This is a genomic window from Edwardsiella piscicida, from assembly GCF_021733145.1.
Taxonomy (GTDB): domain Bacteria; phylum Pseudomonadota; class Gammaproteobacteria; order Enterobacterales; family Enterobacteriaceae; genus Edwardsiella; species Edwardsiella piscicida.
The window spans coordinates 3,159,303-3,389,988 of record NZ_CP090968.1; the positions used below are offsets into that span (position 1 = coordinate 3,159,303).

Sequence of the window (230,686 nt, forward strand, 5' to 3'; positions counted from 1 at the left end):
CGGTCGGATACTGCATCCAGCCGTTGGCGTTCAGGATCCACAGGGCGGAGATATTGGAGCCGAAGGCCACCAGCCAGGTCACCAGCAGATGCTGATACTTGTTCAGCCGCTGCCAGCCGAAGAAGAACAGGCCGACAAAGGTGGACTCGAGGAAGAAGGCCATCAGCGCCTCCATCGCCAGCGGCGCGCCGAAAATGTCGCCCACGTAGTTGGAGTAGAATGACCAGTTGGTACCGAACTGAAACTCCATGGTCAGGCCGGTCGCCACGCCCAGAGCAAAGTTGATCCCAAACAGCTTACCCCAGAAACGCGTCATATCGCGGTAGATCGTTTTGCCAGTCACCACGTAGATGGTTTCCATGACGGCCAGCAAAAAAATCAGCCCCAGGGTAAGGGGTACGAACAAGAAGTGATACAGCGCGGTCAGCGCAAACTGCCATCGCGATAAGTCAATAACATCCCACATGCGGACTCCTGTAGGCGATAAGATGGGAAATATGGACCAGGCTGTCTCCCGCAACGGATCGCCGCGTCAACCCGCGACCGGACGTGCGCCCAATCCACGGGGAGACTCCCCGCCGCGTTTGCACAGCCCAACGCCGCCATGACCACTGACGACACACCCATACTGTTACGGGATACCGCCTAATAGTAGATCGCCGAGCGCGCCGCCGCAGACTCGCTCCCCATATATAGGCCAATCGTGCTACACAAAGGCCCGAAAACCCTATTTTATCTACGTCTTCATCAGATGACTGCGCCGCCTAACGGCGGCGCAAAATGAGGCGGGTGGGTGCGCGCAGCGCGCTCAGCCCAATAACAGGAAGTGCGACTTATCCGCGTCGCACTGCGGACAGCGCCAGTGCGCCGGCAGCGCGCTGAAGGGAACCCCCGATGGAATTTGCCCCACCCTGTCCCCCTGCGCCGGATCGTACACCCACCAGCACAGGTTGCACTCCAGCCGAGCATCGTCCGCGATCGCCTGGGCGTAGCCGCGCTCAAACATGGGCCACCTCCTCCAGCCAGCGGCAGACGTCGCCCAGACGCTGAGCCGAATCAGCCAGATCCTCCGGCGCCGCCAGCACCAGCTCCGGCAGGGTGCACACCTCATAGCTGTCGAGCAGCGTCCCCTTCAGGGTATCCAGGCAGCGTACGTGCCAGACATGGCGCAGCCCCGTCGCGTCGATGCGGCTCTCGCCGTAGCCAAAGGTGCGGATCTGAATCCGCCCCGGCCCGCACAGCCGCGTTAGAAACAGACGATCGGCCTCGCTCAGCGGCAGCTGCGTCAGGTTGATGCTGTGGGGCTGAGCCGCCGGATCGCGCACGTGCGTCAGCAGCTCATGGGCCAGCGGCAGGCCGTTCATCAGCCCATCGATGGGCGGCGGCAGCAGCGAATCGTTCGGCAGCGTATCGGCGCTGGCCGCCTGCCACAGCGGCAGCGGCGCACAGCCCGCCTCCAGTCGATCCTCCAGCACGCAGCCCCCCTGCAGACGGCGAACCCGCCACAGACCACAGAATATCGCCTCCTGGATTTCGCTTTCGCTGCCGTCCGGATGCTGAATACGCACCGAGACCTCCCCTTCGCCCAGCAGGGCGTTGAGAAAGGTCATATCCTCGTCATTCAGCGCCGACAGATCCCAGCCGATCACCTCGCCCAGAGGGGGGATCCCCTGCGCCAGCTGACGCAGTAAGCGCGTTAGCTGCGCCATGACCCGCGGGCTGTGAGCGCAGTGCTCCAGCGCCGCCATGCTCGGATCGCCGTTGACCCCGCAGGTGATCGGCAGCGGGTTCATGCTAAAGCTGTCGTCATCGGGCTGCGTCCCCGGCCCCAACAGGTGAAAAAAGGTCTCGCTCATCGATCAGGACTCCTGCGGAAGGGCGGATTCAACCAGCGGGCGCATCAAGGCGATCAGATCGGCCCACGGGTGGATCCCGCTGAGCACGCCGCGCAGTTCACCGCCGATAAACACCAGCGTTGCCGGAAAGCGGCGCACGCCAAAGCGATCGCCGATGGCCTCGCTCTGCGCCAGGTCGGCCATCGCGATGCGCCAGTCAACCTGGGGAAACTCGCGCAGCAGCTCGGCGATCATCACCGGGTTGTCGCTGACCTCCGGCGTACGGCGCGGATCGCAGCTCAGCAGCACCACGCCGTCCGGCGCCTGCGCCAGCCAGCCGTCCAGCGAATGCGCCTCGACCGGCTGCCAGCCGCGCGCCAGCATGCGCTGCCACAGCGCGGAAAATGGATTGTCGTTCAACACTCCTCCTGTCCCTCCAGCGTCATCCGATACTGGCGAATGCGCACGCCCTCATAGTTCTCCATCGACAGACACTCGTAGTTCAGGCAGCGGCTCTCCTCGCTCGGCTGCGGGACGATCCCCCAGTCGGCCAGCTGCGCCAGCGCCGCCTGCTCCGCCGCGGGCAGCTGGGCCCGCGCCACCTCGGTCAGGCTGCCGCCATACTCATCCAGCAGCGCGGGCTGTAGCCCCACCAGCGCCACGCGGGACGGCATATGGCCGCGAATGTCCGCCAGGGCCAGCACCTCGGAAAAGCTGCTCTGGTGCAGACTCATCTTCTTGGCGCTGAGGTAGGCCGGCACCATCTCCCCGGCGTAGGTACGCAGGGTCCCCGGCGCCAGGCCGTAGTCGATGGCATCCAGGATCAGCAGGTGGCTGGCGCTTTCGACATAGCCCAGCAGGTTCAGCCCCTGGGTGCCGCCGTCGACGATCTCCACCTGCTCCGGCCAGTGATAATGGGCATACAGCCGCTCGGCCACCCGTACGCCGAAGCCCTCATCGGCCCACAGCAGGTTGCCCAGCCCCATTACCACCACGCGCTGCTCACTCATGACGCCTCCTTGTCGCGTTTACGCTTCGGGAACTTATGACTGCGGAATCCATTGATCATGGTAGAGATAACCGTGTCGTCAGACATGATGTCCTCGCGGATGGCCATATACACATGTCCAATGATAAATGCCCCGATAAGCCACATCCCCAGGCGGTGCCAGCTGTGGATATCGATAGAGTTGCCGCCGGTCCAGTAGAAGAACTCGATCACATAGTGGAACGGGGCGAAGATGGCGTACTGGCTATGCTCGCTGAACAGCGCGAACCCGGTGAGGATCATGAATACCGACATCAGGAAATAGCCAAACATCGCCGCCTGGGCGATGGGGTTATGGCCAATGTCACCGCTCGGGCGCTTCTCCAGAAACAGATACCAGCGGATCTCATACAAAACGCCCTGCCACCAGCTGCGGCGCCACACCGGCACCACGAACAGCTCGCGCGAGTAGCGGTTGCCGACGCAGGCCCAATAGATGCGCATCAGCAACAGCACGGTGAACAGCATCCCTGCGCTGAAATGAACCAGACGGATATAGCCCATGTAGAACAGATAGGTGGCCTCGCCGCTGACCGACGGCAGTGGCCGGCCAATGAAGTACCCGGTCACCATCAGCACCAGCATGCAGCCCACCGTCAGCCAGTGCCACAGGCGCACCGGCGCCTCGAACACATAGTGGCTGACGGCATCATCACGCGCCTCCTCGGCGCGCGGGGATGTCTTTTCACTCATCGTTCTTCTCCTTAGCGCTTAGCGTACCTGGACGGAGATCAGTTCGCTGCCGTCGTCGCCGAGCACGTGGGTTGAACAGGCCAGGCAGGGGTCGAAGCTGTGCAGGGTGCGCAGGATCTCCAGCGGCTGATCGGGGATCGCCATCTGGGTCCCCATCAGCGCCGCCTCATAGGCCCCGATCTGTCCCTTGGGATCGCGCGGACTGGCGTTCCAGGTGGTCGGTACCACGCACTGATAGAGATCGATCTTCTGATCGCGAATCGATGCCCAGTGGCCCAGCGCGCCGCGCGGCGCCTCGGTAAAGCCGATACCGCGGCAGTGCTGCGGCCAGGTGGCCGGCTCCCACTTCTCGGTATTGGCCGTCGCCAGATTACCGTTCTTCAGGTTGGTCATCAGCTTATCGAAGAAGTACTGCAGCTTGCCGGCGGCCCACTGCGCCTCGTGGGCGCGGCACAGAATGCGGCCCAGGGTAGACTGAATGCCGGAGAGCGGCAGCTTAAGCGACGACATCATGCGATCCACCGACTCGATGGTTGCCGCATCGCCCTTGTGGTAGGCGATCAGGGTACGGGCCAGCGGGCCGACCTCCATCGGGTGACCGCGCCAGCGCGGCGCCTTGATCCAGGAGTAGCGCGCCTGCTCATCCAGCTGCAGGATGTTGGTGTCGCTGCCCTTCACGTTGCCCGGGTTGTACCAAGGATCGGTAATACCGTCGAACGGATGGCGCCCCTGCTGCTCGTTGGGGTAGCGATACCAGGAGTGATCGACAAACTCCTGCACCTGCTGCGGATCGGCCAGATCCACCGGCAGTACGTTCTTGAAGTCGCCGTTGATCACCGCGCCGCCCGGCATCAGCAGGCTCTTCTGGCTGAAGTCGTTGGCGATGTCCGGGAAGGCGCCGTAGCTCAGCACGCACTTATCGGACAGCCCGGTGCCGATCTGACTCCACGGCTTGTTAAACAGGCCGATGGCCAGCGCATCGGGGATCATCACGTTGTTGATAAAGTCGGCGGTGCGGGTAATGATCGACTGCACCAGGTTGAGGCGCTCCATGTTGACCGCGCCGACCGCGCCGCTCTGATCGATGTTGATGGCGCAGGGCATGCCGCCGACGATCCAGTTCGGGTGCGGGTTCTTACCGCCGAACACCGTGTGGATCTTGACGATCTCGCGCTGGAAGTCGAGGGCCTCCAGATAGTGGGCAAAGCCCATCAGGTTGGCCTCCGGCGACAGCTTGTACTGCGGATGACCCCAGTAGCCGTTGCGGAAGATCCCCAGCTGACCGCCCTCCACGAACTTCTTCAGGCGGTTTTGTACGTCAAAGAAGTAGCCCGGCGACGACATCGGCCAGGAGGAGAGGCTCTGCGCCAGCTGCGAGGTGGCGCGCGGATCGGCCTTCAGGGCATCCAGCACGTCGATCCAGTCCATCCCCGCCAGCTGATAAAAGTGCACCAGATGGTCATGGCACCACAGGGTGGCCAGCATGATGTTACGGATGATATTGGCGTTGTCCGGCACCTTGATGCCGATGGCATCCTCGATGGCGTACACCGATGCCAGGGCGTGCACCCCGGTGCACACCCCGCAGATGCGCTCCACGAACGCCCAGGCGTCGCGCGGGTCACGCCCCTGCAGAATGATCTCCAGTCCGCGGAACATGGTGCCGCAGGAGACGGCGTTGGTAATGATGTTCTGGTCGTTGATGTTCACTTCGCAGCGCATGTGCCCTTCGATGCGGGTGATCGGATCCACCACCAGGCGACGGCCGGCATCGCTTAACGTATATCCTTGGGTTTGATACTGGTAACTCATGCCTGTTTATCCTCATTGCCCGGCTGTTGTTGTTCTGCCTCTGCCAGCTGCTGGTTGTGGCGTTTACGCTGATTGACGGCGCTGGCCACCGCATGCACCCCGACCCCCGCGGCGACCACGCCCAGCGCAGTCAGGCCAACGGTATCGGCGGTAGAGTGGGTCCCCATCTGCGGAATATCGACCACCCGGCTGTAGAACGAACCGCGATCCCAGAAGCCATTCTCTGAGCAGCCCAGGCAGCCGTGGCCGGACTGGATCGGGAAGGAGACCCCGTCGTTCCAGCGGGTGGAGGAGCAGGCGTTATAGGTGGTCGGTCCCTTACAGCCCATCTTATACAGGCAGTATCCCTTACGGGCGGCGTCATCGTCCCAGCTCTGGACGAACTCACCGGCATCGAAGTGGGCGCGGCGGTAGCACTTATCGTGGATGCGCTGACCGTAGAACATCAGCGGACGCCCCATGCGGTCAACGTCCGGCAGACGGTCGAAGGTCACCATATAGGTGATGATGGCGCTCATCACGTCCGGGATCGGCGGACAGCCGGGCACCTTGATGATCGGCTTATCGGTGATCACCTTGTCGATGGGCGTCGCCTGCGTCGGGTTAGGACGGGCGGCCTGCACGCAGCCCCAGGAGGCACAGGTCCCCCAGGCGATGATGGCACTGGCGCCGGCGGCGGCCTTCTTCAGCTTCTCAATAAACGGACGGCCGCTGCTGATGCAGAACATCCCCTGCTCACCCAGCGGCGGATTCCCCTCCACCGCCAGAATGTACTTGCCGTGGTAACGGGTGATGATGTCGTCGAATACCGCCTCGGCCTGCGTCCCGGCCGCGGCCATCAGGGTATCGTCATAATCGAGAGAGATAAGCGACAGGATCACATCCTTGGCCAGCGGATGCGACGAGCGGATAAAGGATTCGGTACAGCAGGTGCACTCGAGACCGTGGATCCAGACGACCGGAATACGCGGCTTATTCTCCAACGCCCATGCAATCTTTGGCGCCATCCCGGCACCCAGCCCCAGCGACGTGGCGGCCAGACTGCAATACTTGAGAAAACTCCGCCGGGTCACTCCCTGACGGCGCATGGCTTGGTAAAAGGTATCCTCGTTATTCATAACGCACGTCTCTTCTCCTTGCAGCACCGGCGGGTGTACCGGGCGCGTTTGGTCGGCCGGCGACGTCCCCCAGCAAGGCAAGCCATCGGATCGCGCGCGCGACGCGAACGCGAAAATAACGATCGCCCTTCCCTTTGCACTGGCGTACGCCGTCAGGTGATGTTGTAAAAAAAGTGTAGCCAGTTTTTTGCCAAAAACAATATGAAAACTATGGATATGTCTTTTTATGATGTTTTCTGAACCATTTATTTCGCTTTGCGCCGGCGGCGCTTTTTTCCCTCTGGCGACAAGCACTTCTCGCCCTATCGCGGCCGTCAAACGCCGCGGAGAATCCCCTTATATCTCGCGCCCGCGAGCGCATTTGATGTGCATCCCCCACCCACGCGCAAATTACCCATGGCGACCATCCCCATAAATAAATGTCACTCATGTAATAATTAATTTATGGACGATAACCTTGCGAATAACAAATACCGGGGCGAGACAAAATAATTTAATTTACGCATTTCCCTTACAGCTCAATCAGCTAAATTAACGCAACCGTTAACGCCTATAAAACCGACGCACCGGTAAGCAACGCTACAAAAAGTGATTCGAAGATTAATTTTACTAATAGTGATAAATATCACAGTATCCCGCCGCCACAAACTTACACTAAATCTGTTTTTTAAACGGGGATATGTCCGGCAGCGATTGCCAAGCATAGACCGGCAAGGCGTTCAATAATCCACACCGTGGTGAACTTTGAGTGTATTTCCTGATAGCGAGAGAGTCGAAGAATGGAAAACAATAATAAAAACTGGCCGCACATTCGACGTGTGACCCATATTATGATGGTGGCTCATCGCAGCTGCTTCGATTTCCACAAATTCAACGCCCGATAACCCTCCTTCCCGACATCCGTCCCGTACGGATCGTCACACGCCTAATCCAGCCACACCTGTAATCTGCGCCAGACCGCACTCGGCGGGCGTTTGGCTTGGGCTTTGCGTTATCTCTGACAATCCGTAGTCGACCCGTGGCGCGACGATGGCTAAAGCCATCAGGCAGCCGTATATCTCTTTGACAGTAGCGTCTTTACGACAGCTTACTGCGCCCTACTGCTGCCATAAAAAAATAACTTCCAGCGAATTTAATTTAATTAAATTCGGCGGGATGGGTTTATCCTAAATAATGTAATGAGACCAATAAAATGGAAACATTAAAAATAGCGATCAGCGACAGCGTGATGCAGTGCATTAATACACAGCGAAACCTGGTGGCGCTCGAAAATAGCGATCTTACCGACGTTGCCGCCGTGGTGCTGTCGGTACAGGATGCGCTGGGCGGTGCGCTGGATAAGGTCGAGCAGAGCGCCTTTGGCCTGCCCGTCTTTGTCGCCGAGGCGTGCGATCAGCGCCTACCGGCCGAGTATCTGCCGCGTCTGACCGGCGTATTTGCCTGCGGCGATGGCAATCAGGATTTTTATGGCAAGCAGCTGGAAAGCGCGGCGCAGAAATATGAGGCCGAGCTGCTGCCGCCGTTTTTCGGCAGCCTACAGGCCTATGTCCAGCAGGGCAACGCCGCCTTTGACTGCCCGGGGCATCAGGGCGGTCAGTTCTTCCGCCGCCACCCCACCGGCCGCCAGTTCTTCGACTACTTCGGCGAGGCCCTGTTCCGCGCCGATCTGTGCAACGCCGACGTCTCCATGGGCGATCTGCTGATCCACGAAGGCGCCCCCTGTGCCGCCCAGCAGCACGCGGCCAAGGTGTTCAACGCCGACAAGACCTACTTTGTGCTCAACGGCACCTCCTCTTCCAATAAAGTGGTGCTCAACGCACTGCTGGCGCCCGGTGATCTGGTCCTCTTCGACCGTAATAATCATAAATCTAACCACCACGGCGCATTGATTCAGGCCGGCGCTACGCCGGTCTACCTGGAAACCGCGCGTAACCCGTTCGGTTTCATCGGGGGCATCGACGCACACTGCTTTGAGGAAAAATACCTGCGTGACCTGGTGCGTGACGTCGCCCCGGCGCGCGCCGGGGAGCGGCGGCCGTTCCGCCTGGCGGTTATCCAGCTGGGCACCTATGACGGCACCATCTACAACGCCCGTCAGGTGGTGGACAAGATAGGTCACCTGTGCGACTACATCCTGTTCGACTCCGCCTGGGTCGGCTATGAGCAGTTCATCCCGATGATGAAAGAGTGCTCGCCGCTGCTGCTGGAGCTGAACGAGAACGATCCGGGGATCCTGGTGACCCAGTCGGTGCACAAACAGCAGGCCGGCTTCTCCCAGACCTCGCAGATCCACAAAAAGGACCGGCATATCAAGGGGCAGGCGCGCTATGTCAACCATAAGCGCCTAAACAACGCCTTTATGATGCACGCCTCCACCAGCCCGTTCTACCCGCTGTTCGCCGCCCTGGACGTCAACGCCCGCATGCACACCGGCGACAGCGGTAAGCGCATGTGGATGGAGTGCGTCCGGGTGGGCATTGAAACCCGCAAGCTGCTGCTGCAGACCTGCCAACACATCCGCCCCTTCGTTCCGGAGACCGTGGACGGCCGCCCGTGGGGCGCCTTCGACACCGAAGAGATGGCCAACGATCTGCGCTTCTTTAACTTTATCCCCGGCGAGCGCTGGCACGCCTTTGAGGGCTATGCCGAGCACCAGTACTTTGTCGATCCGTGCAAACTGATGCTGACCACCCCGGGCATCGACGCCAAGAGCGGCGAGTACCAGTCCTTTGGGGTGCCGGCGACCATTCTGGCCAACTTCCTGCGCGAAAACGGCATCGTGCCGGAGAAATGCGACCTGAACTCGATCCTGTTCCTGCTGACCCCGGCGGAGGACATGGCCAAGATGCAGCACCTGGTGGCCCAGATCGCCCGCTTCGAGCGGCTGCTGGAGCAGGACGCCCCGCTGGCCGAGGTGCTGCCGTCCATCTACCGCGCCAACGAGGCGCGCTACCGCGGCTACACCCTGCGCCAGCTGTGTCAGGAGATGCACGACCTGTACGTCAGCCACGACGTGAAGCAGCTGCAGAAGGAGATGTTCCGCAAGGCGCACTTCCCGCGGGTGGCGATGAACCCGCAGCAGGCCAACATCGAGTTCGTGCGCGGCAACGTCGAGCTGGTCTCCCTGGCGCGGGCCGAAGGGCGCATCGCGGCGGAGGGGGCGCTGCCGTACCCGCCGGGGGTGCTGTGCGTGGTGCCGGGAGAGATCTGGGGCGGCTCGGTGCAGCGCTACTTCCTGGCGCTGGAAGAGGGCATCAACCGGCTGCCGGGCTTCGCGCCGGAGCTGCAGGGGGTCTACATCCAGCAGGATGAGGATGGCCGCAAGCGCGCCTATGGCTACGTGATCAAGCAGTAACAGCCTTTACATCGACATTACCAATAAAACAAGGTTGGCGGGGGGCCGCGGCTCCTGGGTTGCTCCTGCCCGGCTCCTCGCATTTTGAGAGAGAGAAACTATGAGTACGTCTAGTGGCAATAAGATGGGCGTCGTGCAGTTAACCATACTGACGGCGGTGAACATGATGGGGTCCGGCATCATCATGCTGCCGACCAAGCTGGCTTCCGTGGGGACCATGTCGATACTCTCCTGGCTGGTCACCGCCTTCGGTAGCCTGTGTCTGGCCTATGGATTTTCCAAGTGCGGGATGTTCAGCCGCAAGTCCGGCGGGATGGGCGGCTACGCCGAGTACGCCTTCGGCAAGTCCGGTAACTTTATGGCTAACTTCACCTACGCCATCAGCCTGGTGATCGCCAATATCGCCATCGCCATCTCCGCCGTCGGCTACGGCGCCGTGCTGTTCGACTGGCATCCGTCGCCGATCATGACCTGTATCGCCACCATCGCCGTTATCTGGCTCACCACCGTGGCCAACTTCGGCGGGGCGCGCATCACCGGGCGCATCGGCTCCGTCACCGTCTGGGGGGTGATCATCCCGGTGGTCGGTATCTCCATTCTCGGCTGGTTCTGGTTTAGCCCGAACATGTACATCCAGGCCTGGAACCCGCATCACCTCTCCTTCGCCTCCGGTCTGGGTGCCTCCATCGCCATGACCCTGTGGGCCTTCCTGGGGCTGGAGTCCGCCTGCGCCAACTCCGACGCCGTGGAAAACCCGGAGAAAAACATCCCGGTCGCCGTCTTCGGCGGCACCCTGATCTGCGCCATCGTGTATATCCTGTCCACCAACGTGATGGCCGGCTTTGTCCCCAACATGGATCTGGCCAACTCGACCGCGCCGTTCGGCCTGGCCTTCTCCTACATGTTCGACCCGACGGTGGGTAAGATCATCATGGCCCTGATGGTCGTCGCCTGTATCGGCTCCCTGCTGGGCTGGCAGTTCACCGTCGCCCAGGTGTTTAAGTCCTCTTCCGATATCGGCTACTTCCCGCAGATCTTCGCCAAAGTCACCGCCAAGGATGCGCCGATCGCCGGGATGATCATTCTGGGGGTGGCGCAAACCATCCTGTCGCTGATGACCATCAGCCCGTCGCTGAACAATCAGTTCAACTCGCTGGTTAACCTGGCGGTGGTCACCAACCTGATCCCGTACATCCTCTCCATGGCGGCGCTGATCCCGATGCACCGCCTGTACAAGATGGCCAACAAGACCCACGTGATGATCCTGCTCACCGCCATCATCGGTACCGTTTACAGCTTCTACGCCCTCTACTCATCCGGCTCAGACGCCATGCTGATGGGGTCACTGGTGACCTTTGCCGGCTGGAGCTGCTATGGCTTGTTCGTGCGGGACAACAACACCTGCCCGAAAGACAAGATTCAACATGTTTAACTCGGAGAACGTGAAATGAAAGACATTCTGTTCCTGTGTAACCCCTCGCCGACCTTCAAGCGGATTCCGCTGGAGGAGCTGTACGCCCAGCTGCGCGATCGGGGGTTTAACATCATCGAAAGCACCTCGGTCGACGATCTGCTGGATCTGGTGCGCAACAACGCCCAGCTGGCCGGGGTCGTCTTCGACTGGGATAGCTACAGTCTGGATCTGTGCAAGCACATCACGGCGCTGAACGAAATGCTGCCGCTGTATGCCTTCGCCAACACCCACTCCACGCTGGACGTCAGCCTGGGCGACCTGCGCATGAACATTCAGTTCTTTGAGTATACGCTGGGTGGCGCGGCCGACATCGCCGACAAGATCCGCCAGGGAACCGACGACTACATCGATACCATCATGCCGCCGCTGACCAAGGCGCTGTTCCACTACGTCAAAGAGGGAAAATACACCTTCTGTACCCCGGGGCACATGGGCGGCACCGCGTTCCAGAAAAGCCCGGTCGGCAGCCTGTTCTATGACTTCTTTGGCGCCAACACCATGAAGTCCGACATCTCCATCTCCGTATCCGAGCTGGGCTCCCTGCTGGACCACTCCGGCCCGCACAAAGAGGCGGAAGAGTACATCGCCCGCACCTTCAACGCCGATCGCAGCTACATGGTGACCAACGGCACCTCGACCGCCAACAAGATCGTCGGCATGTACGCCGCGCCGGCCGGCAGCACTATCCTGATCGACCGTAACTGTCACAAATCGCTGACCCACCTGATGATGATGAGCGACGTTATCCCGATCTACCTGCGGCCGACCCGCAACGCCTACGGCATTCTGGGGGGGATTCCCCAGCGCGAGTTCACCCACGACACCATCGAAGCGCGGGTGAAAAATACCCCGAACGCCACCTGGCCGGTGCATGCGGTGGTCACCAACTCCACCTATGACGGCCTGTTCTACAACGCGGAGTACATCAAGAAAACCCTGGACGTAAAATCCATCCACTTTGACTCCGCCTGGGTGCCCTACACCAACTTCAGCCCGATCTACCAGGGGCTGTGCGGTATGAGCGGCGAGCGCGTCGAGGGCAAGGTTATCTACGAAACCCAGTCCACCCACAAACTGCTGGCGGCGTTCTCGCAGGCGTCCATGATCCACGTGAAAGGCGACTTCAACCAAGAAACCTTTAACGAAGCCTACATGATGCACACCTCCACCTCACCGCACTATGGCATCGTGGCCTCCATCGAAACCGCGGCGGCGATGATGAAGGGTCACGCCGGTAAACGCCTGATCAATGACTCTATCGCGCGAGCCATCCGCTTCCGTAAGGAGATCAAGCGCCTGCGCAGCGAGTCCGACGGCTGGTTCTTCGACGTCTGGCAGCCGGACAATATTGACCAGGTCGCCTGCTGGAAGCTGGATCCGAAAGAGTCCTGGCACGGCTTTAAGGGCATCGATGACAACCACATGTACCTTGACCCGATCAAGGTCACCCTGCTGACCCCGGGGATGAACCCGGACGGCACGATGGCGGATGACGGTATCCCGGCCGCCATCGTGGCCAAGTACCTGGACGAGCACGGCATCATCGTCGAGAAGACCGGCCCGTACAACCTGCTGTTCCTGTTCAGCATCGGCATCGACAAGACCAAGGCCCTGAGCCTGCTGCGCGCGCTGACCGACTTCAAGCGGGCCTATGACCTGAACCTGCGCGTGAAGAACATGCTGCCGTCGCTGTACCGCGAAGATCCGGAGTTCTATGAGCACATGCGGATCCAGGCGCTGGCCCAGGGCATCCACGCGCTGATCCTACACCATAACCTGCCGGATCTGATGTACCGCGCCTTCGAGGTGCTACCGACCATGGTGCTGAACCCGCACGACGCCTTCCAACAGGAGCTGCGCGGCCAGGCCGAAGAGGTCTACCTCGACGAGATGATCGGCAAGGTCAACGCCAACATGATCCTGCCGTACCCGCCGGGCGTGCCGCTGGTGATGCCGGGCGAAATGCTGACGGAGGAGAGCCGGCCGGTGCTGGAGTTTCTGCAGATGCTGTGCGAAATCGGCGCCCACTATCCGGGCTTCGAAACCGACATCCACGGCGCCTATCGTCAGGCCGACGGGCGCTATACGGTGAAAGTGCTCAAGCAGTAGCGTCTCTTGTGCGGGGCGCCGCGGTGCCCCGCAGTAACCTTCTGCATTTTCCTGCCTGAAGACGGCTGCGCGTAGGAGGCGCCGCAGCGGCGCCGGGGGAAAGGGAGAGATTCCCCCTCACTATTTATCCACCCTTTCTGACGCGACGTGCCGTCGCCGCGTCATCACGCCGTCTCCCGAGCCGCGGCGCAGGCTTTGCCTGCCGCGGCTCATCTCTCCGGCGTGACATCGGCTGACAAGCCCTGATGCCGACGGACGGACACCGCTAAAGCCTCCTATGCCCTTTACGGTGGCCCCCGTCCGTCGGCACTTTTTTTTCCCGCCCAAGATCCGGCTGCGCGGTTGGCGCACCCTCACAAATAATAAAACATCATTTCAAATTAATTGAATTGGCAGACCAGCATCAGTAGACTAGCCAGAGATTCGCGGACGGATTCGCGCTGCGGGCCGCGCCTGCGGCGACAATTCCCGCCCTTCCTTTGGGTTACGATGTAAGGATATGTTGTGAAAATTGCACTCATGATGGAAAACAGCCAGGCCGCCAAGAATGCGGTGGTTCTGAACGAACTCAACGCCGTAGCACAGGACGGCGGGCACCAGGTCTATAACGTCGGCATGTGCGACGAACAGGATCACCATCTGACCTATATTCACCTGGGGATCATGGCCAGCATCCTGCTCAACGCCCGCGCGGTTGACTTTGTGGTCACCGGCTGCGGCACCGGTCAGGGCGCCCTGCTCTCCCTCAACGCGCACCCCGGCGTCGTCTGCGGCTACTGCATCGATCCGGCCGACGCCTTCCTGTTCGCCCAGATCAATAACGGTAACGCCCTGTCGCTGCCGTTCGCCAAGGGCTTTGGCTGGGGCGCCGAGCTGAACCTGCGCTATATCTTTGAAAAGGCCTTCGCCGGCGAGCGCGGCCAGGGCTACCCGCAGGATCGCCGCGAACCGCAGGTGCGCAACGCGGCGATCCTCAACCGCGTAAAAGCGGCGGTGATCAAGGACAACTATCTGGATACCCTGAACGCTCTCGATCGCGATCTGGTCAAGACCGCCGTCAGCGGCGCGCGTTTCCAGCAGTGCCTGTTTGAGCAGGGGCAGGATCCGGCGATTATCGACTATGTTCGCAGCCTGCTGGCCGCGTAACCGAGCAACATCGTCAAACAACGGCGCGGCCTTTCGGCCGCGCCGTTGTTGCTCTCTGAAGCGCAGGGGCGACATCAGGAAGGATTACGACTCCAGCGCCAGGCGCGCATCGACGTGCGGCAGACGCGGGCGCGCCACCCGCAGCGAGCAGCACAGGGTCACCAGCAGCAGACCGAAAATCAGGTAGAAAGTAGCCAGGAAACCGCCGAACAGCGCCGCCACGATCGAACCGATGATGCTGCCGATGCCGAAGCCAAGGTAAATCACCCCATAGTTTTTGGTCAGGTTGTTCAGGCCAAAGAAGTCGCTGACCAGCGACGGATAGACGGTAATGGTGCCGCCAAAGCTAAAGGCGACGCAGGCGACCGCTAGGTAAAACAGCGTCTCATTGAGCGGCACGAACAGCAGCAGCGCCATGCCCAGCAGGGTCACCAGCTGCGCCAGCGAAATCACCCGGATGCGCGGCATCTTATCCGACAGAACCCCCAGCGCCAGCCGCCCCCCCAGATTCGCCACGGCGATGATCGCCACCGCCCCGGCGGCGATGCTGCCGGACAGGTGCGCCAGATGCTCACCGATATCTTTGGCCACCCCGATGACGTACAGCCCGCTCATGCAGGCGGAGAGGAAGATCAGCGCCAGCACCCAGTACTGTGGCTGACGCATCGCCTGCGCCAGGGTGAAGTCCACGCGGCGATCCTGACCGTCCGCGGCGGCGGCGCTGTCCTGACGCGGCGGCGCGTCACGCATCAGCAGGCTCCCCAGCAGTACCATCACCATGGCGATCGCCCCCCAGTAGGTGAAAGCCTGGGACAGCCCGGCGTGGCTCAGCAGCAGGCCGTTGATAAACTTAAAGCCCAGGCTGCCCAGCCCATAGGCGCCGATAGCGCAGGCGGAAACCAGCCCCTTCCGCTGCGGAAACCACTTCACGCAGTTGGAGAGGGTCAACAGATAGCCGGCGCCGTCCGCCAGCCCCACCAACACCCCGGCGCACAGGTACAGCATCACCAGGCTGTTGGCGTGGGCGGTCAGAAAAAAGCCGATCCCCAGCGCAATCCCCGCCCCCTGCGTCACCCGGCGCACCCCGAAACGCTCCTGCAGCTTGCCCGCCAACGATGAGGCCAGCGCCAGCGCCAGACTGAGCAGGCCGAAGGTAAAGGCCACCTGACTGACCGGCTGATCCAGCCGCTGCGACAGCTGGGCGTTAAACAGGCTCCAGGTATAGACCGAGCCCAGGGCAAACTGGGTGATGACCGTACCGATCAGCGTCAGTACGCGGGTACGTTGGCAAGATGAATCCATAGTGACCTCTCGAATGCTCGCGGCGGGCGATACGCTGCCGAATTAAGAGGCACTATAGGCATGTACCCGCGCGCGGCGGGCAAAAAAGGCATGAGATACAGCTAGACGGGAATGAACTGCACCCTGCGCCGCATAAAATGCAGGCTATAAACGCATCAGTTGGCGAAACGCCTTGATGTTGCTGCGGCTGACCGGTATCTCCGCATCCAGATCGTGCAGGTGGATCAGATAGGTGCTGTTAAACCAGGGCACGATCTCGCGGATCTTATCGATATTCACGCAGTAGGAGCGGTGGCAGCGGAAGAAGCGCTCCGTCGGCAGCCGGCTGATAAACTCACTCAGGCTCATCGACAGGACAACGCGATCGTCGCGGGTGTATACATAGGTCAGCTTCTCATCCGCCTCGGCGTAGTAGATCTGCTCACAGGGGGTGACGATGATGCGCTCCCCCTTGGTCAGATTGACCGTCGCCGCCGGCGCATTGACCTCGACGCTTCCGGGCGCCGGGCGCCGCGCCTGCTGCTCCAGCTGCTGCAGCACCTGAACGATGCGCGCCTCGTTATAGGGCTTGAGGATATAGTTGAACACCTCCAGCTCAAAGGCCTCGGCGGCAAACTCCTTATGGGCGGTGACAAACACCACCGCCGGCCCCCCCTCGCCGCGCTGCTGGCCCAGCAGATTGCGCGCCAGCATCATCCCGTCGATGGAGGGGATCTGAATATCGAGAAACACCGCGTCCACCCGGTGGCTCTGCAGGTATTTGAACGCCTCCAGGCCATCCTCAAACTGCGCCTGCACCCGGATCTGACTGTGACGCCCGATCAGGTAGGCCAGCTCCTCCCGCGCCAGGTATTCATCCTCCACAATGATCGCCGTCAACATGCGCTCCTCCCGGATTTCGGCAAATAGAAACAGACCTCGGTTCCCGGCTCCAGGCGGCGGATATGCAGCCCCTCGCCATACAGCAGCAGCAGACGCTGCTGCACGTTGCCAAGCCCAATGCTGTCGCCGCTGGACTCGCCGTTCGCCACCTGGGCGATCACCGCCTGGCTGATGCCATAGCCGGTGTCGCGCACCGCGATGCGCACCCGCGTCGGCTCATCGCGCACCTCAATGGTCACCTGCCCCGGCCCGCTGCGCGGCTGAATCCCGTGCAGGATGGCGTTCTCCACCAGCGGCTGCAGCAGCAGGCTGGGCAGCGAGATCGACACCGGGTCCAGCGCAAAGGTCACGTTCAGCCGATGGCCAAACCGGGCCTGTTCGATGGCGATGTAGTTGCGCACCTGCATCAGCTCCTCCTGCAGGTCGATCAGCCTATCGCCGCGCGCCAGGTTATAGCGCAGGTAGTCGGCCAGCGAGGCGATCAGCTGACGCGCCTGATCCGGATCCATGCGGATCAGGGATGAGATGGCGTTCAGCGCATTAAACAGAAAATGGGGATTGATCTTGCTCTGCAGCGCGCTGAACTCCGCCCTGCGCGCCCCTTCACGCAGCTGCTCCGTGCGCGCCACCGCCATCTGGGTAGACATCAGCTGCGACAGTCCCACCGCCAGCTCGCGCAGCGCGCCGCTGATCCGATAACGGCGATGGTAGTAAATCTTCAGCGTCCCGGTCACCGCCTCCTGCTGCTCGCGCAGCGGAATGATGATCACCGAGTGAAAGCCCGACAGGCTATAGCTGCTGAGGTTATTGTTCAGCAGGATCTGGCCGCTCTCCACCGCCTCGCGCGTCAGCTGGCCGATGGCGTGATGCCCCTCCAGCGCGTACTCCTCGCGCCCGACGCCGGCGTAGGCCAGCACATCCTGGGTATCGGTGATCGAGACCGCATCGGCACCGATTTCGCGGCGGATGATCTCGCACACCGACTCGAACGCGCTGCGGGTGATCTGGCGAAAATAGGGCAGCGTCTGGTTGGCGACGTCCATCGCCAGCTTAGCCTGACGCGCGGCGATCAGCGCCTTCTCATCGTTGAGATCCTGCACCAGACGGATGATCAGGCCGATGCAGGTCGTCCCGACGATCATCGGCACCCCGATCTGATCGACGATAGCGATCCCTACCGCGTGGGGCTGGGTCAGCAGCAGGATCAGCAGCATGGTCAGCCCCTCACAGGCCATGCCGGCCAAAATGCCATACAGCCACAGGCGCGAACGGCGCACCCGGTAGTAGATCAGCGTCGCCAGCAGCCCCGCCGCCACGCTGCTCAGCAGACAGGGCAGCGAGGTGTAGCCATCCACATCGATCAGATAACGGTGCAGCCCGGAGACGATCCCGGCGGGGATGCCCACCCAGGGGCCGAACAGGATCCCACCGGCGACGATGGCGATAATGCGCACGTTGATCAGCGCCCCCTCGACCCGCAGGCCGGTGTAGGTGCTGAAGACCGCAAAGGCGCAGAACAGCACCGACACGGTGGCCAGCTCGATGGCCGAATGCTTCTGCTTCTGCAGCAGCGACTGAAACGGGCGAATACGGGTGAGGAAAAACAGCATCATCAGCATCAACGCCGCCCGCTCAAACACGGCCAGCAGCCGCAGGATATCACTGAACACGCCACGACCTCGGCAGGCAATGCGGCCTCATGCGGCCGACGGGGATCTCCGTAAGGGCGGCGCGGAGCACGCGCCCCCCTTACGCCTCAGGCCGGCGTCCGTGCGGCGTTAAACTGCGGCAGCCACTGCCGCTGGGCGGCAAACAGCGCGTCGAACATCGCCTGGATCTGATCCAGGGTACAGACGGCGGCGGTCAGCGGATCGAGGGAGAGCGCATAGCGCGCCGCGTCCAGATCGCCGGTCAGCGCCGCCTGCACCACCAGCTCCTGCACCGCGATATTGCTCTTGCACAGGCTGGCGCACTGGGTCGGCAGACGCCCCATCGTCTGGGGGTGCAGCCCGTCGCCGTCGACCCAAATCGGCACCTCCACCACGCACTCCGCCGGCAGATTCTCCACCAGCAGCCCCTGCGGCTGACGGTTGGCCATATTGCCGTTGATACGGATGCGCTCACCGCTGAGCTGCGCGGTGATCAGCTTAGGCGCATTGAGCATGTTCGGCGCGATAACGAAGGGACGCTCACCGGCCAGCTGGGCATCGATCTCCGCCTTGCCGGCGGCGTGCACCTGCTCCTCCAGCGCCAGCAGGTTCCAGCGCTGCGGCAGGAAGCGGTCGATCATCTGCGGGTTCTTGCGGAAGTAGGGCAGATAGTCGCTGCAGTGCCAGTGGTTCTCCGTACACCACAGACCGAAGAAGCGCAGCACCTCGCAGCGAACCAAATCGGCCTGACGAGTACGCTCATCGTCCGCCAGGGCGCGTACCCGCGGCAGCAGATCCTCGCCATGGCGCGACAGCGTCGTAATCCAGGTCATGTGATTGATCCCGGCAAAGCCATACTCGATATCGGCCGGGACCTCGTGGTACATCAGGCGCTGCCAGCGCTGCGGCGTGGAGGGGTGGTCAACCCACGGCCCCAGCCCCAGATAGCCGACCAGCTGCGCCACGGTATAGCGCACCCCGTAGCACAGGCCGATGCTGCGCACGCCGCTGGCCTCTTTGGCCGCCCAGGTCAACGGCGCCAGCGGATTGGCGTAGTTGATGAACAGCGCCTGCGGACACAGATCCTCCATATCGCGCAGAATCTCCAGCATCGGGGGAATATGGCGCAGGGCGCGGAAGATACCGCCCGGCCCCAGGGTGTCACCCACCTCCTGAATCACGCCATAGCGCGCCGGAATCTCCATATCCAGCCGCCAGGGCGCCAGGCCGCCGACCTGGATGGCGTTGATGACGAAGTCGGCACCGCGCAGCGCGCTGCGTCTGTCGGTCGTGTGGCGCACCGTCACCGGCACCCCCGACTGCGCCACCATCATACCGATCAGGCGCTGGCTGCGCGCCAGCACCTGTTCATCCAGATCCATCAGGATGATTTCGCTGCCGGCCAGCACCGGGCTGGACAGCAGGGCGGAAATGATCTGACGCGAAAACATAATACTGCCCGCGCCGATCAGGGTGATCTTGCTCATTAGATTGCCTTAATCAATACGCTGCGCCGACGGCGCAGCCTTAACGCCGTCGCGGGCGGCGCTGCAGCAGAGAGCCGTGCACCACCAGCGCCGCCAGAATAATCACGCCGTACACCAGACGGGTCCAGAAGCCGTCCAGACCGGCGCTGATGATCCCCGCCTCCAGCATGCCGATAATGCAGGCGCCGAACAGGCTGCCCATCAGCGAGCCGCGCCCGCCCAGCACCGAGGTGCCGCCGATAAACACCGAGGCAAACACCAACAGCATGTAGCCCTGTCCCTGGTTTGGCCACCAGCTGCTCATCTCGACGCTGAGCAGCACCCCGACCAGCGCGGAGAGAATCCCCATCACGATAAACAGCCAGAAGCGGGTCGCGCTGACCGGCACCCCCATCAGGCGCGCCGACTCAGGGTTATCGCCAATAAAGTTGATCTGATCGCCATAGCGGTGACGCGCCAGATACAGCCACATCACCAGCGTAACCAGGAGCCCCCACAGGCTCTGCGCCGGCAGCCAGTCGCCCAGGCGCCCCACCAGCAGGGTTGACAGCCCATCGTCGCGCAGCGTCGGCAGGCTGATCGCCAGCCCGTTGGCCAGCACCGTCGACAGGCCGCCCAGAAAGAACTGGGTGCCGATGGTGGCGATAATCGACGGAATATTGAGGCGCACCACCAGCAGGGCGTTCAGCAGCCCGCACAGCATGCCGCTGCCCACGGCACCGCCCAGCGCCAGCGAAGCGGAGCCGGTATGCTGATACAGCCAGGCGAAGACAAAGCCCCCCAGCGCCACCACCGACGGAAAGCTCAAATCTATCTCGCGGGCGATGATCAGCAGCGTCATCCCCAGCGCCAGCAGCACCGTCAGCGGAATGGTGGAGAGCAGCGAGGTATAAATCCGCGCGTGCAGAAAGGTCACCGGGCTGATGGCGGCAAACAGGCTCCACAGCAGCAGCAGGATAAACCCGGTCAGCAGCGGCGCCCGGTGACGGGCAAAAAACAGTTTCATCGACTCATGACCTCACGGCATCCAACAACGCCTGCTGCAGGCTGGCCAGCGTCAGCTGATCCTTCGGGTAGGCGGCGACGATGGCGCCGCGATCCATCACCACAAAACGGTCCGCCACCCGATAGGCGTCGGCCATGTTGTGGGTGATCAGCAGGCAGGCCCGCCCCTGGGCGCGCAGCTGCTCAATAAAGCACAGCACCTTCTCCACCTCCCCCAGCGACAGGGCGGTGGTCGGCTCATCCAGGATCACCAGACGGGCGTCGAACAGCATGGCACGCCCGATGGCCAGCCCCTGGCGCTCGCCGCCGGAGAGCTGGCCGACCAGCGCGTCCACGTTGGCGCCGACGCCGCGAAAGTTGAGCTGGCGCAGCAGCGCCTGCGCCCGCTGTCGCTCCGCCCGCTCGTCGATAAAGCCCCAGCGGTTGCGCAGGTGACGCCCCAGGAACAGGTTGCGCCACAGCGACTGCCCCAGACCCAGCGCGCCATTCTGGTACACGGTCTCGATCCCCTGGCGGCGGGCCCCCAGCACGTTGTAGCGCCGCCCATCGACCGCCTGCCCCGCCACCTTCAGCGTGCCGCTATCAAAGCGCTCGGCGCCGGCGATCGCCCGGATCAGGGTCGATTTGCCGGCGCCGTTATCCCCCAGCAGGGCAACGACCTCGCCGGGGAACAGCTGAAAATGAATATCGCGCAGGGCATGAACCGGGCCGAACCATTTGTTCAGCCCGATCAGTTCCAGCGCAGGCTGCGTCATCAACGCAGACCCTGGCTGGCCAGCGGCGCGATCAGACCGATATTCTCCTGAGAGACAAACCCGGCGCCGGTGTTGATATCCAGACCGGAGAAGCCATAGCGCTTGCTCAGGACGATCTGCACCACGGAGAAGTAGCCCATCAGGTAGGGCTGGGCATCGGCCACCAGCTGTACATAGCCGGATTTAATCGCCTCGGCGGTCGCCGGCGACAGGCTGAAGCCCGCCACGTAGACCTCGCCCGGCTTGATCCCGGCGTTACGCATCAGGTTGCCCATCTGCGCGGTCAGGGCGCCGTGGTCCACCAGCACCATCTTCACATCTGGGTGGGTCGCCATATAGGCGGTAAAGGCCGGTGCGCCCAGAGACGGATCTTTGTCCACCTCCGGTGAGATCTGCAGGAAGTCGACCTTCACCCCGGCCTGCTCCAGCCCCTTGATCAGCCCCAGCGTTGACTCACTGCGGGCGGCGCGATCTTTAAGCCCCCACACCAGCGCGCGATCGCCCGCCTTCAGCCCGCTGCGGCGCACCGCCTCTTTGGCCAGGCGCAGACCGCGCACCGCGTTGTTATCGCCAACGTAGCCAAAGCCCTTGCTCTGCTCGGCCGCCATGGTGCCCGGCAGCTCGGTGTCGATAGAGGTCACCAGGATCCCCTTATCGATCGCTTCCTTGATTAACGGCTGATAGGCGGTGTCGCCCGGCAGGCCGATCACCACGATGCCGGTCGGCTTGGCCGCCAGCGCCTGCTTAAAGTTTTCGATCATCTTCTGCGGCTGCCAGTCGGAGTAAACCAGACGCAGATCGACGCCCAGATCCTCGGCCGCCTGCTTAGCCCCGTTCTGCACCACCGTCACATAGGACTCACCCACCGGGCCGCCTACGTCAAACCAAATGCTCATATCCTTACCGGACTGCGCGGCAAACGCCGGCGAAGCCACGCAGGAAACGGCCAGCAAACAGGCCGCAGCCCAACCTTTAATCCTTTGAGAAACACCCATCATTATCACCTTTATTATTGGTAGGGTATGACGGCCGCCGCAGAGACGGACGCCACCAGGCCGCAGTCGGGGACGAGGAGTACAGCGGGGACAACGGCGTCGCTGTCGTTTTTCGTCACATCCATTTACGCGGGGGAAATATAGTAGGCGTTTTTATCCCTCAGCTAAAGCCCATCCGCACCGCCCAGGCGATACCACTCTGGCGGTGTCTGCGGTAGACTGTTAATAGGGATCGCCCGCGCCGCGTCAACCTCTGCGGAAAAAACGCCCACCGTGCGGCGACGCACGCCGCGGGTGAGCGCCCGATAACATAATCGATAAGACAGCCGATAAGATAATCATGTATCGCCGTGGGGCGGGCGGATACTCGCCCAGGCCCGGCCATTTTCACCATTTAAGGAAACGACCATGTCCAAATCACGGGCCGCCATTCTGGTTGAGCGAATTAAGGATGCGCTGAAGGGCAATAAACTGCAGACCAGCGAAATCAACGTCCATCTGGTGGAAGACAGCTCCTTTGGCCCGGTCAAGATCGTCATGTTCCTGTGGAGCGTGGCGGACAACGATATTAATGCCGACATCGTCGCTCAGGAGGTGCTATTTCACCTGAAAGACGACGATATCTATGTCTCATTCCATAAGACCCGCCGCCGTGACGGCGAGCGTCTGCTGACCGTCACCCAGCCGCTGGAGCCGAACAACCCCAAGTACAGCTACGGCAATCTGCGCGGCTTCACCTCGCTGTGGCTGATCCAGGCCACCGGCGCCGAAAAACTCAAGCAGGCGCGCGACGGCCAGGGCAACGACGGTCGCATCATCCGTCGCTAAGCGATAGCCTTACTGTCCCGCACTCGGCGCGGCAAAATCGTAGCGGGCCAGCACCGTCTTGCTCTGTCCGTTGGCGTCCGTCTCCGCGATCCCCAGCCCAACCGCCTCTAGGGTTTGCGCGCCAAAGCGCTGACCATCATGCTGCATAAACTGGCTTAGCGCCGCATGGTCGCTCTGCGCCAGCAGGGTGATGTGGGGATCGAAGTGGCTGAACACATTCGGGCTGCCATAGCGGACAAAGGCCGCCTTCTTCTCCGGATAGGCTTTCACCCAGCTCGGCAGCGGTGCGCCCTTATCACGATAGGGTGACAGCCGGCGCACCAGCGTATCCGACAGGCCCTGCAGCTCCCGGCTGTTCTTTACCGCCACCATCAGCCAGTCGCCGCGCGTCTGGACCAGGTGGGTCAGACGCAGGGGAAACGCCCGCTGACGCTGGCTGAGCGCCGCGACCTCCTGCTTCAGCCGCGGCAGGACATCGGGCCCATACTCGGCCAGATACAGCGTGACATGGGGCTGAAACCCCTGCGCCGCCAGGCTGGTCAAATGATACTGCCCCAGCTGCGCCGTGGTCTGTGCCAGCAGGGTCTCCATCCCGTCGCTGGGAATAATGAATACATCATAGCTCTTGCTCTTGCTCGCCCCCCAGGCCGCCCCCGTCAATGCACACAGCAGCACAGCGCCGCCCAACCGATAACCCATCGTCTCGCCTCCCCTCGGATCGTCATACGCTGCGACCGCCCGGCGCTCAGGCGACGCGGGCGACCCCGTTTATCCCCGCTATCATCCCTGCCCCTCAGCGGCAAAAATGAGATCGCACTCAAGAAACGGACCGCGCTATATGTATATTGCAAAAACAGGGCTGCTCCCGATCGATATTGGCACCGGCCTCGACGGTCGTCATCGCCCCCCTCGCTGGAGACCTCCCCGCGCCGGTTTCCCGCTCGGATCCGCCGCACCGATGCCCTGACCACCAGCGCTCCGTACAGCAGCCGCGCGCCATACGGCGCCCAAGGTCGCCGCCGCCGCGGCTGCAGCACCTGCACCGCCTCGCTCCCCAGGACATCGCGCGAAACGTGCACCGCCGTCAGCGGCACATCCAGGATCGCCGCCAGCGTAAGCTCGTCAATACTCATCACCGACACACCCTGTGGTACCCGCGGCCCGCCCTGGCGCAGCGCGCCCAGCTTATCTGTCAACCATCCCCTAGGGAAATTAAACAGGGCATAGGCCATGCCCCAGACAAAAGAGATATCGCCGTTCGGCGCAAGACTACAGTGCCAATCTTTCTGAAGCGCCGGAATCCACACGGCGAAGTTAACCCTATCCATAGCATTAATCGCGATGACGATAACCATCGGCAATATAATTAAGTAACGCCGCCGGGTCATAAACACGTCTGAGATATGGATCGTGATCCCCCGGCGCCGCGCTATCGTTGATGACAAAATGCAAATTCACGGATAACACCTCCCCCGCGTTATTTCAACAAATCCCATTTTGCTAGGCAAAATGTGGCGACAAACCGGGGATAAATATCCGCGCCCCGAAACCGGGCGTAATACGATGGCGGGGCTCCGACAATAAAACCCGCCGGCCGGTACAGGTTACGTTTATCTTTATCGGCGCATACTGTCTATCACCCGTTCATTCCCCCTGAGGAGAGCAGACATGTTCAGCGCAGCATCAGACGACCCCCCATCGTTCGGCAACGCGACGGAATGACGATTCTGAACACCCGCTCATGCGTAGGTAAGAATAGTCAGTCCACGCGCCGAATATTGCCCGGCGCGACGTCAAATTATTTTTAACCTATACGCTTAATCGAGGTGTAGTATGTGGTATATCGATACATTATTCCCTGGCTATATCGGCTCACCGGTGGTCAACCGGACATCGAGCGCCTCTACATTCGATAGCGCCGACGATCATCATCCCCAGCGGGATACTACGCCGGCGTCTGGCCGGAACTCGACGCTGGGTGCCGCGATTCGCGCATTTTCAAAGAGAATGGCGGAAAAACGCCGGCAGCGGATTATTGATCAGGTCGACGCATTAATTCCCTAACCACAGCCAGGGCGCATTCACTGCGCTATCCATCGCGCAGTGAATGACTGCGGTATTCGCGGCAGCGGGGGATTATCCGCCCGCGGGGCGGCGGCCATCGGCCGCCTCACTTCAGCACAAAGTCATACTGAATGCCGCCCTTAATATCCCAATAGTTCAGACGATCGCCCAGGTGGCTGCCCGGGCGTTTCTCCCGCGTACGGTCGGCGGCGATAAAGGCCGTCAGCCCCGCCAGCGGGCCGGAGGGTATGCGCCCGGAGACGCCGCCGAGCAGGCCGACCCCCTGCACCCGCACCCGCTTTTCCGATGACTCCCAGCCGTCGGTGTAGATCGGCGCCAGCATCAGGCTAATATTCGGCAACGGGCTGTAGCTCAGCCCCACCTGATAGGACCACATCCCCTCATGGTTACGATCCATCGACAGGGAGAACGGGTAGCCGATATCGGTATTAACGGCGTATCCCAGATTATGGGTCACTTTCTCAAACGCCGCCGACACTCCCCAGCGCCCCACTTTCCACGCCGCCGAGGCAGAAGCAATAATGGATTCATTCGGTTTCCCCGCCCGTCGGCTCATCCCGTCCAGGCTGGCATAATAGAGGATGGCATCGTACTGTAGCGCGGTATCATTCTGCAGCGTCTGAGTATACTTCAGGGTACTGGAGGCCTGCAGGGCCACATCGGACTGATAAGACACCCCGGTGCCAAACTGGCTGTTGTCATCCCGGTAAACGGCGGCGACCGCCCCCAGCGGACGATGCACATCGTATTCCCCGGTCTGTGGGTTGAACACCCCTTCATAGCGAATCCCTTTATCGGCATCGAAGGCGGTAAAGACCCGCTGGCGGTATAGCATCCATAAATCGAGGCGATCTGTCAGGGCAAACTGCCCCATTGCCCCCTCTGACACCACCGGCAGGGTGCGGTTAGAGGCGCCGTCGATCATCGGCACCGAATAGGGCAGACTGCCATACAGCGCATCGGTGCCGAAGCGCCCGATTTTCAGCTTGCCATACTCCCCCAGCTTCACCTTTATCGCCCCCAGGGCATAGCCAAAGCTATCGTGGCCGTCGAGATAAAAACGGCTGGATGCGCTGGCGCGGGTGCCCAGTTTATACACATAGTAGGCCCCCCCCTCGATGCCGATAATATCGTGGTAGTAGTGGCTGTTCGCATCCAGCATCACCCCCTGCACCCAGGCGTAGACATCCCGCCCGTCCCCGGCGCTGGGCTTATCGGCCCGGCGCAGATCGTTACGTAGGCGCAGACGGATATAGTCCTCTTCATCCTGTAGCGCGGCGGCGTAGCCCAGCGACGACGTCATCACCGCGCCCAATAAACCAAGGCATATTATTTTAATTTTCATTTTTATATCCCGGTGAAAAATAATATAAAGTGGTATGTTTATTTATTGCGGTGCCGGCAGACTATTTCTCAGAAAATAGCCTGCCGATACGTCATACCGCGACAGCGTTCCATTCTTTATTTTTACGGTGTTACCGCGCCTCCCCCAGACTGTATTTTTCGTTGTTTAATCTCACCGATAATTTCCGCAAAGCGCGCATCGCTCAGCGGGTAGAAAAGCATGATTAGAAATCCGCCCAGAATCAAAACGGCCGGGATCAGCGTCATACACAGCTTAATACTGAGCAGGGCGCTGGGGCTCTGGGTAGCGCTATTCGCGACATAACCGCTGTACCCCAGAATAAAGGCAGGAATTGAACCGCCAATGGCCTGCCCGCATTTACGGGTAAAGGAGAACAGCGAGTAAGTGAGCCCCTCAATACGCACACCGGTACACCATTCGCCATATTCGACGGTATCCGCCTCTAGCGCCCACATCACCGTCATCGAGGTGCTCAGTCCCAGCGTGGTCACCACAAGGGAGATAAGCACTCCCGGCAGCGAGGCCATAAAGAACATGAGAAGGTACCCCAATGCGGCCAACAACAGCCCGGCCAGAAAGGTATTCCGCTTACCCAACCGACGTACCAGGAACGGCACCGAGGGCGCCGCCAGCAACATTCCCAGCAGCGTCTGAATGGCCACAAACAGCGCCAAAAGCGACACATCATTTAAGATGTAGCGGGCATAAAAGATGGTGCTCGCGCTGACAGAGAAAGAGGCCCCCAGGGTACACAGCGCACAAACGCACAGCATAAACAGCGGTCGGTTCCGACGCAGCGTCCCCAGGCTTTCCCTAAACGATGGCTGAGCCACCTGGCGCTGGACAACCTCGCGGGTGCTGGCGAAGCAGAACAGATACAGCGCGATCCCAACCACCGCCAGTACCAGCGTCAGCTGGGTATACAGGGTCTGTAGCTCGGCCGGCGTCGAGGAGCTGAGACGCGGCGAAATCACAAAACCTATCAGCACAAAGGTCAGTCCGGCGCCGATAGAGCGCGCCATCCCCAGCTTGGCCCGGGACGCCGGATCCTGCGTCATCACCGTCGCCAGCGAACCATAGGGAATATTGACGAAGCTGTAGCAAATATTCAGGGCAATATAGGTCGCATAGGCATAGAGCACCTTACCGTCGTGCGACCAGTCGGCGGGCACGGAAAACACCAGTATGCTGCACAGCATCAGCGGCAGGGCACCGAACACCAGATAGGGACGGAATTTACCCCAGCGGGTATCGGTCTTATCCACCACCCGCCCGGCGATCACATCGATAAAGGCATCCAGTATCCGCACCGACAGCAGCATGGCCCCCGCCGCTGCCGCACCGACGCCGGCCACGTCGGTGTAATAGCTCAGCAGAAACAGCGCCCCCATGGCAAAGGCAAAGTTATTGGCCATGTCGCCACAGCCATAGCCAATCACCGCCCTCCAGCTCAGTGACTGACTCATTGCGCTCCCCCCTTGTCACCCGCGGGTTTCACCCCGTATTGCACCGCCGTCCAGCGCGCCTTGAGGGTAAAAGCCGCCGCCTTGGGCTTTCTGTCGCGGGTAAACACCCCTTTCTTGTTGCCGCCGGCGCGCAGGATCCCCTGCGCCGTGGCGAAATCGGCGAAGTTCCACACCTGTTCCCCCACCACGTAGGGCAGACGATCAAATACCCGGTGATAGGTGGTTAAAAACTGTGCCTGAAACTCCTCGCTCCACATCTCCGGATATACGCTGTGCAGCCCGGCCAGGGTGTCGGCCCCGTATTCCGTAATGATGATCGGCTTGTGGTGCCGCGCATGCCATACCGACAGCTCCTGCTCCAGCTCACGCCCGGCGGTAGCCAGATCGCCACTGTTGACATACCAGCCGAAATAACGGTTCAGACACAGCACGTCAAACAGATCGCTGATGGTGTCCTTGTCCGGCGGGCAGAGCATGATGTTGACGCAGCACAGCGGACGGGAGGGATCCAGCTCTCGTGCCGCCTGCACCAAGGGAGCAAAGTAGTCACGCGCCGCCGCCTCGCGCACATCAGGTTCGTTCGCCAGGCTCCACATCACCACGCTGGGGTGGTTTTTATCGCGGGCAATAAGCTCGCGGATCGCCTGCAGGTGGGCCCGCTGGGTCTGAGAGCCGATGCGCTCCTCACAAAACAGTTTCTCATCCAGACGGGAGGAGAGATCCAGCGTGAAGCCGTTCAGGGCCATCATCCCCACCGCCGGCGTCTCATCGATCACCACGATCCCGTGCTCATCGGCCCAGTCCAGCATCTCCTCGGCATAGGGGTAGTGGGAGGTGCGATACGAGTTGGCGCCGATCCAGCGCATCAGGGCGTGATCGTGCACCAGCAGCACAGGATCCAGCCCCCTGCCGCGCAGATCCGCATCCTCATGACGGCCAAAACCGGTAAAGTAGAACGGCTTACCATTGATCAGGAAGGCGCTCTCCGTGACCTCCACGGTGCGGATCCCCACCCGCAGGGTGTATTCATCGATGCCCTCCCCGGCGCAGACCTGCAGGGTATACAGATAGCCCTCCCCCGGCTGCCATAGACGTGGGTTGGCGACCGTCAGTGTCCCCTCGCCTCCCTCGCTCTCGGCCACACAGTTCTGCTGCTCATCCAGCAGGCGGCACTGCACGCCGGCATCGCCGGCATCGACCGCATAGTGCACCAGCCCCTGCGCCCCGTCGGCGCTGATTTCGGTCGTCACGCAGACATCGCGGACATAATCCTGCGGCGTCGAATAGAGCCATACCGGGCGATGGATCCCGGCATAGTTAAAGAAATCATAACTATACTGCAGGCGGCGCTCACCGTTGACCTCGGTGACCCGCCCCGGCGGGATGGTGTGCCAGGAGAGTTCGTTATTGACGCAGACGGTGACGCGCACCTGCTCACGTCCGGCCAGCAGAGCGCTGATGTCCGTCTCAAACGGGGTATATCCCCCCTGATGCGCCATCACCTGGGTTTCATCTACCCACACCGTCGCCCCATGGGTTACCGCGTCAAAGCGCAGCACCATCCGTTGCCCGGCCCAGCCGCGCGGTACGCGCACTTCGGTCTGATACCACACATCCCCCACGTGGTTGCGGATGGCCTCATCGGCAAACTGATCGTTAAAACTGGCGGGTACCGCAATGGATCTGGCACCCGGCAAAGGCCCACACCACCACTGTTCACGGTGACCACAACGCTGTACATCCGGCACAAACTGCCACAGCCCGCTCAGATTCTTACGCTCACGGGAACGGCTTTCAATCGGCTTTAACATGGCAACACTCCAGTGTGTAGAGAAAAAAACAGGGATCATCTTTACACCCGTCGGAGACGGTAAAAGTTACCTTAAAGATCGAAGAAATTTTCTACCGGACAGCCCGCGGCCGAGGGACAGCGCGGGTAAAACGCGATATCGCCGGGCTCGGGGGCTCAGCCCCGCCGATCGGCGCGATACAGATTCAGACAATTCCAACCCATTGATCATCAATATAAATCAAATTCAGAAATACAATGAACGATGCGAATTTATATAAATGATGACTAAAAATAGACCCGCTAGAATAGAGAGAAACCTGTCCCCATTAACCGCGCTGTCTACAGAAAGGGATCGCTATGGCGTTATCTGCCCCGCTGATGTTGGTGCTGATTGGATTAAGCGCCCTGCTGGCGCAATGGGCCGCCTGGTCACTGCGCCTACCGGCCATACTGCTGCTGCTCTTGTTTGGGATTGTTCTCGGCCCGGTCACCCACCTGGTACAGCCCGACCCGCTCTTTGGCGAGCTGCTGTTTCCCCTCGTCTCCCTGTCGGTGGCGATCATCCTGTTCGAAGGCGCGCTGACGCTGCGGCGGGAGGAGATACGCGGCCTGGGCGGCGTCGTGCGTAACCTGGTCAGCATCGGCATGCTGGTCACCTTTGCCGTCATCGGCCTCGCCTGCTGGTGGCTGCTGCGGCTGCCGCCGGAGCTAGCGGCGCTGATCGGCGCGGTAACCGTGGTCACCGGCCCCACGGTGATCGCCCCCCTGATGCGCGTGGTGCGCCCGAACGCCCGCGTCAACCAGGTGCTGCGCTGGGAGGGGATCATCATCGATCCCATCGGCGCCATCTTCACGCTGCTGGTCTTCGAATTCATCGTCCTGCAACAAAGCGCCCGGTCTTACGGCCATCTTTTCTGGACGCTGGGCAGCACCGTCCTGTCCGGCCTACTCGTTGGGCTGGCGTGCGGCTATCTTATCGGTGTTAGCCTGCGCCGCGCCTGGGTGCCAAGCTATCTGCAAAACCTGGCGGTCCTCGCCTCGGTGCTGGCCGCCTTCGGCCTGTCGAACGCCATCGCCGACGAGTCGGGGCTACTGGCCGTCACGGTGATCGGCATCCTGCTGGCCAACATGCGCGATGTCGATACCAGCGATATCCTCGCCTTTAAGGAGGAGCTCTCCGTCATCCTGATCTCCGCCCTCTTCATTATCCTGGCGGCACGCCTCGATATCGCGGCACTCTGGCAGATGGGCTGGCCGCTCATCGGGGTGCTGTGCGCCGTGCAGTTCATCGCCCGGCCACTGTGCATCGCCGTCTCTACCTGGCGCTCCTCGCTGCGGTGGCGCGAGCGGCTATTGCTCAGCTGGATCGCGCCGCGCGGCATCGTCGCCGCGGCCGTCAGCGCCCTCTTTGCCCTGACACTGCAACGCAGCGGCTACCCGGATGCCGGACGGCTGGTGACGGTGGTTTTCGCCATCATCATCGGCACCGTCATCCTGCAGAGCCTGACCAGCCGCTTCGTGGCCCGCCTGCTACGCGTCCAGCAGCGTAAGCCGCGCGGCGTACTGATCATCGGGGCCAACGGCGTAGCCCGCCTGCTGGCCCAGGCGCTGATCAAGCTGGAGATCCCCGTCATCGTCAGCGACAGCAGCTGGGAGTATTACCGCCAGGCGCGCATGGAGGGGATCCCCGCCTATTACGGCCACGCCTACTCCGAGCACGCGGAAAACTACCTCAATCTCGGCGAGACGGCGCAGGTATTCGCCCTGTCGCCCAACCGCCACCAGAACGCCTTGGCCATCTACCACTTCGGCCATATCCTCGGCGATGAGAACGTCTTCGCGATCCGCTCCGGCTCGCCGCTGAAGGGACGCGGCGATCGTGCGGAGAGCGCGCGTTTCCGCCGCCACGAGAGCCTTTTCAATCACGAGGCCAGCTACGGGAAACTGAGTAGCCTGATAGCCAGAGGCGCCATCATCAAGGTCACTCGCCTGAATAAGAACTTCGGCTGGCCGGAGTACCTGGCGATGCACCAGGGCGTCATTCCGCTGTTTACCCTGTCAGAGAGCGGAAAGCTCCAGCCCGTGCGCGCCGATAGCGCGCCTGCGGCCCCCTGCACCCTGATCGCACTGGTACAGCGCGACGGCGAGGCAGACCCCGCCCACCGCGCCTGATGTCGCATGGGGAGCGCGCCACCGCCGGGGCTATCTCCGCCGAGCTGGGATGTAACGGGTAGGTCGCGCGCCTAGGCGCTCTGCCGAGCGACAAACTTATAGGGGAAGATCACCGTCTGCGGCGCGCCAGGATGCTCGCCATCCAGGGCGGCCAGCCATTGCTGTAGGCGCTTCGCCGCCTCATGCGCCATCTTGTCGTAATCGATACGCAGCGAGGTTAACGAGGGGTGGATCTGGTCGCAGTTGGCGGAGCCTTCGACGCAGGCCAGCGCCAACATGCCGGGCAGCTTGATCAGCCGCCGTTGGCATTCAAACAGCACCCCCAGCGCGATTGCCTCGTGGCTGCATACCACCGCCTCCAGCTCCGGCTGGCGGGTCAACATGTCGCTGATGGCCTGGCGGCCAAACTCCATCGTCGCCACATAGGGCGTGGTAATGCTCTGTTCGGCGCTATAGTTATGGTGCAGCATCGCCCGGCTCCAGCCGCTCAGCTGTTGCCCTTGTATCTTGCGCCCCATCTGGGCGCCGATATAGCCGATGCGCTGGTGGCCCTGCCGCAGCAGGTACTCAGTGAGGAAGTAGGCCGCATCGCCGATATTGCTCTGCAGGTTCAGGGCGAAGGGGTATGCGTCCTCGCCGGCGGCGCAGATCACCGGCAACGCGCTGTTGGCGAGCAGCTCGACGGCCTGCTCCGCATTCAGCGCGCCGAACACCACTAGGGCCGCCGGGCTACTCTGCAGCAGCGTAGAAAGTACCTCGGCCTCCCTCTTCGCCTGGTAATCGTGACAGCCGATGACCACCTGATAGCCGTTGTCGTTCAACGCCGCCTGCAATGATTGCAGGAACACCGAGCTGGCGTAATCACGCAGCGAGGGGACGACCACCGCCACCGTACGGCTCTGCCCCGATGCCAGGATCCCCGCCGCCGAGTTTGGAATGTAGCCTAACTCGGCGATCGCCTGATCGATCTTGGCGCGCAGCTTAGCGGAGACCAGTTCGGGGGTGCGTAACGCGCGCGATACCGTCATCGAGCCGACACCGGCTCGTTGTGCGACCTCTTGTAGGGTGACGCGCCCGGTGCCTTTTCTCTTGCGTGTTTTTTCCATGAAGTAGGGTGTATTCACATTGATCACTGACCGTCTTACGGTAGCACAGCTTGCCGCCGATGATCAGCGCAGCGACGCGCTTTGAGCGCCGGCGGATTAATTTCGCAGCAAAATGATAGCGCTATCACGAAATCACCTCCTCGAACTAGATAGCGCTACCATTGCTCTCTACTATGCCTTTCACAAGAGAATCATTTTAAAAAAACAGCCGACATGACCAGGAGCCGATTGAATGTTGACGAAACTGCTTACCCCCAACGTCATTCAGGTTATCGAGCAGGTAACGGACTGGCGTGAGGCGATTCAAACCGCCTGTGCCCCACTGATAGAAAATAATGCGATTACCCCTGGCTATGTCGATGCCATTATTCAGTCGCATAACAAAATCGGCCCCTATTATGTGCTGGGCCCAGGCATGGCAATGCCGCATGCACGCCCGGAAGATGGCGTTAATCAATTGGCATTAGGCCTGACCGTGATTAAACACGGCGTCGAATTCGGCTCCGCCGGTAACGATCCGATTAAATTACTGATCGTATTGGCCGCCACCGATAGTAATAGCCACATCGGCATCATCGCCAAACTCGCCGAGCTATTCGATAACCAAGACGATATCGATAGGCTGCAACAGGCAGAAAGCGTCGATGAGATCCTGCAAGTCATCGCGCGTTACTAATTACGAATTACACCGAGGGAATAATTATGAATATCACAGTGGTATGCGGTAACGGTTTAGGCACCAGTCTGATGATGGAAATGAGCATCAAGACCATCCTAAAAGATCTGCAGGTCAACGCCGAGGTTAACCATGTCGATTTAGGCTCCGCCAAAGGCACCGCCAGCGATATTTTCGTCGGTACCGCCGATATCGCCGAGCAGTTGGTCGCCCAGCAGGTCGGCGGCGAGATCGTCGCGCTGGATAACATGATCGATAAAGTGGCGATGAAAGAACGTCTGAGCGTCGCCCTGCGTAAACTCGGCGCATTGTAGTGGAGGCACTATGTCATTCTTCCGTTTTCTGATGCAGGATGTGCTATCCGAACCGGCGATATTAGTCGGCCTGATCGCACTCATCGGCTTAATCGCCCAGAAAAAACCGGTTACCGAATGCATTAAAGGCACCATCAAGACCATCATGGGTTTTGTCATTCTGGGTGCCGGCGCCGGTCTGGTGGTCAGCTCGCTGGGTGACTTCTCCGCCATCTTCCAACATGCCTTCGGTATTAATGGCGTGGTGCCGAATAACGAGGCCATCGTCTCCATCGCTCAGAAGAGTTTCGGGCGTGAGATGGCGATGATCATGTTCTTCGCCATGCTGATCAACATCGTTATCGCCCGCCTGACGCCGTGGAAGTTTATCTTCCTCACCGGCCATCACACGCTGTTTATGTCGATGATGGTGGCGGTGATCCTGGCGGCCGCCGGGATGCAGGGCACGATGCTGGTGCTGGTCGGTTCGCTGATCGTCGGCTTCTGTATGGTGTTCTTCCCGGCCATCGCCCATCCCTACATGAAAAAGATCACCGGCTCAGACGACGTGGCCATCGGCCATTTCTCGACGGTATCCTATGTACTGGCCGGCTTTATCGGCAGCAAGTTCGGTAACAAAGAGCACTCTACCGAAGACATGAATGTGCCGAAGAGCCTGCTGTTCCTGCGTGATACGCCGGTGGCGATCTCGTTCACCATGTTCATCATCTTTATCATCACCTGCCTGTTCGCCGGCGGTGATTATGTGCGTGAGGTGAGCGGTGGCAAGAACTGGTTTATGTTCTCGCTGATGCAATCCATCACCTTCGCCGCCGGGGTGTACATCATCTTGCAGGGTGTGCGGATGGTGATCGCCGAGATCGTCCCGGCCTTTAAGGGGATCTCCGACAAGCTGGTGCCCAACGCCAAGCCGGCGCTGGACTGCCCGGTGGTGTTCCCCTACGCCCCCAACGCGGTGCTGGTTGGCTTCTTGAGCAGCTTCGCCGCCGGGGTCATCGGCATGTTCGTGCTGTACGCGCTGAATATGACGGTGATCATCCCGGGCGTGGTACCGCACTTCTTCGTCGGTGCGGCGGCGGGTGTGTTCGGCAACGCCACCGGTGGGCGGCGCGGCGCCATCCTGGGCGCCTTCGCCCAGGGGCTGCTGATCACCTTCCTGCCGGTGTTCCTGCTGCCGGTACTCGGCCAGATCGGCATCGCCAACACCACCTTCAGCGACGCCGACTTTGGCGTGGTGGGCATCCTGCTGGGCATCATCGTGCGCTGATAGCGCGACCGCCCTGCCTCACAGACGCCCCGTCACCCCGCGTGACGGGGCGTTTTTTATGGTGCCAGCCTGCCCCCGCGCCCCATTCACGCCGATGTGGCAACGTGGGCCATCAACGCATCTGCTGATGGCGGAAAACAGCGCGCACATCGCCCACGCTCCCACTATATGGAAAAACAGTACGGCAGCACGACCGTATGATGGAACCGTCCGGATAGCGTTGTAACGGCGAAAAATGACCCTATTTTATGGCTGAACGACAGCGAAACCACGGAGAAACTGACCGATGATACCCCGGACACACCGCCAACTCGTCAGCGTTGAAGTGACGTGGCCTGCACAAACGCTGCCTCTCCCCCTGCAACAGGTGGTGGAAGCGCTGACGCAGGGAGAAACGCCCGATCAAATTATCACCCGGATAAATTTACAGGGCTTTCAGGCATGGCGCGAAGCAACATCGCCACGGGATGAACACGACATTTTTCAGATACGGCTGGATGAGGCGCACGAGGCGCGGTTCCTCTGCCGCTACGTTACGCTACCGCTGCACTGATGCCCGCCCCTGCGCCACTCCCCATGCGCCGTCCCGGACTGATCGGTTGGAGTGCATGACTTCCCGGCATGCGGATTGGCTGTTGCCTCGGCGCATGGCTGCTGGTGATAGCGCTGGAGTGGCCGGGTGAGGCATCTTTTATTGTGTCAGTCTGCCCCCCGCACCGCCCTCTGACGTCGGCGTGGCAACGTGGCTAATCAGCTGATCCGCTAACTGCGCCAAATCATGGGCGACAAACTGTGGCTGTGGGCCGACGCCGAGCGGTGCGTTACCGGCCCGCAGCAGCATCGCCCCCTGCCAGCCCGCGCTACGTGCGCCCAGAATGTCCCAATGATGGCAGGCCACCAGACACAACGCGCTCCCCGCCAAGCCGAGCCGCTGCTCGACGGCGCGATACACCGCGGGGGCGGGCTTAAAGGCGGCGGCGGCGAGTTCATCGACGCTAAAACACGCCGTAAAGTAGTGGGCGATCGCGGCCGCATCGAGCTGCGCGTACAACACTTCCGCGCTGTTGTTGGTCAGCGTATACAGGGAGAATCCTGCGGCCTTCAGCCGCGCCAATGCCTGCGGCACCTCCGGCCAGACGGGCAAGGTGGCGATAGCACGCTGCAGATCATGCGACGCCCCCGCCGGAAGCGTCTTGCCGTGCGTCGCGGCGACCATCTTTAATACCTCGCCGCCTAAGACACCAAAGGGCAGCGAGTGGTGATTCAAGGTTAGGGATTGTGCATACAGCACCAACTGAGCGAACCACTCACGCAGCACGTGGGGCGAGCCGAATAGACGGTTAAACAGTGGCGCGAGATGATCGAGATCCAACAGCGTCTCGTTGACATCGAAGATCAGGGCAGGCTTATGATCCATCGTTTCCTCCGCTAGATAGCAACGGCCCTCAAGCTAACCCGCCCCAGCGTCTGAGCGCCATCGTTTTGCCGACAATCGCGCCCCAATCGCACTTTAGCGGTTAATCCGCGGGGGAAGGCCAACACATTCTCCTGCACACCGGATCTTTTCACTATTCATCGTACCCGCTAGCGCCTCTTCTCTATTCTTTTTGCTATGAATAATTCCGGTGAACAAAAAATAAAGCAGGCGCCAACCCGACGCCTGCTTTAGATCATTAATGATAAAACCTTACTACAGCGCCAGTCGGCAAAGTACATAAGCGCGACTATAATTGTAGTTCCCCGAGATATCGCCATCAGTCGTACGCGCATTCGCGTGGCCGGCACCATTTGGCCCTGTCGCAGTCTCGGAGGTCCAATGATAGTTATTAACAAAACCAACTTTATAACTCGTCAGATTACCCCACTCATTCCACAGCGGACCTACTGTACGTGCCGTGTTTTTCCCATTGGAGACTTGGGGACCTAAGGCAAGTCCGCCTTTATCGCTACACCAATCCTGAGCTTCGGTCCATAACGCATAAGTACTGTCATGTTCAAACCATGCATTAACAGTAAAGGTGTAGCTTACCGTACTCCCGCCCGCTTTTGGCTCTGCACTGAGCGTCACTGAATTGGTCGCACTCGATGGTTTCCCCATAATACGGACGCCTCCTGAAGCATCAACGCTCGTCCAGCCCGGTTGATCCGTCGACCATGTATATTGGCCATTATTGGCGGCATTATCGTTAATAAGTACCTGGAAAGCTGCGCCGGTAAATGCCGTGGTCGGGAAGCCAGAGCTTGCCGAGAACTGATATGGATTCACTGTTGTTGTCAGTCCCGTGACGGCAGCAAAGGTGATAGCCAGACTCGTCGGCGTCATCGCGAGATCGGTGCCACTGAGCTCAGGCGTCACCGACACTTGACCAAAAGACGAACTCTTCACTGTTGCCGTATAAACCCCCGAGCCTGCTGTGGACTCTACTGGGTGAGTGATAACAGGAGAGCCATCGCTGAATCCATCCTGGATCTCATAACGTAATGTTAAACGGCTCTCTATGCCTGTAACGGGTCGATTCTCGCTATCCCTCAGCGTGAGCGTTAGCGTGGCCGTGTCGCTGCCATCGCCGATTACCGTGGGCTTATCCAGCGCAAATATTGAGTTAAGCGCAGCTGGCATCCCTTGTACCACTAATGATGCGTCCGATCGCACCTCTTCTCCCAAGTATGGTTCGCTAGTGGCCGGATCGGTCGCAGGCGTATAGCCATATATTATTTTTTTGCCGATATCATCGACTATCAAAGTATGCTTCTCACCGGTATCTATCACGGCGTCCTCGCCTTCACGATACCAATGTAATTGGCTATTCAGCTCGGTATCGCCATCCACATCATTAAATAAGGGTGGACCATCGGATCGCAATATATCCCCCTCCAGCGGATTACCCGTGATAGGAGCTATCGCCACGCCACTTACCGTCGGGACATGTCCTTGAACCGGATCGGTATCGCTTGATGCCGCCCACGCCGGGCCCCCGCCCAGTAACCCTAACATCAGCGCAATGGCCGGGGAACATCCCGTCCTGCGTATTGTTCTCATGTAATTATCTCCAGCGTCTGTTCCCGTACGGCTACTCTTTGCGGCGCCTCTACTCTACAATACCCGCCAGGCATCATGCCTGGCGGGTATATTGCGCTCTCACCGACACCCTAGGCTGACGAATTAACCTACTTGCGGGTGAGGGATCACGCATTATCACTCTCTTGCTTTATCCTCTCGTCGCATCGACCTGGATCTTGCGCTTCTGATCGGTACCGACCGGGGTATAGGTGCTGCTGGTCGCGCCACCAATGTCGACATAAACCCCCGAGCCAATGGCTGACTCAATCTTCCACTGGTAATTCACCGTGCCAGTACAGGTTGCCCCGGTCGTACAGGTGGCGACGGCGGTCAATTGCTCGCCAACCAGCGGATAACCGTTAGTCATACCCGTAATGGCCACGGAGAGAACATCGTTGCCATCCGTGGTGACAGAACCATCGCCGCTACCATCGATGTTACCGCCACGCGAGGAGAGCTGCTCGCTGCCGTCGGCAGGATCGGTATTCGTCGGGTCGGTATGCGCAGTCACGCCAACCTTGATACTGTGTCCGATATCCGCTGCGGTTAAGGTATAACTATCCCCCGTCTCACCCGTGATGGCGGTTCCATCTCGATACCACTGATATGTCGCCGTCCCCTCCGTATCGCCATCCACATCCTGGAAGGCACCCTTATCGATGGAGATCGTATCGTCCACATTCACCAGACCATTGCCATCCACATCATGGAATTGGATGCCGATATCAGCATAAGCCGGTATATGCCCTTTAACGGTATCTGTCGGCGTAGACGTCGCAGCGAGAGCCGCGCCAGAAATGGCCAAAATGACAGAAGCCAAAAGCGCTTTTTTATTAAATTGCATGATCCCTACCTTCATTATTAAACTCTCCAGTTTTATATTTTCACTACACATATTTTGTGGATAGATTCCACATATCACATTGCCATTAGCCCGACAGGTCATTACACGACGCAGTTAGATAGTAAATAAATTAAACCTCCATAATTACGGTATAGCTGGCGTTCCCTCTCCCCCAATCACTACTTGAATACGACGCTTCTGATCCGTTCCCACCGGGATATAATCAACCGCTGTTGCGGCGGGAATATCGACATAGTTACCACTATTAATGGCATCTTCTATCTGCCACTGATAAGTCAATGAAGCCGGGCACTCACCCGTCGCACATGTCACCTCGGCATGTAACGGCGTTCCGACCAAGGGATAACCATTAACTAATCCCGTGACGATGACACTATTCACCGCATTGGCGAAGGTAATATCGACGCCCTGAGTCTGATCATCGAAGGTCGCACTCACATGGGTCGTACCTGCGCTAGTATTAGTCACATCAAAGTGAGCGATGCCATTATCATCGGTAGTGACGGTAATCGTCCCCGGCTGGGCGCCATTGTTGGTGTGAAACACCACCTCTCGGTTAGCGAGCGGATTACCATTGGTATCTTTTATAATAAAATCGACACCAATCTTATCGCTACCATTCGCCCGCGCCCCGTCACCGCTAATAACGAACGTACCCTGTGCGGTTACCTGAGGAGGCTGTACCACGACCCTCAACGTCTCACTATTGGATTGGTTCCCCTGGTTATCAAAGGCTACAGCGATTAATTGATAAGTATTTGCAGCAATCTCCGCAGTCGATGTTTGGTGAGCATCGCTTTTAGCTTGAGCCGGCCGATAAGGCGGCAACATCAGACTAAAATGGTTTTTATCTATAACGGTCAATTGCCCGCCGGCGGCAACTAATCCACCATCTTGCCAACTCACCTGATCTAGCGCATATTTACTTTTCAGATTTGCACTAACGGTATACACCGCCCCAGCCAAATCATTAATAGCATGATGAGACAATGCAAGCTTAATAACTTCCTGCTTTTTATATTCCAAGACAATATCATTATTACGATCGACTAGGTTATAACGACTTTCAGCAATCTGACGAATTGCCGCTACCGAGCTAGGATCGATTTGTGACTGCCAGCTAAGGCCAGGACGATAGCTCAACTGAATACTAAACTGAGTATCATTGCGCCCAGCCTTGCCCAAACGCTCATCGACACCAACGGTTAATAGTGGGAATGGCGTATAGTTGACCCCGGCTGTCAGTGCATACGGGTTACGTTGCAGATTCTCCTTGCCGAATAAGGCAACATTCTCCCCGATATACTGTTCATACACTAACTTTCCCCCCAACTGAGGCAAAGCCGGTAACCACGCGTTAGCCCGGATATCAAAACCATTGGCGGCGCGCTCATCATAATCCGCAAAATCGCGGGACTGATGCCAATTACTCAGCCGCATATAGCCGTTAGTCGACAACTGCAAATAGTCCGTCCACGCCTCAGCACCAATACCCAAGCGTGAGTTATGTCCTGTCAGATCATGGTCGTAGAACATGTTAACGCCCAACATCCAACGATCTAGCAAGGTTCGAGCGCCTACCCCGAGGTTAATGGTGTTACGCCGATCTTTATTCCGCGCCCCAAGTTGAGTAAATGCAGTGAGGTTCGCGCTATCCCATACCGGGATAAACCAGTCCAATGCGCTTTCACTCAAGGAAAAGTTTTTATCTAGATTCAGTTGAACGCGAGCCGTACCATACTTACTTAACCACTGTTGAATTTCTTCATTCGCCGCATTGGTCGCCATGGAGCGAGCCATACCCGCCGCCGCCTCCGAAGGACGAGTCGAAGAAAGTGTCGCCCCCACACTCATCAACTGACCCACTGCCTGAGCCTCTTTTTCCGCCCGAGAGGGTTCCCTCATGGCAGACGATAACTTGGGCGCTTGCCCCGCCTGAGTATTCAGCGATGACATATCCACGGGTATGTCGATCTCATCACCGACGCCCACATGCTCAAATCCACGCGCAAAAATTCGGTATGCATTAACCTGCTTCAATTGTGCTACCGAGATACCCAGCTTTTGCGCCACAGTCGTCACCGATTCCCCCTCTTTCAACACATAGGGTTGCGTCGCACTCGCCAATAACGCCCGCTCATCAACCTTTGGCGCCTGTGCGATGGCAGGGGTAAAAGAAAGACCGAGCGGAAAGGCAATCTGCAAGGCAATCGTCAACCAACCAATTACACGCTCACAACGTACAATGGCATATCCCTGGTGTGGCAATCGTTCACTCTGCTCTGCACAGGATGTACACGGTTTCCGTAATCCTCTTTTTCTAGTTGGCAGAGAAGACAGTATATATATGATGTTTTTTGGACTATCCTTTTTCATCTTTCACCCTACGCTAACCCACATCCCATATTAAATGAAACCGATAGATGGATAACTCACCCATTAACCTCGACCATAGCGCTTATTCTTCATATAATGCGTCCTCCTCGCAGAGGATGTTATTAAGTCAGTAGTACACCCTCATCTGGCATTCTGTTAATAATGCTTTTATTACTACAAAAATTCAGTAGTTGCCGAAATGTTCGCGTATCAAACACACCTATTTTTCTTAGTGCCTTTTGACGCCGTGCATATACGGCCTTAACATTGACGCCTCGACGTTCAGCGACTTTCTGCAAAGGAATACTTTTCATAGTGGAGTAAATGGTTTCCCACTCAAAATCAGTCAATGTATCAACCGCTTCCTCCGGCATAAAACCATGCTGTTGCGGCTCTGGTTCATTTAACCAAATGGCCATCTCTCCATATAATTTATTTATCTCCCAATTTTTACCAAAAAGAGGAAAGTGACCACGTAGCAAGGCCATCGTTAAACTATGAACCTGACGATCTGGCATCACAGCAATATGGGGAGCAGCACGCTGTGAACACAACCAGCGAAGTAACGCCAATGAGTCGCCAATACTCTTAAATGATGGTGAAATTAATAAATGTGATATTGCTAGTGAGGCGTAATGCTCATAAAAACAATGAGTATCACTAAATAAGTAAAGTTGATTAGTCTCTACAGACAATACATGTCGTAACGCTTCACGTGTATAAGCACAACCCTCAATAATGCACAATGATGGCTGGTTGACTCGCGGTCTCTTTGCCGGAGATAGGCAAGTGCTCTGCCACTCCTTCCTGGAGATAGACAAAGCCGGCCGAGTCATCTCCTCCTGCAGCCCCTGTGGTTCAGGAACAGTTTGTCTGCCATCCACTTGTAAAATACGCACGGTAAACTGCTTGTACCCACAATCGACGGTTTGCCATCCTAGCTGGCAAACAATCGAGTCAATCAGGGAGAGCGAATCAAGCAACTTACCGGCCTGACGCGGAGAAATGCGAAAAGCCAAGGCAACATCGACACGAGTAATGGGGGCATTTTTATATAATCCCCACCACGCAACAGACAAGTCGAGGGGTAAAACCCCCAAGTGTTTTATGCACGCAGGGGTGCGCCATGCACCGTTGGCTGCGGTGACGGATTTTTCCCAAATCTGACGCTGACTCAACTCCATAAGTACCGCCCAAAAACTGGATAAAAATAGATCGACCAACGACACAATTAGGACCATTTTGACCACTTTGGTTTAAACAACCTTTTAAAAACTAAAAAACAGTTAATAAAACCAACATATTGATCAAATTCGGTTTTTTTAACTTTCGAAAGAGGAAGGGAGAACGAGGCTATGCCTGATTTAGCGATAGAGAGAGGTGGATACAAAACAGACAAAAGAAGATAAGGAAGGGGAAAAAGTGATTGTTATTTGATTTAGATCAATAAAATTAGGAGGTGGATGATGGATTTGCGCCCAATTATATGGATGATAAGCGAACCAACCGAGGGACCTGACACTTTGGTCCTAATTGACCCGTTACAAGGCGCTTTTTACGCTGCCACACTCCCTGAAATCGAGCCGCATTACTCGCGGTATAGCGTACCGTATGGCGAATGTTACGATGCCCAAGGTAGTCTTGAATCAGTCGGGTATCGATTCCCCGATCCGCTAAGGCATAGCCACAAGCATGACGTAACATGTGCGGATGCGAACAAATCGAAATTTCGGCTTTCTTACCATAGTCAGTGATGATTTTATAGAACTGTTGCCGAGTCAGGCGTGTACCTAAGCGAGAGAGGAAGAGCCACTCAGAGTCGGCCGCATAGCGAATTTTCCTGCGTGCATGCAGCCATACCCTGATCACCTCAACCTCTTCTGGTAGCAATGGATGGTTGGTCGAGAGCCCATTTTTCAATCGATGGATATAGATTGATTGATCATCTAAGTCAATATCTGACAGGCGCAAACTCAGTAATTCACTCACGCGTAACCCATGTATAAATCCCATATAAATCATACAATAATTGCGTTCTGCGAAGTACGAATAGCGAGCTTGCTGTAACAGTCGCTCAACTTCGGATTGGGTAAGGTGCTTACGTTTAGACATCTGTAATTCCTGGGAGTTAGAGGGTAGTGATCTTGAGGCCGTAACAGAGTAAATAACGTAGATAAAGATAAGAGGGTAATAGATGAAGATGCTAAAAAGCGGAGTATATCTAATAACTTACTAACTAATCTTTATAACCTTGCTATGGTCCTAGAATAAATGAAATTGTATTATAAATAAACAAATGCAAAAGTCAACTATCAATGCATCGGTTATGCAACACCTTAAACACCTGAGTACAATAATGGATAACGTCGCGCCCTCTCCCCCTAGAACAGCATTAATATATTGTTAGCCAACCCTATATTACTAGCAATTCAAAATAATAAATAAAATATATTGTTAAGGAAAGAGTGAGAGATAACCTTATGATCAACGATGAGTATTGTGAAAATATATAACACGATTAACAACCAATCACAAAAAAATTATCTTCCACACAGAAAAATATTCTATAGACACCATCACACTATTATTTACTCAACCATGTTTGCTAAATTTTCTGTTTGGTAAAGTATCGCTAGCGGCCTGCCAACGCTCACCAACAAAGGAAGACATCATTAATAAACAACCAATGATTATTCGCACAAGCTATTACTCGCGATTCGCCACCATGGCGAGTCATCATATTGCATACATATGCATACTTGTTTTATTAAGGAGAGTGAGTTTGCAATATATATAAAGGGGCTCCATAATGGAGCTCCCGTTAATCTTGCTTCCATACGCGAGAGAAACGCTTACAATTACTCGCGGTATAATGTACCGTATGTCTAATATTTCGATGTCCCAAATAGTCTTGAATCAATCGAGTATCAATACCTTGATCAGCCAGAGCATAGCCACAGGCATGCCTGAGCACATGTGGATGTAAACGGATCGGCAGATTAGCCTTCTCACCATAGCGTCGAACTAATACATATACTTGTTGTCTAGATAGTCGTGTCTTACGTTTAGAGATAAAAAGCCATGGATAGCTGACACCATTGAGTATTTCATGCCTCCTCTGTAACCATGCAACTAATGACTTCCCCTCCTCATCCTGAATAGGATGTGTCGTAGACAAGCCGTTTTTAACGGCGGCGAATATAAACCTCACCACTCTCTAAATCCAGATTCGATATTGTAATGTTTAATAGTTCACTAACTCTTAAACCATGCATATACATCATATAGAGTAAACATCTATCTCTAGCATACTCAGGTGTATCAGGTATCGAGCTGATTAATTTTCTCCACTCTCCCTGGGTAATATAACGTCTATTCATTAAAATCCCTTGGCACCCACAATGATTAGCACCCACAGATATTATCTTAAACTGTATACCTATAATATAAAAATCCAAAAAATGCACAAACTAAGATTTTTTAACTGCTTTTTATTTATTTTTTATATTTTTATCCCGCAACATGTGCATTTGCTCCATTTTGATATATAGTTTAAGAACGTGGCAATCACTACTCATGCTGATGTTTAAGGGGTTGGCGGGTATGTACAGGCTTAATGAAAATGTGCTTTATAATGAGCAAGAAGCCGAATTGAAAGCCACTGTGGATGGTGATGCGATCCTACTCGCGCCATCAGCGAACCGTTTGCTACATCTGCTAATTCTCAATCAGGGCATACCTGTAACACGTGACACCCTATTTAAACTGGTCTGGGATGATCACGGCTTACGATCCTCTAACGCGAATCTGAACCAATATATTAGTTTATTAAGAAGACAACTGTTCGACGTAGGCCTACCCAAAGATACTATAGTTACCATACCTAAAATTGGTTTTATGATAGATAAAACCATTGCTATTACCCTCATCCAGGAGTCCCCTCCCCTTAAATTATTTCCTGAAAAAGGAAAGGATAAAACGAAACAAAAACTAAACACTACCATAATATCAATATGCACAGGTCTATTTTTACTATCTTTTTTAGCAATTTTTTTTGTGAGCAAGAATGAACAGCAACTACCAAAGTTTAAATTTCAACCCATCACTAATAACACTATTGAGTGTAACATATACTCTCTATCAAACACTACGACGTTTCTCTCCAACGCCAGTGAATTAAAGCGGCTAAAGGATTGCAATGCGTCATTTGATTATTTTATTTATTTTAACCATGAGCAAAAGGGAAGAGAGTTGATTTCATGGTGTAAAAAAGACCCTGAAAATTCAAATGCATTTATTTATTGTAAGAATGAATCAAGGAATGTTATATGAACAAAATAACAATAGCATTCTTGGTTGCATTAATCGCAGCTCTAGCCACTCTTGGTTTTTTTATATTTAAAAGAGAAACAACCATCGCCATGCACTGTAAAGGTGATATAGACATCTATATGGCAAATGATGAGCACATCAAAGGAATCATATCATTTGACCTCTTAAATAATAATACGGGCGTAGCTCATATTATTGGTAAGTTATATGTTAGTAACACACTTCACAAAATAAATGGAGAGAGTGGATTCCACTACAAATTAATAGATGTCAATAGAGGTCTATTTGAAATAGATAAAACTTATTCAAAGTTAATACTACAGGATGCGGAGGCAGATGACATAAAAAACAGTCTATTAATTAAGAAAATGTTTGAAGGCAGTCATTACTTAATAATAAAAAGAGTAAATAGCAATACATTCTTTATTGGCTACACAGGCTACCCCATTATGCTCTGCGTCAACGAAAATAATAAGGTTATGTAACGCAATAAGTAAAGCGTTCACTCCCATCGATTGAAGCTAAGAGCCCTACCCCCACCTTATATCAACCCAGTCTTCAGGTATGACGAGATATTGTTGAATAAATCGAACTATTGCTGAGTTGGCGGATCAACTCACACATCATCCCACAACGCTGGTCGCTCCATGACAAAGCAGAAGCGCAAAATCACCTACTGGTACCATGATAACAAAGCCCTTATCGACCGAGGATCTATCGCGTTCTGGCTGGATGACAAGATAACTCAGTCTGTATGGTCAGCCCCTCATCACAGTGGCGATCTCTGCGCTATTCTGACCTTGCCACCGCAACTACTCTGATGATTAAACATGTATTCAAGCTCATCCTGCGGGTCGTACAGGGCTTTATTGACTCCCAGTTTACCTGATGGACATCCCATGCGCACCCCGGATTACAGCAATACCAGTAAACGTTCCTAGTCGGTTAACGCCATCGCCCCCCGGGGGTGAAATCTCGCATCTGGTGATTGATTCCACATCGACAACAGCACCGCTCCCTCACCAAGGATAGAGAGCGGCCCCATATTATGATTAAGTCACAGCCTCAACCATGCCCCCCTATCATCGATGGACTGAGAGTCAAAGAATGTATGGGTTGATGACATATCGTTACCAATGGCACACCCTGCTGTGCCAAAATATTTTATAAGGAGCATCATCATTTAGTTTTCATTATTCAGATAATTAGAGCCAAGCATCTGCCATGCCCTAAATTGTCAATTATTGAAATCAACTATCGGTATTTTTACCGACCAACAAGATAACCCAATAATCGAAAGCACAACCGTTTTTCGCCATCAATCAACCTGATTTTGATACTGGATTAAACAGATCAAAATCAGGAGATGACATAACCACGGATACAGACTCCAAATATCAGAAGCTATAGCGTATTCCCAGCCCCCCCTCACCGTCTGTCTTAAAGTCCCCGTCAAAACTGCTGTTCAGCGTCAGCTGTACATGCAGTTTTTCCGTCACTCTGCCGTCAAGCCCCACGGAGGCGGTATAGCGATCGGCGCGCTCCGCGTTATAGTGTCTTGCCCTCCAGTTATCAGTAAGCGTGATACCCGGCATCTCATTCAGCGTAATATTCCGGGATAACCCGGATTTAATCGACAGTATCCCAAAGTCCTTCTCCACCATCACTCCAGCCTTCAGCCACAGCGCCCCCCCGCATGCAGTTCTGCCGACCGGCCATTGCCCTGCAGATAATTGCCATCGATACGGGCCCCGTTCACAGAGACTGATGGCGTGATAGCGATATCGGCGTCTTTAAGATCTATCCGCCACCCAATCCGGGCGCCAGCGGTGGCAATATGGCTCTTCACATTCCCAGACAGATCATTCAGATCGCCCTGAACGGAAAATGTCTCAGACAGCTGTCGGTATCCCGCAGAACCATCCACAAACAGGCCTGATGCTAATGTCTGGCCGGCGAAAAGGCTGACGCCCCATACTCTGTAATCATCGCGGAACCCCGTAGCGCTGCTGTTGCCATCATATAGCTCCACCGCCGTGCCCCAGAATTCACCTGAATCACCGTGCTTTCTGAAACCGAAATCCAGGCCGTTCTGCCTCACGCTATAGGCGTCATAACCACCGTGGCTATAGCCAGTCATGGCCCATGCCCCGCTCTGCGCATCCGTGTAATCAATAATCTGTTCCCAGTGATCTACGTGGTCACTGAGGATATATTCCCGTGCGGCAAACATACTCCGTGCCTTTTTCAGCAGCGCCGTATTATCCTCTTTCCTGAACAGATGCTCCCCATTAACCGGCGTGCTGATATTGCCCGACGACGAACCGCCCGCGCCGCTGCCCGACGACGAACCGCCCGCGCCATTGCCCGACGACGAACCGCCCGCGCCGCTGCCCGACGACGGATCCCCCGCGCCGCTGCCCGACGGCGGATCTCCCACGCCGTTGCCCGACGACGAACCGCCCGCGCCGTTGCCAGCGGAGCCTGAAGCGCCATTGCTCCCATCGCCAGCCGGCGTCATCGCACTGTCAGCGCTCTCCAGAATGGCGCTGTGCTTCAACTGCCACTGAACTCGGCCATCCTTCTCCACGATCTGTGTGTCCGGGGTGTATACCGTAAAGCCACGATTCAGGCTGGCAAAAGAGAAATAGCCGTGCGATGTCCCCGCCGGTGCCGAAGCCAGAGTAAGGTCATTCGTTAGCTGCACCGTCTGGTCAAACAGGTAAGACATATCCAGAATATTATGTTCGCCCTTAGCCTGATTCAGGATATCGATTCGGTCACTAGCGTTGTCCGATGTATTAACCCCCAGACCAATGCGCAGGTTGCTGGCATCCAGAGTATTTACCGTCAATGTCTTCGGTTTCCAGCGGGCCGTCACCAGGGAAAGCACCCCATCGCGGCTTTGCAAAACATCAAGAGAGGAGTCTTGCGTCATGTTCCATATGCCGCCCTGCGCCAGCTGCACATGTGTACCTGAATAGCCGGTAATATCACCGTTAAAGAGAGCATTCACAATATTCAGCTGGCTGTTCCCGCTCAGCGCGGCGCTGCCATTAAATACGCTCCTCTCAGCCTGGTTACGGGCCGCTGATATGCCCTCGCTCAGGCGAAAATCTGTTCCTGCGCCATCTTTTTGATCAATAAATACCCGGTCGTCACCCAGCGTGACAACGGAGTTACTGGCGTCAATGGCGGTATTCAGGGTGGCGTTACGACCTAAACCAAAATCTGTATTCTTCAGAACCAGACGACCCAAGGTGAACGACCTATTTTCCCAATCCTCTTGGTCAAAAGAGGTCGGCTGGGTCCGCACGGACGTATCACCAGTTGCGGCCAGCTTATCCGCGATAGCCCGATCGTTATACGCATGAATGACCGGATGCCCCTGCAATGTCAGGCGTCCGTTTTCCTGAGTGAAACTCCCGGATATATCTGCCGAGCCATCCAGCACTAGCTTCCCGCTACTGCCTGGGGCTACGACATTGCTCACGTTCAAATTCCCTTTTAGCTGACCGTGATACAGATATCCTTGGGCATTCTCTCTTTCTGCCACCTGTTTTTGAGCATCGACCAGGTTATTACCTAAGTACTCCCACGTATCGCTGCTGCGCTGATCCGTCGGGAAATAACCGTAGGAATTGGTTTTCAGGATGAAATAGTCGGTAGTGTTCGCATAAGGGTTGCGGTATTCATAAAGGCTTCCGACAGTTCCCTGGCGAGAGCCGGACCAGCTATTCAGCGCTACATTTCCCGGTGACAGGGTATAATCCATGGCCACCGTGGCACGAACCTCCGCATTATTCGCCAACACCGCGCCATAGTCCGCTGCCCTCAGACGATGGAAGGTAAGACTATTGCCATTAATATCCAGCGTACCGCCATGATACCCCCAGGAAATATTATCCGGCTGCACCTGCCGGTTATCAGACAGCACCACGGTGGGGCGACCGCTGGCGATATTTACGCTGTCGAAGGCCTGAACCCGGCCGTCTTTATCTGTCTGCTGCTGCAGGACAACGGTGCCATCCCCCACCTTCAGCCCTCCTTCATTGACGCCCTCGCCCTGTATAACCAGCGTTCCCTCACCGATTTTATGCAGATTATCGCCCTTCACACCGTTGACCTGCCAGTATACGGACGCATCCTTGTCCACAATAATCCCGGCACCGCTCCAGGTGCTCCCGGTGGATGCGGTTACCCGGTAGTCATTGCGGAATGTCAGGGAGCCTGCGCCCTGTGAAACGCTGTTTTTCAGATCAATCAGCCCTGCCTGTCCCAGAAATACCAGATTCTTACCCGCGTTCAGATCGGCTCCCTGCTGCCCGTGCATGGAATATACCGAGGCTCCCTGCGTTAAGGCTCCGATCCCCCGGCTACCGTCAAAGGTCCAGGAGAGCTCGTGCCCGGCCGAAGCATCAAACCTGATCGGAGCGTCGCTGTCATCAGAAAAAACCTGTGAAATGAAAGCGCCGGGTATCAATTTCTCTATCGACGTCACCCCGCCACCGTTGGCCGCGTGCACCGCAACCAACACCCATTTTTTATTAGCCGCATCCCAGCCAAACACGGGTGAACCGCTATCTCCGGGGCGGGGGCGACTGGCCATAACGCCATAATCATTGATATTCCCGCCCATATTCACCTGAATTCCGCTCAGGCCACCGTGCGAGTAATACGACGCAGGTAATAGCCCTCCGGTAAGATAGTTGTATGCCCCGCTTATTTCAGTGAGAGTGCCATCGTCATCCTGAATATATTGCGTCCCTGATCCCACGCGGTAAAATACGGTGAATCGCGAGGGGTCAAGTATTTCTTCCTGTGAGGCGCCGCTGACAGCGGTGGGAGCGACTTCGGTAACCAGCTTATTGAGTCGTGGCGCGTGAAAATCGATAGAATCATGCTCGTTCCGAGCCACGATGTTGTACTGATTCTCACCATTACCAAAGCCGACGGTCTGATATCCAGAGTTATGCTTCACGCTTACGATATATTGGGGGTTAATCAGTGTCGCAACCCCGATGCCCGAATCCACCGAACTGAAGTCCAGCATCGGTGCCTTATTCAGCGTCGCAATCTGCTCACCTTTTTTATTATAGATAGAGATATTGGTGGCTCCGGGTTTAAAGGCACCCTTATTTTCTGCAAAATCACGGTATTGCTGATAACCAATATTCGAACTAACAATAGAGGCCTCCACCAGGCTACTAGATCCCAGCAGAGATAATAATAACGCAGCGTTCAGGGGAGATCTCCCGGCGATCTGGCAGACACACTTCCTGGCAAATTCGGGAACGGCAATAAATCCACGGGCAACGGTGCTATAGCGGAGAGAGTAGATTCGGTTCATACTATGTATCCATAAAATAACGTCAATCAAGTCATCAGGCGTAATTCACAGCGACAGTCCAGCAGGGCGACCAGACTGATTGTTAACTCGCCACAATGTGGGATTACAGACTAATCCAAGCCATAACATGAATGTCCAGCACATATCCCAATAAAATAAAATCGGCTGAGGACAATAAAACCATGACAAATCCGCTTGCCGGAAATTCGCATCAGGGTAAATAATCACTCCCGGCACTTTTGCAGGCTTCGGATGCATTCCTCCGACCTCTAGCTATTTAACGATGAACCGGAGCAATAGTGGTTATATTGCTATCGCTCTATCTTTTCCTGCGCATCTTGCCGGGGGAGTCTCCAGGCACATTCACTCCCCATCTCGAACTCAGCGATTCAATAACGCGATCAGCACATTCTCCGCAGGCTTAACCGCCCACGAGAAGCCCATGACCATACCGTTTTCGCCGGCCCTGGGTTCCTGGACCTTAAAAATAAATCTGCGGCCATTGTCCATCTACAGCCATTAGAGAACCCGCACTCTTAGCGGCTTCAGACGTTCATCCGCGTTCACAAGGTAACGCTGGCGGCCTGGCACGACACACCAGACCACGTCTCCCTCCGGCAAAACGCAGCCTCAGAAATCGCCCTCTTCGCCAGACCGCTGTTCCCGCCTGCCGGTTTTCGCCTGCTTCAGGGAAAACGCCGTCCGTTACTCGGTATAACGTGGCATGTTGATGCCAGATAACGTTACTTTTCACCAGGGGGAAGAAAGATCGCGTGCTTTACTTTACACAGGTATTGAACCGCGGGGGAGACCTGAACATAAGATTCAGACGAAATCCATTTCTAATCCATGTTGCAGCGCAAATATAACGCTTTAATGAATATCCGCTATTCAGGTGCGTTATTTATCACGACATAAGGTTGAGCTCATATCCTCCATTAATCCGATCCCTGACCGACATAATATTTGAAGACGATTTATACCCGTTACCGCCAACAAACGGGTTAGATGAAAATAACGCCTCCGTCTTCCGGGGGGTAGACTGTCTGCGTCATACCGCATTCCCGGATAAAGGTCAGCCACGCCTCCCGCTGGCCACGGGTGAGCTTCACAGACTGACTCCCCGGACTGCGTGTTAAAGCCATTAACTGGCCCAACATAGAGAATACAGGCAGCTATAGCCGCGATCGACCGGACCGACCTCCTGCCGCAGGCATCTCCCCCTAAGCCGCTCCGGTACCCGCGCCCCCTGCGCACCTCTGCCTGTCGCTACGCCGCACATATCCACGACGGATATCGCCCCCGGCCGGCAAGAGGTACTGCGCTCAGGACCGAGAGCGTCATGTCATCACCGTCCCCGACGCCGCGATTCGCCCCCGCGTACGGGTACTCAATCTCACCGCCGGAGAGGCTCGCCCGCGGAATGGCGCTGCGCCGGTCAGACAAAGCTCGCCGCAGCCGGAAACGCCAAACAAAAGAATATCCGCAGAGGCCATATCTCTATACGGCCGACAATAGGCATTGCACGAATAAAAATATCAGCCGCGCGAAAATAATATCAATGATATCCCGATTTTGACCACGGGTTAAAACGGTTATAAACAGCCCGCCGCAGGCTGTATCGCTCAGCTATGCCACGCCATGGCTCGCCTGAGCACAGTACCTCAAATACGATACTCTACCTGCCTGTCCATGGCGTTGCGGACTCTGCCGACGGTCAAGGCTGAATGAAAATCCATGCGTCATCGGGAGGATCGCAGCGAACCATAGTTCAATATATTGTGGAAATGGCGATGACTATAGCGCTAGTGCATAAGAAGCACAGCCTAGATACGTAGAACTTTTCTACCTTAACAGCAAATTACGCCACAAAAATGCTTCAGAGATAATGCCTGGATCAACTTTGTATACTCTTTGTTGTCATATGTACTGGTATTAATGACTGACACTACAAGAAAAGGGGTTTACTATGTATCTGATTGATTATAATAGTTATCGCTCGGTAAAAGGCTTCAGTCGTCGCGTTCGATTCCTGGTCATGCATTACACTGCTATTGATTTTAAGGCGTCAGTTACCGCGTTGACCGGATCTTCTGTAAGCACCCACTATCTTATCCCTGACCCTTCAGAAAAAACATATATTGATGCCGGCTTTAAGGATATGCGTATTTTCAACCTGGTTGATGAAAATGAGCGTGCCTGGCATGCAGGCGTCAGCTCATGGTCAGGGCGTAGCAATCTAAACGACACGGCCATCGGTATAGAGACAGTCAATCTAGCCACTGAAAACAATAATATATTTATTTTCCCGCCTTATAATCCAGAGCAAATTGAAGCCATTAAAGCGCTGGCAACTAATATCCTACAGCGCTATCCCGATATTACACCTACGAATGTTGTCGGTCACAGTGATATCGCCCCGGGGAGAAAAAGCGATCCAGGGGCGGCTTTCCCGTGGAAAGCGCTGTACGATGCAGGTATCGGCGCATGGTATCAGGAGTCGACTATGCAGAACTACCTGGCACAGTTCAGCCGAACTCAGCCAGCGAAAGCAGATATCATCGCCAAGTTAAAGACATACGGGTATGACACTTCAGATGCTGGAACAGACAACGGATACAAGAATTTAATCCGTGCATTTCAGCTTCACTTCCGACAAAAAAATTATGACGGGATCGCTGATGCTGAAACAGCAGCAATCCTCTATGCGTTAGTGGATAAATATTTCCCGGGGAAATAATGCAATACGCAGATTGACATTAACTGCACCTGCAAACCGGCTTGTTAAAATAGAGGGGATGTTAAGTGGGTCGTAAAATAACAGGAAAATTACTTATTTTAGCTTGGCTATTCTCCTCTACGACAGGATTGGCGAGGTCGATACCAAGCGAAGATATCGCTTCATTAATTAATCAGCGTTTGTCTTACATGAAAGACGTTGCTGGGTACAAAGCGAACCATCATCTGGCGATTGAAGATTTACCTCAGGAAGCCAAAGTATTAGCAAACGCGATGCGCGAGGCCGCGACGTTAGGATTGGATGGTGAATCAGTAAAGCCCTTCATACAGGCACAAATGGATACGGCTAAAGCGATTCAATATCGCTATCGCGCTGACTGGCTATCGATGCCGGAAAAGGGTTGGCAACCTGAGTCCTTGGAGCAGGTAAGAGCCAAAATCAGTATGTTAAACACCAATATTCTTACCGATATCAGGACACAGTTAACGGCGGGCGATCCGTTGACTGACAAAGCCGCTTTTATGAAAAGGCTTAATCAAACCAACTTAAGAGACAGTGATAAAGAGCACCTGTGGTATTCATTGAAAAAAATTACTTTAAAGAAATATCCAGACCCTGTAAATCATGCAGTGTAACGGCCACTGAGCTCAGGTGATCGCGCAGGCGGTCACCTGAGCTCGATAATAAAACGCCCTCTCGCCAGCCGATAGCCCTAGCGCGACATAATCCATGTTCTCGATGCTGCCAGTACCACCAGTGATCCCCCCTGCGCACCGAGTCATCTGCCGGGAACACTCTGCGTTTCTTGGTATCCACAAGGATAATGCTGTTCAGTAATTCGACGGTATTGATCGCGTAGATAGCTTTGCGGATATCGGGTGGATAGCCGACAGGCCTGTCAATATTTTCCCTGTAGATACGTCAACCGTTGCAGATTGGCGAACATTTGTCATCCCAGACCTCTGCGAGCCGGAACCGAACCATCAAGGCTACGATGGCTGCCGGAGCCTAAAGCCCGTCGGTGACAGCCTTGCCGTCTCTCCAATCACGTATTTCTGGCAGTTACGCGCTATAGAGATGATATACAGCGGGATATGAGTGTATGGATAGATGCTGTTGATTGCATCCGGGAAATCTTTCAGACCATCCACGCAGGTCATAAAGGCCACAAGTTTTAAACGCCTCTAACCAGCCACATCTCAGCACTGTTTTCCGGCCTCCGGTGTATATATCCCGCACCAGGCAGATGAAAATCTCTCACTTTTCACTGCGCTAATTTTTATCCAGGGTCAGTCCGATTCAGGAAGATCCCTCACCGAGGGTTAAACGTTAAAAACATATAAACATCAAACCAGTTTATGCCGCAACTTTAACAATACATTTTCATTTTCGGGTGTGTTTTTATTTTTCATTTCACCAACGTTACCGTGACAATAATGTGAATAGAATGTAATACTTCCTTTCCCTTTAATAAAAACTATTGTCGTGATAAAATTATTCATATTACAAAAAGAAGTAACCGTTCGTTACTTTATATAATCGAATAGTCTATCCGTAATTGATAGTTAAACCCAACCCCGTATCGGTTGTCCCCCGTGAATTAAGATACAGAGCAGATGAGTGACTTTGTATAAAATCTCATCGAGACATGGAGCAACTTTATACAAAGCGTAATAAATCGGGGCTACCCATATCTGCAGCACTAAAAACAATAAATTTAGCTTAGCGAGCTTTTTCATATGCTGAAAGACTCTATTTGGTGTGGTTAAAATGCAAAAGGAAACACGTTATGTTCAATTTCAATAAATCAGATATAAATGCCCTGAGCCTGATCATCGTCCCGCTCATTTTATCAGCGCTGGGTGCCTGGATTAATCCAGCGATCATCGGGCCTGCCAGCATCGGGAGCTGCATTTTCTATATTTACGCCGACCGTAAGCAGCGCAAACAGGCCGGGGTGAACTCACCCTCATTCTGGTGGTGGCTGTTATCACCGGTCTATCTGTGGAAACGTGACACCCTGGACAGCCGAGCCAAACATCCCCTGTTTCTGCTCTGGTGCGTATCCGTTGTGGTTATGGTGCTGATCAGCCTAGCGGCGGATGCGAAAAAATCTAACCAACTGGTGAAAACACGCACCTGCGAACTGGTGACCGAAATCATGCACGATAACCGCATTCAGGGATCCTGTGTTAAGACCATGGAGTTGAATCGTGTAGAAGGTACTGAGTTCTATCGCGGTACAGTATTGATCACTAACGGTAACGAGGTGCCCGTCACCACCAACATGCAGAAGGATGGGAACATCTACGTGCGTATCACCGATACTTCTACTTTGCGTTAAACAATCACGATGGCTGAAGGAGGTCGTGCCTTCAGCCAGTCTTCAGGTGAAGCGCTTTGGACACCAGTTACTGAACCGTAAGCGTACAGCGTGACTTGCAACTACCCACATCTCCCGGTAGCAATTTCCCATCCAATTTGGATTTCGTTTAATCGTCGTAAACCGTGCCAGATAACAATATTACCGGGTGGATACTTATTTTTATTCCCCGTGTATCCGCCCAACTGGGCAAGTTTTATCGTATATTTTTCCAGTGGAGGCGATGACATGATTTGTGCTGTGTCTTTGACCATCGCGTCCAGTATTTTTAGCTCTGTGTCGCTGAAAGCAATTTCTGCAGGGCTGCGGGCATTTCCCAACTTAGCATTGTCAGCCAGAATATTCTCCAGCTCAGGATACAGTAACAACATAATAAATTTGTCAGCCGTTCCGCCGAACCCAACCTGGAACGTTCAGCCTGGCAACCAGACTTCATAACCTTATGGAATGTCTCTATTTTCCAGCGGTGGCTGTACCATTCCAGCTTTTCCGTGGCTTCAGCCAGATTTGTCACTGGCAGGTCAGTCAGCAACTTCCACTCAACCCTGGTATCATTATCCGGACATTCTTCTGTCGCAATAAGTGCCGTCAGCTGTAGATCGGGATACTGCTTTGCCTTACCAATCGGTGGATGTAATGTAAGTGTTTTCCATCTGACATTTAGTATTATTTCGCGTACTTCTTCCTGGTCATGTCGAAGAAAGATCCGATGACGCCCCTGATGGTCGGGAGTCACACTTTTCATTTTCTCCTCCATAGTTGTATTTTCAGCCAGACGATTAACACATGTTCTGACCAGAAAATGTGTATTTAACTCCGATGCCAGGCAATACAGTTCGTAAATATCACTCTCACGGTCACCAATATGAACGCATCGTTCCGGGCATTTCAGTAATGCCGTCGACTGCCGTAAATTCTCCAGCCAGCGATAACTTTCTTTCTCTTCAATGGGAACGCGAGTCGGATTAATTTTCCTTTTAAGTGCGTTAGTACCTTTAAATTTTTTCCGGGTCCAGAATTTTGTCAACGACGGGTAAAAAGTGATCCACTTACATCTCCACCGACGGTCTAATATTGATCCACCGTTTTACTCAGGATTAGCTTCAGCGATAACCCCGGCCTTTCGTTTCTGTTTCAGTCGATAACTCTCTCCTTTTATTTGAACAACGTGTGAGTGGTGTAAGATCCGGTCCAGCATCGCGGATGTTAGCGCCGCATCACCGGCGAACGTCTGATCCCACTGCCCGAACGGCAGGTTGGAGGTCAGGATCATCGCGCTCTTTTCATAACGTTTGGCGATGACCTGGAAGAACAGCTTGGCTTCTTCCTGGCTGAACGGCAGGTAGCCTATTTCATCGATGATGAGCAGCTTTGGTGCCATCACGCCACGGTGAAGCGTTGTTTTATAGCGCCCCTGGCGTTGTGCCGTGGACAGCTGAAGCAAGAGATCCGCCGCCGTAGTGAAGCGAACCTTGATACCCGCCCGTACCGCTTCGTAGCCCATTGCTATTGCCAGATGCGTTTTCCCCACGCCGGATGGCCCCAGCAACACGATGTTTTCGTTGCGCTCTATGAAGCTCAGTGAACGCAGCGACTGGATCTGCTTCTGCGGCGCACCGGTGGCGAAGGTAAAGTCGTATTCTTCGAACGTTTTCACTGCCGGGAAGGCCGCCATCCGGGTATACATTGCCTGTTTACGCTGATGTCGGGCCAGTTTCTCTTCGTGAAGCAGATGCTCCAGGAAGTCCATGTAACTCCATTCCTGCTCCACTGCCTGCTGTGACAGGGCTGGCGCTGCGCTGATCAGACTGTCCAGTTGCAGCTGTTCGGCAAGCACCATCAGCCGTTGATGTTGCAGTTCCACCATCATGCGGCTCCTCTGCAGAACGTGTCATAGATGGATAGCGGGTGGTGCAGTGGCTGCCTGTCGAAGGTCACCAGGCTTTCGTCTACCTGCACGTCATACTGTTTTTTCTCCGTCGGTAGAGCCAGCATGGACTGCTGCTCTTCGATCCAGCGATCGCAGGGACGGGTCTGTATTGTTTCGTGCCTGCGCTGGTTAGCGACATCGTGCAACCAGCGCAGGCCGTAGCGGTTGGCTGTTTCAACATCGACGGTGATCCCCAACGGACGCAGGCGAGTCATTAGCGGGATGTAGAAGCTGTTGCGGGTGTACTGCACCATCCGCTCCACCTTGCCTTTAGTCTGTGCTCTGAAGGGGCGGCACAGCCGTGGAGAGAAGCCCATCTCTTTGCCGAACTGCCACAGTGAAGGGTTGAACCGGTGTTGCCCGGCCCGATAAGCATCGCGCTGTAGCACTACCGTTTTCATGTTGTCGTAGAGCACTTCACGCGGTACGCCACCGAAGAAGCTGAACGCATTACGGTGGCATTCTTCCAGGGTGTCGTAGCGCATATTGTCAGTGAACTCGATATACAGCATTCTGCTGAACCCCAGAACGGCAACGAACACATGAAGTGGTGATTTGCCATTACGCATGGTGCCCCAGTCAACCTGCATCTGTCGTCCTGGCTCTGTTTCGAAGCGCACGACAGGCTCCTGTTCCTGAGGAATGGCAAGTGAACGTATGAACTCTCTCAGGATGGTCATGCCACCACGATAACCCTGCTCCGTGATCTCGCGGGCGATGACCGTTGCAGGGATTTTATAAGGATGAGCATCGGCGATGCGTTGCCGAATATAGTCCCGGTATTCATCCAGGAGTGAAGCGGTTGCGGGACGCGGCGTATATTTTGGCGGCTCAGACTGCGCACGCAGATAACGCTTTACGGTGTTACGGGAGATACCCAGTTCCCTGGCGATCGCCCGACTGCTCATACCCTGCTTATGCAGGATTTTAATTTCCATAACTGTCTCAAAAGTGACCATAAGCTCTCCCGAATCAGGAGAGCAGATTAACCCCTGGATCTAATTTCAGGCGTCGGATATGGATCACTTTCGCACCGTTGGTAACAGCAACTTTCATTTTCATCCAACTCTCGTGGCTAGAGTCAGCTCTGGCTTCGGGGTGATCGATGTGAAAATTAACACCAGCGATGGCTGATTGCCGCACCCATTCTGGAGCGCTCTCCCATGGAAGTTGGGAGCTGTCCCCCAACGCTTTGCAGTATGCCCGGTTCAGTTCATGGCATTTTCTTGCCAACTTATTCTTTGCGTCTTCGATGATGTTATTGATATGGGTATCCATGAGCCTGTTTGCCTCGGTTTCGCTTCGGTATTTTTCTTCACTAAGTGTCATGGTATCAAGTGCCAGTTTGACCTGTGATTTTAGCTGGGACTCTATTTCCTCCATGTAAGTAATCCCCTTGGGTTAATCTGCTTTGACCATAGATCGCATTAATGCCAGCGTTCTATTTACGTCCCCTAGCGCGCTGTGTGGAATGTTGTCATCATCCACATCTTGCTGAAACATCGCCATCGATAGGCTCTGCCAGCGGTAAGATTGATGTTCCTCATTCCACTGCCCGTAGAAGTGCGCATAAGCCTCCATGGCACAATTCACCTCCGTATTCACTACGATAGGTGGTAGACCATGCTTAGCCGCCGACTGGGCCATCATGCGCATGTCGAACTGAGCGTTGTAGACCACCAGCGGGGCCGTATTCAGAATGCGAGCGATCTCGTCATGAACCTCGGCCCACGTTGGCTTCTCGGCCACCATTTCGTTTGTGATGCCGTGGATGGCGGTAGTGATCTCGGTAATGGGGTTGACTGGCTTAATTAGCGAGTGAAACAGGACAGTGCCATCTTGATCGATAATTGCGGCGGAGACGATTTCGGCGTTTTCTTTCACACCGGTCGTTTCTGTATCCAGGATATTGCACTTTCGCAGCCAATTGGCGACCTGCTGTATAGCGTTCTGACGGAGTGCTGGTGCGTTATCGGGGGTTTTAGGAATAGGGGAGGTCATTCTTTCTCCGGGATCATAGTCAATGGTTCTACCGGCAGCGCCAGGGACGCTGCTCGGTTCGGTAAGTTATTGCCTTAGCATTGCGAGGATCTCTTCTGGTGAAGGGATTTTTTCTTGTCCAAACTTCTGACACAACTGCTGGTACAAAATGCCTGTGAACAGCTCTAGGCTTGGTTTTAATGAGTCGAGTTCTTGGCGCTGCGCATCGTCCAGCTGGTAGATCTCTGCGTAGAAAGCGCAGGCCTTCTGGAATGCCTCGGTGAGGCCCAGCTTATCGATCCGGTAGTGCTTTGAGGTTTGTAAGTTACGGCCATTTCTCCGGGCACAGTATGTGACGATAAACTCCGGGAATGTGTAGGCGCTTTTCACTGCGCCACCAGCCTTATTGTCTAGTTTTCGCTGGTGGGTTAACTTCACATGGAAGTTCTTCACGATCAGCGACGGACGTTCACCATGTCGAGGGGTGAAGACGTTCTTAGACCATCCACTCCTTTTGGCCTCCTCCGCCTCCGCTTTCCAGCTCTGATCCATCTCATAGGCTAGTTTCTTAGCTAGGTCTGGCGGGTATTTATTGGTTGAAAAATACTTCTGCCGGTCTTTCCCTGCGACGGATACGTGGACGCGGTAGCCCACGAAACCAGTAGGGTGTTCTCCAAATGCGTAAAATTTAACAGGCATGAAACCATCTCTTCCTCAGCGCGCATCGAGGCTATCAATTAGACCATTTTTAAAACATAACCGATCCGTTATATTAACTATGGATGCTAACCTTTGTTGATATCCACATTCACGCTGACAACATCAAACTGCCTGGCTATGTAGTTCACACAGTCACCGAGTTCACGCCAGGTACGGGCCTTCCGGCTTCCCCTGACGCCACAAACAACAAATCGCCCAACATGTTCAGACCCGCTTACTACGGCGAAAGCAATCCAACACCCGGTAGGATCACGCCGTATGTTGAACCTAAGCTCATCCTTCGATACGCGGCGCTTTATCTCTGCTGGCCGGAGAAAATACTCCACGTCACTCAGCCTCTCACTGATAACCATAGGAAAATTATAGCGACAATGCACAGGCTGAGCTATTTAGTTATAAAAATAGCAACAAATGGTGGAGTCTTTTCCTGTTATCGGTGGCTACACATGCCGATCGTTGCCTGACTGCTTATCCTCCGACAGGATGGCGCCATCTTCGGCGAATAGCGCTGCGGCGACGCTTTGGCTCAATCGCCACATGACAGCGGATTGATCGCCGGTGGATGACGTGTAGGCATCCCGCGTGCGATAGAACTGGATAGAGTGTGGGGCTACCGCCTTAGACATCTCTTGGCGCTGGTGGCTGAGCATTTCCCCCCTAGTCTTTGCTAGGGCTTCCATTTTCGTTGCTACATCGTCTGGTACTGGACTACGCCCGGACTCCCAATACTGCCAGGAACGCGGTGACACATGCCCGATCTCTTCTGCCGCCTCAGCAACGTCCAATAGGAACAGTTTCCGCAGTGCCTGTAATTCGATATTAGTCATATTGTCACCTTAGCTATTCGCTACCGGCCTACTAGGCAGAGTAACTAACGAGATCTGGCCATCCGTTAGGATACTCAAGATCTGGCGCCCTTGCTGGCCGTGCAGTGGAGATTGAATTGGTTGCCCCGAATACTCTACGGCAGAAGAGTCCCTCACGGAAAACACACCATGAGGTATCGTGACGTCGTTTCTGAGCCACATTCTGAGCCGGAAATCGATGAGCCAGCCGTTGGAAAGCTCGATCCAAAAATGAGGCCTAACGGTTTGCGCTGAAATGTGGTGGCGGGCACTTCCCACCATACAAGTGTGGGGAATTCTGGCCGTGGTGAGCAGGTGGCTGATTGTCCAGGTCATACCGTCACACTCGATGTGGCAGTCATCCAACGGGGCAAGAGCTGTTTCCAGCTGCCGGCACCAGACGGTATAGGGGAGGGCAGAGGCGCGTTCTGGCTCCTCTGCAATAGTATCTGTGGTCATGTATCATCTCTCTACAGAGGCGGCCCGAGCCAATCTCGAACCTGCGATCATGTTAGTTCGCAATCGCGAACAAGACAAGCTCTATTTTATCTCCGTTATTATTTGGATGAATAAATCATCATTTACTCATTTGATTAAATGAGGCTTTGAGCCTGTTAGCATTTGACGTCTACACCAGCACACTTGAGCTTGAACTCGCCACCAGCCTCAATATTGATCTCTTGCCCGGCTTTGATCCCGAAGCTTTCCAGTGCTTCCAGCTTCATTGACTTGGCCGTTTTGATGGTTACGTCGTTCGTGCCCTCGATGTGGATCTCCTTAGCGCCAGAAATCAAGATTTGGCCCGAGTCGTTAAAACTGATCTCTGTCCCTGACGCGGTGTGCGTAACCGACCAGCCGCCGCCGGCTGTGCGGCGCTCTAGTAGGCCATTACGGTTCGATACGTTGTCCTCAGTAGGGGTGATCGGCGGCGCTGGTGGCTGTCCCTCAGTCCGTTTCGGTTGGTATGCCCCTGGCCCACCCCATGCCTCTGGCGGTAGGTTTGGCTTCCCGCCAGGGGCGTCCTGGGCGGCACAGGTGATACGCGGTCGGCGGGAGTCGCCCCCGTATGGGAAGTCTACCCACACCAGATCCCCTTTTTTTCCAGGGACGAACCCACCCCCGACAGGAAGTGCGTATTCAGCCCAGGGGCAACTTGATACATCCACACCATCCCATAGTCCCTGTAGTTGTACTCGGGCCATCATCAGCCCTTGTGGGTGGACTGTATCGACGATAGCAGCGCGATAGCTGCCCATTAATGGCTTACCCACGTAAGACTCCTAATTCCAGCGTACACATGTAGTTGTTTGGCGTTTCGTGATGAACCACCCGGGTGATCAGAATCTCCGGCGGGGCCGACTCATCCAATACGTTTTCGTTACTCATTTTGTTGATGCGGATACCTACCATCATCCCTGCTTGTAGCGCGCCGTCTCCCGCGGTTTCAACCTCCAGGAGTGGGACGATGTGTTTTAGGCGGTTATTTAGTTGGGATAGTGTGGCGTTGGGAACAAACTCGATCGGGGCATCATCATTGCCCGTGCTGTATTGCCATCCTTCGGTCATGGAGTAGCAGCTGTAACGCTTAACATTCTGGCGTTCGCTCGCGAAGTCATGATCCAGCCATTTATAAAAGGCGATCGTGTGCTCTGCCTTCGGGTTATGTGACTCCAGCATAATGACTGGTGGTTGTTGGAATGCTTCGCTGTATGGCACTAGGTGTAGCTTTCCTCTCGACCAATAGCACAAACAGGCATGATCCTTTGCAATCTCCCTCAGTAGGCCAGAGGGCGCCTCTCCGGCATCGAGGTGATAAGTACACAGGCCTGTTACTCGCCCGGCCTCGATAGGTATGCCAGACGCTAGGGTTTTTACCGACTGTAGCGTTGGTTTATCCGCGAGGAAAATAGCCTTTGGGGATGGCTTTTTTAGCTTATCCATATCCTTTTGGATAGCACAGACTCGCATACGGCCATTGCTGACAGGAGCTTTTAAAATGGTGAAGGTTTCCTGAAATAGATCGGGATTCCCCAGTAAGGCCACCACCTCTCCGCCTGACTTAACACCGTTCTCATCGCGCATCGAGCCGCTTTCGTCGGCTATTTCTAGGATTAACAGTGAGCCGTTCATGTTGACGTGCTCGATGTAGGTTGTGGACTCGATCTTCCCTTTGTCTAGCCGCTTACCGTTCAGGGTGATGCTTTGGACAAAGAAATAGCTTTTCCCGCTCATATCTCTCTTCACCCCCGCTTACTGAGTGCCGTGTAGACCTCTATCTGCGCTGGCTTGTGCTTTACTCCGACGGCTTGGAGTAGCTCTCCGACAACATCGAGGCTGGTGGTCATTCCATAGAGGCGAGAGTCATTGAACGGTAGCGTCACCGAGTCGAACGACACGCTTTTCGATGACTCGATCTCTCCATGCAATGTGATAGGCATATTGAATAGCTTGGTCGCCGCAGTGAAACGGGAGCGCCCATGTGAGCTGTATAGGCGAAGCGCAGTGGCCAGGTTGGCGGCCAGATATAAGACTGTTGGTTTATCCTCAGCCAGGATGGTGATGCTCGCGGTACTGCGCACAAACATTTTGTGCACCACTGCGATTGTCTCGCCATTTTTGTTGTGAAGATCACCACACAACTCAATATCGCGGTATGCCTCTCCATCAGCAAATGCAAAAGAGACGGGCATGGCGACATTGACCACGGGTAGGGTGTTGCTATCGTGCTTTTTCGCGCTGATAGCGGACAGGATCGACTGCGGATCATTAAACTCCCCACAGACAACCCGCTGGGCTAACTCCTTCTCTAAGAAGGCCAGGACTCCTTTGTTCCGGGGAGCGGTCTTATCAGTAACCACCAGCCCTGAAAACCGGCTCGCAATGAAGTTTCCCAGGCCGGTTTCAAGGTCGATGAGCGAGGTCGTCTCATGGTTTCCGGTTAGCTTAATAGAGGGAGTATTGAAGCGTGCAATTAGTTCGTTATTCATCAGTGATTACTCCTTCAAATGTGCGGCAAGGGATGCAGTAATACAGGGTGCCAGCCTTGGTCGTTCCGTAGTTTTCGGCTCGATGCACATACCACCAGACACGACGTGGCTCCCCACTGGCGGTTTCCTCCTCCCATTCCAGAACGGAGCCAGTAGGGATATTTTCAGCGGCGATCTGCAATACCAGCACAGTGCCGGTATCTATTGCGTTCTCTCCGGTAATATCCATGCCGATGAAAGCCTGGCTGTCGTCCGGGCTATCCAGGACAACTACTGGCTCGGGGTCGAAATATTCGGCATCGGTCTGGCGGATATCCACACTGCCGAATTCAGGTGGTTCATATCCGTCGGGAGTGGCTTCACTCTCGATGGGCTTGGCGCGGTATAGCAGGGCATCGAAACTAAACGGATTGCGCTCGATGTACTTCATCCAGTAAGCGGCCTGAATGTCGTTAAACGGCTTATGCCGGTCGAACCGGCGGCGCATCGCTGGTGGCTCAGGAGTGAAGTCAGGATCTGCTTCTGGATAAGGCTCGGATAACTCGCCTTCAATAATGAGATCCACATCGTCACTTCCCGGTGCGTCCGGGGTGCCCGGTGCGTCCGGTGCGTCCGGCGATGGCTCGGCGGCGGTGTTGCCCTGGGCGCTGGGTGGATTTTTTGCTAATTCGGGCGCCGGTGGGCTGCTTTGCTCAGATTCTGGTATCAAGCCTACGCATTCTGGTACAGATTGGCTGATATCCTGGCTCCCTTGGCCCAGTTCCGTCGGAATTGGGTCAAACATATCGTCGTAAATCACGACACACCTCCTTGGTGCTTGAGCCATTGTTCAAAGGCGGCATTGGCTTCTGATAGTGTTTTCCCACCAGCGATCTCATTATTCACAAACGTCTGTTTTTGCATTTTGAGCATGGCGGCCAACTGTCTTTTTAGGTTCTCGTTTTCTTTCTGGACGGCTTTGGCCTTTATCTCGGCGGCCATAGCACGCTTCTTGTCAGCGGCACTCTGTTTACGAGCGCGTGTGGCGCTCTGGCGCAGTCTCTGGATCTTGTCCTTGTCGCGCACCAGCTTTGCGGCCAACGTCCAGCTCATTAACGCAGACGGCCTCAAGCGCACCCTGAAAGGGGGGCAGGTGAAAGGGGCGTGTCATATTCTCGACGGGAAAAAAGAGACGGGGAAACGGCTGTGGATAGCGGAGGGCTATGCGACCGCGCTCACCGTGCATCACCTGACCGGGGAAACCGTCATGGTGGCGCTGTCGTCGGTGAACCTCCTTTCTCTGGCGAGCCTTGCCCGTCACAAATTCCCGGCCTGTCGGATTGTGCTGGCCGCCGACCGCGACCTTAACGGCGACGGCCAGACCAAAGCGTCTGCGGCCGCAGAGTCCTGCGAGGGCGTGGTCGCCCTGCCGCCGGTGTTCGGTGACTGGAATGATGCGTATATACAGCACGGCGGGGATGCCACGCGTAAAGCCATGTATGACGCTATCCGGCCACCGGCGCAAAGCCCTTTCTCTACCATGAGCGAGGCGGAATTTACCGCCATGAGCACCAGTGAGAAAGCCATGCGGGTGCATGAGCATTACGGCGAAGCGCTGGCGGTGGATGCGAACGGGCAGCTCCTGTCCCGCTATGAGGCGGGAATATGGAAAATCATTCCGCCGTCGGACTTTGCGCGCGACGTGGCCGGACTGTTCCAGCGCCTGCGCGCCCCGTTCTCATCGGGGAAAATTGCCTCGGTGGTCGACACCCTGAAACTGATTATTCCACAGCAGGACGCCCCGGCACGGCGGCTGATTGGCTTTCGCAACGGCGTGCTTGATACCAGTACCGGTATATTCAGCCCGCACAGCAAAACGCACTGGCTGCGCACCCTGTGCGACGTGGATTTCACCCCGCCGGTCGAGGGGGAAACGCTGGAGACGCACGCGCCGAATTTCTGGCGCTGGCTCGACCGCGCCGCCGGTTCGCGTGCCGATAAACGTGACGTGATTCTGGCTGCGCTGTTTATGGTGCTGGCGAACCGCTACGACTGGCAGCTCTTCCTCGAAGTGACCGGTCCGGGCGGCAGCGGCAAAAGTATTCTGGCCGAAATAGCGACCATGCTCGCCGGAGAAGATAACGCCACGTCAGCGACTATCGAAACGCTGGAATCCCCCCGCGAGCGAGCGGCGCTGATTGGCTTCTCGCTGATACGTCTGCCTGACCAGGAGAAATGGAGCGGTGACGGGGCAGGACTCAAGGCCATTACCGGCGGGGATGCGGTCTCCGTTGACCCGAAATACCGCGATGCGTACTCCACCCATATTCCGGCGGTGATACTGGCCGTAAACAACAATCCGATGCGCTTCACCGACCGCAGCGGCGGGGTGTCGCGTCGCCGGGTGATAATGCACTTCCCGGAACAGATAGCCCCGGAAGAACGCGACCCGAAACTGAAAGATAAAATCGCCCGGGAGCTGGCCGTCATCGTGCGCCAGCTCATGCAGACGTTCAGCGACCCGATGACCGCGCGCACACTGCTCCAGTCGCAGCAGAACTCCGACGAGGCGCTCAGCATCAAACGTGACGCCGACCCGACATTTGATTTTTGTGGCTATCTGGAGGCACTGCCCGAACCTGACGGTATGTACATGGGGAATGCGAATATCATCCCGCGACAGCCGCGCCTGTACCTGTATCACGCCTACCTGGTGTACATGGAGGCGCACGGCTACAAGAATACCCTCAGCCTGACCATGTTCGGCAAAGGGCTGTCGTCGATGCTGAAAGAGTACGGGCTGAATTACGGTAAGCGGCGAACAAATCAGGGGATGCAGACGAACCTTGCGCTCAGGGAGGAAAGCAACGCCGACTGGCTGCCCCGGTGCGATGAAACTACCGCGACATAACCTACCCGGACCGGCATAAGCCGGTCTTTTTTTACCTGAAATCCCGGAAAGTGAACAGTAAAGTGTTCACTGTTCACGGACTGTTCACTGCGTATCACATTGAAATTAAAGATAAATAATGGCGAGTGAACAGTGTGAACAGTTTTCCGTAAAAAAAGTTTTTTTTAGGTCCTTCATTCTTCCGGTTTGGATCTGTAGCACGGATCCAAACCGGAGATTATGTTTTGAAGTTATTAATCTTTCTTATCAATGTGTTGTCGTTTGAAGGGGGTTAAAAAATGATGGGGGCACAAATGGGGGCACTTTAATGAGATGTGGTAAATAAATTCTTTATATTTAACATGTTAAGTTGTGATTTGAGTCCGGCCTTCGCACCAAGTGATGCGATCAAACCACCGAAAGGTGGTTTTTTTGTATCTGAAATCTGTGCTACGCAAGGTAATTTCCTGCCTTTACTTTCTATCGCTATTCTGAATTCGGTAGTTCTCTTTGTTGGCGATCACGATCCGCATAAATCTCTGAGTGAGAATACGGTGAACAAGGCTTTACGAGTGATGGACTATGACACGAAAACGGAAGTGTGTGGATATAGCTTCAAAGCTATGGCATGTAGTTCATTGATGGAGTCACGCTTGTGGTCGAGGGATGCAGCAGAGCGGCAGATGAGTCACCAAGAACGCAACTCTGTGCGGGCTGCTTATATCCATAAGGCTGAGCATCTGGGGGAGAGGAGGCTGATGCTGCAGTGGTGGGCGGATTATCTGGATGCAAATCGAGAAAAAATCTTTTCTCCTTTTGACTATGCAAAAATCTGTTACCAACGGTGCGAAAGTGATCCATATCCGACGCCTGAAATTAGATCCAGGGGTTAATCTGCTCTCCTGATTCGGGAGAGCTTATGGTCACTTTTGAGACAGTTATGGAAATTAAAATCCTGCATAAGCAGGGTATGAGCAGTCGGGCGATCGCCAGGGAACTGGGTATCTCCCGTAACACCGTAAAGCGTTATCTGCGTGCGCAGTCTGAGCCGCCAAAATATACGCCGCGTCCCGCAACCGCTTCACTCCTGGATGAATACCGGGACTATATTCGGCAACGCATCGCCGATGCTCATCCTTATAAAATCCCTGCAACGGTCATCGCCCGCGAGATCACGGAGCAGGGTTATCGTGGTGGCATGACCATCCTGAGAGAGTTCATACGTTCACTTGCCATTCCTCAGGAACAGGAGCCTGTCGTGCGCTTCGAAACAGAGCCAGGACGACAGATGCAGGTTGACTGGGGCACCATGCGTAATGGCAAATCACCACTTCATGTGTTCGTTGCCGTTCTGGGGTTCAGCAGAATGCTGTATATCGAGTTCACTGACAATATGCGCTACGACACCCTGGAAGAATGCCACCGTAATGCGTTCAGCTTCTTCGGTGGCGTACCGCGTGAAGTGCTCTACGACAACATGAAAACGGTAGTGCTACAGCGCGATGCTTATCGGGCCGGGCAACACCGGTTCAACCCTTCACTGTGGCAGTTCGGCAAAGAGATGGGCTTCTCTCCACGGCTGTGCCGCCCCTTCAGAGCACAGACTAAAGGCAAGGTGGAGCGGATGGTGCAGTACACCCGCAACAGCTTCTACATCCCGCTAATGACTCGCCTGCGTCCGTTGGGGATCACCGTCGATGTTGAAACAGCCAACCGCTACGGCCTGCGCTGGTTGCACGATGTCGCTAACCAGCGCAGGCACGAAACAATACAGACCCGTCCCTGCGATCGCTGGATCGAAGAGCAGCAGTCCATGCTGGCTCTACCGACGGAGAAAAAACAGTATGACGTGCAGGTAGACGAAAGCCTGGTGACCTTCGACAGGCAGCCACTGCACCACCCGCTATCCATCTATGACACGTTCTGCAGAGGAGCCGCATGATGGTGGAACTGCAACATCAACGGCTGATGGTGCTTGCCGAACAGCTGCAACTGGACAGTCTGATCAGCGCAGCGCCAGCCCTGTCACAGCAGGCAGTGGAGCAGGAATGGAGTTACATGGACTTCCTGGAGCATCTGCTTCACGAAGAGAAACTGGCCCGACATCAGCGTAAACAGGCAATGTATACCCGGATGGCGGCCTTCCCGGCAGTGAAAACGTTCGAAGAATACGACTTTACCTTCGCCACCGGTGCGCCGCAGAAGCAGATCCAGTCGCTGCGTTCACTGAGCTTCATAGAGCGCAACGAAAACATCGTGTTGCTGGGGCCATCCGGCGTGGGGAAAACGCATCTGGCAATAGCAATGGGCTACGAAGCGGTACGGGCGGGTATCAAGGTTCGCTTCACTACGGCGGCGGATCTCTTGCTTCAGCTGTCCACGGCACAACGCCAGGGGCGCTATAAAACAACGCTTCACCGTGGCGTGATGGCACCAAAGCTGCTCATCATCGATGAAATAGGCTACCTGCCGTTCAGCCAGGAAGAAGCCAAGCTGTTCTTCCAGGTCATCGCCAAACGTTATGAAAAGAGCGCGATGATCCTGACCTCCAACCTGCCGTTCGGGCAGTGGGATCAGACGTTCGCCGGTGATGCGGCGCTAACATCCGCGATGCTGGACCGGATCTTACACCACTCACACGTTGTTCAAATAAAAGGAGAGAGTTATCGACTGAAACAGAAACGAAAGGCCGGGGTTATCGCTGAAGCTAATCCTGAGTAAAACGGTGGATCAATATTAGACCGTCGGTGGAGATGTAAGTGGATCACTTTTTACCCGTCGTTGACAAAATCAATAACCCACTAAGCCAGAATAAGTAACTATGCAAGAAAGCGGATAGCAATAGTAGGGGCGAATTGATTTAATCGGCATTAAGGTCACAGTCACGTATTGTGATGCTCCATCCAGCTATCTAGCTATGATAGCTGAAGGAGGTATAAAAAATGTAAATGTATCATAGTAACAAATAAGCGATATCTTTAGGAAACTAACACAGTTATCTGATTTCGTAGATTCTAATGAGAAAATCTCGATGGCTGGTTTGCTCAAAGAAATTTTTTTCGCTTATAAACCATGCAAATAACACCTCTGCTCGCCTTACTTCTTGAACCCAATGCCATATTTAGCTAATTTAGCTAACTTATCCAGCACGCCTATGGTTGCCCATCTTTATGAACGAAAACGAGATTTATTACCGTATTCAGCAGGCGCTTGCCTGTGCGTCGCGTAACCGGTACACCGTCGAGCTGCATCTGCAAATGATAAAATATGCCGACGAACTGGAACACATTACGGCGAAAGCCTTTTGCGAAGGCACTGGCCTGAGCCAGAGCCTCGGCACTGAATTCAGCAAAATGCGTAACTTAACCCGTCGGCTGAAAGCCGCCGGACTGAACACCGATCTGCTGTAATCGTTTACAGCACAGAATCGCGCGAAACGAGATATTTAATGGCTATCAAAAAAACCGAACTCTATTCCTCCCTGTGGGCAAGCTGCGACGAACTGCGCGGTGGGATGGATGCCAGCCAGTACAAGGACTATGTACTGACCCTGCTGTTTATGAAGTACGTTTCTGACAAATATAAGGGCGATCCCTACGGGATGATCGTGATCCCGAAAGGGGCCAGCTTTGACGATATGGTCGCGCTGAAAAACGATAAAGAAATCGGCGATAAAATTAACAAAATCATCCGCAGGCTGGCGGAAGAGAACGATTTGAAAGGCGTTATCGACGAGGCTGACTTTAACGACGAAGACAAGCTCGGCAAAGGTAAGGAGATGATTGACCGCCTGACCAAGCTGGTCGGTATCTTCGAGGGATTGGATCTGTCCGGCAACCGGGCCGATGGCGACGATTTGCTGGGCGATGCCTATGAGTACCTGATGCGCCACTTTGCCACCGAATCCGGTAAAAGCAAGGGGCAGTTCTACACGCCTGCGGAGGTATCGCGTATTCTGGCGAAGGTGATCGGCATTACGCCCGATACGCCACAGGATGCCACGGTCTACGACCCCACCTGTGGCTCCGGTTCGTTGCTGCTTAAAGTTAGCGATGAAACCCGACGCGGGCTGTCGATCTTCGGGCAGGAGATGGACAACGCTACCAGCGCGTTGGCGCGGATGAACATGATCCTGCATAACAACGCTACCGCTAAAATCTGTCAGGGCAATACCTTGAGCGATCCACAGTGGAAAGAGGCCGATGGTAGGCTGAAAGCCTTCGATTTCGCCGTGGCCAACCCGCCGTTTTCCAATAAAAACTGGACCAGCGGGCTGGATCTGAAGAGAGATCCGTTTGAGCGCTTCGTCTGGGGCGTTCCACCGGAGAAGAACGGGGATTATGCCTTTCTGCTGCACATCATCAAGAGCCTGAAAAGCACCGGCAAAGGGGCGGTGATCCTGCCACATGGCGTGCTGTTCCGCGGCAACGCCGAAGCGAATATCCGCGAAAACCTGATCAAGCAAGGCTATATCAAAGGCATTATCGGCCTACCGGCTAACCTGTTTTACGGTACCGGCATCCCGGCGTGCATTATCGTGATTGATAAAGAGCACGCCCACAGCCGCAAAGGCATTTTTATGATCGATGCCAGCCGGGGCTTTATCAAAGATGGCAACAAGAACCGCCTGCGTAGCCGGGATATTCACCGCATCGTGGATGTGTTTAACCATCAGCGAACGCTGCCCGGCTACAGCCGGATGGTGCCATTAAGCGACATCGCCGGGAATGATTACAACCTGAATATCCCCCGCTATATCGACGGCGGCGAGCCGGAAGATCTGCACGATCTGAGCGCCCACCTACAGGGCGGTATTCCGGCGCGCGATGTGGATGCCCTACAGGATTACTGGCGGGTATTTCCTGCCCTGCGCGACGTGCTGTTTACCGACGATCGCCCCGGCTACTGTCGGGCGCAGGTCGAAGCCCAACAGGTTAAACCGACCATTCTGGCGCATCAGGAATTTAAGGATTTTGCCACCCGCAGCCTGCTGCCGTTTAAGGCGTGGGTGAAAGAGGCGGCGCTGAATGAGATCGGTAAGGGCGATAAACCCAAGGCGCTGATCCACGATATCAGCGAGATGCTGCTGGCGCAGTATGCCAACAGCGAGCTGCTGAATAAATACAGCGTGTACCAGATCCTGATGGACTACTGGGCCGACATCATGCAGGACGATGTCTACGTGATCATGCAGGACGGCTGGCAAGCCGCCGCGCACATTCGCGAACTCCAGCCGGTAAAAGGCAAGGATGGCAAAAACGTCTGGAAAGAGGCGCATGATTTTGAGTTTGACAAGCGGCGCTACAAGGCCGACGTGCTGCCTCGTTCTTTGGTGGAGATTCGCTGTTTCCCGCAACAGCTGGACACGCTGAACCGCGCGCAGGAACGCAGTGAAGAGGCCAGCCGTCAGTTAGCCGAGTTTATCGAGGAGCAGACAGGGGAAGAGGATCTGCTGGCCGAGGCGAAGAACGACAAGGATAAGGTGACGCAAAAGCTGGTCAATGCCCGCCTGACAAAATTGAAGAAAACCACCGCCGATCCGGATGAGCTGGCGGCGCTGACCCGTTGCCTGGCGCTGATTACAGCAGAGGCGAATGCGAAAAAAGCGCTGAAAGCCGCGCAAAAAACGCTGGATCGCGCGGTGTTTAAACAGTATCCCACGCTGGATGAAGCGGCGATCAAGGCGCTGGTGGTGCAGGACAAATGGCTGGCGACGTTGCAGGCCGGGATTCAGGCGGAGATTGAGCGTATCACCCAGCAACTGGCGGAGCGCGTGAAGGAGCTGGAAGAGCGCTATGCCGAGCCGCTACCGGCGCTGGAGGCGTCCGTTGAGGCGTTAAGCAAGAAGGTGGCCGGGCATTTGCGGGCGATGGGGTTGGTATGGTGATGGTGGATTTAATGGTGGATAAACAGCAATCAGGCGCGGCGGGAAAAGGCGTGCCTGCGGGGTTTAAGTTGACTGAGGTGGGGGTGATTCCAGAGGATTGGGAAGTAGTCCCTTTTTTTGATGTAGTCTCGATTGTTAGTGGGCAAATATCTCCGATATGTGAGCCATATTCTTCAATGACATTAATTGCCCCAGACCACATTGAAACAGGAACAGGTAGACTGATAAGTAAGAAGTCAGCAAAAGAGCAAGGTGCTATAAGTGGTAAATATGTTTTTCATGCTGGGGATACTATCTATAGCAAAATACGTCCATATTTGAGAAAAGCTATTTATGCTAATTTTGATGGACTATGTAGTGCAGATATGTACCCTCTAAGGCCTAAAGAAGGGATCGAACCTAAATATATTCTTCCGTTAGTTCTTGGGAACCGATTCTCGAAATATGCCGAGTCTGTTTCTGTAAGAAGTGGTATACCTAAAATTAATAGAACTGAGATCGCAGATTTTTTATTTGTTATTCCAAGACAAAGGGAAGAACAAACCGCTATTGCCAATGTACTGTTTGATACTGAAGCGCTGATTGCTGCTCTGGAACAGATTCTCGCAAAAAAACAAGCCATCAAAACAGCTGCTATGCAGCAACTCCTGACGGGGAAAACCCGTTTGCCGCAGTTTGCTATGTGGGAAGATGGGACGACGAAGGGATATAAAAAGAGTGAATTAGGGGAAATTCCTGAGGATTGGGTAGTCACAAATATTGGACAGTTTACAGACTGCTGCGCTGGTGGAACCCCTGGTACTAAAGTTTCAGCGTATTGGGGGGGCACTCACCCTTGGATGAGCTCAGGTGAATTACACTTAAAACAAGTCCATACAGTAGCTGATTATATAACAGATGAAGGGCTTGCTAACTCCAGTACAAAATATGTGCCTAAAAATTCAGTATTAGTGGGATTGGCAGGACAAGGCAAAACTCGCGGGACTGTAGCAATTAACCGGATTGAATTGTGTACTAATCAGTCTATTGCTGCGATTTTTCCTGGCGAACATCATTCCACAGAATTTCTATTCTATAACCTCGACAATCGTTATGAGGAATTGAGAAGCTTATCCACTGGCGATGGAGGTCGTGGCGGATTGAACCTGACTATTATCAGGAAATTACATCTTGCTTTTCCACCAAAAGAAGAACAAACCGCCATTGCCGCCATCCTCTCCGATATAGATGAGGACATTCAGACCCTGCAACAACGTTTGAACAAGACTCGCCAGCTTAAGCAGGGGATGATGCAGGAATTGTTAACCGGAAAAATTCGACTCATAGAAAGGAACTAGACCTATGCCAGATATTCGCACACAGCAGTTTCTTTATCATTTAACGGATCTGAACAATCTGGAGGACATTTTCTCCGAAGGACTGAAATCACGCAGCCTCTTGCGTGGTTTTTCAGATGTTGCCGATCCTGAGATCATAGCTTCGCGCAGTGCCTTACGTTTGGAAGAGTATGTTCCTTTCCATTTTTTCGCCCGAAACCCCTTTGATGGCAGGGTCCATCGTAATAATCCAAATAAGACGTTCGTCCTCATTACTGTTCGTCGAAGCCATGCACAGACGAATAGCTGGTCAGTCATTCCCAGACATCCGCTATCTGGTTCAACGATTACTTTGCTTGATTATGAAGCGGGTATGGCGACCATTGACTGGGAAACCATGAACCGCCGTGAATATGGGGATGACAATTGCAAGTGTGTTTGTATGGCGGAATGTCTTTCCCCAACAAGTGTTCCCGCAAGCGATTTTAATAGTATTTTTGTTCCTGATGCAGAAACAGAAGCAACCGTTAACAATCTAAAAAGAACTTATGGACTAAATATGTACGTCAATAACAGCCCACATATGTTCCCCGGAGCCTGACCGTGGCCTACGACTACAGCGCCAACCTCAACCCGGAAAAAGCCCTGATTTGGCGCATTGTCCATCGGGATAATATCCCGTGGATACTGGACCACGGTCTGCACTGCGGCAACAGCCCGGTGCAGGCGGCAAACTGGATCAATATCGGCAACCCGGAACTTATCGGCAAACGCGCCGGGCATCCGGTGCCTGTCGGTATGGGCGGGACGCTGCATGACTACGTGCCGTTTTACTTTACCCCCTTTTCGCCGATGCTGATGAATATCCACAGCGGGCGTGGCGGCATTACGCAGCGCCCCAATGAGGAAATCGTCATTCTGGTCAGCAACCTGCGAAACGTGGCGGCGCAGAACATCCCCTTCGTGTTTACCGACAGCCACGCCTACTATAACTGGGTCAACTACTACACCCGTCTGGACGATCTGAACCAGATCGACTGGTCTATCTTACAGGCGCGGGATTTCCGTCGCGATCCAGACGATCCGGCGAAGTTTGAACGCTATCAGGCCGAGGCGTTAATCTGGCAGCACTGCCCCATCACACTGCTGGTCGGGATGATTTGTTACAACGATGGCGTCAGGTTACAATTAGAGCAGTGGCTGTCGCAACGTAATCTGACAATGCCCGTTCACGCACGGGCCGGGTGGTACTTCTCATGATCACATATACACAAGGCAATTTACTGGACGCGCCTGTGGAAGCACTGGTGAATACGGTGAATACCGTCGGTGTCATGGGTAAAGGCATCGCGCTGATGTTTAAAGAGCGCTTCCCCGACAATATGAAAGCCTATGCCCACGCCTGCAAACAAAAGCAGGTGATGACCGGCAAGATGTTTATTACCGAAACCGGCGAGCTGATGGGGCCACGCTGGATCGTCAACTTCCCTACCAAGCAGCACTGGCGCGCCGACTCCCGCATGGCGTGGATCGAAGACGGTTTGCAGGACTTGCGCCGCTTTTTGATCGAAAAGAAAGTGCGGTCCATCGCCATTCCCCCGCTGGGCGCGGGCAACGGCGGCCTGAACTGGCCGGACGTCCGGGCGCGGATTGAATCTACGCTGGGCGACCTTCAGGACACGGAAATCCTGATTTATGAGCCTACCGAAAAATACCAGAATGTCGCCAAGAGCAGCGGTGTAAAAAAGCTCACGCCCGCCAGAGCGATGATCGCTGAACTGGTGCGCCGCTACTGGGTGCTGGGTATGGAGTGCAGCCTGCTGGAAATCCAGAAGCTGGCATGGCTGCTACAACGCGCCATTGAACAGCACCAGCAGGAGGACGTGTTAAAACTGCGGTTTGAGGCGCACTATTACGGCCCCTATGCTCCTAACCTGAACCATCTGCTTAACGCGCTGGACGGTACCTATCTGAAAGCCGAGAAACGTATCCCGGACAGCCAGCCACTGGATGTGATCTGGTTTAACGATCGGGAAAAAGAACACATCAACCTATGGCTGAACAGCGAAGCCAAAGCGTGGTTGCCAGCGCTTGAGCAGGTCAGCCAGTTGATTGACGGTTTTGAATCGCCGTTTGGTCTGGAGCTGTTGGCGACCGTTGACTGGTTGTTGACCCGGGGACAATGCCAGCCGACGCTGGACTCGGTGAAAGAGGGGTTGCATCAGTGGCCTGCGGGAGAACCTTGGGCCAGCCGTAAGATAAAGCTGTTTGACGATAAGAATCTGCAATTCGCCATTAACCGCGTGATGGAGTTTCATTGCTGAAAATTAGCCTGTCCCAGCAGGCGTCATTGTTGCAGTCAGACTGGATGCGGACAGCGCGGAAAAACCGGAGCGTACACGCAGTACGTGAGGATTTTGAGCACTGCCCAAGTCCAGTTTGGCAAGTAAAATAGCCTGGTGGGACAGGCTCTAAGGAGAGCGCCTTTTGAGCAGCATCGGCCAGCGCGAACGCGCCACGCAAGAGCGTCTGATTCAGTTTTTTGTTAAGGATTTAGGCTACCGCTATCTGGGCCGGAGCGCAGGATATGCCGGTGACAGCAATATCGATACGGACATACTGAGCGCATGGCTGAAACGGCGCGGCGTTAGCGATACCCTGATCACCCGTGTGCTTCGACAACTGGATTCCGCCGCCGCGCTGGGCGAAGGCAAAAAGCTGTATTACGCCAACAAAGAGGTCTATCGCCTGCTGCGCTACGGCGTGAAGGAAAAGGAAGGCGCGGGCGAGCAGAATCAGACCATATGGCTGATTGACTGGGCAAATCCTGAAGCCAATGATTTCGCTATTGCCGACGAGGTGACGGTCAACGGCGAATACAGCAAGCGCCCGGATCTGGTGCTGTACGTTAACGGCATCGCGCTGGGCGTGATTGAACTTAAACGCTCGTCAGTTCACGTCAGCGAAGGCATCCGGCAGAACCTCGATAATCAGAAGAAAACCTTTATCCGCAATTTCTTCACCACCATACAGCTGGTGATGGCAGGTAACGATACGCAGGGACTGCGCTACGGCACCATCGAAACGCCGGAAAAATATTATCTGGAGTGGAAAGAAGAGAATACCGGCATATATACGCATAAGCTCGACTTCCATTTAAGCCGCCTTTGCAGCAAATCAAGACTGCTGGATATCGTCCATAACTATATGGCCTTTGACGCTGGGGTGAAAAAACTCTGTCGCCATAATCAGTTCTTTGGTGTCGAGGCGGCTAAACAGCATATTGCCCGTCGTGAAGGTGGAATTATCTGGCATACGCAGGGATCGGGTAAAAGCCTGACGATGGTCTGGCTGGCAAAGTGGATCCGTGAAAACGTGCCCAATTCGCGCGTGTTGATTGTGACCGACCGCACCGAGTTGGATGAACAGATCGAAAGCGTGTTTATGGGCGTGGATGAAGAGATTTATCGCACCTCCAGCGGTAGCGATCTGATCGCGACGCTCAATCACCCGAACCCGTGGCTCATCTGCTCGCTGGTGCATAAGTTCGGTCGGCGTAGCGAAGCGGAAGACGCTGCGGCAACCGACGACTTCATCACTGAGTTGCAACAATCCCTGACCAAAACGTTCCGCGCCAAAGGTGATCTCTTCGTCTTCGTGGATGAGTGCCACCGCACGCAGTCTGGTAAATTGCATAACGCAATGACTGCGATTCTGCCGGAAGCCCTGTTTATCGGTTTTACCGGCACGCCGCTGATGAAGAAAGATAAAAAGAAATCAGTGGAGGTGTTCGGCCCTTATATCCATACCTATAAGTTTGATGAAGCCGTGGCTGACGGGGTGGTGCTGGATCTGCGCTATGAGGCCCGCGATATTGACCAGTATCTGACGTCTGAGAAAAAGGTCGATGACTGGTTTGAGGCCAAAACGCGCGGCCTGTCGAATTTAGCCAAGACCCAGCTTAAGCAGAAATGGGGCTCAATGCAGAAACTGCTGTCCAGCAAGTCGCGGCTGGAGCAGATCGTTAATGATATTCTGTTGGATATGGATACCCGCCCGCGCCTGATGGACGGGCGCGGTAACGCCATGCTGGTATGCAGTAGCGTGTATCAGGCCTGTAAGGTTTACGAGATGTTCAGCCAGACCGATCTGGCGGGAAAAGTGGCGATTGTAACCAGCTTTCGTCCCGATGCTGCCAGTATCAAAGGTGAAGAAACTGGCGCGGGCCTGACCGAGAAGCTGTTTAAATTCTCGACCTATCGCAAAATGCTGGCCGACTATTTTGAGCAAAGCGAAGAGAAGGTTGCCGGACGTATCGCAGAGTTCGAGCGGGACGTTAAACAGCGCTTTATTAATGAGCCGGGGCAAATGCGTCTGCTTATCGTGGTGGATAAGCTGCTGACCGGCTTTGACGCGCCGTCCGCCACCTATCTCTATATCGATAAAACCATGACGGACCATACGCTGTTTCAGGCGATTTGTCGGGTAAACCGGCTGGATGGGGAAGATAAAGAGTACGGCTATATTATCGATTATAAGGATCTGTTTCGCTCGCTGGATAAAGCGATAACCGATTACACCGCAGGCGCGTTTGACGATTACGATCGGGATGATGTTGATGGCCTGCTGAAAAATCGTCTGGAGCAGGCGAAGCTGGATCTCGACAGCGCGCTGGAGGTGGTTCGCAGCCTGTGCGAACCCGTCAAGGCACCGCGCGAATTGCAGGACTATCAGCACTATTTCTGTGGTCAGTCGGGAGAAAACCAGGCGGTATTAGGCGAAAAAGAGGCGCTGCGCCTTTCGTTCTATCAGAATGTCGCCCGCCTGCTGCGCGCTTACGCCAGCCTGGCGAATGAAATGCAGGAAGCGGGTTATACCAATGAGGAAGTGGAAAGCATTCGAGCCGAAGTCGCTAAATTCGAGAGACTGCGCTACGACATTAAACTAACCAGCGGCGATCTGCTGGACATGAAGCGCTTTGAGCCCGCCATGCGCCACCTGCTGGATATGTATGTTCGCGCCGACGGTAGCGAAGTGCTGATGGATTTCGAAGAGTTAAGCCTGATTGAGCTGATTGTTGAAAAAGGCGCAGCAGCAACTGCTGCTCTGCCGGACGAGATCCGCAATAATCAGGATGCGATGGCAGAAACCATCGAAAACAACGTGCGTAAAACCATTGTGGATGAAAACCCGGTGAACCCAAAATACTACGGGCGCATGTCGCTGTTGCTGGATGAGCTGATTACCCTTCGCCGCCAGAATGCGCTTGATTATCAGCAGTACCTGGAGCGTATCCGGGATTTGAGCAAGCAGGTTATCCGCCCAGAACAAACCAACGGAGCATCCTATCCAGAAACGATGGATACGCAGGCAAAGCGGGCATTTTATGATAACTTCGGCCATGACGAGGTGCTGGCAACCCGTATTGATACGACAATCCGCTATACCAAAAAAGCGGAGTGGATTGGCGATCGTTTTAAGGAACGAGAGCTTGCCCGTGCACTGCGTGAAGAAACCGCCAGTTATAACGTCAATATTGATGACGTTCTTGAGCTTGCCCGTAAGCAAAAGGAATACCACTGATGCCGGTCATGCAGATAGGCACGCTGCGCTTGCAGGTTAACCGTAAGGCAATTAAGAACTTGCATATCAGCGTCCTGCCGCCTGACGGCAAAGTCCGCGTTTCAGCCCCGGAACACATGACAGAAACGGCGATACGGATGGCGGTCGCTTCCCGCTTTCGCTGGATTCGAAAACAACAGCAGGATTTCGCCAGACAGCCACGCCAGTCCGAACGGGAAATGGTCAGCGGAGAATGCCACTATCTTTGGGGTCGTAAATATCGTTTGTTTGTGATCGAGCGTCAGGGACGTCATGAGGTGAAAATTGCGGGAAATAATAAACTCCAGCTTTATGTTCAGCCAGGAACCAGCAACGAAAATAAGGCACTGGTATTAACCGACTTTTATCGGCATGAGCTGAAACGGCAGGTCGCTAAATTACTGCCCGAATGGCAGGACAGAACCGGTGTTTCCGCGACGTTCTGGGGCATTAAAAAGATGAAAACCTTTTGGGGCACCTGTAATACCACCACAAAGCGAGTCTGGTTTAATCTGGAACTGGTCAAGAAACCACCTGAGTGTCTGGAGTATATTCTGGTGCATGAACTGGTTCACCTACTGGAGCGTCATCATAATGAGCGCTTCCGTCTACATATGGACCGCTTGATCCCTAACTGGCGCGAGCGGCGAGATTTGCTCAATAAGATGCCGCTGGCGTTTGAGGCGTGGGAGTATTGATCATCGGTACACTTGTCCCTCTTCATATTACAGGAGGGGGACTCCCTCCGTGTAGCGCTGGTTCACCTGACACTTCCCCTGAATGAACGTTCTTCCTTGTTGTAAACTTGGTGCGCTCTTTGGCAAAGTAGCTAAGGTGGCTCCTCAGGTTCAGTGTAAGCGTACAGCGTGACTTGCAACTACCCACAATTATATTAAGGTAATCATTATGATAGTTGGCTGAATTACTTTCAGGGATGGTTGAATGATTAATCAGGAACAGACCTCGCCTTCATGGCTCGATGAGGAAATTAATTCTTCTGTCTTTAGCGATCGCCGCCATGCCAACCGTTTTAAAAGTCTCATGCAAAAACTCTGGCGGGGAATGGGCAACAGCCTCCCTTTTGCCTGCCAGGATAATGCAGCAACAAAAGCCGCTTACCGGTTCCTTTCCAGCAACAGGATTGATGAGCAGCACCTGCGGCAGGGACATTCCGAGGCTACCAGTCAAAGGATACATGCACTGCAAGGCGAGAAGATTCTACTGCTTCAGGACACCACAACATTTGGCTACCACCGGGATAACCCTGATGCTGTAGGATTTGCAGGCAATCACACCGCTGGTCTAATCAAGACAGGGAATGATGCAGGTGTCAATTGTGGGATCCTGATGCATTCGAGCCTGGCAGTGGCGACATCAGGGCTCCTGCTGGGTCTGACCGCGGTGAAATTTGTTACCAACGGTGCGAAAGTGATCCATATCCGACGCCTGAAATTAGATCCAGGGGTTAATCTGCTCTCCTGATTCGGGAGAGCTTATGGTCACTTTTGAGACAGTTATGGAAATTAAAATCCTGCATAAGCAGGGTATGAGCAGTCGGGCGATCGCCAGGGAACTGGGTATCTCCCGTAACACCGTAAAGCGTTATCTGCGTGCGCAGTCTGAGCCGCCAAAATATACGCCGCGTCCCGCAACCGCTTCACTCCTGGATGAATACCGGGACTATATTCGGCAACGCATCGCCGATGCTCATCCTTATAAAATCCCTGCAACGGTCATCGCCCGCGAGATCACGGAGCAGGGTTATCGTGGTGGCATGACCATCCTGAGAGAGTTCATACGTTCACTTGCCATTCCTCAGGAACAGGAGCCTGTCGTGCGCTTCGAAACAGAGCCAGGACGACAGATGCAGGTTGACTGGGGCACCATGCGTAATGGCAAATCACCACTTCATGTGTTCGTTGCCGTTCTGGGGTTCAGCAGAATGCTGTATATCGAGTTCACTGACAATATGCGCTACGACACCCTGGAAGAATGCCACCGTAATGCGTTCAGCTTCTTCGGTGGCGTACCGCGTGAAGTGCTCTACGACAACATGAAAACGGTAGTGCTACAGCGCGATGCTTATCGGGCCGGGCAACACCGGTTCAACCCTTCACTGTGGCAGTTCGGCAAAGAGATGGGCTTCTCTCCACGGCTGTGCCGCCCCTTCAGAGCACAGACTAAAGGCAAGGTGGAGCGGATGGTGCAGTACACCCGCAACAGCTTCTACATCCCGCTAATGACTCGCCTGCGTCCGTTGGGGATCACCGTCGATGTTGAAACAGCCAACCGATTGACGATCTGCGTGCCTCCGGGCGTGCATCGCTATCCACCAGCCACGCTGCATTTCAGGATGCGATCAGCATTACTCTGTTAGCAAACGTCGGCGCCGGTGGCGCAATGCGTGAGGCGGCTCTTGCGGTCATGCCCGACGGAGTGAAGGCCGCCCTATTCCCAGACCAAAAACCGGCATAAAAAAACCCGCCGGGAGGCGGGTTCTATCGGTTCAAGTTAAGAGCAACATGGGAGTTAATGCGAGTAGAACGGAGTCAACTTACTGACGGTCTGATCCACCGCTTTCAGCACCCCGAGCCGGATAGAGAGCTGCGCAGGATTGACGCCATATTGCTCTGACGCCGCTTTTTGCGTCTCTCCATCGACTAAAACAGCACGCATAGCAGAAATAACCCCATCAGACCTAATGCTGGTTAACGATAGCAGCAGGTCAAACTGCGTGTTTGTCATTGGCACCTCCATTAGGAATGCGATACCAACGGATAATTTTCGGGGTGGCGGATACTATCAATGGACAGGTCAATATCCAGATCCGGCCAGCATAGGCCATCCCGCCCCATCGGCTCTACATTGAATACTGCATCGATGGCAGCACTCCTGAACCAAGGGAAATGCTCATAAGGGAGGAAATGCTCCTCCCCCTGTGCTAATAACCAGATGCCGTGTGGGGTGAGGTCTAAGACCTCAGCCACCGAAATGTTTGTGCCAAGCTGATCTGATTTCATCTTCATGCTCCCTAACGCTTTGCTCTAACTTACTCAGGTTAACAACTGAAAGGTTATAGCTGGTGGCTAGTGTTACTTCGGGTTCAATCCAGAATTTTGCTTCGCCATCTTTACCCACCACATGGATGTGCATTCTTTGTTCTTCGCGAGAGAAGAAGTAGAAGCGAAATCCTTTCTCGTTATATACCGCCGGACTCATTATGTTTCTCCATAACTCAAACCATAATGACAATTTACCATATATGATAAATATAGCAAGGTTAATTTATTATATATGGTAAATTCAATGATGCGAAGCCATGCTGACACCTTGTGCCTATCCGGCGCCAGCCCGCCGTATACCCAACGCTATCATTTTTGATGGTCTAACCGCCAAAACATCAGTCACCAAGACGGCTCGCTATAGCCAATATGTTGAAAGGTATATGATTTTTTATTGGCGTCGAGCTTTGATCGCTTGATCATGTGGAGTGGTTCGGGGTAGGATCTGGCCGTTTTCGGTTTCACCGGAAGCAGAAAAAGAAAAACCCCCAAGATAAGAGAGTAACTTTGGCGAGGAACTCTTAATCACTGGGGGCTAGTATCAGCATCGCGTAACCGCGAGGGCTTCGCGTTGCTTAAAACTGTAGAGATCATAACGTCATGCATATCAAATATCAACATCCAGCCGCGCCAATAAGCGACGGCGGTCGGTGACACTAAAACACAGCAACCAGCTACAAGCCTGCTGCCGGTTCCTTCCCTGTATCGACTCAGTGCGCAACACTGCTGAAACCCTTGCCTCATATGCCAAGAAAACACATGTCGGCTGGGTATGCTTTCCTAAAATCGCCACCCTGGCTAACCTGGCGGGCGTATCTCTGCGCACAGCTAAGTACCATCTGAAAAAGCTGGTGGAGTTAGGCGTTATCACGATCAGCCACCGGCATTATATCTGCAAAAAAACCGGGCGCCGCCGACAGGCCGCCAGCCTATACACCTTCTGTACCGGTCGGATCATGCAGTTCGCCCACCAGCTTAAAACTCGGTGTAAAGCTAAGCAGGTCAAGGAGGCTAATAACATTGCACCCTCAAATTGCCCTCCAAGATCAGTTTCTTTCAGAAACAAACAAAACAAAGGCTCTTTTGGCTCGAAAAATCAAAACCAAACAGCGTTCCAGCATACTCGATACGCTCAGGCCAACCGAATTGCCGAGGAAAACTATCGAGAACGACAAGCTATTCAGTGCGACGGCTCCAAGCATCTGCAAAAAATCCGGGCTTTGTTTAAAATCAGGACTGCACGATAGCTGACATGTACGGAAGAAGTCCGTACACTTGAGTGTGCAGGGTGTTTTATGTACAATGAGTACAGGTAAGTTTTATCTTGTAGGAGATGTACTATGGCTACAGCTCGCTTAGACCTGCGGTTAGACCCAGAAATCAAAGCGAAAGCAGAGAAAGCATCCGCTCTGCTCGGTTTAAAAACTCTAACGGAATATATCGTTCATATTGTTGATAATGATGCAAAGAGAGTAATCGCTGCGCATGAAAGCATGGCTCTACCAAACGACATTTTTGACCAATTTATGAATGCTTGTGAGCAGGCAAAAGAGCCGAATTCTGCCCTGAAATCAGCCCTATCATTTACTCGTGAAAAGGGCATTAAATGAATAGTGGGACAGAGTTTAAGGAGCTGAGTAAAGCTGATCACGACAGAGATTCTTTCGACTGCGGCGAAATAGAGCTAAACAATTTTATTAAAAATTTCGCGTTAAAACACATGCGAGTGGGCATCAGTAAGACAATGGTTTTACCTGCTACTGATGCCCTACCCAATAACAAACATCCCATCTGTGCTTTCTATACCGTAGCCCCAAGTTCAATTACCCGAAACTCACTCCCGGACGATCTAGGGAAGAAACTACCTCACTACCCTGTTCCCGTTTTCCTGCTTGCTCAGCTATCTGTTCACATTGACAATCAGGGGGATGGATTAGGGAAAATAACGCTAATAAAAGCATTAGAGTATCTATGGAATGTTAACTACTTCTTACACGCTTATGCTGTGGTAGTGGATTGTTTAAATGACAAGGCGGAGAGTTTCTACCGCAAGTATGGGTTCGAGACGCTATGCTCTTATGACGGTCGCGTGAGGCTATTTTTACCCATGAAGACGGTAGCAGGACTGTTCTCTGACTGAAACCGTACCGCCCCGCCTGGCATCGAGGTACTAGATAAGAATACCTAAACCATTGGGGGCGAGTTAGATCTTTAAAAACGCCAATACAAACGAGATATTAGTTAAACGTACAGTCACTACCTGACGGAGCACCAATAATCAGCGCCATCTTTTCACAAGTGATCGTCTTTTTTTGTCCTTTGGACAGCTCAGACGCTTTCATCCTTTCCGACTCACTCATATAAAGACGTACAGGCAAAAGGCGATTGCCGCTCTGGAGTTGGACAACCACATTATCCGCAAAGTCTTTGTTGATATCCTGAACTACTCCAGTAACCTCGACGCTACGCCCTCCGATCTTATTGTCAGCTGCAACTTCATTAGCATCATACAGTTCAGCTAAAGCTTTTGCCGTTGTGCAGTAAACTTTATCATTAGATGTACTAGCTTTAGATGTGGCTTCAACCGGTTTCGTTTCAGCCGTCATTTGATTAACTATCTCTTTCATACTATCTGTATTCATTATGACCTTAGCAGCATCATGACAATTATCAATTTCTGCTTTATCTGCTATGATTATTTTCTTTTCTTTGCTTAATTTATTGCCAATCATTTCGCCTAGCGTGGCTGTATTATAGATTATGCCGTAAGTATTAGTATTTTTATTCATCCCCGCCACTGCTCTGTCTATAATTGTATCCTTAGATACTCCTTTTAGTGTTTGCTCACAACTGGTAATAACAAGCGTTTCAACATAGTTTGATAAGTTACTGCGATATGGCTGTATGTTACTTGGCGCTGATCCAGCAGCAATAGACATAAAAGAACAAAATGTAAGCGAAGTGATTATCAGTTTTATCATGACCCCATAACTCCTAATGACTGAATAAATATATTAAACGTGATTTAAATTGTATTATTTTTATAGTTATAGTTCAATTAATTGCTTGCATGTGCTGAATATTCCCTCATCGAAATTAAAGAGCACCGCCCTCATCCGAAGGATAGCTGGCGAACGATGAGAAGTATGTTGCCTCCCGTCCAGTTCTACTAGCAATGAAAACAGCCATAATACGATGGTCAATACAGGGACAAGGAAATCGAAGCCAGTCTTACATCAGACGAATAAAAATATCGGTGAGTTAATAATCAAGAAGCAAATAATTTCTGCTGGGACACCACAGTAAAACCAAGGATACTGCCATTAAGAGAGCAATAATCAAGCAATCCGGTAAAAGGCTCCTACAATGCTTCATCGAAGCATATAGGCTGTAGCCTATCCCCACAACTGGAAAGATCAGCAGAAAATTTTCTGTTTTCTCTTAGCAATCATGGGCGTTTGCTCTATCATTGCAGACGGTAAAGTTAATCAGCTGCGCACACTGACTTTAGGGTGTGCCATTGACCATTCAAAATAAACTTGAGCAGCGCCTGCTCGATATCTCTGATCGCTCCCGCACCGTACTGAGCTTCGCTAGCGACTCTCAGTTCGCAAACGGGCAATTCATTCAAGATCCTACTGCGCGTGCAAACTCCATTGTTGCAGCTATGCGCACCATCCCCATGTTCGAATCATCCTCTGATGCAGAGTTGAGTTTGATTGGTACTGCGTGGGGCGCAGCCCTAGCGGAGTTTGCCAACGGCACCAACTCAATGCCGCGCCCTGATATTCTCGCCACCGCCCACAAGGCGCTTGAAAACATCATGGATGTCGGCATCAACGCCCGGAGCAATGACACCAGCCGTCAACCGATGATGCTGGAGTCAGCTGTTAAGGCGATGGCTGATAGCATGTCCACCAGCGACGGTATCCAAAAGCGTGCCCTGATGGCCGCGATGATCCTGCCGGTTCAACTGGCCTCCGCAACTGCCGATGCTTGTACGTTTATCCCGTGTGAGCGTGACGAGATCGAGGTTTTTGAGATCAAGCGCCGCGCCGGTTCAACCTTCGGTGATCATAAGGCTGGTGATGAGCTGGACGTGCATGATATGGGGCAGTATTCCCAGATGCGTCAGTTCCATTTATTCCCGAAAGCGCAGCAACCGGACGGGACGAAGACTACCTTCAAGTTCAGCACCAAAGACGACTGTCCAGCTGGTATCTCGATGCCGTTGCGTCGTGGTCGCACCATGATTTTCATTAACCGTAAAGCCATCGCTACGGCTAATAACGATGGTCAATTCATGGGGCGCTACGTCAAAGACAGCACCGAATACTTGCTGTCAGGCACCGTTGATATGACTCAAGGTACGATCAATATCAACAGCCAAACTGCCCTGCCGGTCGGCGCCGAGCTGTCCACCCGCTTCGAAGTGGATATCGAGAAAGCCCCGAAGCTGATCCCGACGATTACTCACGATATGGACAGCTTCAAGCTGTACCCCTCTGAATACATCCTAGCAGCTGAGCACACCATTCAAGCCGCAATGGGCCTGAAACGCGAGTTCGGCCTCGACCTAGCCTCTATGAGTCTGAACTCGATCCGTTCCGTGATGGCTGACGAGATCGACAAGTCCCGCCTGAAAGGGATGCTACTGGGCGCTGTTTGTGTGACTACCTTTGACGTATCTGTGCCTGCGAGCCAGACCTTCAAGGAATACATGGAAAACTTGCGCGTTAAGCTGAATGGCATGTCCCAGCAAATGAGCAACCGTACCAAAACCGTTGGTATTACCGGCATGTATGCTGGTGGCTCCGCAGCTAACCTGATCAAGAGCCTGCCGGCTGATATGTTCACCCCGGCGGCCAACTACCGCCAGCAGCCGCGTATTCACTTTGTCGGCACGCTGTTCGGCCAGTACAAGGTGTACGAAGTACCAACCGAAACCTGCAACAACCTGCACCCGATGTACCAGTTCACCGTCGATGTTGAAACAGCCAACCGCTACGGCCTGCGCTGGTTGCACGATGTCGCTAACCAGCGCAGGCACGAAACAATACAGACCCGTCCCTGCGATCGCTGGATCGAAGAGCAGCAGTCCATGCTGGCTCTACCGACGGAGAAAAAACAGTATGACGTGCAGGTAGACGAAAGCCTGGTGACCTTCGACAGGCAGCCACTGCACCACCCGCTATCCATCTATGACACGTTCTGCAGAGGAGCCGCATGATGGTGGAACTGCAACATCAACGGCTGATGGTGCTTGCCGAACAGCTGCAACTGGACAGTCTGATCAGCGCAGCGCCAGCCCTGTCACAGCAGGCAGTGGAGCAGGAATGGAGTTACATGGACTTCCTGGAGCATCTGCTTCACGAAGAGAAACTGGCCCGACATCAGCGTAAACAGGCAATGTATACCCGGATGGCGGCCTTCCCGGCAGTGAAAACGTTCGAAGAATACGACTTTACCTTCGCCACCGGTGCGCCGCAGAAGCAGATCCAGTCGCTGCGTTCACTGAGCTTCATAGAGCGCAACGAAAACATCGTGTTGCTGGGGCCATCCGGCGTGGGGAAAACGCATCTGGCAATAGCAATGGGCTACGAAGCGGTACGGGCGGGTATCAAGGTTCGCTTCACTACGGCGGCGGATCTCTTGCTTCAGCTGTCCACGGCACAACGCCAGGGGCGCTATAAAACAACGCTTCACCGTGGCGTGATGGCACCAAAGCTGCTCATCATCGATGAAATAGGCTACCTGCCGTTCAGCCAGGAAGAAGCCAAGCTGTTCTTCCAGGTCATCGCCAAACGTTATGAAAAGAGCGCGATGATCCTGACCTCCAACCTGCCGTTCGGGCAGTGGGATCAGACGTTCGCCGGTGATGCGGCGCTAACATCCGCGATGCTGGACCGGATCTTACACCACTCACACGTTGTTCAAATAAAAGGAGAGAGTTATCGACTGAAACAGAAACGAAAGGCCGGGGTTATCGCTGAAGCTAATCCTGAGTAAAACGGTGGATCAATATTAGACCGTCGGTGGAGATGTAAGTGGATCACTTTTTACCCGTCGTTGACAGAATGGCGTCAGGTTGAAAACACAGAGAGAACCCGACGATGAAACCAGATTTGTTTACCGCAGTAATGAAAACCATCGGCAGCACGCAGGATGAGAACATCCGCACGGCCATTGACAGCGCACTGGATACCCTTAACGAGAAAGCAAACCAGAACGCAGAGGCCACGATAAATAACGCGCTTGAGGCATTCAGCAAGGCCAAATCCGCGCACACGGAAAACATGCTGAAACTGAATGATATTGATGCGGCCATTACCCGCAGCGAGAAAGAGCGTCAGAACGCCCTGAATGAAAGTGCCGAAGCGGAACAGAACTGGCGTACCCGTTTTCGCGAACTGCGCGGCATGATGACCCCGGAACTGAAAGCCGAACACAGTCAGCGAGTGGCCGGTCGGGAGCTGGCGGAGGAATTCACCGCCCTGATTGATGAACTCAACGATGATAAGGCCAGTACCATGCTGTCCGCCTGTACATCAGGAGATAAGTACGTCGGCACGCATTTTACGGTGTTCTCTGCCTACTCCCGGAATGAGTGGGCGACCGTGATGAAAGACATCCCTCCCTCACTGGTGCGCGCATTTGCGTTACGTCTGCGTGAACTCGAAATGAAGGGGGAAGAACACCCTCACAACGTTCTCATTCAGGAGCTGGGTGAGAATGTACTGGCGCAAAGCAGGTACTACACATTCAACATGGCGCAGGAGCCGGTAATTTCAAAAATTGGGCTTCACCGTCCGGCACTCACCGGCGTGGATATGAAACTCTATAAAAGCCCTGTTCTCAGAATGGCGCGGGCTAAAGAGCTGGCACAGAAGAAAAAATCGCGGGGGGTTAAGCCATGATGCGCTGCCCGTACTGCAAACAGGCTGCCCATGTCCGTACCAGCCGTTACCTGTCGGATAACGTCAAACAGAGCTACCTCCAGTGCGTGAATGTCTTTTGCTCCGCAACCTTTCGCACCACCGAGTCTATTGACGAGGTGATACGGCCACCGGCAGAAGACAAGCCCGAACCGCCGCAGACAGTACCAGAAACACCGCCCCGAATTCTGGACTGCGCCCGCTCATCGCTGCGCCACTGATTCAGGAGAAAAGACAATGGCACGAGCACTACTGGAACAGGCCTTTGAAACCTGTCAGAAGAATAAATCGGACTGGATGAGCAGCAAGTCAGCACTGGCGCGGGCTGAAATGGCGCTGAAAGAGCTGGAGCTGACCTGCACCCGTTATCAGCCGGAGGCAGCACAGGCGCTGCGGGATGATATTGACCTGAAAAAATGGGCGGTAAATCAGTCGGCCGGGCAGTACATCCGGTCACATGAGGCCGTGCAGCGTATCAGTATCCGGCGTCAGCTCCACGCTTTTATGCAGGTAAGCGGCGACGCGCTGGCCGCCGCACTGGCACCGGAATTAATGCATCTCAGCGAACAACCTGACATTGTCAGAGAACGTGCTCTCGACCGGGCGGCCGCCAGTGTTCGCGAAGCGCTGTCTTTTCATGTAACCCGCGGAGGAAATATTGATTACGCAGAGGAAGATCGCGAGATTCTGACAACCATCGGTTTCCGGCCTGACAGAGCATCGAGAGACGACAACCGGGCAAAATATACGCCTGAACAGAGTCAGATTTTCATGCGCCGACAGGCCACGCAGACCCGCAAAAAATCCGCATAAAACGCCCCGAAAATACCCGTCTTTTTAGTAAAAATAGCCATGCATGCCTACGCTGCATGGCTTTGCATGCAAAACCCTGAATTTTCCACACCCCGCCGCACCAGCACTGGCGCGGCCTGAGTCCCTTCACGCACCTGCATTAAAAGCGCTCCAGGAAGCGGGCAGGCGTGGCGGGGAGAGCATTGCGCGCCAGCGCGTTTCAAACAATTAACCCACATAGCTCCATGCTTTAGATATAAAAGTCCTTTCAATTGGGATTAATCATATAAAAAGAAATTGCTCTTCAATGTCTTTTGCTTCTTCATACTCAGAAGCTGTAAGTATTTTTCTTTCATCCAGACGAATGACTTTTGCATCTTTTGAAAGAGTATCCAATGCACTGTGTTGCATTGCACAAATAATGTATTGCTTGTTTTCAGTAACCCCTCTAGCTATCGCCTCAACTATTTTATTATAGTTCTCGGTAGATTGTTCCTGTTGATTGGGGGTATCAATAACAAGAGGAGGAACCACCTCATGACCATATTCTGAAATATGCTCATATAAAGCCAAGTAATATCCTAAAACCGCTCGAGCATCTTCAGCGGCCCCTCCAACCTCATATATTTTGTTGTAATCGAGCGGGCTCTTTATAAGAGAAGCATCTATATTAACTCTTAATTTAGTTATGTACTTAAAGAATGTATTGGAGAAATCTTCTTTTATAGTATTTCTTTGTTCCTTCGTAATTAAATCCTTCTGAGTTTTTTTCAAACCCTTCTCTTTTAACTTTTGGTTTTCGAGAACAGCTGATTTTTTTTCAACGATAACGTCAATCTGCTTATCGACATTATTAGTCATAAACTCTGAAAACGCCTTCGAGTTACTTAATTCAAATGCTGACTGCGCATTTGATAATTTTTCTTTAAACCCCAATAGTATTCTATCTAAATTAGTCAAGTTATCTTGCAGGCGTAATTTTTCATTTAATAGCAAAGTAAATTGCTTTTCAGCTTTTTCTTTGTCAATAAGAATGCTACTTCTGTGAGCTATAGAGTTCTCATGGATTGTTCCACATGTAGGACATTCAACGCTTCCTTCATTCATGTTCTCTACAGAAAAAATATAATCTTTATCCAGTTCGCTAATTATGGATTCAGCAAGTTTTAATTGCGACTCAAGGTCAACAATCTCAATTTTTAAGTTTGCAGATTCATCTAGGTTACGTTTAATTAACTCTTCGTACTTTAATATCTCATCGGCTAAACTTTCAGAATCTGCAGTGTAATCTTGATGAGCGATATTATTTTTTAAAATAGTGACAGCATTCTTTAATTCATTAATATTATTTTCAACCTCATCCGCTTTCGCTTTAATTTCATATATATCTTCTTCAACAACAAAGTGTTCCTTCGAAATAAGACCGCTATGAAACGATATTACAGGTTGCGCCCACTTACTATATTGCTGTAGATTAGAAAAAGAATCCCATGGTTTCACCCATGTTCTTTTTTGGTCAATATAGAAAGGCAAAAAATAATACGAGGGAGGAGGAACCTCTAAATTAAAACTGTTTTTTTTAGGTAATAGCACATCAAATTTCACTAACTCTGCGAATAACTCGGCAAAGGCACCAGTGATCTTATTATAAACCTTCAATAGCTGGCCAGGTTTGCGAAAGCTCATTTCATTTTTATAACGGTGAATAGAAATTGATTCACCATCAATACTAAAATTGATAATGGATGAGCAATCAAGTTCCTTCCAAACACTAGAAAATAAAGGTTCGCAGCCAAATGACCAGAAAATCATTTTAGCTAACGTCGATTTTCCGACACTATTACCATCATCAGCTGTTATTAGAGTCAGGTTCCTTCCGAACTCGAATTGCCTCGCGGATTTTGTTGAATGAGATATTATTGTTATTTTCTCTAAAACTAACTTTCTCATGTAATTTTGTCCTTAAATTCCTAATCAACAATTTATAGTTTTTTTCCATTATATTTCACTCGAAATAATTTCGTATATAATTGCTGCAATCAATGTTCTTTCTGTATCTAATATATATTTTGTTCTCTCTGGAATTTCAGCGCTGAGTCTCTGAAGAAAATCGTACGTTATGTTGTCGCCTATTTGGTTTCGGTTTTTAACAATAACCTCCTGGATACTCTTTTGAGCTTCCAGCATTGCTAGTGAAGGAGATAAAACACGTAAAGTATAAGCCTTAACCTCTTTTAATAGCCTACCCTTTTCTAAGCCATTAATAGTTAAGTCATTAATGACATATTTAGCGGTTTCAAGATCTACCCCTGAATTTTCTCCAGATATACCGTTTGTCACTACTTTATGTATGTCATCAAAGGTTAATGCCTTTTTAACAAGCACTTCATCCCATTTATCATAATCAAAAGTGTCTTTGCCTCGGATTCTAAGTGCATCCATTAAAACCCTATAAATGTCTTTTGGTTTTAATAAATGTTTAGGGAATACGACTTCGACACTATCAGTAATTCTTGTTATTGTGTGCTCATAATAACTTTGAAGTGGTATATCAGAGTAAACAAATCTAATTATTTCTTTTGGGAAGGCATCAAACTCATCAATCTCTTTATTTAGGTTGTTTGTAATTAATGATAAATCACCTGAGTTCAGTTCAGAAAGACCTAAAGCTCTCAACTTTAACCCATCTTTAGGAGAAAAATTGAAACCTATTGTGCTCACGAAATTTAATTCAGTCACCTTACTCAAATAACATTTTTTATGAACGGAAGAACATAGTTTTCCTAAAAGAGAGGGTTTTTCGCCATTTTTCCCTTTATCTCGCTTAGTCAAACTATTAATCGTATAGCTACCTGAAGAGTTAGCTTTCACTTGATTAAACGTAAACTTAACTTTTTCTTTATCAAGAGAGTCGGCAATGATTACATCTTCATGATATTCCATGAATACAGCGAAGTCTCTAGCATTTTTGTACGCTGAAAAAGCCTGACATAGAGCCCAATGATATTGGTATTCAAAACGGTCATATGAATCAGCACCAGCGGACTCTCGCTGAGGTGATGCAAGTGGGTTATCCATTTCAATTTCGCTTTCCATCACATTCCCTCGAACGTTTAATTCAATGCGTCACTCAAAAATATTATCAAGAAAAACTGGATTTGGAAGTAAAAAAATATCGTTTATCTATCCAACTCACATCATAACCACTAAAATTGTTAATTAAAAATCTAACTAACTGATATAAAAGAACTATGATTTATAAATCCGTGCAAACTCATATGGTGCGATCTGGTGTTTATGACAACTATCAAGATAATCAGCCCACCATTGCACCATGAGCCTACGCTCATCCAAGTGCTCGGATGTGTGAATATATGCAGCACGTACATTATTACGCTCTGAGTGGCTCAGTTGCCTCTCTATCGCGTCATCACTCCATAACCCCGACTCCCCCAACGCACCACGCGCCATAGTCCTAAACCCATGCCCACATACTTCAGTTTTAGTGTCATATCCCATTGCACGCAATGCGCTGTTTACCGTGTTTTCACTCATAACCTTAGTTGCATCATGATCACCCGGAAACAGCAGCTCTTTATCACCGCTAATCTGTTTTAACTGGTCTAACAAAATCATCGCCTGCCGACTAAGTGGAACGATATGCTCCTCTTTCATCTTCATCCCACGGTACGAGTAGCGCACGCCTTTAATCTCTTCTCGTTTTGCCGGAATGCGCCAAAGAGATTTATCAAAGTCGAATTCATCCCAACGCGCAAAACGTAACTCACTGGAACGCACAAAAGTGAGTAAGGAAAGCTCGACCGCGATCCGTGTCATTACGCGACCACGATATGCATCAAGACGTGCAAGAAACTCAGGGAACCGGCTGGAGGGTAAAGCGGGGTAATGTCGCGCTTTGGTTGTCGATAGCGCACCGGCCATATCACTGGCTGGATTTGAGTCGATGTAATCGTTCTGTACGGCATAACGCATAATAGCCGTGACACGCTGCTGAAGACGCTGCGCAACATCATGCTTACCACTGGCATCAACTTTTTTAATCGGCGCTAATAGGTAACTGGTTTTGAGCTGGCGAATGTCGGACGAACCGATATGGGGGAAAATATAAAGCTCAAGATAGCGAAGAACGCGCGATCGATGGTCTTCGCTCCAGCGTTTGTTACTGTCATGCCATTCACGAGCGATAGTTTCGAAAGTGTACGCCCCCGAATTCTCGGCCTGAGCCTCTTTCTGTTCGGCTTTTGGGTCTATGCCCTGTACTAAGAGCTTTTTAGCTTCGTCGCGCTTTGCTCTTGCCTGAGCAAGCGTCACAGTAGGCCAAACACCAAAAGCGAGGCGATCCTCTTTTTTGTCAGAGGGACGTCGGTATTTCATGCGCCAGTATTTAGACCCCTTGGCCGAAACCTCGAGATACAAACCGCCGCCATCGGCCATTTTGTAGGTTTTGTCTTTTGGCTTTGCGGTCTCGACCTGTCTGGCGTTGAGCTTCATTTGGGGGCACATTTCTAATCGAAGTTAAGATGCCCCCAATTATGCCCCCAATAGCATCCGGATTTCAACGGACTACCTCGGACAACTCGGGACAGAAAAATCGCTGCAAGCATTGATTTTAAAGGGTTTAGCGGACTTTCTCGGATGGTCTTGGAAGTATTAATGGTGCCGAAGGCCGGACTCGAACCGGCACGTATTTCTACGGTTGATTTTGAATCAACTGCGTCTACCGATTTCGCCACTCCGGCACGGAAGGGGATGCGGAAACCCGTGCATTATACCCGCTGGCGATCGCCATGCAACATATATCCGCCGCGGCGGTTTTCAACTGTTGAAAAAAGCACCTTATCCGATAGGTGCGCTGGTTTTTCAGCGTGTTAGCAAGGGATGGCGCCAGGCCTATGCGGCTGTAGCCCGCAAGGCCGCAAACCGACAGAGACAAAAAAGGCGGGTCAGTGACCCGCCTGGCTATCTGGCCCAGCGCATGGACTCAGTTGATCTTCACCGGCATGCCGGAGCGGGCCTTCAGGGCTTCGTCTACGGCGTGGGTGCTGACGCTGGGGTCGGCGACGATCTTAGTCACCGCGGCGTTGAGCTGGATCGGGACCGGCGCGCGGGACTGCCACTCCGCTTCGGTGGTGGAGAGCGGGTTATGCACCTCGATATAGCGGGAGCCGTCCGGTTCGACGGTGGCTTTTACCGGTTCGTCGATAAACTGCACGCGGGTGCCGACCGGGACGTTGTCAAACAGCCACTTGATGTCCGGGTCGCGCAGGCGCACGCAGCCGTGGCTGACGCGCAGGCCGATGCCGAAGTTGGCGTTGGTGCCGTGCACCGCATACAGGCGGCCGACATACAGGGCGTACAGCCCCATCGGGTTGTCCGGGCCGGCGGGGAAGACAGCGGGCAGGTACTGGCCGTTGGCGGCGTACTCTTCGTGCATCTTCTTGGTCGGGGTCCAGGTCGGTCCGGCTTTCTTGCGCTGGACGGAGGTCACCCAGTTCATCGGGGTGTCGCGGCCCAGCTGGCCGATGCCGATCGGCAGTACGATCACCGTCTTACTGCCTTTCGGGTAGTAGTACAGACGCATTTCAGCGCTGTTGATCACGATCCCCTCGTGGGGCGTGTTCGGCAGGATCAGCTGCTGCGGGATGGTCAGGCTACGACCTGCGCGCGGCAGGTAGGGATCGACGCCGGGGTTGGCTTCCAGCATGTTGCTCAGCCCCATCTGGTACTGGGCAGCAAAATGCTCCAGCGGGTACTTACTGTCTTCCGGGACCTTGATCTGCAGGTTCTCGCCAACCACTCGGCTGTTGTTCGCCGGCAGAGGGTATACCACGGCAAACGCAGACTGCACGCAGGCAGTCGCGGCCAGAAGTACCGTGAGAAGCGCACGGATACTCATTTTCATGTTTCTATTCCTGTTGGGTGCTTAACGCCGCGCAGGCGGTTGTTCGGTTACAGTCACAAATGACCGCTGCGCATTATATGTTCACAGAGGACAAAGAGGAAAAAATAACTGCGCTGCGGCAGAAAATTTCACCGTGGCCGCCCCCGTTCTGCCTCTCTCTTTACAGCGTAGCAAGATTACCCTTGCATGTGCGCTGCGTCACATTCATTTTTACCCGCGGCAGCACTCTGGCGGGATTTTTTACAAAATTCCCGGTGAAAAGCGCTGCCGTGCAGCGTTGGCTGGCATTACTATACTTACCCTCTTAATTCCCTAGCGTTTGAATGACATGGATACTCGTTTTCGCTCTTTTTTTCCGCTGGCCGCGCTGGCCATCGGCTGTCTGCTGAGCGGCGTTTCCGCCCGCGCCGCTGCGCCGGATGCCCAGATCCGCGCGACCGTTGATCGCTACGCCGAGCATATCTTTTACAACAGCGGCGCCACCGGGATGGCGCTGGTCGCTATCGACGGCAGGGAGCAGCTGTTTCGCAGCTACGGTGAGACCAAGCCGGGCAACCATCAGCGCCCGCGCCCCGACTCGCTGATCCGTATCGCCTCCCTGACCAAGCTGATGACCAGTGAAGTGCTGGTCAAACTGGACGCCGAGGGCAAGGTCAAGCTGACCGATCCCCTGTCGCGCTATGCACCGTCGGGTAAGCGTGTGCCCACTAACGCCTCCGGCAGACCGATCCGCCTGATGCACCTGGCCTCCCACACCAGCGGTCTGCCGCGCGAGCAGCCGGGCGGCGCCGCCAATCGGGCGGTGTTCACCTGGCCGACCTATAGCCAGCGCTGGCAGTGGCTGCAGCGCGCGCGTCTGAGCGTGGCCCCGGGCAGCAGTGCCGCCTACTCTAACCTGGCCTACGATCTGCTGGCCGACGCCCTGGCCCACGCCACCAAGCAGAGCTACCCGGCGCTGTTTCAGCGCCTGATCGCCCGCCCGCTGGGGATGAGCAGCACCACCTATACCCCGACGGCGGCGCAGTGCGCGCGTCTGATGATCCCGGCGCGCAGCGCCAGCCCCTGTATCTCCTCGCTGGCGGCCATCGGCAGCGGCGGCGTCTACTCCACGCCGGACGACATGCGCCGCTGGATGCAGCAGTTTCTGGCCGGTGGTCAGCAGCCGCGCAGCCCCTATGCCGCCCGTCTGCTGAAGATGTACTACCCGCGCGCTAAGCTGAATCAGGTGAAAGGCATGGATGTGCCGGGCAAGGCCTCCGCCTTGGGGCTGGGATGGGTGGCGATGGCGCCGCAGGATGGGCACCCGGCCATCATTCAGAAGACCGGCGGCGCCGGCGGCTTTATTACCTATATGGCGCTGATCCCGGAGAAAAACATCGGGGTCTTCGTGGTGGTGACCCGCAGCGATCTGACCCGCTTTAAGAACATGAGCGATGGGGTTAACGATCTGGTCAGCGCGCTGGCGGCGCAGAAGCGCTAGGTGGACGCGAGGCTCGAAGTGAGCACACGCTTACGTCGCATCGTATGGGGTGCGGCGCCGGAGAGACCGCAAAAAAAGGGGCGCCGTGGCGCCCCTTTTCTCTGTGCGCTGCGCCTAGCTGCGGCGCAGCAGCAGATAGACGCTAAGCCCCAGAAACAGCGCGCTGGGCAGCACCGCCCCGATCACCGGCGGCACGTTGTACACCAGGCTCATCGGGCCGAAGATCTGGTCCAGCACGTAGAAGACGAAGCCAAAGCAGATGCCGGTCAGCACCCGTACCCCCATCGGCACGCTGCGCAGCGGGCCGAAGATAAACGACAGCGCCATCAGCATCATCACCGCCACGGAGAGCGGCGCAAAGATCTTGCTCCACAGGTTGAGCTGGTAGCGGCTGGACTCCTGACCGCTCTGCTTCAGGTATTTGACGTAGTGGTACAGCCCGCTGATGGAGAGGGAGTCGGGGCTGACCGCCACCACCCCCAGCTTGTCCGGCGTCAGGTTGGTCTTCCATACCCCGCTCAGGGTGCGTGAGCCGGTGATCATCTTCGGATCGGTCAGGTTGGACTCCTCCACCTGGGCCAGCTTCCACTGCTTGCCGTCAAAGGTGGCCGACGCCGCGTAGCGCAGCGAGGTCAGCTTACGCTGGGCATTCAGTGTGTAAATGCTCACCCCGCCAAGGGTACGGTCGTTCACCACCTGGGCGATATAGACAAACTGGTTGCCATCTTTAGCCCACAGCCCGCCCTGGGTCGACAGCAGCGAGCCGCCGTACATCTGCTGGGCGCGGTAGTTGCGCGCCGCCTGATCCCCCTGCGGGGCGACCCACTCGCCGATGGCCATGGTCAGCAGCACCAGCGGGATGGCGGTCTTCATCACCGCCGATGCCACCTGCATACGGGTAAAGCCGGCGGCCTGCATCACCACCAGCTCGCTGCGCTGCGCCAGCATCCCCAGCCCGAGCAGCGCACCGAGCAGCGCCGCCATCGGAAAGAAGATTTCGATATCCTTGGGGATACTCAGCAGGGTAAACAGGCCGGCGCCGGCCACGGAGTAGTCGCCCTGACCCACCTTGCGCAGCTGATCGACAAACTTGATGATGCCCGACAGCGACACCAGCATGAACAGGGTCATCATGATGGTGTTGAAGATGGTGCGGCCAATATAACGATCGAGAACGCCAAACATCAGGCCACTCCTTTTCCGCTCAGGCGCGCACGCAGGCGGCGCATCGGGACGGTATCCCACAGGTTAAGCACGACGGCCAGCAGCAGGTAGAGACCGTTCACCCCCCACATCCAGATCATCGGGTCCAGCTTGTCCTTGCCGCCGTTGGAGCGCAGGGAGCTCTGCAGCAGGAAGAAGATAAGGTACAGCAGCATCGCCGGCAGCATCGACAGCACCCGCCCCTGGCGCGGGTTGACCACGCTGAGCGGCACCACCATCAGCGCCATCACGATCACCGAGAATACCAGGGTCAGGCGCCAGTGAAACTCGGCGCGGAAGCTCGGCTCCTGCGAGTGCCACAGGGCGGACATGCTGGCCTGATCGGCGTTATTGGGGTCTAGCATCGCCGATTTATGGCCGATGATCGCCGAATAGTCGACAAAGTCGGTGATACGGAAGTCGCGCAGCATGGCGGTGCCCTCATAGCGGGTACCGCTGTCCAGCACCACCTTCTGCGCGCCATCCTTCATCTCCACCAGATGACCGCTGTCGGCCACCACCACCGACGGGCGCTGGGAGCCGCTGGGGCGCAGCTGGGCCAGGAAGACATTATGGAATTTTTTGTCCTTCACATTGCCGACAAACAGCACGTAGTTGCCGTCCTGCGAGGGCTGAAACTGCCCCTCCGCCAGCGACGCCAGGCCGGGGTTAGCCCGCGCCTCGGCCATCACCTCGTCCGAGTGCAGCGAGGACCACGGGCTCAGCCAGAAGGCGTTGACCAGCGCCAGCGCGCCGGTAATAAAGGCCAGCGCCATCGCCGCCTTCACCAGCACCGCCTTGCTCAGGCCACAGGCGTGCATCACCGTGATCTCGCTCTCCGTGTACAGTCTGCCCAGCGTCATCAGCAGCCCCAGGAACAGGCTGAGCGGAAGAATGAGCTGGGCCATCTCCGGTATTCCCAGCCCGAGCAGGGAAAATACCAGATTGGTCGGGATATCACCGTTCACCACCGCCCCTAAAATTCGCACCATCTTTTGGCAAAAAAAGATCAGTAGCAGAATAAACAGGATAGCGACCTGGCTCTTAAAGGTTTCCCGTACTAGATATCTAATGATGATCACGCTTATTACGCCTGTGAAAACTTGTATTTTTGCAGGAAAATAGATAATTTCTACGCTAACGCGCCATTTTTATGATGTTCATGGCAGCGGCAACAATCAGGAACACGATATACAGCCTTTGCTGTCCGGGCGGCGTAAAAGCACACTGGGAACGTGACCAGATCCCAAAACGCCAACCGCTTGTCAGGTAAACTGATTGTACTGTAAACCGATTGTACCGTAATCGTTAGTCACGAAAACGACAAATTTAGCCGCCAGCAGCGCAAAAAACCAGCAAAAGCCGCTGCGGTGGCTGGATCAGACCAATGCCGGCACGATTTTACCGTTTGGTTCAAAAAACGTGTGGCAATAATTGTTTCTAGTCAGTTCAACGGCGCAGGGGCCACAGCTCGTTTGAGTATAGTTTATCTGCCCCCCCGGCCGCTGTCTTTAAGATTCAGGAGAGTGCATGGAGTTCAGTGTAAAGAGCGGTAGCCCGGAAAAACAGCGTAGCGCCTGTATCGTGGTCGGCGTGTTCGAACCGCGTCGCCTGTCACCGATTGCCGAACAGCTCGACAAGATCAGCGACGGTTATATCAGCGCCCTGCTGCGCCGCGGCGAACTGGAAGGCAAGGTGGGTCAAACCCTGTTGCTGCACCATGTCCCCAACGTACTCTCAGAGCGCATCCTGCTGATCGGCTGCGGCAAAGAGCGTGAGCTGGACGAGCGCCAGTATAAGCAGGTGGTCCAGAAGACCATCAACACCCTCAACGATACCGGTTCGATGGAGGCGGTGTGCTTCCTGACCGAGCTGCACGTCAAGGGCCGCAACACCTACTGGAAGGTGCGCCAGGCCGTCGAAACCGCCAAAGAGACCCTCTACACCTTTGATCAGCTGAAGAGCAACAAGGTGGAGCCGCGCCGTCCGCTGCGCAAGATGGTGTTCAACGTGCCGACCCGCCGCGAGCTGACCAGCGGCGAACGCGCCATTCAGCACGGTCTGGCCATCGCCGCTGGGATCAAGGCCGCCAAAGATCTCGGCAACATGCCGCCCAACATCTGTAACGCGGGCTACCTGGCCTCGCAGGCGCGTCAGCTGGCCGACAGCTACGCCGACGCCGTCACCACCCGGGTGATCGGCGAGCAGCAGATGAAAGAGCTGGGTATGAACGCCTATCTGGCCGTCGGGCAGGGCTCGCAGAACGAGTCGCTGATGTCGGTGATCGAATACAAGGGCAGCCCGAACCCGGACGCCCGCCCCATCGTGCTGGTCGGCAAAGGGCTGACCTTTGACGCCGGCGGCATCTCCCTGAAGCCGGGGGAAGGCATGGACGAGATGAAGTACGACATGTGCGGCGCCGCCTCTGTCTATGGCGTGATGCGCATGGCGGCCGAGCTGCGGCTGCCCCTCAACATCGTCGGGGTACTGGCGGGCTGTGAAAACATGCCGGGCGGGCGCGCCTATCGGCCGGGCGACATTCTCACCACCATGTCCGGCCAGACCGTCGAGGTGCTCAACACCGACGCCGAAGGGCGCCTGGTGCTGTGCGACGTGCTGACCTACGTCGAACGCTTCGAGCCGGAGCTGGTGGTGGACGTCGCCACCCTGACCGGCGCCTGCGTCATCGCCCTGGGTCACCACCTGACCGGCCTGATGGCCAACCATAACCCGCTGGCTTCCGAGCTGCTGAGCGCCGCCGAGCAGGCGGGCGATCGCGCCTGGCGCCTGCCGCTGGGCGAGGAGTTCCAAGAGCAGCTGGACTCCAACTTTGCCGACATGGCCAACATCGGCGGGCGCCCGGGCGGGGCGATCACCGCCGCCTGCTTCCTGGCGCGCTTTACCCGCAAGTACAACTGGGCGCACCTGGATATCGCCGGTACCGCCTGGCGCTCCGGCAAGGCCAAGGGCGCCACGGGCCGCCCGGTGGCGCTGCTGTCGCAGTTCCTGCTCAACCGCGCAGGGCTGAACGGCGAGGAGTGATCCCGCCTCTCCCCACCCGCACGGGCGGGGAGGCATGAATATTCCCGCCATTGCTGTAGAATAGAAGACTGGGTCGTCCGCCGCGCGGGCGACCGCGCCCCGTCGCTGATCCCGGCGGTGGGGCATTCACCCATGCAGGATAGATCCGACTCCCGATGAAACAGGCAACCTTTTATTTGCTGGAGCAGCCCCAGGCGGCAGACGCGCCGGACGATGTAGAAACGCTGGCCTGCGATCTGGCCTGCCAGCACTGGCGCGCCGGTAAACGGGTGCTGCTGGCCTGCGCCAGCCAGGAGCAGGCGCTGCGCCTGGACGAGGCGCTGTGGGCGCGCGATCCGCAGCAGTTCGTGCCGCACAGCCTGGCCGGAGAGGGGCCGCGCTTCGGCGCGCCGGTGGAGCTGTCCTGGCCGGGCAAACGCGGCAGCGCGCCGCGCGAGCTGTTAATCAGCCTGCTGCCGACGTTCGCGGATTTTGCCACCGCTTTCCATGAAGTGATAGACTTCGTGCCTTACGAAGACGCATTAAAGCAGTTGGCGCGCGAACGCTATAAAGCCTATCGCAGCGTCGGCTTTCACTTGACCACGGCGACGCCGCCAACTCACTGACCGATCAGACGAAACAGACGAAGAATGGAAAAAACATACAACCCGCAAGACATCGAACAGCCGCTGTATGCGCACTGGGAACAGCAGGGCTACTTTAAGCCGAACGGCGACACCAGCAAAGAAAGCTTCTGCATCATGATCCCGCCGCCGAACGTGACCGGCAGCCTGCACATGGGCCACGCGTTCCAGCAGACCATCATGGACACCATGATCCGCTACCAGCGCATGCAGGGGAAAAACACCCTGTGGCAGGTGGGGACCGACCATGCCGGTATCGCCACCCAGATGGTGGTTGAGCGTAAGATTGCGGCCGAAGAGGGCAAGACCCGCCACGACTACGGCCGTGATGCCTTCATCGACAAGATCTGGCAGTGGAAGGCCGAATCCGGCGGCACCATTACCCGCCAGATGCGCCGTCTGGGCAACTCCGTCGACTGGGAGCGCGAGCGCTTTACCATGGACGACGGCCTGTCCAACGCGGTGAAAGAAGTCTTCGTCCGTCTGTATCAGGAAGATCTGATCTACCGCGGCAAGCGTCTGGTCAACTGGGATCCGAAGCTGCGCACCGCCATCTCCGATCTGGAAGTGGAGAACCGAGAAACCAAGGGCTCCATGTGGCATCTGCGCTACCCGCTGGCCGACGGTGCCAAGACCGCAGAGGGTCAGGATCACCTGGTGGTCGCCACCACCCGTCCGGAGACCCTGCTGGGCGACACCGGCGTGGCGGTCAACCCGGAGGATCCGCGCTACAAAGATCTGATCGGCAAGTTTGTCATCGTCCCGCTGGTCAACCGCCGCATTCCCATCGTCGGCGACGAACACGCCGACATGGAGAAAGGCACCGGCTGCGTGAAGATCACCCCGGCGCACGATTTCAACGACTATGAGGTCGGTCGTCGCCACCAGCTGCCGATGATCAACATCCTCACCTTCGACGCCAACATTCGCGATCAGGCGCAGGTGCTGGACACCAACGGCGTCGAGTGCGATGCCTACAGCGATGAGCTGCCGGCCGAATTCCGCGGCATGGAGCGCTTTGCCGCCCGTAAGGCCATCGTCAAGGCCTGCGACGAGGCCGGTCTGCTGGTCGAGATCAAACCGCACGATCTGACGGTGCCCTACGGCGACCGCGGCGGCGTGGTGATCGAGCCGATGCTGACCGACCAGTGGTACGTGCGCGCCGCCCCGCTGGCCAAGCCGGCCATTGAAGCGGTCGAAAACGGCGACATTCAGTTTGTGCCTAAGCAGTACGAAAACATGTACTTCTCCTGGATGCGCGACATTCAGGACTGGTGTATCTCCCGTCAACTGTGGTGGGGCCACCGCATCCCGGCTTGGTATGACGCCGACGGCCGCGTCTACGTCGGCCGCAGCGAAGAAGAGGTACGCAGCGAAAACGGCCTGGGCGCCGAGGTGACGCTGACCCAGGACAACGACGTACTGGACACCTGGTTCTCCTCTGCCCTGTGGACCTTCTCCACCCTGGGCTGGCCGGAGAACACCGACGCGCTGAAGACCTTCCACCCGACCAACGTGCTAACCAGCGGCTTCGACATCATCTTCTTCTGGATCGCCCGCATGATCATGATGACCATGCACTTCATCAAGGATGACGACGGCAAGCCGCAGGTGCCGTTCAAGACCGTGTATATCACCGGTCTGATCCGCGACGACGAAGGGCAGAAGATGTCCAAGTCCAAGGGCAACGTCATCGATCCGCTGGATATGATCGACGGCATCAGCCTGCCGGCGCTGCTGGAGAAACGCACCGGCAACATGATGCAGCCGCAGCTGGCCGAGAAGATCGCCAAGCGCACCGAGAAGCAGTTCCCGGACGGCATCGAGCCGCATGGCACCGATGCCCTGCGCTTCACCCTGTCGGCCCTGGCCTCCACCGGCCGCGACATCAACTGGGACATGAAGCGCCTGGAGGGCTACCGCAACTTCTGTAACAAGCTGTGGAACGCCAGTCGCTTTGTGCTGATGAACACCGAAGGCCACGACTGCGGCTTTAACGACGGCGAAAAGGTCTACTCGCTGGCCGATCGCTGGATCCTGGCGGAGTTCAACCGCACGGTGAAGGCCATGCGTGAGGCGCTGGATAGCTATCGCTTTGATATCGCGGCCAATATCCTGTACGAGTTCACCTGGAACCAGTTCTGCGACTGGTACCTGGAGCTGGCCAAGCCGGCGATCAACGGCGGCAGCGACGCCGAGCTGCGCGGCACCCGCCACACCCTGGTCACCGTGCTGGAAGGCCTGCTGCGCCTGGCGCACCCGATCATTCCGTTCATCACCGAGACCATCTGGCAGCGGGTCAAGCCGCTGGTCGGCATCGACGCCGATACCATCATGCTGCAGCCCTACCCGCAGTATGACGCGGCGCTGGACGACGCGCAGGCGCTCTCCGATCTGGAGTGGATCAAGCAGGCCATCATCGCGGTGCGTAACATCCGCGCCGAAATGAACATCGCCCCGAGCAAGCCGCTGGATCTGCTGCTGCGCGACGCCAGCGCTGACGCCCAGCGTCGCGTGGAGCAAAACAGCAGCTTTATCCAGTCGCTGGCGCGCCTGCAGAGCATCACCCTGCTGCCGGCCGGCGACAAGGGCCCGGTCTCCGTCACCAAGCTGGTGGAGGGCGCCGAGCTGCTGATCCCGATGGCCGGTCTGGTCGATAAAGCCGCCGAGCTGGATCGCCTGACCAAAGAGGTGGCCAAGATCGACGGCGAGATCGCCCGCATCGAAGCCAAGCTCTCCAACGAAGGCTTTGTGGCGCGTGCCCCGGAGGCGGTGGTCGCCAAGGAGCGCGAAAAGCGGGACGGCTACGCCGATGCTAAGGCCAAGCTGATCGAACAGCAGGCGGTGATCGCCGCGCTGTAATCGCCCCAGCGAGCCAGCACGACAGCGGGAGCCAAACGGCTCCCGTTTTTTTTAGTGTACGCCCGCGTCGGCCCGCAAATGCGCGATACCGATGCCAATCCTACCGCAGCGGCTATAATCACAGACAGCACAATCAATCACCTACCGACGTTGGGGGCCATCTACGCGCGCACTCCGGCCATCGTCATGCAGGATCGCACCGCCCCCTGATACGAGGAGCCCGATGGATATTCGTCCCCCCGGCAGCCACGGGCCGCTGAGTCTGAACCCCAATCGCTGGGATATCGTCGCCTTTCCGCTGATCATCAGCCTTATCGCCATGATGGCCATCGGTTTTCATCAGGCGCTGCAGCCCCTCGCCAGCCTGGAAAAGCAGACGATCTCTCTGGCGCCGAGCGCCCTGCCGGACTATGCCCTGCGCACCACCCTGCGCATGCTGGTCGCCATGCTGGCCTCGCTGCTGTTCACCCTGATCTACGGCACGCTGGCGGCCAAAAGTCGGCGGGCGGCCAAGGTATTGGTGCCGATGCTGGATATCCTGCAGTCGGTGCCGGTGCTCGGCTATATCTCGTTTACCGTCACCTTCTTTATCGCCCTGTTCCCCGGGCGGGTGCTGGGGGTCGAGCTGGCGGCCATCTTCGCCATCTTTACCAGCCAGGCCTGGAATATGACCTTCAGCTTTTACCAGTCCCTACGCACCGTCCCCGGCGATCTGGATGAGGTCGCCCGCGGCCTGCACTTCACCAGCTGGCAGCGTTTCTGGAAACTGGATGTCCCCTTCGCCATGCCCGGACTTATCTGGAACATGATGATGTCGATGTCCGGCGGCTGGTTCTTTATTGTGGCCTCAGAGGCGATTACCGTCGGCAATACCCATTTTACCCTGCCGGGCATCGGCGCCTACCTGGCCGAGGCGATCCTGCAGCGCGATCTCCACGCCATCGGCTGGGTGCTGCTGACCATGGTGGCGGTGATCCTTATCTACGATCAGCTGCTGTTCCGCCCGCTGGTCGCCTGGGCCGACAAGTTTCGCATGGAGAATACCCGCACCGCCAATCCCCCCACCTCCTGGCTGCTCAACCTGCTGCGGCGCACCCGCCTGTTCCACCGCCTGCTCGCCCCGCTGGGGCATCTGCTGGGCTGGCTGGCGCGCCTGCCGCTGCGCTGGCCCGGACCGGCGCGCTACCGCCCCGCGCCGACGACGCCGGGGCGCTCATCACGCTATCTCGATCTGCTCTGGGGTGCGGCGGTCCTCGTGCTGACCCTGTATCTCTGCACCCGGGTCGTCCTGTATGTCCGCAGCGGCGTTTCGCTGCACGAGGTCGGCTATGTCCTGCTGATGGGGCTGGTGACCCTGCTGCGCGTCAGCCTGCTGATCCTGATCTCCTCGCTCATCTGGGTGCCGCTGGGGGTGCTGATCGGCCTGCGTCCGGCCCTGGCCGGTAAGATCCAGCCGCTGGCCCAGTTTTTGGCCGCCTTCCCGGCCAACCTGCTGTTTCCCGCCTTCGTCATCGCCATCATGCACTTTCAGCTCAACCCGGACATCTGGCTGTCGCCGCTGATCGTGCTGGGCACCCAGTGGTATATTTTGTTCAACGTCGTGGCCGGCACCATGAATTTTCCCAATGACTACCGCGAGGTCACGGCCAATCTGCATATTCGCGGCTGGCAGTGGTGGCGCCAGATCATGCTACCGGCCATCTTTCCCTACTATGTCACCGGCGCCGTCACCGCCGCCGGCGGGGCCTGGAACGCCAGCATCGTGGCCGAATATGTGCAGTGGGGCGATACCCGGGTGGCGGCGCACGGTCTGGGGGCCTATATCGCCGAAAACACCGCCAGCGGCAACTTTCCCAAAATCATCCTGGGCATCGCCATCATGTCGCTGTTCGTCACCCTGTTTAACCGCCTGCTGTGGCGCCCGCTGTACGCCTATGCAGAATCCCGCTTTCGCGCCAACTGATCCTGCACACTAACCGAGGAGCCGCGCCATGACCGATCCCCTTTCCCCGCCGCCGCCCGGCGTCACGCCGGCGCCGATTCTGAGCGTGCAGAACGTTGATCACGGCTATGAGCAGGCGCACGGCGTCCAGACCATCCTGCAGGGCGTTAACCTGACCCTGCGCGAGGGCGAAATAGTGGCCCTGCTCGGCCGCTCCGGCTCGGGAAAATCCACGCTGCTGCGTATCATCTCAGGCCTGATCACCCCCAGCGCGGGCCAGGTGAACTACCTTGGCGCGCCGGTGCATGGTCCGGCCAAGGGGGTGGCGATGGTGTTCCAGACCTTCGCCCTGTTTCCGTGGCTGACGGTGCTGCAAAACGTGGAGGCCGGTCTGGAGGCGCAGGGCATGGCGGCCGCCGAGCGGCGTACCCGGGCGCTGGCGGCCATCGACCTGATCGGCCTGGACGGTTTTGAGAACGCCTACCCGCGCGAGCTCTCCGGCGGGATGCGCCAGCGCGTCGGCTTTGCCCGCGCCTTGGTGGTTGACCCCACGCTGCTGCTGATGGATGAGCCGTTTTCAGCCCTTGACGTCCTGACCGCCGAAACCCTGCGCACCGACCTGCTCGACCTGTGGAGCGCAGGCAAGCTGCCGATTAAGTCGATGCTGATCGTCACCCATAACATCGAGGAGGCGGTCTTCATGTGCGATCGCATCCTGCTGCTCTCCTCGCACCCCGGCAAGATCATCGCCGAGATAGCGGTACCCTTCCACCATCCGCGCAGCCGCCTCGATCCGCCGTTTCGCCACCTGGTCGATGAGATTTACGCCCAAATGACGGCGCGCAGCGGCGACAATACGCTGCGTCACGAGCTGAAGCTGGGCTCCTGGCTGCCCCATGTCTCCACCAACCTGATCGCCGGGCTGCTGGAAACCCTGGCGGCCGCCCCTTACCACGGCCGCGCCGACATGCCCGATCTGGCGCTGGCGCTACACATAGAGGCCGATCGTCTGCTCTCCGTCGCCGAGGTGCTGCAGCAGCTGGACTTTGCCGAGGTTCATCAAGGGGATATTTTCCTCACCCCCGCGGGGCAGCAGTTCGCCGTCATGGACACCCAGCCGCGCAAGGCGCTGTTCGCCGCCCACCTGCTGCGCCACGTACCGCTGGCCACGCTGATCAAGAGCGTGCTCGACGAGCGCCCCGGCCACCGAGCGCCGCGGGTACGCTTTGAGCAGGAGCTGGAGGACGTGCTCTCCGATGATGCCGCGCGCGAAACCCTGGATACCGTGATCAACTGGGGGCGCTATGCCGAGATCTTCTCCTATAACGATCAGAGCGGCTCCTTTAGCCTGGAGGACGTCGAGTTTTAACCCGCCCGGGGCCGCTTTCCCCGGCAGCATCTTGCATTGTGGGGGGCGACGGTGCTATTTAAGAAACTGCGTATCCGCACACTGACCAGGGATTCCCAGATGACCGACCAACGCGCCCCCGACATCCGCATTCGCCCACTGACCGCCGCCGACAATGGCGCGATTGCCGACGTGATCCGCCGCGTCTCCGCCGAATGCGGCCTGAGCGCCGACAAGGGGTTCACGGTGTCCGATCCCAATCTGGATCGCCTGGCGCAGACCTATGCGGCGCCGCGCTGCGCCTATTGGATCGTGGAGCTGGACGGTGAGGTGGCAGGCGGCGGCGGCGTCGCGCCGCTGGAGGGGGCCGCGCCGCACCTGTGCGAGCTGCAAAAGATGTACTTTCTGCCTGCGCTGCGCGGACGCGGCCTGGCCAAGCGCCTGGCCCTGCTGGCGCTGGACTTCGCCCGTGCGCAGGGGTTTACCCACTGCTACCTGGAGACCACCGCCACCCTGCACGACGCCATCGCCCTGTACCGTCATCTCGGCTTTGAGCCTATCGACGCGGCGCTGGGCGCCACCCGCCACGTGGACTGTGAAGTCCGCATGCTGCGCCCGCTATAGGCTATCGGCCGACGAAACCGCCGCCGCCCCCTTCGCAGGGCGGCGGCGCAGAAAATAGCTGGCGATCACCAGCGCCAGCAGCGTGAGCTCGGCCAAAAGCATGCTGCCCCCCTGCTCGCTCAGCCAGGTGCCGACGATCACCAGCCCGTTAAGCACGATGCAGGCCCACGGCAGCCAGGGAAACCACGGGGAGCGGTAGCCCGCGCGGATATCGGGATAGTGCCCCGCCAGCTGACGACGGCGAAAGCAATACTGACACCAGGCGATCACCATCCACGCCAGGCAGCCGACCTGCCCGGTGCTGGCGATCAGATACAGGTACAGCGACTGGGCCGGAATGTATTTGCTCAGCAGACACACCAGCGAGATCAGGCAGGTCAGCGCGATCCCGTTCGCCGGCGCGCCGCGCCGATTGACCCGACCGCAGAAGCGCGGGGCAAAGCCATCCTGCGCCATCGACCACAGCATCCGCGAGCTGGCGTAAATCGCCGAGTTGGCCGCCGACACCGCGGCGGAGAAGATCACCAGCAGCATCAGGGTATCAGCGCCCGGCAGACCGGCGTGGGCGAAGACCCAGACGAACGGGCTATCGCCGCTCACCGCCCGCTCATAGGGGTAGATCAGCGCCAGTACCGCGATAGCCAGCACATAAAACAGAATGATGCGCCCACCGATCCCCATTATCACCCGCGGCAGCACCTTTTCCGGCGCCGCGGTCTCCCCGGCGGCGCTGCCCACCAGCTCGACCCCCTGAAAGGAGTACACCACCACGGTCATGCACAGAAAGAGGCTCCAGGTGCCGTGCGGGAACCAGCCGCTGGCGGTGCGCAGCGTCGGCTGCCACGCGCCGCTCCCCTGCAGGCGCAACATCATCACGACCCCGGCGGCGATAAACAGAACGATGGCGAACACTTTGACCGCCGACAGCCAATATTCACACTCGCCAAAGCTGGCGGCGGACAGCAGGTTCAACAGCAGCAGTGAGATCAGGATAGTGAGACAAAACAGGTAGATGGGTACGGCGGGGAAGCACTGGTGGGCGATAAGTCCGGCGGCGGTCAGGTCGGCGGCCAGCGAAAATACCCAGCTCAGCCAGTACAGCCAGCCGATGCTGTAGCTCCACAGCGGGTGGGGGAGAAACATCAGCGCATAGTGCTGAAACGAACCGGAGTGGGGAAACGCGCAGGCCAGCTCCCCCAGGCACATCATGGTGATCAGCATCACCCCGCCGCCCAGCAGATAGGCCAGCAGGGTGCCGAGCGGCCCGACGCTGTGCAGCGGCTCGGCAATGCCGATAAACAGACCGGTACCGATGGTCCCCCCCAGCGACATCATCAGCAGGTGGCGCTTTTTCAGCGTGCGCTGGAGCGCCGGACCGGTTGAGGGTGAAGGCGTCTCCATCTGACAAGCCATGGTATCCCCCTGTGTAAGGTGCATTCTGCGCGCCGACGCGGGTACGCCGGCGCGCGTTTATGGCCTCTGGCTCATCCTTTAAAACGGCGCTGCACGCCCGTGGTCTGACAGGCCATCAGCAGCCCGGTATAGTCCAGCTCAAAGCTGATGCTGTCCCCGACCTTCAGCGCCTCATCGCAATCCTCGATATCCACCAGCGTATGGTCGCTGGTCTGTCCCAGCAGCGTGATGGCGTCGTTGCAGGGCGTACAGTTTTCCGCCGGCACATCCTGACGGCCAAAGGCCAGCAGCGCGCGGCGGCGGGTGCCCTTATCGACAAAGGTCTTGCTCTGCAGGAAGGCATCGACCCCCAGCTCGCCGACCGGCACCGTCGGCTTGCTGTTCAGCTCGATGATCTCGGCGTGCAGCAGATACATATCCGAGCAGGCCCGCGCCACCGGCTTAGTCGAGTGGTGAAACGCCGCCAGATACTTCATGTCGACATATTCGATGCCGAACTCATGCAGCCCGCCGATGCGCAGGTGGTTCAGCCCCTGCGGCCAAATGCCCTTGTCCAGCAGATGGACGCTGGTGCAGTTGCCGGCCGACAGACGGCGTACGGCGATGCCGCAGTCGCTCTCCAGACGCCGAGCGATGGCCTGGAAACGCTCGCCGTTTTCCACCGTCGGCAGCACCGTGCCATAGCAGTTGAAGTTGGTGCCCAGCCCGTACAGCGCCAGCCCCGGCAGCGACGCTATCAGCCGCACCGTCTCCAGGATCTGCGCATAGTGCTCAAACCAGATCCCCTCGCGCAGATCGCCCATATCCACCATCAGCAGCACCTGATGCACCTTGTCCTGACGCAGCGCCTCGGCGGAGAGAGCCCGCAGCACCGCGGGCTCGCTGTTTAAGCTGATATCGGCGTAGCGTACGACCTCTTCTATCTCGCTCAGGCAGGGGCTGCGCAGCAGGCAGGTGGTGCAGCCGGTTGCGCGGATCTTCTTCAGGTTATAGGTGCGCGACTCGGCGACCACGCGAATCCCCCCCTCCACGACGGCGCGGGCGGTCTCCGGGCAGCCGTCAAACACTTTGTTGACCGCCATGACCTCGATCCCCTGCTCGCCCAGCAGCGTCACCTCGGTGCGGGCATTGTCGCGCAGCTTGCGCAGATCTATCTCTAGCGTTGGCATATACATCTTATTTTGCTCCCTCACTCAGTAACTTCGCATTGCGCCGCTGCGCGCGGTGATAAATCAGCTCCGCCACGACCACGGCCAGCACCGCGCCGCCAATAATCTTGCCGGCGTACTGCATATAGCCGCCCATGTCGATCTGTGACGGCGGGATAAACAGCAGGCATACGGCAAAGGCGATAGAGATAAAGCCCAGCGCCGGCAGCACGATCGGCAGGACGCGTCCCGGAATACGGAAGCTGCGCGGGGTATCCGGCTGGGTGATGCGCAGGCGATAAAAGGCCGGGAACATCACCAGATAGGGGATAAAGTAGGTGATGGTCGTCAGCGCGGTCAGCATCCAGTAGGCGGCGGCGACGCTCGGCGAAACAAAGGTCGAGAAGCACAGCACCGTCACGATGATGGCCTGCCAGACTAAGGCAAACGCCGGCGTCTGGTATTTGGGGTGCAGACGCCCGATGCGCTCGCCCAGCAGGTTATCCTCACGCGAGGCCTCCTGCAGCATATAGATGGGCCCGACCAGCCAGGAGTTGATTTGCCCCAGGGCGCCAAAGAACATACAGATGGCCATGACCGGCAGCAGCCACGGCATATGCAGGGTATTGGCGGCGGAGCGCATGGCCTGCATCACGCCGGCGACGATATCGGTCTGCCCGGCCGGCAGCAGGGTATTCAGCGCCCAGGTGCCCACCATGTAGATGCCGACGATCACCGCGGCAGAAAACGCCATGGCGCGCGGGAAGTCACGCTGCGGGTTGCGGGTGCGCCCGGCGATCATCGGCGCCACCTCCAGACCGGCAAAGGCAAACATCATGCTGGAGAGGAAGACGATAGTGTCCCAGTGGCTCAGATCCGGCACCCAGTTGGCGGGCGTGGCGTAGTCGGTCTGCATCGGGTGGCCGGTCGCCAGCCAGACGATCGCCAGCAGGATAAGGATCGCCGACGGGATAAAGACCCCACACCAAGCGCTGACGCTGTTGATGATCTTGGTCCACTGCATACCGCGGATATTCATCAGGGTCAGCAGCCAGAAGATCACCATCGATCCGACGCCGATGAAGATCTTATTCTCCGCCAGCGAAGCGCTGAACATATAGCCGAGGGCCGTGAAGCCAAACTGCAGCATCAGGGGGAAAAACAGCACGCAGGAGAACAGGAAACAGACCACGACAATCCAGGCGATGCGTTTACCAAAGGCCTCCTTGATCCAGACGAAGATACCGCCATCCTTCGGCCAGCCGGTCGACAGCTCGCCGCAGACCATGGCTAACGGGAAAAACAGGCAAAATGCGGCGATCACCCACAGCAGCATGGCCGAGGCGCCATAGGGGGCGACGTTGGGGATCTGCCGCAGGCTCAGAATGGCAATGACATTCATAAAAACAATGTCTTTGATGCCGAGCTTACTGGTGTCTTGAGTACTCATGGACATCTCCAGAGCCAGAGAAAACAGAAAAGGGGAGCCGCGGCCCCCCGTGCAGATTAATAAATGTCGTACTTGACCATGTCTTCGTAGCTGTCCTCACGACGGATCAGGCGATCATTGCCCTGACGATCGATCATCACCACCGCGGTGCGCGGACGGTTGTTATAGACCGTCTGGCTTTCGATCGAGTAGGCGCCGGCGTCCAGGAATGCGACGACGTCGCCGATCGCCGTGTCGTGCGGCATCAGGAACTCCTCGCCCTTCACGCCGACGTGGAAGTAGTCGCCGCCGTCGCACAGCGGACCCGCCAGCTTGATGTAGCGATCGTGCGCTTCGGTGATGCGCGAGGCGTTATAGACATAGAAGAACCAGTCAAAGTGCTGGCTGTCGGAAAGGACGCTGTAGCCGGCGTCGACAAACTTCCACTCCACGTGGCACTCCACGTTACCGTCCACATCGTAGTTGGTCTTACGCTTCTCGCAGGCCACCTCCGTCAGCAGAACCGCCGCCGAACCGGTCACCTTGCGCCCCGGCTCGATACAGATCTGCACGTCGGTGCGCCACTTGTGCACCTCGCTGATGACGGCATCGGCAAAGTCCTGCGCGGTGATCCCGGCGTACATGTTGTCCTTGAGCGGATCGCCGTTCTCTTCATCGTACTTGTACGGCACCGGGATGCCGCCGCCGACGTTGATCAGATCGAACGTGATCCCCAGCACCTGCTCCAGACGGCGGGATTCGTCCACCAGCACGCGGGTCGCTTTGGCAAACGGCTCCGCCTCCGGCACCTGATCGCCTACGTGCATGTGCAGGCCGCGCAGATGCACGTAGGGCATCGCCAGGATACGGCGGCAGGTCTCTTCGGCCTGCTCCAGATCCAGGCCCGACTTGGCGTGGAATGCAGTGACCAGCTCGGCGTGGGTGGCGGACGGCACGTTCGGCTCGACGCGTACGCACACGTTGGCGGTCTTCTTCAGGCGGCGGGAAATCGCATCGATATGGTCCAGCTCATACAGGCTGTCGACGTTGATCAGGTACAGATCGTTGGCGATGGCGTACTCCAGATCCTCCGGCTTTTTCACCACCCCGTTAAACACGATCTGATCGCCGCGAAAGCCGACCTCGAGGCACTTGCGCACCTCATACTGCGAGTTGGCCTCGGCGCAGATCCCGGCGTCGCGGATCGCCTGCAGCACCCCCATCACGGAGCAGGTTTTGGAGGCGAAGAAGGTTTTGGTGTTCGGATGGGCGGAAAAGGCCTGCTCGATCTCGCGGATATTGCGCACGATCTCCGCCTCGGAGAATACGTAGAAGGGGGTGCCATACTTCTTCGCCAGCGCGGTGACATCCTGTCCCTCAAAGCACAGCTTACCGCCGCGGGCGCTAAAGCGACGGTCGTGTTCAATTACGTTATGACGCAACTGGTTATAGTTTTTAATAACATTATCTGACATAAAAACCTCTGATTGCTGTGGATAATATTGATTGATATCGTATCGATAGCAATGCTATAGCAACGCACGTGCCAGTTTTTAAATCATTAAAAATCAAATAGATAAAATAAAATCGCCTTGCCAAACATTGGTCGGTCGGTCTGTTTTTCGTCGTAGCGCCGAAAATTCGGCGCCCGTACGCAGGCGCCCGGCAGTCAACCCAAGGAAAATGCACCATGCCGTCAGTCAACCCGGATCTCCGCAGCGCACTCAGCATGTTTGCGCGATTTTTCGACCTGATTCATCAGCCCCTCGCCATCATCGATGAGCAGGGCCGCTACGTGTACTACAACCAGGAAAGCGCGGAGCTGGACGGCTGCAGCGCAGAGTGTGCCCTGGGCCGCCATATACTGGCCGTCTACCCGCGAATGAAGGAGAGTCAGAGCACCATGCTGTGCTCACTGAAAAGCGGCGTTGAGTACGTGGGGAACTACCAGGTGTACTACAACGCCCGCGGGCGAGCGGTCGACTATCAGCATACGACGGCGCCGCTGTACGCCCGCGACGGCAGCATGGTGGGTGCCATCGAGATTGGCCGCGATATGTCGGGCGTACGCCGCCTGCAGGAGCAGGTCGTCGAGCTGAACCAGCGTCTTTACGCCGCACCCGACGAGGACAGCCATGCCATCATTACCCAGGATCCGGCGACGCTGGCGCTGATCGACAAAGGAAAACGCCTGGCGCAGAGCAACGTGCCGGTGATCATCGTCGGCGAGACAGGAACCGGTAAGGAGCTGTTTTCCCGACTGATCCACCGCTGCAGCCCGCGGGCGGAGCGCCCCTTTATCGCCCTGAACTGCGGCGCCCTGCCGTCGACCCTGATCGAGAGCACGCTGTTCGGCACCGTCAAAGGCGCCTTTACCGGCGCGGAGAACAGCAAGGGGTATCTGGAGCTGGCCGACGGCGGCACCCTGTTCCTGGATGAGCTCAACGCCATGCCGCTGGAGATGCAGAGCAAGCTGTTGCGCTTTCTCCAGGATAAAACCTACTGGAAGCTGGGCGGCAGCCAGCAGAAACAGTCGGACGTGCGCATTGTGGCGGCGATGAACGAGGCGCCCGCCGCCCTGATAGAGCAGGGAAGGCTGCGGGCCGATCTGTTCTATCGCCTGAGCGTCGGTATGCTCGCGCTGCCGCCGCTCTCCGCGAGGCCGTCCGACATTCTGCTGCTGGCGAACCACTTCCTCACGAAATACCGCAACGACGTGGTGCACCGCATCCACGGCATCGCCAAGGCGGCCCAGGATACCCTGCTGCGCCGGCGCTGGCCTGGCAACGTACGCATGCTGGAAAACACCATCGTGCGCAGCATGATCATGCAGGATCACGACGGCCCCCTCGACTGCATCGCCTACGATGAAGAGGCGCAGAGCATGATCCCGTCGCGCGGCGCATACCCCCCGTCCCCCGTCGAGCCGCCGCCCGGCGCGTATCCGACCGCCCAGGAAGCGGGCAATCTGGCCCAGCGGATCGCACGCTATGAGCGCGACCAGATAGTCCAGGCCCTCAACCACAGCAACGGCTGCATCGCCCAGGCGGCGCGCAGCCTGGGGCTCTCACGCACTACCCTGCAGTACAAGGTGCACAAATACGCGATCCATCTGGGGGTCATTGAGACGCTAGGCTAACGCAAAAAGGGGGGTTACCGCGGGACGCGCCCTGCCTCGCCGGGGGAGGCTACAGACAAAAAAAACGGGAGCCCGCAGGCTCCCGTTAGTCCGATCGCGATCGGCGTCGATCTCAATGGCGACGACCGTCGTCGTCCTCGTCGATCGCCTCTTCGTCGTACTCCTCGCCGTCGTCACCCTCTTCGCCGTCCGGATCCTCAAAATAGGTTCCCCAGCCGTCGTAGCTGACGCCGTGTTTTTCCGCCAGGGCGATCAGCTGCTCGACCTGAGCATCGATGGTCTCGGCGTTCAGACCCACTTCACTGATCACATCGCAGCACATCAGCAGGATGCCCTCTTCAACCTCCAGCTCCTCGGCGTCGGTCACTTCGTAGCCCAGCTTGAACGCCTCTACGGCGGCCTGCTCCAGCACCTCAAAGCTCTCCGCCGACAGGTGGTGCTCAATGGTGTACAGCGCGTCCGGATCGCTGCCGTCGTCCAGCAGCTCCTCAATAATCATGCGGGTTTCTTCACGCTGTTCTTCCAGCAGCTCTCGGTTTGCCATTTCACTGATCCTCAATCGCTAAGCCTTTGGCGCATTCTCCCACAGGCGACGGCGCCTCACCACTCAAGAAAATACAATATTTCACGCCCGGGGGTTGAAAATGAATTTTAATACACATAATGTGAATACAAATTCATCGCAACATACCCCCACAGACGGAGATGAGCCATATGGATCAGCTTAATCAGCAGCACTTCCTGAGGTTACTGGATTTCACCCCGCAGCAAATTGCATATCTACTCAATCTGGCTGCCGAGCTGAAGCAGGCCAAAAAACAGGGGTGCGAACGCCCTCGTCTGCGGGGAAAAAACATCGCGCTGATCTTTGAAAAGGACTCCACCCGCACCCGCTGCTCCTTTGAGGTGGCCGCCTACGATCAGGGCGCCCACGTCACCTACCTCGGCCCCAGCGGCAGCCAGATAGGCCATAAAGAGTCGATCAAGGACAGCGCGCGGGTGCTCGGCAGGCTGTATGACGCCATCCAATACCGCGGCTTTGGTCAGCAGGTGGTGGAAACCCTGGCGCACTACGCCGGTGTCCCGGTGTGGAACGGCCTGACCGATGAGTTTCACCCCACGCAGATCTTGGCGGACTTCCTCACCATGGGCGAACACTGCGCCAAGCCCCTTTCCGCCATGAAGCTGGCCTATCTGGGCGATGCGCGCAATAACATGGGCAACTCACTGCTGGAGGGCGCCGCGCTGATGGGGATGGAGCTGCACCTGGTCGCGCCCAAGGCCTACTGGCCGGAGGCCGAGCTGATCGCCCAGTGCCAGGCCATCGCGCAGCAGACCGGAGCGAAGCTAGTGCTGACGGAGGAGGTCGCCGAAGGGGTACAGGGCGCCGACTTCCTGTATACCGATGTGTGGGTCTCCATGGGCGAGCCCAAATCGGTCTGGCAAGAGCGCATTACCCAGCTGCTGCCGTATCAGGTCAACCTGCAAACGCTGCAGCTGAGCGGCAACCCGCAGGTAAAATTCCTGCACTGCCTGCCCGCCTTCCACGACGAGATGACCGGCGTAGGCCAGCAGATGGCCGAGCAATATGGGCTGCACGGCGGGATTGAGGTGACCGATGAGGTGTTTGAATCGCCCCACAGCATCGTCTTCGATCAGGCGGAAAACCGCCTGCATACCATCAAGGCGGTGATGGTGGCGACCCTGGGCGAATAACGGCGCGCGGCGTCAGAGACCGTGCGCCGCGCGAGCCAGCGGTCACCGCCGCTGGCCGCCGTGACCGCTACAGCAGGCCGAGCGCCTGCGCGTCCAGCTTGATCACCGCCTTGCGCACTCGCGCCGGCTCACCCAGCGCGCACAGCGGCTTGTGCACCTCGCCGGGATAGAACACCACAAAATCGCCCGCGCACAGCGCCAGCTGCTTCTCCTGCAGACCGCCCGCGCCCACCGGCAGGAAAGCGATATCCTTCTCCGCCAGCAGATCTTCCCCGGCTACGCCCGGCGCCAGATTGCTAAAGCCCATGCCCTCTTGCCCCTCCAGCACGATCTGGATATCCAGGTAGCGGGCGTGGTATTCGGCGCGGCGCGTTTCGGCCGGCGCCGTATCGTCGTGGGCGATCAGCACGAACTGGCGCTGCGCATCAATTTCATAGCGTCCCGCCGGCGTTTCGGCGCTGAAGTTGGCCATCACATACTCAATCGCCTGGCGCAGCGCGGCCGGCAGATACGGCATTTGATCCAGATAGTGAACGTTACCGGTTAACATGACTCGTCATTCCCTTGTTTATAAAACTGCGTTTTATTTTAACCAGGGGACGACGACGTAACTGCGCCGTCCGCCACATTTATGGCAGGGGCGTCAGAAAGAAAAAAAGGTCCCGGCGCAGGCCGGGACCCAACAGGGACACTCACTCTAACAGGCAGTAATAACAAGAAAAGCACGATGATACAGAGCGGCCCCGTCACCGACGGGGCGCCGATAGGCTACGCCAGCGCCTGGGCCAGCAGGGAGATCGGATGTTCGCAGCGCTTGCTGGTGGACATTTCGATCTGCCATTTACAGGTTTCACAGTCGGTGACCACCAGATCCACACCGCTGGCTTCGATCTGGCGGAACAGCCCGGCGCCGATGCCCTGTGCGGTCTCATAGTTCTCCTTCTTGAAACCGTAGGTCCCGGCGATACCGCAGCACTGCGAGTCCAGAATGATAAGCTCTACGCCCGGGATCATCTGCAGCAGCGCCAGGGTATAGGGCGCCCAGCCCATCCGCTCCATATGGCACGGCGTATGGTAGGCGATCTTCAGGTTCAGCGGCTTCAGGGGCAGCGTGCGTCCGCCGTCGAGCAGACGGTAGAGATGGCGGGTCGCCAGCTCGACCCGATCGCGCACCGGCGTGGTATCGATATCCAGCACGTGCGGGTACTCGTCGCGCAGCATAAAGGTGCAGCTTGAGGAGGTCGCCACCACCGGCAGCCCCTTCTCCAGCACCGCCTCGCTCAGGGAGTCGGCGTTCACCCGCGCCTGTTTCTTGGCCTGATCGATAAAGCCGTTGGCCACCAGCGGTACGCCGCAGCACTTCTCACGCGACAGCAGCTGTACCCCGATATCCATGGCGTTAAACACCCGTACCAGATCCTTACCCAGCTGCGGATGGTTGTAGTTCACGTAGCAGCCGTGGAAGAACGCCACCTGCTCACTAAAGCGCGCCTGCTCCGCGCTCTGCTTGCGCATCCAGCTACGGAAGGTGCCATGAGAGTATTTAGGCAGTTCGCGGCGGTGGTCGATCTTCAGCGCCTTATCCAGCAGCTGACGCACCGGCTTCAGGCCGGTGGTGGCGTTGATCAGCGGCGCAAACGGCGTAGAGAGGGTACCCATCAGATCGGTATGGCTGAGGATGGCGTCGCGCAGCTTGGGCTTATGGTTACCGTACTGATTCTTGGCGCGCAGAATGATGTCGCCGATCTTCACGTCGGACGGACAGGCCACTTCGCAGCGCTTGCAGTTGGTACAGTACTTCAGCGCCTCATCGTACAGCTGTGGATCCTTCAGGCGCAGACGCTCCCCGTCCGGGCCCGCCTGTTTTGGACCGGGATAGGCCGGATTCACCTTGGCGACCGGGCAATAGGTGGTGCACACGGTGCACTTGATACATTGTTCAAAGCTGTTATCAGCAGGCAGGCTCATTACGCGTCCTCCGCCAGAATCTGTTGCGCGGCGTGCAGGGCGGTGAGCAGGGAAACCCCGGCGCCGCAGCCCTGATGGATCGGATCATAGCCGCCCAGCACGGCGCCGGCGGCATACAGGTTATTAACGACGGCGCCGTTGACGGCGGCACGCTGCTCGGCGTCGCCGCGCACCCCGAACTGCAGGTACGGCTGCGGCGCGAACATCGACTCGCTGCACCAGTCACTACGATCGGCGGCAGAGATGACGTCCAGCCCGAACACCGGCTCACGCACGCCGCCGAAGTCGGCGCGCAGCCCGTTGCTGAAGAAGCTGCCGCTGGCCAACACCACATGACGCGGACGCAGCGGAATATCGCCGTGATTGCGGGTGTACACACGGGCCACGCGGTTATTCTCATACTCCGCGCGCAGCACCGTATCCCCCGGCATGATCAGGCCGCCCAGCGCCTGAAAACGGCGGCGCAGCTGCTGGTGAATATGGATCCCCAGCACCGACGGCGGCAGGGTCGGCAGCAGCATCAGCGGGCGAGCGACCGCCGCACGCAGCTGCGCCAGCGCATCGTCGCAGTCCACGCCGACGCAGGCGGGCATCAGGATGGCATCCGCCTGCGCCCCATGACGATTCAGCTCCTCGGCCAGCAGGCGGCGGTTCTCCGCCACGTCGAGCACCCGCGCAATGTTGACCGCGCGGAACTCGCTGGGGTTGCCGCGCAGGCGATCCAGCGCCGGCAGCGTCAGCTCGACCACCTCGCACTCGGCTCCCTGCTCCTGCAGAGAGCTGGCCACCAGCTGCGGCTGAAAATCGAGAAACCCTTCGATACCGGCCACCAGGATACGCCGCCACGGCAGCGCGGCGTCCACGTCGCTCACCGGCACCTCATGCGGGCTCAGCCAGGTCAGACGGCGGGTGCCCAGGGGGGTGACCCGCAGGTGGTTACGCTGATGGTCGCCCACCAGCGCGAGTCCGCTGCGCTCCAGCAGGCGCTCGGCCTCAACGGCGTAGCGGGAAAATCGCTCGGTGCCCATCAGGCTATAGGGGTGCTGCGGCGCCTGGCGCTGCAGCTCATCAATCGCCGCGCGCGGCGCGGTAACCGGCGTTCCGTCCGGCAGGCGCGACAGCAGATCAAAGGAGCCGGAGGAGAAGTGCAGCGCACTCTGCCCGGCGCTGACGATAGCGCAGCGCTGCCCGGCCTCGGCCAGGCGAATGCCGCAGGCCAGTCCGGCCAGGCCGCCGCCGATCATGAGGGTATCAAATTTCATCGTCGCTCTCCCCGCGCTGCGGCAGCGCGGCGTCCATCCCGCACAGCCCTTGGTAAACCCAACTGGTAAATTCGCTTTCGCGCAGTGCATCGCCCCAGGCGATCGGACGGATCCCCTTCCAGCGTTCGTTCAAGAAGTGGGACAGCTGATCGATAGACTGCTGCGGCGTGGTGACCTTAAATCGGTTCAGCAATCCGGCCGCGCGGCAGGCGCACAGCTCGCCCTGACAGGTGCCCATCCCCACGCGGGTGCGACGGCGCAGATCCACCAGGTTATTCACCGTCAGCGAATCCACCGCATAGCGCACCTCGCCGGCGGTCACCGCCTCACATTCGCACACCAGGCTACTATTGAGGCGATCGCCGTTCAGCAGGCGATCGGCGCGATCGCCGTGGCGGTAAACCGCCGAGCCGCGGATCGGCGCCGGCAGCGAAACCACCTTGCGCAGCGTCTCTTCAGCCGACTGCTCAGAGCCGGGCAGCGGCTCGCTGGCGGTGGTACAGGGGGTGGAGACGCCCAGCTTTTCACAGACCTTATCGGTGGCCCACTCGGCCATCAGGCGATAGGTCATCAGCTTACCGCCGGTAATGGTGATAAAGCCCTCCAGCCCGTCGCGCGCCGCGTGATCCAGCAGCACGATACCGCGGCTGACGTTACGCCCGCTCGGATCGTCGTCGCTGGCCACCAGCGGACGCACCCCGGCGTAGGCGCGCAGAATACGGGTCGCCGCCAGCTTGGGCGCCAGCTTCTCCCCTTCACGGATCAGGACATCCACCTCCTGCGGCGTGACGATCATGTTGTCTATCTGATCATAATCGACGTGGGTCGAGGTGGTGCCGATCAGCGAGATGGTATCGCCCGGCACCAGAATATCGGCGTCCGCCGGCTTGCGGCAGCGGTTGATCACCATGTTGTTGATACGGTGGCCCAGGATCAGCAGCGCCCCTTTGGCCGGGAACATCTTGATACGCAGATCGGCATACTCGGCGATGTGCTGCCCCCAGATCCCGGCGGCGTTTACCACGATCTGTGCGTGAATGTCGTAGCGCTGGCGCGATTTATGGTCGAGAACGCGCACGCCGGTCACCCGATCGCCCTGGCGCAGCAGTCCGCACACCTCATGATAGGTCAGCGCCTGGGCGCCGTGCTCACGCGCATCCAGCATGTTGGCCGCCGTCAGACGGAAAGGATCGACGGTGCCGTCCGGCACGCGCACCGCGCCCAGTAGAGCCGGGTTGGCGGCAGGCTCCAGGCGCAGCGCCTCGGCCGGGTCGATGGCTTCGGCATCGATACCCGCGGCGCGGCAGGCTTCAATAAAGCGCGGCTGATAGGCCAGATCGTCTTCCGGCAGCGTGATGAACAGTCCGTCGGTGCGCTCGACGCAGTGGCGGGCGATGCGCTTAAGAATACGGTTCTCTTCAATACATTCGCGCGCGGACTCACCGTCGGTCACCGCATAACGGGCGCCGCTGTGCAGCAAACCATGGTTACGGCCGGTCGCGCCGGTGGCGATGTCGTGGCGCTCCAGCAGAATGCAACGCAGGCCGCGGCGCGCGCAGTCACGGGCGATGCCGGCGCCGGTGGCGCCGCCGCCGATAATGACGACGTCAGTTTCCTGTGATGCGGGGCTCTGTAACATGAGTGGCTCCCAAGCCAAATGAGTAGTAATGACGCTAGTAGGCCATAGTGCGGCGATAAAATGTTTGATAAGGAGCAAATACGCGCACAAAACGAAAATAACCAGACCACAAAAGCTCATCAATGTGATCAAAATCACTCTACAGACACGCTTTAATCATACAAATAACCGTTGTTTTTTTACTCAATCGGTTAATTTGTATATCAAATTCATAAAACTGTAACAATATGAGCGATCTCTCACAGTATCGACGCTCGCAATTGCCTATCCTGCGCTCGAAAATGAAAACAGACGGTATATCCACTCGCCCCCTACGCCGGTGGATGTGCGTCTTTTCTCTTGATAAGCATAGGGTGTGCCTTAACCGCATTCACTGGGGAAGCGGATTGAGACAGTACAAACAATAACAGTCATCGGAGATATTTATGTTAAGCATGTTTAAGCCCGCGGCGCATAAACCGCGGCTGCCGGATGCGCAGGTAGACCCGACCTACCGCCGCCTGCGCTGGCAGATTTTTATGGGGATTTTCTTTGGCTATGCCGCTTACTATCTGGTGCGTAAAAACTTCACCCTCGCGATGCCTTATCTGGTCGAGCAGGGGTTCTCGCGCGGCGATCTCGGCTTTGCCCTCTCAGGCATCTCCATCGCCTACGGCTTCTCCAAGTTCATCATGGGCTCCGTCTCTGACCGCTCCAACCCGCGCGTCTTCCTGCCGGCCGGTCTGATCCTGGCCGCCGTCGTCATGCTGGTGATGGGCTTCGTGCCGTGGGCAACCTCCAGCATCATGACCATGTTCGTGCTGCTGTTCCTGTGCGGCTGGTTCCAGGGCATGGGGTGGCCGCCGTGTGGCCGTACCATGGTGCACTGGTGGTCGCAGAAGGAGCGCGGCAGTATCGTGTCGGTATGGAACTGCGCCCATAACGTGGGCGGGGGGCTGCCGCCGCTGCTGTTCCTGCTGGGGATGGCCTGGTTCAACGACTGGCACGCCGCGCTGTACATGCCGGCCTTCGCCGCCATTCTGGTCGCCCTGTTCGCCTTTGGCATGATGCGCGATACCCCGCAGTCCTGCGGCCTGCCGCCTATCGAAGAGTATAAGAACGACTATCCAGACGACTACTCCGACAAGGCAGAGCAAGAGCTGACCGCCAAGCAGATTTTCATGCAGTATGTCTTCCCCAACAAGCTGCTGTGGTACATCGCCATCGCCAACGTGTTCGTCTATCTGCTGCGCTACGGCATCCTGGACTGGTCACCGACCTACCTGAAAGAGGTGAAGCACTTCGCGCTGGATAAGTCCTCCTGGGCCTACTTCCTGTATGAGTACGCGGGTATCCCCGGCACCCTGATCTGCGGCTGGATGTCTGACAAGGTCTTCCGCGGCAACCGCGGCGCCACCGGCGTGTTCTTCATGACCCTGGTGACCATTGCCACCATCGTTTACTGGCTCAACCCGGCGGGCAACCCCAACGTCGATATGGCCTGTATGATCATCATCGGCTTCCTGATCTACGGTCCGGTCATGCTGATCGGCCTGCACGCCCTGGAGCTGGCGCCGAAGAAAGCGGCCGGTACCGCGGCGGGCTTCACCGGCCTGTTCGGTTACCTGGGCGGCTCCGTGGCGGCCAGCGCCATCGTCGGCTACACCGTTGACTACTTTGGCTGGGACGGCGGCTTTATGGTGATGATCGGCGGCAGCATCCTCGCCGTGGTTCTGCTGTTGGTCGTGATGATCAACGAAACCAAACACCACCGCGATCTGGAAGCCAAGAGAGGCTGATAGCACGCGATTGCGGCGGCGCCCTGCGCGCTGCCGCCGTTGAACCAAGGCTGTGCCGCTCACCCGGGGCGCGGCCTTTTCTTTACCCCTACGCAGCGTAAAAAAACACCAAAAACAAGGATAATCCTATGAAAATCAAAATGAATGCGATTGTCGCCGGGCTTCTTCTCGGCGGAACGCTGGCAATGAGCGCCCAGGCGGCTGACGATAAAGTGGTGATTGCTCACCGCGGCGCCAGCGGCTACCTGCCGGAGCATACCCTGCCCGCCAAGGCCATGGCCTACGCCCAGGGCGCCGATTTTCTGGAGCAGGATCTGGTGATGACCAAGGACGACCAGCTGGTGGTGCTGCATGACCACTATCTGGATCGGGTCACCGACGTCGCCGACCGCTTCCCGGACCGTGCGCGCAAGGATGGCCGCTACTACGCTATCGACTTTACTCTGGATGAGATCAAATCCCTGAAGTTCACCGAAGGGTTTGATATCGATAACGGCAAGAAGGTACAGAGCTATCCGGGCCGCTTCCCGATGGGGAAATCGGACTTCCGGGTACATACCTTTGCAGAGGAGATCGAGTTCGTTCAGGGGCTAAACCACTCCACTGGCAAGAACATCGGTATCTACCCGGAGATCAAGGCACCCTGGTTCCACCAGCAGGAGGGCAAGGACATCTCCGCTAAGGTGCTGCAGGTGCTCAAGCAGTACGGCTATACCAATAAAGACGCCAACGTCTACGTACAGTGCTTCGATGCCAACGAACTCAAGCGAATTAAAAACGAGCTGATGCCGAAGATGGGGCAGAACCTCAAGCTGGTGCAGCTGATCGCCTATACCGACTGGAACGAAACCCAGGAGAAGAAGCCGGACGGCACCTGGGTCAACTACAGCTATGACTGGATGTTCAAGCCCGGCGCCATGAAGCAGATTGCCCAGTATGCCGACGGCATCGGCCCGGACTACCACATGCTGGTCAGCGAAGACTCCCGTAAGGGCAACGTCAAGCTGACCTCGATGGTGAAAGAGGCGCACGCCAACAACATGGCCGTCCACCCCTACACCATTCGCGCCGATAAGCTGCCGGACTACGTCACCGACGTTAATCAGCTGTACGACGTGATCTACAACCAGGCCGACGTCGACGGCGTGTTCACCGACTTCCCGGACAAGGGCGTACAGTTCCTGCAAAAGCAGGGGCAGCATCAGTAAGCTCAGCGAACCGGGGCCCCTCGGCCCCGGTCTCCACGGCGGGAACGACGTCTAAAAGGGCGGAATCGCCCCGTTAATGCCGATAAAGGCGCGCTGCACCTCCGCCGTCGCGCGTCCGTCGCGCGCCGTCAGGATCAGCACCGCGGCCTGCCCCGGCCGCAGCGCGCCGCGCGTGAGCGAATCCACAAAGACCACCGGCGTCTGTAGGCCGACCCTAATCTGCTGCGTCCCCCCGCCATAGCGTAATACCAACGGCTGCCCCGCCACGTCGCCGTCGCCGCGCCAGGTTCCCCCGACATCGACGGTGCCGTTGGTCATGCTGCCCTGTTCACCGTTGACCAGCCGCCAGGGGGTATGCCCCTCGCCCGCCCCGCGCAGACGATCGGAGAACAGGTGAAGCGTCTGAGCCTCCAGCGTACCATCCGCCAGCGGCAGCGCCGCCGCCCCCAGAAATGCGCCGGGGCGGATATCGTCCAGCGATGCGCTGAACACCCCGAACAGACGCGTCGCGGGGGTCAGCCTCAGCGCCAGCTCGCCGCCGTGACGCTCGCGCAGCTGCAGCGCACCGGGTGAAACGGCGCTCAGGGTGCCGCGCACGATCAGCGTCCGCGCGTCGGCGTCGCCCGCCTGGGCGCAGCCGGACAGCAGCCAGCAGAAACAGAGACAGCACACTACCCGATATCCCATGATCTTCTCCTTGAGCCGTAGCGCGGGTCCGCGGTGGCCGCACGCCGATCCCTCCAGCATACGGTGGCGTCCGCGTCGACAACAGGCGCGCGCCCTGCACTCGCTCTGATAAAACGGTAATCCTCTGAAAACGGCTTTTTCTGTGCAAGGATTGCGCAGTGCGCCCGGTAGCATGCTGAAATTCTGTCATACTTGAGTGTCGCGGCGGTTCTCCCCGCCAATCCGGCCATGGAGCGTCATAGCCAGCCAACAGGAGGCCCGTATGAAACTGATCGGCAGTTATACCAGTCCCTTCGTGCGCAAAATCTTTATTCTGCTGCTGGAAAAGCAGCTGACCTTCGAGTTCGTCAACGACAATCCCAATCTGGACAGCTCCCGGGTGCCCGACGTAAATCCGCTGGGCAAAGTGCCCGCGCTGGTGGCGGACGACGGCGAGATCTTCTTCGACTCGCCGATCGTTGCCGACTATATAGACAGGCTAACGCAGACGCCCCGCTTTCTGCCCCTCGACGGGGAGCGGGCGCTGCGGGTGCGCCAGACCGAGGCGCTGGCCGACGGCATCTGCGACGCCGCGGTCACCATTGTGAAAGAGCTGCGCCGTCCCGCCGAACGCCGGGATGAGCATGAGCTGCAGCGTCAGCGCGACAAGATCCTGCGCGGGCTGGATGCGCTGGAGCGCAGCGTCGCCGCGGGCCGCTGGATCGGCGGCGAGACGCTGAGCCTGGCCGATATCGCCGCCGGCTGCTGCCTGAGCTATCTCAACTTCCGCCGCGTCTGCCCCAACTGGTGCGTTGGCCGCCCGGCGCTGGTACGCCTGGCGGAGCGCCTGTTTCAGCGCGACAGCTTTCTGCGCACCGTGCCGCCGGCCGACTAGGCTGTATTCCTGTCCCGTCAGCCTTTATCATGGGACTCCTTCGCCCCGCGCAGATAAAGGTACGGAACAGTTCAATGAGTTCAGATCATCAGGCGCTTTACAGCCAAATCCCCGCGATCGATACCCTGCTGCGCACGCCCGCGTGCGCAGCCCTACAGGCGCAGTATGGCAGTCAGCTGGTAACCCAGACCCTGCGCTCGCTGCAGCAGCAGGCCCGTCACGCCGTCCAGCGGCAGCAGGCGCTGCCCGACTGGTGCGCCGACTGGGGACAGGCCTGCGCCCAGCGCCTGGCCGAAACGCTGCGACCGGCCCTGCGCCGGGTCTTTAACCTGACCGGCACCGTCCTGCACACCAACCTGGGCCGGGCGCTACTGCCCGATCCGGCGATCGCGGCGGCGGCCGAGTCGATGAGCGCCCCGGTCACCCTGGAGTACGATCTGGACGACGCGGGGCGCGGCCACCGCGATCGCGCGATCGCCGATCGGCTGTGCGCCCTGACCGGCGCCGAAGACGCCTGTATCGTTAACAACAACGCGGCGGCGGTGCTGCTGATGCTGGCGACCCTGGCGCCGGGGCGCGACGTGATCGTCTCGCGCGGCGAGCTAGTGGAGATCGGCGGCGCGTTCCGTATTCCCGACGTCATGACCCAGGCGGGATGCCGTCTGCGCGAGGTCGGCACCACCAACCGCACCCACCTGCACGACTACCGCCAGGCCATCGACGAGCACAGCGCGCTATTGATGAAGGTGCACACCAGCAACTACGCGATCGCGGGCTTCACCGCCGCCGTCAGCGAGGCCGAGCTGGCCGCCCTAGGCCACGAATATGGCCTGCCGGTCATCAGCGACCTCGGCAGCGGATCGCTGCTGGACATGGCCAGCTACGGCCTGCCGGCCGAGCCGATGCCACAGCGCATGCTGGCCGACGGCGTCGATCTGGTCAGCTTCTCCGGCGACAAGCTGCTCGGCGGCCCCCAGGCGGGGATCATCGTTGGCCGCCGAGAGCTGATCCGCCGCCTGCAGCGCCATCCGCTCAAGCGCGCCCTGCGCTGCGGCAAGATGACGCTGGCGGCGCTGGACGCCACGCTGCAGCTGTACCAGCAGCCGGAGAAGCTGCGCCAGGCGCTGCCCACCCTGCGCCACCTGACGCGAGAGGCGAGCGAAATCGCCGCCTGCGGCGAGCGGCTGCTGGCCCGCCTGCGCCCGCGCTATGAGGCGGCGTTCATCCTGACGCTGGAGCCCTGCCTGTCACAGATCGGCAGCGGCTCGCTGCCGGTGGATCGCCTGCCGAGCCATGCGCTCACCCTGACCCCCCGCGACGGTCGCGGCGGCACCCTGACGGCGCTGGCCGAGCGCTGGCGCGCGCTGCCCCGCCCGGTTATCGGACGCCTGCAAGAGGGCAAACTGTGGCTCGATCTGCGCTGTCTGGACGATGAGCAGGCGCTGCTCCAGGAGCTGTGCCAATGATCATCGCCACCGCAGGACACGTTGACCACGGCAAGACCACCCTGCTGCGCGCCCTGACCGGCATCGACACCGATCGCCTGCCGGAAGAGAAGCGCCGCGGCATGACCATCGATCTCGGCTATGCCTATCTACCGCTGGCGGATGGGCGGGTGCTGGGGTTTATTGACGTTCCGGGACATGAAAAATTTCTGGCCAATATGCTGGCTGGCATCGGCGGCATTCCACAGGCGCTGCTGGTGGTCGCCTGCGACGACGGCGTGATGGCCCAGACCCGCGAACACCTGCTGCTACTGCGCCTGGCCGGACGCCCCGGTTTGACCGTGGCGCTGACCAAATCCGATCGGGCCGATGCGCCGCGGCGGGCCCAGGTGCGCGAGCAGGTGCAGGCGCTGCTGGCGGAGCAGGGCTGGCCCGACGCGGCGCTGTTCGAAACCGACGCCCTGAGCGGTCAGGGGATCGAGGCGCTGCGCCGCCATCTGCTGGCGCTGAGCGCGGCCCCGCCGCAGGCCGATCGGCGCTTCCGTCTGGCCATCGATCGCGCCTTCAGCGTCAAGGGCAGCGGTCTGGTGGTCACCGGCACGGCGCTGGCCGGAACGGTACGCTGCGGCGATACGCTGTGGCTGACCGGCTGCGATAAGGCGGTGCGGGTACGCACCCTGCACGCCCAAAACCGAGAGGCGCAGCAGGCGCAGGCCGGTCAGCGCGTGGCGCTGAACCTCAGCGGCGACGTAGAGAAAAGCCAGATCCAGCGCGGTGACTGGCTGCTGGCGCAGCGGCCCGCCGTACCGGCGGCCCAGCGGGTGCTGGTCGCCGTCGACGGCATCGCCCCGCTGCAGCACTGGCAGCCGCTGCATCTCCACCACGCCGCGCGCCATATCACCGGGCGCCTCTCGCTGCTGGAAACCGCCGCCGCGCCGCAGGTGCCGATCCTGGCCGAACTGGTGCTCGACGCGCCCCTCTGGCTGGCCGAGGGTGACACCCTGATCCTGCGCGACATCGCCGCGCGCCACACCCTGGGCGCGGCGCGGGTGCTTCAGCTGGAGGCGCCGCGCCGCGGCAAGCGTCAGCCCGCCTTTTTGGCGACCCTGCGTCACTTGGCGCAGGCCCGCGGCGATCGCGAGGCGCTCAGCCTACGCCTGCCCTCGGGCACCCTGAGCATCGCCAGCCTGGCCTGGGCGCGCCAGCTAACGGAAGACGCCTGCCGAGCGCTGCTGGCGCAGGACGATCTGCTGGTGGTCGGCGATCACCTGCTCTCCCGCGCGACGGCGGCGCGGCTGCGCCAGCGGCTGCTGGAAACCCTAGCGCACTACCATGAGCAGCACGGCGATCAGCTGGGCGTCGGGCGCGCCCGCCTGCGGCGCATGGCGCTGCCGACCGAGGCAGAGACGCTGGTATTTCATCTGATTGGCGAGCTGCTGGCCGAGGGCGCGCTGTGCAACAGCCGCGGCTGGCTGCACCTGCCGCAGCACAGCCTGGCCATGACGCCGCCGCAGCAGGCGCTGTGGCAGCGGGCGCAGCCGCTGTTCGCCGACGATCCGTGGTGGGTGCGCGATCTGGCCAATGCCCTGAACGCCGACGAGGATGAGATGCGCCAGACGCTGCGCCAGGCGGCGCTGCTCGGGCACATCACCGCCGTGGTGCGCGATCGCTACTACCGCAGCGAACGGCTCTACCAGTTTGCCGAGCTGATCCGCCGACTGGATCGCAGCCAGGGCAGCACCAGCGCGGCCGACTTCCGCGATCAGCTCGGCGTTGGCCGTAAGCTGGCGGTGCAGATCCTGGAGTTCTTCGACCGTTGCGGCTTCACCCGGCGGCGCGCCAACGACCATCTGCTGCGCGATAGCGCTCTGTTCTGTCGCGATGAGCGCGCGTCGGCGCCGGAGGATTGCCGCTGAGCATGGCGGGGGCGGGGGCGGGGGCGGGGGCGCGCGGCGCCGCCCGCTCTCCCTATCCATCTTCGCCCATTCGCGTTACACTTTTTTATTATTCCTCTACCGCGCATTTCTATGAAAAAACTGTTCCACCGCGTGTATAGCCTGTTCAAGCCCTCGTGGTGCCTAGCGCTGCTGGTCGCCCTGGAGGGCTACCTGTTTGCCGAGCCGGTCGTCATTCAGGCATTCCGCTATGTTCCCGGCGCCCTACAGACGTTCCACAGCTGGAAAGAGGCGCTCTCCGTAGTTAACCTGCTGGAGATCCCGCGGGTCATGCTCGGCGTCGCGCTGATCCTGATGTCCATCGGCCTGCTGCTGCGGGCGCGCGTCGCCTGGGCGTTTACCCTGCTGCTGCTGATCGCCATCGCCGTGCTGTCGCTGATCCAGGATCCCAGTCTGCCCATCTGGCAGGCGCAGGATCTGGTGCGCCTGCTGTGGCACGATCTCCGGGCGTGGAACTGGCAGGATATCTCGCTGACCAACCTGGAGAACTACAGCCATAACCTGACGCTGTATACCCTGGTTCTGATCGCCCTGCTGATCCGCTACTGGGAGCGCTTTGACCGGGCCAGCCTGGCCGCCGGTAGCCTGTTTGCCCTGGTCAGCTTTGCCTCGTTACTGATCTACGCCATCTTTGGCGCGCTGTATCTGGGCGACGAGTTCAAGCCGCCGATCCTGGACGTGGTCACCGCGTTCTACTTTTCGGTCGTCAGCATGTCCACCGTCGGCTTTGGCGATATCGTTCCCTATACCGCCACCGCGCGGCTGTTCACCATCTCGGTGATCGTGATGGGGATTACGGTCTTCGCCACGTCAATCAGCGCCATCATCGGTCCGGTGATCGGCGGCAACCTTAAACGCATGGTTAAAGGCAGGATCTCTCACGTGATGCGGAAAAACCACTTTATTATCGCCGGCGCGTCGCCGCTGGCGCTCAGTATTTACAACGGGCTGAAGGAGCGCGGCGATGCGATCACCGCCATCGTCCCGATGGGCATCGCCCACGAGTATCCGCAGGATGCCGACGTGGTGGTCGGCGATCCCTCCAGCGCGCAGGTGCTGACGGAGGCCGGCGCCCCGCGCGCGCTGTACATTCTGGCGCTGCGCGAGGACGATGCGGAAAACGCCTTTATCGTCCTGGCCGCCAAGGAGGTGGCCGGCGGCGCCACCAAGACCATTTCGCTGGTCAACGCCAGTAAGCATCTGCAAAAGATCAAGCGGGTACAGCCGGATATGGTGTTCTCGCTGCAGCTGCTGGGCAGCGAGCTGCTGGTACGTACGCTGAGCGGCGAGGCCATCGACAACAAGCTGATTACGCAGCTGTTCTTTGGCAATGCCGAGGTAGCAGGAGAGCAGGACTGACCCCCACCCCGTCACGGCGCCATCGCCGCTGCGGGAGACCGCCAATCGGCGGAGGAAGGCGATGGGGAAAATAACGCAGCGGTCAGCCCATCCGGGCTGACCGATAAGCATCAGCGACGCAGCGCGATAGCTTCGATTTCGATCTTCACATCTTTCGGCAGGCGGGCCACTTCAACGCAGGAGCGGGCCGGGAACGGCGCGCTGTGCTCATTAAAGAATGCTTCATAGGTGGCGTTCACCGTCGCAAAGTCATTCAGATCTTTAACGAATACGGTCGTCTTCACGATGCTGGCCACGCTCAGGCCGGCGGCTTCAACGATCGCTTTCACGTTTTCCAGCGACTGACGGGCCTGGGCGGCCACATCGTCCGCAACCAGACCGGTTTTCGGGTCAACCGGGATCTGGCCGGAGGTGATGATCATGTTGCCCAGATCAACGCCCTGTACATAAGGCCCAATGGCGGCCGGTGCGTGCTCAGTGCTGATGGTACCAGACATATCTGCTCCTTAAGGATGGTAGGATGTGACGTTACCGCGGGACTACGGTAACCAGGCCCCATTATAAGGAGCCCGCACGGCAAATCCCACCCTGCCGGATCACTGTTCCATCACGGCGTGATGCTCAAACTCTTTCTCACAATACTTACACTTAAGCAGCACCTCGCCGGCGCGGGCGCGCACGCTGAAGCTGGAGCACACCGGCTCGCTGCGGCTGATGCAGTTGCTGTTGGGGCAGGTCAGCACGCTGTCGATGCGCTCCGGCAGGCTCGGCACCATCTTGCGCACCACGCTGTAGTTCTCAATGCAGTTGACCGTGGCGCGCGGGGCGTAAATCGCCAGCTGGTTCACCTGCTCCTCGCTGAGAAAGACATCCTCAATCTTGATCAGATCCTTGCTGCCCTGCGCGTTAGAGGGCAGATTCAGGCCGATGGTGACCCGCCGATCGGTCTCCGTCAGCTTGAACAGGGTCAGCAGCTTAAAGCCGACGTGCGCCGGGATATGGTCAATGACGGTGCCGCATTTAATCGCTTCAACCTGCAGTTTGTTGTCGTGAGTCATTTCGTTTCTCCCTTAGAAATTCAGTTCAGCGTTGAGGATCAGGGCCAGCAGCGCCTGACGGGCAAAGATACCGTTGCCCGCCTGCTGGAAATAGTAGGCATAGGGGGTGGCGTCGACGTCGGGGGTGATCTCGTCGATACGCGGCAGCGGATGCAGCACCTTCAGGTTATCGCGCGCTCCCTCCAGCATCGCGGCGCGCAGAATGAACTGCGACTTCACGTTGGCGTACTCGGAGGAGTCCAGACGCTCTTTCTGTACTCGGGTCATGTACAGAATATCCAGCTGTGGCATCACCTCTTCAAGGGTTTCATGCAGGCTGTAGGCGATCCCCTTCTCCTCCAGCATGGTCAGGATATAGTCCGGCATCGCCAGCGCCTGCGGGGCGATGAAGAAGAAGCGGTTACCCTCAAACTTGGCCAGCGCCTGGGTCAGGGAGTGCACGGTGCGGCCATACTTCAGGTCGCCAACCATGGCGATGTTGATGTTGTTCAGGCGCCCCTGGGTCTCCTGGATAGTAAACAGATCCAGCAGCGTCTGGGTCGGGTGCTGGTTGGCACCGTCGCCGGCGTTGACCACCGGAATGCGACCGCAGAACTCCGTGGCCAGACGGGCGGCCCCCTCCTGCGGGTGGCGCATCACGATGGCGTCGACGTAGGTGCCGATCACCGAGATGGTATCCGCCAGCGTCTCCCCCTTCTTGCCAAGAGAGGTGTTGCTGCTGTCGGCAAAGCCGACCACCGAGGCGCCCAGGCGGTGCATCGCGGTTTCAAAAGAGAGGCGGGTACGGGTGGAGGCCTCAAAGAACAGGCTGGCGATCACCTTGTGGCGCAGCAGCTCCGGCTGCGGCGTGGCCTTCAGGCGAGCGGCGGTGTCCAGCACCAGCTCAAGCTCGCGGCGACTCAGATCGTTGATGGAGATAATGTCTTTTAGATACAAGGGATTGGCCATTGGTGTTCTCCTGTTCTGGCGCCGACGTCGCACGGCGCGGGCATACGGTTCACTCGGGTTAATTTTTCAACTTGCCGTATTACGGGCAAAAAAAAACCCCTCAAATGAGGGGTTTTCTACGATCGAGAATGCGACGGGAGAAAAACGGCCGCTGGCTGCCCTGATGGGGCAGAGTCTTCGGTCGCATCACGACCGATAAACCACAATAGCCAACGCTGTTTCTCATGCTGTCTCCCGGCAAATTGTCCGGCATTATACTCAGCGATCGCCTCGCCGCAAGCACATTCTTCCCCGGAGATTGATTTAGCGCAAACGGTTACCCGATTAATAAAGCGCCCATTTGAGTAATCCTCGCACCGGCGCGAGCGCCGCTCAGGTTAACGCTGCCGCTATCCCAGCAGCACGCCGCGGTATCGGTGCAGCACATCGGCAAGCTGATGCAGCGGCTGCAGCGCGGCGCCGGCGGCCCCCTGCCGCACCAGCGCATCGGCATAGTCGCTCAGCCCCGTCGTCAGCTGTAGCAGGGCGCCGCGGCGTCGCGCCGCACCGCGCCCGGTCAACAGCCGGGTTGCCGCCGCATCGATCGCGCGCAGCCGCTCGGCGTCGCACGGCAGCGCCGAGTGCGCCAAACGCTGCTGCAGGACGATCAGCGTCAGCGCCAGGCGGTAACGCCCGATATCATCGGGAAACAGCGTCAGCAGCAAGAACAGCTGGCGGTAGAGGGCCGGCAGCAGATTTCCGCGCGTCCCCTCTCCCCGCAGGGCCGCCACTGCGCCGAACGCCAGACGCCGCATCAGCGTTCGACCGGTGCGGGCGCGCGACCGATCGCGCACCGCCAGCAGCACCACCAGCGCCAACAGGCAGCCGATCACCTGGCCGATGGCGCTGTCGACAAAGCTCTCGATCGGAAAACGCATCGGGTTGCTGAGCACCAGAATATTCAGGGTCGAGGCCAGCGTTCCCAGCGATCCCAGACGGCGCTTTTGTACCTCCATCCCGCAGATAAAGGTCAGCGCGCCCAGGCTCAGGCACAGCAGCACCAGGCTTTGCTGGGTGGCGGGGAGGATCACCGTGTAGTACAGCGCACCGACCGGCAACGCCACCAGTGAGCCCATCAAGAAGTCGATCGCCGCCATCCGCGGATTGGGAGTGCGCACCGCCAGCGAGGTCACTACCGCGATCATGATCATGCAGCCGCTGCCCGCGTTCCAGCCGCTCCATAGCCAAAATAGCGCGCCCAGCGAGGTGGCCAGCCAGGTGCGCAGGCCATTGATCAGCGCATGGTGCCCCTGGGCGGAGTAGATCTGGCGCGGCGCGGCGTCATGCGCGAGGATCGCCGCCTCATGCCGCCCGATACGGACGTTGCTCGCCACGCCTTTGGCCAATAGCTGCAGCTGGCTGGCGCCGTCGATCCAGCCGATCAGCGCGGGCGGCAGCTGATGTCCCCCGTGCGCCGCCAGCAGGCGACGCAGCTGTTTTAAGCGCTGATAGGCCTCCGCAGGCGTCTTTACCGGGGCGGCTATCAGGGTCAAAAACGGCGCCGGCAGCGCCGTCGGCGTCTGGCGCTGGGTCAGAAAAATTTCACAGGCCCGGGTGATCAGGGTCAGCGACAGGGTGTGCAGCGCCGCCAGCCGGCGGCAGGCGCGCGGCCAGCGAGATGACTCCAGCGCCAGGCTGGCGCGCATCCCCTCCAGCGTATGGCTCTCCCGGATCAGCCCGTGCCAGCTTCGATCGACGGCATCGCTGTCGCGCCCGTCGACGCAGCGCTGCAGCAGGCATAGCTGACCGAGCAGCATGCCACCGACGACGCGATCCACCTCGCCCTTGACCGAGCGCGGCGCCAGCAGCGTATCGGCCAGCACCGCGCAGGCGATCCCCAGCACGATCTCGCCACAGCGCTCCAGGGCCAGCTGCAGGATAAACTGCGGCTCGCCGAGGCAGGAGACGACGATGATCAGCGCCGTATAGCCGGACAGCCCCAGCGCATAGGCGTTCTCCATACGCACCAGCGACGACAGCCAGGTGCAGACGCCCGCCCACAGGCAGCACAGCAGGATCATCAGCAGCGGCGCGCGGATCAACAGCATCATCAGCAGCAGCGCGCACAGGGAGCCCAGCACCGTGCCGATGATACGCAGCCAGCCGCGGTAGCGAATGGCGCCGGCAAAGGGCTCACCGCCAGCGGCAAAGGCCGGTCCGGCGGCCACCAGCGCGGCGGTCAGCGCCGACCAGCGCGGCGTCTGCAGGCCGAAATAGAACCCGAGCAGCAGTGACAGAACGATCGCCAGCGTCAGCTTGCAGGCGAAGCGCAGGCGGATCACGCGTGGATGCAGCATCTTCGCCCCCTGCTCAGCCGAACTCGCGCAGACGCTGCAGCAGGCGCCGATACGGCGCCGGGCGCGCAGCCTGCGCCTCTCCGCCGGTGCCGATCACCACCGTCGCCGTGGTGCCCGCCGGATAGGGGTGAGCCTGGGTCGCCGCGTCCAGGCGAATTCGCACCGGCACCCGCTGCGCCAGGCGCACCCACTCCAGATTGGAGTCCACCGTCGCCAGCCCTTTGCGCCCCGGCGTCGCGCTGCTGTCGTTGACCCCGGCGGAGATGCTGTCCACCGTGCCGTACAGAATACGATCGCTGCCCAGCGGCGTGATCTGCGCCGGCGAGCCGCGGCGCACTCCGGCCAGCTTGGTCTCTTCCATATAGGCCTGCACGTAGAAGCTGTTCTGCTTAATCAGCGCCACGGCGTTAACCCCGCGGTTGATAAACTCGCCGCCGTGGACCTGCAGGTTGGTCACCCAGCCGCTGGCCGGCGCCCGCACCACCGTGCGATCCAGATCCAGCTGCGCCAGGGTTCGGGTCGCCTGTGCTCGGGCCAACTGTTGCTCGGCCGCCGCCAGCGCGCTGTAGGCGCGATCGATGCTCTCCTGGGCGACGATACGCCCGCCCAGGTCGGCCCGACGCTGCGACTCTCGTCGCTTCTCCGTCACCAGCGCCTGATAGTAGCGCGCATCCGCCTCGGCCTGCGCCAGCGCCGCGCGGTAGCGCTGTGGATCGATGCGGAACAGCACCGCCCCCTGCGTCACCCGCTGGTTATCCTGAACCTGCACGCTCTCCACCAGCCCGCTGACGTCGGGGGCGATGGCCACCACGTCGGCGCTAAAACGCGCGTCCCGCGTCCAGGGAGAGGCGGTATAGAACACCCAGGCCTTGGAGACCGCCAGCGCGGCCAGCGCCAGTAAGGCCAGCGTAGCGGCCACCCGCGTCATGCGTCCAATCCAACGCTTCACAGAACCCCCTTCAGATAAAAAGCCAGCTCACCAGATAAAACAGACACCCGTACAGCGCGCAGTTAAACAGCGCGGGGTGCCAAATCATGTCGTACAGCCCGCTGGGCTGCAGCAGACGCCGCAGCAGCCAAAACAGGGGCAGCGCCGCCAGCAGCGCAAAAAAGGCCGGCGGGAAAGAGAGGCCAAACAGCACCATCACGGGCAGCGTTCCCATGGCAAAATCCTTACTTAACGACGCATGCCCGCACGCGGCTGACGGCGAAAAACGGCGGACAGAGAAAAAGGGGTGGCGGTTACGCGGTGTGCGCCGCAGGCGCAGGGCGGAACGGATGCGCCCCGACATCGGCGGCGCGGGGACATGTTAGCCTAATGCGCCGCGGGGATATATAATCTGTGACGCAAATCACTTTTTATTGTAAATAAACAATCAGCGCTGATTATCTATTGTCGATAAGAAAAATGCGCATAAAACAAACAGATGGTTCTGAACTCAGCCACCACCATTAAGACAGGATGAAAAATGGAGCGATTAAAGCATATGGCCATCTTCGCTCGGGTGGTCGAATGCGGCTCGTTTACCGGCGCCGCAGCGCAGCTGGCGATGAGCGTCTCATCCATCAGCCAGACCATTACCAAGCTGGAGCACGCCCTGCAGATCAGGCTGCTCAACCGCAGCACCCGCCGCATCAGTCTGACCGAGGCCGGACGCATCTATTATCAGGGCTGTCGCAAGATGCTGCAGGAGGCCCAAGAGGTACACGAGCAGCTGTACGCCTACAACAATACCCCCAGCGGAACCCTGCGCATCGGCTGCTCGGCCACCATGGCGCAAAACGTTCTGGCGCCGATCAGCGCCCGAATGCTGGCCGAATATCCTGGCCTGTCGGTCAACCTGGTCACCGGCGTCCCGGCGCCCGATCTGATCGCCGACGGTCTGGATCTGGTGGTCCGCGCCGGCGATCTACAGGACTCTCGCCTGTTCTGTCGCGCCCTGGGGGCCATGCCCATGGTGATCTGCGCCGCCAAATGCTACCTGCAGCGCCACGGAACCCCAGAGAGCCCCGCCGAACTGGGCAGCTATAGCTGGCTCAACTTTAGCGGCCAGCCCGCCCATGACCTAACGCTGATCGCCCCAGAGGGAGAGTCGCTGCGGCTGATGCCCAGCGGACGCTTTCACACCAATGATGCCCAGACCCTGCTAAGCTGGCTGAACGCCGGGGCCGGGATCACCTATCTGCCGCTGATGTGGGTGATCGACGCGGTGCGGCGTAAAGAGGTCGAGATCCTGTTCCCCCAGTACCAGTCCACCCCGCGCCCGGTGTATGCGCTGTATGCCCAGAAGGCGCACCTGCCCATCAAGCTACGTCTCTGCCTAGAGTACCTGAGCGACTACTTTGCCCAGATGGCGGACACCTTCCGCGATACCCGTCAGGAGAAATAGCGCGGGCCGGCAAAAGCCGGCCCGCGGGACATACCGTGGCGAGTCGCGCCGAACTCAGGCGGTGCCGCCGACGGTCATCGCATCCAGCTTCAGCGTCGGCTGGCCGACGCCGACCGGCACGCTCTGCCCCTCTTTACCGCAGACCCCGACGCCCTTATCCAGCGCCAGATCGTTGCCCACCATCGAGATCTGCTGCATCGCCTCCATGCCGGAGCCGATCAGGGTCGCCCCCTTCACCGGATGGGTAATCCGTCCCTTCTCGATCAGATAGGCTTCCGAGGTAGAGAAGACAAACTTACCGGAGGTGATATCGACCTGACCGCCGGCGAAGTTAGGCGCATACAGCCCATACTCCACGCTCTCGATAATCGCCTGCGGCGTACTCTCTCCCGCCAGCATATAGGTGTTGGTCATCCGCGGCATCGGCAGGTGAGCATAGGATTCGCGGCGGCCGTTGCCGGTCGGCGCCATTCCCATCAGGCGGGCGTTGAGCTTATCCTGCATATAGCCACGCAGCACCCCGTTCTCAATCAGTACGTTGTACTGGCCGGGCACCCCTTCGTCGTCCACCGCCAGCGAACCGCGCCGCTCCTCCAGCGTACCGTCGTCTACCACGGTACACAGCGGCGAGGCCACCTGCTGACCCAGCTGACCGCTGAATACGGAGGTGCCGCGCCGGTTAAAGTCCCCCTCCAGCCCGTGGCCGACCGCCTCGTGCAGCAGTACCCCCGGCCAGCCGGCGCCGAGCACCACCGGCATGGTGCCGGCCGGCGCCGCCTTGGCGTGCAGGTTGACCAGCGCCATGCGTACCGCCTCGCGCGCATAGGCATCGGCACACACCTCGCCGTCGTGGAGGGTCAGGAAGTAGTCATAGCCAAAGCGCCCGCCGCCGCCGCAGCTGCCGCGCTCGCGACGGCCATCCTGCTCTACCAGCACGCTGACGGAGAGTCGCACCAGCGGCCGTACGTCCGCCGCCAGCGTGCCGTCGCTGGCGGCCACCAGCACCAGCTCATACACTCCGGTCAGGCTGGCGTTCACCTCCTGGACCCGGGCATCGGCCGCCCGCGCCACCCGATCGACCTGTGCCAGCAGCGCGATCTTCTCCTCGCGCGGCAGGCTATCGAGCGGGGAGTGCATACCGTAGCGGGAGACCGCCTTGAGCCCTCCCAGCGTGTGCGCCCGCCCATCGCCCTGCTCGCGCACGATGCTGCGCGCGGCGTGGGCGCTCTGGGTCAGCGCCTGCAGGGTTATCTGGTCGGCATAGGCGAATCCGGTCTTTTCACCGTGGATCGCCCGCACGCCCACCCCCTGATCGATATGGTAAGAGCCCTCTTTAATGATGCGATCTTCCAATACCCAGGACTCGTGCACGCTGGACTGAAAATAGAGGTCGGCATAGTCCAGGCGGCGTGCGTTCAACTGCCCCAAGACATTATATAAATCCTGATGATTCAGGTTGTTGGCAGCCAGTAACTGCTCACTGACAAACGTCAGACTCATGGTGTATTTACCCTTGGTGAAGATGGATCAGCTCAGGCTGGAATCGGTTGTGCTGTGCCAACGGCATCTGCCCGCGCAGCACGCTCAGTGAGTTGGTGTTCACTTTAATCTTTATCGGCCGTACGGCGTCGGCGTTCTGCTGCAGCACGCGGCCCCAGCCGTCCACCGCCATGCTGTGGCCCCAGGTGCGCCGGGTCGCGCCGTGGCTGCCGACCTGGGCCGGTGCCAGAATATAGCACTGGTTTTCAATCGCCCGGGCACGCAGCAGCACCTCCCAGTGTGCCTCGCCCGTCACCCGAGTAAAGGCGGCCGGCACCGAGATAAGCTCCGCCCCCTGCGCGCGCAGCGCCTGGAACAGGCCGGGAAAGCGCAGATCGTAGCAGATGGTCATCCCCAGACGCCCCACCGGCGTATCCACCACCGTCAGCATATCGCCGTGGCGGTAAACGTCAGACTCGCGGTAGTGGCCATGCGCGTCACGCACCTCGACGTCGAACATGTGCAGCTTGTCGTAGCGGGCGCGCAGCGCGCCGCCGTCGTCAAACAGCAGGCTACTGGAGGTAATGCCGCCGGCATCCTCGCGGCTGTACAGCGGCATCGAACCGATCAACAGCCATACCCCGTAGCGGCGCGCCAGCTCGCGCACCGCCGACTGAAGCGGCCCGTCACCCTCCCGCTCGGCGTGCTGGCGGTACCCCGCGGCGTCGCTGAACAGCAGCGCATTCTCCGGGGTCAGCGCCAGCCTGATAGTGCCGTTGAGCTGCTTCAGCTGCTGCTCAATCTGTGCCAGGTTAGCGCGGCTGTTTTCACCGCTACACAGTTGCAGTAAGGCGACGTTGGCATTCCTCATTGTGCCTTCTCCTTCTTCGGCTGACGTAACACTTCATGGATCGCCGGGCTGTCGAGCCCGCCGCTTATGTTGTAGCGTATCAGCGATATTTTATTCCACAATGGCGCCAGCACTTTTGACGCGGCAAAGACCGCGGCCCCCACCACCGGGTTAACGGCAAAGGCGGTGGCCACGCCGACCGTCGCCGACAGCTCCGGCGCGATCACCGCCTGCATATCGATCCGCTGGGTCACCAGGTTCACCGTGCCGTTCATCGCGACGTCCGCAGAGAGGCCGTCGATCAGCAGATCGTCCGTCGACATCACCCCGTTATGCAGGGCGATATGCCCCTTGATGCCATCGAAGTAGAAGCCTTCGCCGAAGGTGTCGCTAAAATCCAGCCGCAGCTTGCGCAGCAGGGCATCAAAGCTCACCAGGCGCAGCAGCTGACCGGCGCGCCCGGTATCCATGCTTTCGAGCACCCCCTTGCCCAGACGCACCTGCAGCGTGCCATCCAGCGTCTCTATGCGCGGCTGCCAGGGCTCCCCCTGCCAGCGGAGATCGTAGTCGCCCTTAAAGGCGGACTGCTTCAGCGGCAGGGTCAGGCCAAAAAAGTCCGCGCTGTCCGTCAAGTTCGCCCCCTGCAGCCCGCCGCTGATCTGCGTCCGGCTGATGCCATCCTGCTGCTGCCAGCGGCCAGTCAGCGTCAGGCGGGTGTTGCCGCTGTCCAGCAGGCCATCCGTCAGCAGCAGGGTATCCCCCTCCACCCGCATATCGGCGGCCACGTTCCCCAGGTTTTGCCCCATAAACCAGCACGACTGACAGCGCAGCTGCATGGCCGGCCAGCGGCGAAACAGGGGCGGCTGACCGGCGACCGGTCGATCGATGGGGGCCGCCGCCGCGCTCCCCGGCGTCATCGGCTGGGGATCGTAGTACAGAAAGTCCAGCGCGGCGCTCAGCTGCCCGGCGCCCAGACGCGCAGCGCCGCGGATTTCACGGCCATCGGCGCGCAGCTGGGTCGTCTCGCCCTGTCGCGTCAGCGCCAGGCTCAGCTGGTGCCAGGCCTGCCCACCCAGCAGCAACTGCGGCGTAGAAAGGGTTATCTGCGCCGGCAGGCGCAGCACGCTGCGGCTGTCCAGCTGCGACGACAGCGGCGCCGCCAGCAGGGCCAGCCACCCGGCGCCGTCCAGCGGCGGCAGACGCAGCGTGGCCTGACCGGGCTGCGTCTGCGGCACCGCGCTACTCTGGCTGTCCCAGCTCAGGCTGTCCAGCGCCACGCCGCGCGGGCCGAGCGCCACGTTCGCGGCGAAATGGCTGTCGCGGCCTAGGCTGCCGCTGAGCGTAAAGCCCGCCATATCGCCGTCGGCGTTAACCTTCAGCCGCTGGGCCGCGCCGGCCGCTTTCGTCAGCGGCGCGGGCAGCGAGCTGGCCACCGCGCGCAGGTCGGCCTCGACGTCGACCTGATAGCGGCTGGCGCCGCGATCGGGCAGATCGATCGTCACCTTGCCCTGCCAGGGGGCGCTCCCCTGCAGGTGCGTATCCATTCCCGGCGGCAGCCACGGCAGACGGGCCGGCAGCCAGTCGCCGTTCAGATCGACCGCGACCTGATACCGATCGGCCTGGGGAACGGTGGCAAACTGCAGCGCCAGCGGCTGCCCCAGCCAGTGGGCGCTCAGCCGATCGCTCTGCAGGCGGCCATCGTCGAAGCGAAACGCGCCGCTAACCCCCTGCATCTGGCTGCCGAGCGGCTTGATAAACAGCGTGTTATTGTCTAGGCGCACCTCGCCGCGGGCGCGGGTATCGCCGCCGTCGAGCGGAATATCCAGATCCAGACGCCCCGTCACGTCGCCGCCCACCTGCAGCTCATCCAGCGTCGCGCCCACGGAGCTTTTCAGCGGCGACAGCATAAAGTAGTCGCGCACCGCCTTGCCGCTGCCGGCCACCCCGGCGCGGATCAGCAGACGCTCGGCGCCATACTGCGGGATATCCGCGTGAATAGCGCTGCCGCGCGCCGCGCCCAGATGCGCCGACGGGGCAAACATCCACAGTCCGTCGTTAAGGAAATTGAGGTCGATGGACAGATCGGTCAGCGGGGCCCAGTCCGGCTGAAAGCGGAAGGTGGCCTGGCGCAGCGGCACATAGACCTGAAACTGACCGTCGTGATGCTGATAGGGGAACCGCTGCGGATCGCCGTCATACAGCAGCGTGGCGTTCTCCACCGCGCCCCCCTCCAGCGCCCCGCTCAGGTAGTCCGTCAGCGCCGTTCCCATCAGCGGTTCAGGGAAATAGCGCCAGGCCTCGCGGGCGTCCGTCAGGCGAATACCGGCCAGAATACTGAGCAGCGCCGGCCCCGCCGTCGGCTGATGGTAGCGGAAGCCGCCGTGGCTCCACAGGGCGCGCGCCTGCACATCCATATCCTGTCCGCTCAGCGTCCACCCCTGCGCATCGCGGGTCACGTTGACCACGCCGCTGGCGCGCTGCACCAACAGCGGCGCCCGGAACATTGCGGCGTAGGGCAGCGTGCTGTCTTTCAGGGTGAAACGCAGCCGAGCATCCTGCCCGCTGCCGCTCAGGGAGCCGCTGAAGCGATCGATGCCGGGCAGCAGCTTCCAGGGCTGCCAGCTGACGTCGTGCCAATCGGCCAGCACCCGGCTGCGCTCGGGCTGCTGCAGCGGAATATCGACGCCTACCCGGCGGATGTACCCCTGCGGCTGCAGGCGCTGCAGCGGCTCCACCAGCGCCGGCGACAGGAAGCTCAGGGTCGGCAGCAGCGGCGTAATGCGCGCCAGCTGCAGATCGGTAGCCCGCAGCCGCAGCGCTTCCTCCTGCGCCGTCCCCTGCCGGGGCAGATAGAGCAGGCTCAGATGCCCCGCGGGCCACGGCTGCCCATCCGTCGCCAGATTGAGCCGGGGGACATCCAGCTGCCACCCGCCGTCGCGACGCGTCGCCTGGAGCGTCAGATCGCGCACCGTCAGCCGGTGCGGCCGATCGTCGGCGCGCCATCCCGCCTGGCCATCGCGCAGGCGGACCAGCGCCCCCGCCATCTCGCCGTTGCGGACGCTGAGCCAGGAGGCCAGGCTAAAATCGGCCGCGTTCAGTCCGGTATTGTGGTTGATCCAGCGGCTCAGCCAGGGGCGCAGGTCGATTTGGTCCGCCTGCAGGTAGATCTCCCCGTCGCTGAGCAGGCCGTTCTTATCGCGCAGATCCATGCGCAGCTGCAGATTGCCGTGCTGCCCCTGCGGAGTGGAGAAGCTGACCTCCCCCTCTGCGCGGTGGCGATCCGGGCCGTTGAGCCAGGTCAGTTGGGAAACGGTCAGCTGCAGCGGAACGCCGGAGGGAGAGGGAAAGCGCAGACGGCTGTCGCGCAGGGTAAAGTGGTCAAACTGGCGCAGGAAGATATTGCTCAGCTCGTCGCGCTTCAGGCCGCCGTGGCCCTCTTCGCGCGCCAGCGGGCGATCGGTGCTGGCCTGCAGCTGATAAAACGTCAGATCGCGGAACTGCGGACGCACGTGTAGCAGCGACTGCCAGACATCCAGCCCCAGCGTCATGCGCCGCACCTGCAGCTGCCCCTGCGCCCCCCGCAGGGCGATGTCGCGCGCCTCCAGCGTGGGGCCAAAGGATTGCCAGCTGGCGCTCAGCGCGCCGATGGTCAGCGGCGCGCCGATAAACTGGCCGAGGCGCGCCGCGATCTGCGGACGTACGCTGTCAATGTGCGGCAGCAGTAAACGCAGCCCGCTCACCAGCAAAGCGACCAGCACTATCAGGGTCGCCAGCGTTGCCAGCAGGTAACCGGGCAGTCGCCTCACGCCGTTCTCCTATCGTTCAAACATGACCCAGCGGATCGATCCCGTCCCCGGCGTCAACGCCGTTACATCATCACTACGTCGAACTGCTCCTGACTGTAGAGCGTCTCAATCTGTACTTTAACCTGTTTGCCGACAAACAGCTCGACCTCCGCCAGGGCGTGGGACTCTTCGCTCTTCAGCGCCTCGCCCACCGCCGGAGAGGCATACACCAGGAAGCGATCGCTGTCATAGGCATGGTGCACCCGCACGATCTCGCGCAGGATCTCGTAGCACACCGTCTCCACGGTTTTCACCGTGCCGCGGCCGTGACAGGTCGGGCACTCGCCGCACAGCACGTGCTCGATGCTCTCACGGGTGCGCTTACGGGTCATCTCTACCAAGCCTAGCTGCGAAAAGCCATTGATGCTGGTTTTTGCCCGATCCTTGCTGAGGGCCTGCTCCAGGGAGTGCAGCACCCGACGCCGGTGATCCTCGCAGCTCATGTCGATAAAGTCGATGATGATGATGCCGCCCAGGTTACGCAGACGCAGCTGACGGGCAATGGCCTGGGTCGCCTCGACGTTGGTATTGAAGATGGTCTCATCCAGATTGCGGTGGCCGACGAAGGCGCCGGTGTTAATGTCGATGGTGGTCATCGCCTCGGTCTGATCGATGATCAGATAGCCGCCCGACTTCAGCTCCACCCGGCGCTCCAGCGCCCGCTGGATCTCGTTCTCCACGTCGTACATGTCAAAGATCGGCTGCTTACCGCTGTACAGCTCCAGGCAGGGGGTCATCTCCGGCATGTATTCGCTGGTGAAGTCCTGCAGCAGATCGTAGGTCAGGCGCGAATCCACCCGGATACGATCCAGCGAGGCCCCGGCAAAGTCGCGCAGCACCCGCTGCGCCAGCGCCAGCTCACCGTACAGCATGCACTTGGTCTTATTGCGCCGCTTGCGCTCCATCACCTTGATCCACAGGCGCTTGAGAAACGCGGCGTCCTGCGCCAGCTCCTCGTCGTCGGCCCCCTCCGCCGCCGTGCGGATAATAAAGCCGCCCAGCTCGTCGCAGTGCGGGGCGACGATCGCCTTCAGGCGCTCGCGCTCCGCCTCGCTGTCGATGCGCTGCGAGACCCCGACGTGGCTGGCGCCCGGCATAAACACCAGATAGCGCGACGGCAGGGTAATATCGGTGGTCAGCCGCGCCCCCTTGGTGCCCAGCGGATCCTTCACCACCTGCACCATCAGATCCTGTCCCTGACGCACCAGCTCGGCGATATCGCGCACGTGAAAGTTCTTCTGCTCGTCACCGGCAACGCACTCGGTGTGCGGCATGATGTCGGAGGCGTGCAGAAACGCCGCCTTCTCCAGACCAATATCTACAAAGGCCGCCTGCATTCCGGGCAGAACCCGGCTCACGCGCCCTTTGTATATATTGCCGACGATGCCGCGCTTGGACTCGCGCTCAATATGGATCTCCTGCAGGATACCGCCATCGATATAGGCGACGCGCGTTTCCGATGGGGTAACGTTAACCAACAGTTCAGTTGTCATGCTCTCTCCTCACATCCCTTAACGCCATAAAGCGTGCCAGCAGCTCGCGGGTCTCCACCAGCGGCAGTCCCATCACCGCATGGTAGCTGCCGTTGATCGCGCGGACGAAACAGCCCCCTTTGCCCTGAATGCCGTAGGCGCCGGCCTTGTCCAGCGGCTCGCCGCTGGCCACATAGTCGGCGATCTGCGCCTCGCTCAGGGTACAGAAGGTCACCTCGGTCGCCACGTGGCAGCTGAGGCAGCCTCGCCGATCGGCCAGGGTCAGCGCCGTGATCACCTGATGGCTGCGCCCGGACAGGCGCCGCAGCATCTGCGCCGCCTGCGCCGGATCCTGCGGCTTTTCCAGCACCTCGCCGTCGAGCACCACGATGGTATCCGCCCCCAGCACCGGGCGATCCTGCGCCGCGGCGGCCACGCCGGCCTGCGCCTTGTCGCGCGACAGACGACAGACATACGCCAGCGGCGCCTCGTTCGGGCGACGCTGCTCCTCCACGCTCAGCGTTAAACGCTCAAAGGGAATCGCCATCAGCGTCAGCAGTTCACGCCGACGCGGGGAGCCAGAGGCCAGATAGATTTCACACATACACTTTCGATAACCCTGTATTCTGCGCCGCCGCGCGCCGTTACTGCACGGCAAACTGGCGACGCACCTTACGCATCAGCAGGAACAGCCACGGCCATAGCAGCCCGTTCACTACACTACTCCAGAATACTTCCGGGCGGAATGCGGCGCTCGTGACCACAAACTCCCCCCAGAAAATCACGATGTCCATCGCCGCCGTCAGCACCATGACCATCAGGGCCTGCTGCCACAGCGCCATATTGCGCAGCAGCTGAAACTTAAAGGCCACCAGATAGGCCAGCAGGCTAAAGGCCAGCGCGCGGATCCCCAGGGTTGACCCCAGGATCAGATCCCACCCCAGCCCCAGCAGAAAGCCGGTGCCGACGTTCACCCGGTGCGGCAGCGCCATGGTCCAGTAAATCAGAAACAGCGCCAGCCAGTTGGGGCGAAACATGGCGATATCATCCGGCCAGGGCATGATCTGCAGCACATAGGCCAGCAGGAAGAACAGCCAGATAATCCAGCGTCCATGGCTACGGTATCCCGACATCAGCGCACCTCCTGTTTACGGCCCTGCGGCGTCGCCGTGCCCGGCGCGGTGGCCGGCTTCGCGTTTCCCGGCGCGGCGGGCGGCGTCGGCGCAGATCCGGCGCCCGAGGCAGGAGGCGGCGCCGGCGGCCCCATCGCCGACGGCGGCGGCAGCACCTGCGGCATCATCTGCATCAGGCGCTCGTTGGCCACCCGCTGCACCGCATCCGGCGGCAGCGGCAGAGTGCCGTCGCGATCGCCGCTCCACAGCAGCAGCAGGTAGCGCAGACGCTGCAGACCGGCGGTCGGCCGCGCCTTGATCACCGTATAGGCTCGCTGGTTATCCACCTTCACCGACGAGACCACCGCCACCGGGTAGCCCTCAGGGAAACGGCCGCCCAGGCCGGAGGTCACCAGCACATCGCCGACGCGAATATCGGTGTTCGCCGGCAGGTGCTCCAGCTGCAGATCGTCGCTGCAGCCGTTGCCGGCGGCCAGCACGCGGATATCGTTGCGCAGCACCTGGATCGGCAGCGCGTGGGAGGCGTTGCAGATCAGCAGCACCCGGCTGGTCGCTTTACCGACCGCCACCACCTGGCCGACCACGCCTTTGTCGCTGATCACCGGCTGGCCAAAGTAAACGCCGCTGCTGCTGCCCTTATCGATCACTACCTGATCGCTGTAGGGATCGGGCAGCGTAGAGATGACCTGGGTCACCATCTTGTGTTCATCCTGACGCAGCGGCGAACCCAACAGTTCGCGCAGGCGCGCGTTTTCCTGCTTCAATTGTCCCTGTAGCAGCAGATCGCTGTTTTTTAATAAGAGTTCTTGACGAAGCGCCCGGTTTTCCAGCTCCAGCCGATCGCGGGTGGCGAAGGTGTTAGAGAGGGTATCCAGGAACTGACGGGGACCGTTGGACAGATAATAGAACGGACTCACGGAGGTATCGAGGTAGGTGCGGATCTGCTGAAACATGCCCAAACGGCTGTCAGCCACCACCAGTCCTACCGCCGCCACCACCGCCAAAAAAAGTCGCAGTTGCAGGGAGGGGCCCCTGCTGAATATCGGCTTCATAAAATTGCGTTATCCTCGACGTCGGCGCTGCGCCGCGCGCAGCCCCGTGCATGTAGCGATCGCGCGATACACGAACACCGGACAGGGAGATCTCCCCGCCCGGTGTCCGGCATTCGTATCATCCCCGGCGGACGCCCGCGCCCGCCGCAGAGGGATTACTCTTCGCTGAACAGATCACCGCCATGCATGTCGATCATTTCCAACGCCTTGCCGCCGCCGCGCGCCACGCAGGTCAGCGGATCTTCGGCCACCACGACCGGGATCCCGGTCTCTTCCATCAGCAGACGGTCCAGGTTACGCAGCAGCGCGCCGCCGCCGGTCAGCACCATGCCGCGCTCGGAGATATCGGACGCCAGCTCCGGCGGACACTGCTCCAGCGCCACCATCACCGCGCTAACGATGCCGGTCAGCGGCTCCTGCAGCGCCTCCAGGATCTCATTGGAGTTGAGAGTAAAGCCGCGCGGAACCCCTTCAGCCAGGTTACGGCCGCGCACCTCGATCTCACGCACCTCATCGCCCGGATAGGCTGAGCCGATCTCATGCTTGATGCGCTCCGCGGTCGCCTCACCGATCAGAGAGCCGTAGTTACGGCGCACATAATTAATGATCGCTTCGTCAAAGCGGTCGCCGCCGATGCGAACGGAGGAGGAGTACACCACGCCGTTGAGGGAGATCACCGCCACTTCCGTAGTACCGCCGCCGATATCCACCACCATGGAGCCCGTCGCTTCGGAAACCGGCAGGCCGGCACCGATCGCGGCAGCCATCGGCTCTTCGATCAGGAATACCTCGCGGGCGCCGGCGCCCTGAGCAGATTCACGGATGGCGCGGCGCTCAACCTGCGTGGCACCGACCGGCACGCACACCAGCACGCGCGGGCTCGGGCGCATGAAGCTATTGCTGTGCACCTGCTTGATGAAGTACTGCAGCATCTTCTCGGTGACAAAGAAGTCGGCAATAACGCCGTCTTTCATCGGGCGGATAGCGGCGATATTGCCCGGCGTACGGCCGAGCATCTGCTTCGCTTCATGCCCCACGGCGGCAACGCTTTTCGGAGAACCGGCGCGGTCCTGGCGAATAGCGACCACGGAAGGCTCATTCAAAACAATGCCTTGTCCTTTAACATAAATCAGGGTATTGGCAGTACCCAGGTCGATGGACAAGTCATTGGAAAACATGCCACGAAATTTTTTAAACATAACTGAAGGATAATCCTGAAAGCTGGAGGCGAAAAATAAAATCCGCTTACTTTACCAACCACGCGGAACAGCGACAAGGCGCAAAAACGTCCTGCTCCGGTGAAAAATTACACCGCGTTTACCATTCAACAGATTAGGGTGGTATTTATCATGACACCACGCTGGAACGCCGACGCAAACGGGGAAACGCTGCCCCGATGACGATAGCACGCCCCACATCGCCACGCATCCGTTACCGGCCGCAACACAGCGCATCAATAATTCAGATAACTCATATTTCAACGGCACAGCGTGCGGGAAACCTGCGCCGTTTTCCCGCGCTTCGGGAGGACTCCGACGACACGCGCCGGGCGGCGCGTAAGCGCCCACCAACCGTATAAGCGCAGATTACACGCTATTCTACGTGAATTTTCCCTGACAAAAAGCGCAATTCATTATCCGTCACAATATTTTTTCCGACTAGAGAACCGGTCGTGATTTTGCAAAAAAATCCCCCTGCCCGCCGGCGATCCCTTTTTCTTTGAGAACTCGCCACTCCTCTTTGCTGCGCACCCCGGTGGCGAAGACCTGCGCGACGGTGCCCTCGCAGGCGCCGGTGATACTCTGCACAAACAGCTGGTTTTCGATACGCCGGTCAATATTGCGCACCAGCGCCGGATGCAGCTTCACCAGCGCCACCTGCAGCTGCTTGATATAGGTGGTGCTGACGATACGCAGCCCAGCCTGAGAGACCACCACCTGACACTCCAGCCCGCGCAGCAGGCGCAGGATCGGGCCCAGCCGCGCCTGGTGGGCGCAGACGTCCGCCTCGCTCAGCTCGATCAGGATGCGTCGGCGCAGCGGGCGCTCACTCTGCAGCAGGGTGTCGCGCAGCCAGCGCTGAAAGCTACGCTGTAATAATGAGTCAACCGTCAGCGGAAAGGCCAGCCTTTGTCCCGGCAGGCGACGCAACAACGGAATAATCTGACTGACCATCTGACGATCGAAGCGCTCCGCCAGCCCCAACTGCTGCACCAGCGGCATAAATTCGGCGCTGGGGATCGGCTGATTGCCGTCATAGATGTACGGCAGGATGTAATGGTGATGCACCCGCCCGTCCACCGTCACCGCGGGCTTGTGGAACAGCCGCGCCCCGCCGCGCGCCAGGGTCTGCTCCAGCAGGGTACGCCAGCGCACGCTGCCGCGCACCATCTCCGGCTGCGGAATCGGATCGACAAACCATCCGTTGCCGCCCTGCAGGGTCGCGCTGCGTGCCGCCTGCTCGGCGCGATCCATCACCGACTCCACCTGCTCGCCGGCGCGGTACAGGGTGATCCCGATATGCAGCACCTCATCGGCGATCACCCCCGGCGCCGAGGGGATGGCCGCCAGCGAGGCCAGCAGCTGGGCGGCGAAGCCCTCCGCCTCTTTCAGCGAGCGATGCGGCAGCAGCACGGCAAAGTTATTCTGAAAATAGTGGGCCAGCAGGCCAGAGGGGTAGCGCATGACATAGGTCGACAGCATATTGGTCAGCGCATAGCGAAACTCTTCGCGCTGGCGCCGCCCCGGCTGGCTGGCCAGCGCCTCCAGATCCGGCAGGCGCAGGATCATCACCACGCCGTAGGCCCCCTCATCCTCCAGCAGGGTGGTCAGCTGATTATCGAAAAACAGGCGGTTGTTTAACCCGGTGCGCGAGTCCTGCGCGGCAAAAGCGCGGATCAGCGAGTCTATCCGGCTGCGCTCTTCGCGCGCATCGGACAGCTCGGCGAGCAGGCAGTCGAGCGCGCTGCTGGCGCTGGCGGGAAACTCGCCGATGCCCCCCGCGCGCAGATCGCGATCGCCGGACAGAATGCGGCGCGCCCGGCGCTCCAGCCGCTCGATCCCCTGGGTCTGTCCACGCAGCCAGCGGTAGGCGAAAAACAGCATGATCACCATAACGCCAATGGAGAGCGAGAGCGGGAACATGCGCTCCAGCGAGTGGCTGTAGCTGGCCGTCGGCTCAATGTAGACCATCTTCAGACGATAGCCCGGGTGCTGCAGCAGCGGCGACTCGAAGCTGCGCAGGTTATCGTTGGTACGCCACGGGTTATACAGCGCGGGCAGGTGGTGGTAATAGACCTGGCGATCGTCGTGATACACCGACAGCTCAACGGCGCCGGCCGATCGCATCATCACCGGAAGCCAGCGCTTTACGCTGTCGCGGGACTCGGTCAACAGCTGCTGGTCGATCATCGCCGTCAGGATATTAAGCTGGGTCTCCGCGCGCTGATGGGTCTGGCTGTAAAAGCTATAGGTGCTGCCCAGCAGCATCAGAAACATCCCTAACGCAACCAGTAAGGTAATGAAGGCAAAGAATTTGGTTGTAATACGCATCCCTGACCCTGCCCATTCCGTTAAGCGTCATCGCCGTGAAAATAAAGGCGCCCTCTACGCGCGCCGCCGCCCGGAGAGAGCGTCTGCCTCAATAGTAAACAATTCCGACGCCGACCATATCATCATTTATATAAATTATTTTTTCAGATCTAATTTTCCCTATTAATACAAACGACCCCAGAGGGCGCGCAAAGTGTCGGATACGCCACAGTTTTGACATTTATCCGCCGGGCCCATCGCCACCGCGCTTTACAGTGCTGGAGAGATTAACCAAAAATCCAGTTGAAATACAATGCGTTACATATAAACACAATGATTAACTGACAGGGATATATTATGAAAAAATTATCTTTCGCCGGCAGCCTGCTGCTGTGCGCCGCGGCCCCAGCGCTGGCGCACACCGGCGCCGGAGCGACCCACGGCTTCTGGGCGGGCATCTACCACCCGCTGTCCGGTCTCGATCACCTGCTGGCGATGCTGACGGTGGGGCTATGGGCCGCCCAGCGCGGCGGTAAGGCGCGCTGGCGGGTGCCCGCCGCCTTCGTTCTCACCATGATCGCCGGCGGTGCCCTGGCCCTGGTGACCGATCGGGTGCCCGGGCAGACCGTCGAATTCGGCATCACCGCCTCGGTGCTGGTGATGGGGCTGCTGGTCGCCGCCCGGGTACGCCTGCCCCTGCTGCCCAGTTGCCTGCTGGTCGGGCTGTTCGCCCTGTTCCACGGCTACGCCCACGGCATGGAGATGCCGGCGGACGCCAGCGGGCTGAGCTACAGCCTGGGGTTTGCCCTGGTGACCGCCCTGCTGCACGGGGCCGGGCTGACGCTGGGGCTGCTGTTCGGGCGCATAGAGCGGCGCGGGGTACATTATCTGACGCCGCTCACCGGTGGGATGGTTGCCGTAGCGGGCGGAGCCCTATTCCTGTTATAGAATAGGCATCGCCGCCGCAGAAAGCAGAAACGCGTCGGCATTCAGCCACTCAATCAACAGGATCCCATCATGAAAGCGCTGCTACTCGACAACCGTGACGGTCAGACCCATGCCCACATTCAACAGCTGAACAGCGACGACCTGCCCGCCGGGGAGGTTCTGGTCGACGTCCACTGGTCCGGTCTTAACTATAAGGATGCGCTGGCCATCACCGGCAAGGGCAAGATCGTGCGCCAGTTTCCCATGGTGCCGGGTATCGATTTTGCCGGGGTCGTGAACCAGAGCACCGATGCGCGCTTTGTCCCCGGCCAAGCGGTATTGCTGACCGGCTGGGGCGTTGGGGAGCAGCACTGGGGCGGGCTGGCGCAGCAGGCGCGGGTCGCCGCCGACTGGCTGCTGCCGATGCCGCAGGGGCTGGACGGCCGCCGGGCGATGATTATCGGCACCGCTGGCCTGACCGCCATGCTGTGCGTGATGGCGCTGGAGGAGGGAGGCGTGACCCCTGAACAGGGCGACGTGCTGGTCACCGGCGCCAGCGGCGGCGTCGGCAGCACCGCCGTCGCGCTGCTCAGCCGCCTGGGCTACCGGGTGACGGCCGTCAGCGGGCGGGAGGAGAACCACGACTATCTGCTGGCGCTCGGCGCGCAGCAGGTGCTGCCGCGGGCCGATTTCCAGACCCCGGCCCGTCCGCTGGAAAAACAGCGCTGGACCGGCGCCGTTGACACCGTCGGCGGCGAGGTGCTGGCCAAGACGCTGGCGCAGATGGACAGCAACGGCACGGTCGCCGCCTGCGGACTGGCGGGCGGCTTTACCCTGCCGACCACCGTCATGCCGTTCATTCTGCGCAACGTGCGGCTGCAGGGGGTGGACTCGGTCATGGCCTCCCCGGCCCGGCGCTCTCTGGCCTGGCAGCGCCTGGCCGAGCTGCTGCCGGCCGACTTCTACCATCGCTGCGCCAACGAGATCACCCTGGAGCAGGCGATCTCGGCCGCGGCCGATCTGATGGCGAACCGCATCACCGGCCGCACGCTGGTGCGCCTGCGCTAGCCCCACCGCGCGGCGGGGTGCACCCGCCGCCAAGTATAACAATTTTGTGATACTCGCCACCGCAACGCCCTTTCCTGCCATGATGAATATAAGACCCATTATCAAGGAGTGCGACCATGGCCCGATACCCGACACTGCGCGAAGCCGATGTCACCCCGGAGGATCTGTTCTACCAGCGGCGCCGCGTACTCAAAGCGCTCGGCATCAGCGCCGCGGCGCTGGCCATCACCCCGTCGGCCCACGCCGATCTGCTCAGCTGGTTTAAAGGACACGATCGTCCGCCGGCCCCGCCGGGCAAGCCGCTGGAGTTCACCCGTCCCGCCGCCTGGCAGGCCGATCTGCCGCTGACCCCGGAAGATAAGGTCAGCGGCTACAATAACTTCTACGAATTTGGCCTGGACAAGGCCGATCCGGCCGCCAACGCCGGCACCCTGCGCACCGACGGCTGGAAAATCACCCTCGACGGTGAGGTGGCCAAACCGATGACCCTGGATATGGACGATATCCTGCGCCGCTTCCCGCTGGAGGAGCGCATCTACCGCATGCGCTGCGTAGAGGCCTGGTCCATGGTGATCCCTTGGGTCGGCTTCGAGCTGGGACAGCTGCTGCGCCAGGCCGAGCCCACCAGCCGGGCGCGCTATGTCGCCTTTACCACCCTGTACGATCCCGAGCAAATGCCGGGCCAAAAGGATCGCTTTATCGGCGGCGGCCTGAAGTACCCCTACGTCGAAGGGCTGCGGATCGACGAGGCCATGCACCCGCTGACCCTGCTCAGCGTCGGAGTCTACGGCAAGGGGCTGCCGCCGCAGAATGGAGCGCCGATCCGCCTGACGGTGCCGTGGAAATACGGTTTTAAGGGCATCAAGTCGATCGTGCATATCCGCCTGGTGGAAAATGCGCCCCCCACCACCTGGAATCTGCTCGCCCCCAAAGAGTACGGCTTTTATGCCAACGTCAATCCGCAGGTTGACCACCCGCGCTGGTCTCAGGCCAGCGAGCGGCTGATCGGCAGCGGCGGGATTCTGGACGTCAAGCGACAGCCGACGCTGCCGTTTAACGGCTATGCCGATCAGGTAGCCTCGCTGTATCAGGGGATGGATCTGAGGAAATACTACTGATGAAACGCCTGAGCCCTGCCCAGATTACCGCGCTGAAGTGGCTGATTTGGCTGGCGGCGGGTCTGCCGCTGCTGTGGCTGCCGCTGGCGGCAAGCCAGGGATGGCTCAGCGCCGATCCGGCCAAGGACATTCAGCACATGACCGGACTGATGGCGCTCAAGCTGCTGCTGGCGACCCTGCTGGTATCGCCGCTGGCGCGGCTGACCCGTCAAAGCCTGCTGATGCGAACCCGTCGCCTGCTGGGGATATGGTGCTTTGTCTGGGCCTCGCTGCATCTGCTGAGCTACCTGCTGCTGGAGCTGGGCGGCAACGTCGCGCTGCTGGGCAGCGAACTGCTGCGCCGTCCCTACCTCACGCTGGGGCTGGCGGCCTGGCTGATCCTGCTGGCCCTGACCCTGACCTCGACCCGGCGCGCCATGTCCGCCCTGGGGCCCCGCTGGCAAAAGCTGCATAACCTGGTCTACCTGGCGGCGATTATCGCGCCGCTGCACTACCTGTGGTCAGTCAAGACACTCTCTCCGCTGCCGTTTTTTTACGCACTCGGCGCCCTCATCTTGTTAGCATTGCGTTATCAAAAAATCCGCCAATGGTGGCGATAACCAGTGGAACTTGCAGCCATTTTTAGAATCTAACCTCTAACGTGCCGTCGCGATCGTCGCGGCGGCGGGTTGCATATCTTCGCTGATTCGACCAGTATTCAGCTGCGAATTGATCCGAAATCATTATAATGCCCGACTTTATACGCCGATCGATGCCACAAATTGGTAGAGAAAGAGTGACAACGCGGCGACATCGGGTTATTTTGGCAAAATTCGTCTGATTGCCGGAGATAGCAGCACAATGGCAGATAAGTTCAACATTTTGCTTCTTAACGGTCCCAATCTGAATATGCTGGGCGTCCGCGAGCCGGAAAAATACGGCACCCTGACGCTGGCGCAGATTGTCGCGCGCCTGGATCGGCGCGCGCAGACGCTCAGCGTTTCGCTGCGCCATATTCAGTCCAATGCAGAGCATGAGCTGATCGCCCAGATCCATGCCGCGTTTGGCAATACCGATTTTATTCTGATTAACCCGGCAGCGTTTACCCATACCAGCGTAGCGCTGCGCGATGCCCTATTGGCGGTGCAGATCCCGTTTATCGAGATCCATCTGTCCAACGTGCACGCCCGAGAGCCGTTCCGCCACCACTCCTATCTGTCCGATATCGCCGTGGGGGTCATTTGCGGTCTGGGCGCCGAGGGGTATGACTATGCCCTGCAGGCGGCGGTTAATCGCCTGAACGTATCATGATAAACCGGGACGTACGCCCGTCCGCCGCTGTGCGCGGCGCGCGTCCACAATCTTCGTAACAACAACGAGTACGGAATCACACATGGATATTCGTAAAATCAAGAAACTGATCGAACTGGTTGAAGAATCCGGCATCGCCGAGCTGGAAATCTCTGAAGGTGAAGAATCAGTACGCATCAGTCGTGCCCCGGCCGCCATGCCGGCCATGCAACCGTTCTACGCCGCAGCCCCGGCTCCGGTTGCTGCCCCGGTCGCCGCCGCACCCGCCGCGGCAGCCCCGGCCGCCGCCGACAACGGCAGCGCGGCCCTGAGCGGCCATGTCGTCCGTTCTCCGATGGTCGGTACTTTCTACCGCACCCCGAGCCCGGAGGCCAAAGCGTTCGTCGAAGTGGGCCAGAAGGTCAACGCCGGCGATCCGCTGTGCATCGTTGAAGCGATGAAAATGATGAACCAGATCGAAGCCGATAAGTCCGGCGTCGTTAAGGCGATCCTGGTAGAAAACGGTCAACCGGTTGAGTTTGACGAGCCGTTGGTGGTCATCGAATAACGGGGCGAACATGCTAGATAAAATTGTTATCGCTAACCGTGGTGAAATCGCCCTGCGGATCCTGCGCGCCTGTAAGGAGCTGGGGATCAAAACCGTAGCGGTGCACTCCACGGCGGATCGCGATCTAAAACACGTACTGCTGGCGGACGAAACCATCTGTATCGGCCCGGCGCAGTCCGTTAAAAGTTACCTCAATATCCCGGCCATCATCTCTGCGGCGGAAATCACCGGCGCGGTGGCGATCCATCCGGGATACGGGTTCCTGTCTGAAAACGCCGACTTCGCCGAACAGGTGGAGCGTTCCGGTTTTATCTTCATCGGCCCCAAAGCGGAGACCATCCGTCTGATGGGGGACAAAGTCTCTGCCATCAGCGCAATGAAGAAAGCCGGCGTGCCGTGCGTTCCCGGCTCCGATGGCCCGCTGGACGACGACATGGATAAAAACCGTGCCTTCGCCAAGCGCATCGGCTATCCGGTGATCATCAAGGCCTCCGGCGGCGGCGGCGGTCGCGGCATGCGCGTCGTACGCAGCGATAAGGATCTGGCCCAGTCGATCCTGATGACCAAGGCGGAAGCCAAAGCGGCGTTCAACAACGACATGGTCTACATGGAGAAGTACCTGGAGAATCCGCGCCACATCGAGATCCAGGTACTGGCCGACGGCCAGGGCAACGCCATCTATCTGGCCGAGCGCGACTGCTCCATGCAGCGCCGCCACCAGAAAGTGGTGGAAGAGGCGCCGGCACCGGGCATTACGCCGGAGCTGCGTCGCTACATCGGCGAACGCTGCGCCAAGGCCTGCGTCGATATCGGCTACCGCGGCGCGGGTACCTTTGAGTTCCTGTTTGAGAACGGCGAGTTCTATTTCATTGAAATGAACACCCGTATCCAGGTTGAGCATCCGGTGACCGAGATGATCACCGGGGTGGATCTGATCAAAGAGCAGCTGCGTATCGCCGCCGGTCAGCCGCTGTCCATCAAACAGCACGAGGTGCAGGTGCGCGGTCACGCGATCGAATGCCGCATCAACGCCGAAGATCCGAAGAGCTTCCTGCCCAGCCCGGGTAAGATCACCCGCTTCCATGCGCCGGGCGGCTTCGGCGTTCGCTGGGAGTCCCATATCTACGCCGGTTATACCGTACCGCCGTACTATGACTCCATGATCGGCAAGCTTATCTGCTACGGTGAAAACCGTGACGTGGCCATCGCCCGCATGAAGAATGCGCTGGCGGAGCTGATCATCGACGGCATCAAGACCAACATCGAGCTGCAGCAGTCGATCATGAACGATGCCAACTTCCAGGCCGGCGGTAGCAACATTCACTACCTGGAGAAAAAGCTGGGCCTACAGGAGAAGTAACGCTCCGTTAGGCTCCGTTCCTCAAAGGCCGGGTAACCGGCCTTTTGTCTTCCTGCGTAAACCCGACGCTGCATCTGTGTGCGCATTGCCGTACAATTCCCTGCTTTTTGCTTGTTTGCTTACCGACACTGGGAGATCCCATGGATGCACGTTTCGCGCAGGCGCACCGTGAAGCCCGCTGGGCCTTAGGGCTGACGCTGGTCTATCTGTTCGCCTGGATTGCCGCAGGCTACCTGCCCAACAGCCTGCTGGGCGTCACCGGTCTGCCGCACTGGTTCGAAATGGCCTGCCTGCTGCTGCCACTGCTATTTATTCTGCTGTGCTGGACCATGGTCCGCCTGATATTCAAGTCCATACCGCTGGGGAGCGATGATGCAGACTGACGTAATCCTGCCGCTGGTAGGCTACCTCGCCTTGGTGTTCGGCCTGTCGATTTATGCCTATCGCCGCCGCCAGAAAGGCAACTTCCTCAACGACTATTTTCTGGGCGACCGCTCGATGGGCGGGTTTGTCCTGGCGATGACCCTAACCGCCACCTACATCAGCGCCAGCTCCTTTATCGGCGGCCCGGGGGCGGCCTATAAATATGGCCTTGGCTGGGTGCTGCTGGCGATGATCCAGCTGCCCGCCGTCTGGCTCTCGCTGGGCGTATTGGGCAAGAAGTTCGCCATTCTGGCGCGCCGTTACCAGGCGGTCACCCTCAATGACATGCTGTACGCGCGCTACGGCAGCCGTCTGCTGGTGTGGGTCGCCAGCCTCAGCCTGCTGGTCGCCTTTATCGGGGCGATGACGGTGCAGTTTATCGGCGGCGCGCGCCTGCTGGAGAGCGCCGCCGGTATTCCCTATGACGCCGGGCTGCTGATCTTTGGGGTCACCATCGCCCTGTACACTGCCTTCGGCGGCTTTCGCGCCAGCGTGCTCAACGATGCCATGCAGGGCGTGGTAATGCTACTGGGCACCCTGCTGCTGTTGATCGGTATCATCCACGCCGCCGGCGGCATGCACGCCGCCGTAGAGACCCTGCAGCGCATCGATCCCAAGCTGGTCTCTCCCCACGGGGCCGACGATATCCTGAGCCTGCCGTTTATGGCGTCGTTCTGGATCTTGGTCTGCTTTGGCGTCATCGGTCTGCCGCATACCGCCGTCCGCTGCATCTCCTACAAGGACAGCAAGGCGGTTCACCGCGCCATCATCATCGGCACCATCGTGGTGGCGCTGCTGATGCTCGGCATGCACCTGGCCGGCGCCCTTGGCCGGGCGGTGCTGCCGGATCTGACGGTGCCGGATATGGTGATCCCCACGCTGATGGTGCGGGTGCTGCCCCCCTTCGCCGCCGGGATCTTTCTGGCGGCGCCGATGGCGGCGATCATGTCGACGATCAACGCCCAACTGCTGCAATCTTCGGCGACCATCGTCAAAGATCTCTATCTGGGGCTGCGCCCTCAGGCGCTGCACAATGAGCGTCGTCTGGCTCGCCTCTCGGCCGCCTCAACCCTGATCCTCGGCGCCCTGCTGCTGCTGGCGGCCTGGCGCCCACCGGAGATGATCATTTGGCTTAACCTGCTGGCCTTCGGCGGCCTGGAGGCCGTGTTCCTGTGGCCGCTGGTGCTGGGACTATACTGGGAGCGGGCCAATGCGCACGGCGCCCTGAGCTCCATGATCGTCGGCGCCGCCAGCTACGCGCTGCTGGCCAGCCTGAAGATCCAGCTGTTCCACCTGCACCCGATCGTGCCTTCCCTGCTGCTGGGCCTGCTGGCCTTCTGGGCAGGCAACCATTTTGGCAGCCGTCCGAATACCGCGGTCGCTGCCAGCGAATCAACTGACTAGAAAGAGACATGCCATGCCTTGGATCCAAATTAAAATCAACTCAACCGGCAGCCAGGCGGAGACCCTGAGCGATGCGCTGATGGAGAGCGGCGCCGTCTCCGTCACCTTTCAGGACAGCCACGACAACCCGGTCTTTGAGCCGCTGCCGGGCGAAACCCTGCTGTGGGGCGATACCGACGTCATCGGCCTGTTCGATGCCGAAACCGAGATGTCTGCGGTGATCGCCGAGCTGGAAAACCATCCGGCGCTGGGCGCAGGCTTCCGCCACAAGATCGAGCAGATCGAGGACAAAGACTGGGAGCGCGAGTGGATGGATAACTTCCACCCGATGCAGTTTGGCCGTCGCCTGTGGATCTGCCCGAGCTGGCGCGAGATCCCCGAGCCCGACGCCGTGAACGTGATGCTGGATCCAGGGCTGGCCTTCGGTACCGGTACTCACCCGACCACCGCCCTGTGCCTGCAGTGGCTGGACGGTCTGGATCTGGCCGGGAAGACGGTGATCGACTTCGGCTGCGGCTCCGGCATTTTAGCCATCGCCGCCCTGAAGCTGGGCGCCGCGCGCGCCATCGGCATCGACATCGATCCGCAGGCGATCCAGGCCAGCCGCGACAACGCCGAACGTAACGGCGTCTCCGAGCGCCTGGAGCTCTATCTGCCCAAGGATCAGCCCGCCGACCTCAGCGCCGATGTGGTGGTCGCCAATATCCTGGCCGGCCCGCTGCGCGAGCTGGCGCCGCTGATCGGCTGCCTGCCGCGTCAGGACGGTCTGCTGGGCCTGTCCGGCATTCTGGCAAGCCAGGCCGAGAGCGTCTGCGAAGCCTACCGCGAGAAGTTCGCCCTGGACCCGGTGGCCGAACGCGAGGAGTGGTGCCGCATCACCGGCATGCGCCGCTGATGCCACGCTGACGGCGCAGCGGCGCCGTCAGCCCGCCAATGACCCCGTCGCGGAGGCAATCCGCCCCGCCAGCGCGCGATACCGCCGCCGGCAGAGTCCGCAGGCCAACGGCGACGACACCCGCTGGCGCGCAGAGCATCCCCCTACGCCGCCGGGCACCGACATCGACGCTACCACCGCCGTCATACGCCCTGTAGCGCGCCCTCTCAGCCTCACCGCGCCCGCCTGCGGCCATGGCCCTCCTGCGGCCGCCGGACGCACAACGCCCCGTTGACGCCCGAGACGCCCCCGGCGATGCGCCGATACCCGCGCCAACGCCCTCCCGTCGCCCACGCCGGCTCCAACGCAGCCGCCCCCCGTAGCGATGCGCCGCCGTCCGTTAATCGCCGCGCGGTTTCGCGGCAGATTAAGCAGAAAAATGAGACTCAGCTCGCATAAAATAGCGAATAATTGCGGATAAAAGCAGCGTTTTCACTCGGACACACTGTTTTCCCTGCGTGACAGTCGCAATAACTTTGCAGAAAATACGCCGGCGCACTTTTTAACCTTTTTGATTCAACATATTGATTATAAAAGAATAATTTTAAAAAGTGCACAAGACGCACGGATTTCATTGATCTGCAACAGTCGATTGTTCAAAGTTTGGCCTTTCATATCCGTGCAAAAATGCGTAATATACGCGCCCTTGCGGACACAGTATGGTCACTCTTTGTCTATGCGCATCGGAAATATCCAACTTAAAAATCGTCTGATCGCCGCGCCCATGGCGGGCATTACCGATCGGCCCTTTCGCACCCTGTGCTATGAGATGGGCGTCGGCATGGCGGTTTCTGAGATGCTCTCTTCCAACCCGGAAGTATGGCGGACGGATAAGTCACGTCTGCGCATGGTACATATGGATGAGCCAGGTATCCGAGCCGTGCAGATCGCCGGTAACGACCCCGATGAGATGGCCGCGGCAGCCCGCATCAATGCTGATAACGGCGCGCAGATCATCGATATCAATATGGGTTGTCCGGCAAAGAAAGTGAATCGCAAGCTGGCCGGTTCTGCCCTGCTGCAGTACCCCGGTCTGGTGGAACAGATCCTGCGTGCCGTCGTGGACGCGGTGGATGTTCCGGTGACGCTCAAGATACGCACCGGCTGGGATCCTGCGCACCGTAACTGTGTCGAGATTGCCCAATTGGCTGAACGCTGTGGCATTCAGGCCCTGACCATTCATGGCCGAACTCGAGCCTGCCTGTTTAACGGCGAGGCCGAGTACGACAGCATTCGGACAGTTAAGCAGCATGTTTCCATTCCGATCATCGCGAACGGAGACATAACTGACCCGCATAAAGCCAGGGCGGTACTCGACTACACCGGAGCCGATGCTCTGATGATTGGTCGCGCCGCTCAGGGAAGACCCTGGATCTTCCGGGAAATCCAGCATTATCTGGACACAGGGGAGCTGCTGCCGCCCATGCCATTGGGTGAGATAAAGCGGCTATTGGCCGGGCATGTCAAAGAGCTGCATGATTTTTACGGCTCGGGAAAAGGACTGCGCATCGCCCGTAAACACGTGTCCTGGTATCTCCAGGCGCACGCCCCGAATGACCAGTTTCGGCGCACATTCAACGCCATTGAGGACGCCAGCGAGCAGCTGGAGGCGTTGGAGGCATACTTCGAAAAACTTAGCGTAAAAAAAGAGCTGACAGAACTATGTTCGAACAACGCGTAAATTCTGACGTACTGACCGTTTCTACCGTTAACTCTCAGGATCAGGTTACTCAAAAACCCCTGCGTGACTCGGTTAAACAGGCACTGAAGAACTATTTTGCTCAACTGAACGGTCAGGACGTCAACGACCTGTATGAGCTGGTACTGGCTGAAGTGGAACAGCCTCTGTTAGACATGGTGATGCAGTACACCCGCGGCAACCAGACCCGTGCGGCCCTGATGATGGGGATCAACCGCGGCACGCTGCGCAAGAAGCTGAAAAAATACGGCATGAACTGATTTCGGTCGGTTGATGCATTGAAAAAAGGCGCCTCTATCGCAAGATGGGGCGCCTTTTCTCTTTTCGGCACCGCGAGAGTCGCAGGCCAAATACCCGTACACCCGGCAACGCGATCCCTGGAGAGCGATAACCCGCGTGGAAAACAGCCGCCGCTCAAGGCCCGCCGGCAGCGCGCGCTGGGCGACTATCGAGGCCGCATCGAACAGGATGCGGTCATGCGCGCCCGCGCTGAAACGCCGACGCCGGTAGACTGGCGCTGAGCCGCTGCGCGGAAACGACGGTGGCGGCGGTATCGTTGACGGCGCCGCGCGCCCTAGCGGTAGCGCAGCAGCGTCCCAATCAGGACGCACAGGGCAAAGCCGGACAGCACCAGCCCCAGCGTGGCCGACAGACGCGACTGCATCACCCGCGATAGCGCCGCGGAGATCACCGCGATCAGCAGCAGGGTCACGGCGCCCGGCAGCCACGTCAGCGCCGGGAACGGCCTGGCGATCAGGAACGGCAGGCTGAAAAACAGCAGGTAGCACACCGCGGCATACAGGGTGGCCAGCAGGGTCTGGCGCAGGATCTTGCGCCCCAGGATGCCGCTGGCCAGCCGCCCGGAGACCGTCAGGTTTAGCTGGTGCTCGGCGTGCAGCAGACTGTCGCGCAGACCGGCATAGTGCGACAGCAAAAAGGCAAAGGCGCTGGAAAGGGCGCTGATGATCCCGATGGCCATCAGCGTCGGCCAGGCGGGCAACGCCCGTCCGGCGCACAGGGTACCCAGGGAGAGCAGCGCGGCCGTCAGGGTGCCGGAGACCGCGCCGCCCAGCAGGGCGACCAGGTTGTAGTTCCGATTCTCCCGCCGCAGCAGGCGCATACTCAGCGCACCCGCGCGATACGCTCAACGATATCGCTGCCGCAGACGATCTGATCGACGCTGTGCACCGCGGCGCCGGTATTCTCCATCGCCTCGACCAACCGATCGTGATCGAGGTAGTTCCCGACGATGGTTATGTCCATACCAACGGTTTCGATATCGATATCGCTCACCGTAATATTAAAGGCGCTCACGCCCGGACAGCCGTGAATGGCCTGGGCTATCTCCAGGATCGTGGGCTGCGACATCGCTTTATCGACGTCGAACGTCAGGCGGCGAATATTCATGGCATCAGGCATCATATACTCCTCTGTAGCCCGACCGGCGATCGGCCTCCGCCGGCGCAATAGCGCGATCCTACGCCAACGCGCCGCCCCCAACGCCCTTTTTTGGCAAATAAATATTTCTCGCCCTGACCCTGCTTGACACTCACCGCCCGGCGCGGCGGATAGACGGAACCACCGCCGCCCGCCGTTGTCATAAATTTTTGCATTGCCCCCGTAGACGCCACGGCGCGTATTTATACACTAGGAGATGCTTTTTGCTTCGCCACGGATGACGTTGGCGGCGCTTTTCGGCTGCCATGGGGCGTCGCTGCCCCGGCTGCATTTTGACGACATGACGTCCTTTATCACATCAGGCAAACATGACGATGATGAAAAAAACTTGTATGGCTTTACTGACGGTGGCTTCCTTTTCAGGTATCGCGCAGGCGGCGGAGATGATCGGCCCCTATCCGGCCGTGGGTGAAACGAACTGCGGCGGGCTGAAAGTGCTGTCTACCGCCATCAACAGCGATAACATGATGGCGCTGAAAATCACCGATCCGTCGAATAACCTGACCCAGATCTATTTGGCCAAGCGCACCGAGGATATGTCCGACAAGGTGGCCTATACCCTGTCGCGCTATGACGAGGCCAGCGGCCGCTTCACGCCGGATCCGGCGCACATTACCATCCGTTTTGGGATCAAGATGCAGACCGGCGTACCGGGCACCGATCGCTATAACATGACCATCGGCAACCAGCAGTTCGTCTGCTCACCGTTCACCATCTTCCCCTGAGCCTACGTGGGCGCGGGCGCCGCCGCGCGCCCGCATAGCCCCGCGCCCCACCCGTCACCGCTCAGCGCCCGATCGCTGGCTCAGTGCCCCGTGTTTTACCGGCGATCGCCGTGGATCGCAGGCGTTCCAGAAAAGTCCGCTTGTGACGTACGGCCTATCCGTTAAGGTCATAGGACAGCAATAAACAGGGAGAATAACGATGTATTTACGTCCCGATGAGGTCGCGCAGGTTCTGCAGCACGCCGGATTTACCCGCGATTCAGTCAGCGATCAGGCCTATGGTTTTCACAAGGGAGAGCACTATGTGTACGTCAATCGCGAGGTGCGGCTCGGGCGAACCGCGCTGCTGATCCACCCGGCGCTGGCTCAGCGCAGCCTACGCTTTGCCCAGCCCTCTGCCGCCCAGCGCAGCAGCCCGGCCTACGTCCGCTTTCCGCCCGATCCCGACGCCGCGTCACCGGCTTTTATCGGCGTTCCCCACGGCTTTACCTCGCGCGAACGTTTGAATCACTATCTGGCGCAGATGTTTCCCTGAGCGCCGCACCGCTGACGGGGTCCGCCGCCCCTACCACAGCAGGCGGCCGATCAGCGGCGAAAGCAGTACCGTCACCACGCCGGCCAGCATCATGACCAGGCTGGAGACGACGCCTTCGGTCTGTCCCATCTCATAGGCCTTGGCCGTCCCGGCGCCGTGGGACGATGCGCCGAGTCCGGCGCCCTTGGCCATGCCGCTGCGCACGGAGAGACGCAGCAGCAGCATGTCTCCCACCGCCATACCAAATACCCCGGTAAGCACCACAAACAGCGCCACCAGATCCGGCTGTCCCCCCAGGCGCTTGGCCGCCTCAATGGCGAACGGCGTGGTAATCGAGCGCACCGCCAGACTGCGCTGAATGCTTTCTGGCAGGGTCAGCAGCCGCGCCAGCCACACCGAGCTGAGCACCGCCACCAGCGTCGAGGTCAGTACGCCGGCCGTCAGCGACAGCCAGTGACGGCGGATAATCGCCAGGTTCTCATACACCGGCACGGCAAAGGCGATGGTCGCCGGTCCCAACAACCACAGCAGCCAGTGGTTCTCTCCCATGTACTCACGGTAGGAGATATGCCCGATCAGCAGCAGCGCGACCAACAGCAGCGGCGTCAGCACCAGCGGCATCAGCCAGATACGGTGAACCCGGCGGTACAGCCGTTTATTGGCGAAGTAGAGCGCCAGCGTCACCGCCAGACACAGCATGCCGATCCACAGACCGTTCATCAGCGCACCATCCCAGCGCGACGCCGCTGTAGCCACAGCTCCAGCCGGTAGATCCTATCCACCACCAGCGCCGTCATCCCCAGCGTTAACAGGGTGCTCAGGGCGATCACCCCCACGATACGCCACCCCTCCACCATCAGCAGCGAGGCGTAGTTCACCACCGCCACCACCGCCGGGACAAAAAACAGCAGCATCTCGGCCAGCAGCCAGCGGGAACCCGCCTTCACCCACGCCAGCGGCAAAATGCGCAGCGCGATCAGCGCCAACAGCAGCAGCATACCGACGATATTGGCCGGTAGCGGCAGGGAAAAACGGCTGACCAGCCATTGGGAAAAGAGAAACAGCAGCGCATACAGCGCCACCTGCATCGGCACCCGGGCGTGGGTGCGCAGGTGCGCCATAACGGGGCGCAACGCCAGAGACATACAAACCTCAGAAGGGGATTAATGTGATAGGGAGCACAGTATAGGCAAAGAGGATCCCAGGACTAAAATGAATTAAAATTATTGCCATCATTGATAAATGGCATACCTACCCTGTAAAGCGGAGTCCTGCATGGACGTGAGAACGTTACGTTACTTTGTTGAGGTGGTGCGCCAACAGAGCTTCACCCGCGCGGCGGAGAAGCTGTTTGTCACCCAGCCGACCATCAGCAAAATGCTGCGTAATCTGGAGGAGGAGCTGGGGTGCACCCTGCTGATCCGCGAGGGGCGCGGCCTGCGCTTGACCGACAGCGGTGGCGTGGTCTATCAGCGAGCGCAAACGATCCTCGATCAGTTTGGCCAGCTGAGAACCGAGCTGGATGACCTGGGCACCCTGAAAAAGGGGAGCCTAAAGCTGGGCATTCCGCCGATGGTCGGTACTCAAATGGCCGGCCTGATCGGCGAATTTCGCCAGCGCTACCCGGGGATTGAGCTGCACATCGCCGAGTTCGGCGGGCTGACCGTCGAGCAGGCGGTGCTCTCCGGCGAGCTGGATCTGGCGCTCACCGCCCTCTCTGCCCAGCCCGATCCGGCCATCGCCTCGCTGCCGCTGTTCAGCCACCCGCTGTATGTGCTGCTGCCGCGCCAGGCGCCCTGGCTGACCCGCTCTACCCTAAGCATGGCCGATCTGGCCCAGCAAAACATCCTGCTGTACAACGAGGACTTCGCCCTCTATCAGCAGCTAATGCAGGCCTTTTCTGCCGCCGGCGTGAAGCCGCAAATCGCGGTGCGCAGCGGCCAGTGGGACTTTCTGGCCGCCATGGTACAGGCCGGGGTGGGTATCGCCATCCTGCCGCAGCCGATCTGTCAGCGACTGGATCCACACAGCCTGCTGTGGCTGCCGCTCGCGCCGGCGCTCATGTGGCGGCTGGGGCTTATCTGGTGCCATGGCCGCTATCTGTCGCACAGCGCTCAGGCGTGGATCGCCCGCTGCCGCGCGTTCTGGCCAGAGGGAGAAATGCACCCCGAGCGCCTGACCCTGCGCGGCAAAGAGCCGCCGGCGACGGCATAGCATCAAGGCCCCCCGCGCTCACCGGGGACGAGAGACAAAAAACACCCTGTCAGCGTACCGCTCACAGGGTGGGGGTGAGCATCTCATTAGCCCCGGACGCACGGCGTCCAGGGCGGGAAGACTCAGCGCTAGCCCTTAGTTTTTTTCGACCAGCAGCGCCTCCAGCAGATCCAAATCGTGCAGCATCTTCTGCAGCGTCTCGTTACTGATCTTCTGGGTGGCGCGCAGGTGATACAGCTCGCCGCGTTCGGCGCGCAGCGCCGTCAGACGGAAACGACGCTCCAGATTCTCCACCTCAAGGATTTCGTCGGCGTTCTCCTTGGTCATCACCCGCCGCCGCAGACTGCCGATGACCCGCGAGCTGACCTCGGTCAGCAGCTGCGGATCGATGTTCTCCTCGGTGTCGGCCTCAAGGCGCTCCTGCATCTTCTTCAGGCTCTCAATGGCCACCTCGGCGCTGACGGACTTCGCCATCAGCTCCTCATCGCGGTAGGCCACGCCGTCGGTGATCTCGACGCCGCGCAGCAGCAGCGGCAGCGCCACCACCCCCACCAGCAGGGAAAACAGAATCACCCCGGCGGCCAGAAACACCAACTGATAGCGACCGGGGAACGGCGTACCGTCGGTCAGAAACAGGGGGATAGAGAGCACACCGGCCAGCGTGATGGCTCCGCGGACCCCGGCAAACGAGGCAATCCACAGATCGCGCATGCCGTAGGCGGCGAACTGCAGCGGATTGTGCTTAAAGAAGCGCAGGCTGATGCGCTTCATCCCCCATAGCCACAGGAAACGCAGCGCCAGCAGCAGCGCATACACCAGCACCACGTCGGCGAACAGATACCAGGTTTCGATATTGGGATCGCGATCGGCCTGGATAATCGAGTTCTCCAGGATCCCCGGCAGCTGCAGACCCAGCATGATAAACACCATGCCGTTGAACACGAATTCCAGCATCGCCCACACGCTGTTGGCGCGCAGGCGCATCGTCAGCGGCGCGTTGCGGATCACCCCGGACTGACTGATGGTCATCCCCGCCGCCACCGCCGCCAGAATACCGGAGACGCCGATATGCTCCGCGATCAAATAGCTGGCGAACGGCAGCAGCATCAGAAGGACGATCTGGGTCGCCGGATCATCTCCCGCCCAGCGACTCATCACCCGCAGGGACTTACTGTACAGCCAGGTGACCGCCGCGCCGGTCAACAGGCCGCCCAGCGCCACCTTCAGAAACTCCAGCGTCGCGCCGGAGACGGTAAACACCATAGTGCCCATCGCCACCGCGATAGCAAACTTCAGGGAGACCAGGCCGGAGGCGTCGTTCATCAGCGCCTCCCCCTCCAGCACCCCCATGATGCTCTTGGGGATCCGCCCCTGGCCGACGATACCGCCGAGCGCTACGGCGTCGGTGGGCGACAGCACGGCGGCCAGCGCAAAGGCCGCCACCAGCGGGACCTCCGGCAGCAGCAGGTGCAGAAAGTAGCCGACGCCAACCACGGTGATCAGCACCAGCACCAGCGCCAGCCCCAGGATCTCCCTACCGTGGTGCAAAAACTCCCGCGTCGGGGTTTTCCAACCGTCGGCAAACAGCAGCGGCGGAATAAACAGCACCAGGAACAGTTCGGGGTCAAAATCCACGTGCAGGCCAAAGTGGGGCCAGGCCAGCAGCGCCCCGATGGCGATCTGCATCAGCGGCAGCGGGATTTGAAACGGCAGCAGGCGAGTTACCACGCCGGAGAGCGATACCACCAAAATCAGGATCAGGATTGTGAAGAATATTTCCATGTTCTTTCAGACTCAATGCCAACAGGGCCAACAGGACTAACGCAACGCTTTACAAAATATCATCTTATGAATTTTGAGCCGAAGAGAAATCTACCCTGGAGGACAGAGATAACACTGAAAATGCACTGCGGTAGCGCCGCCGTTGATATTCGCGTCGCCCAGACAGCAGAAAAGCGCCCACAGGCGCTTTTCCACAGGGGGAGAGTAACGTCGCTTAAATCGCCCAGCCACCGGCGTAAAACGCCACCAGCACCACCGCGATCACCACGGTACCGATGTTCAGACGGTTCCACTCTTTGGAGCACACGCGGCCGATCACCAGGGTGCTAAAGCCGAGCATGATGCCGGTCACGATGTTACAGGTCAGCACGATAAACACCGCGCACACCAGACCGGACATCGCATCGACGAAGTCGTCGAAGTCCAGCTTGGCGACGTTGCTCAGCATCAGCAGACCGACATACATCAGCGCCGGCGCCGTCGCGTAGCCCGGAACCAGATAAGAGAGCGGCGAGAGGAACAGGATCAGCAGGAACAGGACCCCGACCACCACGGCGGTCAGACCGGTTTTCCCACCGGCCGCGGTACCGGCGGCAGACTCGATATACACCGCCGCCGGCGCCGCGCCGACCAGACCGGAGAAGATCGAGCTGACGGAGTCCGCGGTCAGCGCCTTGCCGCCGCTGATGATCTGACCATCTTTGTCCAGCAGGTTCGCCTGACCAGCGACCGCGCGGATGGTCCCGGTGGCGTCAAACACGGCGGTCATCACCAGAGCCAGCACGCTGGGCAGCACCACCGGCTGCAGGGCGCCCATGATGTCCAGGCTAAAGATCAGGGACTGGCCGTCGGCGCCGGCCAGGCTCGGCATCGCCACCAGACCGTGGTACTTCACGCTGGGATCAAAGATCAGGCCGACGATGGAGATACCGATAATCACCAGCAGAATGCCGCCCGGCACCTTCAGCTTTTCCAGACCGAAGATCACCGCCAGCCCCAGCAGGGACATCATCACAGGGAACGAGGTAAAGGCGCCCAACGCTACCGGCAGCCCCTCCAGCGGGTTTTTCACCACTAGGCCGACGCCGTTGGCGGCGATCAGCAGCAGGAACAGGCCGATACCGATACCGGTACCGTGGGCGATCCCCATCGGCAGATTACGCAGGATCCAGGTTCGAATCCCGGTCACCGAGATGGCGGTAAACAGAATACCCATCAGGAATACGGCGCCCAGCGCCACCGGCACGCTGATCTGCTGCCCCAGCACCAGGCTGAAGGCGGTAAACGCGGTGAGGGAGATAGCGCAGCCAATCGCCATCGGCAGGTTGGCCCACAGCCCCATCAGTAAAGAGCCGCAGCCGGCCACCAGACAGGTCGCCACAAACACCGCGCTCGGCGGAAACCCAGCCTTACCCAGCATGCCCGGTACCACGATCACCGAATAAACCATCGCCAAAAACGTCGTTAAACCGGCGAGCACTTCCTGGCGCACGCTGCTACCACGCACCGAGATCTTAAAAAATGTATCGAGTGATCCCCGTGACTTCCCTGCCGCTGATACCTGAGAAGAATCGCTAGACATGATGATGTCCTCTGAGTGATTTAAAAAACTTTTCTGTAACGTAATCGATTACGTCTGTTATTGCAGAGCGGCCAATAATGCTGTGTCTGCCCTCCGCCCCATTCGGCTGCCCCCGTGGGCAGCCGCTACTCCCTGCCACTACATCCTGCGACCAAATTCGGGTAAAAATGGGCCGGGAGTAAAAGGCAAACGATTATCTGGCCTAATACCTCGTCATTTCAACCCACAAACGCGACATTTTACGTTCGTTCGTACACTAAACGACCATCGACATAGGTACGATATATGGTGCGATCGTCGCCCAGTGTCATGGTGACAAACAGCTTATCCACCAAAGAGACCGAGTTGTCATAGCGCAGCTGTTGCAGCGGCGTCGCCGTCGGCTCCAGCACCACAAAGTCGGCCTCTTTACCGACCAGGAAGTTACCGATGCGATCGTCCAGCCCCAGAGAGGCCGCGCCGCCCAGGGTTGCCAGGTAGAACGCCTCATAGGCGGACAGGCGGCAGCCCTGCAGCTGCATCACCTTGTAGGCCTCGTTCAGCGTCTGCAGCATGTTAAAGGTGGTTCCGGCGCCGATGTCGGTGCCCATCCCCACCTTCACCCGCTTACGCCAGGCCTTCTGCAGGTTAAACAGGCCGCTGCCGAGGTACAGATTAGAGGTTGGGCAGAAGGCGATCGAGGAACCGGTATCGCTCAGGCAGTCCCACTCTTTTTCCTCTAGGTGGATACAGTGGGCGAACACGCAGTTCTTACCGGTCAAGCCGTACTGGTGATACACATCCAGATAGCCGTCATGGTGCGGGTACAGCGACTTGACCCAGGCGATCTCGTCGCGGTTTTCACATAGGTGGGTATGCAGATAGGTGTCGGGGTACTCTTCGCGCAGGCGCTGGGCCATCGCCAGCTGCTCCGGGCTGGAGGTCGGCGCAAAGCGCGGCGTCACCGCGTACAGCAGGCGGCCATTCTTGTGCCAGCGCTCGATCAGCGCCTTGCTCTGTTCGTAGCTGCTCTGTGCATCGTCCAACAGATAGTCCGGCGCATTGCGATCCATCATCACCTTGCCGGCGATCATGCGCATGTTGATATGGCTGGCGGCCTCAAACAGTGCATCCACCGACTCCGGATGCACGGTGCCGAACACCAGGGCGGTGGTAGTGCCGTTACGCAGCAGCTGCTTCAGGAAAAAGTTAGACATTTCGCGGGCGTAATCGAGATCGTTATAGCGCCGCTCGGTGGGGAAGGTGTGCTTGTTCAGCCACTCCAACAGCTGTTCGCCATAAGCCCCGACCATCTCGCTCTGCGGATAGTGAATATGGGTATCGACAAAGCCGGGCACGATCAGCTTGCCGCGGTAGTCCCGCACCCGGATCGATTCGGGAATACGCTCCCGCCCCTCTTCCCAGCTGCCGCACCAGTCCACTTTGCCGTTACGGATCAACAGTAGCCCGTCCTCAATAAAGCGCAGCGCGGACTCGACCTCCTGCGGATCGGTTACCGTCCGGGTGACATCCAGAATGCTGCCGCGTACTGCCTTGAGGGTATGTTCACAAACCATGATTAGCTCCTAATCAGCCAAGACATCGACTCAATCCATCTCTTCTTCGCCGCGTAACGACTCGGCCACCGTATCCCTCTCTTCGCGAACCTCGGCCTTTTTCCGCATCGGGATCAACAAATTCAGGATGATAGCCGTCAGACCGCCGGCGCAAATGGGGTTCTCTACCAGGACATACAGCGAATCCGGCAAGACCCGGAATACGGCCGGATCGTACGAGACGCCTAGCCCCAGCCCAAGGGAGGTGGCGACGATGATGGTCTCGCGACGACGCAGGCCGTTGGAAATAATGATGCGGATCCCGGCGATGGCGATCATCGAGAACATCAGCGTCATCGCGCCGCCCAGCACCGGGGCCGGAATGGTGGTAAAAAAGCGCCCGATGACCGGAAACAGCCCCAGCAGCACCAGCATCACGGCGATCGCCCGACCGACATAGCGCGAGGCCACGCCGGTCATCTGGATCACCCCGTTATTCTGGGCAAAGGTGGTCAGCGGCAGCGACCCCAGGGCAGAGGCGATGACCGACACCAGCCCATCGGCCAGCACGCCGCCGCTCAGACGCGACTGATACTCCGGCCCTTCGATGGGGCGATTCGAGACCATCGCCGTCGCGGTGATATCCCCCACAGCCTCCAGCACGCTGAGCAGATAGATGGTGCCGGCCACCAGGAAGGCGTGCATATCAAAGGTAAAACCATACTTAAAGGGAACCGGCACGGTCACCAGCGGCAGGTCGCGCAGGGCGCTGAAGTCCACCATCCCCAGGCACAGCGCCACGATATAGCCAACGATAAGCCCGATGGCGATGCCGCCCATGCGCAGCAAGGGGTGACGCGCACAGTTAAAGCCGATAACCACCAGCAGCACCAGCAGGCCGACGCCGATGTTTTCATAGTTGCCGAACGTACCGCTGCTCTTGGCGGCGAAGCCGCCGCCGAAGTCGATGATGCCGACCTTGATCAGGCTCAGGCCGATCATCAGCACCACCACCCCACTCACCGTCGGGGTGATCACCCGGCGCAGGTAGGGCAGGATAAACGAGGCCCCCACGACCAGGAAGGCGCCGACAAAGGAGACCCCCAGCAGGGTCGATATGATCAGCTCCTCATGCAGGCCATCGTGTTTCATGGCGCCGCCCAGGGCGATCATCACGGTAACAAAGGAGAAGTTCACCGACTGAATCGACAGCAGGCCGGAGCCGACGCAGCCATAGCGGTTCACCTGCAGCCAGGTGCCGACGCCGGAGGCGATCATCGCCATGGAGACCAGATAGGCGGTGATTTCGGTGGAGAGGCCCAGCGCGGTACCGACGATCAGCGCCGGTGCCACCATGGGGACAAAAATCGCCAGCAGGTGAGTCACCGCACCCACCATGAGCTGGTGAAAGGGCGGTTTATCCTCTAGCTGATAAATAAGATCGGATCCAGCACGCGGTATATCAGACATCCCTTTACTCCTTGGTAAATTTGATCATCTGATCCAATTAATAAATATCCGCCTACCGGTTTTCCCGCCGCGCGGCAAGGGGCGCCCCTGAGGGTGTGTTCCCCCTAACTCCGTCTGTGGCTGTGCAGTTCAGATATTCATTATCCAACGGCTAATTGAATCGTTGGCGCAGGGCCGCCCCGCCGGAGCGGCCCGCACGCGGTCTTACAGTTTTCCTAACGCGTTCAGTATTTTCTCCGGTGTAAAGTGCCATTCGCGCAGCCAAACCCCACAGGCGTCGTGAATCGCAGTCGCGATGGCCGGTGCTGCGCCGTTCACCCCGATTTCAGAGATCGACTTGGCGCCGTACGGGCCGACCTGATCGTCGCTCGGCACCAGGAAGGCGCGGAAGTCGCGCGGGATATCGCCGATCATCGGCGCGCCGTAGGTGCGCAGATCGCGGGTGATCGGACGCCCCTCGCGGTCATAGCGGATCGCCTCGCTCATGCTGTGGCCGATGGCGCGCATGGTGGCGCCATAGATCTGACCCAGCGCCAGCTCGGGGTTCACCGGGGTGCCGCAGTCCAGCAGGGCATAGAACTTGTCCAGCCGGATCTCGCCGGTGCGCACGTTCACCGCCACCTCGGCAAAGTTGGCTCCATAGGGGAAGGCAAAGTCCGGCGTAATATAGCTGGCCGTTGCCACCAGCGTACCGAAGCCGGTGCCGGTTTCCGCCTTGTGGGCGATATCGGCATAGCTCACCTCGCCACGCTTGCCGCGCACGATCCCCGGCGCGACCAGGGTGACATCCTGCCGCGGCTCGCCGATCATCTGCGCGCCGTGGAACAGGATCTTCTCGCGCAGATTCTCCGCCGCCTTTTTGGCCGCGTTACCGGAGAAGCAGGTGCCGGATGACGCGTAGGCCCCCTTATCAAACAGCGCATGGTCGGTATCGCCGGAGATAACATGGATCTCTGACATCGGGCACATCAGCACCTCGGCCGCCAGCTTGTTAACCACCGTATCCAGGCCGGTACCGATGTCGGCGCCGCCGGAGTGCACGATAAAGGTGCCATCAGACTCCAGTTTAATCATGCAGTTGGCCTGATCGATGTCCGGAATGCCCGACTTCTGCATGATGATCGCCACCCCGCGCCCGATGCGCCAGTCACCCTCGGCCGGCTTCGGTGCGTCCCAGTCGATCAGCTCACGCCCCTTGCGCAGGATCGGCTCCAGCGCACAGCTGGCGGCAGAGGGGACCGAGGTCGGCATCTTGCCTTCGCCGATGGCGCCCAGGATCTTCAGCTCCTGTCCCTCATGTACCCGGTTGAGCTCGATGATATCCAGCAGGTCGATACCCAGCTGATCGGCCAGCTCGGCCAGCGCCATGGTCAGGGCAAAGTTCCCCTTCGGCGCCCCGTAGCCCTGATAAGCTCCGGTCGGGCAGATATTGCTGTAATAGGTGGTGACCTGGAAATTGACGTTATCGCAGGGATAGAGCGGCAGCGACAGCGCCGGACCGTTACTCGGCACCGTCAGGGAATGGTTGCCGTAGGGGCCGGTGTTGGCGCGGAAGTCCATGTCGATGGCGGTCAAACGCCCCTCTTTGGTCGCGCCGATCTTCACCTTCACCTTGGCTACGTGGCGCGAGGTGTTGGCGATAAACTCCTCTTCACGGGTATAGCGGAAGTAGACCGGACGCCCGGTGACGCAGGTCGCCCAGGCGCACACCTCCTCCAGCAGGATATCCTGCTTGGAGCCGAAGCCGCCGCCGACGCGCTCCTTGATGATGTGGACCTTGTTCTGCTTCATCCCGACGATGCGCGCCACCTGGCGACGCACGTGCCACGGTACCTGGGTCGAGGCATGTACCACCAGACGATCGCCATCCATATAGGTGTAGCAGACGTGCGGCTCGGTCGGACACTGCTGAGCCTGGGTTGACTCGTAGGTGCGCTCGATGACGACATCCGCCTGCGCGAAGCCCTGCTCCACGTCCCCAATGCGGCCGTGAACGCTGGCGGCGATATTGTCGTGCGGGCGCGCCCCGATCGGGAAGTTGATGATCATGTGCTCGCCGCGCTGCGCCGAGCCCCGATTCTGCACCTCCAGATCGCTCGGGGCCCCGTTGACGTACACGATGGGTTCGTCGTGGATCAGCGGCGCATCGTCGGCCATCGCCTCGTCGATGGACATCACCGGCCGCAGGATCTGGTATTCCACCTCGATCAGCTTCAACGCTTCCAGGGCGATCGCCTCGCTCTCCGCCACCACGGCGGCGACGCGGTCGCCAACGTGGCGCATCTTCTTGCCAAACATGCGGCGATCGAGCGGCGACGGCTCCGGCGCACTCTGTCCGCCGGGGGTGTAATAAACATCCGGGCAGTTCAGATGGGTGATGACGTGCACCACGCCCGGCAGCGCCTCGGCCCGGCTAACGTCCAGACGGGCGATCAGCGCATGGGGATGGGGACAGCGCAGCATCTTGATCACGCAGGCGTCCGCCGCGATGCGATCCTCGACGTAGCAGGGCTTGGCCTGCACCATCTTGGCCGCATCCACCTTCGGACAGTTTTTACCGACCACGCTCAGATCGTCGCGAAACTCGGGCGCCACCTCCATCTGATACAGCGGATCGCGCATCCGCGCCGCCGCCAGCGCCACCACCTGGTAAAACTGCTGGTAGCCGGCGTCGCGGCTAAACAGCCCGGAGAGGGCGTCATCGATATCCTGACGGCTCGGCGCCGGAATACGCTCCAGCAGATCGGTCAGGATCAGCGCCGCCGCCGGATCGTTATAGCCGGACTGCACCACGCCCACGTCGACCATCGCCTGCTGCACCGGGCTCAGCTGATTCCAGGCACCGAGCGATTCGGCGGTGCGTACCACCGCCCCTTCCAGCTGGGCAGCGATCAGCAGGGAGGCGTTGATCACCACCCCGTCGAAGATAATGGCATCGGAGCCGGCAAAGCCGAATCCATCGTCGCTGTTGCGAACAGAGTGCATGCCGAGTCCAAACAAGAGCTGCTGCACATTGTCGCCCGGCTGACACGCCAGCGTGCGCGGGGTGCCGTTCAGCGTAAAGCGAATTGTCATTTTGCTTCCTCCCTCATCTGCTGGCAGTCCGCCAACAGTTCAGCCACCACTACGCCCGCGATATAGCGCTTATACGCTTCGCTGCCGCCCAGATCCGCGCTCGGCGCGATCGCAGCGCTGACCGCCTGCGCCAGCGGCTCACCCTCAAGGGCCAGCCCCTCCACGTCGCGCAGACGCTGCGGGCGAGAGGCGACGCCGTCCAGGGCGATACGCCGCCCCCCGTCGCTCGGAAACGCGACGGCCGCCGTCACCACCGACCAGCCCGCCGCCGAACGGCTCACCTTACGGGTCGCGCAGCAGCGCAGGGGATCGTCGATGATCACCGCCGTTAACAGACGATCGTCCGGCGCAGCCAGATACTCCTCCAGCGCGATCGCCGCGCCGTCGGCGCTCTGCAGACGGGCGTCCAGCGCCAGCAGCACCGGCGCCAGCACCGATTCGGCCTGGCGGGCCGCCAGCTCGCCGCCCAGCGTCGACTGGTTGCGCAGATGGCGTGAATAGACAAAGCCCAGCGCATCCTGCAGCGCCTGGGGCAGCCGCGCCGTATCGCGCAGCTGCTGCAGCGTCGTCAGGGCGCCGAGGTGCAGCGCCCCGTCATGCCAGGTGACCCGATCCAACCCCAGCCCTTTCAGGGAGATAGCCACCGTCTTCTCGGTGCGCGTGGGCGTGGCGTTTAATTTACTTCCTCCGGCGAAGTAAACAGCCTGATCCTGAAAGCGGCGCTTAAGCTCCAACGCCTGCTCTACGGAGTCCGGCCGGAAAAATTGCTCAATCATGTTCCACCCTCTTTGTGCAAAACCGCACGGGCCAAAGCCCGCGCGGTTTTATGGTCTCAGTTCAGTGCATCCATACGCTGCCACATCTTGGCGGCGACCCTGCGGGCTTCGGCGTAAATCGGCTCGACGTCAAACGGGAACGCGCGATCCTCATACACCATCACCCCTTCGACCATCACGCTATGCACGCTGGATGCGCCCAGGCCGAAGGCCAGATGCCCACCGATGTTCTGCGCCGCCAGCGGCGTCGGTGACGGGTAGTCGCAGATGGTCAGATCCGCCTTATAGCCCGCCTCCAGACGGCCAAAGCGGGCGCCAAAGTTACGGTCAAGCAGCTGGTTGCCGTTGTACAAGAAGCGAGTAAAGCTATCCGGCCACAGCGGGCCACCGGCGTCGCGGTGTTTAAAGAAGGCAAACTTCAGCTCTTCAAACATATCCGCGCCGATGCCGTCGGTGCCGAGCGCCAGATTGCGATACTGCGCCAGACGCTGGTTGTAGCCGACGTGGTTATTCATATTGGAGCGGGCGTTGTGCACCAGGAAGGCATCCTGCGCGTTGAGGATGCGAATGTCCTCATCGGAGAGATACAGCCCGTGGGCCAACAGGGTCTTATCGTTAATCAGATCATACTCGGCCAGGCGAACCACCAGATCCTGCCCATATTTGTCGTGGCCGTGGGAAACATCATAGCGATCCTCCGCCGCGTGAATATGCAGCCCGCGCCCGGTGGCGCGCAGGGCCTCTCGCAGCATATCCAGACCGGCGTTGGAGACGGTAAAGGGCGCGTGGGCACCGATGTGCGCCTCCACCAGGTAGGGCTCGCTCCCCTTCGCCTTGGCGTCGTCGATCAGGTGAGCGAAGCGGATATTCTCCTCTACTCCCGCCTGCAGCTCTCGGGTGCCACCGTTGCGATCGGTGGTCTCAAAACAGGTCATGCCGCGCAGACCGGCCTTCAGAAATCCCTGGCGCAGGGTCGCCAGAGAGCCGGCGATATAGTTGGGCGAGGCGTGATGGTCGATCACCGCGGTACAGCCGCTCTTAATCGCCTCCAGCGAACAGATCAGCCCGCTGTAGTACAGCGACTCCTCATCCAGCGCCCGATCCAGGCGCCACCACAGGTTCTTCAGCGTAGAGATAAAGTCCGGGCACGGCGCGATGTTGGCCATGATGCCGCGCGACAGACCGGAGTAAAAATGGTTGTGAGCGCAGACGATGCCCGGCATCACCAGACGCCCGTGCATCTCCTTAACTCGGGCCTCGGGGTACTGCGCACGCAGGTTGTCACCCACGGCGCGGATCTCCGCGCCGTCGATGGCGATATCGACCCCTTCCAGGACCCGCGCCGGCTCAAACTGTACGGCGGTGACGTTCTTCAGAATCAGCATGATTATTCCTCCACCCGGCCCAGCAGATAGTGATGATGGCGATGAACGTGGCTGATGATGCGGCACATGTCGCTGAGCGCCGGCGGCACCTCGGCGAATTCGCCCGCCTCGTCGATGCGCAGCTGCCAGATCTGCGCGTCCTGACGCACGCTCACCTGAGATCCCTCAACCAGGAAGCCGGGGTTGGTGCTGTTAGTAAAATCCTGCGCCAGGCTGAAGATGGTGATCTTGTCTTTGTAGGGTTTTCCCTGCCACGGACAGAACTGGGCGCAGTTGCCGCATTCGTTGCAGTAGGCGTCAATATGCAGGGTCTGGAAACGGTTCTGGAATCCCGGCACCGCGATAGAGACGTTGGCACGGTTCGGGCAGACATCCACGCACTTGCTGCACACGTAGTTACACTCCAGGCAGCGCTGCGCCTCCTGCGCCACGAAGGCGTCGCGGTCATCTTTGTCCACCAGCGTGACGGAGATCGCCCCTTTACGCTGGTAGATGCGCGCCGGATCGACGTTGTTCCAGTACTTATCGCCGTAGCTGCTCGCAATGCTCTCCCGCGCCAGAATCGCATCCGTCGCCCGGCGGGCGGTGCCGATGGCGGCCACGATGGACGAGGGTCCACTTTGCACGTCACCGATCAGGAACACGTTCTCACGCGTCGTTTCACCGCTGGCATCGCGTACCGCCGGCCAGCCGCTGTCGTCCAACGGAACCCCCATCGCCGCCAGGCGCTCGCAGTCGGCCTGCTCGCCGATCGCGGTGATCAGGGCGTCCATCTGCAGCGTCACGGTGCGCTCCGTCGCGACCGGACGGCGACGCCCCTGCGCATCCGGCTCGCCGAGCGCCATGACGCGCGCCACCAGGGTGCCGTCCTGCTCGAAGCGCTCCGGGTTGGTCAGGAACATGAATTTCACCCCGTCCTCCAGCGCCTCTTGATACTCCTCGCGGTAGGCCGGCATCTCATTTAGGGTACGGCGGTAGAGCACCGTGACATCGTCGACCCCCGGCACGCGCAGGGCGGCGCGGGCGCAGTCCATCGCCGTGTTACCGGCGCCGACCACCGCCACGTGTTTGCCCAGCTTCAGCGCAACGCCGCGGTTGTAGTCGCGCAGGAACGGCAGAGAGCGATAGACGTTGCGGTTGTCACCCTCCAGACGCACGCCGCTGTTCTTATCGGCCCCAACCCCGACCAGCACATAGGCGAAGCCCTGCTGCTGCAGCTGCTCGACCGTCAGCTGCGGATCGCAGCCGAACGCAAACTTCACGCCGTGATCGGCGACAAACTCGATATCGTGGGCGATCAGTTCGCCCGGGATGCGGAACTGCGGAATGATGTTCTTCACCACCCCACCGGCGTTGGCCTCGCGCTCAAACAGGGTCACCGGGTGCCCGGCGCGGGCCAGGAAGTAACCGGCGGAGAGCCCGGCGGGGCCGGCGCCGATCACCGCCACCGGGTGTTTGTTCCCAGAGCCGGCCGGCTTGTGCCAGCGCTGCTTGTACTCCTGCCAGCCGCGCTCCAGCGCCACCTTCTTCAGCTCGCGGATATTCAGCGCACTGTCATAGTCCAAGCGGGTGCAGTTGTACTGGCACTGGTGATCGCAGATATGGCCGGTAATCGCCGGCAGCGCGTTACGCTGATAGATCACCGCCAGCGCGTCGGCGTAGCGCCCTTCGCCCATCAGACGGATATATTCCGGAATATCCTGCTTAATAGCGCAGGCGGTGACGCAGGGCGCCACATAGCAGTCGGTCTGCGGCAGCGGACCGCCGGCGTCGATGCGATCGTCGGACTTCCACTGCTTCTGGGTGTACTCCATGCTGACGGCGCGGGCGGCCAGCGCCTCCAGCCGTGCGACGTCCACCTTCGGCATATCCCAGTATTCAGAGCGATCCAGCTCGCGCATGCACTCGGTCAGCCGCAGGTAACCACCCGGCTTCAGCAGGTCGGTCGCCATGGTGATCGGCCGGATACCGGTCTCAAAGATATCGCGGATGTTGAATTTACTGGCGCCGCCGGAGTAGGAGATCGGCAGCTCGCCGTTAAAGGCGCGCGACAGCACCGCCGCCACGTTGATGGAGAGTGGGAACAGCGCGCGACCGGACATGTACATCTCTCCGCCGGGCAGCGCCCCTTTATTGTTGATGGTGCCCAGGGTATTGGTCAGCTTAACGCCAAAGCTCAGCTGCTTCTCCCGACCCAGCGTCATCAGGCGCTTCAGCATCTCCAGCGCCTGCGCCAGCTTCAGATCGTGATCGAAGGACTCCTCTTTCAGCCCGATGTAGTCAAAGCCACAGGTATCAAGGATCTCGCGCACCCGCGCATAGCCCAACAGGGTCGGATTCAGCTTCACAAAGGTGTTCAGGTGCTTCTCTTCCAGCATGTAGCGGCAGATAGCTTCAATCTCGTCCGGCGGACAGCCGTGCATGGTCGACAGGGTAACGCCGTGCGCCATGTCCGCGGGAATACCCGCGGCCAGCGCCGTCAGACGATCGCGCCGCTCAGCCAGCCCCAGCCGGGACAGGAAGGCCTCGTCGCCGACCCAGCGCGCCAGGATGCGGCGGTACTCGGCAAACTTGGGATGCGAGGCAGAGTCCATCATGTCGTGAATAAACTGCTGCATCGACGGCTGCTTGATGCCGTCGAGGTTATACCCCACGCTCATGTTGAAAATGAAGGATTTGGCCTCACCCTGGGTGCGCGGATCGAAGATCTCCTCCAGCAGATGCAGGGCGAACCAGGCTTTCAGATACTCATCGTGCGCCTTCAGCAGCGTGAACTCAGTGGACCATTCGGTGTTAAAGCACTCGTCTTCCGCATCGATACAGGGCTTATCCAGCTCCAGACGATCGAGGATCTGTACGGTTTTCAGCTCAATAAAACGACCGCCGGTCAGCCAGGAGACGATGATGTTTTGCGCCAGCTGGGTATGGGGGCCGGCGGCAGGGCCGATGGGGGTCTCACAGGTTTCACCGAACACCTTGATCAGGCGCTGATTATCCTTACGGTAAAACTGCTGCTCGGGAATACCAAAGATAGAGCGGCTTTGATGGTATTCATCAAAAATGCGCGTCAGAAGCTCCTCAAACGGAACGGGACGCATAATATCACCCATGACTCTCTCCTTGCTGCGACATAACGCTGATATCGATTTACCGGGGTACGTCCCGCGCACACCGGCGGCTACCCAGATATCAGCAACAATCACGCCAGATATTTATTCCTATTCCTTGGATGATAAAAATCGTGAGTAATATCTAATTGTTTTATCTATTTGTGAAATAGCTCACACGAGTCAAATGAGAATATAAATCAATAAACCACAGCGGCCTCCGCGCCGCTTATTCAGCGACGGTGAGATTATCAAAAAAAGAGAGGATGTATCACTTTGATATGCGAATTTTGCGATAATTATTTTAACTGTGAACGCAATCGCTTAAATATAAAAAGCAAATGCCTTACTTACCCAATAGCAATTGATAGGCCTGCGGCGTATCGACATCCAGAATAATTTCAGGCGTATTTATATCAAGATAACGATAATCCTTTGCTAACAAATATTCACGCATGCTGCGCTGGGGATAACGCTGTCCAGCCTGCGGCAGCAGCGCACGCGGCAGCAGCACAGGATGGCCGGGCGTCCCCCGATAGCGCGGCATCAGGGCATAGGGACCGCGCCGCTGCCACAGGCGGGAAAACAGCGCCGGCGTCAGACAGGGAATATCGCCGTGGCTAATAAAACAGTAGTCGCTTCGCACCGCCGCCGCGCCGCAGCGAACGGAGGAAAATAACCCACTGCGATAATCGGGATTAACCACCGTGCGAATTCTTGGATGATCTCCGTAGCGCTGCAGCAATTCGTCTGCACGAAAGCCAACGACCAATATAATTTGCTGACAAAACCCCAATGCGTTATTAATACTGGCATCCAGAAGGGTGCCACCGCGATAGGGCAGCATCATTTTCCACTGTCCCATCCGCGAAGAGAGCCCCGCGGCGGTAATGATCCCCTCTACCGCCTCGGGAATAATATTCTCTGTTAGCTGCATCATTCTATTTTTCCACTGGATTAGGAGCATTAGCGCTGCGCCCTGTCGGCATCATGATGGCAATTGCAGCCCGTTGACATCGACGCCGAGCTCCGCCGCCGGACACGGCGCGCGGATACAACGCGATGAATAAAAATGGCCGCGGGGCACCGGTTCTATTAATAGCACATATGCCGAACGCCATGATACCCGAACTGCAGGAGGTGCTGAGGGACCGCCATGCGAAGCCCGGCCCGCTGATGATAAGCCTGATCGGCGCCGGCGGAAAAACCAGCGCCCTGCACTGGCTGGCGCACGCCTTTGCCGAGCGCGGCCTGCGGGTGATGGTCACCACCACCACCCGCATGTATCTGCCGGATACCCTCCCCACGCTGTTTTGCCGCCATCCGGCCGCCCTCCCCGCCGCGGCGCTGCGCTCGGCGATCACCGCCTGCTTCGCCGCCTGGGACCCTGCTCTGGGTAAGGTGCAAGGCTTTACCCCGGCCCAGATCGATACCCTGTCCCAGCGCAGCCTGGTCGATGTGATCCTGGTAGAGGCCGATGGCGCCCACCGCCTGCCGCTGAAGGCGCCGGCGGGGCACGAACCTTGCATCCCTGAGCGTAGCCACTGCGTGATTGCCGTCAGCGGGGGACAAACGTTAGGGCATCCGGTCGGCGAGCGCTGTGTACACCGTTGGCCGCTGTTCGCCGCCCACAGCGGCCTGACAGAGGGCGAGTGCCTGGATATGACGGCGATGGGCCGCTTTATCCGCCACCCGCAGGGGATGTTCAAAGGCACCCCGGCCACGGCGCGCAGGGTCTGGCTGATCAACCGATTTTATCAATCTGATAACGTCACGGACGCCAGCCTGTATGCCCTGCTGAACGACGGGACGCTGGACGCCATCTGGCTCGGCGCCGTCCGTGAACAGCCCCCGATTACGCGCATTCTGCAGCGCCATGACAACAACGATACCCGCGCCGGCCCGCCGCCGCGCCGGGAATAACAACAAGGCAGTCGACATTGAGGTCGTTATGAATATCTTTGCACAAGCTGCGAAACTCGAGGAACAAAACCGCCCGTTTGCCATGGCTCAAATCATCGAGAGCCGTGGCTCCACGCCGCGTCATTCGGCACAGATGCTGGTACTGAAAGACGGCGGCATCATCGGCACCATCGGCGGAGGCATGATCGAACGGCTGGTCATTGAGCAGGCCATGCTGGCGCTGGCCGAGCGCAAGCCGCGCGTATTCCACGGCCGCATGGCGCGCAGCGGCCAGGACGCCGTCGGCTCCGACTGCGGCGGCGCCATGTCGGTCTATATCGACGTTCACGGCCTGCGCCCGCGCCTGGTGCTGATCGGCGCCGGCCACGTCAACCGCGCCATCGCCCACGCCGCCGCCTCGCTGGGCTTTGACATCCACGTCGCCGATACCTACCAAGACAGCCTGGATCCCGCGCTGTTTCCCGCCGGCACCCGCCTGCACCACGGTGATAATTTCACTAAACTTATCAATGAAATGCAGATAGAAGAAGAGAGCTTTGTCATCATCGCCACCAACAGTCAGGACAAAGAGGCGCTCGACTGCCTGATCGATAAACCCCTGAACTACCTCGGCCTGCTGGGAAGCCGTCGCAAGGTACAGACCTTCTGCCAGCAGCTGCGCCAGAGCGGCACGGACGAAGCGCAGCTGGCGCGTCTGCATGCCCCCATCGGCTATAACATCGGCGCCGAAACGCCGGAGGAGATCGCCATCAGCATTCTGGCCGAGGTGCTGCAGATCAAAAACCGCGCCGCCGGCGGCCTGATGAAACAGAATATCCGTCTGCAGCGCAATCGCCTGGTGGCGATCCGCGGCGCCGGCGATATCGCCACCGGCGTCGCGCTGAGGCTGTACCACGCTGGGTTTCAGGTACTGATGCTGGAGGTCGCCAAGCCGACGGTGATCCGCCGCAGCGTCGCCTTTGCCCAGGCCGTCTTCGACGGGGAGAGCACGGTCGAAGGCGTCACCGCCCGCCGCGCCGACGGCGCCGAGCAGGCCTTCAGCCTAATCGAGCAGGGGATCATCCCGGTGCTGGTCGATCCGCAGTGCCTTACGCTGGCGGCGCTGCAGCCCCACTATCTGGTCGATGCCATTCTGGCCAAGCAAAACCTGGGCACCCGCCGCGATATGGCCCCGGTGACCGTCGCCCTCGGCCCCGGCTTCGAGGCGGGCCAAGACTGCGACGCGGTGATCGAAACCAACCGTGGACACCACCTTGGGCGGGTGATCTACCGCGGCTTTGCCCAGGCCAATACCGGGATCCCGGGCAACATTAATGGCCACACCACCCGCCGGGTGATCCGCGCCCCGCACGCTGGCATCATGCACTGCTGCGTTAAGCTGGGCGATCTGGTCAACGAGGGCGATATCATCGCCCATATCGATACGACGCCGGTGGTCTCCCCGCTGCAGGGGATGGTACGCGGCCTGCTGAGCGAGGGGCTGGAGGTCAGCGCCGGGTTTAAAATCGGCGACGTCGATCCGCGCGGAGCGCAGGCCGACTACACCACCGTCTCCGATAAGGCGCGCGCCATCGGCGGCGCGGTGCTAGAGGCGATGATGAAGCTGAGCCCGCGCCCCTAGTGTGCGTTCGGACCGTCAGACAGTAAAAAGGGGCGCCAAGCGCCCCTTTAGATTTTCCCTGCGGTTACTGACACACCACGGTGCCGGTTTTCCCCTCGATCCCCTCTTTGGCTTTATCCAGTACGGTGATCAGCGCCTCGCGCCCCGGACGGGTGCGCGCAAAGGAGAGCGCAGCCTCCACCTTCGGCAGCATGGAGCCCTTGGCAAAGTGCCCCTCATCGATAAAGCGCTGGGCGTCCGTCAGGCTCAGGCGATCGAGCCACTGCTGGTTCGGCTTACCAAAGTTGATGGCGACCTTCTCCACCGCCGTCAAGATGATCAGCATGTCGGCGTCGATCATCTCCGCCAGCTTGGCGCTGGCCCAGTCCTTGTCGATCACCGCGCTGGCGCCGCGCAGGTGATTGCCCTCGCGGATCACCGGGATCCCGCCGCCGCCGACGGTGATCACCACCTGGCCGGCGTTGATCATCGCCTTAACGGTCTCTTTCTCAATAATGTCCACCGGCTTCGGCGAGGCGACAACGCGGCGATAGCCGCGCCCAGCGTCCTCTTTCATGTTGTAGCCATTGCGCGTCAGCAGCTCCGCCTCCTGCTGCGTAAAGAAGGAGCCGATCGGCTTGGTCGGATTGAGGAAGGCCGGATCGTTTCCATCGACCTCCACCTGGGTGATCAGCGTCGCCACCGGCGTCTGCATGCCGCGATCCCGCAGCTCCTCGCGCAGCGCGTTCTGCAGATCGTAGCCGATGTACCCCTGACTGAGCGCGACGCAGACCGACATCGGCAGCATCGGCGTATGGGCCTCGGTTTTCGCCGCCGCCTCAAACGCCTGGTTGATCATCCCCACCTGCGGACCGTTACCGTGGGTGACCACCACCTGGTGCCCCTGCGCTATCAAATCGACAATCGCCCGCGCCGTGGTCTTCACCGCCTTCATCTGCTCGGCCAGCCCCTCGCCCAGTGCGTTTCCCCCCAGCGCGAGCACGATTTTTTTCTTCATCATATCCTCACTCGTATGTTGTTGGACCGGACTGCATCCCGTCGCGCAAGCTTCCCGGCGGTATGCGGGCGCAGCCGTACTGCTTATACCGGTGCCTGAAACGCCTTTCGCTTCAGGAAACGCCCGCGCCCCGGCTCGGCGCTAAACTCGCCCTCACTAAAAATACGCTCGCCGCGCGCCAGGGTATGGCGAATAGCCCCCCGGCATACCATGCCCTCATAGGGGCTGTAGTCGGCGTTGTCATGTAAGTCGCAGTGACGCACCGTCGTCGTCCGGCGCGGATCGATTATCACCACATCGGCGTCGGCGCCCGGCGCGATCGCCCCCTTCTGCGGCCACAGCCCAAACAGGCGCGCCGGGGTCGCGCTGGTCAGCGACACGAAATGCGGCAGCGAGATACGTCCGGTCATGACCCCGGCGGAAAACAGCAGCAGCATCCGGTTTTCAACGCCCGGCAGGCCGTTGGGACAGCGGCTAAAGTTACCGCCGGAGAGCGCCAGCCGCTGGCGGTAGGGGAAGGTGCAGTGGTCGGTGGCCACCACGTCGATGGCGCCGTCGCTGATGCCACACCACAGCGCATCCTGTTCGCGCAGGTTGCGCAGCGGTGGGCTGAGAATAAACTTCAGGCCGTCTTCGCGCAGATAGCTGCGTTCATCCAGCAGCAGGTACTGCGGGCAGGTCTCGACCCACACCGGCTGATGGCGCGCGCGGGCCAGACGCAGATAGTCCAGCCCCAGTCCGTTGGACAGGTGAACGATATACAGCGGCGCGTTCCCCGCCAGCTGCGCCAGATTGATCATGCGCGCAATGGCCTCCGCCTCGCACTCCAGCGGACGGCTGCGGGCATGGAAGATCGGCGCGACCTGACCGTTGGTCAGATAATGGGCGCGTCGCTGGGCGATGGCGGCATCGTTTTCCGGGTGCACCGTGGTCAGCGCGCCGACCTGATGCAGACGGCGCAGCGCGCGCAGCACCGCATCGTCGTCCAGCTTAAAGCCGTAGGTCAGATAGAGCTTAAAGCTGCTGATCCCCTCCTCCTGCACCATCGAGGCCATTTCGTCGAGGATCGCCGCATCAATATGCTGGATTACGCCGTGAAAGCCGTAGTCGATCACCGCCTTGTCCGCGGCGTAGCCGTGATAGGCCGCCAGCTGGTGATGCAGAGAGCAGCCCTTCGGGCCAAAGCCCATATGGTCGATAATGGTTGTTGTACCGCCACACGCCGCCGCGCGGGTACCGGTAAAAAAATCATCACAGCTGCGGGCCAGGCCGACATCGATATTAAAGTGGGTGTGTACGTCCACCCCGCCGGGCATCACGTAGCAACCTTCGGCGTCGATCACTTCGTCCGCCTCATCCTCCGACAGGCCGGGATCCAGGCGGCTGATAATGCCGTGTTCGATCAGCACGTCCGCGCGCCGTTCGCCGTCGTGATTCACCACCGTGCCGTTTTTGATCAGGCTTTTCATCGTCGTGACTCCGCAAAGAGACCCCGGCACGCACGGTGCCGGGGAAGATAGCGTCAGGATTACTTCTTCAGCTGCTCAAGATAGGTCAGCGGGATGGCGGCATACATCGCCGCGCAGGTCACCAGGTGATCCTTCCAGGTTTTCTCGTTCGGCGCGTGCGCCTCCGGCTCTTTGCCCGGACCAAAGCCGATCACCGGGATACCGTGGCGGCCCATGATGGAAACGCCGTTGGTAGAGAAGGTCCACTTATCGACCACCGGCTGCTTATGGAACAGCCCCTGGTAGGCCCGGCTCAGGGTTTTCACCGTGACATGATCCTCTTCAACCTTCCAGGTGGGGAAGTAGCACTCGGTCGGGTAGACCAGCCCGGTGTAGGAGGGACGATCGTAGTTATACATGGAGACGGTGGCGTTAGCCGCCTGCACCGCCGGCAGCGCACGGATCTCCTCCAGCGCCCCTTCCCAGGTCTCGCCCCAGGTCAGGCGACGGTCGATGGAGACGGCGCAGCTATCGGCCACGGCGCAGCGGCTCGGTGAGGTAAAGAAGATCTCGGATACCGTCAGGGTTCCCTTACCAAGGAATTCGTCGTACCCCAGGCTCTGCGACAGCTCCTGCAGTTCGTTGAGGATCGGCCCCATCTTGAAGATGGCGTTGTCGCCGCGCTCCGGCGCGGAGCCATGGCAGCTGACGCCCTGCACGTCGATGCGGATCTCCATGCGTCCGCGCTGGCCGCGGTAGATCTGGCAGTCGGTCGGCTCGGTGCTGACCACGAACTCCGGACGGATCTTGGACTGCTCGATGATGTACTGCCAGCACAGGCCGTCGCAGTCCTCCTCTTGAACGGTACCGGTCACCAGCAGGGTATACTGATCCTCCAGCCCCAGATCCTTGATGATCTTACCGGCATACACCATGGAGGCCATGCCGCCTTCCTGATCCGACGCGCCGCGCCCGCCGATCAGATCGTCGGTCTCCATCCCCTCATAGGGGTCGAAGGTCCAGTTTTTGATGTTGCCGATGCCGACGGTGTCGATGTGGGCATCCATGGCGATCAGGTGCGGACCGTGGCCCACATAGCCCAGCACGTTGCCCATCGGGTCGATCTCAACCCGATCGAAGCCCACCTTCTCCATCTCTTCTTTGATGCGCTGCACGACGCGCTTTTCATCACAGCTTTCACTGGGGATGGCAATCATGTCGCGCAGGAAACGGGACATGTCGTCTTTATACTGATGCGCCTTCTCCAGAATCATATCGAACGGAACTTGCTTAGCCATTATATTCTTCTCCAGTGGTGATCCCCCCGCCAGGCGGGGAGCATGAATTCAACGATGCCCCCGCGCTTATTCACACGCCGGGTATTTCCCTTCCCAAACCACTTCACGGTAGTGCTTCACATCGGTGTCCCCTTCGGTGCTGATCAGCAGCACCACGGAGTCACGGTTCAGCCCCAGCGTCTTCATAAGCTCTTCGCGGCGCGGATGGTGATGGACGGCGGCCAGAACCCCCAGGCCGACGGCGCCCGACTCGCCGGAGATAATGCGGGCATCCTGACCCAGCGGGTTGCCCAGCACACACATGCCCAGCGCCGCCACCTTATCCTGGCAGGAGATAAACTGGGTGGCGCAATTACGCAGCAGCGGCCAGCCCAGCGGGTTAGGTTCGCCGCAGGCCAGGCCGGCCATGATGGTGGCCATGTCGCCGCCGACGTTGACGATCTCGCCCTTCACTCCGGAGCGGAACACGCAGTCCGCCAGATCCGGCTCGACGATCACCGAGTGCAGGTTCTGCGCACCGTAGACGTCGACCAGGTAGCCCAGCACCCCGCCGGCCATGGCGCCCACGCCGGCCTGCAGGAAGACGTGGGTCGGACGGGCAATACCCATCTGCGTCATCTGCTCTACCGCTTCATCCGCCAGCGTGGCATACCCCTGCATGATCCAGGTTGGGATCTTGGTGTAGCCCTCCCAGGCGGTATCCTGTACCACCTCCCAGCCGCGCTCCTGCGCCGTCTTCATGGTCAGACGCACGGTGTCGTCATAGTTCATGTCCGTGACGATGCACTCGGCACCCAGGTTACGGATATGCTCCACGCGTTCGCGCGCCGATCCCTTGGGCATGTACACCACGGCATGCTGCCCCAGCTGCTGCGCCGCCCAGGCCACGCCGCGGCCGTGGTTGCCGTCGGTGGTGGTGGCAAAGGTCATCCGCTCGGTCAGGGTGGACTTGAGCTTCTCGAAGGAGAATTCATTGATATCCATGTGATACTTTTCGCACAGCAGGCGTGCAATGGCGTAAGCGCCCCCCAACATCTTGAAGGCGTTCAGGCCAAAGCGCTGCGACTCATCCTTCACCAGGATCTTGCCGATGCCAAACAGGTGCGACAGTTCATCCAGGGCATACAGCGGCGTTGGACGGTAGCCGGTGATTTTTTTATGAAAGGCCCGCGCTTTCTGCGCTTCTGCGCGGGAGAACAGTGGCGACGTTTCACCATTGAAGAAACGGTTTTGCGCAATATCCACCTTCAGCGAGAAAACAGACATAACCCAACCTCATCCATCGAATAAGAAATCCGCGCTGGCGGAGAGGCCGGCCGACTCGACCGGCCGACGGTGTTACTTAATACGCTTCTGGGCTTCCTTGAGCAGCTGCTCCAGCACCAGGCCCGGTTTGGGGAATTTACGGGCGACGATCATCGCGGCGATGATGTATGGCTTCCAGCTGGCCTCTTTATAGGTGGCGATGCGGTATTTCTCGAATACCCCTTCAGTCACCTCGCCCTCCTCACAGGAGACGCCGGAGATATCGGCCGGCAGACAGTGCATATACAGCGCTTCGCCGCCGCGGGTCAGCTTCATCATCTCTTCGGTGCAGTGCCAATCTTTATGGTTAGCGTTCTGCGCCAGGCACTGTTTCTCCAGCGCCTTCAGGCCATCGTGATCATTGGCGCGCAGCAGCTCGGTGCGCTGCTCCATCACCTTGTAAGGCGCCCAGGACTTGGGATACACAATATCCGCATCCTTGAAGGCCTCTTCCATGGAGCTCACCTGACGGAAGCTACCGCCGGACGCCTTGGCGTTATTGTGGGCGACCTCCACCACGTCAGGGATCAGGTCATAGCCTTCCGGGTGGGCCAGCGTGACGTCCATCCCGAAGCGGGTCATCAGGCCGATGATGCCCTGCGGCACGGACAGCGGCTTGCCATAGCTCGGAGAATAGGCCCAGGTCATGGCGATCTTCTTGCCCTTCAGGTTTTCCAGGCTGCCGAAGTGCTCACGCAGCCAGGCCAGATCGGCCATGGACTGCGTCGGGTGGTCGATGTCGCACTGCAGGTTGACCAGCGCCGGACGCTGCGGAAGAACGCCCTGCTCGTAGCCCTCATCCAACGCCGCGCCGACCTCACGCATGTAGGCGTTACCGGCGCCCAGGAACATATCGTCACGGATGCCGATGGCATCGGCGCAGAAGGAGATCATGTTGGCGGTTTCACGCACGGTCTCGCCGTGGGCGATTTGGGATTTACCCTCATCCAGATCCTGCTGGGCCAGACCCAGCAGGTTCAGAGCGGACGCATAGGAGAAACGGGTACGGGTCGAGTTATCGCGGAACACGGAGATACCCAGCCCGCTGTTAAAGATTTTGGTCGCGATATTTTCAGCGCGCATGGTCTTCAGCGCCTCGGCGACATCCAGCACCAGCTTCAGCTCCTCCGGACTCTGCTCCCAGGTCAGCAGAAAGTCCTTGTCATGAAGATTAGACTTGAGCGCGTTGATATCCTTGATAATTTCATTAACAGTTTTCATCGTATGGCCCTAATGATTAAATGACTGGCTACCTGACTAACCTGCTACGCCGCACAGGCGGTGAGAGTCCAACCTGCAAACAGTCGATAACAGCGACTGGCAATACTTAAACAATAACTGTGCCAAATTTGTTTTCTGCAGAGGGGCCAACGGAGATCCCATAACATTGTGCGAGAGCCATCACAAAATAGTGCTCATCGGCAGCGGAAAACGGCGGTTTTTATCTATTGAATGCATATTATCAGCAGAGTAAATACGCAGAAGACCGGCCGCAGCGGGAATATTTCCGCCCCCTTTCCCCGTAATCCTCAACCCATATTGATAACGTTAAGGGTGTATCTCTCATTTTGATAATAAAGTGTGATGGCTCTTACATATTTGTCGTATCGCGGGCGAAAAGAAACGCTTCTTTATCAAACTTCAATATTGCTGAGTTAGTATCATGCGATAAAAGAACACGCTTATGGCCTAATGGAATAGGTTCTAACATCAGCCAACATACCCGTAATGCAGGGTAACTGGTTAAGTGCTAAAGAAAGGTTCAATTATGACACCCGCAAACACTCAATCCGTTTTAATGCAGATCCAACCCACTATCCTGCGCTTTACCAAAATGCTCTCCAGCGTACTGCAGCTGGAGGTCGAGATCGTCGATGCCACCATGACGCGCGTCGCCGGCACCGGCCCCTACGGTAAATTCTTTGGCCGCAAGCTCAACAGCAACTCACGTCTGCTGCGCTATGTGCTCGATACCAAGCAGGAAAAGGTGGTGATCCGCTCCCGCTTCGATCCGGTCTGCGAGGGATGCAGCAGTAAGGACAACTGTAAGGAAAAGGCCTTTCTCGGGACGCCGATCCTGTTCCAGGGGAACTGCATCGGCGTTATCAGCCTGGTGGCCTTTACCCAGGAGCAGCAGGAGAGAATAAAGGATAATTTGCATGAGTTCTCCGATTATGTCCGGCATATATCCAACATATTTGTTTCTAAACTCTTGGAAAGCCAGGGCGGAAACGATGGCGCCAGCAAAATATTACTCAGCCTGATCGAGAATATGGATCAGGGCGTCTTGGTTCTGGATGAAAATAACCAGGCGCAGTTTGCCAATGCCACGGCATTAAAACAGCTGAATGCCATTAATGAGCAAGTTATTGGTAAGACATTTAATATTCGGCCGCTGACCTATCAACAGAACTATCTCAGCGGTCATCTGCAGCATATTGTCGCTTTCGATCAGCACCAAGAGCTGATTATCGGCCAGCTGCACGATATTCAGGACCACCAGCTCTTTTTGATGGCGTTCCATCAGTCCCACTCGCCGATGAACGTCGAGCTGAACCCCGACGATCCGCGCATCGAGCACTTGGTCGGAGAGTGCCGCCCAATGCGCAACCTGAAGCGGCTGATCAGCCGCATCGCGCCCAGCCCGTCGAGCGTACTGATCGTGGGCGAGAGCGGCACCGGTAAAGAGGTGGTGGCACGCGCCATCCACCAGCTCAGCGATCGCAATAACAAGCCGTTTATCGCCATCAACTGCGCCGCCATTCCGGATCAGCTGCTGGAGAGCGAGCTGTTCGGCTACGTGAAAGGCGCCTTCACCGGCGCCTCCGCCAACGGCAAAATGGGGCTGATCCAGGCCGCCAACCACGGAACGCTGTTTCTGGACGAAATCGGCGACATGCCGCTGACCCTACAGGCCAAACTGCTGCGCGCCATCGAGTCGCGTGAGGTACAGCCCATCGGCTCCAGCAGCCCCATCGCCGTCGATATTCGCATTATCTCCGCCACCAACCAAAACTTGGAACAGTACATCGCCGACGGTAAGTTTCGCGAAGACCTCTACTACCGCCTGAATGTGATCCCGATGGCGCTGCCGCCGCTGCGCGAGCGGCAGGGCGACATCGAGCTGCTGATCCACTACTTCCTTAACCTGCACACCAAGCGCATCGGCCTGGTCTATCCCGGCATTTCGCCGGAGGTCATGATGCTGCTCAAGCGCTACCGCTGGCCGGGCAACGTACGCGAGCTGAGTAACCTGATGGAGTACCTGATCAACGTCGTGCCCAGCGGCGAGGTGATCGACACCGCGCTGCTGCCGCCCAACCTGATCAACGGGCAGGTCACCCTGAACTATCGGGAAGATAACAGCGCCTATCAGAGCAGCGTAGCCTGCGGCGACGATCACGGCAGCACGGCGCTGGAGGAGATGGAAAAACAGATGATCCGCGAGGCGCTGGCGCGCTACAGCAACAAGAAGCAGGCGGCGGAGGAGCTGGGCATCGGCATTGCCACCCTCTATCGCAAGATAAAGAAGTACGAGCTAACGGCCGGTTGATACGCCGCGCGGCCCGTTTGCCCGGGCCGCCCGCCGCTTAGCCGTGCACCCAGAACAGCCCAAGGACAAACAGGCAAAACAGCAGCGGTAGCGCCAGCACCAGCAGCTCCGCCATTCGCTGCAGCGGGCGCAGCACCTCCTGCGGGGTTCGCGCCAGCGCGACGGCGCCGACCAGCAGCGCCAGCAGCGAGAGCGCGCCGGCGAAGGCGGCATCGGCCAGCAGTACCGTCATCTTCCAGCCGCTGTAGGCCTGCGGCGAGATCGCCGCCTGATGCTGCCCGGTCTCCAGCCACTGCCACAGCAGCAGTACCCAGGGCATCAGCCAGGCGCCGCTGCCGACCATCCAGGAAAGCCGTCGTAATACCATATGTTCTCCCTTATCCCATGACGCCCGTCTCTACGGAACGGTTATGCTGGGTGGTGTCCGCTCTCTGGCGGCAAAAATAGTAAAAAGCCCCGCGCTGCGGGGCTTTAAGGGGGAATACCCGCGCGTTATCAGAACGGGATATCGTCATCAAAGTCCATCGGCGGTTCGCTGCTCTGCGGCGCGGCTGGCTGGGCCGGCGCGGAATAGCCGCCCTGCTGTGACTGCTGACGCGGTGCCGACTGGCCACCGCTGAACGCGGCACCCTGCGACGGCTGCGGCTGCTGCGGCTGACCCCAGCCACCCTGCTGCCCCTGGTTGCCCATCGGTGCGCCGCCGCCCTGGCGACCACCCAGCATCTGCATGGAGCCGCTGATATCGACCACGACTTCCGTGGTGTAGCGATCCTGGCCGCTCTGATCCTGCCACTTACGGGTACGCAGCTGACCTTCGATGTACACCTGAGAGCCTTTGCGCAGGTACTCACCGGCGATCTCCGCCAGCTTGCCGTACAGCGCAACACGGTGCCATTCGGTGCGCTCTTTCTGCTCACCGGTCTGCTTGTCACGCCAGCTGTCAGAAGTTGCCAGCGTCAAATTGGCAACGGCGCCGCCGTTCGGCATATAGCGGACTTCCGGGTCCTGACCCAGATTCCCGATAAGAATCACTTTATTTACGCCTCTGCTGGCCATGTCGACTCTCCTGATGAAGTAAATTTATTCAGTCTAAACCGTAAATTCTAACACGCCAGCGACGCTTGAGCACTCATCATCGTTTTGTGCAGGCGTTCGAGATCCGGTTTAGGGCGCGCCACATCGGTTATCGAATACTGGATATCCATTCAGTTTCGGATATGTCATAATCATTGATCCAGCGTGTGCACGGTGAGATCGGTAACTGTTAATCCGGGAAGTAGGCAATGGATAAAATAGAAATACGCGGTGCTCGCACCCATAATCTCAAGAATATCAATCTGATTATCCCCCGCGACAAACTGGTGGTCATCACCGGTCTGTCCGGATCCGGCAAATCCTCTCTGGCGTTCGATACCCTGTATGCCGAAGGGCAGCGGCGCTACGTCGAATCCCTTTCTGCCTACGCCCGCCAGTTCCTGTCGCTGATGGAAAAACCGGACGTCGACCATATCGAGGGGCTATCTCCGGCCATCTCCATCGAGCAGAAATCCACCTCCCACAATCCAAGATCCACCGTGGGAACCATCACTGAAATTCATGACTACCTGCGCCTGCTGTTCGCCCGCGTCGGTGAGCCGCGCTGTCCACAGCACGGCACGCCGCTGGCGGCGCAGACCGTCAGCCAGATGGTGGACAACGTTCTGGCCCAGCCGGAGGGCAAACGCCTGATGCTGCTGGCCCCGATCATCAAGGATCGCAAAGGGGAGCACAGCAAGACGCTGGAAAATCTAGCGGCGCAGGGCTACATCCGCGCCCGGATCGACGGCGAGGTGTGCGATCTCTCCGATCCGCCGAAGCTGGAGCTGCAGAAAAAACACAGCATCGACGTGGTCGTCGATCGCTTCCGGGTGAAGGCCGATATGGCCCAGCGCCTGGCGGAGTCGTTTGAAACCACCCTGGAGCTCTCCGGCGGTAGCGCGGTGGTCGCCGATATGGACGATCCCCAGGCGGAAGAGATGCTATTTTCCGCCAACTTCGCCTGCCCGCTGTGCGGCTACAGCATGCGGGAGCTGGAGCCACGGCTGTTCTCCTTCAATAACCCGGCGGGCGCCTGCCCCACCTGCGACGGCCTCGGGGTACAGCAGTATTTCGATCCGGAGCGGGTGGTACAAAACGGCGAGCTGTCGCTGGCGGGCGGCGCCATTCGCGGCTGGGATCGCCGCAACTTCTACTATTTCCAGATGCTGCGCTCGCTGGCCGACCATTATCATTTTGATATTGAGGCACCCTTCGACTCTCTGGATGAAACGGTGCGCCACGTGGTGCTGTACGGCTCCGGCAAAGACGAGATCGAATTCAAGTACATTAACGATCGCGGCGATACCACCGTACGTCGTCACCCCTTCGAAGGGGTGCTGCACAATATGGAGCGCCGCTACAAAGAGACCGAGTCCAGCGCGGTGCGCGAGGAGCTGGCCAAATTCATCAGCAACCGTCCCTGCGCCGCCTGCGGCGGGACGCGCCTGCGTGAAGAGGCGCGCAACGTCTTCATTGAAGACACCACGCTGCCGCAGATAGCCGATCTCAGCATCGGCGCTGCGCTGCGCTTCTTCCACGGACTGGCGCTCGAGGGACAGCGCGCCAAAATCGCCGAGAAGGTGCTGAAAGAGATCGGCGAGCGCCTGCAGTTTTTGGTCAACGTCGGCCTGAACTACCTGAGTCTCTCCCGCTCCGCCGAGACCCTGTCCGGCGGCGAGGCGCAGCGTATTCGTCTGGCCAGCCAGATCGGCGCCGGGCTGGTCGGGGTGATGTACGTGCTCGATGAACCCTCCATCGGCCTGCATCAGCGCGATAACGAGCGCCTGCTCGATACGCTGATGCACCTGCGCAACCTGGGCAACACGGTGATCGTGGTCGAACACGACGAGGACGCCATCCGCGCCGCCGATCACATCATCGATATCGGCCCGGGCGCCGGGGTTCACGGCGGCGAGATCGTCGCCCAGGGTAACGTGGATCAGATCATGGCGACGCCGGGCTCCCTGACCGGACAGTACCTCAGCGGTCAACGGAAGATCGCCGTGCCCCGTCAGCGGGTCGCCGCCGATCCAACGCGGGTGCTCAAGCTGAGCGGCGCACGCGGCAATAACCTGAAAGAGGTGACCCTGACCCTGCCGGTCGGGCTGTTCACCTGCATCACCGGCGTCTCCGGCTCCGGCAAGTCCACCCTGATCAACGATACGCTGTTCCCCATCGCCCAGCGCCAGCTAAACGGCGCCACGCTGGGCGAACCGGCCCCCTACCGCAGCATCGAGGGGCTGGAGCATTTCGATAAGGTGATCGACATCGATCAGAGCCCCATCGGGCGAACCCCGCGCTCCAATCCGGCGACCTATACCGGCATCTTTACCCCGATCCGCGAGCTATTTTCCGGGGTGCCGGAGTCGCGGGCGCGCGGCTATACCCCGGGACGCTTCAGCTTTAACGTGCGCGGCGGGCGCTGTGAGGCCTGTCAGGGCGATGGGGTCATCAAGGTGGAGATGCACTTCCTGCCGGACATCTATGTGCCATGCGACCAGTGCAAGGGCAAGCGCTACAACCGTGAAACGCTGGAGATCAAGTACAAGGGCAAAAGCATCCACGAGGTGCTGGAAATGACCATTGAGGAGGCGCGCAGCTTTTTTGACGCCGTTCCTGCGCTGGCGCGTAAGCTGCAGACCCTGATGGACGTCGGCCTGGGCTATATTCGCCTAGGGCAGTCGGCCACCACCCTCTCCGGCGGCGAGGCTCAGCGGGTCAAACTCTCACGCGAGCTCTCCAAACGCGGCACCGGACAAACGCTGTATATCCTGGATGAACCGACCACCGGTCTGCACTTTGCCGACATTCAGCAGCTGCTGGCGGTACTGCACCAGCTGCGCGATCAGGGCAATACCATCGTGGTTATCGAGCACAATCTGGACGTGATCAAAACGGCGGACTGGATCGTGGATCTGGGGCCGGAAGGCGGCAGCGGCGGCGGCGAGATCTTGGTCGCCGGCACGCCGGAAACCGTCGCCCGCTGTGAAGCCTCCCATACGGCCCGCTTCCTGCGTCCGATCCTGGACAATGCCTAAGGAAACCTGACGGCGTGGAAAAACACGCCGTCATCCGCCCCTACGCCGGATGCCACGCACCGGCGATAGGTGCGCCGACGGAGGGGCTACTGTAGCGGGTGTACGTCGCTGGCCTGGTGCAGCGCCAGCTGATAGGAGCTATCCACCAGCTGATACAGCAGCGAGTCGTTGATCGCGCCGTCCAGAAACACGGTGCTCCAGTGCGCCTTGTTCAGCCGACGGCTCGGCACGATGTCTTTATGCAGGCTGCGTAGGCGGGTGGCCTGTTCGCAGCTGGTTTTCACCGCGACCGCCGGACGCCCTTCGCCGTTCTCAACCATGGCAAACAAAACACCGCCGACGCGCGCCTGATGCGTCCGCCAGCGATTTTGCAGGCTCTGCTGCGCGCCGGGCTTTGACAGGCAGTATTGCATAAAAGCCGAATCATTCATCAATCCTATCCCCTTGTATGGTTGCTACAATACGGCGCGCGCCGCCCTGTATGCGGTGTTCGCCAAGCCAAATACCCTGCCAGGTTCCAAGCTGTAACGCGCCCTGACGCACCGGCACCGTCAGCGAGACGCCCAGCAGAGACGACGCAATATGGGCGGGCATATCGTCCGCGCCTTCATCGTCGTGCGCATAGGGAGCGCCGTCCGGCACCGTGCGCGAAAAATAACCTTCCATGTCATAGCGCACTGTGGGATCACAGTTTTCATTGAGGGTAAGCGACGCAGAGGTGTGCTGTAACAGCAGGTGCAACAACCTGACCCGCACCTGACGCAGCGCGGGCAGGCCGGCAATAATCTCGGCAGTAATCAGGTGGAAACCACGCGGTCTCGCCCGCAGAACCAGGGTATGCTGATACCACATCTTGCGACGTCCTCAATAAGTATATTCTTTGTACAGCCGGCAGCAAGAAAACGCAGCGGAAAGTTCTGTAAAGATAGCCAGACGCCGCGTCAGTAACGCGTAGACAAGGGGAGATACGCGTTACTAAACGCAGAATCTACGCAGCGTCCGCCCGCGCGGCCGCTATTCCTGCGACGCCATGACGCGAACCAGCGCGGCGGCCACGCGATCGAGGTTGCCTTCGTTGAGTCCCGCCATGCACATGCGCCCGCTGCCGACCAGGTAAACGCCATCGCGCCGGCGCAGATCGCCGACCTGCTGCGCACTGAGTCCGGTATAGCTGAACATGCCTCGCTGCTGACACAGGTAGTCAAAGCGGCGCGACGGCAGCGCCAGGTTGAGGTGCGACGCCAGCCGCTCGCGCATGGCGATGATGCGCAGGCGCATCGCCTCGACCTCTTCGCGCCACTGGCGCTGTAACGCGGCGTCATTCAGCACGGCGGCCACCAAGGCGGCGCCGTGCAGCGGCGGGCTGGAGTAGTTGCGCCGCACCGTCGCTTTCAGTTGCCCCAGCACCCGCCCGGCCTCGGCCTCATCGCTGCACATGACCGATAGACCGCCGACGCGCTCGCCGTACAGCGAGAAAATTTTAGAGAACGAGTTGCTGACCAAGCAGGGCAGCCCTGCGGCGGCCATCGTCCTGATAGCATAGGCATCCTGCTCCATGCCGCCGCCGAACCCCTGATAGGCGATATCCAGAAACGGGATCAGCGCCCGACGTCGCAGCAGCGACACCAGACTATCCCACTGCGCCGGCGTCAGATCCGAACCGGTGGGATTATGACAGCAGGGGTGAAGCAGCACGATGCTGTGGGACGGCAGCTGTTCCAGCGTCGCCAGCATGGCATCGAAGCAGACGCCCAGCGTCTGAGGGTCAAAATAGGGATAGCGATGCACCCGGAACCCTGCGCCCTCGAAAATCGCGATATGATTCTCCCAGGTCGGATCGCTGACCCAGACCTCGGCCCGTGGAAAATATCGCCGCAGAAAGTCCGCGCCCACCTTGAGCGCGCCTGAGCCCCCCAGGGTCTGGATGGTCGCCACCCGCCGCGCGCGTAGCGCGGGATGATCGTCCCCCAGCAGCAGCGACTGCACCGCGCTGCGGTAGTCTGCCATCCCCTCCATCGGCAGATAGAGCGGTGCCGCCGGCGCCGCGGCGTTCAGCCGGGCCAGCGCCGTAGCGACAGAGGCCAGCATCGGCACCTCGCCCCGCTGGTCATAGTACAGGCCGATGCTCAGATTCACTTTGTGCGCGCGGGCGTCCCGCTGATAGCTCTCCATCAGGGAGAGGATCGGATCGCCGGCATAGTCATCTACATGTTCAAACACGGGGGCTCCTTGTTAGCGCGGTCCTAGGGTAAGGGATCCGTCACCGACGGCAGCCCGGCACCGGCCGTGGCGGCGTACCGGGGCAGCACCTCGGTGCGCTCCACGTCATAACATACCCTTAACCGAAGGGAAAACACCAGCGTGGTCACGCTCTCGCTGCGCCGCCTCTGCGCGGAGATCCATAGCTGAGATGAATATGCTAAGGTGAAAATCTGACGATATATTCCCCACCCATCCGCAACGGAGATGCCCCATGTCCACCCCTCCTTTTATTACGCTGAATGACGGTAACCGCATTCCCCAGCTGGGACTCGGCGTCTGGCAGGTCAGCGATACGCTGGCCCGTGACGTGGTCAGCGAGGCGCTGCGCGTCGGCTATCGCGCCATTGATACCGCCGCGATCTATGGCAATGAGAGCGGCGTCGGCCAGGCGCTGCAGCAAAGCGGTCTGGCACGAGAGTCGCTGTTTATCACCACTAAGCTGTGGAACGCGGACCACATGGCGGTCGATAAGGCGTTCCACGCCAGCCTGCATAAGCTGCGCCTTGAGTATGTTGATCTGTACCTGATCCACTGGCCGATGGCGCTGCAGGATACCTTTGTTCACGCCTGGCGTCGGCTGATCGACCTGCGGCGTCAGGGCGTGGTTAAAAGCATCGGGGTGTGCAACTTCAACATTGCCCATCTCCAGCGCCTGCTGGACGAAACCGGCGTGGTGCCGACCATCAACCAAATTGAGCTACACCCGCTGATGCAGCAGCGGGAGCTGCAGTCATGGAATAGTCACCACGGTATTGCCACGGAGGCCTGGAGCCCACTGGCGCAGGGGGGAGAGGGCGTATTTGACGCGGAGCCGATCCGTCGTTTGGCGGCCAAATATGGCAAGACACCGGCGCAGATCGTGATCCGCTGGCATCTGGACAGCGGGAGGATCGTGATCCCCAAAACGGTCTCGGCCATGCGTCTTAAGGAAAATATCGACGTATTTGACTTTACGCTGGAGGCGGCTGAACGGGCGCAGATCGCTCGCCTAGAGTGTGGCAAGCGCTTAGGCTCCGATCCCGCCACCTATATGCGCCTGTAGGCGGTGAGCACAGCCCTGATGCTAAGGCATCAGGGCTATTTTGGCTGGGGCATTAGCGCGGCTTTTTCGCCTGCCCGGCAGGACGCGCCGGACGGGCGTTACGCCCTTCGGGGCGAGCAGGACGGCCATTATTTCCCTTTCCGCCCGAGCGGGGCGCGGGCTGCGCGGCGCCCTTCGCGGCCCCGCGCGTTGCCGGTCGTCCCGTCCCCTGAGGATGAGCGCCGGTATGCTTGGTCATGGCCGGCGTCATGTTGCGCTGATAGCCGCGGCGCGCGGCGCGCTGCTCCTCCAGCGTCGGCGCAGGCACCAGACACTCGCGACGATTGCCGATCAGGTGCTGTAGCCCCATCTCCTCCAGCGCGGCGCGGATCATCGGCCAGTTAGCCGGATCGTGATAGCGCAGCAGCGCCTTGTGCAGCCTGCGCTGGCGCTCGCCCTTCGGCACCACCACATCCTCGCTCTTATAGTCCACCTTGGCCAGCGGGTTCTTACCGGTGTAATACATGGTGGTCGAGTTGGCCAGCGGTGACGGATAGAAGTTCTGCACCTGATCGAGGCGGAAGCGGTGCTGCTTTAGCCACAGCGCCAGATTGACCATATCCTCATCCCGGGTTCCCGGGTGCGCGGAGATAAAGTAGGGGATAAGGTACTGCTCTTTCCCGGCCTGTTTCGAATAGGCGTCAAACAGCTCCTTAAAGCGATAGTAGCTGCCCATCCCCGGCTTCATCATCTTGGACAGCGGCCCTTCTTCCGTATGCTCCGGCGCGATCTTCAGATAGCCGCCGACGTGGTGCGTGGCCAGCTCTTTGATATAGCGCGGATCCTGTACCGCCAGATCGTAGCGCACCCCGGAGGCGATCAGGATCTTCTTCACCCCCTGCAGATCGCGGGCGCGCCGGTAGAGATTAATGGTCGGCTCATGGTTGGTGTCCATATGACGACAGATATCCGGATAGACGCAGGAGGCGCGGCGGCAGGTCTGCTCCGCGCGCGGCGACTGGCAGCGCAGCATATACATATTGGCGGTCGGACCGCCCAGATCGGAGATGATACCGGTAAATCCGGGGACCTTATCGCGGATCTCTTCGATCTCACGAATGATGGAGTCCTCGGAGCGGCTCTGGATGATGCGGCCCTCGTGCTCAGTGATCGAGCAGAAGGCGCAGCCGCCGTAGCAGCCGCGCATAATGTTGACGGAGAAGCGGATCATGTCATAGGCCGGCAGGCGGGCCTTGCCGTAAGCGGGATGCGGCACGCGCTGGAACGGCAGCGCATAGACGCTGTCCATCTCCTCGGTGCTCAGCGGGATCGCCGGCGGGTTGACCCACACGTAGCGATCGCCGTGCTTCTGCATCAGGGCTCGGGCACAGCCGGGGTTCGTCTCATGGTGCAAAATACGCGAGGCGTGGGCATACATCACCTTATCGCCCTTCACCTTCTCAAACGACGGCAGCAGCACATAGGTCTTCTCCCACGGCTTTGGCTTAGGCGCGCGTACGCTGATCGGCGTCGCCTCATCCGCGGCCTTGGGCGAGCAGGCCAAATCGTCGCCGTAGGGGTTTGGAATGGGATCAATCCGCCCCGGCATGTCGATACGGGTCGAATCCACCCCGCTCCAGCCCGGCAGGGCCTCTTTGCGCATGATGGCGGTATTGCGCACGTCGCAGATAGAGGCGATGGGCTCGCCCGCCGCTAAACGGTGCGCGACCTCGACCAGCGGGCGCTCGCCGTTGCCATACATCAGCATATCCGCCTTGGCATCCACCAACACAGAGCGGCGCACCGTATCCGACCAATAGTCATAGTGCGCCACGCGGCGCAGGCTGGCCTCGATACCCCCAAGGATCACTGGGACATCGCTGAAAGCCTCTTTACAACGCTGGCTGTAGACCAGCGTGGCGCGATCCGGGCGCTTGCCGCCCTCGTTGTTCGGCGTATAGGCGTCATCGTGGCGCAGCTTACGATCGGCCGTATAGCGGTTAATCATCGAATCCATGTTCCCGGCGGTGACGCCAAAAAACAGGTTCGGCTTACCCAGACGCATAAAGTCGTCTTTGCTGGTCCAGTCCGGCTGAGCGATGATGCCGACCCGGAAACCCTGCGCCTCCAGCATGCGGCCAACAATCGCCATACCAAAGCTGGGATGATCCACGTAGGCATCCCCGGTCACGATGATAATGTCGCAGCTGTCCCAGCCTAGCTTATCCATCTCTGCACGCGACATCGGTAAAAAAGGCGCGGTGCCGAAACATTCGGCCCAATAAGGGGTATAGGAGAACAGATCGCGCTCCGGTTGGATCAGGCTGACACTACTCATGACGGTACTCTTGTATTGATAAGACAGGCAGGTCTGGTGAACAAATCATCAGGATCAGGGCGGCGATTATACGCATTACAGCGGAGAAATGTGAGGGTTATTTGTCATTCCCCCGTCTACTACTCCGCCCGGGGGAATGGCGCGCAGAGCTTACTCCAGGGTGGGATTCATCTGACGCAGATCGTAAGGGGTTATCTGGTAAACGCAGTAGTTCAACCAGTTACTGAACAGCAGGTGACCGTGACTGCGCCAGGTCGCCGACGGCGTACCGTCTGGGTTGTCGCGGGGAAAATAGTTGAACGGCAGCGCCGGCGCCAGGCCCGCGTGCAGATCGCGCCAATATTCCGCGCCCAGCGTGTGGGCGTCATACTCCGGATGGCCTGTCACAAACACCGTCCGCTTATCGGCGCTGGCAAACAGGTAGGCGCCGGCCTGCGCAGACTCGGCAAAAATCTGCAGATCGGTATGCGTGCGGATCGCCTGCGACGGAAAGTCGGCATAGCGCGAGTGCGGCGCCAAAAAGCCGTCGTCAAAGCCGCGGGTCAGCAGCGCCAGCGGATCGAGCGTCTGATGCTCATACACCCCGGAGAGCTTCTGCGTCCGCGTCATCTTAGGTAGCCCATACAGTACATTGAGCGCCGCCTGGGCGGCCCAGCAGACGAACAGGGTGGATGTCACGTGCGCCCGCGCCCAGGTAATAACCCGTACGATCTGCGACCAATAGGCAACATCGCCAAAGTCCACCTGCCCCAGCGGTGCGCCGGTCACGATAAGACCATCAAAGTTTTCCTGCTGAATATCCTCAAAATGGCAGTAAAAGTTATTCAGATGCTCCGTCGGCGTATTTTTTGACTCGCGCCGATCGATGCGCAGCAGCTGAATATCGATCTGCAGCGGCGAGTTCGACAGCAGACGCAGAAACTGATTTTCAGTCTCGATTTTCTTTGGCATCAGATTCAGCAGCAGCACCTTCAGCGGACGAATCTCCTGCACCGCGGCCCGAGAGTCGGTCATAACAAAGACATTTTCATTACGCAAAAAATTAACGGCGGGCAACGCGTCGGGGATCCTGATTGGCATAAACGCTCTCCTGCGGCGATCAAAGGCGATCCTTGTCCATTTGGACATCTAGATAGCTAAATTAATCAGTTTTACGCCGTTTGTACAGCGCCGGAGCGTTGAGAAATTTTCATCTAGAGTGCGTGCGGCACCGCGGCGCCGCACGCAGCGGACGTTACTGCAGCTGCTGCAGGATGGTATAGGCGGCCTGAACCCGCGCCGGGTTCGGGTAGTTTTTATTGGCCAACATCACGATCCCCAGCCGAGATCCGGGAATAAAGGCAATATAGGCGCCAAATCCATTGGTTGAACCGGTCTTATGTACCCAGGAAGCCGGTTGCGGCGGCGTCGGCGGCTCGATGAGATGGACTGGCTGCGGCTGCAGAGCGACCCGATTATCGCTACCGTCTATCAAGGTCTGCGCCTGCAGAGGCCAGCTGAGCATCTCCCAGCCGAGCCCTTGATACATCTCACCGGATTGGTAGTAGCGCGTCTGCGCCCGCAGCAAGGCCTGACGCAGCGTCGCCTGTGTCACCGCGGCGGGATCCAGATTAGCCTGTAGCCAGGTGGCCATATCCTGCGCGCTGGATTTAATTCCATAGGCCTCCTGCTCCAGCATACCCGGGCTCACGCGCAGGGCCTTACCCTCGCGGTATCCCCAGGCATATTCTCCCTCCGCGGCAGGCGGTACGCGGAAATAGGTATGCTTCAATCCCAGCGGCTGCAGCACCCAGCGTGTCATCGCCTGGCTAAAATCCATGCCGCTGGGCCGTACCGCCAGCATGCCAAAAAGGCCAATACTGGCGTTGGAGTAGCTGCGCATCGTTCCCGGAGCCCAGCGCGGCTGCCAGCGTTGATAAAAGTCGAGCAGCTGTGCCGTATCGGTAACGGCGTCGGGCACCTGCAGCGGCAGGCCGCCCGCGGTGTAGGTCGCCAGCTGCTGTAGGGTTATCGCCCGCCACTGCGGGCCATTTAACGCCGGCCATTGGGACGCGACCGTGTCCTGCAGGCGAATATCGCCACGCTGCAGCGCATAGCCACCCAGCACGCCGGTAAAGGTCTTGCTCACGGACCCCAGCTCAAACAGCGTTTGTGGCGTCACTGCCCGCCGGGTGGCCTTATCGGCGACGCCATAGCTGAAGTAGTAAGGGGTTCCCTGATAGATTACGGCCACGGCCATGCCGGGGATCTGCTGCTGCTGCATCAGCGCAGGGATCGTCTGTTTCACCGCCTCGGCGACCCGCATCTCTGCCGACGGCGGCGTAGACGCCTGGGCGCCCGAGGAGAGCAGCAGCGCGGAGAGCGCCAGCGTGCAGGATAATCGCGTGTTCATCATCACCAACTCATCATCAAAGCCAACGTTGAGTAGCCGTATCACGCCGATCCTGCTGCAGCGAAGCACGGCGGCAGATCTCGCCGACGGCGCGTCTGACCGAGCACGATAGCGATACGGGCATCGAATACGTACAGGAAAACGCATAGCGTACGCCGCTGCATTTAACGGTGTGAATAGTATTAGGTCAACCGATTTCCCTTAAGCCAGCGATAGCGCGCAGAGACAGGCGGGCTGTCCCTGCGGAGGAGCCCCGCCCACGGTAAGGCAAAAAGCCGCCGGGCGGATAAACCCAAGGCCCCGGCTTTCAGACGTCGCTTCCTCGACGCCCCGTCGCCCCGTCCTGTTCCACGGCCGTTGACGGTGGGGATCCTGTCCGTCGGCGCCCTTCAGGCTATCGCGCACGGCCTTCTCGCGACGTGCAGATGCGCGGCCGGCGCCGCGGTTTTCCTCGAGAGTCATCCGCTTCCCGGCAACACGCCGATAAACGAAAAGACCCCATGCTTTCGCATGAGGTCTTTTCGTTTGTTTGATGCCTGGCAGTTCCCTACTCTCGCATGGGGAGACCCCACACTACCATCGGCGCTACGGCGTTTCACTTCTGAGTTCGGCATGGGGTCAGGTGGGACCACCGCGCTATCGCCGCCAGGCAAATTCTGTTTTACCAACCGCCATCACTGGCCATCGGTATCAATCTTGAACAAGCTTCATTCGTCTCTCTAAAACACCTTCGGTGTTGTAAGGTTAAGTCTCACGGATCATTAGTACTGGTTAGCTCAACGTATCGCTACGCTTACACACCCAGCCTATCAACGTCTTAGTCTTAAACGTTCCTTCAGTGGACTCAAGGTCCAAGGGAAGACTCATCTCGAGGCAAGTTTCGCGCTTAGATGCTTTCAGCGCTTATCTTTTCCGCACGTAGCTACCGGGCAATGCAATTGGCATCACAACCCGAACACCAGCGGTGCGTCCACTCCGGTCCTCTCGTACTAGGAGCAGCCCCTCTCAATCTTCCAACGCCCACGGCAGATAGGGACCGAACTGTCTCACGACGTTCTAAACCCAGCTCGCGTACCACTTTAAATGGCGAACAGCCATACCCTTGGGACCTACTTCAGCCCCAGGATGTGATGAGCCGACATCGAGGTGCCAAACACCGCCGTCGATATGAACTCTTGGGCGGTATCAGCCTGTTATCCCCGGAGTACCTTTTATCCGTTGAGCGATGGCCCTTCCATTCAGAACCACCGGATCACTAAGACCTGCTTTCGCACCTGCTCGAGCCGTCACTCTCGCAGTCAAGCTAGCTTATGCCTTTGCACTAACCTCCTGATGTCCGACCAGGATTAGCTAACCTTCGTGCTCCTCCGTTACTCTTTGGGAGGAGACCGCCCCAGTCAAACTACCCACCAGACACTGTCCCTATCCCGGATCACGGGACCAGGTTAGAACATCAAACATTAAAGGGTGGTATTTCAAGGTCGGCTCCATGCAGACTGGCGTCCACACTTCAAAGCCTCCCACCTATCCTACACATCAAGGTTCAATGTTCAGTGTCAAGCTATAGTAAAGGTTCACGGGGTCTTTCCGTCTTGCCGCGGGTACACTGCATCTTCACAGCGAGTTCAATTTCACTGAGTCTCGGGTGGAGACAGCCTGGCCATCATTACGCCATTCGTGCAGGTCGGAACTTACCCGACAAGGAATTTCGCTACCTTAGGACCGTTATAGTTACGGCCGCCGTTTACTGGGGCTTCGATCAAGAGCTTCGCCTTGCGGCTGACCCCATCAATTAACCTTCCAGCACCGGGCAGGCGTCACACCCTATACGTCCACTTTCGTGTTTGCAGAGTGCTGTGTTTTTATTAAACAGTTGCAGCCAGCTGGTATCTTCGACTGGCTTCGGCTCCATCCGCGAGGGACTTCACCTACGTGCCAGCGTGCCTTCTCCCGAAGTTACGGCACCATTTTGCCTAGTTCCTTCACCCGAGTTCTCTCAAGCGCCTTGGTATTCTCTACCTGACCACCTGTGTCGGTTTGGGGTACGATTCAGTGTTATCTGGAGCTTAGAGGCTTTTCCTGGAAGCAGGGCATTAACCACTTCAGCACCGTAGTGCCTCGTCATCACGCCTCAGTGTTAAAGGTAACCGGATTTGCCAAGTTACCCCACCTACACGCTTAAACCGGGACAACCGTCGCCCGGCCGGTCTAGCCTTCTCCGTCCCCCCTTCGCAATAACACCAAGTACAGGAATATTAACCTGTTTCCCATCGACTACGCTTTTCAGCCTCGCCTTAGGGGTCGACTTACCCTGCCCCGATTAACGTTGGACAGGAACCCTTGGTCTTCCGGCGAGCGGGCTTTTCACCCGCTTTATCGTTACTTATGTCAGCATTCGCACTTCTGATACCTCCAGCAGCCCTCACAGGCCACCTTCGCAGGCTTACAGAACGCTCCCCTACCCAACAACGCCTAAGCGTCGCTGCCGCAGCTTCGGTGCATGGTTTAGCCCCGTTACATCTTCCGCGCAGGCCGACTCGACCAGTGAGCTATTACGCTTTCTTTAAATGATGGCTGCTTCTAAGCCAACATCCTGGCTGTCTATGCCTTCCCACATCGTTTCCCACTTAACCATGACTTTGGGACCTTAGCTGGCGGTCTGGGTTGTTTCCCTCTTCACGACGGACGTTAGCACCCGCCGTGTGTCTCCCGTGATAACATTCTTCGGTATTCGTAGTTTGCATCGGGTTGGTAAGTCGGGATGACCCCCTAGCCGAAACAGTGCTCTACCCCCGAAGATGAGTTCACGAGGCGCTACCTAAATAGCTTTCGGGGAGAACCAGCTATCTCCCGGTTTGATTGGCCTTTCACCCCCAGCCACAAGTCATCCGCTAATTTTTCAACATTAGTCGGTTCGGTCCTCCAGTTAGTGTTACCCAACCTTCAACCTGCCCATGGCTAGATCACCGGGTTTCGGGTCTATACCTTGCAACTAGACGCCCAGTTAAGACTCGGTTTCCCTACGGCTCCCCTATTCGGTTAACCTTGCTACAAAATATAAGTCGCTGACCCATTATACAAAAGGTACGCAGTCACACCCCGAAGGATGCTCCCACTGCTTGTACGTACACGGTTTCAGGTTCTATTTCACTCCCCTCGCCGGGGTTCTTTTCGCCTTTCCCTCACGGTACTGGTTCACTATCGGTCAGTCAGGAGTATTTAGCCTTGGAGGATGGTCCCCCCATATTCAGACAGGATAACACGTGTCCCGCCCTACTCATCGAACTCACAGCTGTGCACCTTCGTGTACGGGGCTATCACCCTGTATCGCGCGACTTTCCAGACGCTTCCACTAATGCACAAACTGATTCAGGTTCTGGGCTCTTCCCCGTTCGCTCGCCGCTACTAGGGGAATCTCGGTTGATTTCTTTTCCTCAGGGTACTTAGATGTTTCAGTTCCCCTGGTTCGCCTCGTTAAGCTATGTATTCACTTAACGATAGTGCAACGGATTGCACTGGGTTTCCCCATTCGGACATCGCCGGCTAATAACGCTTCATATCAGCTCACCGACGCTTATCGCAGATTAGCACGTCCTTCATCGCCTCTGACTGCCTAGGCATCCACCGTGTACGCTTAGTCACTTAACCTCACAACCCGAAGGTGTTTCACTTCGTGCTGTAAGCATTTGAGAGACTCTCGAATCACTTATTAAAAGCAATTCGATTGTTTTCGAATTTTCAGCTTGTTCCAGATTGTTAAAGAGCAAAATATTTCACAACATGCTGATTTCTCAGTATGTTCTGAAATATGGTGGAGCTATGCGGGATCGAACCGCAGACCTCCTGCGTGCAAAGCAGGCGCTCTCCCAGCTGAGCTATAGCCCCATGACTTTACTGCAATACCTTATAACCACCCTCCGCTTCACACAGGAAGGGAGTTGGTAGGCCTGAGTGGACTCGAACCACCGACCTCACCCTTATCAGGGGTGCGCTCTAACCACCTGAGCTACAAGCCTGCATAAGGTATTTGCTCGTGACATTTATCAGACAATCTGTGTGAGCACTACACAATTTCGTATCTTTAGGTAAGGAGGTGATCCAACCGCAGGTTCCCCTACGGTTACCTTGTTACGACTTCACCCCAGTCATGAATCACAAAGTGGTAAGCGCCCTCCCGAAGGTTAAGCTACCTACTTCTTTTGCAACCCACTCCCATGGTGTGACGGGCGGTGTGTACAAGGCCCGGGAACGTATTCACCGTGGCATTCTGATCCACGATTACTAGCGATTCCGACTTCATGGAGTCGAGTTGCAGACTCCAATCCGGACTACGACGTACTTTATGAGGTCCGCTTGCTCTCGCGAGTTCGCTTCTCTTTGTATACGCCATTGTAGCACGTGTGTAGCCCTACTCGTAAGGGCCATGATGACTTGACGTCATCCCCACCTTCCTCCAGTTTATCACTGGCAGTCTCCTTTGAGTTCCCGGCCGAACCGCTGGCAACAAAGGATAAGGGTTGCGCTCGTTGCGGGACTTAACCCAACATTTCACAACACGAGCTGACGACAGCCATGCAGCACCTGTCTCAGCGTTCCCGAAGGCACTCCCGTATCTCTACAGGATTCGCTGGATGTCAAGAGTAGGTAAGGTTCTTCGCGTTGCATCGAATTAAACCACATGCTCCACCGCTTGTGCGGGCCCCCGTCAATTCATTTGAGTTTTAACCTTGCGGCCGTACTCCCCAGGCGGTCGATTTAACGCGTTAGCTTCGGAAGCCACGCCTCAAGGGCACAACCTCCAAATCGACATCGTTTACAGCGTGGACTACCAGGGTATCTAATCCTGTTTGCTCCCCACGCTTTCGCACCTGAGCGTCAGTCTTCGTCCAGGAGGCCGCCTTCGCCACCGGTATTCCTCCAGATCTCTACGCATTTCACCGCTACACCTGGAATTCTACCTCCCTCTACGAGACTCTAGCTTGCCAGTCTTGGATGCAGTTCCCAGGTTAAGCCCGGGGATTTCACATCCAACTTAACAAACCGCCTGCGTGCGCTTTACGCCCAGTAATTCCGATTAACGCTTGCACCCTCCGTATTACCGCGGCTGCTGGCACGGAGTTAGCCGGTGCTTCTTCTGTAGGTAACGTCAATTGTGAGCGCTATTAACGTTCACACCTTCCTCCCTACTGAAAGTACTTTACAACCCGAAGGCCTTCTTCATACACGCGGCATGGCTGCATCAGGCTTGCGCCCATTGTGCAATATTCCCCACTGCTGCCTCCCGTAGGAGTCTGGACCGTGTCTCAGTTCCAGTGTGGCTGGTCATCCTCTCAGACCAGCTAGGGATCGTCGCCTAGGTGAGCCATTACCCCACCTACTAGCTAATCCCATCTGGGTTCATCTGATGGCATGAGGCCCGAAGGTCCCCCACTTTGGTCTTGCGACGTTATGCGGTATTAGCTACCGTTTCCAGTAGTTATCCCCCTCCATCAGGCAGATCCCCAGACATTACTCACCCGTCCGCCGCTCGTCAGCGGAGAAAGCAAGCTTTCTCCCTGCTACCGCTCGACTTGCATGTGTTAAGCCTGCCGCCAGCGTTCAATCTGAGCCATGATCAAACTCTTCAATTAAAAGCTTGATGCTCAAAGAAATTAAACTGTTTATTCGTAATGAATTAACTGCTGTCACTCTTCAAGACTTTAAATATTTTCGCATTCCGAGGAATGCGTAATACGAATCTTGCGAGTGCCCACACAGATTGTCTGATAATTTGTTAAAGAGCAGTGACTTAGCAAGTTTTCCTTACCAAGTCGAGGTGGCGTATATTACGCTTTCCTCGGTGAGTGTCAACCGCTAATTTAGCAGTTTCACCTCATTTCGAAAGATCACTAAACAATGATCTTTGGAAATGGATGCCTGGCAGTTCCCTACTCTCGCATGGGGAGACCCCACACTACCATCGGCGCTACGGCGTTTCACTTCTGAGTTCGGCATGGGGTCAGGTGGGACCACCGCGCTATCGCCGCCAGGCAAATTCTGTTTTACCAACCGCCATCACTGGCCATCGGTATCAATCTTGAACAAGCTTCATTCGTCTCTCTAAAACACCTTCGGTGTTGTAAGGTTAAGTCTCACGGATCATTAGTACTGGTTAGCTCAACGTATCGCTACGCTTACACACCCAGCCTATCAACGTCTTAGTCTTAAACGTTCCTTCAGTGGACTCAAGGTCCAAGGGAAGACTCATCTCGAGGCAAGTTTCGCGCTTAGATGCTTTCAGCGCTTATCTTTTCCGCACGTAGCTACCGGGCAATGCAATTGGCATCACAACCCGAACACCAGCGGTGCGTCCACTCCGGTCCTCTCGTACTAGGAGCAGCCCCTCTCAATCTTCCAACGCCCACGGCAGATAGGGACCGAACTGTCTCACGACGTTCTAAACCCAGCTCGCGTACCACTTTAAATGGCGAACAGCCATACCCTTGGGACCTACTTCAGCCCCAGGATGTGATGAGCCGACATCGAGGTGCCAAACACCGCCGTCGATATGAACTCTTGGGCGGTATCAGCCTGTTATCCCCGGAGTACCTTTTATCCGTTGAGCGATGGCCCTTCCATTCAGAACCACCGGATCACTAAGACCTGCTTTCGCACCTGCTCGAGCCGTCACTCTCGCAGTCAAGCTAGCTTATGCCTTTGCACTAACCTCCTGATGTCCGACCAGGATTAGCTAACCTTCGTGCTCCTCCGTTACTCTTTGGGAGGAGACCGCCCCAGTCAAACTACCCACCAGACACTGTCCCTATCCCGGATCACGGGACCAGGTTAGAACATCAAACATTAAAGGGTGGTATTTCAAGGTCGGCTCCATGCAGACTGGCGTCCACACTTCAAAGCCTCCCACCTATCCTACACATCAAGGTTCAATGTTCAGTGTCAAGCTATAGTAAAGGTTCACGGGGTCTTTCCGTCTTGCCGCGGGTACACTGCATCTTCACAGCGAGTTCAATTTCACTGAGTCTCGGGTGGAGACAGCCTGGCCATCATTACGCCATTCGTGCAGGTCGGAACTTACCCGACAAGGAATTTCGCTACCTTAGGACCGTTATAGTTACGGCCGCCGTTTACTGGGGCTTCGATCAAGAGCTTCGCCTTGCGGCTGACCCCATCAATTAACCTTCCAGCACCGGGCAGGCGTCACACCCTATACGTCCACTTTCGTGTTTGCAGAGTGCTGTGTTTTTATTAAACAGTTGCAGCCAGCTGGTATCTTCGACTGGCTTCGGCTCCATCCGCGAGGGACTTCACCTACGTGCCAGCGTGCCTTCTCCCGAAGTTACGGCACCATTTTGCCTAGTTCCTTCACCCGAGTTCTCTCAAGCGCCTTGGTATTCTCTACCTGACCACCTGTGTCGGTTTGGGGTACGATTCAGTGTTATCTGGAGCTTAGAGGCTTTTCCTGGAAGCAGGGCATTAACCACTTCAGCACCGTAGTGCCTCGTCATCACGCCTCAGTGTTAAAGGTAACCGGATTTGCCAAGTTACCCCACCTACACGCTTAAACCGGGACAACCGTCGCCCGGCCGGTCTAGCCTTCTCCGTCCCCCCTTCGCAATAACACCAAGTACAGGAATATTAACCTGTTTCCCATCGACTACGCTTTTCAGCCTCGCCTTAGGGGTCGACTTACCCTGCCCCGATTAACGTTGGACAGGAACCCTTGGTCTTCCGGCGAGCGGGCTTTTCACCCGCTTTATCGTTACTTATGTCAGCATTCGCACTTCTGATACCTCCAGCAGCCCTCACAGGCCACCTTCGCAGGCTTACAGAACGCTCCCCTACCCAACAACGCCTAAGCGTCGCTGCCGCAGCTTCGGTGCATGGTTTAGCCCCGTTACATCTTCCGCGCAGGCCGACTCGACCAGTGAGCTATTACGCTTTCTTTAAATGATGGCTGCTTCTAAGCCAACATCCTGGCTGTCTATGCCTTCCCACATCGTTTCCCACTTAACCATGACTTTGGGACCTTAGCTGGCGGTCTGGGTTGTTTCCCTCTTCACGACGGACGTTAGCACCCGCCGTGTGTCTCCCGTGATAACATTCTTCGGTATTCGTAGTTTGCATCGGGTTGGTAAGTCGGGATGACCCCCTAGCCGAAACAGTGCTCTACCCCCGAAGATGAGTTCACGAGGCGCTACCTAAATAGCTTTCGGGGAGAACCAGCTATCTCCCGGTTTGATTGGCCTTTCACCCCCAGCCACAAGTCATCCGCTAATTTTTCAACATTAGTCGGTTCGGTCCTCCAGTTAGTGTTACCCAACCTTCAACCTGCCCATGGCTAGATCACCGGGTTTCGGGTCTATACCTTGCAACTAGACGCCCAGTTAAGACTCGGTTTCCCTACGGCTCCCCTATTCGGTTAACCTTGCTACAAAATATAAGTCGCTGACCCATTATACAAAAGGTACGCAGTCACACCCCGAAGGATGCTCCCACTGCTTGTACGTACACGGTTTCAGGTTCTATTTCACTCCCCTCGCCGGGGTTCTTTTCGCCTTTCCCTCACGGTACTGGTTCACTATCGGTCAGTCAGGAGTATTTAGCCTTGGAGGATGGTCCCCCCATATTCAGACAGGATAACACGTGTCCCGCCCTACTCATCGAACTCACAGCTGTGCACCTTCGTGTACGGGGCTATCACCCTGTATCGCGCGACTTTCCAGACGCTTCCACTAATGCACAAACTGATTCAGGTTCTGGGCTCTTCCCCGTTCGCTCGCCGCTACTAGGGGAATCTCGGTTGATTTCTTTTCCTCAGGGTACTTAGATGTTTCAGTTCCCCTGGTTCGCCTCGTTAAGCTATGTATTCACTTAACGATAGTGCAACGGATTGCACTGGGTTTCCCCATTCGGACATCGCCGGCTAATAACGCTTCATATCAGCTCACCGACGCTTATCGCAGATTAGCACGTCCTTCATCGCCTCTGACTGCCTAGGCATCCACCGTGTACGCTTAGTCACTTAACCTCACAACCCGAAGGTGTTTCACTTCGTGCTGTAAGCATTTGAGAGACTCTCGAATCACTTATTAAAAGCAATTCGATTGTTTTCGAATTTTCAGCTTGTTCCAGATTGTTAAAGAGCAAATATTGCAAACATGACTCGTAAGTCCGTTTTGCAATACAGTTGGCATCGTCTTTCACCCGATACCGCAAATGGCGTCCCCTAGGGGATTCGAACCCCTGTTACCGCCGTGAAAGGGCGGTGTCCTAGGCCTCTAGACGAAGGGGACACAGGGTCGGCTTCGCAGACGCGTTTGCTCGAACATCTATCAGACAATCTGTGTGAGCACTACACAATTTCGTATCTTTAGGTAAGGAGGTGATCCAACCGCAGGTTCCCCTACGGTTACCTTGTTACGACTTCACCCCAGTCATGAATCACAAAGTGGTAAGCGCCCTCCCGAAGGTTAAGCTACCTACTTCTTTTGCAACCCACTCCCATGGTGTGACGGGCGGTGTGTACAAGGCCCGGGAACGTATTCACCGTGGCATTCTGATCCACGATTACTAGCGATTCCGACTTCATGGAGTCGAGTTGCAGACTCCAATCCGGACTACGACGTACTTTATGAGGTCCGCTTGCTCTCGCGAGTTCGCTTCTCTTTGTATACGCCATTGTAGCACGTGTGTAGCCCTACTCGTAAGGGCCATGATGACTTGACGTCATCCCCACCTTCCTCCAGTTTATCACTGGCAGTCTCCTTTGAGTTCCCGGCCGAACCGCTGGCAACAAAGGATAAGGGTTGCGCTCGTTGCGGGACTTAACCCAACATTTCACAACACGAGCTGACGACAGCCATGCAGCACCTGTCTCAGCGTTCCCGAAGGCACTCCCGTATCTCTACAGGATTCGCTGGATGTCAAGAGTAGGTAAGGTTCTTCGCGTTGCATCGAATTAAACCACATGCTCCACCGCTTGTGCGGGCCCCCGTCAATTCATTTGAGTTTTAACCTTGCGGCCGTACTCCCCAGGCGGTCGATTTAACGCGTTAGCTTCGGAAGCCACGCCTCAAGGGCACAACCTCCAAATCGACATCGTTTACAGCGTGGACTACCAGGGTATCTAATCCTGTTTGCTCCCCACGCTTTCGCACCTGAGCGTCAGTCTTCGTCCAGGAGGCCGCCTTCGCCACCGGTATTCCTCCAGATCTCTACGCATTTCACCGCTACACCTGGAATTCTACCTCCCTCTACGAGACTCTAGCTTGCCAGTCTTGGATGCAGTTCCCAGGTTAAGCCCGGGGATTTCACATCCAACTTAACAAACCGCCTGCGTGCGCTTTACGCCCAGTAATTCCGATTAACGCTTGCACCCTCCGTATTACCGCGGCTGCTGGCACGGAGTTAGCCGGTGCTTCTTCTGTAGGTAACGTCAATTGTGAGCGCTATTAACGTTCACACCTTCCTCCCTACTGAAAGTACTTTACAACCCGAAGGCCTTCTTCATACACGCGGCATGGCTGCATCAGGCTTGCGCCCATTGTGCAATATTCCCCACTGCTGCCTCCCGTAGGAGTCTGGACCGTGTCTCAGTTCCAGTGTGGCTGGTCATCCTCTCAGACCAGCTAGGGATCGTCGCCTAGGTGAGCCATTACCCCACCTACTAGCTAATCCCATCTGGGTTCATCTGATGGCATGAGGCCCGAAGGTCCCCCACTTTGGTCTTGCGACGTTATGCGGTATTAGCTACCGTTTCCAGTAGTTATCCCCCTCCATCAGGCAGATCCCCAGACATTACTCACCCGTCCGCCGCTCGTCAGCGGAGAAAGCAAGCTTTCTCCCTGCTACCGCTCGACTTGCATGTGTTAAGCCTGCCGCCAGCGTTCAATCTGAGCCATGATCAAACTCTTCAATTAAAAGCTTGATGCTCAAAGAAATTAAACTGTTTATTCGTAATGAATTAACTGCTGTCACTCTTCAAGACTTTAAATATTTTCGCATTCCGAGGAATGCGTAATACGAATCTTGCGAGTGCCCACACAGATTGTCTGATAATTTGTTAAAGAGCAGTGACTTAGCAAGTTTTCCTTACCAAGTCGAGGTGGCGTATATTACGCTTTCCTCGGTGAGAGTCAACGTTTAATTTGCCGTTTCTCTCTCACTCTCCCCGGCTCATCCTGTGATGTTGTTCACATATGCCGTGTCGATGGAGGCGCATTATAGGGCCTGTTTTACCGGGCGCAACCGCTATTTTGCCCCAAATGAACCGAATGATGCATTACACAGCAATTGAACTGCTTATACCCCATTACGCACAGAGTTATCCACATATCGGCGGGCGTTATCGATTGAATTCCCCCACCAGCGCGCTAGTATCGCCAATACCCTCTCCATTTTTCAGGCGGTCACTATGTCTCTCTCCGTACGTCCCTACCTCTCTTTTATGCCGATCTTAGGCGAACGCCCCTTTATAGATGCAACCGCAACCGTGATTGGACAGGTCACGCTGGGTGACGACGTCAGTATCTGGCCTCAGGTCGTGATCCGTGGCGATGTTAACTATATTGTCATTGGTGACCGCAGTAATATCCAAGACGGCAGCGTGATCCATGTTGGCAACCGCGCCACGTCAACCCAGGGACATCCAACCATTATCGGCAGCGACGTGACGGTTGGTCATAAGGTGATGCTGCACGGTTGCTGTATTGGCGATCGGGTGCTGATCGGGATGGGCGCCATCGTTCTGGATGGCGTACAGATAGAAGATGAGGTCATTCTGGGCGCGGGAAGTCTGGTTCCGCCGGGAAAACGGCTGGAGAGTGGCTTTTTATATCTGGGCAGCCCGGCTCGCCAGATCCGGCCACTGACGGCACAGGAGCAAGCCGGACTGCGCCGGTCGGCCGACAACTACGTTAACTGGAAGAATGACTATCTCTCACAGGCGGAAATCCACACCCAGCCCTGATCGTCATACGCTTCATCGATAATCTCTTGCTCGGCATACTCCTCCAGTTGCCAGCGCAGGGTCTGAAACAGCGTCAGCGGCACCTGATGCGCCTCCCCCGCGCCCATGCGGGCGGCCAAGACCTGCAGATCCCCCCACCGGATAGCGCAGGTGACCTGAAAACCGTTGACCATCGCCGGAAAGGTGATGGTCGATGACGACGCCTGCCACTGCTCCAGCTCGGGAAAGAGGATAGACTGATTCATCCCGCCTGCTCCTGACGTAGCTCTATCAGCACCGGCGCTATCTGCGGCATGACGCCATGCCACAGCGAGAAGGCGTGCGCCGCCTGCGCCACCAGCATACCGAAGCCATCAGCCAAGCGTACCGCGCCCTGCTGCTGAGCCCAGGCCAGAAACGGCGTCGCCCCCGCGCGATAAAACATGTCATAACAGGCGCAATCCGGGCGCATGATCGAGGGCGGCAGCAGCGGGACCTCGCCCTGCAGCCCTGAAGCGGTTGCGTTAATAATGAGATCGAAGGTGTGATCGTCAAGCGCATCGTAGGGCAATGCCTCAATCTCCCCTTGCGCCTGAAATGCAGCGGCCAACGCCTGTGCCCGGGCATGGGTTCGGTTGGCCAGCGCGATCCGACACCCCTGCTCCAGCAGCGGTAGGATCACGCCGCGAGCGGCACCCCCGGCGCCCAACAGCAAAACTCGACTCGCATCGCCGATCATCGCCAGCCGATGTAAATCACTGACCAGTCCAATACCGTCCGTGTTATCCCCCAGCAGACGGGCGTTTTGCCAATGCAGTGTATTCACCGCGCCGGCCAGACGGGCCCGCGGCGTCAAGATATCCGCCATCTGCCAAGCCTGCTCTTTAAAGGGGGTGGTGACGTTAGCGCCTCGCCCCCCCTGCTGGAAAAAGGCCATAGCAAAGGCGGGAAAATCATCCAGCGGCGCCAGCATCGCCTCATAGCTGAGCGCAATACCGGTCTGTTGAGCAAAAAGCCGGTGGATACGCGGCGACTGGCTGTGCTTTATCGGGTGACCAAAAACGGCAAATCGCTGCATCGCTTAGCCCTGACGTAACAGTTCACCGCTCAGTGCATCGCGGATTTCAGATGGATTTTGACGCCCGCCGACCGGCGCATTCAGCACCGGGAAAGCTGAGCCAAACTGTTGGCGCACCTCGGCGGCCGTACGGCAGGGGGGCAGCCCGCTGAGGTTGGCACTGGTGGAAACCAAGGGTTTGCCGTAGGAGCGGCACAGCTGCTGAACCTGCGGATGCGCGCTGACCCGCACGGCCAGCGTACTAAAGCGGCCGGTCAGCCAGCGCGGCGTATCTGCCCGGGCTGGCATCACCCAGGTCACCGGCCCTGGCCAGCGGGAGAAAACGGCGGCGCGGCGCTCGCCCTGCAGCGCCTCATCGCAGACATAAGGCAATAGCTGCTGATAATCCGCCGCAATCAGAATCAGCCCTTTGTCCCACGGACGCTGCTTAAGATCCAGCAGGGTCTGCACCGCAGACTCGCTGTCCGGATCGCACCCTAGGCCGAAGACCGCCTCCGTGGGATAGGCGATAACACGCTGCTGGCGCAGGGCCGCCACCGCGGCGGCCAGTGAGTCACTCAGTTCTTTATCCATAGCTTCTTTATTATTGATCTGTCGGGGTATCGTCAAGCGGCTCGACGGCTTTCCCGCACAGCTTGCTGGCACAATAGCGACGCACGCCGCCTGCGCTTTTCTTCTCCACCAGTAGCGGGTAGTGGCAATGCGGGCAGACGCCGGCGACGGGTTTCAAATTCACGCTGAACTGGCAGTCTGGGTAGCGCTCACAGGCATAGAATGTTTTACCGTAGCGCGAGCGGCGCTGCAGCAGATTACCCTTGCCACACTGGGGGCACGCTAACCGAGTCTCATCCGGCTTATCGATAGCCTCAGTATGTTCACACTGAGGATAACCGTGACACCCGATAAACATACCGTAGTGCCCCTGGCGCAGCACCAGCACATCGCCACACTGCGAACATCGCTGCCCTTCAAGCACCTTAACAATATGCCCGTCGGCCGACTTCAGCGCGCGAATATACTGGCAGGCAGGATAGTGGGAACAGCCCAGAAAAGGGCCATGCTTACCGCTGCGGATCACCAGCTCGGCGCCGCACTCGGGGCATGGCTCACTCTTCTTGACACCAAATAATGCGCCTTGCGTCATAATCTTGTTTCTTTCAATAAACGAACCAGCCACCCGCTCAATGCAGGTAGCCTTCATGAACCTCAAAAAGCAGCTCTTCCATCTGCCGATAGGTGTGCTCATGTCCCGGCGCATTAAACAGCACCATCAGCACCACCCACTTCAGATCGTCCAGCTCAAACTGTTCGATCTCCAGCGCCATCACCCGATCGATAACCATCTCACGGATCTCCGGCGTCAATAGCTGAATCTGCTCCAAGAACAGCAGGAATCCACGGCACTCACTATCTAAGCAGGCCATTTCATCTGCGGTGTAGAGACGCAGCGCATGCGGATCGTCCACCGGCAGAACTACATCTCCCTCTTCCTGCATCATCGCCAGCTTTTCCAGCCAGTTCAGCGCCCGAAAGATATCCCCACGCTCAAAGCCCGCGCTGGTCAAATCGTCAGTTAGCTTATCCTGATCGATGTGCATCCCGGCCGTAGTGTGGATATAGGTCTCAAACAGATACATGAGTACATCGAACATGGCCAGCCCTCTTCACACGGACATAGCCGCCGGACACTACCTTAATCCATCCTGCTAACTCCAGTTCGAGCAGGGCTACTGCTACGTCTGGCACAGATCGACCGATGCGTTCGGCGACAGCGTCAACGGTTGTCACCTCATCCCCTACGTTAGCCAACACCTCGGCAAATGGCAATTGAGCATCGTCTTCCCCGGCAGAAATATTCCCTTCTGTGAGCGGCGCCAACCAATGCAGCGAGCTGTTCAGTTGCTCAAGGATATCCGCCGGCGCAGCGATAAGAGACGCGCCCTGCTGGATCAGCCAATGGCACCCTGCGCTCTGCGGGCTATCTAGCGAGCCGGGAATGGCGAACACCTCCCGCCCTTGATCCAATGCCAGACGCGCCGTGATCAGCGAGCCGCTGCGCAGCGTCGCCTCGACCACCAGAACCCCCAGACTCAACCCACTAATGATCCGATTACGCTGCGGAAAATAGGCAGGGCGTGCCTCTGTCCCTGGAAAAAACTCGGACACCAGCGCGCCGTCCGCCTCTAGAATGGCCTGCGCCAACCCGCGGTGCGTTCGCGGCGCCACGCAATCCGGCCCACTGCCCAGCACTGCGATGGTCTTTCCCTGCGCCGACAGCGCGCCGCGGTGCGCCAGTCCATCGATCCCCAGCGCAAGACCGCTGACAATCGTCAATCCACTCGCCGCCAGCACGCGGGAAAAAAACTGCGCCTGGCTATCACCATAGCCGCTGGGCGTACGGCTGCCCACAATCGCCAGCGCCGCCGTTGACAGCAGGCGGGGATCGCCGCAAACAAACAGCAGCGCAGGAGCGCCGGCAATCTGGCGCAAGCGATCGGGGTAGGCACTATCGACCAGCGTTAGCATCGCCCCTCGACCGCCGTCCAACCACGCCAGCGCCTCAGCGATACCCGCGGCGCCATGAAACTGGCGCTGCTGCGCAGAGGTCAGCCCGCCGGACACCATCCCCTGCGCCGATACGCCCTGCTGCACCAATATCCGCGCCGCGTTAACGATACGGGGCGCCCCCAGCCCGCGAACCTGCGCGAGACGCAGCCAGATTTCGTGACTTTCCATTGCGCTCCCGCGGCTATCGGCCGATGTGTTCAATAGGTGAACAATACTGTCAATCAGGGGGAGAACTGTCTAGAATAGGAGTGAAAATCATTCCCTAGCTCAGAGGACGTTTAAAGAGATTTATGGCGGTATTGCAGGTATTACATTTCCCCGATGAGCGGCTTCGCACTATTGCCAAGCCGGTACACGAAGTTACGCCCGAAATCCAGCGCATTGTCGACGATATGTTCGAGACCATGTACGCGGAAGAGGGCATTGGCCTAGCCGCGACGCAGGTGGACATTCACCAGCGTATTATCGTCATTGACGTATCAGAGAATCGCGATCAGCGTTTGGTATTGATCAACCCGGAGCTGCTGCAGCATGACGGGGAGGCCGGTATCGAAGAGGGGTGTCTCTCCGTTCCTGAACAGCGGGCGCTGGTGACCCGTGCGGAAAGCATCAAAGTGCGCGCCCTGGATCGCGACGGTAAGCCCTTTGAACTGGAGACCGATGGTCTGCTAGCCATCTGCATTCAGCACGAAATGGATCACCTGATGGGTAAGCTGTTTATTGACTATCTGTCGCCGCTGAAGCGTCAGCGCATCCGTCAAAAGCTGGAAAAGCTGTATAAGCAACAGGCCCGCGCCGTTAACTAACCCAAGGCAGGATACTCCCGTGTCTCATTCGCTTCGTATCATTTTTGCGGGTACGCCCGATTTTGCCGCCCGCCATCTCGAGGCGCTCTTGGCCTCAGATCATCAGATCGTCGGCGTCTTTACCCAGCCGGATCGGCCGTCGGGGCGCGGTAACAAGCTGACGCCGAGCCCGGTCAAGGCCCTGGCGCTACAGCATGATCTGCCGGTCTTTCAGCCGGCCTCTCTGCGCCCGGAGGAAAATCAGCGCCTGGTCGCCTCGCTGCAGGCCGACGTCATGGTCGTGGTCGCCTATGGCCTGATCCTGCCGCAGGCTGTGCTGGATATGCCGCGCCTGGGCTGTATTAACGTACACGGCTCTCTGCTGCCGCGCTGGCGCGGTGCGGCACCGATCCAGCGGGCGCTATGGGCAGGCGATAGCGAAACCGGCGTCACCATTATGCAGATGGACGTCGGGCTGGATACCGGTGATATGCTGCTGAAGCTGTCTTGTCCCGTCACGCAGGACGACACCAGCGCCACGCTGTACGATAAGCTAGCCGCGCTGGGACCGCAGGGCCTGCTGACCACGCTGTCCCAGCTGGCTGACGACACCGCCCAGGCCCAGAAGCAGGATGATGCGCTGAGCACCTATGCGGAAAAGCTTAGCAAGGAAGAGGCTCGTCTGGATTGGTCTCTCTCTGCCGAGCAGCTGGCGCGCTGTGTACGCGCCTTTAATCCCTGGCCGGTCAGCTTCTTTATGCTGGAAGAGCAGTCGGTGAAAGTCTGGGAAGCAACGGCGCTGTCTCAGCACGCCACCGCCGCACCGGGAACCATCGTCAGCGCCGACAAGCAGGGGATCGCCGTCGCCACTGCGCAGGGAGTGCTGCTGTTAACCCAGCTGCAGCCGGCCGGCAAGAAAAGCATGACGGCCCGTGACCTGCTCAACTCGCGTAAAGAGAGCTTCCTGCCCGGTACCGTTCTGGCATAAGCACCGTCCGCCCGGCGCCGTCCGGGCGGAGATCGTCTATTCACCTGTCCCCTGACGTCAGCGCCGGTGGGGTATTTCCCCCGCAAACCGTGATAAACTTCGAACAATATCTGATTTACTCGCAGCGACGGTCCCTTGTGTCAATGAAAAATACTCCCTATAACCTGCGTGCCATCGCGGCCCGCACGCTGAGCGCAGTCCTCGATCAGGGGCAGTCCCTGAGCAGCGTACTGCCCAGCGCCGCCCAGCCTCTCAGCGATAAAGACCGAGCCCTGCTACAGGAGCTGTGCTTTGGCACGCTGCGGGTACTGCCGCAGCTGGAGTGGATAGTACAGCAGCTGATGGCCAAGGTCCTGACGGGCAAACAGCGTCCGCTGCACTACCTGCTGCTGGTCGGGCTATATCAGCTGATCTATACGCGTATCCCTCCCCACGCAGCGCTGGCAGAGACCGTTGACGGCGCCGTTGCGCTCAAGCGCCCGCAGCTCAAGGGGCTCATCAACGGTGTACTGCGCCAGTTTCAGCGCCAACAGCAGCCGCTGCTTTTACAGTCACAGCAGCATGCCAGCCACTGGCTGCATCCCTCATGGTTGCTTAAGCGTCTGCAGCAGGCCTACCCGGAGCAGTGGCAGAGTATCGCGGATGCCAATAATCAGCGCCCGCCGATGTGGCTGCGGGTCAATCGGTGCCACCACACACGCGACGCCTATCTGGCGCTGCTGCTGCAGGCCGGTATTGACGCCGTCCCCCACGAAACCTTTCCTGACGCCCTCCGCCTGCAGGATCCGCAGCCGGTGTCTCGCCTGCCGGGCTTCGAACAGGGATGGGTCACGGTACAGGATGCCAGCGCGCAGCACAGCGTAGATCTGCTCGATCCGCAGGACGGTGAGCAGATCCTCGATCTGTGCTGCGCGCCGGGCGGAAAAACCACCCATATTCTGGAGGCGGCGCCGAAGGCCCACGTACTGGCCGTTGACGTCGATGAAAGCCGTCTCAAGCGGGTGCGCGAAAACCTGCAGCGGCTGCAGCAGCATGCCGAGATCCGCTGCGGCGATGGGCGTACCCCTGACGAGTGGGCCCGCGGTCGGCAGTTCGATCGGATTCTCTTGGACGCGCCCTGTTCGGCGACCGGCGTCATCCGCCGCCATCCGGACATCAAATGGCTACGTCGCGACAGCGATATCGCCGAGCTGGCCGCGCTGCAGCGCGAGATCATCGATGCCGTCTGGCCTTTCTTGAAATCCGGCGGCGTGATGGTCTACGCCACCTGCTCGATTCTGCCGCAGGAAAACCAGGAGCAGATCCTTGCCTTCCTGTCGCGCCACCCGGATGCTCGCCTGAGCGACACCGGCGATATACAGCGGCCCGGCCTTCAGTTTTTGCCGCGGCCCGACGCAGGCGACGGCTTCTTTTACGCTAAGCTGATAAAAGCATAATCCGCAGGCCGCCCACCAGGCGGTCGGCGCTCGCCAAGCAGAGAACAGCATCATGAAAATTATCATTTTAGGTGCCGGCCAGGTGGGGGGGACCCTCGCAGAAAACCTGGTGGGTGAGAACAACGATATCACCATCGTCGACACCAACAGCGATCGCCTGCGTCAGCTACAGGATAAGTTCGATCTGCGCGTCGTGCAGGGCTATGGCTCCCATCCGCGGGTACTGCGTGAAGCCGGCGCGGATGACGCCGATATGCTGGTCGCCGTGACCAGCTCGGACGAAACCAACATGATCGCCTGCCAGATCGCCTATTCCCTGTTCAGTACCCCAAACCGGATCGCCCGTATCCGCTCGACCGAATATATCCGCGAGCACGAGCGGTTGTTCAACCCAGATGCGGTTCCTATCGACCACCTGATCGCGCCCGAACAGCTGGTCACCGACTATGTCTACCGGCTGATCGAATATCCCGGGGCGCTGCAGGTAGTGAACTTTGCCGAGGGTAAGGTCAGCCTGGTGGCGGTCAAGGCCTACTACGGCGGGCCGTTGGTGGGCAACGCCCTGACCTCGCTGAAGGAGCATATGCCGCATATCGATACCCGCGTGGCGGCGATCTTCCGCCAGGATCGACCGATCCGCCCGCAGGGATCCACGGTGATCGAGGCCGGCGATGAGGTCTTCTTTGTCGCAGCATCGCATAATATCCGGGCAGTCATGAGTGAGCTGCAGCGGCTGGAGAAACCCTATAAACGCATCATGATCGTCGGCGGCGGCAACGTCGGCGCCGGGCTAGCCCAGCGACTGGAGAAAGACTACAGCGTCAAGCTGATTGAGCATAACGCCCAGCGCGCCGCCGAACTGGCCGAGAAGCTGCATGACACCATCGTCTTTTACGGCGATGCCTCCGATCAGGAGCTGCTGACCGAAGAGCACATCGACCAGGTAGATGTTTTCATCGCCCTGACCAACGATGATGAGGCCAATATTATGTCGGCCATGCTGGCCAAACGCCTCGGCGCCAAAAAGGTGATGGTGCTGATCCAGCGCAGCGCCTACGTCGATCTGGTGCAGGGCAGCGTCATCGATATCGCCATCTCGCCGCAGCAGGCCACTATCTCTGCCCTGCTCGGCCATGTGCGCAAGGCGGATATCGTCAGCGTCTCCTCCCTGCGACGCGGCGTGGCCGAAGCGATTGAGGCCATCGCGCACGGCGACGAAAGCACCTCGAAGGTGGTCGGACGGCGGGTCGAGGAGATTAAGCTGCCGCCGGGCACCACCATCGGCGCTATCGTTCGGGGGGACGACGTGCTGATTGCCAGCCGTGAGTCCAAAATTGAACAGGGAGATCACGTGATCATGTTCCTGACGGACAAGAAATTTATATCCGACGTGGAGCGCCTGTTTCAGCCAAGTCCTTTCTTTTTGTAACTACGGCTATGCTCAACTATCGCTCCGTGCTGTACATCCTTGGGATGATGCTGTCGAAAGTGGCGCTACTGATGTACGTGCCGCTGCTGTATGCCCTGCTTACCGGCACCGGTGGGGTTTACGAATTTCTGCAGGCGGTGATCATCACCCACCTGATCGCCCTGTTTTTGATCGCCCAAGGGCGCAGCCAGAAATTCTACCTGCGTATCCGCGATATGTTTCTGACCACGACCCTGGCGTGGCTGACGGCCTGCTGCTTCGGCGCACTGCCCTTTGTGTTCATCAAACATATCACCTTTACCGATGCCTTCTTTGAGACCATGTCCGGGCTGACCACCACCGGCTCCTCGGTGCTGTCCAATCTCAACCAGATGGAGCCCAGCGTCTTACTGTGGCGCTCGCTGCTGCAGTGGATGGGCGGCGTCGGGTTTATCGTGATGGCGGTCGCCATTCTGCCGTTTCTGGACGTCGGCGGTATGCGCCTGTTCCATACCGAATCCTCCGACTGGTCAGAGAAATCCTCGCCGCGGATGAAAGACGTAGCCAAAAGCATCATGGCGGTCTATGCGGTGCTGACGTTCCTCTGCTACCTCGGCTATCGCTACGCGGGGATGAGCAACTTCGATGCCGTCAACCACGCCTTCGCAACCATCTCCACCGGCGGATTTTCAACTAACGACAAATCCATGGCCGCGTACTCCGTACTGGCGCAGTGGAACGCCATCCTGTTTATGTTCCTCGGCTCCCTGCCATTTCTGCTGTTCGTTCAGGCGCTGCGTCAGCGCAGTCTCCGAACCCTGATGCGCGACCAGCAGCTGGTTGGCTTTAGCCGCTTTGTGCTGGTCACCGGCCTGGTGCTCACCCTGTGGCTATGGCATAAGCACATCTTTGATTTTGAAGATAGCCTGCGCATCGCGTTCTTCAATTTGATCAATATCCTGTCGACTACCGGCTACTCTCTGGGTAACTTCGATCAGTGGACACCGTTCTCCACGGTGCTGTTCGCCTCGGTCATGCTGCTGGGCGGCTGCTCCGGCTCTACCGCCGGCGGGATCAAAATGTTCCGAGTGCAGATTGGCTTTGAAAGCCTGCATATCGAGGTGCGCAAGCTGATCCACCCCAACGCCGTCTTTCCGCGACGCTATAACAACCGTCCAATCACCAATGAGGTGAGCCGCTCGGTGATCGCCTTTATGATGGCGTTTATTGCGATCACCATGCTGATTGCCGCCATCCTCGGGCTGTGCGGCGTCGACGCACTTTCGGCGATCACCGGCGCCATGACCGCGATGGCCAACGTCGGTCCAGGAATGGGGCCGCTCATCGGTCCCAGCGGCAACTTCGCGCCGCTGCCCGACGTAGCCAAGTGGGCCCTGGCGCTCGGCATGCTCTTGGGGCGACTCGAGGTGATGACCATGCTGGTGCTGTTCTTCCCCAGCTTCTGGCGGCGCTGAGACTCCCCAACGTGCATCGCCTAGCAAAGCGGCGGTAAGTGATTACACTTAGAGTATGCGTCATTTAGGGGAGTCGCTATGAGTCTACTGAAAGAGTTTCGTGAATTTGCCATGCGCGGCAACGTCGTGGATATGGCCGTCGGGGTTATCATCGGCGCCGCGTTCGGTAAAATCGTCTCCTCGCTGGTCGGGGATGTGGTCATGCCGCTGCTCGGTCTGCTGATCTGCGGCGTCGACTTTAAACAGTTTCACTGGGTAATACGCGAGGCCGTCGGCAGTGCCCCGGCCGTGGTCGTCAACTATGGCCAGTTCATACAGACCATCTTCGACTTTGTCATCGTCGCATTCGCCATTTTTATGGCGATCAAGCTGATGAACAAGCTGCG

At 58.3% G+C, this 230,686-nt stretch carries 184 protein-coding genes, 4 tRNA genes, 6 rRNA genes and 8 pseudogenes (2 of these 202 only partly in view); 84 read left to right on the top strand and 118 right to left on the bottom strand.

Translation table 11 applies throughout. The annotated features are described in order from the left end of the window. The 8 genes from appC to hyaA form a co-directional block, all read right to left on the bottom strand. Positions 1-466 carry the beginning of a cytochrome bd-II oxidase subunit 1 gene (appC, locus tag L1P05_RS14375; RefSeq protein ID WP_012849816.1) on the bottom strand. The gene continues 1,076 nt to the left of window position 1, outside the view, so the window shows 466 of its 1,542 coding nt (coding positions 1-466); it begins with the start codon at positions 464-466; its stop codon lies beyond the left edge, outside the window. 342 nt (positions 467-808) lie between these two features. Then, a complete protein-coding gene (locus L1P05_RS14380; protein WP_012849817.1) occupies positions 809-1,006 on the bottom strand; it encodes a rubredoxin in 198 nt (65 codons plus the stop codon). Then, positions 999-1,856, bottom strand: a complete 858-nt coding sequence (locus L1P05_RS14385; RefSeq protein WP_012849818.1) for a hydrogenase expression/formation protein — start codon at positions 1,854-1,856, stop codon at positions 999-1,001. The genes L1P05_RS14380 and L1P05_RS14385 overlap by 8 nt, the downstream gene beginning before the upstream one ends. A gap of 3 nt (positions 1,857-1,859) precedes the next feature. Further along, on the bottom strand, positions 1,860-2,258 hold the full coding sequence (hyaE, locus tag L1P05_RS14390) for a hydrogenase-1 operon protein HyaE (protein WP_034168712.1): 399 nt from the start codon (positions 2,256-2,258) through the stop codon (positions 1,860-1,862). Further along, positions 2,252-2,845 (bottom strand): hydrogenase 1 maturation protease, encoded by a 594-nt coding sequence (hyaD, locus tag L1P05_RS14395; RefSeq protein WP_012849820.1) that lies wholly within the window; start codon positions 2,843-2,845, stop codon positions 2,252-2,254. The genes hyaE and hyaD overlap by 7 nt, the downstream gene beginning before the upstream one ends. After that, positions 2,842-3,576 (bottom strand): Ni/Fe-hydrogenase b-type cytochrome subunit, encoded by a 735-nt coding sequence (gene hyaC / locus L1P05_RS14400; RefSeq protein ID WP_012849821.1) that lies wholly within the window; start codon positions 3,574-3,576, stop codon positions 2,842-2,844. The genes hyaD and hyaC overlap by 4 nt, the downstream gene beginning before the upstream one ends. An 18-nt stretch (positions 3,577-3,594) precedes the next feature. Next, positions 3,595-5,388: a Ni/Fe-hydrogenase large subunit gene (gene hyaB, locus L1P05_RS14405; protein ID WP_012849822.1), complete on the bottom strand. Its 1,794-nt coding sequence runs from the start codon at positions 5,386-5,388 to the stop codon at positions 3,595-3,597. Further along, positions 5,385-6,506, bottom strand: coding sequence for a hydrogenase 1 small subunit (hyaA, locus tag L1P05_RS14410; protein WP_015462312.1), 1,122 nt, complete (start codon positions 6,504-6,506; stop codon positions 5,385-5,387). The genes hyaB and hyaA overlap by 4 nt, the downstream gene beginning before the upstream one ends. A gap of 779 nt (positions 6,507-7,285) precedes the next feature. Between hyaA and speFL the strand changes: the two genes are divergently transcribed. From speFL to L1P05_RS14435, 5 genes are all read left to right on the top strand, one after another. Further along, complete coding sequence (speFL, locus tag L1P05_RS14415; RefSeq protein WP_015462313.1) at positions 7,286-7,390, top strand: leader peptide SpeFL; 105 nt, start codon at positions 7,286-7,288, stop codon at positions 7,388-7,390. Positions 7,391-7,698: 308 nt separating this feature from the next. After that, entirely contained in the window at positions 7,699-9,861 is a 2,163-nt protein-coding gene (speF, locus tag L1P05_RS14420; protein ID WP_080783626.1) for an ornithine decarboxylase SpeF, read from the top strand. 100 nt (positions 9,862-9,961) lie between these two features. Next, on the top strand, positions 9,962-11,293 hold the full coding sequence (gene potE, locus L1P05_RS14425) for a putrescine-ornithine antiporter (protein WP_034168430.1): 1,332 nt from the start codon (positions 9,962-9,964) through the stop codon (positions 11,291-11,293). Between the two features lie 15 nt (positions 11,294-11,308). Beyond that, a complete protein-coding gene (locus L1P05_RS14430; RefSeq protein WP_012849827.1) occupies positions 11,309-13,444 on the top strand; it encodes a lysine decarboxylase CadA in 2,136 nt (711 codons plus the stop codon). Between the two features lie 504 nt (positions 13,445-13,948). Next, a complete protein-coding gene (locus L1P05_RS14435) occupies positions 13,949-14,590 on the top strand; it encodes an RpiB/LacA/LacB family sugar-phosphate isomerase (RefSeq protein ID WP_012849828.1) in 642 nt (213 codons plus the stop codon). A gap of 84 nt (positions 14,591-14,674) precedes the next feature. On the opposite strand, the gene L1P05_RS14440 is transcribed toward L1P05_RS14435, so the two are convergent. The 7 genes from L1P05_RS14440 to L1P05_RS14470 all read right to left on the bottom strand — a co-directional run bounded on the left by L1P05_RS14440 (position 14,675) and on the right by L1P05_RS14470 (position 22,668). Continuing rightward, a complete protein-coding gene (locus L1P05_RS14440; RefSeq protein WP_012849829.1) occupies positions 14,675-15,892 on the bottom strand; it encodes an L-lactate MFS transporter in 1,218 nt (405 codons plus the stop codon). Positions 15,893-16,036: 144 nt separating this feature from the next. Next, a complete protein-coding gene (locus tag L1P05_RS14445) occupies positions 16,037-16,771 on the bottom strand; it encodes a LytR/AlgR family response regulator transcription factor (RefSeq protein ID WP_196796973.1) in 735 nt (244 codons plus the stop codon). Continuing rightward, entirely contained in the window at positions 16,768-18,393 is a 1,626-nt protein-coding gene (locus L1P05_RS14450) for a LytS/YhcK type 5TM receptor domain-containing protein (RefSeq protein ID WP_045474943.1), read from the bottom strand. Before L1P05_RS14450 ends, L1P05_RS14445 begins: the two co-directional genes overlap by 4 nt. A 137-nt stretch (positions 18,394-18,530) precedes the next feature. After that, the gene (gene melA / locus L1P05_RS14455) at positions 18,531-19,910 is read right to left on the bottom strand and encodes an alpha-glucosidase/alpha-galactosidase (RefSeq protein ID WP_012849832.1); all 1,380 of its coding nucleotides are present in this window, start codon (positions 19,908-19,910) and stop codon (positions 18,531-18,533) included. 40 nt (positions 19,911-19,950) lie between these two features. Then, positions 19,951-20,916, bottom strand: coding sequence for an ABC transporter permease (locus L1P05_RS14460; RefSeq protein ID WP_012849833.1), 966 nt, complete (start codon positions 20,914-20,916; stop codon positions 19,951-19,953). Positions 20,917-20,920: 4 nt separating this feature from the next. Then, on the bottom strand, positions 20,921-21,670 hold the full coding sequence (locus L1P05_RS14465) for an ATP-binding cassette domain-containing protein (RefSeq protein ID WP_012849834.1): 750 nt from the start codon (positions 21,668-21,670) through the stop codon (positions 20,921-20,923). Then, positions 21,670-22,668: a sugar ABC transporter substrate-binding protein gene (locus tag L1P05_RS14470; RefSeq protein ID WP_226064139.1), complete on the bottom strand. Its 999-nt coding sequence runs from the start codon at positions 22,666-22,668 to the stop codon at positions 21,670-21,672. Before L1P05_RS14470 ends, L1P05_RS14465 begins: the two co-directional genes overlap by 1 nt. A gap of 405 nt (positions 22,669-23,073) precedes the next feature. Here L1P05_RS14470 and L1P05_RS14475 point away from each other — a divergent pair, with 405 nt between their 5' ends. Then, a complete protein-coding gene (locus L1P05_RS14475) occupies positions 23,074-23,493 on the top strand; it encodes a hypothetical protein (protein WP_012849837.1) in 420 nt (139 codons plus the stop codon). Positions 23,494-23,502: 9 nt separating this feature from the next. Here the strand turns inward: L1P05_RS14475 and L1P05_RS14480 are convergent, their stop codons facing one another. Next, positions 23,503-24,192 carry a 2'-5' RNA ligase family protein gene (locus L1P05_RS14480; protein WP_012849838.1) on the bottom strand — a complete coding sequence of 230 codons (690 nt, stop codon included), beginning with the start codon at positions 24,190-24,192 and terminating at the stop codon, positions 23,503-23,505. Between the two features lie 194 nt (positions 24,193-24,386). Further along, positions 24,387-24,677 (bottom strand): annotated as a pseudogene (locus L1P05_RS14485) (substrate-binding domain-containing protein); the annotation flags it as partial. Between the two features lie 649 nt (positions 24,678-25,326). On the opposite strand from L1P05_RS14485, the gene L1P05_RS14490 reads away from it, so the two are divergent. Continuing rightward, on the top strand, positions 25,327-25,557 hold the full coding sequence (locus L1P05_RS14490; protein ID WP_012849841.1) for a hypothetical protein: 231 nt from the start codon (positions 25,327-25,329) through the stop codon (positions 25,555-25,557). A gap of 106 nt (positions 25,558-25,663) precedes the next feature. Here L1P05_RS14490 and uidC read toward each other — a convergent pair whose 3' ends face one another. The 3 genes from uidC to uidA form a co-directional block, all read right to left on the bottom strand. Next, the gene (gene uidC / locus L1P05_RS14495; RefSeq protein ID WP_012849842.1) at positions 25,664-26,923 is read right to left on the bottom strand and encodes a glucuronide uptake porin UidC; all 1,260 of its coding nucleotides are present in this window, start codon (positions 26,921-26,923) and stop codon (positions 25,664-25,666) included. Between the two features lie 122 nt (positions 26,924-27,045). Beyond that, positions 27,046-28,410 carry a glucuronide transporter gene (uidB, locus tag L1P05_RS14500; protein WP_012849843.1) on the bottom strand — a complete coding sequence of 455 codons (1,365 nt, stop codon included), beginning with the start codon at positions 28,408-28,410 and terminating at the stop codon, positions 27,046-27,048. Continuing rightward, positions 28,407-30,221 carry a beta-glucuronidase gene (gene uidA, locus L1P05_RS14505; protein ID WP_012849844.1) on the bottom strand — a complete coding sequence of 605 codons (1,815 nt, stop codon included), beginning with the start codon at positions 30,219-30,221 and terminating at the stop codon, positions 28,407-28,409. The genes uidB and uidA overlap by 4 nt, the downstream gene beginning before the upstream one ends. Before the next feature lie 338 nt (positions 30,222-30,559). On the opposite strand from uidA, the gene L1P05_RS14510 reads away from it, so the two are divergent. Then, on the top strand, positions 30,560-32,374 hold the full coding sequence (locus L1P05_RS14510) for a cation:proton antiporter (RefSeq protein ID WP_012849845.1): 1,815 nt from the start codon (positions 30,560-30,562) through the stop codon (positions 32,372-32,374). Between the two features lie 71 nt (positions 32,375-32,445). Here the strand turns inward: L1P05_RS14510 and L1P05_RS14515 are convergent, their stop codons facing one another. Beyond that, positions 32,446-33,480 (bottom strand): LacI family DNA-binding transcriptional regulator, encoded by a 1,035-nt coding sequence (locus L1P05_RS14515; RefSeq protein ID WP_034164767.1) that lies wholly within the window; start codon positions 33,478-33,480, stop codon positions 32,446-32,448. A 232-nt stretch (positions 33,481-33,712) separates the two neighbouring features. On the opposite strand from L1P05_RS14515, the gene L1P05_RS14520 reads away from it, so the two are divergent. From L1P05_RS14520 to L1P05_RS14535, 4 genes are all read left to right on the top strand, one after another. Then, positions 33,713-34,156 carry a PTS sugar transporter subunit IIA gene (locus L1P05_RS14520; RefSeq protein WP_005289978.1) on the top strand — a complete coding sequence of 148 codons (444 nt, stop codon included), beginning with the start codon at positions 33,713-33,715 and terminating at the stop codon, positions 34,154-34,156. A gap of 26 nt (positions 34,157-34,182) precedes the next feature. Further along, positions 34,183-34,470 (top strand): PTS sugar transporter subunit IIB, encoded by a 288-nt coding sequence (locus L1P05_RS14525; protein WP_005289977.1) that lies wholly within the window; start codon positions 34,183-34,185, stop codon positions 34,468-34,470. Between the two features lie 10 nt (positions 34,471-34,480). Further along, a complete protein-coding gene (locus L1P05_RS14530) occupies positions 34,481-35,737 on the top strand; it encodes a PTS ascorbate transporter subunit IIC (RefSeq protein WP_012849847.1) in 1,257 nt (418 codons plus the stop codon). Between the two features lie 286 nt (positions 35,738-36,023). Beyond that, a complete protein-coding gene (locus L1P05_RS14535; RefSeq protein ID WP_041692541.1) occupies positions 36,024-36,290 on the top strand; it encodes a hypothetical protein in 267 nt (88 codons plus the stop codon). A gap of 138 nt (positions 36,291-36,428) precedes the next feature. Here L1P05_RS14535 and L1P05_RS14540 read toward each other — a convergent pair whose 3' ends face one another. The 7 genes and pseudogenes from L1P05_RS14540 to L1P05_RS14570 form a co-directional block, all read right to left on the bottom strand. Beyond that, the gene (locus L1P05_RS14540; RefSeq protein WP_012849850.1) at positions 36,429-37,154 is read right to left on the bottom strand and encodes a haloacid dehalogenase type II; all 726 of its coding nucleotides are present in this window, start codon (positions 37,152-37,154) and stop codon (positions 36,429-36,431) included. Between the two features lie 273 nt (positions 37,155-37,427). Beyond that, positions 37,428-38,732 (bottom strand): invasin domain 3-containing protein, encoded by a 1,305-nt coding sequence (locus tag L1P05_RS14545; protein ID WP_226079108.1) that lies wholly within the window; start codon positions 38,730-38,732, stop codon positions 37,428-37,430. 214 nt (positions 38,733-38,946) lie between these two features. Continuing rightward, positions 38,947-39,642 (bottom strand): ZirU family protein, encoded by a 696-nt coding sequence (locus tag L1P05_RS14550; RefSeq protein WP_226079110.1) that lies wholly within the window; start codon positions 39,640-39,642, stop codon positions 38,947-38,949. A 144-nt stretch (positions 39,643-39,786) separates the two neighbouring features. Continuing rightward, positions 39,787-42,039: a ZirU family protein gene (locus L1P05_RS14555; RefSeq protein ID WP_012849853.1), complete on the bottom strand. Its 2,253-nt coding sequence runs from the start codon at positions 42,037-42,039 to the stop codon at positions 39,787-39,789. A gap of 122 nt (positions 42,040-42,161) precedes the next feature. Then, on the bottom strand, positions 42,162-43,223 hold the full coding sequence (locus tag L1P05_RS14560; protein WP_226079112.1) for a hypothetical protein: 1,062 nt from the start codon (positions 43,221-43,223) through the stop codon (positions 42,162-42,164). A 298-nt stretch (positions 43,224-43,521) separates the two neighbouring features. Then, a complete protein-coding gene (locus L1P05_RS14565) occupies positions 43,522-44,151 on the bottom strand; it encodes a tyrosine-type DNA invertase (RefSeq protein WP_071818539.1) in 630 nt (209 codons plus the stop codon). Positions 44,152-44,860: 709 nt separating this feature from the next. Continuing rightward, positions 44,861-45,419: pseudogene (locus L1P05_RS14570) on the bottom strand (tyrosine-type recombinase/integrase). Between the two features lie 196 nt (positions 45,420-45,615). On the opposite strand from L1P05_RS14570, the gene L1P05_RS14575 reads away from it, so the two are divergent. The 3 genes from L1P05_RS14575 to L1P05_RS17575 all read left to right on the top strand — a co-directional run bounded on the left by L1P05_RS14575 (position 45,616) and on the right by L1P05_RS17575 (position 47,260). Beyond that, complete coding sequence (locus tag L1P05_RS14575; protein WP_012849860.1) at positions 45,616-46,371, top strand: winged helix-turn-helix domain-containing protein; 756 nt, start codon at positions 45,616-45,618, stop codon at positions 46,369-46,371. Next, positions 46,368-46,856 (top strand): hypothetical protein, encoded by a 489-nt coding sequence (locus tag L1P05_RS14580; protein WP_012849861.1) that lies wholly within the window; start codon positions 46,368-46,370, stop codon positions 46,854-46,856. The genes L1P05_RS14575 and L1P05_RS14580 overlap by 4 nt, the downstream gene beginning before the upstream one ends. Positions 46,857-47,191: 335 nt before the next feature. Further along, entirely contained in the window at positions 47,192-47,260 is a 69-nt protein-coding gene (locus tag L1P05_RS17575; protein WP_417926538.1) for a hypothetical protein, read from the top strand. A gap of 508 nt (positions 47,261-47,768) precedes the next feature. Here the strand turns inward: L1P05_RS17575 and L1P05_RS14595 are convergent. After that, a pseudogene (locus L1P05_RS14595) lies at positions 47,769-51,721 on the bottom strand (S6 family peptidase). 1,969 nt (positions 51,722-53,690) lie between these two features. Between L1P05_RS14595 and L1P05_RS14600 the strand changes: the two are divergent. The 3 genes from L1P05_RS14600 to L1P05_RS14610 all read left to right on the top strand — a co-directional run bounded on the left by L1P05_RS14600 (position 53,691) and on the right by L1P05_RS14610 (position 56,805). Next, a complete protein-coding gene (locus L1P05_RS14600) occupies positions 53,691-54,461 on the top strand; it encodes an N-acetylmuramoyl-L-alanine amidase (protein ID WP_012849867.1) in 771 nt (256 codons plus the stop codon). Positions 54,462-54,526: 65 nt separating this feature from the next. Next, positions 54,527-55,096, top strand: coding sequence for a chorismate mutase (locus L1P05_RS14605; RefSeq protein WP_012849868.1), 570 nt, complete (start codon positions 54,527-54,529; stop codon positions 55,094-55,096). 1,154 nt (positions 55,097-56,250) lie between these two features. Continuing rightward, a complete protein-coding gene (locus tag L1P05_RS14610; protein ID WP_012849870.1) occupies positions 56,251-56,805 on the top strand; it encodes a hypothetical protein in 555 nt (184 codons plus the stop codon). Between the two features lie 307 nt (positions 56,806-57,112). Here L1P05_RS14610 and L1P05_RS14615 read toward each other — a convergent pair whose 3' ends face one another. The 12 genes from L1P05_RS14615 to L1P05_RS14670 form a co-directional block, all read right to left on the bottom strand. Next, entirely contained in the window at positions 57,113-57,871 is a 759-nt protein-coding gene (locus tag L1P05_RS14615) for an IS4 family transposase (RefSeq protein WP_012849871.1), read from the bottom strand. Between the two features lie 60 nt (positions 57,872-57,931). Beyond that, positions 57,932-58,714, bottom strand: a complete 783-nt coding sequence (gene istB, locus L1P05_RS14620) for an IS21-like element ISSen3 family helper ATPase IstB (RefSeq protein WP_012846920.1) — start codon at positions 58,712-58,714, stop codon at positions 57,932-57,934. Beyond that, positions 58,711-59,733, bottom strand: coding sequence for an IS21 family transposase (gene istA, locus L1P05_RS14625; RefSeq protein WP_012846921.1), 1,023 nt, complete (start codon positions 59,731-59,733; stop codon positions 58,711-58,713). The genes istB (L1P05_RS14620) and istA (L1P05_RS14625) overlap by 4 nt, the downstream gene beginning before the upstream one ends. A gap of 13 nt (positions 59,734-59,746) precedes the next feature. Continuing rightward, complete coding sequence (locus L1P05_RS14630; protein WP_049761400.1) at positions 59,747-60,157, bottom strand: hypothetical protein; 411 nt, start codon at positions 60,155-60,157, stop codon at positions 59,747-59,749. An 18-nt stretch (positions 60,158-60,175) separates the two neighbouring features. Continuing rightward, a complete protein-coding gene (locus tag L1P05_RS14635) occupies positions 60,176-60,775 on the bottom strand; it encodes a 3'-5' exonuclease (protein ID WP_012849881.1) in 600 nt (199 codons plus the stop codon). A 66-nt stretch (positions 60,776-60,841) separates the two neighbouring features. After that, complete coding sequence (locus tag L1P05_RS14640; protein ID WP_041692546.1) at positions 60,842-61,453, bottom strand: hypothetical protein; 612 nt, start codon at positions 61,451-61,453, stop codon at positions 60,842-60,844. A 461-nt stretch (positions 61,454-61,914) separates the two neighbouring features. Continuing rightward, positions 61,915-62,301 carry an Aca2/YdiL-like domain-containing protein gene (locus tag L1P05_RS14645; RefSeq protein ID WP_041692545.1) on the bottom strand — a complete coding sequence of 129 codons (387 nt, stop codon included), beginning with the start codon at positions 62,299-62,301 and terminating at the stop codon, positions 61,915-61,917. A gap of 632 nt (positions 62,302-62,933) precedes the next feature. After that, a complete protein-coding gene (locus L1P05_RS14650) occupies positions 62,934-63,590 on the bottom strand; it encodes a hypothetical protein (protein WP_041692544.1) in 657 nt (218 codons plus the stop codon). Next, positions 63,583-64,551, bottom strand: a complete 969-nt coding sequence (locus tag L1P05_RS14655) for a hypothetical protein (protein ID WP_012849876.1) — start codon at positions 64,549-64,551, stop codon at positions 63,583-63,585. The genes L1P05_RS14650 and L1P05_RS14655 overlap by 8 nt, the downstream gene beginning before the upstream one ends. An 8-nt stretch (positions 64,552-64,559) precedes the next feature. Beyond that, entirely contained in the window at positions 64,560-65,306 is a 747-nt protein-coding gene (locus L1P05_RS14660) for a hypothetical protein (RefSeq protein ID WP_041692543.1), read from the bottom strand. After that, positions 65,299-66,105, bottom strand: a complete 807-nt coding sequence (locus L1P05_RS14665; protein ID WP_049761396.1) for a hypothetical protein — start codon at positions 66,103-66,105, stop codon at positions 65,299-65,301. Before L1P05_RS14665 ends, L1P05_RS14660 begins: the two co-directional genes overlap by 8 nt. Beyond that, positions 66,102-66,386 carry a hypothetical protein gene (locus L1P05_RS14670; protein ID WP_146203342.1) on the bottom strand — a complete coding sequence of 95 codons (285 nt, stop codon included), beginning with the start codon at positions 66,384-66,386 and terminating at the stop codon, positions 66,102-66,104. Before L1P05_RS14670 ends, L1P05_RS14665 begins: the two co-directional genes overlap by 4 nt. Between L1P05_RS14670 and L1P05_RS14675 the strand changes: the two are divergent. The 14 genes and pseudogenes from L1P05_RS14675 to istA (L1P05_RS14740) form a co-directional block, all read left to right on the top strand. Then, positions 66,385-68,196, top strand: a pseudogene (locus tag L1P05_RS14675) (primase-like DNA-binding domain-containing protein); the annotation flags it as partial. The gene L1P05_RS14670 and the pseudogene L1P05_RS14675 sit on opposite strands and share 2 nt — an antisense overlap. A gap of 473 nt (positions 68,197-68,669) precedes the next feature. Beyond that, positions 68,670-69,068 (top strand): annotated as a pseudogene (locus L1P05_RS14680) (tyrosine-type recombinase/integrase); the annotation flags it as partial. 26 nt (positions 69,069-69,094) lie between these two features. Then, on the top strand, positions 69,095-70,117 hold the full coding sequence (gene istA / locus L1P05_RS14685) for an IS21 family transposase (protein ID WP_012846921.1): 1,023 nt from the start codon (positions 69,095-69,097) through the stop codon (positions 70,115-70,117). Next, on the top strand, positions 70,114-70,896 hold the full coding sequence (istB, locus tag L1P05_RS14690; protein WP_012846920.1) for an IS21-like element ISSen3 family helper ATPase IstB: 783 nt from the start codon (positions 70,114-70,116) through the stop codon (positions 70,894-70,896). Before istA (L1P05_RS14685) ends, istB (L1P05_RS14690) begins: the two co-directional genes overlap by 4 nt. Before the next feature lie 449 nt (positions 70,897-71,345). After that, on the top strand, positions 71,346-71,585 hold the full coding sequence (locus L1P05_RS14695; protein WP_012849883.1) for an HTH-like domain-containing protein: 240 nt from the start codon (positions 71,346-71,348) through the stop codon (positions 71,583-71,585). Between the two features lie 38 nt (positions 71,586-71,623). After that, the gene (locus L1P05_RS14700; RefSeq protein ID WP_012849884.1) at positions 71,624-74,062 is read left to right on the top strand and encodes a type I restriction-modification system subunit M; all 2,439 of its coding nucleotides are present in this window, start codon (positions 71,624-71,626) and stop codon (positions 74,060-74,062) included. Continuing rightward, positions 74,062-75,399 carry a restriction endonuclease subunit S gene (locus tag L1P05_RS14705; protein WP_370686075.1) on the top strand — a complete coding sequence of 446 codons (1,338 nt, stop codon included), beginning with the start codon at positions 74,062-74,064 and terminating at the stop codon, positions 75,397-75,399. The genes L1P05_RS14700 and L1P05_RS14705 overlap by 1 nt, the downstream gene beginning before the upstream one ends. A 4-nt stretch (positions 75,400-75,403) precedes the next feature. Continuing rightward, positions 75,404-75,979 carry a DarT ssDNA thymidine ADP-ribosyltransferase family protein gene (locus L1P05_RS14710; RefSeq protein WP_012849886.1) on the top strand — a complete coding sequence of 192 codons (576 nt, stop codon included), beginning with the start codon at positions 75,404-75,406 and terminating at the stop codon, positions 75,977-75,979. Positions 75,980-75,981: 2 nt separating this feature from the next. Then, a complete protein-coding gene (darT, locus tag L1P05_RS14715) occupies positions 75,982-76,638 on the top strand; it encodes a type II toxin-antitoxin system toxin DNA ADP-ribosyl transferase DarT (RefSeq protein ID WP_012849887.1) in 657 nt (218 codons plus the stop codon). Next, a complete protein-coding gene (gene darG, locus L1P05_RS14720) occupies positions 76,635-77,702 on the top strand; it encodes a type II toxin-antitoxin system antitoxin DNA ADP-ribosyl glycohydrolase DarG (protein ID WP_012849888.1) in 1,068 nt (355 codons plus the stop codon). The genes darT and darG overlap by 4 nt, the downstream gene beginning before the upstream one ends. Positions 77,703-77,865: 163 nt before the next feature. Continuing rightward, positions 77,866-80,961, top strand: coding sequence for a type I restriction endonuclease subunit R (locus tag L1P05_RS14725; protein ID WP_012849889.1), 3,096 nt, complete (start codon positions 77,866-77,868; stop codon positions 80,959-80,961). Next, a complete protein-coding gene (locus L1P05_RS14730; RefSeq protein ID WP_012849890.1) occupies positions 80,961-81,677 on the top strand; it encodes a M48 family metallopeptidase in 717 nt (238 codons plus the stop codon). The genes L1P05_RS14725 and L1P05_RS14730 overlap by 1 nt, the downstream gene beginning before the upstream one ends. Positions 81,678-81,921: 244 nt before the next feature. Continuing rightward, entirely contained in the window at positions 81,922-82,461 is a 540-nt protein-coding gene (locus tag L1P05_RS14735; protein WP_012849891.1) for an IS4/Tn5 family transposase DNA-binding protein, read from the top strand. 13 nt (positions 82,462-82,474) lie between these two features. Next, a pseudogene (istA, locus tag L1P05_RS14740) lies at positions 82,475-83,272 on the top strand (IS21 family transposase); the annotation flags it as partial. A 236-nt stretch (positions 83,273-83,508) separates the two neighbouring features. On the opposite strand, the gene L1P05_RS14745 reads toward istA (L1P05_RS14740), so the two are convergent. Genes L1P05_RS14745 through L1P05_RS14755 form a run of 3 tightly spaced genes read right to left on the bottom strand, consistent with a single transcriptional unit; the run spans position 83,509 to position 84,198 of the window. After that, positions 83,509-83,724 (bottom strand): PapB/FocB family fimbrial expression transcriptional regulator, encoded by a 216-nt coding sequence (locus tag L1P05_RS14745; RefSeq protein ID WP_012849893.1) that lies wholly within the window; start codon positions 83,722-83,724, stop codon positions 83,509-83,511. An 11-nt stretch (positions 83,725-83,735) separates the two neighbouring features. Next, positions 83,736-83,999: a DUF2442 domain-containing protein gene (locus L1P05_RS14750; protein WP_041692548.1), complete on the bottom strand. Its 264-nt coding sequence runs from the start codon at positions 83,997-83,999 to the stop codon at positions 83,736-83,738. Next, positions 83,959-84,198 carry a DUF4160 domain-containing protein gene (locus tag L1P05_RS14755; protein ID WP_012849894.1) on the bottom strand — a complete coding sequence of 80 codons (240 nt, stop codon included), beginning with the start codon at positions 84,196-84,198 and terminating at the stop codon, positions 83,959-83,961. The genes L1P05_RS14750 and L1P05_RS14755 overlap by 41 nt, the downstream gene beginning before the upstream one ends. Before the next feature lie 493 nt (positions 84,199-84,691). On the opposite strand from L1P05_RS14755, the gene L1P05_RS14760 reads away from it, so the two are divergent. From L1P05_RS14760 to L1P05_RS14770, 3 genes are all read left to right on the top strand, one after another. Then, positions 84,692-85,288, top strand: coding sequence for a helix-turn-helix domain-containing protein (locus L1P05_RS14760; RefSeq protein WP_071818540.1), 597 nt, complete (start codon positions 84,692-84,694; stop codon positions 85,286-85,288). A gap of 93 nt (positions 85,289-85,381) precedes the next feature. Continuing rightward, positions 85,382-85,651 (top strand): type II toxin-antitoxin system TacA family antitoxin, encoded by a 270-nt coding sequence (locus L1P05_RS14765; RefSeq protein ID WP_041692549.1) that lies wholly within the window; start codon positions 85,382-85,384, stop codon positions 85,649-85,651. Further along, positions 85,648-86,181: a GNAT family N-acetyltransferase gene (locus L1P05_RS14770; RefSeq protein WP_041692550.1), complete on the top strand. Its 534-nt coding sequence runs from the start codon at positions 85,648-85,650 to the stop codon at positions 86,179-86,181. Before L1P05_RS14765 ends, L1P05_RS14770 begins: the two co-directional genes overlap by 4 nt. A 97-nt stretch (positions 86,182-86,278) precedes the next feature. Here the strand turns inward: L1P05_RS14770 and L1P05_RS14775 are convergent, their stop codons facing one another. Beyond that, positions 86,279-87,022 (bottom strand): OB-fold protein, encoded by a 744-nt coding sequence (locus L1P05_RS14775; RefSeq protein ID WP_012849897.1) that lies wholly within the window; start codon positions 87,020-87,022, stop codon positions 86,279-86,281. 1,565 nt (positions 87,023-88,587) lie between these two features. Here L1P05_RS14775 and L1P05_RS17580 point away from each other — a divergent pair. The 6 genes and pseudogenes from L1P05_RS17580 to L1P05_RS14800 all read left to right on the top strand — a co-directional run. Continuing rightward, positions 88,588-88,920: pseudogene (locus tag L1P05_RS17580) on the top strand (hypothetical protein); the annotation flags it as partial. A gap of 78 nt (positions 88,921-88,998) precedes the next feature. Next, a pseudogene (locus tag L1P05_RS14780) lies at positions 88,999-89,271 on the top strand (IS21 family transposase); the annotation flags it as partial. After that, entirely contained in the window at positions 89,268-90,050 is a 783-nt protein-coding gene (gene istB / locus L1P05_RS14785) for an IS21-like element ISSen3 family helper ATPase IstB (RefSeq protein ID WP_012846920.1), read from the top strand. The pseudogene L1P05_RS14780 and the gene istB (L1P05_RS14785), both read left to right, overlap by 4 nt. A gap of 104 nt (positions 90,051-90,154) precedes the next feature. Further along, on the top strand, positions 90,155-90,958 hold the full coding sequence (locus L1P05_RS14790; protein ID WP_012849899.1) for a hypothetical protein: 804 nt from the start codon (positions 90,155-90,157) through the stop codon (positions 90,956-90,958). Continuing rightward, on the top strand, positions 90,955-91,197 hold the full coding sequence (locus tag L1P05_RS14795) for an ogr/Delta-like zinc finger family protein (protein ID WP_048591398.1): 243 nt from the start codon (positions 90,955-90,957) through the stop codon (positions 91,195-91,197). Before L1P05_RS14790 ends, L1P05_RS14795 begins: the two co-directional genes overlap by 4 nt. A 16-nt stretch (positions 91,198-91,213) precedes the next feature. Then, the gene (locus L1P05_RS14800; protein ID WP_012849900.1) at positions 91,214-91,789 is read left to right on the top strand and encodes a phage polarity suppression protein; all 576 of its coding nucleotides are present in this window, start codon (positions 91,214-91,216) and stop codon (positions 91,787-91,789) included. A gap of 261 nt (positions 91,790-92,050) precedes the next feature. On the opposite strand, the gene L1P05_RS14805 is transcribed toward L1P05_RS14800, so the two are convergent. The 5 genes from L1P05_RS14805 to L1P05_RS14825 form a co-directional block, all read right to left on the bottom strand. Continuing rightward, the gene (locus L1P05_RS14805; RefSeq protein WP_109913379.1) at positions 92,051-93,718 is read right to left on the bottom strand and encodes a hypothetical protein; all 1,668 of its coding nucleotides are present in this window, start codon (positions 93,716-93,718) and stop codon (positions 92,051-92,053) included. A 48-nt stretch (positions 93,719-93,766) separates the two neighbouring features. After that, positions 93,767-94,864, bottom strand: coding sequence for a DUF4297 domain-containing protein (locus L1P05_RS14810; RefSeq protein WP_041692551.1), 1,098 nt, complete (start codon positions 94,862-94,864; stop codon positions 93,767-93,769). A gap of 153 nt (positions 94,865-95,017) precedes the next feature. Continuing rightward, positions 95,018-96,280, bottom strand: a complete 1,263-nt coding sequence (locus tag L1P05_RS14815) for a tyrosine-type recombinase/integrase (RefSeq protein WP_012849904.1) — start codon at positions 96,278-96,280, stop codon at positions 95,018-95,020. A 163-nt stretch (positions 96,281-96,443) separates the two neighbouring features. After that, positions 96,444-96,528, bottom strand: a tRNA-Leu gene (locus tag L1P05_RS14820). Between the two features lie 242 nt (positions 96,529-96,770). Continuing rightward, on the bottom strand, positions 96,771-97,691 hold the full coding sequence (locus tag L1P05_RS14825) for a L,D-transpeptidase family protein (RefSeq protein WP_012849905.1): 921 nt from the start codon (positions 97,689-97,691) through the stop codon (positions 96,771-96,773). Between the two features lie 328 nt (positions 97,692-98,019). On the opposite strand from L1P05_RS14825, the gene ampH reads away from it, so the two are divergent. Next, complete coding sequence (gene ampH / locus L1P05_RS14830) at positions 98,020-99,171, top strand: D-alanyl-D-alanine-carboxypeptidase/endopeptidase AmpH (RefSeq protein ID WP_012849907.1); 1,152 nt, start codon at positions 98,020-98,022, stop codon at positions 99,169-99,171. A gap of 114 nt (positions 99,172-99,285) precedes the next feature. Here the strand turns inward: ampH and lptG are convergent, their stop codons facing one another. Together lptG and lptF are read right to left on the bottom strand one after the other, a co-directional pair. After that, positions 99,286-100,356, bottom strand: coding sequence for an LPS export ABC transporter permease LptG (gene lptG / locus L1P05_RS14835; RefSeq protein WP_012849908.1), 1,071 nt, complete (start codon positions 100,354-100,356; stop codon positions 99,286-99,288). Continuing rightward, positions 100,356-101,456 (bottom strand): LPS export ABC transporter permease LptF, encoded by a 1,101-nt coding sequence (lptF, locus tag L1P05_RS14840; protein WP_012849909.1) that lies wholly within the window; start codon positions 101,454-101,456, stop codon positions 100,356-100,358. The genes lptG and lptF overlap by 1 nt, the downstream gene beginning before the upstream one ends. A gap of 448 nt (positions 101,457-101,904) precedes the next feature. Here lptF and pepA point away from each other — a divergent pair, with 448 nt between their 5' ends. The 6 genes from pepA to L1P05_RS14870 all read left to right on the top strand — a co-directional run bounded on the left by pepA (position 101,905) and on the right by L1P05_RS14870 (position 110,815). After that, positions 101,905-103,416, top strand: coding sequence for a leucyl aminopeptidase (pepA, locus tag L1P05_RS14845; protein ID WP_012849910.1), 1,512 nt, complete (start codon positions 101,905-101,907; stop codon positions 103,414-103,416). Between the two features lie 155 nt (positions 103,417-103,571). Then, a complete protein-coding gene (locus L1P05_RS14850; protein WP_012849911.1) occupies positions 103,572-104,021 on the top strand; it encodes a DNA polymerase III subunit chi in 450 nt (149 codons plus the stop codon). A 24-nt stretch (positions 104,022-104,045) separates the two neighbouring features. Next, positions 104,046-106,901 (top strand): valine--tRNA ligase, encoded by a 2,856-nt coding sequence (locus L1P05_RS14855; RefSeq protein WP_012849912.1) that lies wholly within the window; start codon positions 104,046-104,048, stop codon positions 106,899-106,901. 223 nt (positions 106,902-107,124) lie between these two features. After that, positions 107,125-108,864, top strand: a complete 1,740-nt coding sequence (locus L1P05_RS14860; RefSeq protein WP_012849914.1) for an ABC transporter permease — start codon at positions 107,125-107,127, stop codon at positions 108,862-108,864. Between the two features lie 28 nt (positions 108,865-108,892). After that, complete coding sequence (locus L1P05_RS14865; RefSeq protein ID WP_012849915.1) at positions 108,893-110,212, top strand: ABC transporter ATP-binding protein; 1,320 nt, start codon at positions 108,893-108,895, stop codon at positions 110,210-110,212. Positions 110,213-110,311: 99 nt separating this feature from the next. Next, complete coding sequence (locus tag L1P05_RS14870) at positions 110,312-110,815, top strand: GNAT family N-acetyltransferase (protein WP_012849916.1); 504 nt, start codon at positions 110,312-110,314, stop codon at positions 110,813-110,815. On the opposite strand, the gene L1P05_RS14875 is transcribed toward L1P05_RS14870, so the two are convergent. The 4 genes from L1P05_RS14875 to dokD all read right to left on the bottom strand — a co-directional run bounded on the left by L1P05_RS14875 (position 110,810) and on the right by dokD (position 116,280). Beyond that, positions 110,810-112,228: an amino acid permease gene (locus tag L1P05_RS14875; RefSeq protein WP_370686072.1), complete on the bottom strand. Its 1,419-nt coding sequence runs from the start codon at positions 112,226-112,228 to the stop codon at positions 110,810-110,812. The genes L1P05_RS14870 and L1P05_RS14875 overlap by 6 nt on opposite strands. 71 nt (positions 112,229-112,299) lie before the next feature. Next, positions 112,300-113,403, bottom strand: coding sequence for an alanine/ornithine racemase family PLP-dependent enzyme (locus L1P05_RS14880; protein ID WP_012849918.1), 1,104 nt, complete (start codon positions 113,401-113,403; stop codon positions 112,300-112,302). 1 nt (position 113,404) lies between these two features. Further along, complete coding sequence (locus L1P05_RS14885) at positions 113,405-114,826, bottom strand: APC family permease (protein ID WP_012849919.1); 1,422 nt, start codon at positions 114,824-114,826, stop codon at positions 113,405-113,407. Positions 114,827-114,882: 56 nt separating this feature from the next. Continuing rightward, positions 114,883-116,280, bottom strand: coding sequence for an ornithine/lysine decarboxylase DokD (gene dokD, locus L1P05_RS14890; RefSeq protein ID WP_012849920.1), 1,398 nt, complete (start codon positions 116,278-116,280; stop codon positions 114,883-114,885). A gap of 215 nt (positions 116,281-116,495) precedes the next feature. On the opposite strand from dokD, the gene L1P05_RS14895 reads away from it, so the two are divergent. Beyond that, on the top strand, positions 116,496-117,944 hold the full coding sequence (locus L1P05_RS14895; protein ID WP_012849921.1) for a sigma-54 interaction domain-containing protein: 1,449 nt from the start codon (positions 116,496-116,498) through the stop codon (positions 117,942-117,944). Between the two features lie 112 nt (positions 117,945-118,056). On the opposite strand, the gene rraB is transcribed toward L1P05_RS14895, so the two are convergent. Beyond that, positions 118,057-118,488: a ribonuclease E inhibitor RraB gene (gene rraB, locus L1P05_RS14900; protein WP_012849922.1), complete on the bottom strand. Its 432-nt coding sequence runs from the start codon at positions 118,486-118,488 to the stop codon at positions 118,057-118,059. A gap of 170 nt (positions 118,489-118,658) precedes the next feature. Between rraB and argF the strand changes: the two genes are divergently transcribed. Further along, positions 118,659-119,660, top strand: a complete 1,002-nt coding sequence (argF, locus tag L1P05_RS14905; RefSeq protein WP_012849923.1) for an ornithine carbamoyltransferase — start codon at positions 118,659-118,661, stop codon at positions 119,658-119,660. A 67-nt stretch (positions 119,661-119,727) separates the two neighbouring features. On the opposite strand, the gene L1P05_RS14910 is transcribed toward argF, so the two are convergent. The 4 genes from L1P05_RS14910 to glpA all read right to left on the bottom strand — a co-directional run bounded on the left by L1P05_RS14910 (position 119,728) and on the right by glpA (position 124,529). After that, positions 119,728-120,210, bottom strand: coding sequence for a NanQ anomerase/TabA/YiaL family protein (locus L1P05_RS14910; RefSeq protein WP_012849924.1), 483 nt, complete (start codon positions 120,208-120,210; stop codon positions 119,728-119,730). A 218-nt stretch (positions 120,211-120,428) separates the two neighbouring features. Then, positions 120,429-121,628, bottom strand: coding sequence for an anaerobic glycerol-3-phosphate dehydrogenase subunit GlpC (glpC, locus tag L1P05_RS14915; protein ID WP_012849925.1), 1,200 nt, complete (start codon positions 121,626-121,628; stop codon positions 120,429-120,431). Continuing rightward, a complete protein-coding gene (gene glpB / locus L1P05_RS14920) occupies positions 121,628-122,890 on the bottom strand; it encodes a glycerol-3-phosphate dehydrogenase subunit GlpB (RefSeq protein WP_012849926.1) in 1,263 nt (420 codons plus the stop codon). Before glpB ends, glpC begins: the two co-directional genes overlap by 1 nt. Further along, complete coding sequence (gene glpA / locus L1P05_RS14925; RefSeq protein WP_012849927.1) at positions 122,880-124,529, bottom strand: anaerobic glycerol-3-phosphate dehydrogenase subunit A; 1,650 nt, start codon at positions 124,527-124,529, stop codon at positions 122,880-122,882. The genes glpB and glpA overlap by 11 nt, the downstream gene beginning before the upstream one ends. 425 nt (positions 124,530-124,954) lie before the next feature. Between glpA and glpT the strand changes: the two genes are divergently transcribed. Then, positions 124,955-126,307 (top strand): glycerol-3-phosphate transporter, encoded by a 1,353-nt coding sequence (gene glpT, locus L1P05_RS14930; RefSeq protein ID WP_012849928.1) that lies wholly within the window; start codon positions 124,955-124,957, stop codon positions 126,305-126,307. Positions 126,308-126,492: 185 nt separating this feature from the next. Next, positions 126,493-127,515, top strand: coding sequence for a glycerophosphodiester phosphodiesterase (glpQ, locus tag L1P05_RS14935; RefSeq protein WP_417926539.1), 1,023 nt, complete (start codon positions 126,493-126,495; stop codon positions 127,513-127,515). 51 nt (positions 127,516-127,566) lie between these two features. On the opposite strand, the gene L1P05_RS14940 is transcribed toward glpQ, so the two are convergent. Continuing rightward, positions 127,567-128,202: a hypothetical protein gene (locus L1P05_RS14940; RefSeq protein WP_012849930.1), complete on the bottom strand. Its 636-nt coding sequence runs from the start codon at positions 128,200-128,202 to the stop codon at positions 127,567-127,569. A 262-nt stretch (positions 128,203-128,464) separates the two neighbouring features. Here L1P05_RS14940 and L1P05_RS14945 point away from each other — a divergent pair, with 262 nt between their 5' ends. From L1P05_RS14945 to kch, 4 genes are all read left to right on the top strand, one after another. Continuing rightward, positions 128,465-129,076: a glutathione S-transferase gene (locus L1P05_RS14945; RefSeq protein WP_012849931.1), complete on the top strand. Its 612-nt coding sequence runs from the start codon at positions 128,465-128,467 to the stop codon at positions 129,074-129,076. A gap of 74 nt (positions 129,077-129,150) precedes the next feature. After that, positions 129,151-130,542, top strand: a complete 1,392-nt coding sequence (gene selA, locus L1P05_RS14950) for an L-seryl-tRNA(Sec) selenium transferase (RefSeq protein WP_012849932.1) — start codon at positions 129,151-129,153, stop codon at positions 130,540-130,542. Further along, positions 130,539-132,437: a selenocysteine-specific translation elongation factor gene (gene selB, locus L1P05_RS14955; protein ID WP_012849933.1), complete on the top strand. Its 1,899-nt coding sequence runs from the start codon at positions 130,539-130,541 to the stop codon at positions 132,435-132,437. The genes selA and selB overlap by 4 nt, the downstream gene beginning before the upstream one ends. A 111-nt stretch (positions 132,438-132,548) precedes the next feature. Next, the gene (gene kch, locus L1P05_RS14960) at positions 132,549-133,835 is read left to right on the top strand and encodes a voltage-gated potassium channel protein (protein ID WP_012849934.1); all 1,287 of its coding nucleotides are present in this window, start codon (positions 132,549-132,551) and stop codon (positions 133,833-133,835) included. A gap of 110 nt (positions 133,836-133,945) precedes the next feature. On the opposite strand, the gene ridA is transcribed toward kch, so the two are convergent. The 6 genes from ridA to aaeX all read right to left on the bottom strand — a co-directional run bounded on the left by ridA (position 133,946) and on the right by aaeX (position 139,340). Beyond that, a complete protein-coding gene (ridA, locus tag L1P05_RS14965; protein ID WP_012849935.1) occupies positions 133,946-134,332 on the bottom strand; it encodes a 2-iminobutanoate/2-iminopropanoate deaminase in 387 nt (128 codons plus the stop codon). Positions 134,333-134,431: 99 nt separating this feature from the next. Beyond that, the gene (gene pyrI, locus L1P05_RS14970; protein ID WP_012849936.1) at positions 134,432-134,893 is read right to left on the bottom strand and encodes an aspartate carbamoyltransferase regulatory subunit; all 462 of its coding nucleotides are present in this window, start codon (positions 134,891-134,893) and stop codon (positions 134,432-134,434) included. A gap of 12 nt (positions 134,894-134,905) precedes the next feature. Next, a complete protein-coding gene (pyrB, locus tag L1P05_RS14975; RefSeq protein ID WP_012849937.1) occupies positions 134,906-135,841 on the bottom strand; it encodes an aspartate carbamoyltransferase in 936 nt (311 codons plus the stop codon). A 389-nt stretch (positions 135,842-136,230) separates the two neighbouring features. Next, positions 136,231-138,177 carry a p-hydroxybenzoic acid efflux pump subunit AaeB gene (gene aaeB / locus L1P05_RS14980; RefSeq protein WP_012849938.1) on the bottom strand — a complete coding sequence of 649 codons (1,947 nt, stop codon included), beginning with the start codon at positions 138,175-138,177 and terminating at the stop codon, positions 136,231-136,233. 13 nt (positions 138,178-138,190) lie between these two features. Further along, positions 138,191-139,105 (bottom strand): p-hydroxybenzoic acid efflux pump subunit AaeA, encoded by a 915-nt coding sequence (gene aaeA, locus L1P05_RS14985; RefSeq protein WP_012849939.1) that lies wholly within the window; start codon positions 139,103-139,105, stop codon positions 138,191-138,193. 31 nt (positions 139,106-139,136) lie between these two features. Beyond that, entirely contained in the window at positions 139,137-139,340 is a 204-nt protein-coding gene (gene aaeX, locus L1P05_RS14990; protein ID WP_012849940.1) for a p-hydroxybenzoic acid efflux pump operon protein AaeX, read from the bottom strand. A 306-nt stretch (positions 139,341-139,646) separates the two neighbouring features. Here aaeX and aaeR point away from each other — a divergent pair, with 306 nt between their 5' ends. After that, complete coding sequence (gene aaeR, locus L1P05_RS14995; protein ID WP_012849941.1) at positions 139,647-140,567, top strand: HTH-type transcriptional activator AaeR; 921 nt, start codon at positions 139,647-139,649, stop codon at positions 140,565-140,567. A 54-nt stretch (positions 140,568-140,621) separates the two neighbouring features. On the opposite strand, the gene tldD is transcribed toward aaeR, so the two are convergent. The 9 genes from tldD to csrD all read right to left on the bottom strand — a co-directional run bounded on the left by tldD (position 140,622) and on the right by csrD (position 153,949). After that, positions 140,622-142,067: a metalloprotease TldD gene (gene tldD, locus L1P05_RS15000; protein WP_012849942.1), complete on the bottom strand. Its 1,446-nt coding sequence runs from the start codon at positions 142,065-142,067 to the stop codon at positions 140,622-140,624. Positions 142,068-142,074: 7 nt separating this feature from the next. Then, positions 142,075-142,917 carry a deaminated glutathione amidase gene (gene nit1 / locus L1P05_RS15005; RefSeq protein ID WP_012849943.1) on the bottom strand — a complete coding sequence of 281 codons (843 nt, stop codon included), beginning with the start codon at positions 142,915-142,917 and terminating at the stop codon, positions 142,075-142,077. Then, positions 142,914-146,702, bottom strand: a complete 3,789-nt coding sequence (gene yhdP / locus L1P05_RS15010; protein ID WP_012849944.1) for an AsmA2 domain-containing protein YhdP — start codon at positions 146,700-146,702, stop codon at positions 142,914-142,916. Before yhdP ends, nit1 begins: the two co-directional genes overlap by 4 nt. A gap of 62 nt (positions 146,703-146,764) precedes the next feature. Beyond that, positions 146,765-148,234: a ribonuclease G gene (gene rng, locus L1P05_RS15015; protein ID WP_012849945.1), complete on the bottom strand. Its 1,470-nt coding sequence runs from the start codon at positions 148,232-148,234 to the stop codon at positions 146,765-146,767. Then, positions 148,224-148,817, bottom strand: coding sequence for a Maf family protein (locus L1P05_RS15020; protein ID WP_012849946.1), 594 nt, complete (start codon positions 148,815-148,817; stop codon positions 148,224-148,226). The genes rng and L1P05_RS15020 overlap by 11 nt, the downstream gene beginning before the upstream one ends. Positions 148,818-148,857: 40 nt before the next feature. Continuing rightward, a complete protein-coding gene (gene mreD, locus L1P05_RS15025) occupies positions 148,858-149,346 on the bottom strand; it encodes a rod shape-determining protein MreD (protein WP_012849947.1) in 489 nt (162 codons plus the stop codon). After that, entirely contained in the window at positions 149,346-150,398 is a 1,053-nt protein-coding gene (gene mreC, locus L1P05_RS15030) for a rod shape-determining protein MreC (protein ID WP_034168466.1), read from the bottom strand. The genes mreD and mreC overlap by 1 nt, the downstream gene beginning before the upstream one ends. A gap of 155 nt (positions 150,399-150,553) precedes the next feature. Next, complete coding sequence (mreB, locus tag L1P05_RS15035) at positions 150,554-151,597, bottom strand: rod shape-determining protein MreB (RefSeq protein ID WP_005289819.1); 1,044 nt, start codon at positions 151,595-151,597, stop codon at positions 150,554-150,556. Between the two features lie 459 nt (positions 151,598-152,056). Continuing rightward, the gene (csrD, locus tag L1P05_RS15040) at positions 152,057-153,949 is read right to left on the bottom strand and encodes an RNase E specificity factor CsrD (protein ID WP_012849949.1); all 1,893 of its coding nucleotides are present in this window, start codon (positions 153,947-153,949) and stop codon (positions 152,057-152,059) included. Between the two features lie 336 nt (positions 153,950-154,285). On the opposite strand from csrD, the gene L1P05_RS15045 reads away from it, so the two are divergent. The 12 genes from L1P05_RS15045 (at position 154,286) to fis (ending at position 164,958) form a co-directional block, all read left to right on the top strand. Continuing rightward, a complete protein-coding gene (locus tag L1P05_RS15045) occupies positions 154,286-154,876 on the top strand; it encodes a HupE/UreJ family protein (RefSeq protein WP_012849951.1) in 591 nt (196 codons plus the stop codon). A 69-nt stretch (positions 154,877-154,945) separates the two neighbouring features. Further along, entirely contained in the window at positions 154,946-155,923 is a 978-nt protein-coding gene (gene acuI / locus L1P05_RS15050; RefSeq protein WP_012849952.1) for an acrylyl-CoA reductase (NADPH), read from the top strand. Positions 155,924-156,039: 116 nt separating this feature from the next. Next, positions 156,040-157,041: a protein-methionine-sulfoxide reductase catalytic subunit MsrP gene (msrP, locus tag L1P05_RS15055; RefSeq protein WP_012849953.1), complete on the top strand. Its 1,002-nt coding sequence runs from the start codon at positions 156,040-156,042 to the stop codon at positions 157,039-157,041. Next, positions 157,041-157,640, top strand: coding sequence for a protein-methionine-sulfoxide reductase heme-binding subunit MsrQ (gene msrQ, locus L1P05_RS15060; protein WP_012849954.1), 600 nt, complete (start codon positions 157,041-157,043; stop codon positions 157,638-157,640). Before msrP ends, msrQ begins: the two co-directional genes overlap by 1 nt. 241 nt (positions 157,641-157,881) lie before the next feature. Further along, on the top strand, positions 157,882-158,331 hold the full coding sequence (gene aroQ / locus L1P05_RS15065) for a type II 3-dehydroquinate dehydratase (protein ID WP_012849955.1): 450 nt from the start codon (positions 157,882-157,884) through the stop codon (positions 158,329-158,331). An 82-nt stretch (positions 158,332-158,413) separates the two neighbouring features. Next, positions 158,414-158,878: an acetyl-CoA carboxylase biotin carboxyl carrier protein gene (gene accB / locus L1P05_RS15070; RefSeq protein WP_012849956.1), complete on the top strand. Its 465-nt coding sequence runs from the start codon at positions 158,414-158,416 to the stop codon at positions 158,876-158,878. Between the two features lie 10 nt (positions 158,879-158,888). After that, the gene (gene accC / locus L1P05_RS15075; protein WP_012849957.1) at positions 158,889-160,238 is read left to right on the top strand and encodes an acetyl-CoA carboxylase biotin carboxylase subunit; all 1,350 of its coding nucleotides are present in this window, start codon (positions 158,889-158,891) and stop codon (positions 160,236-160,238) included. 140 nt (positions 160,239-160,378) lie between these two features. Continuing rightward, positions 160,379-160,621, top strand: coding sequence for a YhdT family protein (locus L1P05_RS15080; protein ID WP_012849958.1), 243 nt, complete (start codon positions 160,379-160,381; stop codon positions 160,619-160,621). Further along, complete coding sequence (gene panF / locus L1P05_RS15085; RefSeq protein ID WP_012849959.1) at positions 160,611-162,065, top strand: sodium/pantothenate symporter; 1,455 nt, start codon at positions 160,611-160,613, stop codon at positions 162,063-162,065. The genes L1P05_RS15080 and panF overlap by 11 nt, the downstream gene beginning before the upstream one ends. 13 nt (positions 162,066-162,078) lie before the next feature. Beyond that, positions 162,079-162,960: a 50S ribosomal protein L11 methyltransferase gene (gene prmA / locus L1P05_RS15090; RefSeq protein ID WP_012849960.1), complete on the top strand. Its 882-nt coding sequence runs from the start codon at positions 162,079-162,081 to the stop codon at positions 162,958-162,960. A 715-nt stretch (positions 162,961-163,675) separates the two neighbouring features. Then, positions 163,676-164,680, top strand: a complete 1,005-nt coding sequence (gene dusB / locus L1P05_RS15095; protein WP_012849962.1) for a tRNA dihydrouridine synthase DusB — start codon at positions 163,676-163,678, stop codon at positions 164,678-164,680. Continuing rightward, positions 164,662-164,958 (top strand): DNA-binding transcriptional regulator Fis, encoded by a 297-nt coding sequence (gene fis / locus L1P05_RS15100; RefSeq protein WP_000462905.1) that lies wholly within the window; start codon positions 164,662-164,664, stop codon positions 164,956-164,958. The genes dusB and fis overlap by 19 nt, the downstream gene beginning before the upstream one ends. 314 nt (positions 164,959-165,272) lie before the next feature. Here the strand turns inward: fis and L1P05_RS15105 are convergent, their stop codons facing one another. After that, positions 165,273-165,818 (bottom strand): hypothetical protein, encoded by a 546-nt coding sequence (locus tag L1P05_RS15105; RefSeq protein WP_012849964.1) that lies wholly within the window; start codon positions 165,816-165,818, stop codon positions 165,273-165,275. A 2-nt stretch (positions 165,819-165,820) separates the two neighbouring features. Continuing rightward, positions 165,821-166,120 carry a DUF211 domain-containing protein gene (locus L1P05_RS15110; protein WP_225857362.1) on the bottom strand — a complete coding sequence of 100 codons (300 nt, stop codon included), beginning with the start codon at positions 166,118-166,120 and terminating at the stop codon, positions 165,821-165,823. A 368-nt stretch (positions 166,121-166,488) separates the two neighbouring features. On the opposite strand from L1P05_RS15110, the gene L1P05_RS15115 reads away from it, so the two are divergent. Continuing rightward, positions 166,489-166,881: a hypothetical protein gene (locus L1P05_RS15115; RefSeq protein WP_225857363.1), complete on the top strand. Its 393-nt coding sequence runs from the start codon at positions 166,489-166,491 to the stop codon at positions 166,879-166,881. A gap of 199 nt (positions 166,882-167,080) precedes the next feature. Further along, positions 167,081-167,416 (top strand): DUF2002 family protein, encoded by a 336-nt coding sequence (locus L1P05_RS15120; protein ID WP_012849968.1) that lies wholly within the window; start codon positions 167,081-167,083, stop codon positions 167,414-167,416. A 30-nt stretch (positions 167,417-167,446) separates the two neighbouring features. Here L1P05_RS15120 and L1P05_RS15125 read toward each other — a convergent pair whose 3' ends face one another. Further along, on the bottom strand, positions 167,447-168,136 hold the full coding sequence (locus L1P05_RS15125) for an LrgB family protein (RefSeq protein ID WP_012849969.1): 690 nt from the start codon (positions 168,134-168,136) through the stop codon (positions 167,447-167,449). Next, a complete protein-coding gene (locus tag L1P05_RS15130; RefSeq protein WP_012849970.1) occupies positions 168,136-168,561 on the bottom strand; it encodes a CidA/LrgA family protein in 426 nt (141 codons plus the stop codon). Before L1P05_RS15130 ends, L1P05_RS15125 begins: the two co-directional genes overlap by 1 nt. A 130-nt stretch (positions 168,562-168,691) precedes the next feature. Here L1P05_RS15130 and L1P05_RS15135 point away from each other — a divergent pair, with 130 nt between their 5' ends. After that, entirely contained in the window at positions 168,692-169,630 is a 939-nt protein-coding gene (locus L1P05_RS15135) for a LysR family transcriptional regulator (RefSeq protein ID WP_012849971.1), read from the top strand. 135 nt (positions 169,631-169,765) lie between these two features. Here the strand turns inward: L1P05_RS15135 and L1P05_RS15140 are convergent, their stop codons facing one another. From L1P05_RS15140 to L1P05_RS15180, 9 genes are all read right to left on the bottom strand, one after another. Further along, positions 169,766-171,412, bottom strand: coding sequence for a Na+/H+ antiporter (locus L1P05_RS15140; RefSeq protein WP_012849972.1), 1,647 nt, complete (start codon positions 171,410-171,412; stop codon positions 169,766-169,768). Positions 171,413-171,626: 214 nt separating this feature from the next. After that, complete coding sequence (locus L1P05_RS15145; protein ID WP_015462390.1) at positions 171,627-172,994, bottom strand: NCS2 family permease; 1,368 nt, start codon at positions 172,992-172,994, stop codon at positions 171,627-171,629. 239 nt (positions 172,995-173,233) lie between these two features. After that, positions 173,234-174,550: a guanine deaminase gene (gene guaD, locus L1P05_RS15150; protein WP_012849974.1), complete on the bottom strand. Its 1,317-nt coding sequence runs from the start codon at positions 174,548-174,550 to the stop codon at positions 173,234-173,236. 30 nt (positions 174,551-174,580) lie between these two features. Then, on the bottom strand, positions 174,581-175,999 hold the full coding sequence (locus tag L1P05_RS15155; protein WP_012849975.1) for a nucleobase:cation symporter-2 family protein: 1,419 nt from the start codon (positions 175,997-175,999) through the stop codon (positions 174,581-174,583). 204 nt (positions 176,000-176,203) lie between these two features. Beyond that, positions 176,204-179,074 (bottom strand): molybdopterin-dependent oxidoreductase Mo/Fe-S-binding subunit, encoded by a 2,871-nt coding sequence (locus L1P05_RS15160; protein ID WP_012849976.1) that lies wholly within the window; start codon positions 179,072-179,074, stop codon positions 176,204-176,206. Continuing rightward, positions 179,071-179,850, bottom strand: a complete 780-nt coding sequence (gene ygfM / locus L1P05_RS15165; protein ID WP_012849977.1) for a molybdopterin-dependent oxidoreductase FAD-binding subunit — start codon at positions 179,848-179,850, stop codon at positions 179,071-179,073. The genes L1P05_RS15160 and ygfM overlap by 4 nt, the downstream gene beginning before the upstream one ends. 56 nt (positions 179,851-179,906) lie before the next feature. Further along, positions 179,907-181,235 (bottom strand): putative aminohydrolase SsnA, encoded by a 1,329-nt coding sequence (gene ssnA / locus L1P05_RS15170; protein WP_012849978.1) that lies wholly within the window; start codon positions 181,233-181,235, stop codon positions 179,907-179,909. Positions 181,236-181,237: 2 nt separating this feature from the next. Then, complete coding sequence (ygfK, locus tag L1P05_RS15175) at positions 181,238-184,345, bottom strand: putative selenate reductase subunit YgfK (protein WP_012849979.1); 3,108 nt, start codon at positions 184,343-184,345, stop codon at positions 181,238-181,240. A gap of 343 nt (positions 184,346-184,688) precedes the next feature. Continuing rightward, entirely contained in the window at positions 184,689-185,282 is a 594-nt protein-coding gene (locus L1P05_RS15180; protein ID WP_012849980.1) for an NTP transferase domain-containing protein, read from the bottom strand. Between the two features lie 179 nt (positions 185,283-185,461). Between L1P05_RS15180 and yqeC the strand changes: the two genes are divergently transcribed. Both yqeC and yqeB read left to right on the top strand, forming a co-directional pair. Beyond that, entirely contained in the window at positions 185,462-186,265 is an 804-nt protein-coding gene (yqeC, locus tag L1P05_RS15185) for a selenium cofactor biosynthesis protein YqeC (protein WP_045474572.1), read from the top strand. A gap of 28 nt (positions 186,266-186,293) precedes the next feature. Next, positions 186,294-187,886 carry a selenium-dependent molybdenum cofactor biosynthesis protein YqeB gene (gene yqeB / locus L1P05_RS15190; protein ID WP_012849983.1) on the top strand — a complete coding sequence of 531 codons (1,593 nt, stop codon included), beginning with the start codon at positions 186,294-186,296 and terminating at the stop codon, positions 187,884-187,886. 64 nt (positions 187,887-187,950) lie between these two features. Here the strand turns inward: yqeB and arcC are convergent, their stop codons facing one another. The 5 genes from arcC to ygeW all read right to left on the bottom strand — a co-directional run bounded on the left by arcC (position 187,951) and on the right by ygeW (position 194,155). Beyond that, positions 187,951-188,883 carry a carbamate kinase gene (gene arcC, locus L1P05_RS15195; RefSeq protein ID WP_012849984.1) on the bottom strand — a complete coding sequence of 311 codons (933 nt, stop codon included), beginning with the start codon at positions 188,881-188,883 and terminating at the stop codon, positions 187,951-187,953. 83 nt (positions 188,884-188,966) lie between these two features. Beyond that, the gene (gene hydA / locus L1P05_RS15200; RefSeq protein WP_012849985.1) at positions 188,967-190,352 is read right to left on the bottom strand and encodes a dihydropyrimidinase; all 1,386 of its coding nucleotides are present in this window, start codon (positions 190,350-190,352) and stop codon (positions 188,967-188,969) included. Between the two features lie 59 nt (positions 190,353-190,411). Beyond that, positions 190,412-191,629 carry a YgeY family selenium metabolism-linked hydrolase gene (locus L1P05_RS15205; protein WP_012849986.1) on the bottom strand — a complete coding sequence of 406 codons (1,218 nt, stop codon included), beginning with the start codon at positions 191,627-191,629 and terminating at the stop codon, positions 190,412-190,414. Between the two features lie 66 nt (positions 191,630-191,695). Beyond that, positions 191,696-192,895, bottom strand: a complete 1,200-nt coding sequence (gene dpaL, locus L1P05_RS15210; RefSeq protein WP_012849987.1) for a diaminopropionate ammonia-lyase — start codon at positions 192,893-192,895, stop codon at positions 191,696-191,698. 72 nt (positions 192,896-192,967) lie between these two features. Then, complete coding sequence (ygeW, locus tag L1P05_RS15215) at positions 192,968-194,155, bottom strand: knotted carbamoyltransferase YgeW (protein ID WP_012849988.1); 1,188 nt, start codon at positions 194,153-194,155, stop codon at positions 192,968-192,970. A 547-nt stretch (positions 194,156-194,702) separates the two neighbouring features. On the opposite strand from ygeW, the gene L1P05_RS15220 reads away from it, so the two are divergent. Next, positions 194,703-196,487, top strand: coding sequence for a sigma-54 interaction domain-containing protein (locus tag L1P05_RS15220; protein WP_015462399.1), 1,785 nt, complete (start codon positions 194,703-194,705; stop codon positions 196,485-196,487). Between the two features lie 37 nt (positions 196,488-196,524). Here the strand turns inward: L1P05_RS15220 and L1P05_RS15225 are convergent, their stop codons facing one another. Then, on the bottom strand, positions 196,525-196,854 hold the full coding sequence (locus L1P05_RS15225) for a hypothetical protein (protein ID WP_012849992.1): 330 nt from the start codon (positions 196,852-196,854) through the stop codon (positions 196,525-196,527). A 128-nt stretch (positions 196,855-196,982) separates the two neighbouring features. Beyond that, positions 196,983-197,543 (bottom strand): single-stranded DNA-binding protein, encoded by a 561-nt coding sequence (locus L1P05_RS15230; RefSeq protein WP_012849993.1) that lies wholly within the window; start codon positions 197,541-197,543, stop codon positions 196,983-196,985. A 227-nt stretch (positions 197,544-197,770) separates the two neighbouring features. On the opposite strand from L1P05_RS15230, the gene uvrA reads away from it, so the two are divergent. Beyond that, positions 197,771-200,602 (top strand): excinuclease ABC subunit UvrA, encoded by a 2,832-nt coding sequence (gene uvrA, locus L1P05_RS15235; RefSeq protein WP_012849994.1) that lies wholly within the window; start codon positions 197,771-197,773, stop codon positions 200,600-200,602. Between the two features lie 86 nt (positions 200,603-200,688). Here the strand turns inward: uvrA and L1P05_RS15240 are convergent, their stop codons facing one another. The 3 genes from L1P05_RS15240 to L1P05_RS15250 all read right to left on the bottom strand — a co-directional run bounded on the left by L1P05_RS15240 (position 200,689) and on the right by L1P05_RS15250 (position 202,822). Continuing rightward, a complete protein-coding gene (locus tag L1P05_RS15240) occupies positions 200,689-201,033 on the bottom strand; it encodes an MmcQ/YjbR family DNA-binding protein (protein WP_015462401.1) in 345 nt (114 codons plus the stop codon). Then, positions 201,026-201,454: a secondary thiamine-phosphate synthase enzyme YjbQ gene (locus L1P05_RS15245; RefSeq protein ID WP_012849996.1), complete on the bottom strand. Its 429-nt coding sequence runs from the start codon at positions 201,452-201,454 to the stop codon at positions 201,026-201,028. Before L1P05_RS15245 ends, L1P05_RS15240 begins: the two co-directional genes overlap by 8 nt. Positions 201,455-201,616: 162 nt before the next feature. Then, on the bottom strand, positions 201,617-202,822 hold the full coding sequence (locus L1P05_RS15250) for an amino acid aminotransferase (protein WP_012849997.1): 1,206 nt from the start codon (positions 202,820-202,822) through the stop codon (positions 201,617-201,619). A gap of 253 nt (positions 202,823-203,075) precedes the next feature. Between L1P05_RS15250 and dkgA the strand changes: the two genes are divergently transcribed. Beyond that, entirely contained in the window at positions 203,076-203,906 is an 831-nt protein-coding gene (gene dkgA / locus L1P05_RS15255; protein ID WP_012849998.1) for a 2,5-didehydrogluconate reductase DkgA, read from the top strand. 52 nt (positions 203,907-203,958) lie between these two features. Here dkgA and L1P05_RS15260 read toward each other — a convergent pair whose 3' ends face one another. The 12 genes from L1P05_RS15260 to L1P05_RS15315 form a co-directional block, all read right to left on the bottom strand. Further along, positions 203,959-206,223, bottom strand: coding sequence for a YgiQ family radical SAM protein (locus L1P05_RS15260; RefSeq protein ID WP_012849999.1), 2,265 nt, complete (start codon positions 206,221-206,223; stop codon positions 203,959-203,961). A 150-nt stretch (positions 206,224-206,373) separates the two neighbouring features. Beyond that, positions 206,374-207,303: a homoserine O-acetyltransferase MetA gene (gene metA, locus L1P05_RS15265; protein ID WP_012850000.1), complete on the bottom strand. Its 930-nt coding sequence runs from the start codon at positions 207,301-207,303 to the stop codon at positions 206,374-206,376. A gap of 154 nt (positions 207,304-207,457) precedes the next feature. Further along, the gene (ampC, locus tag L1P05_RS15270; RefSeq protein ID WP_041692555.1) at positions 207,458-208,618 is read right to left on the bottom strand and encodes a class C beta-lactamase; all 1,161 of its coding nucleotides are present in this window, start codon (positions 208,616-208,618) and stop codon (positions 207,458-207,460) included. 531 nt (positions 208,619-209,149) lie between these two features. Next, a 5S ribosomal RNA gene (rrf, locus tag L1P05_RS15275) occupies positions 209,150-209,265 on the bottom strand. 90 nt (positions 209,266-209,355) lie between these two features. Beyond that, positions 209,356-212,263, bottom strand: a 23S ribosomal RNA gene (locus tag L1P05_RS15280). Positions 212,264-212,424: 161 nt separating this feature from the next. Continuing rightward, a tRNA-Ala gene (locus tag L1P05_RS15285) sits at positions 212,425-212,500 on the bottom strand. 54 nt (positions 212,501-212,554) lie between these two features. Then, a tRNA-Ile gene (locus L1P05_RS15290) sits at positions 212,555-212,631 on the bottom strand. 70 nt (positions 212,632-212,701) lie between these two features. After that, positions 212,702-214,245 (bottom strand): 16S ribosomal RNA (locus tag L1P05_RS15295). A 284-nt stretch (positions 214,246-214,529) separates the two neighbouring features. After that, a 5S ribosomal RNA gene (gene rrf / locus L1P05_RS15300) occupies positions 214,530-214,645 on the bottom strand. Positions 214,646-214,735: 90 nt separating this feature from the next. Next, positions 214,736-217,643 (bottom strand): 23S ribosomal RNA (locus L1P05_RS15305). Between the two features lie 189 nt (positions 217,644-217,832). Further along, a tRNA-Glu gene (locus L1P05_RS15310) sits at positions 217,833-217,908 on the bottom strand. A gap of 82 nt (positions 217,909-217,990) precedes the next feature. After that, positions 217,991-219,534, bottom strand: a 16S ribosomal RNA gene (locus tag L1P05_RS15315). Together the 16S, 23S and 5S rRNA genes with 3 tRNA genes alongside form the textbook arrangement of a ribosomal RNA operon. Before the next feature lie 494 nt (positions 219,535-220,028). Between L1P05_RS15315 and L1P05_RS15320 the strand changes: the two genes are divergently transcribed. After that, positions 220,029-220,583, top strand: a complete 555-nt coding sequence (locus L1P05_RS15320; RefSeq protein WP_012850002.1) for a gamma carbonic anhydrase family protein — start codon at positions 220,029-220,031, stop codon at positions 220,581-220,583. Here the strand turns inward: L1P05_RS15320 and L1P05_RS15325 are convergent. The 6 genes from L1P05_RS15325 to dprA are packed head-to-tail and all read right to left on the bottom strand — an operon-like array spanning position 220,547 to position 224,376. Beyond that, positions 220,547-220,828 (bottom strand): DUF1488 family protein, encoded by a 282-nt coding sequence (locus L1P05_RS15325; protein WP_012850003.1) that lies wholly within the window; start codon positions 220,826-220,828, stop codon positions 220,547-220,549. The genes L1P05_RS15320 and L1P05_RS15325 overlap by 37 nt on opposite strands. Beyond that, on the bottom strand, positions 220,825-221,640 hold the full coding sequence (gene aroE / locus L1P05_RS15330; protein WP_012850004.1) for a shikimate dehydrogenase: 816 nt from the start codon (positions 221,638-221,640) through the stop codon (positions 220,825-220,827). Before aroE ends, L1P05_RS15325 begins: the two co-directional genes overlap by 4 nt. Positions 221,641-221,643: 3 nt before the next feature. Continuing rightward, positions 221,644-222,213: an L-threonylcarbamoyladenylate synthase type 1 TsaC gene (gene tsaC, locus L1P05_RS15335; RefSeq protein ID WP_012850005.1), complete on the bottom strand. Its 570-nt coding sequence runs from the start codon at positions 222,211-222,213 to the stop codon at positions 221,644-221,646. A 10-nt stretch (positions 222,214-222,223) separates the two neighbouring features. Next, a complete protein-coding gene (locus L1P05_RS15340) occupies positions 222,224-222,784 on the bottom strand; it encodes a DNA topoisomerase family protein (RefSeq protein WP_041692556.1) in 561 nt (186 codons plus the stop codon). A gap of 37 nt (positions 222,785-222,821) precedes the next feature. Continuing rightward, positions 222,822-223,292, bottom strand: a complete 471-nt coding sequence (locus tag L1P05_RS15345; RefSeq protein WP_015462408.1) for a DUF494 family protein — start codon at positions 223,290-223,292, stop codon at positions 222,822-222,824. Next, complete coding sequence (gene dprA, locus L1P05_RS15350) at positions 223,264-224,376, bottom strand: DNA-processing protein DprA (protein ID WP_012850008.1); 1,113 nt, start codon at positions 224,374-224,376, stop codon at positions 223,264-223,266. The genes L1P05_RS15345 and dprA overlap by 29 nt, the downstream gene beginning before the upstream one ends. Positions 224,377-224,498: 122 nt before the next feature. Between dprA and def the strand changes: the two genes are divergently transcribed. From def to mscL, 6 genes are all read left to right on the top strand, one after another. Next, on the top strand, positions 224,499-225,014 hold the full coding sequence (def, locus tag L1P05_RS15355; protein WP_012850009.1) for a peptide deformylase: 516 nt from the start codon (positions 224,499-224,501) through the stop codon (positions 225,012-225,014). Between the two features lie 19 nt (positions 225,015-225,033). Next, entirely contained in the window at positions 225,034-225,981 is a 948-nt protein-coding gene (gene fmt / locus L1P05_RS15360; RefSeq protein ID WP_012850010.1) for a methionyl-tRNA formyltransferase, read from the top strand. A gap of 143 nt (positions 225,982-226,124) precedes the next feature. Beyond that, positions 226,125-227,417 carry a 16S rRNA (cytosine(967)-C(5))-methyltransferase RsmB gene (gene rsmB / locus L1P05_RS15365; RefSeq protein WP_012850011.1) on the top strand — a complete coding sequence of 431 codons (1,293 nt, stop codon included), beginning with the start codon at positions 226,125-226,127 and terminating at the stop codon, positions 227,415-227,417. A 52-nt stretch (positions 227,418-227,469) separates the two neighbouring features. Next, on the top strand, positions 227,470-228,846 hold the full coding sequence (gene trkA / locus L1P05_RS15370; protein ID WP_012850012.1) for a Trk system potassium transporter TrkA: 1,377 nt from the start codon (positions 227,470-227,472) through the stop codon (positions 228,844-228,846). Positions 228,847-228,854: 8 nt separating this feature from the next. Then, positions 228,855-230,300: a TrkH family potassium uptake protein gene (locus tag L1P05_RS15375; RefSeq protein ID WP_012850013.1), complete on the top strand. Its 1,446-nt coding sequence runs from the start codon at positions 228,855-228,857 to the stop codon at positions 230,298-230,300. Positions 230,301-230,378: 78 nt separating this feature from the next. Continuing rightward, positions 230,379-230,686: the 5' portion of a large-conductance mechanosensitive channel protein MscL gene (gene mscL / locus L1P05_RS15380; RefSeq protein WP_012850014.1), read on the top strand. 100 nt of this gene lie beyond the right edge of the window; the window shows 308 of its 408 coding nt (coding positions 1-308); its start codon is at positions 230,379-230,381; its stop codon lies off the right edge, out of view.

Coding starts and splice junctions, on each gene's coding strand:
- L1P05_RS14790 (WP_012849899.1), top strand. CDS start 90,155: ATGAAACCAGATTTGTTTACCGCAGTAATGAAAACCATCGGCAGCACG.
- ampC (WP_041692555.1), bottom strand. CDS start 208,618: ATGATGAACACGCGATTATCCTGCACGCTGGCGCTCTCCGCGCTGCTG.
- L1P05_RS15045 (WP_012849951.1), top strand. CDS start 154,286: ATGAAAAAATTATCTTTCGCCGGCAGCCTGCTGCTGTGCGCCGCGGCC.
- L1P05_RS14470 (WP_226064139.1), bottom strand. CDS start 22,668: ATGATGGGTGTTTCTCAAAGGATTAAAGGTTGGGCTGCGGCCTGTTTG.
- ridA (WP_012849935.1), bottom strand. CDS start 134,332: ATGTCTGGTACCATCAGCACTGAGCACGCACCGGCCGCCATTGGGCCT.
- pyrB (WP_012849937.1), bottom strand. CDS start 135,841: ATGGCCAATCCCTTGTATCTAAAAGACATTATCTCCATCAACGATCTG.
- yqeC (WP_045474572.1), top strand. CDS start 185,462: ATGATACCCGAACTGCAGGAGGTGCTGAGGGACCGCCATGCGAAGCCC.
- glpQ (WP_417926539.1), top strand. CDS start 126,493: ATGAGCGCCCAGGCGGCTGACGATAAAGTGGTGATTGCTCACCGCGGC.
- L1P05_RS14750 (WP_041692548.1), bottom strand. CDS start 83,999: ATGAAATCAGATCAGCTTGGCACAAACATTTCGGTGGCTGAGGTCTTA.
- L1P05_RS14600 (WP_012849867.1), top strand. CDS start 53,691: ATGTATCTGATTGATTATAATAGTTATCGCTCGGTAAAAGGCTTCAGT.
- L1P05_RS15325 (WP_012850003.1), bottom strand. CDS start 220,828: ATGAATCAGTCTATCCTCTTTCCCGAGCTGGAGCAGTGGCAGGCGTCG.
- L1P05_RS14545 (WP_226079108.1), bottom strand. CDS start 38,732: ATGTTAGGGTTACTGGGCGGGGGCCCGGCGTGGGCGGCATCAAGCGAT.
- L1P05_RS14565 (WP_071818539.1), bottom strand. CDS start 44,151: ATGTCTAAACGTAAGCACCTTACCCAATCCGAAGTTGAGCGACTGTTA.
- L1P05_RS15125 (WP_012849969.1), bottom strand. CDS start 168,136: ATGAACGGTCTGTGGATCGGCATGCTGTGTCTGGCGGTGACGCTGGCG.
- speFL (WP_015462313.1), top strand. CDS start 7,286: ATGGAAAACAATAATAAAAACTGGCCGCACATTCGACGTGTGACCCAT.
- dprA (WP_012850008.1), bottom strand. CDS start 224,376: ATGGAAAGTCACGAAATCTGGCTGCGTCTCGCGCAGGTTCGCGGGCTG.
- L1P05_RS14530 (WP_012849847.1), top strand. CDS start 34,481: ATGTCATTCTTCCGTTTTCTGATGCAGGATGTGCTATCCGAACCGGCG.
- L1P05_RS14730 (WP_012849890.1), top strand. CDS start 80,961: ATGCCGGTCATGCAGATAGGCACGCTGCGCTTGCAGGTTAACCGTAAG.
- hyaD (WP_012849820.1), bottom strand. CDS start 2,845: ATGAGTGAGCAGCGCGTGGTGGTAATGGGGCTGGGCAACCTGCTGTGG.
- dpaL (WP_012849987.1), bottom strand. CDS start 192,895: ATGTCTGTTTTCTCGCTGAAGGTGGATATTGCGCAAAACCGTTTCTTC.
- istB (WP_012846920.1), top strand. CDS start 89,268: ATGATGGTGGAACTGCAACATCAACGGCTGATGGTGCTTGCCGAACAG.
- L1P05_RS14695 (WP_012849883.1), top strand. CDS start 71,346: ATGAACGAAAACGAGATTTATTACCGTATTCAGCAGGCGCTTGCCTGT.
- L1P05_RS15345 (WP_015462408.1), bottom strand. CDS start 223,292: ATGTTCGATGTACTCATGTATCTGTTTGAGACCTATATCCACACTACG.
- uidA (WP_012849844.1), bottom strand. CDS start 30,221: ATGTTAAAGCCGATTGAAAGCCGTTCCCGTGAGCGTAAGAATCTGAGC.
- accB (WP_012849956.1), top strand. CDS start 158,414: ATGGATATTCGTAAAATCAAGAAACTGATCGAACTGGTTGAAGAATCC.
- L1P05_RS15225 (WP_012849992.1), bottom strand. CDS start 196,854: ATGGTATTACGACGGCTTTCCTGGATGGTCGGCAGCGGCGCCTGGCTG.
- L1P05_RS14490 (WP_012849841.1), top strand. CDS start 25,327: ATGTGGTATATCGATACATTATTCCCTGGCTATATCGGCTCACCGGTG.
- L1P05_RS14475 (WP_012849837.1), top strand. CDS start 23,074: ATGTCCAAATCACGGGCCGCCATTCTGGTTGAGCGAATTAAGGATGCG.
- accC (WP_012849957.1), top strand. CDS start 158,889: ATGCTAGATAAAATTGTTATCGCTAACCGTGGTGAAATCGCCCTGCGG.
- tldD (WP_012849942.1), bottom strand. CDS start 142,067: ATGAGTCTGACGTTTGTCAGTGAGCAGTTACTGGCTGCCAACAACCTG.
- L1P05_RS14770 (WP_041692550.1), top strand. CDS start 85,648: ATGAATAGTGGGACAGAGTTTAAGGAGCTGAGTAAAGCTGATCACGAC.
- aaeA (WP_012849939.1), bottom strand. CDS start 139,105: ATGACGCGGGTGGCCGCTACGCTGGCCTTACTGGCGCTGGCCGCGCTG.
- kch (WP_012849934.1), top strand. CDS start 132,549: ATGAAAAAACTGTTCCACCGCGTGTATAGCCTGTTCAAGCCCTCGTGG.
- glpT (WP_012849928.1), top strand. CDS start 124,955: ATGTTAAGCATGTTTAAGCCCGCGGCGCATAAACCGCGGCTGCCGGAT.
- L1P05_RS14895 (WP_012849921.1), top strand. CDS start 116,496: ATGCCGTCAGTCAACCCGGATCTCCGCAGCGCACTCAGCATGTTTGCG.
- L1P05_RS15245 (WP_012849996.1), bottom strand. CDS start 201,454: ATGTGGTATCAGCATACCCTGGTTCTGCGGGCGAGACCGCGTGGTTTC.
- L1P05_RS15320 (WP_012850002.1), top strand. CDS start 220,029: ATGTCTCTCTCCGTACGTCCCTACCTCTCTTTTATGCCGATCTTAGGC.
- dusB (WP_012849962.1), top strand. CDS start 163,676: ATGCGCATCGGAAATATCCAACTTAAAAATCGTCTGATCGCCGCGCCC.
- ssnA (WP_012849978.1), bottom strand. CDS start 181,235: ATGCTGATTCTGAAGAACGTCACCGCCGTACAGTTTGAGCCGGCGCGG.
- L1P05_RS15240 (WP_015462401.1), bottom strand. CDS start 201,033: ATGAATGATTCGGCTTTTATGCAATACTGCCTGTCAAAGCCCGGCGCG.
- ygfK (WP_012849979.1), bottom strand. CDS start 184,345: ATGGGTGATATTATGCGTCCCGTTCCGTTTGAGGAGCTTCTGACGCGC.
- trkA (WP_012850012.1), top strand. CDS start 227,470: ATGAAAATTATCATTTTAGGTGCCGGCCAGGTGGGGGGGACCCTCGCA.
- L1P05_RS14380 (WP_012849817.1), bottom strand. CDS start 1,006: ATGTTTGAGCGCGGCTACGCCCAGGCGATCGCGGACGATGCTCGGCTG.
- yqeB (WP_012849983.1), top strand. CDS start 186,294: ATGAATATCTTTGCACAAGCTGCGAAACTCGAGGAACAAAACCGCCCG.
- speF (WP_080783626.1), top strand. CDS start 7,699: ATGGAAACATTAAAAATAGCGATCAGCGACAGCGTGATGCAGTGCATT.
- L1P05_RS14385 (WP_012849818.1), bottom strand. CDS start 1,856: ATGAGCGAGACCTTTTTTCACCTGTTGGGGCCGGGGACGCAGCCCGAT.
- L1P05_RS14710 (WP_012849886.1), top strand. CDS start 75,404: ATGCCAGATATTCGCACACAGCAGTTTCTTTATCATTTAACGGATCTG.
- L1P05_RS15230 (WP_012849993.1), bottom strand. CDS start 197,543: ATGGCCAGCAGAGGCGTAAATAAAGTGATTCTTATCGGGAATCTGGGT.
- arcC (WP_012849984.1), bottom strand. CDS start 188,883: ATGAAGAAAAAAATCGTGCTCGCGCTGGGGGGAAACGCACTGGGCGAG.
- uidB (WP_012849843.1), bottom strand. CDS start 28,410: ATGAGTCAGTCACTGAGCTGGAGGGCGGTGATTGGCTATGGCTGTGGC.
- L1P05_RS15220 (WP_015462399.1), top strand. CDS start 194,703: ATGACACCCGCAAACACTCAATCCGTTTTAATGCAGATCCAACCCACT.
- L1P05_RS14430 (WP_012849827.1), top strand. CDS start 11,309: ATGAAAGACATTCTGTTCCTGTGTAACCCCTCGCCGACCTTCAAGCGG.
- L1P05_RS14805 (WP_109913379.1), bottom strand. CDS start 93,718: ATGAGAAAGTTAGTTTTAGAGAAAATAACAATAATATCTCATTCAACA.
- aaeB (WP_012849938.1), bottom strand. CDS start 138,177: ATGCTGCATCCACGCGTGATCCGCCTGCGCTTCGCCTGCAAGCTGACG.
- L1P05_RS14450 (WP_045474943.1), bottom strand. CDS start 18,393: ATGCTGATGATGCTGTTTTTCCTCACCCGTATTCGCCCGTTTCAGTCG.
- selA (WP_012849932.1), top strand. CDS start 129,151: ATGAGTTCAGATCATCAGGCGCTTTACAGCCAAATCCCCGCGATCGAT.
- L1P05_RS14555 (WP_012849853.1), bottom strand. CDS start 42,039: ATGAAAAAGGATAGTCCAAAAAACATCATATATATACTGTCTTCTCTG.
- hydA (WP_012849985.1), bottom strand. CDS start 190,352: ATGAAAAGCCTGATCAAAAACGGCACGGTGGTGAATCACGACGGCGAA.
- L1P05_RS14810 (WP_041692551.1), bottom strand. CDS start 94,864: ATGGAAAGCGAAATTGAAATGGATAACCCACTTGCATCACCTCAGCGA.
- mreB (WP_005289819.1), bottom strand. CDS start 151,597: ATGTTTAAAAAATTTCGTGGCATGTTTTCCAATGACTTGTCCATCGAC.
- L1P05_RS15260 (WP_012849999.1), bottom strand. CDS start 206,223: ATGAGTAGTGTCAGCCTGATCCAACCGGAGCGCGATCTGTTCTCCTAT.
- tsaC (WP_012850005.1), bottom strand. CDS start 222,213: ATGGATAAAGAACTGAGTGACTCACTGGCCGCCGCGGTGGCGGCCCTG.
- L1P05_RS14660 (WP_041692543.1), bottom strand. CDS start 65,306: ATGAATAACGAACTAATTGCACGCTTCAATACTCCCTCTATTAAGCTA.
- L1P05_RS15375 (WP_012850013.1), top strand. CDS start 228,855: ATGCTCAACTATCGCTCCGTGCTGTACATCCTTGGGATGATGCTGTCG.
- csrD (WP_012849949.1), bottom strand. CDS start 153,949: ATGCGTATTACAACCAAATTCTTTGCCTTCATTACCTTACTGGTTGCG.
- L1P05_RS14860 (WP_012849914.1), top strand. CDS start 107,125: ATGGATATTCGTCCCCCCGGCAGCCACGGGCCGCTGAGTCTGAACCCC.
- glpC (WP_012849925.1), bottom strand. CDS start 121,628: ATGAGCCTGCCTGCTGATAACAGCTTTGAACAATGTATCAAGTGCACC.
- L1P05_RS15115 (WP_225857363.1), top strand. CDS start 166,489: ATGGCTTTACTGACGGTGGCTTCCTTTTCAGGTATCGCGCAGGCGGCG.
- darG (WP_012849888.1), top strand. CDS start 76,635: ATGATCACATATACACAAGGCAATTTACTGGACGCGCCTGTGGAAGCA.
- L1P05_RS14825 (WP_012849905.1), bottom strand. CDS start 97,691: ATGAAAATGAGTATCCGTGCGCTTCTCACGGTACTTCTGGCCGCGACT.
- fis (WP_000462905.1), top strand. CDS start 164,662: ATGTTCGAACAACGCGTAAATTCTGACGTACTGACCGTTTCTACCGTT.
- L1P05_RS14880 (WP_012849918.1), bottom strand. CDS start 113,403: ATGTATATGCCAACGCTAGAGATAGATCTGCGCAAGCTGCGCGACAAT.
- L1P05_RS14815 (WP_012849904.1), bottom strand. CDS start 96,280: ATGAAGCTCAACGCCAGACAGGTCGAGACCGCAAAGCCAAAAGACAAA.
- uidC (WP_012849842.1), bottom strand. CDS start 26,923: ATGAAAATTAAAATAATATGCCTTGGTTTATTGGGCGCGGTGATGACG.
- mreC (WP_034168466.1), bottom strand. CDS start 150,398: ATGAAGCCGATATTCAGCAGGGGCCCCTCCCTGCAACTGCGACTTTTT.
- hyaA (WP_015462312.1), bottom strand. CDS start 6,506: ATGAATAACGAGGATACCTTTTACCAAGCCATGCGCCGTCAGGGAGTG.
- L1P05_RS14610 (WP_012849870.1), top strand. CDS start 56,251: ATGTTCAATTTCAATAAATCAGATATAAATGCCCTGAGCCTGATCATC.
- L1P05_RS15145 (WP_015462390.1), bottom strand. CDS start 172,994: ATGTCTAGCGATTCTTCTCAGGTATCAGCGGCAGGGAAGTCACGGGGA.
- L1P05_RS15120 (WP_012849968.1), top strand. CDS start 167,081: ATGTATTTACGTCCCGATGAGGTCGCGCAGGTTCTGCAGCACGCCGGA.
- istA (WP_012846921.1), top strand. CDS start 69,095: ATGGTCACTTTTGAGACAGTTATGGAAATTAAAATCCTGCATAAGCAG.
- ampH (WP_012849907.1), top strand. CDS start 98,020: ATGGATACTCGTTTTCGCTCTTTTTTTCCGCTGGCCGCGCTGGCCATC.
- L1P05_RS14520 (WP_005289978.1), top strand. CDS start 33,713: ATGTTGACGAAACTGCTTACCCCCAACGTCATTCAGGTTATCGAGCAG.
- msrP (WP_012849953.1), top strand. CDS start 156,040: ATGGCCCGATACCCGACACTGCGCGAAGCCGATGTCACCCCGGAGGAT.
- L1P05_RS14910 (WP_012849924.1), bottom strand. CDS start 120,210: ATGTTAACCGGTAACGTTCACTATCTGGATCAAATGCCGTATCTGCCG.
- selB (WP_012849933.1), top strand. CDS start 130,539: ATGATCATCGCCACCGCAGGACACGTTGACCACGGCAAGACCACCCTG.
- L1P05_RS14465 (WP_012849834.1), bottom strand. CDS start 21,670: ATGACGCAGCCTGCGCTGGAACTGATCGGGCTGAACAAATGGTTCGGC.
- lptG (WP_012849908.1), bottom strand. CDS start 100,356: ATGTTTGGCGTTCTCGATCGTTATATTGGCCGCACCATCTTCAACACC.
- L1P05_RS15180 (WP_012849980.1), bottom strand. CDS start 185,282: ATGATGCAGCTAACAGAGAATATTATTCCCGAGGCGGTAGAGGGGATC.
- L1P05_RS14635 (WP_012849881.1), bottom strand. CDS start 60,775: ATGACCTCCCCTATTCCTAAAACCCCCGATAACGCACCAGCACTCCGT.
- ygfM (WP_012849977.1), bottom strand. CDS start 179,850: ATGATTGAGCAATTTTTCCGGCCGGACTCCGTAGAGCAGGCGTTGGAG.
- rraB (WP_012849922.1), bottom strand. CDS start 118,488: ATGGCAAACCGAGAGCTGCTGGAAGAACAGCGTGAAGAAACCCGCATG.
- L1P05_RS15080 (WP_012849958.1), top strand. CDS start 160,379: ATGGATGCACGTTTCGCGCAGGCGCACCGTGAAGCCCGCTGGGCCTTA.
- L1P05_RS14515 (WP_034164767.1), bottom strand. CDS start 33,480: ATGGAAAAAACACGCAAGAGAAAAGGCACCGGGCGCGTCACCCTACAA.
- L1P05_RS14940 (WP_012849930.1), bottom strand. CDS start 128,202: ATGGGATATCGGGTAGTGTGCTGTCTCTGTTTCTGCTGGCTGCTGTCC.
- L1P05_RS14580 (WP_012849861.1), top strand. CDS start 46,368: ATGAACAAAATAACAATAGCATTCTTGGTTGCATTAATCGCAGCTCTA.
- L1P05_RS14535 (WP_041692541.1), top strand. CDS start 36,024: ATGATACCCCGGACACACCGCCAACTCGTCAGCGTTGAAGTGACGTGG.
- aroE (WP_012850004.1), bottom strand. CDS start 221,640: ATGCAGCGATTTGCCGTTTTTGGTCACCCGATAAAGCACAGCCAGTCG.
- dkgA (WP_012849998.1), top strand. CDS start 203,076: ATGTCCACCCCTCCTTTTATTACGCTGAATGACGGTAACCGCATTCCC.
- prmA (WP_012849960.1), top strand. CDS start 162,079: ATGCCTTGGATCCAAATTAAAATCAACTCAACCGGCAGCCAGGCGGAG.
- pepA (WP_012849910.1), top strand. CDS start 101,905: ATGGAGTTCAGTGTAAAGAGCGGTAGCCCGGAAAAACAGCGTAGCGCC.
- L1P05_RS15135 (WP_012849971.1), top strand. CDS start 168,692: ATGGACGTGAGAACGTTACGTTACTTTGTTGAGGTGGTGCGCCAACAG.
- argF (WP_012849923.1), top strand. CDS start 118,659: ATGGATCAGCTTAATCAGCAGCACTTCCTGAGGTTACTGGATTTCACC.
- aroQ (WP_012849955.1), top strand. CDS start 157,882: ATGGCAGATAAGTTCAACATTTTGCTTCTTAACGGTCCCAATCTGAAT.
- glpB (WP_012849926.1), bottom strand. CDS start 122,890: ATGAAATTTGATACCCTCATGATCGGCGGCGGCCTGGCCGGACTGGCC.
- L1P05_RS15105 (WP_012849964.1), bottom strand. CDS start 165,818: ATGCGCCTGCTGCGGCGGGAGAATCGGAACTACAACCTGGTCGCCCTG.
- dokD (WP_012849920.1), bottom strand. CDS start 116,280: ATGTCAGATAATGTTATTAAAAACTATAACCAGTTGCGTCATAACGTA.
- rng (WP_012849945.1), bottom strand. CDS start 148,234: ATGACAACTGAACTGTTGGTTAACGTTACCCCATCGGAAACGCGCGTC.
- L1P05_RS14525 (WP_005289977.1), top strand. CDS start 34,183: ATGAATATCACAGTGGTATGCGGTAACGGTTTAGGCACCAGTCTGATG.
- L1P05_RS15155 (WP_012849975.1), bottom strand. CDS start 175,999: ATGTCTGATATACCGCGTGCTGGATCCGATCTTATTTATCAGCTAGAG.
- L1P05_RS14645 (WP_041692545.1), bottom strand. CDS start 62,301: ATGACTAATATCGAATTACAGGCACTGCGGAAACTGTTCCTATTGGAC.
- L1P05_RS14560 (WP_226079112.1), bottom strand. CDS start 43,223: ATGGAGTTGAGTCAGCGTCAGATTTGGGAAAAATCCGTCACCGCAGCC.
- L1P05_RS14705 (WP_370686075.1), top strand. CDS start 74,062: ATGGTGGATTTAATGGTGGATAAACAGCAATCAGGCGCGGCGGGAAAA.
- def (WP_012850009.1), top strand. CDS start 224,499: ATGGCGGTATTGCAGGTATTACATTTCCCCGATGAGCGGCTTCGCACT.
- melA (WP_012849832.1), bottom strand. CDS start 19,910: ATGAGCAAGATCACCCTGATCGGCGCGGGCAGTATTATGTTTTCGCGT.
- nit1 (WP_012849943.1), bottom strand. CDS start 142,917: ATGAGGAATGCCAACGTCGCCTTACTGCAACTGTGTAGCGGTGAAAAC.
- L1P05_RS14540 (WP_012849850.1), bottom strand. CDS start 37,154: ATGGATCATAAGCCTGCCCTGATCTTCGATGTCAACGAGACGCTGTTG.
- hyaB (WP_012849822.1), bottom strand. CDS start 5,388: ATGAGTTACCAGTATCAAACCCAAGGATATACGTTAAGCGATGCCGGC.
- msrQ (WP_012849954.1), top strand. CDS start 157,041: ATGAAACGCCTGAGCCCTGCCCAGATTACCGCGCTGAAGTGGCTGATT.
- L1P05_RS14745 (WP_012849893.1), bottom strand. CDS start 83,724: ATGACAAACACGCAGTTTGACCTGCTGCTATCGTTAACCAGCATTAGG.
- metA (WP_012850000.1), bottom strand. CDS start 207,303: ATGCCAATCAGGATCCCCGACGCGTTGCCCGCCGTTAATTTTTTGCGT.
- istA (WP_012846921.1), bottom strand. CDS start 59,733: ATGGTCACTTTTGAGACAGTTATGGAAATTAAAATCCTGCATAAGCAG.
- glpA (WP_012849927.1), bottom strand. CDS start 124,529: ATGTTACAGAGCCCCGCATCACAGGAAACTGACGTCGTCATTATCGGC.
- L1P05_RS14630 (WP_049761400.1), bottom strand. CDS start 60,157: ATGGAGGAAATAGAGTCCCAGCTAAAATCACAGGTCAAACTGGCACTT.
- L1P05_RS14865 (WP_012849915.1), top strand. CDS start 108,893: ATGACCGATCCCCTTTCCCCGCCGCCGCCCGGCGTCACGCCGGCGCCG.
- L1P05_RS14460 (WP_012849833.1), bottom strand. CDS start 20,916: ATGAAACTGTTTTTTGCCCGTCACCGGGCGCCGCTGCTGACCGGGTTT.
- L1P05_RS14735 (WP_012849891.1), top strand. CDS start 81,922: ATGATTAATCAGGAACAGACCTCGCCTTCATGGCTCGATGAGGAAATT.
- aaeR (WP_012849941.1), top strand. CDS start 139,647: ATGGAGCGATTAAAGCATATGGCCATCTTCGCTCGGGTGGTCGAATGC.
- L1P05_RS14575 (WP_012849860.1), top strand. CDS start 45,616: ATGCTGATGTTTAAGGGGTTGGCGGGTATGTACAGGCTTAATGAAAAT.
- L1P05_RS15110 (WP_225857362.1), bottom strand. CDS start 166,120: ATGATGCCTGATGCCATGAATATTCGCCGCCTGACGTTCGACGTCGAT.
- mreD (WP_012849947.1), bottom strand. CDS start 149,346: ATGTCGGGATACCGTAGCCATGGACGCTGGATTATCTGGCTGTTCTTC.
- potE (WP_034168430.1), top strand. CDS start 9,962: ATGAGTACGTCTAGTGGCAATAAGATGGGCGTCGTGCAGTTAACCATA.
- L1P05_RS14775 (WP_012849897.1), bottom strand. CDS start 87,022: ATGATAAAACTGATAATCACTTCGCTTACATTTTGTTCTTTTATGTCT.
- L1P05_RS14440 (WP_012849829.1), bottom strand. CDS start 15,892: ATGGATTCATCTTGCCAACGTACCCGCGTACTGACGCTGATCGGTACG.
- ygeW (WP_012849988.1), bottom strand. CDS start 194,155: ATGAAAACTGTTAATGAAATTATCAAGGATATCAACGCGCTCAAGTCT.
- L1P05_RS15140 (WP_012849972.1), bottom strand. CDS start 171,412: ATGGAAATATTCTTCACAATCCTGATCCTGATTTTGGTGGTATCGCTC.
- L1P05_RS14855 (WP_012849912.1), top strand. CDS start 104,046: ATGGAAAAAACATACAACCCGCAAGACATCGAACAGCCGCTGTATGCG.
- guaD (WP_012849974.1), bottom strand. CDS start 174,550: ATGGTTTGTGAACATACCCTCAAGGCAGTACGCGGCAGCATTCTGGAT.
- L1P05_RS14800 (WP_012849900.1), top strand. CDS start 91,214: ATGGCACGAGCACTACTGGAACAGGCCTTTGAAACCTGTCAGAAGAAT.
- istB (WP_012846920.1), top strand. CDS start 70,114: ATGATGGTGGAACTGCAACATCAACGGCTGATGGTGCTTGCCGAACAG.
- L1P05_RS15340 (WP_041692556.1), bottom strand. CDS start 222,784: ATGACGCAAGGCGCATTATTTGGTGTCAAGAAGAGTGAGCCATGCCCC.
- acuI (WP_012849952.1), top strand. CDS start 154,946: ATGAAAGCGCTGCTACTCGACAACCGTGACGGTCAGACCCATGCCCAC.
- rsmB (WP_012850011.1), top strand. CDS start 226,125: ATGAAAAATACTCCCTATAACCTGCGTGCCATCGCGGCCCGCACGCTG.
- aaeX (WP_012849940.1), bottom strand. CDS start 139,340: ATGGGAACGCTGCCCGTGATGGTGCTGTTTGGCCTCTCTTTCCCGCCG.
- L1P05_RS14640 (WP_041692546.1), bottom strand. CDS start 61,453: ATGCCTGTTAAATTTTACGCATTTGGAGAACACCCTACTGGTTTCGTG.
- L1P05_RS15205 (WP_012849986.1), bottom strand. CDS start 191,629: ATGGCTAAGCAAGTTCCGTTCGATATGATTCTGGAGAAGGCGCATCAG.
- L1P05_RS15020 (WP_012849946.1), bottom strand. CDS start 148,817: ATGTGTGAAATCTATCTGGCCTCTGGCTCCCCGCGTCGGCGTGAACTG.
- L1P05_RS14765 (WP_041692549.1), top strand. CDS start 85,382: ATGGCTACAGCTCGCTTAGACCTGCGGTTAGACCCAGAAATCAAAGCG.
- L1P05_RS14875 (WP_370686072.1), bottom strand. CDS start 112,228: ATGGCTTGTCAGATGGAGACGCCTTCACCCTCAACCGGTCCGGCGCTC.
- L1P05_RS15160 (WP_012849976.1), bottom strand. CDS start 179,074: ATGACAATTCGCTTTACGCTGAACGGCACCCCGCGCACGCTGGCGTGT.
- L1P05_RS14795 (WP_048591398.1), top strand. CDS start 90,955: ATGATGCGCTGCCCGTACTGCAAACAGGCTGCCCATGTCCGTACCAGC.
- L1P05_RS14510 (WP_012849845.1), top strand. CDS start 30,560: ATGGCGTTATCTGCCCCGCTGATGTTGGTGCTGATTGGATTAAGCGCC.
- L1P05_RS14480 (WP_012849838.1), bottom strand. CDS start 24,192: ATGGGTTATCGGTTGGGCGGCGCTGTGCTGCTGTGTGCATTGACGGGG.
- L1P05_RS14850 (WP_012849911.1), top strand. CDS start 103,572: ATGAAACAGGCAACCTTTTATTTGCTGGAGCAGCCCCAGGCGGCAGAC.
- L1P05_RS15130 (WP_012849970.1), bottom strand. CDS start 168,561: ATGTCTCTGGCGTTGCGCCCCGTTATGGCGCACCTGCGCACCCACGCC.
- L1P05_RS14945 (WP_012849931.1), top strand. CDS start 128,465: ATGAAACTGATCGGCAGTTATACCAGTCCCTTCGTGCGCAAAATCTTT.
- L1P05_RS14870 (WP_012849916.1), top strand. CDS start 110,312: ATGACCGACCAACGCGCCCCCGACATCCGCATTCGCCCACTGACCGCC.
- uvrA (WP_012849994.1), top strand. CDS start 197,771: ATGGATAAAATAGAAATACGCGGTGCTCGCACCCATAATCTCAAGAAT.
- panF (WP_012849959.1), top strand. CDS start 160,611: ATGCAGACTGACGTAATCCTGCCGCTGGTAGGCTACCTCGCCTTGGTG.
- L1P05_RS14550 (WP_226079110.1), bottom strand. CDS start 39,642: ATGCAATTTAATAAAAAAGCGCTTTTGGCTTCTGTCATTTTGGCCATT.
- hyaC (WP_012849821.1), bottom strand. CDS start 3,576: ATGAGTGAAAAGACATCCCCGCGCGCCGAGGAGGCGCGTGATGATGCC.
- L1P05_RS14655 (WP_012849876.1), bottom strand. CDS start 64,551: ATGAGCGGGAAAAGCTATTTCTTTGTCCAAAGCATCACCCTGAACGGT.
- L1P05_RS14755 (WP_012849894.1), bottom strand. CDS start 84,198: ATGAGTCCGGCGGTATATAACGAGAAAGGATTTCGCTTCTACTTCTTC.
- pyrI (WP_012849936.1), bottom strand. CDS start 134,893: ATGACTCACGACAACAAACTGCAGGTTGAAGCGATTAAATGCGGCACC.
- L1P05_RS14700 (WP_012849884.1), top strand. CDS start 71,624: ATGGCTATCAAAAAAACCGAACTCTATTCCTCCCTGTGGGCAAGCTGC.
- istB (WP_012846920.1), bottom strand. CDS start 58,714: ATGATGGTGGAACTGCAACATCAACGGCTGATGGTGCTTGCCGAACAG.
- L1P05_RS14885 (WP_012849919.1), bottom strand. CDS start 114,826: ATGAGTACTCAAGACACCAGTAAGCTCGGCATCAAAGACATTGTTTTT.